General features: G+C 72.3%; 187 protein-coding genes and 1 pseudogene (1 of these 188 only partly in view). 97 read left to right on the top strand and 91 right to left on the bottom strand.

What is annotated here, in order from left to right:
- Nucleotides 1–96 precede the first annotated feature (96 nt).
- Nucleotides 97–756, bottom strand: a complete 660-nt coding sequence (locus AB0B50_RS21630) for a DUF4360 domain-containing protein (protein ID WP_362334106.1) — start codon at nt 754–756, stop codon at nt 97–99.
- Between the two features lie 139 nt (nt 757–895).
- A complete protein-coding gene (locus AB0B50_RS21635) occupies nt 896–1,612 on the bottom strand; it encodes a GntR family transcriptional regulator (protein ID WP_362334861.1) in 717 nt (238 codons plus the stop codon).
- A 205-nt stretch (nt 1,613–1,817) separates the two neighbouring features.
- On the opposite strand from AB0B50_RS21635, the gene AB0B50_RS21640 reads away from it, so the two are divergent.
- On the top strand, nt 1,818–2,681 hold the full coding sequence (locus AB0B50_RS21640) for a (2Fe-2S)-binding protein (RefSeq protein ID WP_362334109.1): 864 nt from the start codon (nt 1,818–1,820) through the stop codon (nt 2,679–2,681).
- Between the two features lie 187 nt (nt 2,682–2,868).
- Nucleotides 2,869–3,924: a DUF2637 domain-containing protein gene (locus tag AB0B50_RS21645; RefSeq protein ID WP_362334112.1), complete on the top strand. Its 1,056-nt coding sequence runs from the start codon at nt 2,869–2,871 to the stop codon at nt 3,922–3,924.
- Nucleotides 3,925–4,039: 115 nt separating this feature from the next.
- Here the strand turns inward: AB0B50_RS21645 and AB0B50_RS21650 are convergent, their stop codons facing one another.
- Entirely contained in the window at nt 4,040–4,522 is a 483-nt protein-coding gene (locus tag AB0B50_RS21650; protein WP_362334115.1) for an ATP-binding protein, read from the bottom strand.
- Nucleotides 4,523–4,699: 177 nt separating this feature from the next.
- Here AB0B50_RS21650 and AB0B50_RS21655 point away from each other — a divergent pair, with 177 nt between their 5' ends.
- Entirely contained in the window at nt 4,700–7,756 is a 3,057-nt protein-coding gene (locus AB0B50_RS21655; RefSeq protein WP_362334118.1) for a glycoside hydrolase family 38 C-terminal domain-containing protein, read from the top strand.
- A 132-nt stretch (nt 7,757–7,888) separates the two neighbouring features.
- Here AB0B50_RS21655 and AB0B50_RS21660 read toward each other — a convergent pair whose 3' ends face one another.
- The 4 genes from AB0B50_RS21660 to AB0B50_RS21675 form a co-directional block, all read right to left on the bottom strand.
- Nucleotides 7,889–8,656 (bottom strand): hypothetical protein, encoded by a 768-nt coding sequence (locus AB0B50_RS21660; RefSeq protein ID WP_362334121.1) that lies wholly within the window; start codon nt 8,654–8,656, stop codon nt 7,889–7,891.
- A 155-nt stretch (nt 8,657–8,811) separates the two neighbouring features.
- Nucleotides 8,812–10,554 (bottom strand): pyruvate dehydrogenase, encoded by a 1,743-nt coding sequence (locus tag AB0B50_RS21665; RefSeq protein WP_362334124.1) that lies wholly within the window; start codon nt 10,552–10,554, stop codon nt 8,812–8,814.
- Between the two features lie 61 nt (nt 10,555–10,615).
- On the bottom strand, nt 10,616–12,238 hold the full coding sequence (locus AB0B50_RS21670; RefSeq protein WP_362334127.1) for a protein phosphatase 2C domain-containing protein: 1,623 nt from the start codon (nt 12,236–12,238) through the stop codon (nt 10,616–10,618).
- A gap of 129 nt (nt 12,239–12,367) precedes the next feature.
- Nucleotides 12,368–16,126, bottom strand: coding sequence for a S8 family peptidase (locus tag AB0B50_RS21675; protein WP_362334130.1), 3,759 nt, complete (start codon nt 16,124–16,126; stop codon nt 12,368–12,370).
- 206 nt (nt 16,127–16,332) lie between these two features.
- Here AB0B50_RS21675 and AB0B50_RS21680 point away from each other — a divergent pair, with 206 nt between their 5' ends.
- The 3 genes from AB0B50_RS21680 (at nt 16,333) to AB0B50_RS21690 (ending at nt 18,423) form a co-directional block, all read left to right on the top strand.
- Nucleotides 16,333–17,334 carry a helix-turn-helix domain-containing protein gene (locus tag AB0B50_RS21680; protein ID WP_362334133.1) on the top strand — a complete coding sequence of 334 codons (1,002 nt, stop codon included), beginning with the start codon at nt 16,333–16,335 and terminating at the stop codon, nt 17,332–17,334.
- Nucleotides 17,335–17,465: 131 nt separating this feature from the next.
- On the top strand, nt 17,466–17,948 hold the full coding sequence (locus AB0B50_RS21685; protein ID WP_362334135.1) for a DUF456 domain-containing protein: 483 nt from the start codon (nt 17,466–17,468) through the stop codon (nt 17,946–17,948).
- Nucleotides 17,949–18,051: 103 nt separating this feature from the next.
- Nucleotides 18,052–18,423 (top strand): PPOX class F420-dependent oxidoreductase, encoded by a 372-nt coding sequence (locus tag AB0B50_RS21690; protein WP_362334138.1) that lies wholly within the window; start codon nt 18,052–18,054, stop codon nt 18,421–18,423.
- A 9-nt stretch (nt 18,424–18,432) separates the two neighbouring features.
- Here the strand turns inward: AB0B50_RS21690 and AB0B50_RS21695 are convergent, their stop codons facing one another.
- Nucleotides 18,433–19,854, bottom strand: a complete 1,422-nt coding sequence (locus AB0B50_RS21695) for an AlkA N-terminal domain-containing protein (protein ID WP_362334141.1) — start codon at nt 19,852–19,854, stop codon at nt 18,433–18,435.
- A 345-nt stretch (nt 19,855–20,199) separates the two neighbouring features.
- Complete coding sequence (gene rsgA, locus AB0B50_RS21700) at nt 20,200–21,330, bottom strand: ribosome small subunit-dependent GTPase A (protein WP_362334143.1); 1,131 nt, start codon at nt 21,328–21,330, stop codon at nt 20,200–20,202.
- 499 nt (nt 21,331–21,829) lie between these two features.
- Here rsgA and AB0B50_RS21705 point away from each other — a divergent pair, with 499 nt between their 5' ends.
- Nucleotides 21,830–23,692, top strand: coding sequence for a collagenase (locus AB0B50_RS21705; RefSeq protein WP_362334864.1), 1,863 nt, complete (start codon nt 21,830–21,832; stop codon nt 23,690–23,692).
- Between the two features lie 5 nt (nt 23,693–23,697).
- On the opposite strand, the gene AB0B50_RS21710 is transcribed toward AB0B50_RS21705, so the two are convergent.
- The 5 genes from AB0B50_RS21710 to AB0B50_RS21730 are packed head-to-tail and all read right to left on the bottom strand — an operon-like array spanning nt 23,698 to nt 31,117.
- The gene (locus AB0B50_RS21710) at nt 23,698–25,914 is read right to left on the bottom strand and encodes a trehalase family glycosidase (protein ID WP_362334146.1); all 2,217 of its coding nucleotides are present in this window, start codon (nt 25,912–25,914) and stop codon (nt 23,698–23,700) included.
- Nucleotides 25,911–27,980, bottom strand: a complete 2,070-nt coding sequence (locus AB0B50_RS21715; protein ID WP_362334148.1) for a beta-galactosidase — start codon at nt 27,978–27,980, stop codon at nt 25,911–25,913. Before AB0B50_RS21715 ends, AB0B50_RS21710 begins: the two co-directional genes overlap by 4 nt.
- Complete coding sequence (locus AB0B50_RS21720; protein ID WP_362334151.1) at nt 27,977–28,816, bottom strand: carbohydrate ABC transporter permease; 840 nt, start codon at nt 28,814–28,816, stop codon at nt 27,977–27,979. Before AB0B50_RS21720 ends, AB0B50_RS21715 begins: the two co-directional genes overlap by 4 nt.
- Nucleotides 28,813–29,745 carry a sugar ABC transporter permease gene (locus AB0B50_RS21725; protein WP_362334154.1) on the bottom strand — a complete coding sequence of 311 codons (933 nt, stop codon included), beginning with the start codon at nt 29,743–29,745 and terminating at the stop codon, nt 28,813–28,815. The genes AB0B50_RS21720 and AB0B50_RS21725 overlap by 4 nt, the downstream gene beginning before the upstream one ends.
- 4 nt (nt 29,746–29,749) lie before the next feature.
- A complete protein-coding gene (locus AB0B50_RS21730; protein WP_362334157.1) occupies nt 29,750–31,117 on the bottom strand; it encodes a sugar ABC transporter substrate-binding protein in 1,368 nt (455 codons plus the stop codon).
- 127 nt (nt 31,118–31,244) lie between these two features.
- On the opposite strand from AB0B50_RS21730, the gene gcvPA reads away from it, so the two are divergent.
- From gcvPA to AB0B50_RS21755, 5 genes are read left to right on the top strand one after another with little or no spacing between them, the layout of a single operon-like run.
- Nucleotides 31,245–32,606 carry an aminomethyl-transferring glycine dehydrogenase subunit GcvPA gene (gcvPA, locus tag AB0B50_RS21735; RefSeq protein WP_362334159.1) on the top strand — a complete coding sequence of 454 codons (1,362 nt, stop codon included), beginning with the start codon at nt 31,245–31,247 and terminating at the stop codon, nt 32,604–32,606.
- Complete coding sequence (gene gcvPB / locus AB0B50_RS21740) at nt 32,603–34,198, top strand: aminomethyl-transferring glycine dehydrogenase subunit GcvPB (protein ID WP_362334162.1); 1,596 nt, start codon at nt 32,603–32,605, stop codon at nt 34,196–34,198. The genes gcvPA and gcvPB overlap by 4 nt, the downstream gene beginning before the upstream one ends.
- A complete protein-coding gene (locus AB0B50_RS21745) occupies nt 34,195–35,445 on the top strand; it encodes an NAD(+)/NADH kinase (RefSeq protein WP_362334165.1) in 1,251 nt (416 codons plus the stop codon). Before gcvPB ends, AB0B50_RS21745 begins: the two co-directional genes overlap by 4 nt.
- A gap of 38 nt (nt 35,446–35,483) precedes the next feature.
- Nucleotides 35,484–36,230, top strand: a complete 747-nt coding sequence (locus tag AB0B50_RS21750; protein ID WP_362334168.1) for an SDR family oxidoreductase — start codon at nt 35,484–35,486, stop codon at nt 36,228–36,230.
- Between the two features lie 48 nt (nt 36,231–36,278).
- Nucleotides 36,279–36,920, top strand: coding sequence for a GntR family transcriptional regulator (locus tag AB0B50_RS21755; RefSeq protein WP_362334171.1), 642 nt, complete (start codon nt 36,279–36,281; stop codon nt 36,918–36,920).
- Here the strand turns inward: AB0B50_RS21755 and AB0B50_RS21760 are convergent.
- The 4 genes from AB0B50_RS21760 to AB0B50_RS21775 form a co-directional block, all read right to left on the bottom strand.
- Nucleotides 36,917–37,696 (bottom strand): class I SAM-dependent methyltransferase, encoded by a 780-nt coding sequence (locus AB0B50_RS21760; RefSeq protein ID WP_362334174.1) that lies wholly within the window; start codon nt 37,694–37,696, stop codon nt 36,917–36,919. The genes AB0B50_RS21755 and AB0B50_RS21760 overlap by 4 nt on opposite strands.
- A gap of 11 nt (nt 37,697–37,707) precedes the next feature.
- Nucleotides 37,708–38,265 carry a GNAT family protein gene (locus AB0B50_RS21765; protein WP_362334176.1) on the bottom strand — a complete coding sequence of 186 codons (558 nt, stop codon included), beginning with the start codon at nt 38,263–38,265 and terminating at the stop codon, nt 37,708–37,710.
- Between the two features lie 61 nt (nt 38,266–38,326).
- Complete coding sequence (locus AB0B50_RS21770) at nt 38,327–38,830, bottom strand: DUF4188 domain-containing protein (protein WP_362334179.1); 504 nt, start codon at nt 38,828–38,830, stop codon at nt 38,327–38,329.
- Nucleotides 38,831–38,945: 115 nt separating this feature from the next.
- Complete coding sequence (locus AB0B50_RS21775) at nt 38,946–39,563, bottom strand: TetR/AcrR family transcriptional regulator (protein ID WP_362334182.1); 618 nt, start codon at nt 39,561–39,563, stop codon at nt 38,946–38,948.
- A 177-nt stretch (nt 39,564–39,740) separates the two neighbouring features.
- On the opposite strand from AB0B50_RS21775, the gene AB0B50_RS21780 reads away from it, so the two are divergent.
- Entirely contained in the window at nt 39,741–40,976 is a 1,236-nt protein-coding gene (locus AB0B50_RS21780; RefSeq protein WP_362334185.1) for a cytochrome P450, read from the top strand.
- 45 nt (nt 40,977–41,021) lie between these two features.
- The gene (locus AB0B50_RS21785; protein WP_362334188.1) at nt 41,022–41,237 is read left to right on the top strand and encodes a ferredoxin; all 216 of its coding nucleotides are present in this window, start codon (nt 41,022–41,024) and stop codon (nt 41,235–41,237) included.
- 11 nt (nt 41,238–41,248) lie between these two features.
- Here AB0B50_RS21785 and AB0B50_RS21790 read toward each other — a convergent pair whose 3' ends face one another.
- Nucleotides 41,249–43,801, bottom strand: a complete 2,553-nt coding sequence (locus AB0B50_RS21790; RefSeq protein ID WP_362334191.1) for a polysaccharide lyase family 8 super-sandwich domain-containing protein — start codon at nt 43,799–43,801, stop codon at nt 41,249–41,251.
- A 130-nt stretch (nt 43,802–43,931) separates the two neighbouring features.
- Between AB0B50_RS21790 and AB0B50_RS21795 the strand changes: the two genes are divergently transcribed.
- Complete coding sequence (locus tag AB0B50_RS21795; RefSeq protein WP_362334194.1) at nt 43,932–45,203, top strand: hypothetical protein; 1,272 nt, start codon at nt 43,932–43,934, stop codon at nt 45,201–45,203.
- Nucleotides 45,191–46,372: a hypothetical protein gene (locus tag AB0B50_RS21800; protein WP_362334197.1), complete on the top strand. Its 1,182-nt coding sequence runs from the start codon at nt 45,191–45,193 to the stop codon at nt 46,370–46,372. The genes AB0B50_RS21795 and AB0B50_RS21800 overlap by 13 nt, the downstream gene beginning before the upstream one ends.
- Nucleotides 46,373–46,426: 54 nt before the next feature.
- Here AB0B50_RS21800 and AB0B50_RS21805 read toward each other — a convergent pair whose 3' ends face one another.
- On the bottom strand, nt 46,427–47,131 hold the full coding sequence (locus tag AB0B50_RS21805) for a pyridoxamine 5'-phosphate oxidase family protein (protein ID WP_362334200.1): 705 nt from the start codon (nt 47,129–47,131) through the stop codon (nt 46,427–46,429).
- A 185-nt stretch (nt 47,132–47,316) separates the two neighbouring features.
- Between AB0B50_RS21805 and AB0B50_RS21810 the strand changes: the two genes are divergently transcribed.
- The 3 genes from AB0B50_RS21810 to AB0B50_RS21820 all read left to right on the top strand — a co-directional run bounded on the left by AB0B50_RS21810 (nt 47,317) and on the right by AB0B50_RS21820 (nt 52,457).
- Nucleotides 47,317–50,166, top strand: a complete 2,850-nt coding sequence (locus AB0B50_RS21810; protein ID WP_362334204.1) for a glycoside hydrolase family 2 TIM barrel-domain containing protein — start codon at nt 47,317–47,319, stop codon at nt 50,164–50,166.
- Between the two features lie 89 nt (nt 50,167–50,255).
- Nucleotides 50,256–51,683, top strand: coding sequence for a hypothetical protein (locus AB0B50_RS21815; protein ID WP_362334207.1), 1,428 nt, complete (start codon nt 50,256–50,258; stop codon nt 51,681–51,683).
- A gap of 45 nt (nt 51,684–51,728) precedes the next feature.
- Nucleotides 51,729–52,457 carry a hypothetical protein gene (locus AB0B50_RS21820; RefSeq protein ID WP_362334209.1) on the top strand — a complete coding sequence of 243 codons (729 nt, stop codon included), beginning with the start codon at nt 51,729–51,731 and terminating at the stop codon, nt 52,455–52,457.
- A 51-nt stretch (nt 52,458–52,508) separates the two neighbouring features.
- Here the strand turns inward: AB0B50_RS21820 and AB0B50_RS21825 are convergent, their stop codons facing one another.
- The gene (locus tag AB0B50_RS21825; protein ID WP_362334212.1) at nt 52,509–52,919 is read right to left on the bottom strand and encodes an NUDIX hydrolase; all 411 of its coding nucleotides are present in this window, start codon (nt 52,917–52,919) and stop codon (nt 52,509–52,511) included.
- Between the two features lie 100 nt (nt 52,920–53,019).
- On the opposite strand from AB0B50_RS21825, the gene AB0B50_RS21830 reads away from it, so the two are divergent.
- Nucleotides 53,020–53,427: a VOC family protein gene (locus AB0B50_RS21830; RefSeq protein WP_362334214.1), complete on the top strand. Its 408-nt coding sequence runs from the start codon at nt 53,020–53,022 to the stop codon at nt 53,425–53,427.
- On the opposite strand, the gene AB0B50_RS21835 is transcribed toward AB0B50_RS21830, so the two are convergent.
- Nucleotides 53,424–54,170 carry a DUF6597 domain-containing transcriptional factor gene (locus AB0B50_RS21835; protein ID WP_362334216.1) on the bottom strand — a complete coding sequence of 249 codons (747 nt, stop codon included), beginning with the start codon at nt 54,168–54,170 and terminating at the stop codon, nt 53,424–53,426. The genes AB0B50_RS21830 and AB0B50_RS21835 overlap by 4 nt on opposite strands.
- Nucleotides 54,171–54,180: 10 nt before the next feature.
- The gene (locus AB0B50_RS21840; protein ID WP_362334219.1) at nt 54,181–55,119 is read right to left on the bottom strand and encodes an AraC family transcriptional regulator; all 939 of its coding nucleotides are present in this window, start codon (nt 55,117–55,119) and stop codon (nt 54,181–54,183) included.
- Nucleotides 55,120–55,199: 80 nt separating this feature from the next.
- Between AB0B50_RS21840 and AB0B50_RS21845 the strand changes: the two genes are divergently transcribed.
- Nucleotides 55,200–56,063, top strand: coding sequence for an NAD(P)H-binding protein (locus tag AB0B50_RS21845; protein WP_362334867.1), 864 nt, complete (start codon nt 55,200–55,202; stop codon nt 56,061–56,063).
- A gap of 297 nt (nt 56,064–56,360) precedes the next feature.
- Here AB0B50_RS21845 and AB0B50_RS21850 read toward each other — a convergent pair whose 3' ends face one another.
- The gene (locus AB0B50_RS21850) at nt 56,361–57,497 is read right to left on the bottom strand and encodes a YihY/virulence factor BrkB family protein (protein ID WP_362334222.1); all 1,137 of its coding nucleotides are present in this window, start codon (nt 57,495–57,497) and stop codon (nt 56,361–56,363) included.
- A 17-nt stretch (nt 57,498–57,514) separates the two neighbouring features.
- Between AB0B50_RS21850 and AB0B50_RS21855 the strand changes: the two genes are divergently transcribed.
- The 16 genes from AB0B50_RS21855 to AB0B50_RS21930 all read left to right on the top strand — a co-directional run bounded on the left by AB0B50_RS21855 (nt 57,515) and on the right by AB0B50_RS21930 (nt 72,519).
- Nucleotides 57,515–59,149: an acyl-CoA dehydrogenase family protein gene (locus AB0B50_RS21855; RefSeq protein WP_362334225.1), complete on the top strand. Its 1,635-nt coding sequence runs from the start codon at nt 57,515–57,517 to the stop codon at nt 59,147–59,149.
- 264 nt (nt 59,150–59,413) lie between these two features.
- Entirely contained in the window at nt 59,414–60,712 is a 1,299-nt protein-coding gene (locus tag AB0B50_RS21860; RefSeq protein WP_362334870.1) for a GAF domain-containing protein, read from the top strand.
- A gap of 89 nt (nt 60,713–60,801) precedes the next feature.
- The gene (locus tag AB0B50_RS21865; protein WP_362334227.1) at nt 60,802–61,389 is read left to right on the top strand and encodes a GNAT family N-acetyltransferase; all 588 of its coding nucleotides are present in this window, start codon (nt 60,802–60,804) and stop codon (nt 61,387–61,389) included.
- Nucleotides 61,390–61,503: 114 nt separating this feature from the next.
- Complete coding sequence (locus AB0B50_RS21870) at nt 61,504–61,587, top strand: putative leader peptide (protein ID WP_320591900.1); 84 nt, start codon at nt 61,504–61,506, stop codon at nt 61,585–61,587.
- A 146-nt stretch (nt 61,588–61,733) separates the two neighbouring features.
- Nucleotides 61,734–63,431: a nitrite/sulfite reductase gene (locus tag AB0B50_RS21875; RefSeq protein WP_362334230.1), complete on the top strand. Its 1,698-nt coding sequence runs from the start codon at nt 61,734–61,736 to the stop codon at nt 63,429–63,431.
- Nucleotides 63,428–63,607 carry a hypothetical protein gene (locus AB0B50_RS21880; RefSeq protein ID WP_362334232.1) on the top strand — a complete coding sequence of 60 codons (180 nt, stop codon included), beginning with the start codon at nt 63,428–63,430 and terminating at the stop codon, nt 63,605–63,607. The genes AB0B50_RS21875 and AB0B50_RS21880 overlap by 4 nt, the downstream gene beginning before the upstream one ends.
- On the top strand, nt 63,604–64,317 hold the full coding sequence (locus AB0B50_RS21885; RefSeq protein WP_362334235.1) for a phosphoadenylyl-sulfate reductase: 714 nt from the start codon (nt 63,604–63,606) through the stop codon (nt 64,315–64,317). The genes AB0B50_RS21880 and AB0B50_RS21885 overlap by 4 nt, the downstream gene beginning before the upstream one ends.
- Nucleotides 64,317–64,898 (top strand): adenylyl-sulfate kinase, encoded by a 582-nt coding sequence (gene cysC, locus AB0B50_RS21890; protein WP_362334238.1) that lies wholly within the window; start codon nt 64,317–64,319, stop codon nt 64,896–64,898. Before AB0B50_RS21885 ends, cysC begins: the two co-directional genes overlap by 1 nt.
- Nucleotides 64,895–65,848 (top strand): sulfate adenylyltransferase subunit CysD, encoded by a 954-nt coding sequence (cysD, locus tag AB0B50_RS21895; protein WP_362334241.1) that lies wholly within the window; start codon nt 64,895–64,897, stop codon nt 65,846–65,848. The genes cysC and cysD overlap by 4 nt, the downstream gene beginning before the upstream one ends.
- 2 nt (nt 65,849–65,850) lie before the next feature.
- Nucleotides 65,851–67,215 (top strand): GTP-binding protein, encoded by a 1,365-nt coding sequence (locus tag AB0B50_RS21900; RefSeq protein WP_362334244.1) that lies wholly within the window; start codon nt 65,851–65,853, stop codon nt 67,213–67,215.
- Between the two features lie 256 nt (nt 67,216–67,471).
- A complete protein-coding gene (locus AB0B50_RS21905; protein WP_362334247.1) occupies nt 67,472–68,575 on the top strand; it encodes an aliphatic sulfonate ABC transporter substrate-binding protein in 1,104 nt (367 codons plus the stop codon).
- 36 nt (nt 68,576–68,611) lie between these two features.
- Nucleotides 68,612–69,403 carry an ABC transporter ATP-binding protein gene (locus AB0B50_RS21910; RefSeq protein ID WP_362334250.1) on the top strand — a complete coding sequence of 264 codons (792 nt, stop codon included), beginning with the start codon at nt 68,612–68,614 and terminating at the stop codon, nt 69,401–69,403.
- Nucleotides 69,390–70,298: an ABC transporter permease gene (locus tag AB0B50_RS21915; protein ID WP_362334253.1), complete on the top strand. Its 909-nt coding sequence runs from the start codon at nt 69,390–69,392 to the stop codon at nt 70,296–70,298. Before AB0B50_RS21910 ends, AB0B50_RS21915 begins: the two co-directional genes overlap by 14 nt.
- A 6-nt stretch (nt 70,299–70,304) precedes the next feature.
- Complete coding sequence (locus tag AB0B50_RS21920) at nt 70,305–71,093, top strand: sirohydrochlorin chelatase (protein WP_362334256.1); 789 nt, start codon at nt 70,305–70,307, stop codon at nt 71,091–71,093.
- Between the two features lie 11 nt (nt 71,094–71,104).
- Complete coding sequence (locus AB0B50_RS21925) at nt 71,105–71,962, top strand: hypothetical protein (RefSeq protein ID WP_362334259.1); 858 nt, start codon at nt 71,105–71,107, stop codon at nt 71,960–71,962.
- 47 nt (nt 71,963–72,009) lie between these two features.
- Nucleotides 72,010–72,519 (top strand): GNAT family N-acetyltransferase, encoded by a 510-nt coding sequence (locus AB0B50_RS21930; RefSeq protein WP_362334262.1) that lies wholly within the window; start codon nt 72,010–72,012, stop codon nt 72,517–72,519.
- A 105-nt stretch (nt 72,520–72,624) separates the two neighbouring features.
- Here the strand turns inward: AB0B50_RS21930 and AB0B50_RS21935 are convergent, their stop codons facing one another.
- The 7 genes from AB0B50_RS21935 to AB0B50_RS21965 all read right to left on the bottom strand — a co-directional run bounded on the left by AB0B50_RS21935 (nt 72,625) and on the right by AB0B50_RS21965 (nt 79,195).
- On the bottom strand, nt 72,625–73,629 hold the full coding sequence (locus AB0B50_RS21935; RefSeq protein ID WP_362334265.1) for a 2-dehydropantoate 2-reductase N-terminal domain-containing protein: 1,005 nt from the start codon (nt 73,627–73,629) through the stop codon (nt 72,625–72,627).
- A gap of 61 nt (nt 73,630–73,690) precedes the next feature.
- Nucleotides 73,691–74,074, bottom strand: coding sequence for a DUF4440 domain-containing protein (locus AB0B50_RS21940; RefSeq protein ID WP_362334268.1), 384 nt, complete (start codon nt 74,072–74,074; stop codon nt 73,691–73,693).
- Nucleotides 74,067–74,636, bottom strand: coding sequence for a DUF1697 domain-containing protein (locus AB0B50_RS21945; RefSeq protein ID WP_362334272.1), 570 nt, complete (start codon nt 74,634–74,636; stop codon nt 74,067–74,069). The genes AB0B50_RS21940 and AB0B50_RS21945 overlap by 8 nt, the downstream gene beginning before the upstream one ends.
- A gap of 73 nt (nt 74,637–74,709) precedes the next feature.
- Nucleotides 74,710–75,918, bottom strand: coding sequence for a S8 family serine peptidase (locus AB0B50_RS21950; RefSeq protein ID WP_362334274.1), 1,209 nt, complete (start codon nt 75,916–75,918; stop codon nt 74,710–74,712).
- Between the two features lie 390 nt (nt 75,919–76,308).
- Nucleotides 76,309–77,319 carry a CDP-alcohol phosphatidyltransferase family protein gene (locus AB0B50_RS21955; RefSeq protein ID WP_362334276.1) on the bottom strand — a complete coding sequence of 337 codons (1,011 nt, stop codon included), beginning with the start codon at nt 77,317–77,319 and terminating at the stop codon, nt 76,309–76,311.
- A 207-nt stretch (nt 77,320–77,526) separates the two neighbouring features.
- Complete coding sequence (gene mgt, locus AB0B50_RS21960) at nt 77,527–78,744, bottom strand: macrolide-inactivating glycosyltransferase (protein WP_362334279.1); 1,218 nt, start codon at nt 78,742–78,744, stop codon at nt 77,527–77,529.
- Nucleotides 78,745–78,787: 43 nt separating this feature from the next.
- A complete protein-coding gene (locus AB0B50_RS21965) occupies nt 78,788–79,195 on the bottom strand; it encodes a MarR family winged helix-turn-helix transcriptional regulator (RefSeq protein WP_362334873.1) in 408 nt (135 codons plus the stop codon).
- A 168-nt stretch (nt 79,196–79,363) separates the two neighbouring features.
- On the opposite strand from AB0B50_RS21965, the gene AB0B50_RS21970 reads away from it, so the two are divergent.
- On the top strand, nt 79,364–80,461 hold the full coding sequence (locus AB0B50_RS21970; protein WP_362334282.1) for a hypothetical protein: 1,098 nt from the start codon (nt 79,364–79,366) through the stop codon (nt 80,459–80,461).
- On the opposite strand, the gene AB0B50_RS21975 is transcribed toward AB0B50_RS21970, so the two are convergent.
- Nucleotides 80,416–81,900: an MFS transporter gene (locus AB0B50_RS21975; protein ID WP_362334285.1), complete on the bottom strand. Its 1,485-nt coding sequence runs from the start codon at nt 81,898–81,900 to the stop codon at nt 80,416–80,418. The genes AB0B50_RS21970 and AB0B50_RS21975 overlap by 46 nt on opposite strands.
- A 230-nt stretch (nt 81,901–82,130) precedes the next feature.
- On the opposite strand from AB0B50_RS21975, the gene AB0B50_RS21980 reads away from it, so the two are divergent.
- Nucleotides 82,131–82,946, top strand: a complete 816-nt coding sequence (locus AB0B50_RS21980) for a helix-turn-helix transcriptional regulator (RefSeq protein WP_362334288.1) — start codon at nt 82,131–82,133, stop codon at nt 82,944–82,946.
- Here the strand turns inward: AB0B50_RS21980 and AB0B50_RS21985 are convergent.
- On the bottom strand, nt 82,847–85,078 hold the full coding sequence (locus AB0B50_RS21985; protein WP_362334291.1) for an MMPL family transporter: 2,232 nt from the start codon (nt 85,076–85,078) through the stop codon (nt 82,847–82,849). The two genes, AB0B50_RS21980 and AB0B50_RS21985, sit on opposite strands and share 100 nt — an antisense overlap.
- Nucleotides 85,079–85,280: 202 nt before the next feature.
- On the opposite strand from AB0B50_RS21985, the gene AB0B50_RS21990 reads away from it, so the two are divergent.
- Nucleotides 85,281–86,486, top strand: coding sequence for a sensor histidine kinase (locus AB0B50_RS21990; RefSeq protein ID WP_362334294.1), 1,206 nt, complete (start codon nt 85,281–85,283; stop codon nt 86,484–86,486).
- The gene (locus AB0B50_RS21995; protein WP_362334297.1) at nt 86,483–87,199 is read left to right on the top strand and encodes a response regulator transcription factor; all 717 of its coding nucleotides are present in this window, start codon (nt 86,483–86,485) and stop codon (nt 87,197–87,199) included. Before AB0B50_RS21990 ends, AB0B50_RS21995 begins: the two co-directional genes overlap by 4 nt.
- Nucleotides 87,200–87,298: 99 nt before the next feature.
- On the opposite strand, the gene AB0B50_RS22000 is transcribed toward AB0B50_RS21995, so the two are convergent.
- Genes AB0B50_RS22000 through AB0B50_RS22010 form a run of 3 tightly spaced genes read right to left on the bottom strand, consistent with a single transcriptional unit; the run spans nt 87,299 to nt 90,401 of the window.
- Nucleotides 87,299–88,645 carry a sugar ABC transporter substrate-binding protein gene (locus AB0B50_RS22000; RefSeq protein WP_362334300.1) on the bottom strand — a complete coding sequence of 449 codons (1,347 nt, stop codon included), beginning with the start codon at nt 88,643–88,645 and terminating at the stop codon, nt 87,299–87,301.
- Nucleotides 88,645–89,478: a carbohydrate ABC transporter permease gene (locus AB0B50_RS22005; RefSeq protein WP_362334876.1), complete on the bottom strand. Its 834-nt coding sequence runs from the start codon at nt 89,476–89,478 to the stop codon at nt 88,645–88,647. The genes AB0B50_RS22000 and AB0B50_RS22005 overlap by 1 nt, the downstream gene beginning before the upstream one ends.
- Nucleotides 89,478–90,401 (bottom strand): sugar ABC transporter permease, encoded by a 924-nt coding sequence (locus AB0B50_RS22010; RefSeq protein WP_362334879.1) that lies wholly within the window; start codon nt 90,399–90,401, stop codon nt 89,478–89,480. Before AB0B50_RS22010 ends, AB0B50_RS22005 begins: the two co-directional genes overlap by 1 nt.
- Nucleotides 90,402–90,616: 215 nt before the next feature.
- Here AB0B50_RS22010 and AB0B50_RS22015 point away from each other — a divergent pair, with 215 nt between their 5' ends.
- Complete coding sequence (locus AB0B50_RS22015) at nt 90,617–91,489, top strand: aminoglycoside phosphotransferase family protein (RefSeq protein WP_362334303.1); 873 nt, start codon at nt 90,617–90,619, stop codon at nt 91,487–91,489.
- A gap of 101 nt (nt 91,490–91,590) precedes the next feature.
- Here the strand turns inward: AB0B50_RS22015 and AB0B50_RS22020 are convergent, their stop codons facing one another.
- The 4 genes from AB0B50_RS22020 to AB0B50_RS22035 form a co-directional block, all read right to left on the bottom strand.
- Nucleotides 91,591–92,301, bottom strand: a complete 711-nt coding sequence (locus AB0B50_RS22020; protein ID WP_362334305.1) for a 3'-5' exonuclease — start codon at nt 92,299–92,301, stop codon at nt 91,591–91,593.
- Between the two features lie 122 nt (nt 92,302–92,423).
- The gene (locus tag AB0B50_RS22025) at nt 92,424–93,665 is read right to left on the bottom strand and encodes an SAV2148 family HEPN domain-containing protein (RefSeq protein ID WP_362334308.1); all 1,242 of its coding nucleotides are present in this window, start codon (nt 93,663–93,665) and stop codon (nt 92,424–92,426) included.
- Nucleotides 93,666–93,769: 104 nt separating this feature from the next.
- On the bottom strand, nt 93,770–95,095 hold the full coding sequence (locus tag AB0B50_RS22030) for a copper amine oxidase (protein ID WP_362334312.1): 1,326 nt from the start codon (nt 95,093–95,095) through the stop codon (nt 93,770–93,772).
- A gap of 64 nt (nt 95,096–95,159) precedes the next feature.
- Nucleotides 95,160–95,951, bottom strand: a complete 792-nt coding sequence (locus AB0B50_RS22035) for a Tat pathway signal sequence domain protein (RefSeq protein WP_362334315.1) — start codon at nt 95,949–95,951, stop codon at nt 95,160–95,162.
- 158 nt (nt 95,952–96,109) lie between these two features.
- Between AB0B50_RS22035 and glgX the strand changes: the two genes are divergently transcribed.
- Nucleotides 96,110–98,215 (top strand): glycogen debranching protein GlgX, encoded by a 2,106-nt coding sequence (gene glgX, locus AB0B50_RS22040; protein ID WP_362334318.1) that lies wholly within the window; start codon nt 96,110–96,112, stop codon nt 98,213–98,215.
- On the opposite strand, the gene AB0B50_RS22045 is transcribed toward glgX, so the two are convergent.
- Nucleotides 98,190–99,527 (bottom strand): MFS transporter, encoded by a 1,338-nt coding sequence (locus tag AB0B50_RS22045; protein WP_362334321.1) that lies wholly within the window; start codon nt 99,525–99,527, stop codon nt 98,190–98,192. The genes glgX and AB0B50_RS22045 overlap by 26 nt on opposite strands.
- Before the next feature lie 90 nt (nt 99,528–99,617).
- On the opposite strand from AB0B50_RS22045, the gene treY reads away from it, so the two are divergent.
- On the top strand, nt 99,618–102,068 hold the full coding sequence (treY, locus tag AB0B50_RS22050) for a malto-oligosyltrehalose synthase (protein WP_362334882.1): 2,451 nt from the start codon (nt 99,618–99,620) through the stop codon (nt 102,066–102,068).
- Between the two features lie 23 nt (nt 102,069–102,091).
- Here treY and AB0B50_RS22055 read toward each other — a convergent pair whose 3' ends face one another.
- Nucleotides 102,092–103,375: a cytochrome P450 gene (locus tag AB0B50_RS22055; protein WP_362334324.1), complete on the bottom strand. Its 1,284-nt coding sequence runs from the start codon at nt 103,373–103,375 to the stop codon at nt 102,092–102,094.
- 254 nt (nt 103,376–103,629) lie between these two features.
- On the opposite strand from AB0B50_RS22055, the gene AB0B50_RS22060 reads away from it, so the two are divergent.
- Nucleotides 103,630–104,925 carry a M14 family zinc carboxypeptidase gene (locus AB0B50_RS22060; protein WP_362334326.1) on the top strand — a complete coding sequence of 432 codons (1,296 nt, stop codon included), beginning with the start codon at nt 103,630–103,632 and terminating at the stop codon, nt 104,923–104,925.
- Nucleotides 104,926–104,944: 19 nt separating this feature from the next.
- Here AB0B50_RS22060 and AB0B50_RS22065 read toward each other — a convergent pair whose 3' ends face one another.
- Together AB0B50_RS22065 and AB0B50_RS22070 are read right to left on the bottom strand one after the other, a co-directional pair.
- Nucleotides 104,945–105,370, bottom strand: a complete 426-nt coding sequence (locus AB0B50_RS22065) for an SSI family serine proteinase inhibitor (RefSeq protein ID WP_362334329.1) — start codon at nt 105,368–105,370, stop codon at nt 104,945–104,947.
- A 110-nt stretch (nt 105,371–105,480) separates the two neighbouring features.
- Entirely contained in the window at nt 105,481–106,032 is a 552-nt protein-coding gene (locus AB0B50_RS22070; protein WP_362334332.1) for a DUF1707 and FHA domain-containing protein, read from the bottom strand.
- Between the two features lie 144 nt (nt 106,033–106,176).
- Here AB0B50_RS22070 and treZ point away from each other — a divergent pair, with 144 nt between their 5' ends.
- Complete coding sequence (gene treZ / locus AB0B50_RS22075) at nt 106,177–107,922, top strand: malto-oligosyltrehalose trehalohydrolase (protein WP_362334335.1); 1,746 nt, start codon at nt 106,177–106,179, stop codon at nt 107,920–107,922.
- 74 nt (nt 107,923–107,996) lie between these two features.
- On the top strand, nt 107,997–109,010 hold the full coding sequence (locus tag AB0B50_RS22080; protein ID WP_362334338.1) for an aldo/keto reductase: 1,014 nt from the start codon (nt 107,997–107,999) through the stop codon (nt 109,008–109,010).
- Between the two features lie 36 nt (nt 109,011–109,046).
- Here the strand turns inward: AB0B50_RS22080 and AB0B50_RS22085 are convergent, their stop codons facing one another.
- The 5 genes from AB0B50_RS22085 to AB0B50_RS22105 all read right to left on the bottom strand — a co-directional run bounded on the left by AB0B50_RS22085 (nt 109,047) and on the right by AB0B50_RS22105 (nt 113,552).
- A complete protein-coding gene (locus tag AB0B50_RS22085; protein ID WP_362334341.1) occupies nt 109,047–110,171 on the bottom strand; it encodes an aminopeptidase P family protein in 1,125 nt (374 codons plus the stop codon).
- Between the two features lie 448 nt (nt 110,172–110,619).
- Nucleotides 110,620–111,432, bottom strand: a complete 813-nt coding sequence (locus tag AB0B50_RS22090; RefSeq protein ID WP_362334344.1) for a PDZ domain-containing protein — start codon at nt 111,430–111,432, stop codon at nt 110,620–110,622.
- A 21-nt stretch (nt 111,433–111,453) separates the two neighbouring features.
- Nucleotides 111,454–112,356 (bottom strand): LysR family transcriptional regulator, encoded by a 903-nt coding sequence (locus AB0B50_RS22095; RefSeq protein ID WP_362334347.1) that lies wholly within the window; start codon nt 112,354–112,356, stop codon nt 111,454–111,456.
- A gap of 510 nt (nt 112,357–112,866) precedes the next feature.
- Nucleotides 112,867–113,160: a DUF1330 domain-containing protein gene (locus tag AB0B50_RS22100; RefSeq protein ID WP_362334885.1), complete on the bottom strand. Its 294-nt coding sequence runs from the start codon at nt 113,158–113,160 to the stop codon at nt 112,867–112,869.
- An 80-nt stretch (nt 113,161–113,240) separates the two neighbouring features.
- Nucleotides 113,241–113,552 carry a hypothetical protein gene (locus AB0B50_RS22105; RefSeq protein WP_362334350.1) on the bottom strand — a complete coding sequence of 104 codons (312 nt, stop codon included), beginning with the start codon at nt 113,550–113,552 and terminating at the stop codon, nt 113,241–113,243.
- Nucleotides 113,553–113,695: 143 nt separating this feature from the next.
- Here AB0B50_RS22105 and AB0B50_RS22110 point away from each other — a divergent pair, with 143 nt between their 5' ends.
- Entirely contained in the window at nt 113,696–114,001 is a 306-nt protein-coding gene (locus tag AB0B50_RS22110; protein WP_362334353.1) for a helix-turn-helix domain-containing protein, read from the top strand.
- A gap of 205 nt (nt 114,002–114,206) precedes the next feature.
- A complete protein-coding gene (locus AB0B50_RS22115; protein WP_362334356.1) occupies nt 114,207–114,959 on the top strand; it encodes a hypothetical protein in 753 nt (250 codons plus the stop codon).
- Nucleotides 114,960–114,968: 9 nt separating this feature from the next.
- Here the strand turns inward: AB0B50_RS22115 and phsA are convergent, their stop codons facing one another.
- Both phsA and cyc2 read right to left on the bottom strand, forming a co-directional pair.
- On the bottom strand, nt 114,969–116,867 hold the full coding sequence (gene phsA / locus AB0B50_RS22120) for an O-aminophenol oxidase PhsA (protein WP_362334359.1): 1,899 nt from the start codon (nt 116,865–116,867) through the stop codon (nt 114,969–114,971).
- A gap of 195 nt (nt 116,868–117,062) precedes the next feature.
- The gene (gene cyc2 / locus AB0B50_RS22125; protein WP_362334362.1) at nt 117,063–119,228 is read right to left on the bottom strand and encodes a germacradienol/geosmin synthase Cyc2; all 2,166 of its coding nucleotides are present in this window, start codon (nt 119,226–119,228) and stop codon (nt 117,063–117,065) included.
- A gap of 215 nt (nt 119,229–119,443) precedes the next feature.
- On the opposite strand from cyc2, the gene AB0B50_RS22130 reads away from it, so the two are divergent.
- From AB0B50_RS22130 to AB0B50_RS22175, 10 genes are all read left to right on the top strand, one after another.
- Nucleotides 119,444–119,932 carry a hypothetical protein gene (locus AB0B50_RS22130; RefSeq protein ID WP_362334365.1) on the top strand — a complete coding sequence of 163 codons (489 nt, stop codon included), beginning with the start codon at nt 119,444–119,446 and terminating at the stop codon, nt 119,930–119,932.
- Nucleotides 119,933–120,824: 892 nt separating this feature from the next.
- Nucleotides 120,825–122,756, top strand: a complete 1,932-nt coding sequence (locus AB0B50_RS22135; protein ID WP_362334368.1) for a hypothetical protein — start codon at nt 120,825–120,827, stop codon at nt 122,754–122,756.
- On the top strand, nt 122,729–129,121 hold the full coding sequence (locus tag AB0B50_RS22140) for a CHAT domain-containing protein (RefSeq protein ID WP_362334370.1): 6,393 nt from the start codon (nt 122,729–122,731) through the stop codon (nt 129,119–129,121). The genes AB0B50_RS22135 and AB0B50_RS22140 overlap by 28 nt, the downstream gene beginning before the upstream one ends.
- Nucleotides 129,118–129,477 (top strand): hypothetical protein, encoded by a 360-nt coding sequence (locus tag AB0B50_RS22145; protein WP_362334373.1) that lies wholly within the window; start codon nt 129,118–129,120, stop codon nt 129,475–129,477. Before AB0B50_RS22140 ends, AB0B50_RS22145 begins: the two co-directional genes overlap by 4 nt.
- Nucleotides 129,470–129,901, top strand: coding sequence for a nucleotide exchange factor GrpE (gene grpE, locus AB0B50_RS22150; protein ID WP_362334376.1), 432 nt, complete (start codon nt 129,470–129,472; stop codon nt 129,899–129,901). Before AB0B50_RS22145 ends, grpE begins: the two co-directional genes overlap by 8 nt.
- Nucleotides 129,898–132,039, top strand: coding sequence for an Hsp70 family protein (locus tag AB0B50_RS22155; protein ID WP_362334379.1), 2,142 nt, complete (start codon nt 129,898–129,900; stop codon nt 132,037–132,039). The genes grpE and AB0B50_RS22155 overlap by 4 nt, the downstream gene beginning before the upstream one ends.
- Complete coding sequence (locus AB0B50_RS22160; RefSeq protein WP_362334382.1) at nt 132,036–134,000, top strand: Hsp70 family protein; 1,965 nt, start codon at nt 132,036–132,038, stop codon at nt 133,998–134,000. The genes AB0B50_RS22155 and AB0B50_RS22160 overlap by 4 nt, the downstream gene beginning before the upstream one ends.
- Nucleotides 134,001–134,053: 53 nt before the next feature.
- Nucleotides 134,054–135,472: a hypothetical protein gene (locus tag AB0B50_RS22165; RefSeq protein WP_362334384.1), complete on the top strand. Its 1,419-nt coding sequence runs from the start codon at nt 134,054–134,056 to the stop codon at nt 135,470–135,472.
- Nucleotides 135,469–135,960 carry a hypothetical protein gene (locus tag AB0B50_RS22170; RefSeq protein WP_362334386.1) on the top strand — a complete coding sequence of 164 codons (492 nt, stop codon included), beginning with the start codon at nt 135,469–135,471 and terminating at the stop codon, nt 135,958–135,960. The genes AB0B50_RS22165 and AB0B50_RS22170 overlap by 4 nt, the downstream gene beginning before the upstream one ends.
- A gap of 3 nt (nt 135,961–135,963) precedes the next feature.
- Entirely contained in the window at nt 135,964–138,192 is a 2,229-nt protein-coding gene (locus AB0B50_RS22175; protein WP_362334389.1) for a hypothetical protein, read from the top strand.
- Here the strand turns inward: AB0B50_RS22175 and AB0B50_RS22180 are convergent.
- The 4 genes from AB0B50_RS22180 to AB0B50_RS22195 all read right to left on the bottom strand — a co-directional run bounded on the left by AB0B50_RS22180 (nt 138,149) and on the right by AB0B50_RS22195 (nt 143,691).
- On the bottom strand, nt 138,149–139,498 hold the full coding sequence (locus AB0B50_RS22180) for a protein kinase (RefSeq protein ID WP_362334392.1): 1,350 nt from the start codon (nt 139,496–139,498) through the stop codon (nt 138,149–138,151). The two genes, AB0B50_RS22175 and AB0B50_RS22180, sit on opposite strands and share 44 nt — an antisense overlap.
- A gap of 17 nt (nt 139,499–139,515) precedes the next feature.
- Nucleotides 139,516–140,412: a PP2C family serine/threonine-protein phosphatase gene (locus tag AB0B50_RS22185; protein WP_362334395.1), complete on the bottom strand. Its 897-nt coding sequence runs from the start codon at nt 140,410–140,412 to the stop codon at nt 139,516–139,518.
- Nucleotides 140,409–141,068: a tellurium resistance protein gene (locus AB0B50_RS22190; protein WP_362334888.1), complete on the bottom strand. Its 660-nt coding sequence runs from the start codon at nt 141,066–141,068 to the stop codon at nt 140,409–140,411. Before AB0B50_RS22190 ends, AB0B50_RS22185 begins: the two co-directional genes overlap by 4 nt.
- Nucleotides 141,069–141,210: 142 nt before the next feature.
- The gene (locus AB0B50_RS22195) at nt 141,211–143,691 is read right to left on the bottom strand and encodes a GTPase-associated protein 1-related protein (protein WP_362334398.1); all 2,481 of its coding nucleotides are present in this window, start codon (nt 143,689–143,691) and stop codon (nt 141,211–141,213) included.
- A 195-nt stretch (nt 143,692–143,886) separates the two neighbouring features.
- On the opposite strand from AB0B50_RS22195, the gene AB0B50_RS22200 reads away from it, so the two are divergent.
- The 3 genes from AB0B50_RS22200 (at nt 143,887) to AB0B50_RS22210 (ending at nt 147,409) form a co-directional block, all read left to right on the top strand.
- Nucleotides 143,887–144,669: an alpha/beta hydrolase gene (locus AB0B50_RS22200; RefSeq protein WP_362334400.1), complete on the top strand. Its 783-nt coding sequence runs from the start codon at nt 143,887–143,889 to the stop codon at nt 144,667–144,669.
- Nucleotides 144,666–145,979, top strand: a complete 1,314-nt coding sequence (locus AB0B50_RS22205) for a cytochrome P450 (RefSeq protein ID WP_362334403.1) — start codon at nt 144,666–144,668, stop codon at nt 145,977–145,979. Before AB0B50_RS22200 ends, AB0B50_RS22205 begins: the two co-directional genes overlap by 4 nt.
- A 77-nt stretch (nt 145,980–146,056) precedes the next feature.
- Entirely contained in the window at nt 146,057–147,409 is a 1,353-nt protein-coding gene (locus AB0B50_RS22210; RefSeq protein ID WP_362334406.1) for a DUF1266 domain-containing protein, read from the top strand.
- Nucleotides 147,410–147,416: 7 nt separating this feature from the next.
- On the opposite strand, the gene AB0B50_RS22215 is transcribed toward AB0B50_RS22210, so the two are convergent.
- On the bottom strand, nt 147,417–150,437 hold the full coding sequence (locus AB0B50_RS22215; protein ID WP_362334409.1) for a BTAD domain-containing putative transcriptional regulator: 3,021 nt from the start codon (nt 150,435–150,437) through the stop codon (nt 147,417–147,419).
- Nucleotides 150,438–150,565: 128 nt separating this feature from the next.
- Here AB0B50_RS22215 and AB0B50_RS22220 point away from each other — a divergent pair, with 128 nt between their 5' ends.
- Entirely contained in the window at nt 150,566–151,093 is a 528-nt protein-coding gene (locus tag AB0B50_RS22220) for a GNAT family N-acetyltransferase (RefSeq protein ID WP_362334412.1), read from the top strand.
- A gap of 336 nt (nt 151,094–151,429) precedes the next feature.
- A complete protein-coding gene (locus tag AB0B50_RS22225) occupies nt 151,430–153,496 on the top strand; it encodes a tetratricopeptide repeat protein (protein ID WP_362334415.1) in 2,067 nt (688 codons plus the stop codon).
- Here AB0B50_RS22225 and AB0B50_RS22230 read toward each other — a convergent pair.
- Both AB0B50_RS22230 and AB0B50_RS22235 read right to left on the bottom strand, forming a co-directional pair.
- The gene (locus tag AB0B50_RS22230) at nt 153,421–153,996 is read right to left on the bottom strand and encodes a hypothetical protein (protein ID WP_362334418.1); all 576 of its coding nucleotides are present in this window, start codon (nt 153,994–153,996) and stop codon (nt 153,421–153,423) included. The genes AB0B50_RS22225 and AB0B50_RS22230 overlap by 76 nt on opposite strands.
- A complete protein-coding gene (locus tag AB0B50_RS22235; RefSeq protein ID WP_362334422.1) occupies nt 153,993–155,246 on the bottom strand; it encodes a hypothetical protein in 1,254 nt (417 codons plus the stop codon). Before AB0B50_RS22235 ends, AB0B50_RS22230 begins: the two co-directional genes overlap by 4 nt.
- A 389-nt stretch (nt 155,247–155,635) precedes the next feature.
- Between AB0B50_RS22235 and AB0B50_RS22240 the strand changes: the two genes are divergently transcribed.
- The 11 genes from AB0B50_RS22240 (at nt 155,636) to AB0B50_RS22290 (ending at nt 172,783) form a co-directional block, all read left to right on the top strand.
- Nucleotides 155,636–158,923: a BTAD domain-containing putative transcriptional regulator gene (locus AB0B50_RS22240; RefSeq protein ID WP_362334425.1), complete on the top strand. Its 3,288-nt coding sequence runs from the start codon at nt 155,636–155,638 to the stop codon at nt 158,921–158,923.
- A gap of 622 nt (nt 158,924–159,545) precedes the next feature.
- Entirely contained in the window at nt 159,546–160,610 is a 1,065-nt protein-coding gene (locus AB0B50_RS22245) for a LacI family DNA-binding transcriptional regulator (protein WP_362334428.1), read from the top strand.
- Nucleotides 160,607–162,139 carry a sugar ABC transporter ATP-binding protein gene (locus AB0B50_RS22250; protein ID WP_362334431.1) on the top strand — a complete coding sequence of 511 codons (1,533 nt, stop codon included), beginning with the start codon at nt 160,607–160,609 and terminating at the stop codon, nt 162,137–162,139. The genes AB0B50_RS22245 and AB0B50_RS22250 overlap by 4 nt, the downstream gene beginning before the upstream one ends.
- Complete coding sequence (locus AB0B50_RS22255) at nt 162,129–164,075, top strand: substrate-binding domain-containing protein (protein WP_362334434.1); 1,947 nt, start codon at nt 162,129–162,131, stop codon at nt 164,073–164,075. The genes AB0B50_RS22250 and AB0B50_RS22255 overlap by 11 nt, the downstream gene beginning before the upstream one ends.
- A gap of 50 nt (nt 164,076–164,125) precedes the next feature.
- On the top strand, nt 164,126–165,046 hold the full coding sequence (locus AB0B50_RS22260; RefSeq protein WP_362334436.1) for a ribokinase: 921 nt from the start codon (nt 164,126–164,128) through the stop codon (nt 165,044–165,046).
- Nucleotides 165,043–165,432 (top strand): D-ribose pyranase, encoded by a 390-nt coding sequence (gene rbsD, locus AB0B50_RS22265; protein WP_362334439.1) that lies wholly within the window; start codon nt 165,043–165,045, stop codon nt 165,430–165,432. The genes AB0B50_RS22260 and rbsD overlap by 4 nt, the downstream gene beginning before the upstream one ends.
- Before the next feature lie 177 nt (nt 165,433–165,609).
- Nucleotides 165,610–166,911 carry a M28 family metallopeptidase gene (locus AB0B50_RS22270; RefSeq protein WP_362334441.1) on the top strand — a complete coding sequence of 434 codons (1,302 nt, stop codon included), beginning with the start codon at nt 165,610–165,612 and terminating at the stop codon, nt 166,909–166,911.
- 148 nt (nt 166,912–167,059) lie between these two features.
- Nucleotides 167,060–167,389: a hypothetical protein gene (locus tag AB0B50_RS22275; RefSeq protein ID WP_362334444.1), complete on the top strand. Its 330-nt coding sequence runs from the start codon at nt 167,060–167,062 to the stop codon at nt 167,387–167,389.
- Nucleotides 167,390–167,399: 10 nt separating this feature from the next.
- A complete protein-coding gene (locus tag AB0B50_RS22280; protein WP_362334447.1) occupies nt 167,400–168,347 on the top strand; it encodes a hypothetical protein in 948 nt (315 codons plus the stop codon).
- Nucleotides 168,348–168,383: 36 nt separating this feature from the next.
- The gene (locus AB0B50_RS22285; protein ID WP_362334450.1) at nt 168,384–172,166 is read left to right on the top strand and encodes a CHAT domain-containing protein; all 3,783 of its coding nucleotides are present in this window, start codon (nt 168,384–168,386) and stop codon (nt 172,164–172,166) included.
- Nucleotides 172,167–172,531: 365 nt separating this feature from the next.
- Entirely contained in the window at nt 172,532–172,783 is a 252-nt protein-coding gene (locus AB0B50_RS22290; RefSeq protein ID WP_362334452.1) for a hypothetical protein, read from the top strand.
- A 58-nt stretch (nt 172,784–172,841) separates the two neighbouring features.
- Here AB0B50_RS22290 and msrB read toward each other — a convergent pair whose 3' ends face one another.
- The 4 genes from msrB to AB0B50_RS22310 all read right to left on the bottom strand — a co-directional run bounded on the left by msrB (nt 172,842) and on the right by AB0B50_RS22310 (nt 176,316).
- Nucleotides 172,842–173,249: a peptide-methionine (R)-S-oxide reductase MsrB gene (gene msrB / locus AB0B50_RS22295; RefSeq protein ID WP_362334455.1), complete on the bottom strand. Its 408-nt coding sequence runs from the start codon at nt 173,247–173,249 to the stop codon at nt 172,842–172,844.
- 13 nt (nt 173,250–173,262) lie between these two features.
- On the bottom strand, nt 173,263–174,666 hold the full coding sequence (murC, locus tag AB0B50_RS22300) for a UDP-N-acetylmuramate--L-alanine ligase (protein ID WP_362334458.1): 1,404 nt from the start codon (nt 174,664–174,666) through the stop codon (nt 173,263–173,265).
- Between the two features lie 189 nt (nt 174,667–174,855).
- A complete protein-coding gene (locus tag AB0B50_RS22305; RefSeq protein WP_362334891.1) occupies nt 174,856–175,317 on the bottom strand; it encodes an indole-3-glycerol phosphate synthase in 462 nt (153 codons plus the stop codon).
- A gap of 150 nt (nt 175,318–175,467) precedes the next feature.
- Complete coding sequence (locus AB0B50_RS22310; protein WP_362334461.1) at nt 175,468–176,316, bottom strand: pyrimidine reductase family protein; 849 nt, start codon at nt 176,314–176,316, stop codon at nt 175,468–175,470.
- 36 nt (nt 176,317–176,352) lie between these two features.
- Between AB0B50_RS22310 and zapE the strand changes: the two genes are divergently transcribed.
- The 4 genes from zapE (at nt 176,353) to AB0B50_RS22330 (ending at nt 181,435) form a co-directional block, all read left to right on the top strand.
- The gene (zapE, locus tag AB0B50_RS22315) at nt 176,353–177,444 is read left to right on the top strand and encodes a cell division protein ZapE (protein ID WP_362334464.1); all 1,092 of its coding nucleotides are present in this window, start codon (nt 176,353–176,355) and stop codon (nt 177,442–177,444) included.
- A 162-nt stretch (nt 177,445–177,606) separates the two neighbouring features.
- Nucleotides 177,607–178,968, top strand: coding sequence for a PhoX family protein (locus tag AB0B50_RS22320; RefSeq protein ID WP_362334467.1), 1,362 nt, complete (start codon nt 177,607–177,609; stop codon nt 178,966–178,968).
- Between the two features lie 180 nt (nt 178,969–179,148).
- Entirely contained in the window at nt 179,149–179,973 is an 825-nt protein-coding gene (locus AB0B50_RS22325) for a PPK2 family polyphosphate kinase (protein ID WP_362334894.1), read from the top strand.
- Nucleotides 179,974–180,151: 178 nt separating this feature from the next.
- Nucleotides 180,152–181,435 carry a cytochrome P450 gene (locus AB0B50_RS22330; protein ID WP_362334470.1) on the top strand — a complete coding sequence of 428 codons (1,284 nt, stop codon included), beginning with the start codon at nt 180,152–180,154 and terminating at the stop codon, nt 181,433–181,435.
- Here the strand turns inward: AB0B50_RS22330 and AB0B50_RS22335 are convergent.
- From AB0B50_RS22335 to sph, 5 genes and pseudogenes are all read right to left on the bottom strand, one after another.
- Nucleotides 181,330–182,580 carry a cation:proton antiporter gene (locus tag AB0B50_RS22335; protein ID WP_362334473.1) on the bottom strand — a complete coding sequence of 417 codons (1,251 nt, stop codon included), beginning with the start codon at nt 182,578–182,580 and terminating at the stop codon, nt 181,330–181,332. The genes AB0B50_RS22330 and AB0B50_RS22335 overlap by 106 nt on opposite strands.
- 140 nt (nt 182,581–182,720) lie before the next feature.
- On the bottom strand, nt 182,721–183,353 hold the full coding sequence (locus tag AB0B50_RS22340; protein ID WP_362334907.1) for a hypothetical protein: 633 nt from the start codon (nt 183,351–183,353) through the stop codon (nt 182,721–182,723).
- Nucleotides 183,311–183,616 carry a DUF6531 domain-containing protein gene (locus AB0B50_RS22345; RefSeq protein WP_362334476.1) on the bottom strand — a complete coding sequence of 102 codons (306 nt, stop codon included), beginning with the start codon at nt 183,614–183,616 and terminating at the stop codon, nt 183,311–183,313. The genes AB0B50_RS22340 and AB0B50_RS22345 overlap by 43 nt, the downstream gene beginning before the upstream one ends.
- A gap of 49 nt (nt 183,617–183,665) precedes the next feature.
- A pseudogene (locus tag AB0B50_RS22350) lies at nt 183,666–183,860 on the bottom strand (hypothetical protein); the annotation flags it as partial.
- 129 nt (nt 183,861–183,989) lie between these two features.
- Nucleotides 183,990–184,979: a sphingomyelin phosphodiesterase gene (sph, locus tag AB0B50_RS22355; RefSeq protein WP_362334479.1), complete on the bottom strand. Its 990-nt coding sequence runs from the start codon at nt 184,977–184,979 to the stop codon at nt 183,990–183,992.
- A 334-nt stretch (nt 184,980–185,313) separates the two neighbouring features.
- Here sph and AB0B50_RS22360 point away from each other — a divergent pair, with 334 nt between their 5' ends.
- On the top strand, nt 185,314–186,096 hold the full coding sequence (locus AB0B50_RS22360) for a class I SAM-dependent methyltransferase (protein ID WP_362334482.1): 783 nt from the start codon (nt 185,314–185,316) through the stop codon (nt 186,094–186,096).
- Here the strand turns inward: AB0B50_RS22360 and AB0B50_RS22365 are convergent.
- The 7 genes from AB0B50_RS22365 to AB0B50_RS22395 all read right to left on the bottom strand — a co-directional run bounded on the left by AB0B50_RS22365 (nt 186,093) and on the right by AB0B50_RS22395 (nt 191,543).
- A complete protein-coding gene (locus AB0B50_RS22365) occupies nt 186,093–187,157 on the bottom strand; it encodes a cytochrome P450 (RefSeq protein ID WP_362334485.1) in 1,065 nt (354 codons plus the stop codon). The two genes, AB0B50_RS22360 and AB0B50_RS22365, sit on opposite strands and share 4 nt — an antisense overlap.
- Nucleotides 187,158–187,327: 170 nt before the next feature.
- A complete protein-coding gene (locus AB0B50_RS22370) occupies nt 187,328–187,414 on the bottom strand; it encodes a tryptorubin family RiPP precursor (RefSeq protein WP_362334896.1) in 87 nt (28 codons plus the stop codon).
- Between the two features lie 153 nt (nt 187,415–187,567).
- A complete protein-coding gene (locus tag AB0B50_RS22375; RefSeq protein ID WP_362334488.1) occupies nt 187,568–187,723 on the bottom strand; it encodes a hypothetical protein in 156 nt (51 codons plus the stop codon).
- Between the two features lie 226 nt (nt 187,724–187,949).
- A complete protein-coding gene (locus AB0B50_RS22380; RefSeq protein ID WP_362334491.1) occupies nt 187,950–188,528 on the bottom strand; it encodes a TetR/AcrR family transcriptional regulator in 579 nt (192 codons plus the stop codon).
- Nucleotides 188,529–188,577: 49 nt separating this feature from the next.
- Complete coding sequence (locus tag AB0B50_RS22385; RefSeq protein ID WP_362334494.1) at nt 188,578–188,991, bottom strand: RidA family protein; 414 nt, start codon at nt 188,989–188,991, stop codon at nt 188,578–188,580.
- Nucleotides 188,992–189,035: 44 nt separating this feature from the next.
- Complete coding sequence (locus AB0B50_RS22390) at nt 189,036–190,259, bottom strand: Cmx/CmrA family chloramphenicol efflux MFS transporter (RefSeq protein ID WP_362334497.1); 1,224 nt, start codon at nt 190,257–190,259, stop codon at nt 189,036–189,038.
- Nucleotides 190,260–190,367: 108 nt separating this feature from the next.
- Nucleotides 190,368–191,543 (bottom strand): class I SAM-dependent methyltransferase, encoded by a 1,176-nt coding sequence (locus AB0B50_RS22395; protein ID WP_362334500.1) that lies wholly within the window; start codon nt 191,541–191,543, stop codon nt 190,368–190,370.
- Between the two features lie 349 nt (nt 191,544–191,892).
- On the opposite strand from AB0B50_RS22395, the gene AB0B50_RS22400 reads away from it, so the two are divergent.
- Complete coding sequence (locus AB0B50_RS22400; protein ID WP_362334503.1) at nt 191,893–192,585, top strand: alpha/beta hydrolase; 693 nt, start codon at nt 191,893–191,895, stop codon at nt 192,583–192,585.
- 69 nt (nt 192,586–192,654) lie between these two features.
- A complete protein-coding gene (locus AB0B50_RS22405) occupies nt 192,655–192,828 on the top strand; it encodes a hypothetical protein (protein WP_362334506.1) in 174 nt (57 codons plus the stop codon).
- 8 nt (nt 192,829–192,836) lie between these two features.
- Here AB0B50_RS22405 and AB0B50_RS22410 read toward each other — a convergent pair whose 3' ends face one another.
- The 3 genes from AB0B50_RS22410 to AB0B50_RS22420 all read right to left on the bottom strand — a co-directional run bounded on the left by AB0B50_RS22410 (nt 192,837) and on the right by AB0B50_RS22420 (nt 196,297).
- Nucleotides 192,837–193,700 carry a class I SAM-dependent methyltransferase gene (locus AB0B50_RS22410; protein WP_362334508.1) on the bottom strand — a complete coding sequence of 288 codons (864 nt, stop codon included), beginning with the start codon at nt 193,698–193,700 and terminating at the stop codon, nt 192,837–192,839.
- Nucleotides 193,701–193,786: 86 nt separating this feature from the next.
- Nucleotides 193,787–194,506, bottom strand: coding sequence for an HAD family phosphatase (locus tag AB0B50_RS22415; protein WP_362334511.1), 720 nt, complete (start codon nt 194,504–194,506; stop codon nt 193,787–193,789).
- A gap of 30 nt (nt 194,507–194,536) precedes the next feature.
- Entirely contained in the window at nt 194,537–196,297 is a 1,761-nt protein-coding gene (locus AB0B50_RS22420; protein ID WP_362334514.1) for a carbamoyltransferase C-terminal domain-containing protein, read from the bottom strand.
- A 1,289-nt stretch (nt 196,298–197,586) separates the two neighbouring features.
- Between AB0B50_RS22420 and AB0B50_RS22425 the strand changes: the two genes are divergently transcribed.
- On the top strand, nt 197,587–199,023 hold the full coding sequence (locus tag AB0B50_RS22425) for an MFS transporter (RefSeq protein ID WP_362334517.1): 1,437 nt from the start codon (nt 197,587–197,589) through the stop codon (nt 199,021–199,023).
- Between the two features lie 559 nt (nt 199,024–199,582).
- Here AB0B50_RS22425 and AB0B50_RS22430 read toward each other — a convergent pair.
- Both AB0B50_RS22430 and AB0B50_RS22435 read right to left on the bottom strand, forming a co-directional pair.
- Nucleotides 199,583–200,755, bottom strand: coding sequence for a galactosyltransferase-related protein (locus AB0B50_RS22430; RefSeq protein WP_362334520.1), 1,173 nt, complete (start codon nt 200,753–200,755; stop codon nt 199,583–199,585).
- Between the two features lie 307 nt (nt 200,756–201,062).
- Entirely contained in the window at nt 201,063–202,199 is a 1,137-nt protein-coding gene (locus AB0B50_RS22435) for a ParB N-terminal domain-containing protein (RefSeq protein ID WP_362334523.1), read from the bottom strand.
- 593 nt (nt 202,200–202,792) lie between these two features.
- On the opposite strand from AB0B50_RS22435, the gene AB0B50_RS22440 reads away from it, so the two are divergent.
- Nucleotides 202,793–203,788, top strand: coding sequence for a polysaccharide deacetylase family protein (locus AB0B50_RS22440; RefSeq protein ID WP_362334526.1), 996 nt, complete (start codon nt 202,793–202,795; stop codon nt 203,786–203,788).
- 28 nt (nt 203,789–203,816) lie between these two features.
- Here the strand turns inward: AB0B50_RS22440 and AB0B50_RS22445 are convergent, their stop codons facing one another.
- Nucleotides 203,817–204,485, bottom strand: a complete 669-nt coding sequence (locus tag AB0B50_RS22445) for an ABC transporter (protein ID WP_362334528.1) — start codon at nt 204,483–204,485, stop codon at nt 203,817–203,819.
- Complete coding sequence (locus AB0B50_RS22450) at nt 204,485–205,402, bottom strand: ATP-binding cassette domain-containing protein (RefSeq protein ID WP_362334531.1); 918 nt, start codon at nt 205,400–205,402, stop codon at nt 204,485–204,487. The genes AB0B50_RS22445 and AB0B50_RS22450 overlap by 1 nt, the downstream gene beginning before the upstream one ends.
- 81 nt (nt 205,403–205,483) lie before the next feature.
- Here AB0B50_RS22450 and AB0B50_RS22455 point away from each other — a divergent pair, with 81 nt between their 5' ends.
- A complete protein-coding gene (locus AB0B50_RS22455; RefSeq protein WP_362334534.1) occupies nt 205,484–206,227 on the top strand; it encodes an aminoacyl-tRNA hydrolase in 744 nt (247 codons plus the stop codon).
- A 68-nt stretch (nt 206,228–206,295) separates the two neighbouring features.
- Complete coding sequence (locus AB0B50_RS22460) at nt 206,296–206,988, top strand: HAD family hydrolase (protein WP_362334537.1); 693 nt, start codon at nt 206,296–206,298, stop codon at nt 206,986–206,988.
- Here the strand turns inward: AB0B50_RS22460 and AB0B50_RS22465 are convergent.
- Genes AB0B50_RS22465 through AB0B50_RS22500 form a run of 8 tightly spaced genes read right to left on the bottom strand, consistent with a single transcriptional unit; the run spans nt 206,983 to nt 216,149 of the window.
- Complete coding sequence (locus AB0B50_RS22465; protein ID WP_362334540.1) at nt 206,983–208,167, bottom strand: hypothetical protein; 1,185 nt, start codon at nt 208,165–208,167, stop codon at nt 206,983–206,985. The genes AB0B50_RS22460 and AB0B50_RS22465 overlap by 6 nt on opposite strands.
- On the bottom strand, nt 208,161–209,336 hold the full coding sequence (locus AB0B50_RS22470) for a cytochrome P450 (protein ID WP_362334543.1): 1,176 nt from the start codon (nt 209,334–209,336) through the stop codon (nt 208,161–208,163). Before AB0B50_RS22470 ends, AB0B50_RS22465 begins: the two co-directional genes overlap by 7 nt.
- Complete coding sequence (locus tag AB0B50_RS22475) at nt 209,333–210,220, bottom strand: hypothetical protein (RefSeq protein WP_362334546.1); 888 nt, start codon at nt 210,218–210,220, stop codon at nt 209,333–209,335. The genes AB0B50_RS22470 and AB0B50_RS22475 overlap by 4 nt, the downstream gene beginning before the upstream one ends.
- 60 nt (nt 210,221–210,280) lie before the next feature.
- Nucleotides 210,281–210,943, bottom strand: coding sequence for a DUF6182 family protein (locus AB0B50_RS22480; RefSeq protein WP_362334549.1), 663 nt, complete (start codon nt 210,941–210,943; stop codon nt 210,281–210,283).
- Nucleotides 210,940–211,569 (bottom strand): hypothetical protein, encoded by a 630-nt coding sequence (locus AB0B50_RS22485; RefSeq protein WP_362334552.1) that lies wholly within the window; start codon nt 211,567–211,569, stop codon nt 210,940–210,942. The genes AB0B50_RS22480 and AB0B50_RS22485 overlap by 4 nt, the downstream gene beginning before the upstream one ends.
- A 43-nt stretch (nt 211,570–211,612) precedes the next feature.
- On the bottom strand, nt 211,613–212,497 hold the full coding sequence (locus tag AB0B50_RS22490; protein ID WP_362334555.1) for a hypothetical protein: 885 nt from the start codon (nt 212,495–212,497) through the stop codon (nt 211,613–211,615).
- Nucleotides 212,494–215,292, bottom strand: coding sequence for a PEP/pyruvate-binding domain-containing protein (locus AB0B50_RS22495; RefSeq protein WP_362334558.1), 2,799 nt, complete (start codon nt 215,290–215,292; stop codon nt 212,494–212,496). Before AB0B50_RS22495 ends, AB0B50_RS22490 begins: the two co-directional genes overlap by 4 nt.
- Nucleotides 215,289–216,149 (bottom strand): AfsA-related hotdog domain-containing protein, encoded by an 861-nt coding sequence (locus AB0B50_RS22500; protein ID WP_362334561.1) that lies wholly within the window; start codon nt 216,147–216,149, stop codon nt 215,289–215,291. The genes AB0B50_RS22495 and AB0B50_RS22500 overlap by 4 nt, the downstream gene beginning before the upstream one ends.
- A gap of 738 nt (nt 216,150–216,887) precedes the next feature.
- Between AB0B50_RS22500 and AB0B50_RS22505 the strand changes: the two genes are divergently transcribed.
- From AB0B50_RS22505 to AB0B50_RS22545, 9 genes are all read left to right on the top strand, one after another.
- Nucleotides 216,888–217,544 (top strand): TetR/AcrR family transcriptional regulator, encoded by a 657-nt coding sequence (locus AB0B50_RS22505; RefSeq protein WP_362334564.1) that lies wholly within the window; start codon nt 216,888–216,890, stop codon nt 217,542–217,544.
- Between the two features lie 109 nt (nt 217,545–217,653).
- On the top strand, nt 217,654–218,169 hold the full coding sequence (locus AB0B50_RS22510) for a hypothetical protein (RefSeq protein WP_362334567.1): 516 nt from the start codon (nt 217,654–217,656) through the stop codon (nt 218,167–218,169).
- Nucleotides 218,166–218,774, top strand: a complete 609-nt coding sequence (locus AB0B50_RS22515; RefSeq protein ID WP_362334570.1) for a TIGR03086 family metal-binding protein — start codon at nt 218,166–218,168, stop codon at nt 218,772–218,774. Before AB0B50_RS22510 ends, AB0B50_RS22515 begins: the two co-directional genes overlap by 4 nt.
- 66 nt (nt 218,775–218,840) lie before the next feature.
- Complete coding sequence (locus AB0B50_RS22520; protein ID WP_362334573.1) at nt 218,841–219,608, top strand: DUF4142 domain-containing protein; 768 nt, start codon at nt 218,841–218,843, stop codon at nt 219,606–219,608.
- Between the two features lie 87 nt (nt 219,609–219,695).
- The gene (locus tag AB0B50_RS22525) at nt 219,696–221,099 is read left to right on the top strand and encodes a DUF692 domain-containing protein (protein ID WP_362334576.1); all 1,404 of its coding nucleotides are present in this window, start codon (nt 219,696–219,698) and stop codon (nt 221,097–221,099) included.
- A gap of 4 nt (nt 221,100–221,103) precedes the next feature.
- Nucleotides 221,104–222,240 carry a TIGR04222 domain-containing membrane protein gene (locus AB0B50_RS22530; protein ID WP_362334579.1) on the top strand — a complete coding sequence of 379 codons (1,137 nt, stop codon included), beginning with the start codon at nt 221,104–221,106 and terminating at the stop codon, nt 222,238–222,240.
- 142 nt (nt 222,241–222,382) lie between these two features.
- Nucleotides 222,383–223,264: a DUF4142 domain-containing protein gene (locus tag AB0B50_RS22535; RefSeq protein WP_362334582.1), complete on the top strand. Its 882-nt coding sequence runs from the start codon at nt 222,383–222,385 to the stop codon at nt 223,262–223,264.
- Nucleotides 223,265–223,379: 115 nt separating this feature from the next.
- On the top strand, nt 223,380–224,153 hold the full coding sequence (locus tag AB0B50_RS22540) for a TIGR04222 domain-containing membrane protein (protein ID WP_362334585.1): 774 nt from the start codon (nt 223,380–223,382) through the stop codon (nt 224,151–224,153).
- Nucleotides 224,154–224,264: 111 nt separating this feature from the next.
- Nucleotides 224,265–225,866, top strand: coding sequence for an alpha/beta hydrolase (locus tag AB0B50_RS22545; protein WP_362334588.1), 1,602 nt, complete (start codon nt 224,265–224,267; stop codon nt 225,864–225,866).
- A 34-nt stretch (nt 225,867–225,900) separates the two neighbouring features.
- Here the strand turns inward: AB0B50_RS22545 and hemQ are convergent, their stop codons facing one another.
- Both hemQ and hemG read right to left on the bottom strand, forming a co-directional pair.
- On the bottom strand, nt 225,901–226,629 hold the full coding sequence (gene hemQ / locus AB0B50_RS22550; RefSeq protein WP_362334591.1) for a hydrogen peroxide-dependent heme synthase: 729 nt from the start codon (nt 226,627–226,629) through the stop codon (nt 225,901–225,903).
- 4 nt (nt 226,630–226,633) lie between these two features.
- On the bottom strand, nt 226,634–228,097 hold the full coding sequence (gene hemG / locus AB0B50_RS22555) for a protoporphyrinogen oxidase (RefSeq protein WP_362334594.1): 1,464 nt from the start codon (nt 228,095–228,097) through the stop codon (nt 226,634–226,636).
- A 125-nt stretch (nt 228,098–228,222) separates the two neighbouring features.
- Here hemG and AB0B50_RS22560 point away from each other — a divergent pair, with 125 nt between their 5' ends.
- Nucleotides 228,223–229,221 carry a DUF4349 domain-containing protein gene (locus tag AB0B50_RS22560; protein ID WP_362334597.1) on the top strand — a complete coding sequence of 333 codons (999 nt, stop codon included), beginning with the start codon at nt 228,223–228,225 and terminating at the stop codon, nt 229,219–229,221.
- 110 nt (nt 229,222–229,331) lie between these two features.
- Nucleotides 229,332–230,686, top strand: partial view of an FAD-dependent oxidoreductase gene (locus AB0B50_RS22565; protein ID WP_362334600.1) — the 5' portion only. The gene runs 34 nt beyond the window's last position; the window shows 1,355 of its 1,389 coding nt (coding positions 1–1,355); its start codon is at nt 229,332–229,334; its stop codon lies beyond the right edge, outside the window.

A 230,686-nucleotide genomic window follows, 5' to 3' on the forward strand; every position in this document is an offset into this window, starting at 1 on the left:
CCCCTGCCACCCCCCCCCCCGCCGCCCCCCGTTTTGCGCCGCCCCCCCACCGGCCGTACGGCCGGTGGGTCGACTGCTGGGGATGTGCCGCTGAGGTCAGCGGCGCACCGGGCACTTCTTCCAGGAGAAGTGGTACTTCGTGGTGAAGTCGCCGTCCGTGGAGTCCGTGGCGATGAAGCTGTTGGTGTTGACCGTGTCGGAACGGCCGCCGTCCACCTGCAGTTCGGTGTTGACGTTGAAGTTCCGCTGCTCGCCGCAGGGCGCGTGCACGATCGCGTGGATCGGCGTGGTGTCGGAGACCTGCCAGTTGTCCCGGAGGGGGCCGTGGAAGCGGTGGGTGCGGTACGTCGTCCGGGACATGCCCTGGAAGTAGTAGTTGGCCTGCTGCGTGGCGCTCGCACCCTTCTGCAGGCTCGCGAAGCCGCGGTAATCGGCCTTGGCGACGGCGTAGGTGAAGCCCTGCGGGGCGTGCACGTTCAGGCCGAGCTGGCAGTTCTTGCGGAAGTCGGTCGGCTTGGCGCCCTTGCCCACCTGGGCGAGGTACTCGCTGTAGGTGACGGTGAAGGCCGTGTTGTCCGGGGAGACGGCCACCGTCGCGGTGCCGGGCCGGCAGCCCGAGCCGTTCACGGAGACGAGGTCGATGGTGACCTTGCCGGGCGGGGCAAGGGCGGCGGGGGCCTGCGCGCTCCCCGCGGCCGGAGTGAAGGCGGCGACGAGTGCCGCCGTGGCGCCACCGATGAACACCGTTCTGAACATGGGAGGTCCCTTCCGATCGTTCGACGCGCCCGCTCGAACCATTCGGCAGGTCGCTGAACGTCACCGGAGTCGACCACAATGTGACTCTCCGTGGTGGTATCCACGCCGGACGGAGATCACCGCCGGGTGACGGGCGCCCTCAGGCCGCGGCGCCCTTGAAGTGCTCCCTGACCAGGGCGGACACCACACCCAGATCCTGGGCGGCCAGGGCGTCGAGCAGGGCCATGTGCTCCGCCGCGTCCGCCACCAGATCGGCCCTCCTGCCCGCGACGGGGCCACTCACCAGGGGCCACTGCGAGCGCCTGTGCAGATCGCCCGCGACCTGCACCAGCTGCTGGTTGCCCGCGAGGGAGAGCACCGCGCCGTGGAAGGCCCGGTCGCACTCGGCGTAGCGCGCGAGGTCGCCGCCCGCCGCGGCCGCCGCCGTCGCCTCGGCAAGGGGACGCAGCTCGGCCCAGCGCGCGGCCGGCACCGAGCGGGCGAGCCGCAGCATCACCGGCACCTCGATCAGCGCACGCACCTCGGCCAGCTCCGCGAGCTCCTGCCCGCTGCGCTCGGTGACCCGGAAGCCGCGATTGGGCACGACCTCCACGGCGCCCTCGGCGGCCAGCTGCTGCATCGCCTCGCGCACGGGCGTCGCGGAGACACCGAAGCGCTCGGCGAGCACCGGCGCCGAGTACACCTCACCGGGGGTGAGTTCGCCGCCGACCAGGGCGGCGCGCAGCGCGTCCAGGATCTGCCCGCGCACCGAGGTGCGCCGCACCGTGCGCCGGGGTGCCTCCGGTTCGCCGTGCGTGTGCTCCCCGCGCGCCTCCCCCGCGGACCTGCGGGCCTGTGCGCCCGCCTGCTCCGGCACGCGGACGCGCGGCGCCCGGGCGTCGGGCCCGGCCCCACGCCCCCCGGTCTCCTCCACGACGTCCACGTGCGCCCGCCCGCCCTGCCTCTGACTGCTCCGAAAGGTACGAGAGGCACCATAGGCGGACAGGACCGCAGTTGAAACCTCGATCACGTCGGGTAAGGTAAGGCTAACCTGCAATCGATCGCGATTCGGTGGTCCCCGCATGTCCGTCCCCACCTTGGCCGCGCCGCCCTCTCCGGGCGCCCCCAGTGCCGTAGCGGACTCCTATGCCCGCCTCACCGAGGTGTTTCCCGGGCTGCGCGTCGCCGAACTCGGCCTCGACGAACAGGCCCCACAGGGCGGTGGCTGGGTCACCGCCGCCCGGCTCGCGGAGGGCGGGGCCGACCTCGACGCGTTTCTCGCCTGGGACAACGCACAGGTCCTCAAGGACTACGGCACCCAGGCGCGCCCCGACGTGGTGGCCAGTTTCGGGCTGCACCGCTACGCCTGGCCGGCCACCCTGCTGATCACCGTTCCGTGGTTCCTGCACCGCCGCGTCCCGCGCTTCCCGGTGGCGAACGTCTCCTTCCAGCGCACGCTGGGCCGCATGGCCGTACGCACGGACGGTTTCGCCTGCCTCCCCGGCGACCCGGCGGCGACCCTGCCCGGCGCCCGCGTCGTACCGGACGAGGAGGCCCTGCGCGCGGAGGTGCGGGCCGCGGTCGCCGAGCACCTGGGCCCGCTCCTCGACGGCTTCGGCCCTCGCATGCGGCGCCGCTCGCGCGCCCTGTGGAGCGTCGCCACCGACGAGATCGTCGAGGGCCTCTGGTACATCGCGCACCTGCTCGGCGAGGAGCGGCGCGCGATGGAGGAGCTGGAGCGGCTCCTGCCCGGCGCCACCAAGCCGTACGTGGGCACGGCGGGCTTCCGGGAGCTGACGGGCCCGAACGGCGAGGCGCTACCGACCCGCGACCGGGCGAGCTGCTGCATGTTCTACACGCTGCGCCCCGAGGACACCTGCGTCACCTGCCCACGCACCTGCGACGCGGAGCGCATCGCACGCCTCAGCGCAACCGCTTCCTCCTGAACCACCCTTTCGTGCGCGTTTAATCGAACTCAACTCCAGCCCACCCGCCGGGAGTTCGACGAAAAGTGCGCTCTTCGCGCTCCCTTGCACCCCCTTGGCGTTCTCTTGCCCCGAAACCCCCTGAGGGGCATCGGGATTGGGCCACTATGGCGCCCGAAACGCCCTACCGCGACGCAAGGGACCCCAGATGAGACTGACCGACATATCGCTGGACTGGCTGCTCCCCGGCGGCGTCCTGCTCCTGGGCATGCTGGTGGCGGTGGCGGTGCTCACACGCGGCAAGCGAGCGCAGGAGAAGGCGGCCACGGGCGACGACTCGTGGGAGCGCAGCGAGGAACGCCGCAGACGCAAGGAAGCCATCTACGGCACCGCCTCCTACGTCCTGCTGTTCTGCTGCGCCGCGGTCGCCGCCGCGCTCTCCTTCCACGGCCTGGTCGGCTTCGGCCGGCAGAACCTCAGCCTCTCCGGCGGCTGGGAGTACCTCGTCCCCTTCGGCCTCGACGGCGCCGCGATGTTCTGCTCCGTCCTCGCCGTGCGCGAGGCCAGCCACGGCGACGCCGCGCTCGGTTCGCGGCTCCTGGTGTGGACGTTCGCCGGCGCGGCCGCCTGGTTCAACTGGGTGCACGCGCCAAGGGGGTTGGGACACGCGGGCGCCCCGCAGTTCTTCGCCGGGATGTCGCTGTCGGCCGCGGTGCTCTTCGACCGCGCGCTCAAGCAGACCCGCAGGGCCGCTCTGCGCGAACAGGGCCTGGTACCGAGGCCCCTGCCGCAGATCCGCATCGTGCGGTGGCTGCGCGCGCCCCGCGAGACCTTCGGCGCCTGGTCGCTGATGCTCCTGGAAGGCGTACGCACCCTGGACGAGGCCGTCGAGGAAGTGCGGGAGGACCGCCGCGAGAAGGAGCGCACGCGACTGCGCAGGCGCGACCAGGAGAAGCTGGAGCGCGCACAGCTCAAGGCGATCAGCCGCGGCCACCGGGGCTACCCCCGGGGCGGCGGACGCCAGGTGGAGATGCAGGCCGTCGCTCCGTCCGCAGGGTCCGCGCAAGTCGGCGCGGACCCTGCCATAGCGGCGCAGGAACAGCTGCCGGTGCGCGCCCGACCCTCCCTCCAGGCCGTCAAGGGCGGCCCTGACAGTGCCGCCCCCGTCACCGTCGACCTGACGGCGGAGGACGACACGATGACGCTGCCCCGGCTCGATTCGCTGGAGCAGAAGCTGAAGGACCTGGAGCAGCAGTTCGGCTGACACAGCTCGACTGACACAGCTCGACTGACGCGGTTCGGCCGACGCGGTTCGGTCGAACCGCTCCAGGTCCCGCCCGCGGCGTGACAGGACGTCACGGGCCCGGCGGCGGCAGGGATCACACCATGCCGCCGCCGTTCAGCTCGAACCACACCACCTTCCCCACCCCGTGCGCCCGCACGCCCCACGAGTCGGCCAGCGACTGCACGAGGACCAGGCCCCTGCCGTGCGTACCGTCGTCGGCGTTCGGTACCCGCGGTTTGGGGCGGCGACCCACGAAGTCCCGCACCTCGACCCGGAGTCCGCGTGGACCCACGGTCGCGGTGACGATCGCGTCGTGATCGGTGTGCACCAGTGCGTTCGTGACCAGTTCACTGGTGAGGAGTTCCGCTATCTCGGATCCGCCCGGTTTTCCCCAGTGCCGCAGAAGGTCTCTCAGGGCCTTCCTGACCTCGGACACCGCGCGCAGATCCGCCCTCCCCAACCGGCGCCTCAGCTGGATCCCGTCGGATCCGTCCGGCGCCTCCCCGGTCGTCTCGTCCCGTACCTTCGAAGAGGCCCCGATTCCCCCGGGACCGCCCCCACGCGACTGCCTCGTCATGACCCCCGCCCACCAAGCGATGACCCGGCCTCCCTGCTCGAACAACCTCACGGAATGCATGCCCCGGGCCGCACCCCGCACTCCTGTCGAATCGTCAATCAATGGCGGGGGTGCACCCCGGGGATGAGGGGAAGTGAAGCGGTGGACCCCCACCGCCGAGCGTTCCGAGGAGCCCAAGTGCACGACGACAGACTGCTGGTGGAGGGCCGCCTGGAGCGGGCGCTGCGCCAGTTCATCCGCCCCGCCCAGTACGCGCTCCGGGCGCCGCTCGCCCTCTCCGTCTGGCACGCGCCGGGCGAGCCCGTGCCCGTCGCGACCGCTCTCGAAGCCGCGTACGAACCCTTCGAGACAGGCACGGAGTGGGGAAAGCCCTGGTCCACAAGTTGGTTCCGGCTTCAAGGACAGGTGCCCGAGGAGTGGCGTGGGCGCCGGGTCGAAGTGGTCGTCGACCCCGGCTTCTCCGGCGACGGGCCCGGCTTCCAGGCGGAGGGGCTCGTGTACGACGCGTCGGGCGTTCCCCTGAAGGGGATTCACCCGCGCAATCGGCATATTCCAGTGGCCGACCTGGCGCGGGGCGGCGAGCCGGTACATCTGCTCCTGGAGGCGGCGGCGAATCCGGCCGTCCTGCACGACTTCGTGCCGACCCCCCTCGGCGACGTACTGACCGCAGGCAATACCCCGATCTACCGATTCGCGTCTGCCGACCTCGCCGTACTGGACGAGGAGGTCTGGCAGTTGACCATGGACATCGAGGTCCTCTCGGAGCTGATGGCCGAACTGGACCCCGATCGTCCGCGTCGGCACGAGATCCTGCGGGCCCTGGAGGACATGCTCGACGCACTCGATCTGCACGACGTGTCCGGCACTGCGGCCGCGGCGCGCGCCGAACTCTCCGGCGTCCTGGCCAAGCCCGCCCACGCCAGCGCACACCGCGTATCGGCAACCGGACACGCACATATCGACTCGGCGTGGCTGTGGCCGCTGCGCGAGACGGTACGCAAGGCGTCGCGAACCTTTGCCAATGTGACGGCCCTGGCCGAGGAGTACCCGGAGCTGGTCTTCTCCTGTTCCCAAGCCCAGCAGTACGCCTGGGTCAAGGAGCACCAGCCGCACATCTGGGAGCGCATCAAGAAGGCGGTGGCGGGCGGCAATTGGGCGCCCGTGGGCTCGATGTGGGTCGAGTCGGACGCCAACATGCCGGGCGGCGAGGCGCTCGCGCGCCAGATCACGCACGGCAGGCGGTTCTTCCGCGAGGAGTTCGGCGTGGAGACGGAGGAGATCTGGCTGCCGGACTCCTTCGGATACACCGCCGCCTTCCCGCAGTTGGCGAAGCTCGCGGGCATCCGCTGGTTCCTCACGCAGAAGCTGAGCTGGAACCAGTCCAACAAGATGCCGCACCACACCTTCTGGTGGGAGGGCATCGACGGCACCCGGGTCTTCACCCACTTCCCACCCGTGGACACCTACAACTCGCAGTTCCACGGCTCCGAACTCGCGTACGCCGAGCGGAACTTCGCCGACAAGGGCCGCGCCACCCGCTCCCTGGTGCCGTTCGGCTGGGGCGACGGCGGGGGCGGCCCCACCCGCGAGATGATGGAGCGCGCCCGGCGCCTGCGCTCCCTGGAGGGCTCACCGCGCGTCGAGATCGAGAAACCCTCGGCGTTCTTCGCGGCGGCCGAGGAGGAGTACGGCGCCCAGGCCCCCGTCTGGTCGGGCGAGCTGTATCTGGAACTGCACCGCGCGACGTACACCACCCAGGCAGCGACCAAGCGTGGCAATCGTCGCAGTGAACACGCCTTGCGGGAGGCGGAGTTGTGGTGCACGGCCGCAGCGGTGAACGATCCGGCGTACGTCTATCCGTACGACACCCTGGACCGGCTGTGGAAGACGGTCCTTCTGCACCAGTTCCACGACATCCTGCCGGGCTCGTCGATCGCCTGGGTGCACAGGGAGGCGCGCGAGACGTACGAGCGCGTCCTCGCCGAGCTCGACGAGCTCACCCTCGCGGCCGCGCGGTCCCTCGGCGCGGGCGGCCCCGCGGCGCTCAACGCGTCGCCGTATCCGCGCAGCGAGGTCGTCGAGAACGGTGACGGCACGCTGGTGCACGTCGTCGTCCCCGCGCTCGGCACGCAGAGCCTGGACGTCGCCGCGGGCTCCACCCGGGAGCCGGGCACGGGCGTGTCCGCGCTGACGGACGGCACGGCGATCGTGCTGACGAACGAGCGTCTGCGGGTCACCGTCGACGCGGCCGGACTCCTCACCTCCGTCAGGGACTTGGCGGAGGGGCGGGAGGTTCTCGCGGCCCCCGGCAACCTCCTCCAGCTGCACCCCGACCACCCGACGCACTACGACGCCTGGGACCTCGACCGGCACTACCGGCGCCGGCACACCGACCTCACGGACGCCGAGTCCGTCGAGCTCGTCGAGGACGGGCCCCTGCGGGTCGCGGTGCGGGTGGTGCGGTCCTTCGGGGACTCTCGGATCACGCAGGAGATCCGCCTCGCGGCGGGGAGCAGGCGCGTGGACGTCGTGACGGACGTCGACTGGCGGGAGTCGGAGAAGGTGCTCAAGGCCGCGTTCCCGCTCGACGTGCATGCCGAACGGTCCGCCGCCGAGATCCAGTTCGGCCATGTGCACCGGCCCACACACGCCAACACCGGCTGGGACGCGGCCCGTTACGAGATCTGCGCGCACCGCTGGCTGCGGGTCGCCGAGGAGGGGTACGGGGTCGCGGTGCTCAACGACTCGACGTACGGCCATGACGTGACGCGCACGGAGCACGGCGGCACGCTCGGCACGACGGTGCGGCTGACGCTGCTGCGGGCCCCGCACAGCCCCGACCCGCGGACCGACCAGGGCACGCACCGCTTCACGTACGCGCTGCTTCCGGGGGCCACGACCGGTGACGCGGTGGAGGAGGGGCTCGCGCTCAATCTGCCGTTGCGGGTGGCAAACGCGCCGGTGCGAGGGTCTTTGGTGAGCGTCGACCATCCTGCGGTCACCGTCGAGTCGGTGAAGCTGGCGGACGATCGCAGCGGGGACGTGGTCGTGCGGCTCTATGAATCGCGTGGCGGGCGGGCCGAGGCGCTGGTGAGTACGTCGTTTCCCGTGGCGCGGGCCGAGGTGGCGGACCTTCTGGAGCGGCCGCTTGAACCGGCCGAGGCCGGTGAGGCGGGGCTCGCGCTTGCCTTGCGGCCCTTCCAGATCGTGACTCTGCGGCTGCGCCCCGCGTAGGCGCTCCGCTGGTAGGGCGGTACTTCGGGTGCGGGTTGGCTGTGGCTGGTCGCGCAGTTCCCCGCGCCCCTCAAGGCGGTGCCCCGGCCCCTGCAAGGGGTCCGGGGCACCGCCTTGAGCGAAGCCTGTGGGTCAGAACAGGCTGATGTCGATGTCCAGGACCGCGTCGAGCAGGCCCTGTACGCCGAGGTCGATGTCGATGTCGGCGTCGAGGCCGAGCGCGACGATCAGGTCCGCGTCGAGGCGGGAGCCCACGGCGAGGTTGGCGTCGACGTCGAGGGCGGCGTCCACCGTGACGCCGGTGTCGAGGTCGACGTTGGTGGACAGGCAGGTGCCGAGCGTGGCGTCGAGGCTCGCGATGACACCGGCGTTCAGGATGATGCCGTCGTTGCCGAGCTTGAGAGTGGCGTTGGTCGAGCCCTCCATGAGCTGGACCTCGACGTTCGCCGGGTTGGCCACGGCACCGATGCGGACGTTGGCCTTGGCGCCGACCTTGGCCGTGATCAGGCCGGTCTTGATGTCGACGACGACGTTCGAGATGACGACCTTCTTGGCGCCCTTGGACAGCTCGACGCCGCCCTTGAGGACGACCTTGCCGCCGAGGACCTTGCCCTTGCTGTGCGTGATCTTGCTGCCCTTGCCGACCTTCAGGCTGACCGCCCCGTCGACGTCGACCGCACCGCCGACGGCGGCGGCCACGATGCCGTGGGCCTCCAGGTCGAGGGCGGCATTGAGGTCGAGGGAGAGGCCCGCGCCGACCAGCGGGGTGTCGGGGTTCGGTGCCACGGTGGTGGCTGCGGGGGCCTTGTCGGGGGTCGCGGCCAGCGCGGCGGGAGCGGTGACTCCGGAGATCAGCAGCGCGGCGACGGCGACGGCGGAGACGCGACGGTAGGACGACATGGGTGTCACGGACCTTCCTGTGGAGAAAGTGTGATGGTCACTTGGTGACATTTCCGCGCCGCGCCGAGGACTGCTCCGCCCGGCCGTCTCTTCCACCCGTACGGCGCATGTGCCGATCGGGCCGCAAAGGCCCCGTCGTCCCGTCTTGTGCGAGGTCAGGGCCTCGGCACGTTCCGCAGGTTCGACCGGGCCATCTGCACCATCCGGCCCACACCGCCATCGAGGACGATCTTGCTGGCGGAGAGCGCGAAGCCCGTCACCATCTCCGAGCTGATCTTGGGCGGGATGGAGAGGGCGTTCGGGTCGGTGACGATGTCCACGAGTGCCGGGCCCTTGTGCGCGAAGGCGTCCTTGAGGGCGCCCGCGAGCTGCTTCGGCTTCTCCACGCGCACGCCGTAGGCCCCGCAGGCGCGGGCGACGGCCGCGAAGTCGGGGTTGTGGTTGGTCGTGCCGTACGACGGAAGGCCTGCCACCAGCATCTCCAACTCCACCATTCCCAATGAGGAGTTGTTGAACAGGACGACCTTCACCGGCAGGTCGTGCTGGACCAGGGTGAGGAAGTCGCCCATCAGCATCGAGAAGCCGCCGTCGCCCGACATCGAGACGACCTGGCGGCCCCGGTCGACGAACTGGGCGCCGATCGCCTGCGGCAGGGCGTTCGCCATCGAGCCGTGGCTGAAGGAGCCGATGATGCGGCGCTTGCCGTTCGGGGTGAGGTAGCGGGCCGCCCAGACGTTGCACATGCCCGTGTCGACGGTGAACACCGCGTCGTCGGCGGCGAGTTCGTCGAGAACCGAGGCGACGTACTCGGGGTGGATCGGGACGTGCTTCTCGACCTTGCGCGTGTACGCCTTGATGACGCCTTCGAGGGCGTCGGCGTGCTTCTTCAGCATCTTGTCGAGGAACTTGCGGTTCGTCTTCGGCGAGACGCGCGGGGTCAGACAGCGCAGGGTCTCGCGTACGTCGCCCCAGACCGCGAGGTCCAGCTTCGAGCGGCGGCCGAGGTGTTCGGGGCGCACGTCGACCTGCGCGATCTTCACGTCGTCGGGCAGGAAGGCGTTGTACGGGAAGTCCGTGCCCAGCAGGATCAGCAGATCGCACTCGTGGGTGGCCTCGTAGGCCGCGCCGTAGCCGAGCAGGCCGCTCATGCCCACGTCGTACGGGTTGTCGTACTGGATCCACTCCTTGCCGCGCAGGGCGTGGCCCACCGGGGACTTGATCTTCTCGGCGAACTCCATCACCTCGGCATGCGCGCCCGCCGTGCCGCTGCCGCAGAAGAGGGTGACCTTGTCGGCCTCGTCGATCATCGCGGCGAGCTTCTCGATCTCGGCGTCGCCGGGGCGCACGGAGGGGCGGGAGGTGACGAGGGCGGTCTCCGCGGCCTTGTCGGGGGCGGGCTCGGAGGCGATGTCGCCGGGCAGCGAGACGACGCTGACGCCGTTCTGGCCGACGGCGTGCTGGATGGCGGTCTGCAGGAGCCGGGGCATCTGCTTGGGGTTGGAGATCAGCTCGCTGTAATGGCTGCACTCGCGGAACAGCTGGTCGGGGTGGGTCTCCTGGAAGTAGCCGAGGCCGATCTCGCTGGAGGGGATGTGCGAGGCGAGGGCGAGGACCGGGGCCATGGAGCGGTGCGCGTCGTACAGGCCGTTGATGAGGTGGAGGTTGCCGGGGCCGCAGGAGCCCGCGCAGGCGGCCAGCTTGCCGGTGACCTGGGCCTCGGCGCCGGCGGCGAAGGCTGCGGTCTCCTCGTGCCGTACCTGGATCCAGTCGATCGCCTTGGTTCTGCGGATCGCGTCCACGACCGGGTTGAGGCTGTCGCCGACGACCCCGTACAGGCGCTTGACGCCGGCGCGGACGAGGATGTCGACGAACTGCTCGGCGACGTTCTGCTTGGCCATGCTGCACGCACCCTTTCGAACCCGTGGACCCTTTGGGTCCATGAATTCACAGGTGCGGCGGTCATGCCTCCCAAACGGCGGCGGCGGTCCTGTCGTCCGCGTACCCCTTGACCCTGACCTGGATGTCGGCCAGGAAGGCGGCGAGTCCCGGCGGGTCGCTCTTCTCCCACCTGCGGGTGAGGTGTTCGGCGAGCTCGGGCTCGCCGCGCAGCGGTTCGGCGAGGCCTCCGCTGCACAGGACGAGCGTGTCACCCGGGCGGGCGACCGAGGCGCGGAAGCGGAAGGGGTCGCGGGGTGGCTCGGGCGCGGGTTCGTAGGGACTCGGGGGTGTGGTGATGCCGAGGTCCATCGTGAGGCGGTCGCCGTCCCGGCTCTCGGCGGGCAGCGAGCCGAAGCCGACCACGGCGTCGCCGGTGGCGTCGGCGACGCGGGGCTCGATGTCCTGCCACTCGCCGTCGCGGAGCCGGAAGAGGCCGCCCGAGCCGACGCCGAAGAAGACGCGGGTGCGGCACTCGGGGTCGGCGGGCAGGAGGAGACAGCGCAGGGACGCCGCGTACTCCTCGGGTTCCAGGCCGAGGTCGGCGGCGTGCGCGCGGAGTTTGCCGAGGCTGCGGTCGGTGAGGCGGTGCAGGCCCGACTTGAGGTCGCCGCGGCGGGCGGCCCTGATGTCCTCGGCGAGGCGGCGGTGACTGCGGCCCACGGCCCTGCCGATCCACTCGCAGGCCTCGGCGGCGGCGCGGTGCGCGCCCGGGGTCGCGCGGGTGCCGGTGGCCATGGCGACGAGCACCAGGGCGTTCCCTCCGGTGCCGAAGCGGGCGGTGAGCAGGGAGTCCCTGCGGGGCTCGCCGCGGTACCTGGCGGAGTCGCCTCGTACGGATACGGCGCGCAGGGTGCAGGAGCCGTACCGCGCGCCGTCGAGCACGGTGTCGGCGACGAGGTCGTCCAGGTTGTCGGGGTCGGCCGCGGGCAGGACGGTGGGCTCGGCCTCGTAGGTGGGAGGCCCGTCCCCCACATAGGCGAGGGGGGCCGGAGGGGAGCCTTCCGCGGCGGGGCCCCGCGCCCCCGCCTCCTCCGGACGCCCGCCCGGCGGCGCGGTGGACCGCTCGGGTCCCCGGGAGGTGGGCACGGCGCCGCGGGGCTCTTCGGTGGACGGCGTCGAGTAACCACCCGGCTCGCCTGCGGTCCCGGTCCCCGTCCCGAAGGTCACGGGCCCGCCGGGCGCGGTGGGAACCTCCCAGGGCGAGGGCCCGGCCACAGGGGCCGGCCCCGCAGGGACCACCCCCGCAGGGGCCGACACATACGGCCCGGCGGAGGCATGCGGCTCGACCATCCCACCAAGCCCGCCATCCGCACCTGCAAAGCTCCCACTCGCCGGGAGCGCAGCGGGAGGAAGTCCCGCAACGGCGGGGCCGGGTGCGGGAGGTGGGGCGGGAGCGGTCTCTTCGCCCGACGTGCCCCACCTCTCCGCGGGTGGTTCCGCGGGCCCTTCGGCTCCGGAGTCCTGTGCTGTCGTGGGGTTCCGTGGTGTGGGGAACCCTTCCTTCACCGTGTTCGACGCCGAGGCGAATCTGTCGTCGAGGGTGTCCGGTGCCGGTGTCGGGCCCGTGTCCTGCGTGGAGTCGTCGTACAGCTGCCCCCACCAGTCGTCGTCGCGACCGGTGTGCCTGTCCCCCTGCTGGCTCATGCCCCTATTTTCCACCGCTGAGGGCGTACGAAAACGGTGCATCCGGAAATTCCGGCCAGAAGGGGGCGGGCAGAGGCCGCCGGGCGGGCCCACCCCCCACAGGAGGACCGCCCGGCGGTGCCGGTGTGGCTAGCGCACGTCGTAGGCGCGAGCCACGGTCTGTGTGACGGAGTTGCCCTTGGCGTCCGTCAGTTGGGCCCTGAGCCAGACCCGCTTGCCGGAGGCGCCCGCGTGGTCCACGGTGGCGCTCCACTTGCCGCCCTGTTCGGCGGTGGTCGCCGCCTTCCAGCTCTCGCCCTCGTCGTAGGAGTACGACAGCTTCGCCTCGGTGAGCGCACCCGGCTTGTAGCCCGCGTGCCCCGTCGCGCCGAGTTCAATCCGCTGTCCGTCCTTCGCGGCCATGGTCTTCAGGCCGTCCTCGGGCAGGGCATAGGTCGGGAAGAGCATCGGGATGCCCTGCGAGTACGCGGACTCGTCGAGGTGCGAGCGGAAGGACCAGGTGGTCTCCGTCGACGTCGATCGCTGCCAGACCTGCGAGCCGATCTTCTGCGTGGAGAGCGTGAGTTCGTACGCGGAGTCCTCGGCCGGGACCGTGAACACCCCGAACGGCCAGCCCGACCGGCCCACGACCTCGCCGTTGCGCTTCAGCTCCACGGAGCCGATGTCGCCGAAGCTGCCCTGGATTCCCGCGTGTTGCGCGTCCGACCAGAAGCCGGGCGCCACGCCGATCAGGTTGCCCTGCCGCTCGCCCGCCGGCGCCTGCCCGCCCTCGGCGTCGCGCGGCGCGCCGGGCGTGAGGACGCCGTCGTACCAGGTCTCGCTGCGCCGCTCGCCCTTCTTGTACGTACGCACCGGGTCGGTCATGAACTCCCCGTACGGGAAGCTGCTGGAGACCTGGTGACCCCAGCCGGTCGTGCCCGCCGAGTAGTACTCGGTGCGCTTTCCGGGGGCAGGGACCGAGGCGATGTCGCCGAAGTAGATCTCCAGGCCGGTGGGACGGGCCGCCGACGGCAGGTCCACGTAGTCCGTGGCCCGGCCCATCGCCCGGTAGGTCGCCTCGTTCGCGGCGAGGTCCTTGTCCCGCACGCGGTAGGTGCGGTCGTCGCGGATCTGGCCCGTCCCGGGGAACGCCAGGTTGTAGACGTAGGGGCTCTTCGCCGTCGCCTTCCACTTCAACTCGACCGTGCCGGAAACGAGTCGGGCGATGAGGTCCGCCGCCTCGTCCGTCGGGATGCCGAGGACCGGCAGCGGGGATCCGGTGAAGCCCGCGGAGGGGTACCAGCGGCCGGGGGCCGCGCGGTGGGCGAGGACGGCGACCGCGCCCGCCTTCTTCGCCTCGGCCGCCACGGCGGCCGCTTCGCCGCTGTCCGGGACCTTCACGAGGGCGATCTTGCCCTTGACCCCGGCGGCGGCCAGCTCCTGTGCCGTGCCGGACTTGGCGTCGACGAGAGCCGCACTGCCGGTGCCGTCGAGGTTGGCGGAGCCGGTGGAGGCCGTCAGCGGGTGGAGCGACGCGCCGCCCGCCACGGCGAGTTCGGAGATCTGGGGCGCGGCCGTGCGCCAGTAGCTGCCGGACTCGAAGGTGCCGTCGGCCGGTTCGCCCTCGACGGACTGGTAGTAGCCGCGAATGGTGCGGGGGCCCGCCGCGGTGCCCGCGTGCAGCCAGTTGTCCTTGCCCCAGGTGCGGGCGAAGGCGAGGGTGGCGCCGCGCACTTCGGACGCCTTGTCCGTCCTGACGGCGATGCTGTGCGCCTTGCGGGCGTCGAGGGTGATCGTCGTGTCCTTCTCCACCTCGACCTGGGGGCGGGCGATGTGGGTGAGGGAGTCGGTCAGCTTGCCGTCGCCGCCGACGTCGGGCGTCGCGATGAATCCCGTCAGGAAGTAGGCGCCGGGGCGGATTTGGTACGTCTGGTCGTTCGCGCCCTCGTTGAAGCGGCGCTCGCCGCTCGCGGTGTCCGTGCCGATCAGATCGAGCGATGACGGTCCGTCAGCGGGCTTGCCGTTGCGGTCGATCAGCTTCACGCGGAGGCTGACGGTCTCCGGCTGGACGTGGAGGGAGAAGGGGGTGGAGACGTGAGTGCCGCCGTCCGCCGTGGCCAGGACGCGGCCCGTGATGTCGCCGTACTGCGCGCGCTCGAGGTCCGCGTCGGGGGCGAGCTTCAGCGGGACCTTGACGGTGGCGCCGGCCGGGACGGTCACGGCGCGGGCGCCGAGCTTCGCGACGCCGGAGCGGACCGCGGAGCCGTCGTTGCCGGTGACGCCCTGGAGCGACAGCTTCAACTTCACCGTCCTGTCGGTGGTGTTGGTGTACGGCACGTCGACCGAGGTGCGGTCCGACGAGTCCTGCGGCCAGCCGAAGCTGCCGCCCCGCACGGCCGGGGAGCCGAGCACCTTCTGGTCGATCGCGGCCTTGGCGTCGAGCCGCCCGCCGCCGGTCTCGCGCGCGTCGCCGGGGACGCCGCTGTCCGCGGACGACACGAGGGCCGCCTTGATCTGCTGCGAACTCCAGTCGGGGTGGCGCTGCTTGACGAGGGCGGCGGCGCCCGCGACGTGCGGGGTCGCCATCGACGTACCGCTCATGGACTGGTAGGCGTAGGGGCCGCGGCCGCCCGCGGCCGCCGCGGAGATGCCGACGCCGGGCGCGGCGATCTCCGGCTTCAGGGTGTGCGAGCCGTAGGCGGGCCCGCGGCTGGAGAAGTTCGCGGTGGTGTCGTCGCGGTCGACGGCGCCGACGGTGAGCACGCTCGGCGCGCAGCCGGGCGAGGACACGGAGTTGAGGGTCGGGCCGGTGTTGCCCGCCGCGATGACGAACAGCGTGCCCTTGCTCGACTGTGCGAGCTCCTCGGTGGCCGTGCTCATCGGGTCCGTGCAGTCGGTCTGCGCCGGGTTGCCGAGGCTCATCGAGATCACGTCGGCCTTCTGGTCGACCGCCCACTGCATGCCCGCGATGATCCACGAAGTGGCCCCGGAGCCACTGTCATTGAGGACCTTGCCGTGCAGCAGCTCGGCGCCGGGCGCGACGCCCTTCTTCTTGCCGTCGCTCGCCGCGCCGGAACCGCCGACGGTGGAGGTGGTGTGGGTGCCGTGGCCCTGGCGGTCCTCGTTGTCCGGGGAGTCCGTGAAGTTCTTCGTCGCGCCGATGCGGCCCTTGAGGTCGGGGTGCTCGGCGTCGGCCCCGGTGTCGAGGACGGCGACCTTGGTGCCCTTGCCGTCGTAGCCCGCGGCCCAGGCCTCGGGGGCGTGCACCTGCTTGGTCGACTTGTCGAGGGTGGCCTCGACCTTGGCGTCGAGCCAGAGCTTCCTCAGGTCGCCCGCGGCACGGGAGCTGGGGTCGGTGATCTCCGCCCAGAAGGATGCGGCCTTCTTCTTGTCGGCCTTCAGGGCGACGCCGTCGACGGGCTCAAGGACGAGGCCGCGCTCGGCTCCGCGCGGCGTCGCGGGCAGCGAGCGCGCGACGTCGACGGACTTGTCGTACACGGCGATGAGCGGCAGCTTCTTGGCGTGCGCGTCGTCGTAGCCCTGGCGGACGAGCCCGGTGACGTTGAAGAGCTCCTCGTCGACCTTGCCCTCGGCGACGGCGTGGACGGCACCCTCGGGATAGACGTACAGGTCCTTGCCCGACTGTCTGGTCTGGATCAGCGGCGCCGTGCCGTCCTCGCCGGGCAGCGCGGTCGCCCCCGCTCTTCCCTTGCCGTCGGACGTCACCAGGATCCGGTCGCCGGTGACGAGGGTGACGACGGAGCCGCCCTCGCGCTGGGGGGCGCTGCCCACCAGTGGCCTCTTGTCCGCCGTGTCCGCGCGTGGCTCGGCCACGGACGGGACGGCCGCGGTGACGGCGAGGGCGACGGCGGACGCCGCCCCCAAGGCCGTACGCGATATCGGGCGCATCGCTCTCCCCAGGGGTAGGTGGGCATGCAGGACCGCAGGCCAAGTCGACCCAAAGGCCGCAAATGCGGCCGCGGTTGGTGCTGCGGTGGCGTCACCTTGTCATCGGGACCGGTGGTGCGGGGATGATGTCCTCGGGCGGGTTTACGCCGTGGCTGTTTCCCGCCACGACACCGTCGGAACGGAGCACTGGGGAGGGACGTCGCCGCATGCTGGCTGCGATAGGTCTGGACGAGACGCACGAGTCGGCGTACCGGGCGCTGGTGTCGGTGGGCGCCGCCGACGTGCCCGATCTCGCGCGCAGGCTCACCCTCGGCGAGCCGGAGACCGAGCGGACGCTGCGCCGCCTGGAGCGGCACGGGCTGGCCGCGCAGGCGTCGGGGAAGGCGGGCCGCTGGGTGGCGGCACCGCCCGGCGTCGCGCTCGGCGCGCTCCTCACCCAGCAGCGGCACGAGCTGGAGAAGGCGGAGCTCGCGGCGACCCTGCTCGCCGAGGAGTACCGCGCGCAGGCCGCCGAGCCCACCGTCCACGACCTGGTCGAGGTGGTCACCGGGGCGGCCGCCGTCTCGCAGCGCTTCCTCCAGCTGCAGCTGGGCGCGAGCGACGAGGTGTGCGCCCTGGTGACCGGCAGCCCCGTCGCGATCACCGGCATGGAGAACAGCGCCGAGGAGCAGGCCACGGACCGGGGCGTCAGCTACCGCGTGGTGGTCGAGCGCACGGTCCTCGACCTGCCCACGGGCCTCGTGGAGCTGTCGACGGCGATCGGCCGCGACGAGCAGGTGCGGGTGGTGGACCGCGTCCCGACCAAGCTGGTGATCGCCGACGGCTCGCTGGCGATGGTGCCGCTCACCTCGCGGACGGCCGAGCCCGCCGCGCTGGTCGTGCACGCCAGCGGGCTGCTCGAATCGCTGACGGGCCTGTTCGAGGCGGTGTGGCGGGACGCGCTGCCGCTGCGCCTGGGCGAGGACGGCACGCTCGCCCAGGACGCCCCGGAAGGGCCGGACGGCACGGACCTGGAGATCCTGTCGCTGCTCCTCGCAGGCCTGACCGACGCGAGCGTCGCCAAGCAGCTGGACCTCGGGCTCCGGACGGTGCAGCGCCGGGTGAAGCGGCTGATGGAGCTCGCGGGCGTGACGACACGGCTCCAGCTGGGCTGGCACGCGTACGAGAGGGACTGGGTGGCACGCCGGTCCCCCGCGCCCCGCGACTGACCGGGACGCTTGCCTGTTCCTGCCCGCCCCGCCGCCCCGCCGCCCCGCGGCCGACCGGGACCCCGCCTGCCCCCTCCGCCCCGGGACTAACCTGACCTGCGGTTTCGCCGGATCTCCTGCACCCTGGGCAGATGGGAGCGTGGGAACTCCTGCTGGTCGGTGTGGTGATGCTGCTCGGCCTGTGCGGAGTGCTGGTGCCCGGGGTGCCGGGACCGTGGCTGGTGTGGGCCGCGGTCCTGTGGTGGGCGCTCCAGGACCCGAACGGCCTCGCCTGGGGCGTCCTGGTCGGCGCGACCGTCGTGCTGCTCGCGGTGCAGGCGGTGCGCTGGCAGCTGCCGCCCAGACGGCTGCGGGAGAGCGGGGCGACGCGCCGGATGGCGGCGTTCGCGGGGGCCGGGGCGTTGCTCGGGTTCTGCGTGGTCCCGGTCATCGGGGCGATCCCCGGCTTCATCGGAGGCATCTACGCCGGGGAGCGGCTGCGGCTCGGCGGGCACGGGGAGGCGGTGACGGCGACGCGGACCGCGATGCGGATGGGCGGGAGCAGTGTCCTTGCCGAGCTGTTCGCGTGCCTGTTGATCGTGGGGGCGTGGCTCGGGGCGGTGATCTGGGGCTAGGCCTTGTTCCGGGGTCGTCGCCGGGAGGTGCCGTGCGCCCCCGGGCCGATCTCGGTCCGTGATCCGATGCGGGTCCTCCGGTGCGCGTGCGAGGCTTCGCGGCATGACCGAATTCAGCGAAGCCGAGCGCGCGTACCTCGCGTCCCAGCGCCTGGGGCGCATGGCCACGGTCGACCCGAAGGGCCAGCCGCAGGCGAACCCCGTGGGGTTCTTCCCGCAGGACGACGGCACGATCCTGATCGGGGGTTACGCCCTGGGCACGACGAAGAAGTGGCGCAACCTCCTGGCGAACCCGAAGCTGTCCCTGGTCGTCGACGACATCGTGACGCTGAAGCCGTGGAAGGTACGGGGCATCGAGATCCGGGGCGAGGCGGAACTCCTCACGGGCCCGCACGAGTTGGGCCCGCACTTCAGCGAGGAACTGATCCGCATCCACCCGAAGCGGATCCACAGCTGGGGGTTGGAGGAGGGCTGAGACGCTGCCTCACCGGGCGGACTCCGCCCTCAAGTGCCGCAGGGCGTAGGAGCGCCAGGGGCGCCAGGTGTCCTGGATCGGGGTGGGGGCGTTCGGCAGGGACACGTCCGGGTCGCCCAGGGCCCGCATGCGGATGAGGGCGGCCGTGTGGTCGGGCATGCCCGGCAGGGAGCGCAGGGCCGACTCCGCGTCGTCGCGGTCCGCGCCCGCGTCGAGGCGCAGGGTGCCGTCCACGAGTGCCGTGGCCAGGGCGCCGAGCGTGCCCGGCTCCGCGGTCAGGTCGGACGGGACCGGGAACACGTGCGTGAGTCGGCCGCACGCCGCGTCCAGGACCTTGCCGTGCCGCTCCACCAGGCGTTCGGCCGCCTCCCGCCCCACGAGTGCCCGCACCGCGAACTCGTCCGGGTCGGCGGCCCCCGGCGACCTGAGCCCCGGCCTCGCGGCGACGAGCGGGGCGAGGCGGGGGTCGGTGCCGAGCCGGTCGTCCACGGCGTACGGATCGGCGTCCAGGTCGAAGAGGCGGCGCATGCGCTGCACCGCCGTGGTGAGGTCCCGCAGGTCGCTCAGGTGCAGCCGGGCGTCGAGCCAGCCGCCGCGGTGCACGGCCTCGGCGCTCGAACCGCCGCCGGTCGCCCCTGCGGTGTGCGCGGTGTGCGCCTCCTCGACGGCCACGATCCCCGTCCCGTACGGCAGGCGGAGCGTACGCCGGTAGGTACGGGTGCCCCGCTCCCCCGTGACCTCCTCGATCCCGGCGATCGCCTCGTCGGCGAGCAGGTCGAAGACGGCCCCGGCCTGGTAGGGCCCCCGGTGCGCGAGGCGCAGCGGGATTCCGGCGGCGGGCGTGGCCCTGGCCGTGCCGCGCTTGGGGGCCGCGGCGCGCAGGGCGGTCGGTGTGAGTGCGTACACCGCCCTGATCGTGTCGTTGAACTGCCGCACGCTGGCGAACCCCGCGGCGAACGCGATCTCCGTGATCGGCAGGTCCGTGGTCTGCAGCAGGACCCGGGCGGTGTGCGCGCGCTGCGCCCGTGCCAGGGCCACGGGGCCCGCGCCCAGCTCGGCGGTGAGCTGGCGCTGCACCTGCCGGGCGCTGTAGCCGAGGCGCACCGCGAGCCCCGGGACGCCCTCGCGGTCGACGACGCCGTCGCCGATCATCCGCATGGCGCGGCCCACCACGTCCGCGCGTACGTTCCACTCGGCGGAGCCCGGCACGGCGTCCGGCCTGCAGCGTCGGCAGGCGCGGAAGCCGGAGGTCTGGGCGGCGGCCGCGGTGGCGTAGTAGCGGACGTTCTGGCGCTTGGGGGTGACGGCGGGGCAGCTGGGCCGGCAGTAGATCCCGGTCGTCTCGACGGCGAAGAAGAACTCCCCGTCGAACCGGGCATCCCTGCTGCGCACGGCCTCGTACCTGGTCTCTTCATCGATCACGCCCTCCATTGTGGAACGGGGCGGGCGGGGTGGCTGGCGGGATTCGGACACGGAGGTGCGGGGAACGGTGCGGGTCGTCTGTGGCTGGTCGCGCAGTTCCCCGCGCCCCTATGGGGCACCAGGTCCGTGGGCACGTACTGGTTCGTCGTTGTTGCTCGCGCAGTTCCCCGCGCCCCTGACGGGGCACCAGGCCCGTGAGAACGTGCGGGTCCAATGTGGTTGCTCGCGCAGTTCCCCGCGCCCCTGACGGGGCGCGGCACCCGGCCCCGTAGGGGCGCGGGGAACTGCGCGACAAGCCACGAACGACCCGCAGATCCCCACGCCCCCGGACAACCCGCACCTCACCGCCCGAGCTCAGCGCAAGCGCCCCCGCTTGGCCTCCATCGCCGCACGTCCCTCCGCCCCCCGAAGCCGCCACTCCCGCCGCAGCTCCGCCCTGACCCTCGCGTCGGTCTTGGCGACGATCCGCTGGTTCTCACGGATCAGCTTCCGGTAGCTGTCGAGGCGGCGTTCCGGCAGCGTGCCGTCCTCGACGGCGGCAAGCACCGCGCACCCCGGCTCCGCCGCGTGCGCGCAGTCGTGGAACCGGCAGCCCTCCGCCAGCTCCTCGATCTCGGAGAAGACCTGACCGACGCCTGTCTCGGCGTCGAACAGGCCCACCCCGCGCAGCCCCGGGGTGTCGATCAGGACCCCGCCGCCGGGCAGCAGGATGAGGTTGCGGGTCGTCGTGGTGTGACGGCCCTTGCCGTCGACGTCACGGATCGCCTGGACCTCCATGACGTCGGTCCCCGCGAGCGCGTTCGCCAGCGTCGACTTGCCGGCGCCGGACTGCCCGAGCAGCACCGAGGTGCCGCCGGAGACGACGGCGGCGAGGACGTCGACGCCCTCCCCCTCCGCCGCGCTGACCGGCAGGACCTGCACACCGGGCGCCGTGGTCTCGACGTCCTCGACGAGATGCGCGAGCGTGGCGGCGTCCGGCACGAGGTCGGCCTTGGTGAGGACGATCACCGGCTGCCCGCCCGACTCCCAGCCGAGCGCGAGGAACCGCTCGATGCGCCCGAGGTCGAGTTCCGCGGCGAGGGACACCGCGATGATCGAGTGGTCGACGTTGGCCGCGAGGATCTGCCCCTCGGACCGCTTGGACGAGGTGGAGCGCACGAAGGACGTACGACGCGGCAGATACGCCTGTACGTAGCGGGGGTCGCCGCCGTCCGGGTCGACGACGGCCCAGTCACCGGTGCACACGACCTTCAGCGGATCGCGCGGGGTGACGAACTCGGTGTCGGCACGCACCATCCCGTCGGCGGTGACGACATCGCACTGCCCGCGGTCCACACGGACGACGCGGCCGGGCACGAGGCCCCGCTCCGCGTACGGCGCGAACTCGGCCTCCCAGCCCGCGTCCCAGCCGTACGGGGCCAGGGGGTGCGGGACGGGCGAGGACGAACCCAGGAAAGAAGAGAACGGAAGAGAGGAGAAAGACAAGGGGTGACCCTTCACAAGGGTGGCCCCGGCAGCGCGCTCGGCGCGCGGAAGATCAGGTCCAGGTCAGCCGGAGGCCACAGGGGTGGCAAGGAATTCCTGAGTGCGGGCAGCGCCCAGCGCGACGGCATTCATCGAAGGCCACCTCCTGATCTTTCGTACGAGTACTTCTGTACGAGTACTTCTGTACGTGCACTTCTGTACGTGCACTTCTGTACGTGCACTTCCGTACGTGCGTACGTCCTCAACGGCTTGCGCGGCCGAGCGTAGGGGACGGGGCGCCGCGGCACCAACCCTTTTTTCTCCGGGCCCACGACCCGCCAACTCCCTTGTGCACGACGCCTTTTCAGAGGCATGTGACGTGTGCAATGGTACATGTCACACACTAGCCGTGGGCATGACACAGCCACGGCTACGACCCGGCCCGGAGGCCACCTTGACAACCAGACCCCCCACACTGAGCGCCTGTGCGAGAGCACTGATAGCCGCCCTCGTCGCCTGCCTGGGGCTCGCCCTGCTGACCCCCCTCTCCACGGCGACCACGGCGAACGCGGCCACCGGCAAGCCCGTGGCGCCCAGTTCGAAACGCGCACCGCAGCCCGCCACCCCCACCCCGGCCGACGCCGAGGCGGAGCGCATGGCCAAGCCGTCCAAGGACGTCTCGAAGCGCCCGCCGATCCAGGTCGCCCCGGAGAAGGCCCGCAAGGCCAAGGGCAAGGCCGCGGAGTGCCGCGTCTCCGACTTCACCTCGAAGACCGGCGACGCCCTGGTCCAGCAGATCAAGAGCGTGGAGACCGACTGCGTCAACACGCTGTTCACCGTGACCGGTTCGGACGCCAAGGCACTGTTCCGCGAGGAGCAGATGGTCACGGTGGCGAACGCGCTCCGCGACGTCGGCGCCAACTACCCCGGTGACAACACCACGTTCGCCGCCCAGGTCGTCCTGTACCTGCGTGCCGGGTACTACGTGCAGTGGGGCAACGAGGACGAGGTCGGCCCGTACGGCCCGGCGCTGAAGAGCGCCATCCAGGGCGGCCTCGACGCCTTCTACGGCTCCTCCCACGCCTTCGACGTCACCGAGGCCAACGGCATGGTCCTGTTCGAGGCGGTCACGCTGATCGACAGCGCCCAGGAGAACGACCGCTACCTGAGCGTGACCAAGCGCCTGCTGAACGGCTACGACGCCTCGTACGACAAGTTCTGGGGCATGGTCGCCGCGGTCAACAACACCTTCCAGGTCTACTTCCGAGGCCACCAGGTCCCGGCGTTCCTCGCCGCCGTCAAGGCCGACCAGAGCAACCTCACGATCCTGCGCGACTTCGCCGTCAAGCACGACGACCTGCTCGGCACCGACAAGTCCTACCTCGTCTACAACGCGGGGCGTGAGCTCGGCCGCTTCCTGCAGCACGCGGACATCAAGCCCGCAGTCGCCCCGCTGGCCAAGGAGCTCCTCGGCCGCAGCCAGATGACCGGCCGCACGGCTCAACTCTGGGTGGGCGTGGCCGAGATGACGGACGCCTACGACAAGGAGAACTGCGCCGAGTACGGCACCTGCGACCTGGCGAACCGGGTGCGCGACGCCGTGCTCACCGTCAAGCACACCTGCAGCGACAGCCTGAAGATCGCCGCCCAGGAGATCACCGCCGAGCAGCTGGCCGCCTCCTGCGAGAGCCTCAGCAAGCAGGACGCCTTCTTCCACAACGTGGTCAAGGACAACGGTCCGGTCAAGGACGACAAGAACACCCAGCTCGAAGTGGTCGCCTTCAACTCCAGCACCGACTACCGGACGTACGCCGGTGTCGTCTTCGGCATCGACACCAACAACGGCGGCATGTACCTGGAGGGCGACCCCTCCAAGGAGGGCAACCTGCCGCGCTTCATCGCCTACGAGCAGCCCAAGCAGGACGGTTCCTTCCAGATCTGGAACCTCAACCACGAGTACACGCACTACCTCGACGGCCGCTTCGACATGTACGGCGACTTCACGGAGAACATGAAGACGCCGACCGTGATGTGGGGCGAGGGCATCGCCGAGTACATCTCCTACTCGTACCTCGGCCAGACCAACGAGAGGGCCATCGCCGAGGCGGGCAAGAAGACGTACAAGCTGAGCACGCTCTTCGACACCACCTACGAGAACACCAACCAGACCCGCACCTACCAGTGGGGCTACCTGGCGGTCCGCTACCTGATCGAGTCCCACCCGCAGGACGTGGCCACGCTCCTCGGCCACTACCGCGCCGGTGAGTGGGACGCGGCCCGCACGCTGCTCACCAGCACCATCGGCAACCGCTACGACGCCGACTTCGACGCGTGGCTCGACAAGTGCGCGGCCGGCGCCTGCAAGGCCCCGGCCGCGAGCTGACACCTTCATTCCGAGCTGAGCAGCGGCAGCAACAGCGCCGCCGACCAGCTGAAGTTGGGTGAGTTCAGCGGGGCCCCGGTCATGGGGTTGTAGTTCTCCATGACCGGGGTCTTTCCCTTGAGGCCCGACGCGTTGGCGAGGAGGCGGTCCGTGAGGGCGTCGGCGTCCTCGCCGTAGCCGTAGCGACGCAGGCCGCCGAGGGCGAAGTGGGCCTGGTCGAGCCAGACCGGGCCGCGCCAGTAGCGGGTCGCGGAGAAGTACGGGGACGACTTGGCGACCGTCGGGAACGGCACCGTCGTCGCGAACTGGGCCGGGTCGGTCAACTTGTCCCGCACCGCCCGCGCCTGGGCCCGTGAGGCGGAGCCCGTCCACAGCGGGACCGCACCCTCGATGCCGCGGCCGCGGGCGGTGAGCCGGGCGCCGGTGGTGAGGTCGACGTCGTGGAACCAGCCGGTGGCGGGGTCGTACATCGCGGCGCGCACGGCGGCGTGGGTCGTGTCCGCCCCGCGCTGCAGGCGCGCGGCGTCGGCGTGCCTGCCCAGGGTCTTGGCGATGCGTGCCAAGTAGCCCTGGTCCTGGGCGAGATAGGCGTTCAGGTCGACGGACTCCTGAGTGAGGGAGTAGCCGAGGAGCGTGCCGTCGGCGGCGCGGTTGGCGACGACGGAGGTGCCGAGGTCGGCGTCGAAGCGGGGCGCGTTGTCCATGCCGCTCTCCCAGGCGGCCGCGAGGCGGCGCTCCTCGGCGGAGTCGTTGGCCGGGTCGACGGTGGCGCCGTACTCGGCGAGGCCGTCGCGGTCGTGGTCCCGGTTGCGGTACCACCAGGCCTGGTAGGCGGCGAGCTTCGGATACATCTCGCGCAGGAAGGACCGGTCGCCGCTCTTGCGGTAGACCTCCCACACCGCCCAACTCGCCAGCGGCGGCTTGGAGTTGCGCTCGTTCCAGTTGCCGCCGTCGCGTCCGGGGTCGTTGTAGAAGACGGCGTCGGGGATCATTCCGGCGTCCTGCGGCCGGGTCTTCGAGCCCGCCGTGATCTGCCAGTCGAACATGGCGCGGATCTGTGTCTGCGCGAGCGCCGGGTCGAAGCGGGCGGTGCCCACGGCCTGCTTCCAGGTGTCCCAGGACCACAGGCCGCCGGTGAACCACTTGTACGAGATGGACGGCGTGATGCCGTCGTGCTTCAACTGCCCGGCCGCGGAACGCCAGTTGGTGACCAGGGTCTGCAGGGACTTGACGGCCGTGCGGCGCCGGTCGGCGGGCACGCCGCGGGTCACCCCCGCCACATAGCCGCGCCAGCGGGCGTCGGCGGCCGACGCGGACGCCCGCGGACGGGCGAGGACCGCGCGGACGCTCCGCGCCTCGCGGGCGCGCTCGGCGGCGGTGAAGGTGTAGGACTCGGTCCAGTCGAAGTGGTGCGTGGCGCCCGGCGCGAGGGAGACGGGCGCGGTGGTCCGCGTGCGGTAGGAGTCGCCGTCGAGGGTGGTGCGCACGGGCTCCTTGTGGGTGACCTCGAAACGCTCGGTGCCGTCGGTGAGGTAGTCCCAGGTCTCGCGCACCTTCGCGAAGTCGACGCCGACGCCGGTGCTGGTCGCCTTGAGTGTCGGCGCGTCCCGCATCGGTGCCTTCTCGGGCCGCAGCAGGCTGCCGGTCCAGTCGGCGCCGAGGGTGCGCGGGGCGATCCCGGTGTTGCGGACCTCGGCGCGGATCAGGGCGCTGCGGTGGGTGGCGAAGCGCAGCGTCAGGGTGAGGCGCAGGCCGCGCCCGAGGTCGTAGGACTGGACGAGCCGGCCGGGCAGCGAGGTGAGGCGGGGCTCACCGCCCGCGGCGAGGTCGAGGGCGCGCCCGTCCTCGGTGAGCCGGATGCGACTGAAGGAGCCGCTCAGCCACCAAGGGTACTCCTGGGCGATGTAGAGGGGCCCGGTGAAGCCGCCGTACGCGGAGCGGTCGCCGGGCTCGGGCAGGGCGTAGGCGTGCCAGGCGCCTCGGTCGGCGAAGACGTTGACGCGGTTGACGTCGTCGTCGCCGCCGGGCAGCGCGGCGGTGGGGGCGCCGTGCAGGTCGAGGACATCGGCGTAGGCGGGTACGGGTACGGGTACGGGCGCGGACGCCTTGGCCGCAGGAGCGGGCGCAGGCTCGGCGCTCGCGGGCGGGGCGGCCAGGGCGGCGCCGCCCGCGAGGAGCAGCGCCGCCAGGAGCGCGAGGCGGGGCGTGCGGGGTCTGGTCACGAGGGCTTGTCTCCAGAGGGGTCGGGGGTGCGGACAGCGGGGTCGGGGGTACGGACAGCGGGGTCGGTGGTACGGACAGCAGGCTCTGAGGTGCGGAGCACGGCCACGCCGAGCGGTGCGAGGGTCACGGCGCCGCGTACCGGGGCTCCGGTGAGCAGGTCCGTGCCGTCGGCCTCGACCTCGACGGCCTGGTCCGTGTGGTTGAGGAGGAACAGGTACGAGGCGTCGGGGCCGGTGCGGACGGTGGCCTCGACGCCTTCGGGTACCGGCGCGCACGGGGTGACGCCCGCTTCGACGAGCGCGGGACCGAGCACGTCCGCGATGTGGTCGGGCAGGTGGCAGCTCACGTACCGGGCGGTGCCCGCGCCGTGGGTGTGGCGGGTGACGGCGGGCCGCCCCGCGAGCGGTCCCGCGGCGTAGGTGTCGAGGGTCTCGGCACCGTCCGGCTCGATCCACTCGCTCCACACCGTGGCCCGCGCGCCGGAGGCGAGCGGCACCGCTTCGGCGTCGGGCACCGGCCAGAACTCGTCGACGGACAGGCCCAGTACGTCCCTCAGCGGGCCCGGCGCTCCCCCGTCGTGGATCTGGTCGTGCTCGTCGACGACACCGCTGAACGGTCCGACGACGAGGTGGCCGCCGCCGTGTACGTACGCGGCGAGCCGCTCGGCGTCGGCGGTGCGCAGCAGGTGCAGGCTGGGCGCGAGGACCGCGTGGTAGCCGGACAGGTCGGCGTGCGGCGGCGCGAAGTCGGCGGTGATGCCGCGCGCGTGCAGGGCCGCGTACCAGGGGCGGAGCAGGTCGGGCCAGCGCATGCGGGAGGAGGGGTGGTCGTCGGACTCCAGGGCCCACCACGACTCCCAGTCCAGGACGAGGGCCACGGACGCGGTGACGCGGCTGCCCGCGACCTCGGCGAGAGCGGCCAGTTCGGCGCCGAAGCGAACGGTCTCGCGCCAGCCGCGCGATGCGGTGCCGCGGTGCGGGAGCAGGGCGCTGTGGTACTTCTCCGCGCCCGCCCGCGAGGCGCGCCACTGGAAGTACAGGACGCCGTCGGCGCCGCGGGCCACGGCCTGGAGCGACCAGAGGCGTTGCAGTCCTGGCTTCTTGGGGACGTTGACCGGCCGCCAGCTCACCGCCGAGGGGGCCTGTTCCATGAGCAGCCAGGGCCTGCCGCGCTTGAGGGAGCGCATGAGGTCGTAGTTGAGGGAGGCGGTGACATGGGCCCGGGGGTCGGCGGGGTCGGGGTAGGCGTCGTCGGAGACGAAGTCCTCGTGCTCGGCCCACCGCCAGTAGTCGAGCTCCTTCAGCATCGACATGAAGTTGGTCGTCGCCGGGGTGCCGGGGCTCACCTCGGTGAGGACGTCGCGCTCGGCGCGGTGCAGGGCGAGCAGGGCGTCGGAGCAGAAGCGGCGCCAGTCGAGCAGCTGGGTCGGGTTGACCGGGCCCGGCGCGGTGCGCGGCGGTTCTATCTCGTCGTAGGTGCCGTAGCGCTGGGACCAGAAGGCCGTCCCCCAGGCGTGGTTGAGGGCGTCGATGCCGCCGTACCGCTCCCGCAGCCAGGTGCGGAAGTGCGCCGCCGAGCGCGGGCAGAAGCACGCGGTGACGTGGTCCCCGTACTCGTTGTGGATGTGCCACAGGGCGAGCGCCGGGTGGTCGGTGTACCGCTCGGCGAGTGCGCGGGTCAGGCGCAGGGCCGCCTGCCGGTAGTGCGGGGACGAGGGGCAGTAGTGCTGGCGCGAGCCGAACTCGAGGCGTACGCCGTCGGCGGTGACCGGCAGGATCTCGGGGTGGGCGCGCACCAGCCAGGCGGGCGGGGACGCGGTGGCGGTGGCCAGGTCCACGGCGATGCCGTGGGCGTGCAGGAGGTCCATGAGCCGGTCGAGCCAGCCGAAGTCCCAGGTGTCGGGGCCGGGTTGGAGCCCGGCCCAGGAGAAGACGCCTACGGTGACGAGGGTGACGCCGGCCTCCTTCATGAGCGCGGCGTCGTCGGCCCAGGTCTCCTCGGGCCACTGCTCGGGGTTGTAGTCACCGCCGTACTGCAGGCCCGGCACGCGAGTGAGGAGGCTCATCCCTTCACCGCCCCGCCGAGCAGGCCGGCCACGAACTGCCGCTGGAACAGCAGGAACAGCGCCATGAGGGGAAGGGTCGCGAGCAGGGAGCCGAGCATCAGGCCCGAGTAGTCGACGCGGGAGAGTCCGGTGAGGGTGTTGAGGGCTACGGGCACGGTGTATTTGTCCTCGGTGTTGAGCACGAGAAGCGGCCAGATGAAGCTGTTCCAGGCCGCCATGAACGTGAAGATGACCAGGGCGCCGAGCTGCGGGCGCACGCAGGGCAGCACGACGCGGTAGAAGGTGCGCAGCTCGCCGCAGCCGTCCATGCGGGCCGACTCGATGAGCTCGTCGGGGAAGTCGACGAAGCCCTGGCGCATCAGGAGGATGCCGAAGGAGTTGGCGAGGAACGGCAGGATCACCGCCTGGTAGGAGTCGATCCAGCCGATGCTCGCCATCATCTGGAAGAGCGGCACGAGCAGCACCTGGAAGGGGATCATCATCGTCGCGAGCACGGCGGCGAGCACCAACCCCCGCCCCCGGAAGCGGTACTTGGCGAGGCCGTAGCCGCACATGGCGGAGACGAGCGAGCTGAGCGCGGTCTGGACGACGGCGATGCCGAGGCTGTTGAGCATGACCCGGCCGAAGCCGATGGTGTCCTGGAGCCGGGCGAGGTTGTCCAGGAGTTCGCCGCCGGGCAGGAACGGCGGCGGCGAGTGGAACAGGTCGGCGGAGGAGTGGGTGGCGGCGATCGCCATCCACAGGAACGGCACGAGGCCGGCCACCGCGCCGAGCAGGAGCACCGCCCGCGCCGCGAGCCGTCCGGCGCCCCTGACGAAGGCCGGGCTGCGGCTCATCGGCGGCGCTCCCTTCCGAAGGCGAGGTACTGGAGCGCGGAGACCGCGGCGATGATCGCGACGACCACCCAGGCGATGGCGGCGGCGTACCCGAAGTCGAACTGCTGGAAGCCGACGCGGTAGAGGTGCACGACGGGGGTGAGGGTGGCGTCGTCGGGGCCGCCCCGGGTCAGGACGTAGTTCTCGTCGAAGAGCTGGAGCGTGCCGATGGTGGAGGTGATGACGCAGAAAAGGACCACGGGCCGCAGCTGCGGCAGGATCACGCGCGTGTACGTGGTGAAGGCGGAGGCGCCGTCGAGCGCCGCGGCCTCGTACTGGTCCTTGCCGATGGCCTGCAGCCCCGCGAGCAGGATGACGGCGTTGTACCCGGTCCAGCGCCAAGTGAGCGTGAGGATGAGGGAGACGCGCGCCCAGGTCGGGTCGTTGAGCCAGTCGATCGGGCCCATGCCGACGGCGCCGATGGCCTGGTTGACGAGGCCGTTGTCGGTCTTGAGCAGGACCTGGAAGACCACGGCGTACGCGACGAGCGTGGTCACCGCGGGCAGGAAGTGCACGGCGCGCCAGGTGCCGCGCAGGCGCAGCCACGACTGGTTGAGGAGGGCGGCGAGAACCAGCGCGAGGCAGATCATCACCGGGACCTGGATGACGAGGATCAGCCCGGTGTTGAGCAGGGACTCGGCGAACGCCGGGTCGTGGAGCAGCCGTCGGTACTGGTCGAGGCCGACAAAGCGCAGGGCGCCCGCGTCCTCGGTGGTGAACGACTGCAGGAGGCTCGCGCCGAGCGGGTAGGCGAAGAAGAGGGCGAACAGCGCGGCGGCGGGGCCCGCGAAGATCCATCCCGACAGGCGGGCGCGGCGCCGGGGGCGGCGCGGCGTGCCAGGCGTGCGGGCGGGCGCGGCGGTGTGCTTACCGGAGTCCAGGGCGACCATGGGGCTACGCCACCCTCTTTCGTCCGGTCGCGTCGGCGAGCCGCTCGGCCGCCGAGACGAGGGAGGCGCGCGGGTCCTTGCCGTGCAGCAGCACGCCGTTGACGGCGGAGGTCGCGATGTCCCTCTCCTTGGCGTCGTCCTTCGTGTACTCGACGGGCGGGATGGTCCGGGCGAGCCGCGCGAACACGGCGTTGGCGCGCTGCCCGCCGAAGTACTCCTGCCGCTCGCTCAGATACGGGTCGTCGAGCGCGGGCAGATGGGCGGGGAAGAGACCCTCGCGCTTCAACATCGCGACCTGGTTCGCCCTGTCGGTGAGGACGAAGCGGATGAACTCCCAGGCGGCCTGCGCCTGTTCGCTCTGCGCCGGGATGCAGAGGGTGGAGCCGCCGATGTTCGAGGTGCGTACCCCGTCGGCGGTGAAACCGGGCAGTGGCACCACCCCGAACTTCCCCTTGAGCTCGGGCATTTCATCGGTGAGCGTGCCCGTCCACCAGGCGGCGATGGGGTTGGTGGATACCTTGCCCTCCTTGGTGGCGGTGACCAGGCCGTCCCAGTTCTTCTCGTAGGCGATGAGCCCCTTCTCGGCCAGTCGCTTCATCAGGGTCAGGGCCCGGACGGCGGCCGGAGTCTCCAGGGCGATGCGGCCGCCGAGGAACGCGGACTGGCCCTGCTGCTGGAGCAGCATCGGGAACATCCCCGGACCTGTCGGGTCGTGGACGAGCAGCTTGTGCCCGGTGGCCTCCTTCACGCGGACGCCGACACGGACGTAATCCCCCCAGGTCCGGAGGGACTTGGGGTCGACGCCCGCGGCGCGCAGGTGGTCGGTGCGGTAGTAGAGGGCGCACGGGCCGATGTCCCACGGAATCCCGAAGATCCTCTCGCGACCCGCGCCGCCGGTGACGGTGCGCCAGGCGGCACGGTCGAAGTCGCCGCGGTAGCGGCCGCCGCGCCGGACCAGGTCGTAGAAGCCACCGGGGAAGTTGGCGGTGTAGCGGGGCAGGTAACTACCCTCCATGGTCAGGACGTCGGGGAGACCGGTGCCGCCGCGCAGGCCCACGGTGATCTTGTCGTAGGCGTTGTCGTAGCCGATGTCGACCACGTCGACGCTCACGCCCGGGTGGCGCTCCTCGAAGGCGCCGCGGAGCCGCTTCATCGCGGTGGCGGCCACGTCCCACGACCAGACGGTGATCTCGCCGGTGAGCCTGTGGCCCCCTTTGCCTTCGGAGCCGTCGTCCTCTCCTTCGCCGCCCAGCTCACGCGGGCCGCCGTCCGCCCCGCCCGCCCCTCCCATGGCACAGGAGCCGAGCAGTGCGGATGCCGAGGCGGCGAGTCCCGCGGCCACAACTCGCCGCCGGGGTGGTCTTGTTGACACTCTTGCCTCCTGAGCACTGAATGCCTAATTCTGTATTCAGAACACTGAATGACAGGACCGACCGTCAAGAGGCCTGCACACAAAGACTTCTGCACACAAAGCCTTCTGCACACGCGAAAGGTGCGGCATGACCCACCCGTACATCCCGAACGCGGTGCCCGCCGTCCGACAGGCGATGCTCGACGAGATCGGCGCGACGAGCGTCGAGGAGTTCTACGCCGACATCCCCGACGCGATCCGTCTGCACCGCCCCCTGGACCTGCCCGAACCGCTCCGCTCGGAGGCCGAACTCGTCCGGCACATGGAGGAGTTGCTCTCCCGCAACACCACCACACAGCAGGCCCTCAGCTTCCTCGGCAAGGGCTGCTACCAGCACCATGTCCCCGCGGTGGTCGACGAGGTGGTGAACCGCGCCGAGTTCCTCACCGCGTACGCGGGCGAACCGTACGAGGACCACGGCCGCTTCCAGGCGCTGTGGGAGTACCAGTCGATGATGGCCGAGCTGCTCGACGTGGAGGTCGTCAACGTCCCTGTGTACGACGGCTTCCAGGCCTCCGGCACCGCGCTGCGCATGGCGGGCCGGATCACAGGCCGCCGCCGTCTCGTCGTGGCGACGGCGCTCGACGCGGACAAGCTGTCGCGCATACGGGACTACGTACGGCCCGACCACGACGTGACGGTCGTCCCCGTGGACCGGGAGACCGGCCGAGCCGACCTCGCCGCGATCCGCGAGGCGCTCGCCCCGGGCGACACGGCCGCCGTGTACGCGGAGGCCCCCTCGGCTCTCGGCCTGATCGACGAGCGCCTCCCCGCACTCGCCGAACTCGCCCACGGGGCAGGTGCGTTGTACGTCGTCGGCTGCAATCCGCTCACCCTCGGCGTGCTCGCCCCGCCCTCCTCGTACGGCGCGGACATCGCGTGCGGCGACATCCAGCCGCTCGGCATCCACCAGAGCTTCGGCGGCGGCAACGCCGGGTTCATCGCGACCCGCGACGAGGAACACCTAGTCGCCGAGTTCCCCTCGCGCCTGTTCGGCCTGGTGCCCACCGAGGTCGAGGGCGAGTACGGCTTCGGCGACGTCGCCTATGAGCGGACCTCCTTCGCCCGGCGCGAGGAGGGCAAGGAGTGGGTCGGCACGGCGGCCGCGCTGCACGGCATCGGCGCCGGGGTGTATCTGGCACTGATGGGACCGCAGGGCATGCGCGAGATCGGCGAGACGATCCTCGCGCTCACCGCGTACGCGCGGCGGCGCCTGGCCCAAGTCCCGCACGTCGACGTGCCGTTCGGGGACGCCCTGCACTTCGCCGACTTCACCGTGCGCTACACCGGATCCCGTACGGCCGCCGACGTCCGCACTCGTCTCGAGGAACGCGGCATCTTCGGCGGCGTACCGACCGGCGAGCGGGAAGCCGCGTACTGCGTCACCGAAGTCCACACCCAGGCCGACATCGACCGGCTCGCCACGACCCTGGAGGAGATCGTCAAGTGAGCGACCACCACGCGTCCGCGCCCGTGTCGGTGACGCCCGAGGACGCGCGGATCGCGGCGAAGCCGCGGCTGCGCCGGTTCCGGCAGGCCTCCTGGGACGAGAAGCTGCTCTTCGAGCTGGGCGAGCCGGGCGAGCGGGGCGTGCTGGTGCCCGCACCCGACCCGTCGGTCGAGGCGCCCGAGATACCGGCCGCCCTGCGCCGCGCGACGCCGCCCGCGCTGCCCGAGCTGTCCCAACAGCAGGTACTGCGGCACTACTTGAGGCTCTCGCAGGAGAATCTGGGCGCCGACCTGAACATCGACGTCGGGCAGGGCACCTGCACCATGAAGTACAGCCCGAAGGTCAACGACCGGTTCGTGCGCGATCCCCGCATCGCCGCGCTCCACCCGCTCCAGCACGAGGACACCGTCCAGGGCGTGCTGCGCGTCATCCACGATCTGGAGCGGCTCCTGTGCGAGATCTCCGGCATGGACCGGGTCTCGCTCCAGCCCGCCGCGGGCTCCGCCGCGATCTACACCAACGTCGCCATGATCCGCGCCTACTTCGCGGCGCGCGGCGAGCTGGAGCGGCGCGACGAGGTCATCACGACGGTCTTCTCGCACCCCTCGAACGCGGCCTGCGCGAAGACCGCGGGGTTCAAGGTGATCACGCTGCACCCGGACGCGGACGGCTACCCCGACATCGGGGCCCTCAAGGCGGCGGTCGGCCCGCGCACCGCGGCCCTGCTGATCACCAACCCGGAGGACACCGGCATCTACAACCCGCGCATCGAGGAGTTCGTGCGGATCGTCCACGAGGCGGGCAGCCTGTGCTCCTACGACCAGGCCAACGCCAACGGCGTCCTCGGCATCACGCGCGCCCGTGACGCGGGCTTCGACCTGTGCCACTTCAATCTGCACAAGACGTTCTCGACGCCGCACGCGTGCGGAGGTCCGGCGGCGGGCGCCTGCGCGGTGACGGAGGAGCTGGCACCGTATCTCCCGTACCCCACCGTCGAGTCGGACGGGAGTCGGCTGTTCCTGGATCACGACCGGCCGCATTCGGTCGGCAAGATGCGGCCGTTCTACGGAGTCGTGCCGAACCTGGTGCGCGCGTACGCCTGGATCAGGTCGCTGGGTGCCCAGGGGCTGCGGGCGGCGGCCGAGACGGCGGTCCTCAACAACAACTACCTGCTCCACAAGGTCCGGCGGATCCCGGGCGTCCGTGTGCCGTACGCGGAAGGGCGGCCGCGCGTCGAGCAGGTCCGCTACAGCTGGCAGAAGCTGTACGAGGACACCGGCGTCCACTCCGAGGACATCGGTCTGCGCGCCGCGGACTTCGGCACCCACTACTGGACCAGCCACCATCCCTACGTGGTTCCCGAGCCGATGACGCTGGAGCCCACCGAGTCCTACAGCCGGGCCGACCTCGACGAGTACGCGGAGATCCTCGCGGAGGTCGCGCGCGAGGCGTACGAGGACCCGGAGACCGTGCGCACGGCGCCGCACCGCTCCAGCGTCCACCGGGTGCGGCCCGAGGCACTGGACGACCCGAAGACATGGGCGGTGTCCTGGCGGGCGTACCGCCGGAAGATCCTGGGCGAGCCGGCGTGAGCCGCGTCGGCCTCGTGGTCAATCCGGTCGCCGGACTCGGCGGCCGGGTGGGCCTCGGCGGCACGGACGGCCCCGAACGGGCCGAGCGGGCAGTGGAGTTGGGGGCGCACCCGCTGGCCGGTACGCGCGCGGCCCAGGCGTTGCGGGCACTGCGGTCCGTGGTCCCGGATGCGGTGGTCGTGACGGTGCCGGGGGTGATGGGGGCGGATGCGGTGCGGGCGGCGGGGATGAATCCGGTGCTGGTGCGGATGCCTGCGCCTGCCCGCACCGCCGGCACCATTGGCGCTTCCCACACCACCAGCACCGCCCGTGCTTCTCACACCACCAGCACCACCCGCACTGCTCACACCACCAGCACCACCCCTGCCGACACCCTCGCCGCGGTCCGCGCCCTCGTCCGCTCCGGGGTCGATCTCCTGCTCTTCGCCGGAGGCGACGGCACCGCGCGCGACGTGCTCGGCGCCCTCAGTACCCTCGGCGTCCTCGGCGCCCACGCCGGAACCCGTTGCCCCGTCCTCGGCATCCCGACCGGCGTCAAGATGCACTCGGCCGTCTTCGCGGTCGGCACGCGCGCGGCGGGCGAGGTCGCCGCGGCCTGGCTGACCGGAAAGGGCGGCGTACGGCTGCGGGACGCCGAGGTCATGGACCGCGACGAGGCCGCACTGCGCGAGGGACGCGTGGCCTCGCGGCTCTTCGGCTGGCTGCCCGTACCGGACGTACCCGCGCGGGTGCAGCAGCGCAAGACGGGCGGCACGGTCGCCACCGCCGAGGCGTCCTGGGGCATCGCGGCGGAGACCGCGGGGCGCGTCGGCGACGGGCTGCTGGTCCTGGGCCCCGGCACCACCACCCGCGCCGTGGCCCGCGCGCTCGGCGCCGACACCTCGCTCGCCGGAGTCGACGTGGTCGCTCTGCGCGAGGGCCGGGCCGAGGTGGTGGCGCGCGACGCGGGCGAGGCGGAGCTGCTCGCGCGGATCGGCCGGGAGCGCTGCTGGATCGCGCTCTCCCCCATCGGCGGCCAGGGCTTCCTGCTCGGCCGCGGCAACCAGCAGATCTCGCCCCGCGTACTGCGCGCGGCGGGCGGCCGTGAACGGCTGCTCGTCCTGTGCCCGGAGCAGAAGCTGGCGGCGCTCGGCGGCCGCCCGCTGCTCCTCGACACCTCAGACCCGGCCATGGACGGCGAGTTGACCGGATACCTGCCCGTGCTCACCGGGCACCGGCGCATCTCCCTCTACCCCGTGACCAGCTGATCCTCAAGGGACAACACCCAAGGGACAAGGAGCACACGATGATCTCTCTCGACGGAAAGCGCGCCGTCGTCACCGGTGCCGGCGCCGGCATCGGCCGCGCCACGGCCCAGGTCCTCGCCGAGCTCGGGGCCCGCGTCGTGGTCGCCGACATCGACGCGGAGGGCGGCGAGCGGACCGCGAAGGACACCGGGGGCGTCTTCGTACGCTGCGACGTGTCGCGGCGTGCCGACTGCGAGGCCGTGGTCGCCACCGCCCAGGACCGCTTCGGCGGCGTCGACATCCTCTTCAACAACGCGGGCATCATCCGTCGCTCGACGGTGTGCGAGATCACCGAGGACGACTGGGATCTGGTGATGGCGGTGAACGTGCGCTCGATCCTGCTGATGAGCCGTCTCGTGATCCCCGGCATGGCGGCCAGGGGCGGCGGCTCGATCGTCAACACCGGCTCCGGCTGGGGCATTTCGGGCGGTGCCCGCGCGGTCTCGTACTGCGCGTCGAAGGGGGCCGTCGTCAACATGACCCGCGCCATGGCGATCGACCACGGCCCGGACAACATCCGCGTCAACTGTGTGTGCCCCGGGGACACCGCCACCGGCATGCTGGCGGAGGAGGCCCGGCAGCTGGGCGAGCGGGCGGACGCGTTCTACGCCGACGCGGCCGACCGCCCCCTCGGCCGCATCGGCCAGCCCCACGACATCGCGCGCACGGTGGCGTTCCTGGCGTCCGACGCGTCCGCGTTCATCAGCGGGGCGATCATCCCGGTCGACGGCGCAGGTACCGCCTGACCAGCCGGTGGCGGATAATCGAGCAACCGAAGGGGAGGGCCGCCGCACATGCCAATCGAGAACCGACCGCTGCGTGAGCAGGTGAAGGAGGAACTGCTGGGGCGCCTCGGCAGCGGCACGATCGCCACGAACGAGACGATCAACGAAGTCCAGTTGGCCGCCGAGCTGGGTGTCAGCCGTACGCCGCTGCGCGAGGCGCTGATCACGCTGGAGCGCGAGGGCGTCATCACCAGCGAGCGCGGCAAGGGCTTCCGCTTCACGCCGCTGAGCGCCCAGGAGTTCCGCGACCTGACGGCGATCGTCACCTCCCTGGAGGCCCTCGCCCTGCGGTCCAGCTCTCCCGAGTACCTCGCGACGATCGCCCCGCAACTCCTTGCGGAGGCACGGGCGTTCGCCGCTCCGCAGGCCCCGCACGACGTGATCGAGCGGTACGACGACGCCTGGCACGACCTGCTCCTCTCGGGCTGCGCCAACGCCCGCCTGATGCAGCTGATCACGTCCCTGAAGGTCACGATGCACCGGTACGAGCGCGTGGCCCTCGGCGACCAGGACGTCCTGGAGCGCTCCGCCGAGGAGCACGAGCGCATCGCGCTGTGTCTGCGGCGCGGCGACCTGGAGGCGGCGACGGAGGCGCTGAAGGAGAACTGGAACAGCGGCATGGACCGCATCCTGGAGCGCCTCAAGGACTAGCCCTGCCCCTCCCGGCCCCGCTCCCCCTCCGGGCGCCGCGCCACGAACACGAACTCGCGGCCCGGCCGGTCGGGGGCGTCGCGGACGTCGTCCACGACGTACCCCTGGGCGGCCAAATCGGCCTCGATCTCGGCGCGTTCACGGAAGCGCAGTGTCGAGTCCGAGGTCAGCACCTGCCCGTCCGCGGCGAAGACACAGGTCCAGCGGAACGTCACCAGCGGGCCGTCGACCCCGGTGACCTCGATCCAGTTCTCGAGCGCGCCGACGCCTGGGACCTCCGTCATCGCGTGGGTGGCCTCGCGGTTCCACCCCTCCCAGGCCCGGCGTGCCGGGTCCCTGGTCTCGAACACCAGGCGCCCGCCCGGCCGCAGAGCCTCGCGGACGCCCCGCAGGCTCGCCCGCCAGGCGTCCGGATCAACGATGTGCTGGGCGACGTTCGCCGTCATGGTCGCGAGGTCGACCCGCAGCGGCGGGAGCTCCGTCGCGTCGCCGCAGAGCCAGCGCACCCGCTCGCCGCCCGGCTTGGCGCGGGCCACGTCGACGGAGGCGCGCGCGGGGTCGACGCCGACGACGTCGATGCCGCGCGCGGCGAGCAGCAGCGCGAACACGCCCGTGCCGCAGCCGATGTCGAGCACGCTGCGCGCACCGAACTCCTCGGCCATGCGCAGATACACGTCGAGATCACTGCGGTCGGGGTCGAGCGGATCGTAGAGCGCCGCGAGGCGCGGGTTCCCGTAGGCCTCGTCGACCGTGGCGCGGGCCGAGTCATCCGTCATCGCGGGGCCCCTCAGGCGGTGGCGCGCGCGGCGCGCCACTCGGGGGCGAGGACCGACCAGACCTCGGTGTCCTGGCGCACTCCCCGGTAGGGGTCGTTCTCGCGGAGGACGCCGTCGCGGCTCATGCCGAGCCGCTTGGCCACGTTGATGCTGGCCGTGTTCTCGGCGGCGACCAGCCACTCCACACGGTGCATGCCGCGCTCGTCGACGGCCCAGTCGACGACGGTGCGCACCGCGCGGGTGACCAGGCCGCGCCCCGCGGCGTCGGGCTCCAGCCAGCAGCCGGCCTCGCAGGTGCCCGTCTTCGTGTCGAAGACCCGGAAGAGGACGCCACCGACGAGGCGCCCGTCGAGCCGGATGCCGTACAGACGGCCGGTGTCGGCGGCGGTCCTGTCGGCGTACAGCTGGAGCCAGGAGCGCGCGGCGTCGAGGTCGGCCGCGACGTCGGGCAGTCCCACGTACCGGCCTATGTAGTCGCGGCCGCGGTCCATGTGGGCGAGGAACTCCTCGGCCTGCCACGGCTCCAGCGGGCTCAGCTCGGCTCCGTCCCCCAGCGAAATCGCGAACATCCTCATCCTCCACAGTGGCCGTGCGTGATCCCCTGGATCTTCGCACGGCCGCCGCGGCGCCCTATGCGCGCTCGGAGCGGTGGGCGAGACGGGCCGCGGCGGTGCGGCCGCGGCGCTCCACCGGCAGGGCTCCCTTCGCCCCCGCGAGGCCGAAGGGCGGCATGTCGAAGTAGATCGATTCGTACGAGCCCTCCGGGGCGATGTACGTCTCGTGCCACAGCCCCACGTGTCCACGGGTCTTCCCGGCGCGGAGCTTGCGGTTGACGATGCCCCAGGCCTTGTGGTGGAAGGCGTCGGGCGCCTTGGCGTAGGCGTAGAGCTTGTCCTTGGACTCCCAGTACTGCACCACGTAGTACGTACGCGGTGACGCGGTCAGCAGGACGCGGCCGAGGAGGCCGCGGCCCGGGTCCTTCTCCAGTTCACGGAGCATGCGGAGCATGGCGAGCATCACGCGTCCCCAGTGATGCACCGCCCAGAAGTGATTGACGCGCATGCCGATGAGCAGGACCGTCACGTCCCCTTCGGCGGCTGCGGTGGTGTAGCCAGGCATCGGCTTGGCGAACATGCGACTCCCCCAGTCGGTGCGCTGCCGCGGGCAGCGAGGCGGCGCTGGCTGCAGCGCCGATGTAATCGGTGATTACATCAGCGCGCGAAGAGGGGGTCAAGGGATCGCGAGGGGGTCAACAGCCCTTGTACCGGGCCACGTTGACGACACCGAGGCCGAAGGTGTCAAGGACCTGTTCGGTCAGGTGCTCGGCCTGGTCCGGCGGCAGATATCCGTCGACGATCATCTGCGAGAGTCCGTAGACGAGCGCCTGACCCGCGAGGCCCACCACGGCCGGATCCCCGGCGCGCAGTTCGCCCGCGCGCTGGTCGGCGAGGATGACGCCGGTGAAGGCCTCCTCGATGGCGGCCAGGTGCTCGTCCAGCTCGGCCGGGCGGCGGGGTCCGAACACCCAGGGCTTGACGAGCTCGAAGCGGTGCGGGTGGCGGATCGCGTACCGCACGAAACCGAGGCCGAAGGCGCGCATCGCGGAACCCTCCGCCTTCTCCAGCTCGGCCAGCTGCCAGGCTTCGTAGTCGGCCAGAATCCGCACCGCGACGGCCGTCAACAGCGCCTGCCGGTCGGCGAAATGACGGAACGGCGCCCCCGGGGAGACCCCGGCGCGGCGTGCGATCTCTCGGACCGTGACCCGCTCGGGGCCCTCCTCGTCGAGGAGGTCGAGTGCCGCGGCGACGAGGGCCTCGGGGAGTGAGCCGTGGTGGTAACCGGAGCGCGCTGCGGGCTTGTCCTTCATGCCCGCAGTGCTACCACACACCGCCGAACCGGCCACAGACGCGGGCGGGTTGATCGGAGGGGGCAATTCCGGACACGCGCCCGGCGGGCGATCTGGCCGGTCTTGCCGTGGAGAATTAGATGCCCCAGGCATCTAATGGGGGACGTAAGGGAAGAACTGCGCTTGCGAGGTACATCGATGACGGAGTCAACGAAGTCGGCGGAGCCCGTGCAGCCGACCGAACCCATCGCCTTCCCCCAGGACCGCGCGTGCCCCTACCACCCACCGACCGGCTACGCGCCGCTGCGCGAGGAGCGGCCGATCTCCCGCGTCAGGCTCTTCGACGGCCGCTCCGTGTGGCTGGTCACCGGACAGCCGGTGGCCCGCGAGCTCCTCGCCGACCACCGCCTCTCGTCCGACCGGACGCACGACGCCTTCCCCTCACAGACCGAACGCTTCGCCAAGTCCCGCAACCGGCGCGTCGCCCTGCTCGGCGTCGACGACCCACGCCACAACACCCAGCGCCGGATGCTGATCCCCAGCTTCTCGGTCAAGCGCATCGCGGCGCTGCGGCCGCGGATCCAGGAGACCGTCGACCGGCTCCTGGACGCCATGGTCGAACAGGGTCCGCCCGCCGAGCTGGTGAACGCCTTCGCGCTCCCGCTCCCGTCCATGGTGATCTCCGATCTCCTCGGAGTGCCCTACGCCGACCACGACTTCTTCGAGGAGCAGTCACGGCGGCTGCTCCGCGGGCCCGGCGCCGACGCGGTGCTCGCGGCGCGGGACGAACTGGACGCGTACTTCTACGCGTTGATCGACCGCAAGCGCCAGGAGCCCGGCGACGGGCTGCTCGACGGGCTGATCCACCAGCAGCTCGCGTCGGGCGCCGTGGACCGCGACGAGCTGGTGAGCCTCGCCACGATCCTGCTGGTCGCGGGGCACGAGACCACGGCGAACATGATCTCCCTCGGTACGTTCACGCTGCTGCGCCACCCCGAGCGGCTCGCCGAGCTGCGGGAAGGGCTGCGGGACGGGCGGCCGATGATGCCCGCGGCGGTCGACGAGCTGCTGCGCTTCCTGTCCATCGCGGACGGGATGATGCGGGTGGCGAAGGAGGACATCGAGATCGCCGGCAGCACGATCCGCGCCGACGACGGCGTCATCTTCTCCACCTCCCTCATCAACCGCGACGGCACGGCATACGAGGCACCGGAAGAACTGGACTGGCACCGCCCCGACCGGCACCACCTCGCCTTCGGCTTCGGCGTCCACCAGTGCCTGGGGCAGAACCTCGCCCGCGCCGAGATCGAGATCGCCCTGCGCTCCCTCTTCGAGCGTCTGCCGGGGCTGCGGCTCGCCGCCCCCGTGGAGGAGATCCCCCACAAACCGGGAGACACCATCCAGGGCATGCTCGAACTCCCGGTCACCTGGTAGGAGTTGAGGATCCAGCAGTAGTCGGGCATCCGGTAGGGATTGATCATGACGAACGAGACGACGGACAAGGCGATCCACATAGACGGGGACCTGTGCGTGGGCGCGGGCATGTGCGCGCTCACCGCGCCGAACGTCTTCACCCAGGACGACGACGGCCTCAGCGAACTGCTGCCGGGCCGCGAGGACGGCGGCGGTGACCCGATGGTCGCCGAGGCCGTGCGGGCCTGCCCGGTGCAGGCCATCACGGTCGGGGAGCGCTGACCGCGGGGCGGTCAGCCCGCCAGCGTGACCGTGAAGCTCCTGCCGTACGCGTGGTGGGTGTTCACCTCGACGCGGGTGCCGCCGGGGACCCGGCTCACCCGGACCTCCGGGTCCGCGGTGACCTCGCGCAGACGGCGGCCGCGCAGCAGGAGCGTGACGGTGCCCCTGGCCATGGTCGGGTCGGACACGGCTACGGAGGTGGTCGCGCCGCGCCGGCCCCGGCGGTGCACGATCACCGAGGCGGGTCCGTCCACGCGCAGGCCCGCCGTCTCGTGCCGCCCCGGCATGAAGGTGTTGGCCGCCGTCAGACCGAGGCCGGTGTGCGTCACAGCCTGCAGGCGCGGTGAGTTGGCGAGGACCTGGACGGGCCCATGGCGGTGGGCGCGCAGCTGGGCCTCGCCCGCGTTCGGCACCAGCGCGTAGGCGAGGCGGCCGGGACGTGCCCCCGCCGCCCCGTCGACCGTGACGCCGAGGACCGAACGGGTCACCGCGGTATCGGGGTTGGCGGTGCGCACGACCCGGCGGCTGCGGGTGACAAGATCCTGGGTGACCCGCACCCGTGGGGTGTCGAGGAAGAGGTAGCCGACGGAGGTGCCCTGCGTGGCGTTGGCGTAGCGCAGCCAGCGCAGGTCGGCGGTGCCCGGACCGGTCCAGGGGCGGCCGTCGCGGAGCATGCCGGTAAGCGAGGTCCGGTCGCCGGGGGCCGCGGTGCGGGCGTCGACGGTCGTGGTGACGGCCCGTCCCGCGTCGTCGCCGACGTCCGCGGCCAGGACCACGATCTCGTCGTCGAGCAGGAACCACGACTTCGTCGCGGTCGCGTTCCGGTACACGACGAAGTCGTCGGGCAGCAGGCGCCGGTCGTGGTACGCCGCGTCGCTCGACTGCACCGCGCAGGCCGCGCCGTACGCGCCGAGCACGGCCCCACCCGAGTGGCGGTTCGTGCCGCGCGGGAAGTAGACGTACTTGTTCTGCGCCTGTGACGACGAGGTGAAGTGGAGCGGGTGGCCTGGGTTGTCGTAGAAGGGCTTGCCGTACAACTCCGGTACGGTGCGGCGCTGTTCGACGGGGGCGGTGACGCCCGCGAGGCCGTACGGCGAAACGGTGGTGTAGTAGTCGACGCCGTACGCCTGCGTCTGGTCCTGCCCGGAGAGGTAGAGGTAGTAGGCGCCGTCGCCCTGGAACCACGGCATGAGGTTCTCGCCGCTCATGTACTCGTACTTGCTGATCCGCTCCGAGCTGCGCGCGAGCGCGAAGGCGTAGCCCGGCCTGCGGTGCACGGTCTTGTCCATGGCGTTGAACGCGACGCTGCGCGCTGCGGGGTTGAGGTCGGCGGGCTCCACGGCGGCGTCGGCGACGATGTCGGCATAGCGCACGACGCTGACCGGTGAGACGAAGCGGGCCGGGTCGAGGGCGGCGCGCGAGGTGGCCCTGATGTGCTTCACATAGCTCTTCAGGGCAGTGGCCCCGGCGCCCGTCGCGAGCGAGGAGAGGTCGACGACGGCCTCGACGACCACCGCCACGTCGGTGTAGCCGGAGTCCGTGCGCGACACCGCGCGGCCCTTGACGATCTCCATCATCCAGCCCTCGAAGATCAGCGGGGCGAAGCCGTTCCTCACCCAGCCGTACACGGTCGGCACCAGCTCCTCGCCGTGGGCGAAGCCCGTGCCGTCGAGGATCTTCAGGGTCTGCACGACACGGGTCAGCAGGCCCTTGCCGTACGAGCCGGTGTACGCGACCGAGGCGTGCTGGATGAAGGAGCCGTCCGCGTAATGGCCGTCCGTGACACCGTGGTCGAGGTGGTACGGGTCGATGGTGACGAAGACCGTCAGCTGGTCGGTGAGGGCCTTGCGGATCCGGGCCTCGCCCCCGTCGTCCAGGAGCGCGCCCTGCAGGATGCGGTTGGTGGTGATGTCGGCGAGGTTGGCGCCGGTGTGGAAGCGCGAGTCGAGGTCCACGTCGCCATCGGTGCCGTTGCGGAGGTAGGCGTCCATGGAGGCGACGTAGGTGCGCGTCAACTCCGGTCTGTACGCCCGCACTTCGTCGGCCAGCAGCACGAGCGTCCTGCTGATGTGCTGCGATATGCCTATCTCCCAGTGGAACCAGTTGCCGTAGTAGCCCTTGGACTGGTCGCCGTAGTACCGCTCGTGCAGCCGGACCAGGCCGTCGATCACGCGGCGCTGCACGGCCGTGTTCCCGTACAGGTCGGAGGGGGCCCGGGGGGCGCGGGTGGCGAGGGCGATCTCGTACAGCCTGCGGTAGGCGGTGTTGAGGTTGGCCTCGTCGGTGCCGAGCACCAGGCCCGCGAAGAGCTCGCCCTCGGCCGCGTCGTCCATCGACTTCAGATTGGTCCGCGCCGTCCTCTCGATCGCGGCGAGCTTCGCGGCCGCCTCCGGGCGGGCGTTGGACGCCTCGGTCCCGGCGAAGACGGCGACGGTGTTGGCGAGCAGCCGGGCGCGGTCGGCCGCGACGCGGGCCACGTCCGCGTCCGCGTGGCCCACGGGGATCACCGCCAGGAGTCCGGCGGCCGACAGGGCGGACAGCAGGCGTCTGCGCGTGATCTCCATGACGACCTCCCCTTGCGAAGCGGCGTTCCGGCGGCCGGAGTCAAGCAGAAGCCCCCACCGGCGACAAGAGTTCCCACTTGATACCGTCCCCACCTGATCTTGGTGCGATTCACGGGGGAAGGGGAGCGCCATGCCCGAGAAGGGCGCCCTGCGTGCGGTGCGACGGCGCACCTGGCTGCTCGCGGCTCTGGTGGTGACGGTGCTCGTCGCGGCGTCCGCGACCTGGTTCGCCGTGTCGACGGCCGAGGACAGGGACGAGCTGATGGCCGCCCGCCAGGAGCAGTTGGAGCGGGGGTGCGCGGGCCTGCTCCCCGGGGAGCTGAGCTCCTTCGCCACGACCGACGGGCCCGGCGTCCTCGTCGAGTTCGGCACGATGCTGCGGCCCCGGCAGGAGAGCCGTGCCCTGCTCGACTGCACGCTGTCGTGGGGCGACGTCGAGGACGCCTGGGAGCCGGACGCGCAGGCGCGGGTCCGGGCCGAGGCCGTGCTGACCCGCACCGCCTCCGCGCCCATGCTCGACGGCGGCTTCGAACTGCCCCTGCCGGACAGCGCGTTGGGATCCGTGACCACCGAGGACCGGCTGCGCGGCAGCACGGTGTCGGCCTCGCTGCTGGTCGACTGCCCGAAGGGCCTGACGGGACGGGTCCGCCCGGCGCGGGACCTGCTCGTCGCGGTGGACCTGCCGTCGACGGCCGACGAGAACCACGTCCCGAAGGACGACCGGCTGCTCGCCTCCCGTACGGCGGCGGACGTGGCCAACTGGGTGACGAGGAAGCAGGGTTGCGGCGTCGAGCCGCTGAGCACCGAGCCCGCCGGAGCCCCGGCGAAGGCGCCGAAGCTCTGCACCTGGCTCTCCCCCGAGGCGCTGCGGTTCACGCCGGGCGACTGGACCTTCGACGGGAACGCCACAACGTACAGCCGACGCACCGGCACGTGCGGCGGGCGCTGGGACGACATCGCGGGCTCCCCCGGCGAGCTCACGATCAAGGCGGTGGGCGCGGAGAGCTGGTCGGGCGTCCTCGCGACCGGGGCGTACGACCACCACCAGGACAACGGTTACGTACCGGACCCCGACAAGCGGACCGATCCGGGCGAGCGGCCTGATCCCGACAAGCCGGTGACGGTCGAGGAGTCCGGCGACGACCCGCAGCTCGCCCTGTGGGCGCGGTCCGAGTGCGTGGCGGGGCCGACCTACCACCGCGTGACCGTCACCCCCCAACTCGACTTCGACTACGGGCCGCAGGAGGGCAGGGCCGTCCTGGAGCCCGAGGAGCGGCGACGGCTCTCGCGGCAGGCGCGCGCCGTGCTCGACCGCTATCTGGCGGCGCCCGACGGCTGGCCGCGGCGCTCACACTGCCGGGACACGAAGGTCATGGGAGAGGTGGCGCAGTGGCGCGGCTGACGTGGGAGACGAAGGCGGGGCGGGTGGTTCTCTCGTCCTGCGGAGCCCTGGTCGCCCTGGCCCTGATCGCGGGCGGCTACTACTGGTGGGGCGGGCCGCGCGAACGCGGCGAGGCACGGCAGGTGCTCGCCGAGGCGTGCGAGGGCGTCCTCGCCGCGGACGAGACGCGGGCGGTGCTCGGCGACGGGCCCTACAACAGCGGCCCCGGCAGGCCGGACGTGACGTACGCGGCACGGGCCGCTCGGGGCGGGGCGAAGACGGTCTCCTGCGACGTGAGCCGCAGGACCGAGCACGGCGCGGGACACCCGACACACGATGCCTCGGTGGAGGTGAGCGTGCAGCGCGTACCGGAGCGCGAGGCCGCCGACAGGCCGCCTCGCGACTCCGAACTCGGGAGCGGGTACGGGCCGTTGTACCCGGCGGTGTCGACCGAACTGCCGCCCGCCGCGCTCGGCGGCGGCTGGCACGGCCTGTTCACCACCGGCGAGGGCTTCAGCAGCGCGGCCGGCGGCGAGTCCGCGACCACGGCGGTGCTCATGGACTGCGCCCGCGACCGCGGCTCCCTGCTCGTCACGGTCGCCGTGGGGAAGGAGGTCGGCACCCTCGACGACCCCCGCGAGCGCACGGCGTACGCGCGGATCGCCACCGCGACGGCCACGAAGGCCTCCGAGAAGTGGGACTGCGACGCGAAGCCGGGCAGGCCGCTGCGTACGGTGGGGCTCCCGGTGAACGCCGACGAGGACGTGCCGCTCGCCGACGCGTCCGGGTCCTGCCGGGGCCTGCCCGGCCGGGGCTCGCGGGCGTCCCGGGCCTGGGAGAGCGAGGTCTCCGGGGCGCCGGTGGAGGTGTGCGTCGTGGCCGGCGGGCGGGTCGGTACGCCCGTCGTCCGCTCGGCCGAGCGGACGCGGATCTTTCGCCTGGTCGCGTCCTTCGGTCCGTACGCGGAGAACGAGCGCGGTGGCCATCGGGAGCGGGACGGTGGCTACGGATTGAGCGCGGTGTGCCGGGGCGGGGGTGGACCTGCGTTGTTCACGGTGCGGGCGGATGAGGCGGAGGAAAGGACCTCCGCGGCTGATCGGGACTATGAGCGGGCCGCATTGAAGGCCTTTGCGGAGCGGTCCGCGAGGGCACACGGGTGTGAAGCGCCGAAGCGTGTCGACGTCGGCTGAGCCTTCCGTTCTTCCGGAGGCTCGCGAGGGCTTGTCGCGCAGTTCCCCGCGCCCCTAACGGGGCGCCCCTGCGTGCCGCGCGCCGCCCCGTCTCTCGATGTGGGGCGGCGGGGCCGTCCCCGCCGGAAGCAGCGGGTCCGGTACCGGCGTCCCCCACCTCGACACCAGCGGCAGGTTCCCCGCCCAGATGCCCCGTTCCGCGTCCGGGCCCTCGCCGTCGCCCGGCGGGCCCGCCGAGATCTTGACCGAGGCCTCGGCGAGCGAGAGGGCGAGCAGGGTGGTCGCGGCGAGTTCCTTGCGGCTGGGGCGGCGGGCGTAGTCCCACTGGCCGGGCGTCACGTGCTCGGTGAGCAGGCGCAGGCCGCGCAGCTTCTCCTCGGGGTCGGTCACCTTGCGCGGCACTCCGTGGATCATCGCGCTGCGGTAGTTGACGCCGTGCTCGAAGACGGAGCGGGCGAGGATCAGCCCGTCGACGTGCGTGACGGTGACGCAGACCGACGCCTCGGGGTCCGCCGCCAGGCTGCGGCCGGCGACGGAGCCGTGCAGGAAGAGCTGGGTGTCGTCACGGCCGTAGACGGTGGGCACGACCATCGGGTGGCCGTCGACGACGACGCCGAGGTGGCAGACGAAGCCCGCGTCGAGGATCGCTTCGAGGTCGGCGCGCTCCAGGCTGCCCTGCTCCCGCAGGCGGCGGTGCCGGGTGCGGTCGGTCACGGGCAGCTCGGCGGGCAGCACCGACGGATCAGATCGTTGGTCCATGCCACGACAAGTTACCGATACCGTTGTACAGGCGCCATAGTTCAACGGATTTCAGCTCAACCCTCCCCTCACCGCTGCGATATCCGCACGCCGCTCGCCACCCGTCCAAGCCGTGCCCGAAGAGTCCAACAACTCCCGCTCCGAAACAATTGTGGGGCGCCGCCCCGGCACGGTCTGATGGACGCATGGACCTCCCCCGCCACGAGGACGTATCCCCCGGCACCGGAAGCCTCCCGCCCCGATCCTGGTACGCGACGTCGGACGCCGCCGCTCTCTCCCTGAACGGCAGATGGCGCTTCCGCCTCTCCCCCGCCGCGGACTCCGAGGACACCTCCTTCGCGTCCGGCGCGTACGACGCAGGCGCCTGGCACGAGATCGCCGTGCCGGGGCACTGGGTGCTCCAGGGCCACGGCGCGCCCCAGTACACGAACCAGCTCTATCCGTTCCCGCTGGACCCGCCGCGCGTGCCCACCGAGAACCCCACCGGCGACCATCTGCGCACCTTCGACCTCCCCGCATCCTGGCCCGCCGACGGCGACGGCGTGCTCCGCTTCGACGGCGTCGAGTCCTGCGCCCGCGTCTGGCTGAACGGCACGGAGCTCGGCGAGTTCAAGGGCTCCCGCCTCGCCCACGAGTTCGCGGTCGGCCCGCTGCTTCGCCCCGAGGGCAACGTCCTCGCGGTCCGCGTCCACCAGTGGTCGTCCGGCTCGTACCTGGAGGACCAGGACCAGTGGTGGCTGCCGGGCATCTTCCGCGACGTGACGCTGCTGCACCGGCCCGAGGGCTGCGCGGGCGACTTCTTCGTCCACGCCTCGTACGACCACCGCGCGGGAACGGGCACGCTGCGGGTGGACTCGGACGTCCAAGGGCGGGTCACCGTGGGCGAGTTGGGCATCGACGTCGCCACGGGCGAGCAGGTCACCGTGCCCGTGCGGCCGTGGACCGCCGAGACCCCGCGGCTCTACGACGGCGTGCTCGCCACGGCGGGCGAGCGGATCCCGCTGCGCGTGGGCTTCCGCACGGTCGCCGTCGAGGACGGCCTCATCAAGGTCAACGGCCGCCCGATCCTGCTGCGGGGCGTCAACCGCCACGAGTTCCACCCGGAGACGGGCCGCGCCGTCGACCTCGACACCATGCGCGCGGACGTGCTGCTGATGAAGCGTCACAACATCAACGCGGTCCGCACCAGCCACTATCCGCCGCACCCCGCCTTCCTCGACCTGTGCGACGAGCTCGGCCTGTGGGTGATCGACGAGTGCGACCTGGAGACCCATGGCTTCGGGGCGGTCGGCTGGCGCGGCAACCCGGTCGACGACGACCGCTGGACGCCCGCCCTCCTGGACCGCGCGGCCCGCATGGTCGAACGCGACAAGAACCACCCTTCGGTCGTCCTGTGGTCGCTCGGCAACGAATGCGGGACGGGGCGCGGCCTGACCGCCATGGCCGAGTGGATCCGCGCGCGCGACGACAGCCGCCTCCTGCACTACGAGGGCGACAGGTCCTGCAAGGACACCGACGTCTACTCGCGGATGTACGCCGACCACGCCGAGGTCGAGAGCATCGGCCGGGGCACCGACGAGGGACCGGAGCGCCGCGGCGAACTCCCCTTCGTCCTGTGCGAGTACGGGCACGCGATGGGCAACGGCCCCGGCGGCCTGAGCGAGTACCAGCGGCTCTTCGAGACGTACGAGCGGCTCCAGGGCGGCTTCATCTGGGAGTGGATCGACCACGGCATCGCGCACCCGACGTACGGATACGCGTACGGCGGCGACTTCGGCGAGGAGCTCCACGACGGGAACTTCGTCTGCGACGGGCTGCTCCTGCCCGACCGGACGCCGTCCCCCGGCCTGATCGAGTACAAGAAGGTGATCGAGCCGGTCCGCGTCGAGGGCGACGGGCGCGCAGGCACCGTCGGGATCACCAATCTGCACGACTTCGCGGACCTCTCCCACCTGGCGTTCACCTGGTCGTACGAGGTGGACGGCGAGAGCGTGGCCGACGGTGTCCTGCCCGTGCCCCCTCTCGCGCCCGGCGAACGAGTCGAGGTGAAGCTCCCGCCCGCGCCGACGCGGGGCCAAGACGCGGAGACGCGGTGGACCGTGCGGGCACGACTGGCCGAGGACGCGGCATGGGCTGATCGCGGCCATGTGGTCGCGTGGGCCCAACTGCCCGTCGAGGTCGGCATGGTCCTGCCCGCGCCGGGCGGTGTGGCCCCGGTGCGCGAGGGGCGGCGGATCGTGCTCGGCCCCGCCGCCTTCGACGACCGCGGAACGCTGCTCTCCCTCGGCGACCTGGAGATCAGGGACCTGCGCCTGGACGTGTGGCGTGCGCCCACCGACAACGACAACGGCATGCCCTGGCGCCCCGAACCGTCCGTGGCCGCGCGCTGGCGCAAGCTGGGCCTGGACCGCGTGCACCACCGCGTCGACACCGTGGACCTGGGCGACGACTCCGTGACCGTACGCACCCGCGTGGCGCCGGCGGCGAGCGACCTGGGCCTGCGCGTGGCCTACCGCTGGCGCTCGGACGGGGTGCGGCTCGCGCTGACGGTGGACGTGGCACCGGAGGGCGAGTGGACGGTGCCGCTCCCCCGCGTCGGCGTCCGCTTCGGGCTGCCCGGCGCGCCGGACCGGGTGCGGTGGTTCGGCGGCGGCCCGGGCGAGGCCTATCCCGACACCACGGCGGCCTCGATGATCGGCGTGTGGGAGTCCGACGTCGACGCCCTCCAGACCCCGTACGTGCGCCCGCAGGAGAACGGTGCCCGCGCGGACGTCCGGTGGGCGGAGGTGGGCGGCCTGCGGATCGCGAGCGACCACGACGCCGCGTTCACCGCGCGCCGCTGGACCACCGAACAGCTCGACGCCGCCCGGCACCGCACCGACCTCGTGCCCGGTGACACGGTCTGGGTCAACCTCGACGCGGGCGTGCACGGCATCGGCTCGCAGTCGTGCGGCCCCGGCGTGCTCCCCGCGTACGAACTGGCCGCGCGCCGCGATCGCTTCGGCTACGTGTTCTCCCTCACCGGACGGAGGTGACCCGCACGCCGCTCAGGGCAGGGCCACTGGCGCAGAACTGTTGCACTCACCCCCTTTCGCCACAAGAGTCATATGGGTAAGGGGAGTTCATGCACCCAGCACACGTGCGCGGCAGCACAGACCCCGCAGGACCGCCCGCGCCGCCCGAGCCACCGCCCGGACCGCCGTCCGGGCGGCTCGTGGCATGGCTCGGCAGGTTCGGGCCGATCGCCGTGGGATACGCCGTGTTCCAGGCCCTGGTGGGGCTGCTGCCCGACAGCCTCTACGGGGACACCGCCCGCTACTCGCTCGCCGTGGTCAGCGGCCTCGGCACGGGGCTCTCCGTCTGGCTCGCGGGCGCCCTGATACGGGCCAGGGGCGCGGCGGACGGCGAGCCCGTCGGCACCCTCGACGGCGTGCCCGCGCCGCGCGGCGGGCGCGCGGCCGAACCGGAGGACGGGGCTACGGGCGGGCCCGGACCGCTGCCGGGTCTGTCCGCCGCCTCGTACGCCACGCTCACCGAGCGCCTGACCGTCTTCGACGATCCGCTGCGGGGCCGTCTCAGCGGCTGGCCGCACGCCCTCGACGAGGAGGCGCAGCCGGTGCGGCCGACCCCGACCGGCACCGCGTACGGACTGCACATCGTGCTCGAACTCGGCGTGCCCGACGGCCGGTTGCGCGCCACCGACCTGGTCGAGACGCTGTGGCGGCTGCGCCTTCCCGACGGCGGCTGGGCGGCGCGCTCCCAAGGGGCCGTGCCGCGCCCCGAGGTGACCGCGCTGGTGCTCGGCGCGCTCGCGCGGGCCGGCGCGGACCCGGTGCGGCTCGCGGAGGAGGCCGCACAGTGCGCCGACCGCTTCCGCCGCGAACTGGAGCCCGCGGGCCTGGAGATGACCCACGTCGTCACCACCGTGCTGCGCGGACTGCTGCGCGCGGCCCCGGACTCGCCCGCCCTGCCGCGGCTGCGCGAGGTCCTCGTCGACGGCGCCGTCACCGACCCCGCGCGTCTGCACCGCCGCTGCTGGGGCGCCCGGCTCGCGCCGCTCGGCGGCCGCCCCGTGGCGCCGTCGCCCGTGCACACCGCGCAGGCCGTCGTGGCCCTCGACCGGGCGGCGCGGGTGCTCGGCGAGGACGCGAACGCCCAGGCCACCCGCCAGGACGGCATCCGCTGGCTGCTGTCCTGCCCCGGCCCCGCGCACGACGGCTGCGAGGACCTGGAGAGCAGTCACGAGACGGTGCGCCGCCCGCACCCGGTGGACGCCTCGCGCCACGAGGTGCTCTCCGTACGGCACTTCGCGGCGGCCTGGGTGCTGCGGGCCCTGCTCACCGAGGGCGCCCGGCGGACCGCGGCGGACGAGGGCCTGGAAGCGGCCTGGCAGGAGCTGATCTCGGGCGCGGCGGCCGCGGTCCGGCGACAGCAGGACGGCGGGATCTGGACATGGGACGGCGACGATCTCGCCCACCCGATGTGGATGACCTATCAAGGTCTTTCGGCGCTGCGGGCACATGCCGTATGGATGTATCAGCCGGGTATCTGAACCCCCGGCTCGGCGCGCGTGCGCGGGAACTGGGGGGAGAGTGCATTGGGTGGTCCGCACGTCCATGTCGCCAGGCGGCTCCTCGAAGGGGCCCTCGACGGGCCCACGGGGGACGAACTGGTGCGGGCCGCCCGCACGGTCATCGCCGAACTGGGCACTCCCGAGCGCCTGTTGCCGCTCGTCCGTGAGCTGGCGCAGGGGCTCGGCGACCCCTCGGGGTGCGCGCTCCTCTCGTACCGCCACATCCTCGGCTTCGACAAGCTGCTGCTCGTCGACGGCGGACCGCGGCACATGCTGCGCGCCCACATCTGGCACCCGGGCGCGCACACGCGCGAGGACGTCCACAACCACCGCTCGCCCCTTGCCTCGTACGTGGTGCGGGGCGCGCTCGGCATGGAGCTGTACGAAGCGGCGGGCCCGGAAGCCGGTGGCGGCGTCGTCGCGCCCTGGTACCGGGAGTCCCTGTCGGGCGACGAGGGCGACTGGCTCCTCGAACCGGCGGGCCGGGCGCGGCTGCGGCTGACCCAGACGGCGGAGTACACGGCGGGCAGCGGCTACGCCCTGCCGCCGCACGTCCTGCATCGCGCGTGGTGCGCCTCGCGGGGGCCGACGGTGACGTTGTTCCTGGAGACGGGGTCGGGTCGGCGGCGCTACACGGACGTGTTCACGAGCGCGTCCGCGGCACAGGCCGACGCCTCGGCGGTGGCGAAGAAGCCGCTGGGGGTGGAGGACTATCTGGCGGAGCTGAACGCCCTCGCGGAACTGATCAGTTGACCACTCGTCAGCGGGCCGGTGAAGCAGGGCTCAAGGGCGATGTTCAGATGTTCAGTGGAAGGCCTGACGGACGATCTCGCGGTTGTAGTCGTCGATGTCCACCGAGTCGAGGTCGCCGGGGGCGAGCCAGCGGTGGGCCTGGTCGGCCAGCGGCAGCGCCACGTCGAAAGTGAGCGGCCTGACGAGGAAGTTGTCCTGCCAGTTCTTCACCTCGTGGCCGCGGAAGGTGCTGACGAAGGAGGACTCGCCGACCTTGCGCAGCACTTGGCCGAGCAGCCCGGTCTCCTCCTTGAGCTCCCTCAGCACGCCGTCGCGTGGGCTCTCACCCGGTTCGAGCTTCCCGCACGGAACGCCCCACACCCGTGGCAGGAACCGCTCGGTCTCGCTGCGCCGCACGAGCAGGACGCGGCCTCGATGGGCCACGACGGCCGCCGCGAGCCGGATGTCGCCGGGATAATCCATGCTTTCCACCGTAGCGGGGAACGCGGAGTCCGGACAGTCGTGCAGGTGGTGTCCGATTCGTTCAAGACCGGTCGCGCGCCCCGCGCCTACGCTCGCGCACATGAACAGCACACCCACACCACGCTTCGACCTCATCGGCCTCGTCGTCTCCGACATGGCCGCGTCGCTCGCCTTCTACCGCAGGATCGGCCTGGAGTTCCCCGAAGGGTCCGAGAGCGCGCCGCACACCGAGGCCGCCCTGCCCGGCGGCCTGCGCCTCGCCCTCGACACGGAGGAGACCGTCCGGTCCTTCCACCCCGACTGGCGGCCGCCCGCCTCCGCGGGGCGCATCGGGCTCGCCTTCCACTGCACGACGCCCGAGGGTGTCGACGCGGCCTACGAGGACCTGGTGGGTGCCGGGTACGCGAGCGAGCTCAAGCCGTTCGACGCGCCCTGGGGGCAGCGGTACGCCGTCGTGCTCGACCCGGACGGCAACGGCGTCGACCTCTTCGCGCCGCTGGGGCGCTAGGGACCGCCGCTACCGCCGCCTCCTCCCCCGCCGCCGAGCAGTGTGCCGAGCGGCACCCCCGTCAACTCCTTGACGTCGCGGGCGAGATGGGCCTGGTCGGCGAAGCCCGCGACGGCCGCCGTGTCCGCGTACGACAGGCCTTCGCGGGCCAGCGCGAGCGCCCGCTGCAGACGAAGGACCCGGGCCAGCGTCTTGGGCCCGTACCCGAAGGCGGGCAGTGAACGGCGGTGCAGCAGACGGGCGCTGACCCCCGCGTCCGCCGCGGTCCGCGCGACCGAGTGGCCCGCGCCCAGGGAGCTGACGATGTGGGAAAGGAGCGGGTCGGGCGGCCCCGCGTCGGCGGCGCGCTCCACGGCGACGGCCTCAAGGACGGCCATCGGGTCGCCCGCGTCGTCCACCCGCTCGGTGAGGCGGCGCGCCTCGGCGCCGCTCCACAGGTCGGCCAACTCCACGCGGCGGTCCCGCAGTTCGTGGGCCGGGACGCCGAGGAAGGTCGGCGCGGTGCCGGGGTGGAAGCGGATGCCGACATAGCGGCCGCCGGCGTCCGGGGGGACGTACGCATGGGTGTCGGGGCCCGCGACGAACAGGCGGCCCTCGGTCCACAGCAGGTCCATGCAGCCGTCGGGCAGCACGGGACGGGTGTCGCTCGGGGCGCCCGTGGCCACGCGGGTCCAGACGACCGCGCCGGTCAGCCGGGACGGCCGCTCCCGGTAGTCGCCGGGCGCGACGTTCTGGGTGCCCACGGGATCCAGGCTACGCCGCGCGCGTGCGGTGCTCCTGCGGGCTGACGCCGTAGACCCGCTTGAAGGCGCTGGACAGGGCGAACGCGCTGCCGTACCCGACGCGGGCGGCTATCGAGGCGATCGTCAGGTCGGTGTCGCGCAACAGGTCCGCGGCGAGCGCGAGCCGCCAGTTCGTCAGGTACGTCATCGGGGGCTCTCCCACGAGGTCCGCGAACCGCCGGGCCAGCGCGGCACGCGAGACGCCCGACTTCGCGGCGAGGTCCGCGATCGTCCAGGGGTGCGCGGGGTCGTCCTGGAGCAGGCGCAGGGCGCGGCCGACGACGGGGTCGCCGAGCGCGCGGTACCAGGCGGGGGCCGCCGCCTCCGGGCGGGAGAACCAGGCGCGCAGCGCGGCGATCAGGAGCAGGTCGAGGAGCCGGTCGAGGACGACCTCCTGGCCCGGCTCGCCCTTGCTGATCTCGTCGGCGAGCAGCGGGGTGAGCGGGCAGTCCCACACCTCGGTGGGGAGCACGAGCAGCGGCGGCAGTGCGTCGAGGAGCCGTCCGGTGAGCTCGCCGCGCATCTGGTAGGTGCCGATCAGCATCTCCACCGAGCTCATCGGCGACTCGCCCCAGGCGCGCACGCCGAGGTCGCGGTAGCGGGCCACGGGCGCGCCGTCCAGGGGCACGCAGCGCTCGCCCGGCTGGATCTCGGCGAAGGGCGCGGTGGTGGGTTCGCCGGCGCAGGTGTAGTGGTCGGGGCCGCGGGCGATGGCGAGGTCGCCGGGGCGGATGCGCTGGGCGGGGCCGCCGTCCTCGGGGACGATCCAGCCGGTGCCGCGCACCATGACCATGACCGACAGGGGCGCCTCGTCCGCGATGCGGACCGACCAGGGCGGGTCGAACAGCGCACGGATCATGAAGGCTCCCCGCGCGCGGGGGCCCTCGAGGAGGCCTGCGAGTACGTCCATGGCGGCAGCGTAGACGCACGCGCATGCGCGTGAGCTCCTGGGCGATGGTCGGCCTCGGCGCCGGGCAGTTGACTGAACGCATGACGACGAACAAGACGAACAACAAGAAGAACGAGACGCACATGACCGTCCTCGTGACGGGCGCGACCGGCCGGGTGGGCCGCAGGGTCGTGGAGTCCGCCGAGGCGGCCGGGCTCACCGTGCGGGCGGCCTCGCGGTCCGGCGCGGTGCGGTTCGACTGGGCGGACCGGTCGACCTGGGCGGACGCCCTGCGGGGCGCCGACGCGGCGCACCTCGCCTATCTGCCGGACGTCGGGGCTCCCGGCGCGGCCGAGGCGGTGGGCGCGTTCGCGCGGCTCGCGGTCGAACTCGGCGTACGGCGCCTGACGCTGCTGTCCGCGCGGGGCGAGGCCCAGGCGGACGCGACGGAGCGGGCCGTGCGGGAGTCCGGGGCGGTGTGGACGGTCGTGCGGGCCAGTTGGTTCGCGCAGAACCTCAGCGAGGGGCCGCTCCTGGACGGGATGCGGGGCGGGGAGCTGGTGTTCCCCGGCGGTGAGGTGCTCGAACCGTTCATCGACACGCGGGACATCGCGGACGTGGTCGTCGCCGCGCTCACCGACACCGCCGCCCGCTTCGCGGACCGCACCCTCGACCTCACAGGGCCCCGTCTCCTCTCCTTCGGCCAGGCGGTGGCGGAGGTCGCGGCGGCCGCGGGGCGCGAGATCACGTACGTTCCCGTCTCCGCGCGGGAGTACGGCTCGGCGCTCAAGGAGTTCGGGGTGCCGGAGGGGGAGGTGGAGTTCCTGATCGACCTGTTCGAGACGAATCTGGACGGCCGCAATGCCCGTCTCTCGGACGGGGTCCAGCAGGCCCTCGGCCGCGCGCCCCGCGACTTCGCGGACTTCGCCCGGGAGTGCGCGGAGGCAAACATCTGGAAGGCGTGACCTCTCCCCAACCCCGCCCCTTCCCGAAACTGGGGCTCCGCCCCAGACCCCGCTCCTCAAACGCCGGAGGGGCTGAAAGAACACGAGCGCCGGACGGACTGGATCTTCCAGCCTGTCCGGCGTTTGAGGACGAACTCGGCGAAGCCGGTGACTCGGCCGCGGCCACGACCATTCCAGCCCGTCCGGCGTTTGAGGACGAACTCGGCGAAGCCAGTGTCTCGACCGCCACCACGACCACTCCAGCCCGTCCGGCGTTTGAGGACGAACTCGGCGAAGCCGGTGATTTGGGCTGTCCACCTACTCCGGAGGAGGAGTCGTGCCGTTCTTCTTCGCGTGCGTGCGCAGGCGTGATGTCACGTCGTCCGGGGGCAGGAAGCGGGACCAGCGTTCGGGGAACTCCGAGGGCATTTCGGGGTCGTCGGGGTCCGTGACTGCCTCGCGCGCGGCGGCGGCGCGGGCCACGACCTCGGCGGCCTGCGCCTCCCTTATGCGGTCGTTGGCGGCGCGCGCCGCGGCCGTGGCGACGGACGGCCAGACCCGGTCGATCGCCGCGTTGACCGCGGCGCCGACCAGGACCGCGAACGCCGATACGCCGATCCACAGGAGGACCGCGACCGGTGCCGCCAGGGAGCCGTAGATCGTGGGGCCCTCCACCGTGCTGGTGAGGTAGATGCGGAGCAGGAAGCTGCCGAGCACCCACATCGCCAGCGCGACCAGCGCGCCCGGCATGTCCTCCACCCACGGCGAACGCACCGGCACGGACACGTGGTACAGCGTGGTCAGGAAGACGACGGAGAGGATGACGACGACCGGCCAGTAGAGGATCTGGACGACCGTCGTCGAGCCCGGCAGGAGTTTCACCACCGCGTCCGGCCCCGCCACCATCAGCGGCAGCGCCACCGAACCGATCAACAGCGCCACGATGAACAGCCCGAAGGCGAGGATCCGCGTCTTGACGATGCCGCGCACGCCGTCGAGGCCGTACATCACGGTGATGGTGTCGATGAAGACGTTCACCGCGCGGGAGCCCGACCACAGGGCGAAGAGGAAGCCGATGGAGATGACGTCGGGCCGGCTGACCCGCAGCACGTCGTCCAGTATCGGTTCCGCGATCTGGTGGACGCCCCGGTCGGACAGGACCGTGCGGGACGCCTCCAGGATGTTGTTCTGCACGCTGGCGATGGTGTCCGCGCCGGTCCACCGGTCCACGTACGCGAGCAGCCCGATGAGGCTCAGGAGCAGCGGCGGCACGGAAAGGAGCGTGAAGAACGCCGCCTCGGCCGCGAGCCCCAGGATGCGGTACTCAATGCATGAGTTGACGGTGTCCTTGAGCAGCAGCCAGGCGGTCCTGCGCTTGGAGACGTTCCGGTAGAGAGCGCGGGCCCGGTTCCAGCGGCCAGAGGGCCGCCCGGGTGTTTCTTTTGCCTGGTGCACCTCCTTACCGTAGCGGCATGGCAGCCAGCACCCACACAGTGACCAACCAGGCTCCGCCCCTGGTGGGATATGACGTATTCGCGTCCGACCGGGCCCTTGTGGAGGGCGTCGAGCGGCACCTGGACCCGGCGCTCCTCGATTCCGCTCACGAGGAGCTCTCACTGCTCGGCCGCACCGCTGGTTCCGCCCAGGCGCAGAGGTGGGGAGTGCTCGCGAACGAGAATCCTCCCGTTCTGCGGACACATGACCGCTACGGGAACAGGATCGACGAGGTCGACTTCCATCCGTCCTGGCACCGGCTGCTCGGCAAGGCGGTCTCCGCGGGGCTTACCTCGGCCTGGTCCCGGCCCGGCGGACATGTGCTGCGGGCCGCCGGGTTCCTGGTGTGGACGCAGACCGAGGGCGGCCACGGCTGCCCGGTGTCGATGACGCACGCGGCGGTGCCCGCGCTGCGCGCCGACCCCGCGCTCGCCGCCGAGTGGGAGCCGCGTCTGACCTCCACCGTGTACGACGAGGGGCTGCGCCCGGCGTCGCAGAAGGCCGGCGTCCTCTTCGGGATGGGCATGACGGAGAAGCAGGGCGGCAGCGACGTACGGACCAACACGACGCGCGCGCGGGCCCTCGCCGAGGAGGGGACGTACGAGCTGACGGGGCACAAGTGGTTCTGTTCGGCGCCGATGTCGGACGCGTTCCTGGTGCTCGCGCAGGCCGAGCGGGGGCTGACCTGCTTCCTGGTGCCGCGCGTCCTGGAGGACGGTTCGCGCAACGTCTTCGCCATCCAGCGGCTCAAGGACAAGCTGGGCAACAGGTCCAACGCGTCGAGCGAGGTCGAGTTCGACGGGACGTGGGCGCGCCGGGTCGGGGAGGAGGGGCGCGGGGTGCGCACCATCATCGAGATGGTGGCGGCGACCCGGCTCGACTGCGTGATCGGCTCGGCGGCGCTGATGCGGCAGGCCGTCGCGCAGGCGGTGCACCACGCCACGTACCGGGAGGCGTTCGGCGGCAAGCTGGTCGACAAGCCCCTCATGCGCAACGTCCTCGCGGACATGGCCCTGGAGTCGGAGGCGGCCACGACGCTGGCGATCCGGCTCGCCGCGGCGTACGACGACGGGGGCGAGCAGGAGCGGGCGTTCCTGCGGCTCGCGCTGCCGGCCGCGAAGTACTGGGTGACCAAGCGGTGTACGCCGCTCGCGGGCGAGGCCCTGGAGTGCCTGGGCGGCAACGGCTACGTCGAGGAGTCGGGCATGCCCCGGCTGCTGCGCGAGGCGCCGCTCAACTCCATCTGGGAGGGCTCGGGCAACGTGCAGGCCCTGGACGTCCTGCGGGCCCTGCAGCGCGAGCCGCTGGCCCTGAACGCCTTCCTGCAGGAGGTCGGGAAGGCGCGCGGCGCCGACCACCGGCTGGACGGGGCGATCAAGAACCTGCTGACCGAACTGGCCGACCTGGACGGCATCGAGGGCCGGGCACGGCGTCTGGTGGAGCGCATGGCGCTGGTGCTCCAGGGATCGCTGCTCGTGCGGCACGCCCCGCCGGAGGTCGCCGACGCGTTCTGCGGCTCACGGCTCGGCGGTGACTGGGGCGCGGCGTTCGGCACGCTGCCGCACAGCCTCGATCTGGCGTCCGTGGTGGAACGGGCGGCCCCGGGGGTCTAGCGCCCGGAGCTGACACGGGGGTGGTGCTGCGCCGACACGGCACCACCCCCGTCTTTCAGGCCCCTTGAGGAGCATGAACACCGCACGGGCGGCGTTGTGACCAGATTCGGGCACCGCACAGTCGTTCGCCAGAGTTGCATGAGGTTGCAACCCGCCGCGGCCTCCCGCTGATTCATCGCCGATGCATCACCCAGGGACGCCCTCAGGGGGCACGATGAATACATGCCCCTAAGCACTGGTCTGGCCGGAAAGGACCCAGTGGTGATGAACTCCCCGTCGACGATCGATCTCGCGCGCATATCCGCCATGGATCTCGCGCACGCCGCGCGCCTCTTGAAGGGGGTGCGCGACGCGACGCTGTCAGGGCAGCGGCCGCGCGTCCTGCCGCGGCCCGTGATCGGCGACTCCTGGGGGCGGATGATCCTCGGCGGGGTCGATCCCGACCACGACTTCCGGTCCCGGCTCCTGAACGAGGAGGAGTTGGAGCAGCGCCGCCGCGCCTCGCAGCTCCTGGAGATCCTGCCCGTCCTGCGCAACGCCCTGGTGTCGGTGGCGGACGCCGCGCAGCACATCATGGTCGTCTGCGACCCGGACGGCCGCGTGCTGTGGCGCGAGGGCAGTTCCGGGGTGCTGCGCAAGGCGGACTCGCTCGGCTTCGAGCTGGGCGCCGACTGGAGCGAGAGCGTCGTCGGCACGAACGGCATAGGGACCCCGCTGGTGGTGCGCCGCCCCGTGCAGGTCTTCTCCGCGGAGCACTTCGTGCAGACCCACCACCCCTGGACGTGTACGGGCGCTCCTGTCACCGATCCGCGCGACGGCAGGCTGCTCGGCGTGGTCGACGTCAGCGGCCCGCTGCAGACCATGCATCCTGCGACGCTCGCCCTGGTCGATTCGGTGGCCAAGCTCGCCGAGGCCCGGCTGCGCGAGCGGCACGCCACGTCGCTCGACCGGCTGCGCGCGGTGGCGGCGCCGATCCTGGCCCGCCTGGACGGCCGGGCGATCGCCGTGGACGTGCACGGCTGGACCGCCGCGGTGACGGGCATGCCCCCCGAGGACCGCTTCGCCCTCCCCAAGTCCTTCGGCCCCGGCCGCACTTGGCTGCCGACACTCGGCACCTGCCGGGCGGAGCCGCTGCCCGGCGGCTGGCTGCTTCGCCTGGAGAACCCCGGCGACACCCCCGAGCCGATCGCCGCGACCCGGCTCGTCCTGGACGTCAGCGGCCCGCGCCGGTGGACGCTCGCGGTGCTCGGCGGCGCCCGCGACTGGACCCATGAACTGAGCCCGCGTCACGCCGAGTTGCTCTACCTCCTCTCCACGCACCCCACGGGGCGCACCGCTTCGGGCCTGGCCGAGGACATGTTCGGCGACCCGGGGCGCACGGTGACGGTGCGCGCCGAACTCTCCCGCGTGCGGCGCTACTTGGGCGGCCTGATCGCCCACCGCCCCTACCGCTTCCACGAGGAGGTCGACGTGGAACTGGTCCTGCCGGAGCGCCCCGCGGACCTCCTGCCGCACTCGACCGCGCCGGCCATACGGAAGGCGCGGAGCGTGGCGGAGCCTTGAGCCCCGCATCCTCGCCCGGATCCCGGCCTCGCCACGGATACCGGATCCCGGCCTCGCCGCGGATCTCGGACCGTGATTCTCTGAGCCCCATGAGCATCACTGTCACCACCTGGTCCCTGGAGCAGACGTCTCCCACCGACCTGCTCCCGGCCGCCGCGCCCGACGGCGACGTGCGGATCGTGCGCGCCGAAGTGCCCTCGCCCGAGTTCAGCCGGTTCCTGTACGCGTCCGTGGGCGGGGACATCCGCTGGACCGACCGGCTCTCCCTCACCCACGCCGAGTGGCAGAAGCTCCTCGATCGGCCGGGCGTGGAGACCTGGGTCGCCCACGAGAACGGCACGCCCGCCGGGTACGTGGAGCTGGCGGCCCGGGGCGAGAACGGCGACGGGCCGGAGGGCGTCGTGGAGATCGTCTACTTCGGGCTGATCCCCGCCTTCCGCGGGCGCCGCATCGGCGGCCACCTCCTCTCGTACGCCACCGCCCGCGCCTGGGACCTGGCCGAGCGGTGGCCGGGGCTCGCACCGACCGAGCGCGTCTGGCTGCACACCTGCTCCAAGGACGGCGAGCACGCCATGGACAACTATCAGCGGCGCGGCTTCAAGCTCTTCGACACGAAGGTCGAGCAGGAGCCGGACGTCGTGACCCCCGGGCCCTGGCCGGGGGCGCACCGCGCCTGATCCACAAGTGGCCCATGAGTGACCCACGACACCCTTGTCCGCGATTCGGGACAAGGGTGTCCACATTTTGGATAATGCTGGACTGGGTCGAAAGTCCCGTGACACGCTTCCGGCATGGATCGCACTGGAATTGCCTTGGTGAGTCGGCGTCACGTCGACCTCGGCCGCATGTCCAGCGCCATGTGTCCGGCTTGCTGATCGACTCAGCACTGCCGCACTTCTGATCCCCGATCGCCCTCGATCTTCCCTGAACCCTCCCTGCGCAGCGCCGCGCGCACATTTCCGCATGTGCCCATACCCGCAGGTCAGAGCCGCATTTCCCGCTGCCCGAAGGACGTACAACCATGCCCACCACTCCAGAGAAGCCCGCCCCAGCCACGCCCCGCCGCAAGGCGAGCCGTCACCGCGGCGAGGGCCAGTGGGCCGTAGGTCACTTCACTCCGCTCAACGGGAACGAGCAGTTCAAGAAGGACGACGACGGTCTCAATGTGCGGACACGCATTGAGACGATCTACTCCAAGCGCGGATTCGACTCGATCGATCCGAACGACCTGCGCGGGCGGATGCGCTGGTGGGGCCTGTACACCCAGCGCAAGCCCGGGATCGACGGCGGCAAGACCGCGATCCTGGAGCCGGAGGAGCTGGACGACGAGTACTTCATGCTCCGGGTCCGGATCGACGGCGGACGCCTGACCACCGAGCAGCTGCGCGTCATCGGCGAGATCTCCCAGGAGTTCGCACGCGGCACCGCCGACCTCACCGACCGGCAGAACATCCAGTACCACTGGATCCGCATCGAGGACGTCCCCGAGATCTGGCGGCGCCTGGAGGCCGTGGGGCTCTCCACGACCGAGGCCTGCGGTGACACGCCCCGCGTGATCCTCGGCTCGCCGGTCGCGGGCATCGCCGAGAACGAGATCATCGACGGCTCCTCCGCCATCGACGAGATACAGCGCCGCTTCATCGGCAACCCCGACTTCTCGAACCTGCCGCGCAAGTTCAAGTCCGCGATCTCCGGCTCGCCGCAGCTCGACGTCGCGCACGAGATCAACGACGTCGCCTTCGTCGGCGTCCACCACCCCGAGCACGGCCCCGGCTTCGACCTGTGGGTCGGCGGCGGCCTCTCCACCAACCCCAAGCTCGGTGTGCGCCTTGGCACTTGGGTGTCGCTGGAGGACGTGCCCGACGTGTACGGCGGCGTCATCGGCATCTTCCGCGACTACGGCTACCGCCGGCTGCGCAACCGCGCCCGCCTGAAGTTCCTCGTCGCCGACTGGGGCCCGGAGAAGTTCCGGCAGGTCCTGGAGGACGACTACCTGGGCCGCAAGCTCGCCGACGGGCCCGCGCCCGAGCAGCCCAGCGGCGTCTGGCGCGACCACCTCGGTGTGCACCAGCAGAAGGACGGGCGCTTTTACGTCGGCTTCGCACCCCGCGTCGGCCGCGTGGACGGCACCACCCTCACGAAGATCGCCGAGGTCGCCGAGGCACACGGCTCGGGCCGCCTTCGCACCACCGCCGAACAGAAGATGATCGTGCTCGACGTCGAGCGGGAGCAGGTCGACTCGCTCGTCTCCGCGCTCGAAGCCCTCGACCTCAGGGTCAACGCCTCGCCCTTCCGGCGCGGCACCATGGCCTGCACCGGCATCGAGTTCTGCAAGCTCGCCATCGTCGAGACCAAGGCGCGCGGCGCCTCGCTCATCGACGAACTGGAGCGCCGCATCCCGGAGTTCGACGAGCCGATCACCATCAACATCAACGGCTGCCCGAACGCCTGCGCCCGCATCCAGGTCGCCGACATCGGCCTCAAGGGCCAGCTGGTCCTCGACGACGAGGGCAACCAGGTCGAGGGCTACCAGGTGCACCTGGGCGGCGCGCTCGGCCTGGACGCCGGCTTCGGCCGCAAGGTCCGCGGCCTGAAGGTCACCGCGGCCGAGCTGCCCGACTACGTCGAGCGGGTCCTCAAGCGCTTCCAGGAGCAGCGCGAGGAGGGCGAGCGGTTCGCGACGTGGACCGCGCGCGCGTCCGAGGAGGCCCTCAAGTGAGCGAGCGTGCCGCCCCCTTCCACTGCCCCTACTGCGGCGACGAGGACCTGCGCCCGAACGAGACCGGGCACGGTGCCTGGGAATGCGCGGCGTGCAATCGAGCCTTCCAGCTGAAGTTCCTCGGGCTGCTCTCCCGGGGCGTTCGGCACACCAGCGGTGGAGGGGAAGAGATATGACGACGGCTCAGGATCAAGAGCTGCGTACGAACGAGGAGTTGAAGGCTCTCGCCGAGCAGGCCGGGCGCGACCTGGAGGACGCCTCCGCGTTGGAGATCCTCCAGTGGGCGGTCGGCACGTTCGGCGCCAGGTTCTGCGTGACCTCCTCGATGGAGGACGCGGTCGTCGCCCACCTCGCCTCGCGGGCCCTGCCGGGTGTGGACGTCGTGTTCCTCGACACCGGCTACCACTTCCCGGAGACCATCGGCACCCGCGACGCCGTCGAGGCCGTGATGGACGTCAACGTCATCACCCTGACGCCGCGGCAGACCGTGGCCGAGCAGGACGCGGAGTACGGCCCCGAGCTGCACGACCGCGACCCCGACCTGTGCTGCAAGCTGCGCAAGGTGCGGCCCCTGGAGGACAGCCTCAAGGGCTACGCCGCGTGGGCCACCGGGCTGCGCCGCGACGAGTCGCCGACCCGCGCGAACACCCCGGTCGTCGGCTGGGACGAGAAGCGGCAGAAGGTCAAGGTCTCGCCGATCGCCCGCTGGACGCAGGACGACGTGGACGCGTACGTCACCGAGCACGGCGTACTGACCAACCCGCTCCTGATGGACGGCTACGGCTCGGTGGGCTGCGCGCCCTGCACCCGCCGCCTCCTGGAGGGCGAGGACGCGCGGGCCGGCCGCTGGGCGGGGAACAACAAGACCGAGTGCGGAATCCACTGATGCCCGCGCCACAGACCCAGCAGCTACAGACCCGGGAGAACCACGTGACGACCGGAGCCACCGTCTGGCTCACCGGCCTGCCCAGCGCCGGCAAGACCACCATCGCGTACGAACTGGCGGGCCGCCTGCGCGAGGAGGGCCGCCGCGTCGAGGTGCTCGACGGCGACGAGATCCGCGAGTTCCTCTCGGCGGGCCTCGGCTTCAGCCGCGAGGACCGGCACACCAATGTGCAGCGGATCGGCTTCGTCGCCGAACTCCTCGCGCGCAACGGCGTGTTGGCCCTGGTCCCGGTGATCGCCCCGTTCGCGGACAGCCGCGAGGCGGTGCGGGGGCGCCACAAGGCGAACGGCACCGCGTACGTCGAGGTGCATGTCGCGACGCCGGTCGAGGTCTGCTCCGTACGCGATGTGAAGGGCCTGTACGCCAAGCAGGCGGCGGGCGAGATATCCGGGCTCACCGGGGTCGACGACCCCTACGAGGTGCCCGCATCGCCCGATCTGCGCATCGAGTCGCAGGACCAGACCGTGCAGGAGTCGGCGGCGGCCTTGAAGGCGCTGCTCACCGAGAGGGGTCTCGCATGACGACCGTCGCCGCTGTGACCGATGAGGGCACCGACAGCGAGGGCAACGACAGCCCGTACGCGCTCAGCCACCTGGACGCCCTGGAGTCCGAGGCGGTGCACATCTTCCGTGAGGTGGCCGGCGAGTTCGAGCGGCCGGTGATCCTCTTCTCCGGTGGCAAGGACTCCATCGTCATGCTGCACCTGGCGCTGAAGGCGTTCGCCCCGGCGTCGATCCCCTTCTCGCTGCTGCATGTGGATACCGGGCACAACTTCCCCGAGGTCATCGCGTACCGCGACCGCGTGGTCGCCGAGCACGGGCTTCGGCTGCACGTCGCCTCCGTGCAGGAGTACATCGACGCGGGCAAGCTGCGCGAGCGGCCCGACGGCACGCGCAATCCGCTGCAGACCGTGCCGCTCACCGAGAAGATCCAGAGCGAGAAGTTCGACGCGGTCTTCGGCGGCGGGCGCCGCGACGAGGAGAAGGCCCGCGCCAAGGAGCGGGTGTTCAGCCTGCGCGACGAGTTCTCGCAGTGGGACCCGCGCCGCCAGCGCCCCGAGCTGTGGCAGCTCTACAACGGCCGGCACGCGCCCGGCGAGCACGTCCGCGTCTTCCCGCTCTCCAACTGGACCGAGCTGGACGTGTGGCAGTACATCGCCCGCGAGGGGATCGAGCTCCCGCAGATCTACTTCGCGCACGAGCGGGACGTCTTCAAGCGCTCCGGGATGTGGCTGACCGCGGGCGACTGGGGCGGCCCCAAGGAGGGCGAGGAGGTCGTCAAGCGGCTGATCCGCTACCGCACGGTGGGCGACATGTCCTGCACCGGCGCCGTCGACTCGGACGCGACGACGCTGGACGCCGTCATCGCCGAGATCGCCGCGTCCCGCCTCACCGAGCGCGGGGCGACGCGGGCGGACGACAAGCTCTCCGAGGCCGCGATGGAAGACCGCAAGCGCGAGGGGTACTTCTAACCATGAGCACCAACAGCACCGCCGAGCCGGTACAGCCGCTCTCCACCGAGCAGTTGTCCGCCACCACCCTGCTGCGGTTCGCCACCGCCGGTTCCGTCGACGACGGCAAGTCCACCCTGGTGGGCCGCCTGCTGCACGACTCCAAGTCGGTCCTCACCGACCAGCTGGAGGCCGTGGAGCGCGTCTCGGCGAGCCGCGGCGCCGAGGCCCCCGACCTGGCGCTGCTCACGGACGGCCTGCGGGCCGAGCGCGAGCAGGGCATCACCATCGACGTGGCGTACCGCTACTTCGCCACGGCCCGGCGGCGGTTCATCCTCGCCGACACCCCGGGGCACGTGCAGTACACCCGGAACATGGTCACCGGCGCGTCCACGGCCGACCTCGCCGTCGTCCTGGTCGACGCCCGCAACGGCGTCATCGAGCAGACCCGCCGCCACGCCGCGGTCGCCGCCCTGCTGCGCGTGCCGCACGTCGTGCTCGCGGTGAACAAGATGGACCTCGTCGCGTACGACGAGACGGTCTTCGCGCGGATCGCCGAGGAATTCACCTCGTACGCGGGCGAGTTGGGCGTCCCCGAGATCACCGCGATCCCGATCTCGGCGCTCGCGGGCGACAACGTCGTCGAGCCGTCCTCGAACATGGACTGGTACGGCGGCCCGACCGTCCTCGAGCACCTGGAGACGGTCCCGGTCAGCCACGACCTCACCTCCTGCCACGCACGCCTTCCCGTGCAGTACGTGATCCGCCCGCAGACCGCGGAGCACCCCGACTACCGGGGATATGCGGGGCAGATCGCGGCGGGCACGTTCCGGGTCGGCGAGTCCGTGACGGTGCTGCCGTCGGGGCGGACCTCGAAGATCTCCGGGATCGACCTGTTGGGCAAGCCGGTGGACGTGGCGTGGACGCCGCAGTCCGTCACGCTGCTCCTCGATGACGACATCGACATCTCGCGCGGCGACCTGATCGTGCCGAGCGGCGACGTCCCGAAGGCCACGCAGGACGTCGAGGCGACGGTCTGCCATGTCGCGGACACCGCGCTGAGCGTCGGCCAGCGGGTGCTGCTCAAGCACACCACCCGCACGGTCAAGGCGATCGTGAAGGAGATCCCCTCGCGGCTCACCCTCGACGACCTCTCCCAGCACCCGGAGCCGGGCCAGCTGGTGGCCAACGACATCGGCCGGGTGAAGGTCCGCACCGCGGAGCCGCTCGCGCTCGACTCCTACGCCGACTCGCGCCGCACCGGGTCCTTCCTGCTGATCGACCCGGCGGACGGCACGACGCTGGCCGCGGGCATGGCGGGCGACGCCTTCGCCACGCCCGCCGAGGAGATCAACTCGGCGGCGGACGACGAGGGTTGGGATTTCTGACCATGACCTACGTCGACATGTTCGCGACGTTCGCGAAGGAGGGCGGCCGCATCGGCAGCGGCGCCCTCGGCAGCGGGCAGGGCGGAGTGGCGCGATGTGCGGAGTGACGCCTGCGGCGGGGGCGGTGCACGCGCACCGCTCGCGCGCCCACGCCCGCCGCCTGCCCGCGGGCCCTTCCCTGCGAAGACGAAGACCTGCCGACCTCCCGGCCACGCCCTGACGGCGTGAGACCGGGCCAACGAGAGGACCACCTCCCGTGCCTGCACCACGCACCCGACTCGCCGCCCTGGCGGCCCTGCCCCTGTTCGCCCTGGCGCTCGGCGCCTGCGGCTACGGCTCAGAGGCGTCCGACACCGACGGCAAGGCCAAGATCGCCGAGGGTGCCGAGAAGATCGAAGGCCTGGACAGCGTGAAGATCGGGTACTTCCCGAACCTCACCCACGCCACCGCCCTTGTCGGCAACCAGGAGGGCCTGTTCCAGAAGGAGCTCGGCGGCACTGAGGCGAAGTACTCCCAGTTCAACGCGGGCCCCTCGGAGATCGAGGCGCTGAACGCGGGATCGATCGACATCGGCTGGATCGGCCCGTCCCCCGCCATCAACGGCTACACCAAGTCCCAGGGCAAGAACCTGCGGATCATCGGTGGTTCGGCCTCCGGCGGCGTGAAGCTCGTCGTGAACCCGAAGAAGATCAAGTCCCAGGACGACGTCAAGGGCAAGAAGATCGCGACGCCGCAGCTCGGCAACACCCAGGACGTGGCCTTCCTCAACTGGATCGCCGAGAAGGGCTGGAAGGTCGACGCGCAGAGCGGCAAGGGCGACGTTTCGGTGCTCCGCACCGACAACAAGATCACCCCGGACGCCTACAAGTCCGGCTCCATCGACGGCGCCTGGGTGCCGGAGCCGACCGCGTCCAAGCTGGTCGCCGAGGGCGCGAAGGTCCTCCTCGACGAGGCCGACCTGTGGCCGGACAAGAAGTTCGTGATCACGAACATCATCGTGCGCCAGGAGTTCCTGAAGGAGCACCCCAAGGCCGTCGAGGCCGTCCTGCGCGGCGCCGTGAAGACCAACGCGTGGATCGCGAAGAACCCCGAGAAGGCCAAGGCCTCCGCGAACGCCCGGCTGAAGGCGGACTCCGGCAAGCCGCTGCCCGCCGAGGTGCTCGACCCGGCGTGGAAGTCCATCCGGACGACCAACGACCCGCTGGCCGCGACGCTCGACGCCGAGGCGGACCACGCGGTCAAGGCCGGCCTCCTGGAGAAGCCCGACCTGGGGGGCATCTACGACCTCGGTCCGCTGAACAAGGTCCTGAAGGCCGAGGGCGAGTCCCCGGTCGACGACGCCGGTCTCGGTGTCAAGTAGCCCGCCAAGCAGCCGAGTTCCCAGGAGGCGACGACCATGGCAACCACCCTCGCCAAGGCCACGGAGGACACCCGCACCACGGCCGAGCACGCCGCCAGGATCGAGCACGTCTCGAAGTCCTTCGGCGGCCCCGCCGGACCCCAGCTCGTCCTCGACGACATCACCCTCGATGTCGCGCCCGGCGAGTTCGTCACCCTCCTGGGAGCCTCGGGCTGCGGCAAGTCGACCCTGCTCAACCTCGTCGCCGGGCTCGACAAGCCGTCCGACGGCACCATCACGACCGACGGCCGCCCGGCGCTGATGTTCCAGGAGCACGCGCTCTTCCCGTGGCTGACCGCGGGCAAGAACATCGAGCTCGCCCTCAAGCTGCGCGGCGTGCCGAAGGCCGAGCGGCGCGAGCGCGCCGATGAGCTGCTCGAACTCGTCCGCCTGCAGGGCGCGCACCGCAAGCGGGTGCACGAGCTGTCCGGCGGCATGCGCCAGCGCGTGGCGATGGCCCGCGCGCTCGCCCAGGACAGTCAACTCCTGCTGATGGACGAGCCGTTCGCGGCGCTCGACGCCATCACCCGCGATGTCCTGCACGACGAGCTGACCCGTATCTGGCGCGAGACCAACGTCTCCGTCCTCTTCGTCACGCACAACGTCCGCGAGGCCGTGCGCCTGGCCCAGCGCGTCGTGCTCCTCTCGTCGCGTCCGGGCCGGGTGGCGCACCAGTGGCGGGTCGACATCGAGCACCCGCGCCGCATCGAGGACACCGCCGTTGCGGAACTGTCCGTCGAGATCACCGAACAACTGCGTGGGGAGATCCGCCGCCATGGCAAGCACTGAGACGTCCACGCCGATCAAGGAATCCGGCCAGGGCCAGGACCTCGCGGGCCTGGAGGCGGGCCTCGACGCACTCGAGTCCGGCACGGGCCCCACCCGCACCCCGGTGAGCCAGGTCCTGGTCCAGAAGGTGCTGCCGCCGCTGACCGCCGTCCTGCTGGTCCTCGTGGTCTGGCAGGCGCTGGTCTCCTTCAAGATCGTCGACGACCCGACCAAGCTGCCCGCGCCGTCCGCGGTGTGGGACGAGGTGTCCGAGGCGTGGCTGCAGGGCACCCTGCTCGAATACATCTGGACGTCCGTCTCGCGCGGTCTGCTCGGCTTCCTGTTCGCCCTGGCGATCGGTACGCCGCTCGGTCTGCTCGTGGCGCGGGTGCGGTTCGTGCGGGCCGCGATCGGACCGATCCTCTCCGGTCTGCAGTCCCTGCCCTCCGTCGCCTGGGTGCCGCCCGCCGTGATCTGGCTGGGCCTCAACAACCAGATGATGTACGCGGTGATCCTGCTCGGCGCCGTGCCCTCCATCGCCAACGGCCTGGTCTCCGGCGTCGACCAGGTGCCGCCGCTGTTCCTGCGCGCGGGCCGCACGCTCGGCGCGACGGGGCTCAAGCACACCTGGCACATCGTGCTCCCCGCGGCGCTGCCCGGCTATCTCGCGGGGCTCAAGCAGGGCTGGGCGTTCTCCTGGCGCTCGCTGATGGCCGCGGAGATCATCGCGTCCTCGCCCGACCTCGGCGTGGGCCTCGGCAAGCTCCTGGAGAACGGCCGCAACGCCAGCTCCATGTCCCTGGTCTTCCTCGCCATCTTCCTCATCCTCATCGTCGGCATCGCCATCGACCTGCTGATCTTCAGTCCGCTGGAGCGGCGCGTCCTGCGCAGCCGCGGCCTCCTCGTGAAGAGCTGATCCGCCATGCACCGCACGCCCTTTCCCACCCGAGCCCGCCCGACGCTCCTGGTCATCGCCCACGGCAGCCGCGACCCGCGGCACGCCGCGACCGTGCGCGAACTGGTGCGCGCGGTGCGGTCACTGCGGCCCGGACTGCGGGTGGAGACGGGCTTCCTGGACTTCAACGCCCCCACCGTCGGCGGGGTGTTGGAGCGGATCGCCGCGGAAGGCGTACGGGACGTGGTGGCCCTGCCGCTGCTCCTGACGCGCGCGTTCCACGCGAAGGCGGACATCCCCGCGGTGCTGCGCCAGGCCCCGCCGGTCCTGCGTATCCGGCAGGCGGCGGTGCTCGGCCCCTCCCCGCTGCTCCTGTCCGCCCTGGAACAGCGGTTGTACGAAGCGGGGTTGGACCCCGCGGAGAAGTCCTCGACCGGGGTCGTGCTGGCCTCGGCGGGGTCGTCGGACCCGGAGGCGATCGCAGTGATCGCTGACATCGCGCGGGAGTGGCGGCGTACCGGTTGGTGCGCCGTGCGGCCTGCGTTCGCCTCCGCGTCCCTGCCGCGCACGGAGGACGCCGTGCGCGAACTGCGGGCCGTGGAGGGGGTGCGGCGGGTGGCCGTCGCCCCCTACGTCCTGGCCCCCGGCTTCCTGCCGGACCGCATCGCGCGGGGCGCCGCCGATGCCGACGTACTGGCCGACGTCCTCGGCCCCGCTCCGGCAGTGGCGCGGCTCCTCGTGCGGCGCTACGACGAAGCGCATGCCCCTGGCACCTGCCAAGTTCCTCCTCTGGCGCGGATTCCCGCACTGGCCTAGCTTGTGGGTTCATGACCCCGAGCCGATCCCGCACGCTGTGGCTGCGGACCGAACCCCTGCACGCGGTGATCTACTTCGAGGAGCGCTGCCGCGGCCTCGGCAGGGCGGTGGGCCTCAAGGGCTTCTGGATGGGGTACTTCGCCGCCCGCACCGCCCCGATGGGCCGCGTCGGCCCCGGGGTCGCCGCGGCGGCGCTCGGCGTCTTCGCTCCGGGCATGGTGGCGCGCGCCCTGCCGTCCGCCTGGGAGTACGCCTCTCCGGACCGGGTCGTCGAGGAACGCGCCCGCCTCGCGGCCCGCGCGCTGCGTGAACTGCTCCCGGACGCCAAGGCGTTGGCCTCGGCGGTCAACGAACCCCTGGCGGCCCTGGTCGAGGACGCGCCGCCGCTCGCCCGCCCTCTCTTCGCCGCCAACCGCGACCTCGCCCAGCGCTCCGACCCGGTGGAACGGCTGTGGCAACTGGCCACCTGTGTCCGCGAGTTCCGCGGCGACGCGCATGTCGCCGTACTCGCCGATCACGGCCTGGACGCCCGGGAGGCCCTGGTCCTGGCCGCCGCGACCGACCGCGTGGACCCCTCCGGCATCCGCCAGGACCGTGGCTGGAGCGAGGAGGAGTGGGCGGCCGCCGTGGACCGTCTGCGCGTCCGCGGACTGCTCGACCCGGCGGGCCACATCACCGAACGGGGCGTCACGGAACGCGAGCTGATCGAGGACGACACGGACCGCCTCGCCGACCGCCTGCTGCGCCCCCTCTCCCCCACCGAGACGGACACCCTCCTGGCGGCCCTGGAACCCGCGGCCCGGCACATCCTGGATTCGGACGTCCTCCCGTTCCCGAACCCCATCGGGCTGCCAGGGACGGTGGGCTGAGCGGAATCTGCTTGCACCGCCGCCCACCCCCCTCTACCGTCACGCGGATGACACCCGAACTGCGGTCCGAACGGCTCTCCCTCTCCCCCTATGTCGCCGCCGACGAGGCGGACTTCGTCGCACTGTTCCAGGACGAGGCCGTGGGCCGCTGGTTCGGGGACGGGATACAGAGCGCGGAGGACGACCGCGCGCTGTTCGGCCGGCTGTTCAGCCTCGTCTACGCCGAGGAGCGCTTTCCCGTGTGGGCGGTCCGGCACGAGGGGCGCTATGCCGGCCACGCCGAGATCAAGCCGTCGCCGGAGGAGTGGCTCGACGGACACGAGATCGTCTACGGCCTGACCAAGGAGAGCTGGGGCCTCGGTCTCGGCACGGAGCTGGCGCGGCTCCTGACCTCGTACGGGCACGAGACCCTGGGCCTGGCCGAGGTGCACGCGACCGTCGACTCGGAGAACGCACCGTCCCTCTCGGTCCTCAAGCGCCTCGGCTACACGCAGACGCGCGAGATACCGGAGGACACCGGCAGAACGACCCTCCAGCTGACTTCACGCCTCCCGTAGCCCCGTAAGGGCCGCGGGGAACTGGAACTATGCCCCGTAAGGGGCGCGGGGAACTGCGCGAGCAACCACAAAGCACCCGCAGACACCGAACCACCCCAAGCCGCCTCACCCCGCCCGGTCGACCACCGCCGCCAGCTCCTCGACCGTCATGCCCCCCGCGGGGCGCCCCTCACGAGCGAAGTCGTTCGCCACCCGCTGCAACACGTCGTTCACCGGCGTGGCCACCCCGTGCAACCGCCCGAGCAGGGCGATCTCGCCGTTGAGATAGTCCGCCTCGATCCGCCCCGTGCCACGGTTCAGGCTCTGCCAGGAGGAGCCGCCGCCACGCTCCGAGCCGTCGAAGGGGTCGAAGCGGATGCGGTCGCCCCGAGCCTCCCGCTGCTCCTCCTCCCCCGCCCACGCGATGCCCGCCGCGGTGAGCGCGGCCTCGCCCTCGGCGCGGGCGCGGGCGTACACGGCCCTGGCACCCTCGGAGACGAACAGGCCCGTGGTCGCCTCGATGGCGTTGGCGAGATTGGCGAGCAGCTTGCCGTACTTCCAGCGCATCACGTCCGCCACGACGGGCGCGAGGATGTTCGACTTCTCCAGGTCGGCCGCGATCCGTACGGCCGTGTCGTCGACGCCGCCGGGGTAGACCCCGATGTGCAGCATGCCGGTGTACGGGACGCCCGCGGTGGTGACGACGCCCGGTTCGTTGTGCGTGGCGGGCAGCCAGACGCACACGCCGTACACCCGACGGAAGCGGCGCAGCGCGATGCGCTCGCTGTCCACGCCGTTCTGCGCGCAGACCACCGGGAGCACCTCGCCCGCCGTGCCGCCGCCTGCCACCGGGCGCCCGGCCCACGCGCCGAGCGCCGCCTCGGCGTCCTGGGTCTTCACCGCGAGGAAGAGCACGTCGTCAGGTCTCAACTCACCCAGTTCTGCCGGGTGTTCCACTACGGGTATGCGGTGGACGCGGTTGCCGTCGGGCGTGACGAGGCGCAGCCCGTGCTCTCGCACCGCGTCCTTGTGGGCGCCCCGCGCGACGAGGACCACATCGTGTCCGGCCTCGAAGAGCCGCCCGCCGACGGTGCCGCCGATCGCCCCTGCCCCGATGATGATGTAGCGCATGCGCCCGAGCCTCGCACACGGGCGCCCCGCCGAACAGAGATCCGGCCCGCACCGAACGGATCTAGCCCGCGCTGAACGGCGTCGCCTGGTGGAACCAGAGCCGCCAGCCGCTCTCCGTACGCCGCCACAGCGAACTACGGTGTGCCGTACGGCCGTTGCTGTCCGTGTCGAAGGTCAGATGCACCAGGTCGTCGGCGAGCTGCACGCCGCGCATGCGGCAGGTCGTGACGGGGCGGCCGCCGGGCGCCGGGGCCTCCATGAGGACCCGCACGATCGACTCCCGGTCCCACCGCGCCCCGGACGCCCCGAACTCGGTGAACTCCGGGTGCAGCAGCGCCCCGAAGAGCTCGGGCGAGGCACGCACCTCGGGGTCGAGGAGGCGCAGCTCGCCCTCGATGGCGGCGTCGACGGCGGGGGTGCGGCCGGCGGAGGAGTGCTCAGACACGGGTCATCTCCACGAGCTGGGTGACGGTGTTCCAGTTGCGGGTGGTGGCGACGAGACCCTTGTTCAGGGCGGGCCGCGACAGCTGCTCGGCGAGCTTGGACCGACCGAGGCCCTCAGGGGCGTACAGGTACAGGACGCGGTCGCCGAGCCTGAACTCCTCGGGCAGGAAGGCGGCTTGATCGACGGCGGCGAAGCGGTCCGGCTCGACGGGCGCGGAGAAGTAGGTGACGTGCAGCTGCTTCGCCTCGAGGTCGGCGGCGGGGAACGGGCAGGCGTCGGCCACCGCCTTCAGATACGCGCCCTCGCGCACCAGGACGTCCACGGCGAAGCCGAAGCGCTCCTCGATCGCCGCCCGGACCTCGACGGCCAGCGACTCCTCGGTGGCCGTAGACGCCTCGTCGCCCCGGTCGGCGGTGAAGACCGCGTTGCCGCTCTGCAGATACGTCCGTACGCCGTCGAGGCCGAGCCCTTCCAGGAGCGCCCGCAGCTCGGCCATGGGCACCTTCTTGTGGCCGCCCACGTTGATGCCGCGCAGCAGCGCCGCGTAAGTCTTGATCGCCATGCGCACACGATAGAGCGGCCGCCGTGCCCCGTGGGGGTGGGCACGACGGCCGCGGCTCAGGGGGGCGGCGAGATTACTCGACGACCTTCAGGAGCTTGTTGGGCGTGCCCTCGCTCGGGTTGGTGATCTTGTCCGGGGTCGCACCGTCGGTCAGCGCCTTGGCGACGTCCTCGGGCTTGGCGTCCGGGTGGGCGGCGACGTAGACGGCGGCGGCGCCCACGACGTGCGGGGTCGCCATCGACGTACCGGAGATGGTGTTGGTGGCGTCGTCACCGGTGTTCCAGTCGGACGTGATGTCCGAGCCGGGAGCGTAGATGTCCACGACGGAGCCGTAGTTGGAGAAGTCCGACTGCTCGTCGTCCTTGGTGGAGGAGGCGACCGTGATGGCCTCCTTCACGCGGGACGGGGAGCCCTGACCGGCGTCGGTCGACTCGTTGCCCGCGGCGACCGCGAAGGTCACGCCGGAGGCGATGGACTTCTTGACGGCCTCGTCGAGGGCTTCGTCGGCGCCGCCGCCGAGGCTCATGTTGGCGACGGACGGGCCCTGGTGGTTCTTGGTGACCCAGTCGATGCCCGCGACGACCTGCTCGGTGGTGCCCGAGCCGTTGTCGTCGAGCACGCGGACGGCGACGATCTTCGCCTTCTTGGCGACGCCGTGCGCCTCACCGGCGATGGTGCCGGCGACGTGCGTGCCGTGGCCGTTGCCGTCGTCGGCGTTGTCGTCGTTGTCGACGGCGTCGAAGCCGGAGGTGGCGCGGCCGCCGAAGTCCTTGTGGCTGACGCGGACACCGGTGTCGATGACGTACGCGGTGGCGCCCTCGCCCCCGGCGTCGGGGTAGGTGTACTTCTTGTCGCCCGCGGTGTCCTCCTGGTCGATGCGGTCCAGGCCCCACGACGGCGGGTTGTCCTGGGTGGCGTCGATGGTGAACTTCTTCGACTGGACGACCTTGCCGACGGCCGGGTCGGCGGCCAGGCGCTTGGCGTCGGTCTCGCTCAGACCCTTGGCCGAGAAGCCGTTGATGGCGGAGGAGTAGTTGCGCTTCAGCTCGCCGCCGTACTCCTTGGCGAGGTCGGACTTGGCGTCCTTGCTGGCCTTCTCGTCGAGCATCACGATGTAGCTGCCGGCGACGGCGCCCTTGGCGTCCAGGCCGTACACCTTGCCCTCGGCGGGGGTGGCCGCGCCGGCGAAGGAGGTCGCGAAGACGGTGACACCGACCGCGGTGGCGGCGGTGGCTATCGCGGCGGTGAGCTTCATCGTGCGGGCACGCTTGTGAGTTGCCATGAAGAGGGGTCTCCTCAGTGGTGTGTGGGGGGATGTGGGGGGTATTCAGCTGTCTTCCCAAGGGCCTGTCGTGACAACAAGTTCGTTGCGACACCCCTTGAGGGCCGGAAGATCTCCGGGTGTTGGGACGAAACCCTGTCTGATTGACGCGCGCAGATCAATACCTACATACAGCTGTGACTTGTTCAACAAGGTTCCGTAATAACAAACCGGACCCCGCCCGAAGGATCGGACATCTGGGGCCACAGCCACCCCAACTCCGGGTAACAGGAGGCACTTTGTGCCACATGAGCTGCGCCGGGCTCGACTGGGGAATCCAGTCGAGCCCGGCGCGTGGAAGAAGGATGCGGAACAGATACAAGACAGAGCGGGACGGAGAGAGGGTGCGGATTAAGCCGCCGCGACGACTTTCTGCTCCTCGAAGGAGTCGATCGTCCGCGTGAAGTCGCGCGTCGAGAGCAGCAGCTTGTAGATGATGGCGAGTTCGAAGACCAGAAGGAGCGCCCCGGAGACGATCGTCGCGGGCATCACCACGTCGAAGAGCGGGCCGATCATGAAGACGCCCATCTGGAACTCGATTCCGCTCACCAGGTGCGCGCGGATGCGGTGGCGCAGCAGGAACGAACGGACCCGCAGATAGGCGGGGAACTTCCGCCGGAACTCCTGGTGCAGATCGATCACCTGGGCCTTGGGCGCCGGTGCCGCCTCCCCGTCGGCACCGGCCTCCTCGGCGGGGCGCTCGGCGTGACCGGCCTCGCCCGCGGCGTAACCGGCCTCGCCCGCGGCCCTCTGCAGGTCCTGCTCGATGTCCGCCGAGGGGTTCTCCCGCAGCAGGTCCTCCATGAAGGCGAGCTCCGCCTCGTTCTGCGCGCGCTTCGCGGCCCGCATGCGCGCCTTGATCTGCTTGCGCATGGAGTGGCGGATCTTGAAGATCTCCAGCGAGTTGATGTACCGCAGGGTGTCGAGGGCCACGACGGCGAGCGCGAGCCAGATGTAGAGGGTGTCGCCGGTGCGGTGGTACTGGCCGCCCATCAGCGCGACGCCGCACACCATGACGCGGATCCGGTCGAAGACGAAGTCGAGCCACGCGCCGAACACCGAGCCCTGCCCGGTGAGCCGGGCGACCTTGCCGTCCATGCAGTCGAGGATGAAGCTGAGGTGGTAGATGACGGCACCGAGCGCGAGCCAACGCCACTCGCCGAGCGCGAAGCACGCGGCGGAGCCGAGGCCGAGGAGGAACGCGCCCCAGGTGATCTGGTTGGGCGTGATTCTCGTACGCATCGCGGTGAGCCGCACGAGTGGCGTGGCGACCGGGTCGACAAGCAACACGGTCCACCACGCGTCGCGCTTCTTCTGGGTGATGCGGCGCACCTCTGCGAGGGGCGGTATGTCTCGACGCATGGGGTCAACTTCCTGGCGTTCGGCGAAAGTTCACCTCACGCTAGGAAGGGGTTCGCGCAAGGAACAAGATCTCCCGCGTGCAACCTTTGACCGGGGGTAACGGTCAACCCTTCGGGACGAGTCAATGGCCCTTCCAGGACAGTGCCGCGTTACCAGAGCGTTACCGAATGACCGGGGCGTTACCGAAACACGTCACGGAGCGTTACGTCAGCCCCGCGCGGCCCGTGCCTTCGCCAGCTCCTCCTCGATGAGATCGGCCGCCATCTTGGTGCCGCCCTCGCCCGCCATCGAGGCCTGGATCTCGCCCAGCCTGCGGGCCACTTCGGGGTCCTGGGCCAGCGCGAGGACGGCCTCGCGCAACGTCTCGGCGGTGACGTCCGCCATCGGCACGTGCCGTGCGACGCCGAGCTCCTGGAGCATGTCGGCGTTGCCGAACTGGTCGACGGCCTGCGGCACGGCCACCATCGGCGTGGCGGTGGCGAGCCCTTCCTGACTGCCGCCCGCGCCGGCGTGCGTGATGAAGGCATCCGCCTTCTTCAGGACCGCCAACTGCGGGACCCAGTCACGCACTTCCACGTTCGCGGGTACGTCCCCGAGCTCGCCGGCGTCGACGTGCTTGCCGACCTGGAGCACCACGTGCCAGCCGGGCAGGTCACCGAAGGCACGGATGCACGCGCGGTAGAACTCGGGCTGCTTGGTGAAGGACGAGCCCAGCGAGACGAGCAGCACCTTCTCGGCGTCGGCGGGCCGCTCCCAGTCGCCCTGCGCGGTGCGGTCGCCCTGGCAGGCGCCGACGAAGGTGTGCACGCCCTCGTCCACCCGGTCGGCGTTCGGCTGCAGCGCCTTGGGGATCAGCACGAGGGAGCGGGGCGGGCGGCCGACGAAGGGGTCGGGGTGCTGGGTGATGCCGTTCTCCGCGAGCCACGCGGCGAAGCGGGCGTAATACGCCTGGCCGCGCTCGGTGGTCTTCAGCTCCGCGTACATCGGCTCGGCGACCTCCTCCTCGTACCCCTCCCAGGCCACCAGGTTCGGCGAGAGCGAGATCTCGGGGACGCCCCAGCGGCGGGCGAGGACGCGCGCCGGGTAGGAGGTGATGTCGTGCAGGACGAGTTCGGGCTCATCCCCCTCATAGGCGGCGGCGAGCTCGGGCAGGACCTGGATCGCGTCGGCGAGGAACGGCTCTATGTTGTCGATGAGTTCGGTCCCCCACGCCTCCGGGTCGTCGTCCGGCGAGGGCAGCGTCGTGGTGTAGAGCCGGGGCTCGGCGCCGGTCTCCGCGACCTTCTCCTCGAAGACGTGCGGAATGGCGTACGTGACGCGGTGGCCGCGGGCGACGAGCTCGCGGATCACTTCGAGGCTCGGGTTCACGTGCCCGTGGGCGGCGATCGAGAACATGGCGATATGGGCGGGCCGGGGTGAGATCATGACCGGACCTTAAGCGAGACGATACGTCTCGTGCAACTCGTCGCTACTCCGCGACCTCTCCCCCGGCTGCGGCCGCCGCCTCGTTGTAGCGCAGCAGATACTCGGCGAACCGCGACAGATCCGGCCCGCTCCACCCCTCCAGCCGCGCATGGAAGGCGACCCGACGGGCATCGGCGACCTGCGCGAGGACCTCACCGCCCCGGTCGGTGAGATGCAGTACGTGCACCCGGTGGTCGGTCGGGTCGAGGCGCCGCTCGACGAGTCCGGCCTTCTCCAGCGCCCCGACCTGCCTGCTGATCGTCGACTTGTCGAGCGTGTAGTGCGCGGCCAGATCCGTGGCCCGGCAGCCCCCTTGGTGCTCGAGATGACTGAGCAGCGTGAAGGACACGAGCGAGAGCTCGGGGTGCATCCGCGCGGCGGTGGCGCGCGCCCGCCGGGCGAACGCGGTCATCTCCCGCTGGATGATCTCGATGGACTCACCCCGGGCGCCCGGCCGGGACCCGTCTCGGTCGGTCACGTTTTCTCCCTCTCCACGAATGGTTGTAGAGTACAACACCGAAATCTGTTGTACATACCAACCATCCCCTGATCGCCGCCCACTCGACCACCGGAGAGAGCCATGTCCGCCACCGCGGCACCCGCCCCCGGACTGCGCGCCGCCCTGCGCCACGTCCTCGTCCACCTGGTCACGCCCCTGCTGATGTGCCTCGGCATGGGCCTCGCCTACATGGGCGCGTTCGTCACGCCCGAGCCGCACGACATGCCGATCGCCGTCGTCGGCTCCGGGCCGCAGACCCAGGTCCTCGCGCAGACCGTCGAGGACAAGGCGGGCGACGCGCTCGACGTACGTACCCTCGCCACCCGCGAGCAGGCGGTCGACGCGCTCAAGTCCCTGGACATAGCGGGCGCCTATCTCCCCGACGCGAAGGCGCCCGAACTCGTCGTGGCCTCCGCGGGCTCCGACATGAGCGCGATGGCGGCGCAGAAGATCTTCACACCCGTCGCGGCGAAGCAGGGCGTGCCCCTGAAGGTCACGGACGTGGCCACGCCGGTCGACGACGACCCCACGGGACAGGGCCTGTTCTTCCTGCTCGTCGCCGTGAGCATCGGCTCGTACGCGTCGGTGGCGGTGCTCGGCGCGGCCGGCGCCGGACTGCGGATGCGGGCCCGCGCGGGGCTCGTCGTGGGGGTCTCGCTCGCCGTCAGCCTGATCGGCGCGGCGCTCGCGGGGCCGATCTTCCACCTGGTGCACCAGGGCCTGTGGGGCGTGTGGGCGATGTGCTGGCTCTACTCGGCCGGTGTCCTGTTCATCGGCGTGGGCCTGCACACCTTCCTCAAGCGCTGGACGACGCTGGCGATGATGGTGCTCTTCGTGATGCTCAACTTCACGACGTCCGGCGGGCTCTTCAGGCCCGAACTGCAGAACGGCTTCTTCGGTTCACTGCACGCGTTCTGGAACGGCGCGGGCTTCGTCGAGGGCATCCGCAGCCACCTCTACTTCGGCGGTCACCAACTGGCCCAGCACGTCTGGACGTTGACGGGCTGGCTGGCGGTCGGCCTGCTGCTCGTCGGCGTGGCCGCGCTGTGGGAGCGACGGCAGCGGACCGCCGCCGTCCCCGCCGCGCGGCACGCGGCGGGTCGGGAGGCCGAGCGGGAGACCGGGCGCGAGGCTCAGGTGGAGATGGAGGAGGAGATGGAGGAGTCGGTGGCCGTCTGACGCCGCGCGGAGGAGTCGGTGGGTGTCCGGCGCCGTCCGACGGCGACCGCGAGCCCCGTCGCGGCGGCCGCCCCCGCCGCGACCGCGAAGGCCAGGTGCTGCCCCGCCAGGGCCGACCCGGCCGCCGAAGCGACCCCGGCGAGGACGGCGGGGCCGAGCCCGCTGCCGATCTGCAGGGCGGTGGCGGTCACCGCGGATGCCGCGCCCTGCCGGTCCTGCGGAACGCCTCGCAGACCGAGGACCGTGAGCGCGGGAAAGGCGAGGCCCTGCCCGACGCCGGTCGCCACGAGCCCCGCGAACACCGGCCACCAGTAGGCACTCTGAGGCCCCGTCAGGCACCAGAGCAGAACGCCGCCCCCGGTGAGCAACAGCCCTGCCGTGAGGACGGCTCGCACGCCGAACCGCTCCAGGAGCCGTCCGGTGAGCAGCGCCGTTGCGGTCACCGCCGCGCTCACCGGCAGCACGGCCCATCCGGACTCGGCCGGTGACATCCCTCGTACGTCCTGCAGATACAGGGGTACGAAGAACAGCGCGCCGTTGACGCAGAAGTAGAACGCCACCGCCGTGACCGCCGAGGTCCGCACGGTGCCGAGCCGCAGCAGCGGCCTGTCGAGCAGCGCGTCCCCGCCGCGCCGCCACCACAGCGCCCCCGCGGCCGCCGCACCGGCCAGCGCGGCGGCCGCGACAAGCCGTCCGGCACCGGGATGCGACAGCAGATCGATGCCGAGCACGACCAGGACGACCGTCGCCACCAGCGCCGTACCGCCCGCGGGGTCGATGCGGCGGGCGCGGTCCGGTGCGCCCGCCGGCAGCACGCGCACCGCGGCGCAGGCGGCGAGCAGGGCCGCGGCGCCCTGCACCGCGAAGACGAGGCGCCAGCCCGCCACCCCCGTGAGCACTCCGCCGAGGACCAGGCCCGCGCCGTAACTGCCCGCCTGCACCGAGGCGAAGACGCCGAGGGCGCGGGAGCGGGCGGGGCCCGCCGCGTAGAGGTCGGCGACCAGCGCGGTCGCCGCGGGGATGGTGATCGCCGCGCCCGCTCCCTGCACCGCGCGGCCCGCCGCGACCATCCAGAAGTCGGTGGCGGCCAGGGCGGGCACGGACCCCGCGGCGAGCGCGAGCAGCCCACCGGCCAGCACCCGGCGGCGCGGGAACCGGTCGGCGAGGGCTCCCCCGGCGAGCAGCAGCCCCGCGAAGGCGACCGCGTACCCGCTGACGGCCCAGGCCAGCAGATGCGGCGCCACCCCGAACTCCGCCCCGAGCGCCGGAAGCGCACTGTTCAGCACGGCAACGCCACCGGCATCCAGCCCGGCCGCGGCGCTCAGGACGAGCAGGGCGAGCAGGGGTGGTCGGGGCAAGGCCGTGGCGGACGAGAGGGAGTTCGGCGAGTTCGGGGAGTTCGGCGAGTTCGGCGAGTTCGGCGAGTTCGAGGTGCTCATGAGGGGCAGCCTCTGCCCGCTCTGCGGCTGTCACCAGACACCGGTGGGGGCACTCCCTGGTGGGGGTGGCCCTGCCGGGGCCACCCCCGGGGCTGGCCCCGGACGATCATGCCGACGGACACTGTTCCCATGACGGCACGTCAACCCCTCGCACATCGACCCCTCACACACCGGCCCCTCACACACCGGCCCCTCACACGTCGACCCTTCACACATCGGCCCCTCCCCTCATGACCACCCGGCCGACCGAACTCGCCCAGTTCCTGCGCACCCGGCGGGCTCGGCTCACCCCCGAGTGCGTCGGGCTGCCCCGGGGCGCCGGCCGCCGCCTCACGGGGCTGCGCCGGGCCGAGGTCGCGGCGCTCGCCGGGATCAGCCCGGAGTACTACACACGCCTCGAACAGGGGCGGCAACGGCGCCCGTCGCCGGAGGTCCTGGACGCCCTGGCGAGCGCGCTGCGCCTGGACGCGGACGGCCGCGGCCATCTGCACCGGATCACCTCCAGGCCCGAGGCGTCCGCACCGCCCGCCCCGGCCGAGGCACCGGAGGCGGCGCTCGACCTGCTGCGCGCGCTGACGGTGTGGCCCGCCTATCTGGTCGGCCCGATGCGCGACGTCCTCGCCTGGAACGAGGCGGCGGCCTGGCTCGTGACCGACTTCGGCGCGCTCCCGCCGCACCGCCGCAACCTCGCGTGGTTCGCCCTCTGCGACCCGAGGGCCCGTGAGCTGTACGCGGACTGGGAGACCGTCGCGCGCGGCAACGTGCACCGTCTGCGCAACGCCCTGGCCGGCCGCACGGACCACCAGCCGCTCCTCGCGGAACTCGCCCTGCACGGCGGCCAGTTGTTCACCGACGCCTGGAACGAGCACGAGGTGCGCGGCCCGAACACCGGCCACAAGCGCCTGAACCACCCCGAGGCGGGCCCGCTCACCCTCGCGTACACCGGCTATCTGCTGCCAGGACCCGAGCGGCTGGAGCTGGTCGCGATGACCGCCCCGCGGGGCAGCGCCGAACACGCGCTGCTGTGGTCCCGGTTCGGCTCCTGACCCGGCGTCCTGCCGGACCTGCGCGGCCACCACAGACCGCGGCCGAGGAGGGCGGCCAGGGCGGGCACGAGCACGAGGGAGAGCACGAGCGAGGACAGGACGATCCCCAGGCCGGTGGCGAAGCCGATCTCCTGGGTGGCGGGGCTCGCGGCCAGTCCCGCGAAGGAACCGGCGAGCACGATGCCGGCCGTGGCGATGGCTGGCGCGGTGTGCCGTACCGCTTCGGCCACCGCGTGCCGCGCCCCGACCGGCCGTTCCATCTCCTCCCTGATCCGGTCGGTGATCAGGATGTTGTAGTCGGTCCCGAGGGCGACGACGAAGAGGAAGAGCACCAGGGGCAGCGTGAACGAGACCCCGGGCCTGTCGAGGCCGTTCTGGAAGACCAGCGTGCTCGCGCCGAGCGTGGCCACGAACCCGAGCCCCACCGCGATCATCAGCACGACGGGGGCGAGCAGGGAGCGCAGCAGCAGGAAGAGGATCACGGCGATCAGCAGGGCCGCGACCGGGAACACCAGGCGCAGGTCCTTCTCCACCGCCGTCGAGATGTCGGCGTAGATCGCGGCCGTTCCCGTGACGTGCGCCTGCGTGCCGCGCGGCGCGGTTCGTGCGGCGGCGTCCCTGATGGGGCCCGCGACCAGGTCGCGCGCCTTCTGCGTGTCGGACTCGACGCTCAGGAACAGATCGACCCGCGCGGCGGTGCGGTCCTTGCTGAGCACCGGCTTGCCCACCTCGCCGACGCCCCGCGTCCCGGCGAGGGACCGGGTCATGCCGGTGAGTGAACTCTCCTCGATGTCACCGCCGTTCGTGCTGCGTACGTACACGGTGTGCGGGTCGGAGACTCCCGCGGGCAGGCTGCGGGAGATCTGCTCGGCGGTCCTGACGGCGGCGGTCTCCGGCAGGCCCTGCTGGTCGTAGCTCATCTTCATGCCGATCGCGCCCGCGCCGAGCGCGCCCAGCAGCACCAGGCTGCCGAGGACGTACCGCAGCGGCCGACGGCTCACCGCGCGCCCCAGGCGTGCGCCGACGCCGCCGGTGTGCTCCTTCTTCCAGGCGCGTGAGGGCCAGAACATGCCGCGTCCGAGCACGGCGAGGAGCGCGGGCATGAGCGTGAGGCTCGCGAGGAGCATCACGAGTACGGAGATCGCGATCGCGGGGCCGAGGACGCGGAACTGCCCGAAGCTCGCGAGGCCGAGGGTCGCGAAGGCCGCCACGATCGTCAGCGCCGCGGATGTGATCGCGCCGCCCACGCGCCCGGTCGTCTCGGCCGCCGCCGTCCGGGCGTCCTGCCCGGGGTGGTTCCGCAGCTGCTCCCGGAAGCGGAACATCAGAAAGAGGAAGTAGTCGATGCCGATGCCCAGCAGCACGACGCCGATCAGGGAGGGCGTGGACGGGTCGAGGCGGATGTCGAAGAGCTTCGCCGCGCCGACCACTGCTCCCGAGGCGACACCGCCGATCAGCGCCACGGCGACCAGCGGCACGAGGGCGGCCGCGGGACTGCGGAACACCAGGACGTTCAGGAGGACGATCAGGCCCATCGTCAGGCTGCCGATGACCTTCCCCGTCGTCTCCTCCGCGTCCGCGTTGTCCACGGTGGAGGCGATGCCGCCGGTGAATCCGACCCGCAGGTCGGCGCGGGCGAACTCGTCCTTCGCGGTGTCGCGAAAGTCCTTGTAGACGTCCTGCAGGCCGGGGTCGGCGGGATTTCCGTCGAGCGACACCGTGAGGAGCCGGAAACTCCGGTCCGGGGCCACGGCGCCCGGTGAGACCCGCGGCGTCTGGGAGTGGTCCCTCATCAGCCCCTCGGGCTCCGGCGCGACGATCCGCCGGTGGCCGAGGTCGGCCGCGGTGCCTTCGATCCGCCGCTGGTCGTCCGGGGTGAGCTTCCCGCCGTCCTCCCTGGCGACCAGCACGGTCAGGGCGTTGGCGTCGGGTTTGGTGCCGAACTTCTCCTCGGCGGTGCGCAGCGCCACGGCCGAGTCGTACTTCTTGGGCAGGAAGTCCCCGGCCTGGGAGTCGGTCACGTCGTACATCAGCGCTTGTCCCCCGAACGACAGCGCCGCTCCGAGGACGGTCCAGACGACGACCGTCAACCATCGATGTCGGGTGGAGAACGAGGTCAGCTTGCGGATCATGCCGACAGGTCATCACGCGGCTGCCCTCGGGCACGTCGGCCGCCGGAAGGGGACGCACACCGGACGCGGGTCCGGTGGTCCGGCGCGGGCAGTACTCCGGTACTGGGGGAAGAACCGCCGCCGCGCCGATCCGCGGCCCGGCGGGCCGGGATGTAATGGTGCGGCTCGTTCTGTTCCATCTGCTCGACTTGGAGGCGCCCGGATGGGTCGCGACTTCTTCCCTCCGGTACCTCCCACGGGCAGGGCACGGCCGACACCGGGCGACGTCCTGGTCGCCGTCGTCGCGGTGGGGCTCGACGTACTGGCCTACACCGCACCGGGCGAGGAGGGCACGGGGGCGCCCGTCACCGTGCCCGGTGTGCTGCTGGTCGTCTCCGGCCTGCTCCCGCTGCTCTTCCGGCGCCATCACCCCGTGGCGGCGCTCGGCGCGGTCCTCGCCGTGCAGTTGGCGGGCAACCTGGGTCTCGCCGTCGACCCGGGCACGCCGATGACCAACAGCTACGGCGGCGCCGTGGCGGTGGCGCTCTACACCGTGGCCCGGTACGGCGAACGGCGCGCCGTCGTGCTGGGCGTCGCGGCCACCGTGCCCGTGCAGTTGGTGCGGTACGGGCACAACGACGTTCCCTCCCTGGGGGTGGGCATCACCGACGTCCTGCTCACCCCGTGCCTCATCGTCGCCGTGGGGCTGGCCGTGCGGCAGTGGAAGCGGCAGCTGGACATCAACCGCAAGCTCCTCGCCGACCGCGCGGTGACCGAGGAGCGGCGCCGCATCGCACGGGAGCTCCACGACATCGTGGCCCACCACATCACCACCATGTACCTGATGTCCGGCGGGGCCAGGTCGACCCTGGACCGCGACCCCGATACGGCCCGCGAGGCCCTGGTGACCCTGGAGGAGTCGGGGCGCACCGCGCTGCGGGAGATGCGGCAGCTCCTCGGTGTGCTGCGCAGCACCGACGCCCCGGAGGAGACGCCGTCGGAGCCGCAGCCCGGGGTCGAGGGCATCGAGCGGCTCGTCGCCGAATCGACCGCCGCGGGCCTGCCGACCGAGTTCCACGTCACCGGGCGGCCACGCCCGCTGCCGATGACTGTCGGACTCACCCTCTACCGCATCGCCCAGGAGGCGTTGACCAACGCCCGCAAGCACGCGGGCCCCGCCCGGGCCACGGTGCGGCTCGCCTATCGGGAAGGCCGCGTCACCGTCGAGGTGACCGACGACGGCGCCGGGAACGGCAGGGCGCCCGAAGGGAGTGGCACGGGCGGCGGATACGGTCTGCTGGGCATGCGGGAACGCATCGCTCTGCACGACGGCTCCCTGCAGACCGGCAGCCGTGAGGAAGGCGGGTTCCGGGTGGCCGCGAGCGTGCCCCTGCCCGTGGCGTCGTACGAGAAGGACGGGACCCGATGACCTCTGAGACCGCTGCCGGGCCCGGGGGCGAGCCCGACGACATCACCGTGCTCATCGCGGACGACCAGCCGCTGGTGCGCCGCGGCCTGTCACTGATCCTGTTCTCGGACCCCGCGATCCGGGTCGTCGGCGAGGTCGGCGACGGCGAGCAGGCCGTCGCCGCGGCCCTCGAACTCCGCCCCGACGTGGTCCTGATGGACATCCGCATGCCGGTGCTCGACGGGGTCAGGGCCACCGAGCGCCTGACGGCCGAGCTGCCCCGGTGCCGGGTTCTCGCGCTCAGCACCTTCGACATGGACGAGCACGTGGTCGGGGCCCTGCGGGCGGGGGCCTCGGGCTTCCTGCCCAAGGACGTCTCGCCCGAGGAGCTGGTGGCGGCGCTGCGCACCGTCCACCGCGGTGAGGCCGCGGTCGCGCCGCGGCTGTTGACCCGGCTGATCGCCACGTTCGTGACCCCGGCCCCGGCTGCGCGGCCGGCGGCCGAGGACCTCTCCGGACTGACCCCGCGCGAGGTCGAGGTGCTCCGCCTGATCGCCTCGGGCCTGGACAACACGGAGATCGCGGGGCGCATGGACATCGGCGTCCAGACCGTGAAGAACCACGCCTCGGGCATCTTCGCGAAGCTGGGCGTCCGCGACCGGGCTCAGGCGGTCATCGCGGCGTACGAGTCGGGGCTCGTGCGGGCGGGACAGGGGAACGGGACCAGGCTCTGAACGCCCGGCGCGTTACCGGGCGCCCCGTCAGGGGCGCGGGGAACTGCGCGACCAGCCCCCACTGACCCGCAGGTCAATCACCGCACCCCGGCGAAGCGCTCACCGCTGATAGCGCGCGAGCACCAAGTTGCCGTCCTCCACCAGCCGTTTCCTCAGCTCGTCCAGGTCGATCGCCCCGCTGTAGTACTCCTGGAGCGCCGGGGTCGCGACCTTGTCCTTCCACTCCGGGTAGCCGCGGACGGACTGGGCGGGGGCCGAGCGCAGGTCCTTCGCGAGGGCCGTGCCCGCGGCCCAGTCGTCCTTCTTCGTGTGCAGCGCCGGGTCCTTGAGGGCCTCCTGGCCGGTCGGCAGCATCCAGTCGCCGCGCGCGAGCCTCACCATGTTCGCCGGCTGCAGGAAGAAGTCGATGAACTCGGCCGCCTCCTTCTTGTGCGGGCTGTCCTCGGAGACGGACAAGGTCTGCGGGCTGACGCCCTGCGCGAGGCCCTCCTTGCCCGCGGGGGCGGGCAGCACCTGCCAGTCGAAGCCCTCGGGGGCCTGCTGGACGATCTGCTGGCGGTACGAGAAGCCGAGCGGGACCATCGCGTATTTCCCGCCGAAGAAGCCGGGCAGGGTGTCCGATCCGCCCATGCCGAGCGTCGTTCCCGATGCGCTCTTGTCGACGTTGACCTGGTCGTGGACCGTGCGCGGCATGACCTCGTCGGCCGCCTCGAAACGGACGTCGACCTTGCCGTCCTCGCCGCGGTGGAACATCTGTCCGCCGGTCGACAAGGAGAGGTTGAGCGTCGCGGAGACCGGCTCCTTCAGCGGCCAGGCGACGCCGTACTTCCCGTCCGTGCCGTCGCCGAGCTCCTTGGTGATCTCCCTGAACTCCTGCCAGCTCCACGGCTTCTCGGGGGTCGGGATGCGGACGCCCGACTTCTTCAGCCACTTCGCGTTGGCGATCAGGACACGCGGCTCCTGCAGGAACGGCACGCCGTAGACCTTGTCCTTGAAGGTCGTCGTCTCCCAACTGCGCTGCGGGATGTCGGACTTCAGCCGCTCCGGGAGCAGCTCGGTGAGGTCCGCGAGATAGCCGCCGTACGCGAAGTCGGCGAGGTCGTCGGAGGCGTCGTGGATGATGTCCGGTGCCTCGCCGCCCTCGAAGGAGGTGAGCAGCTGGTCGTGGACGCTGTCCCAACTGCCCTGGACGTACTCGACCTCGACGTCGGGGTGGGTGGCGTTCCACTCCTTGACGAGCGCCTTGTTGGCGTCGACGGACTCCTTCTGCCAGGCCAGGGACTGGAACTGAAGGGTGATCTTCCCGTCGTCGTCACCGGAGTCGCCGCCGCTGCAGCCGCTCAGCAGCAGCGCGAGGGCGGTGGCGACAGCGGTGGCTGCCGACAGCCGTCGCGCGGCGGACAGCAGCGGTGCAGAGGACACCCGTGGTGTCGTACGCGTGCCCATCAGGCCTTCACCGCCCCCGCCAGCATGCCGCCCGTGATCCGCTTCTGGATGATCGCGAAGATGACCAGGGAGGGGATCGTCGCCAGGAACGCGGCCGCGGCGAGCGGTCCCAGGTCGGCGACGCCCTCCGAGCCGATGAAGCGGTTGAGGATGACCGGCAAGGTCTGCTTCTCCGGGGTCTTGAGCAGGACGAGCGCGAAGAAGAACTCGTTCCATGCGGTGATGAAGGCGAACATCGCCGTGGCCACGACGCCGGGCGCGAGCAGCGGCGCGACGACCGAGACGAACGTGCGCACCTTGCTCGCGCCGTCCACCGCCGCCGCCTCCTCCAGCTCGGCGGGCACCGCGCGGACGTATCCGACGAGCATCCAGAGCGCGAAGGGCAGCGACCAGACCACGTACACCATGATCAGGCCGAGCAGCGAGTTGATCAGGTGCAGGTTCTTCAGGATCAGGAACAGGGGGATGATGATCAGGACGAACGGGAACGCCTGGCTGACCACCACCCACCCGGTGGCCGCCTTCGCGAGGCGCGTGCGGTGACGCGCCATCACATACGCCATCGGGGTCGCGATGACCACCGCGATCAGCGCCGCGCTGAGCGCCGCGACCAGGGAGTTGCCCGCGGCCTGGAGGAGCGGCTGCTCGTCGAAGGCCTGGCGGAAGTTCTCCAGGGTCGGGTCCTCGGGGATCCAGGTGGGGTGCAGGCTGCCCAGTTCCCGCGCGGGCTTGAAGGCCGTGGAGATCAGCCAGAGGAACGGGAAGGCGAGAAAGACCAGATAGGCGGCGAGCGCGAGGTACTGCGCGGCGCGCGTCGTCTTCTTCGTACGCATCATGCCTCGTCGCCTCCCTTCAGGCGGCCCACGAGGTAGCAGGCGAGGATCACGGAGATCACGGCGACCATCACACAGCCCATGGCCGCGGCATAGCCGAACTGGCCGTAACGGAACGCCTCTTCGTAGGCGAAGAGCATGGGCAGGCGGGTGCGGCCGCCGGGGCCGCCCTGGGTGAGGACGTAGACCAGGGCGAAGGAGTTGAAGTTCCAGATGAAGTTGAGCGCCGAGATGGCGAGGGCGATCGGCTTGATCGCGGGCCAGGTGACGGTGCGGAAGCGGCGCCAGGCGCCCGCGCCGTCCATCGCGGCGGCCTCGTGCAGTTCGCGCGGGGTGTTCTGCAGGCCGGCGAGCAGCGCGACGGTGGTCTGCGGCATGCCCGCCCAGACACCGACGACGATCACCGCGAGGAGCGCGGTGGAGGTGCCGGTCAGCCAGTCCTTTCCTTCACCGAGGCCCAGGTTGGAGAGCGTCTCGTTCAGCACGCCCGCGTCCGGGTGGTAGACGAGCCGCCACATGATGCCGACGACGACCTCGGGCATCGCCCAGGGAATGATCGCCAGCGCCCGCGCCAGCCAGCGGAAACGCAGGTTCTGGTTGAGCAGGAGGGCGAGGCCGAGCGCGAGCAGGAACTGCGGCACGGTGACACCGAACGCCCAGAGCAGGCCGATCCGGAACGAGTCCCAGAACAGCGTGTCGTGCAGCAGGTCCTGGAAGTTGAGGGCGCCGACCCACTGCGTGGGCTCGGTACGGCCCGACTGGGAGTCGGTGAACGCCAGCGCGATGCCGTAGAGGAGCGGCCCCACGCTCAGGACGAGGATCGGGATCAGCGCGGGCAGCACGAGGAACCACGCGCCGTGGTCCGCGGGTCTGCGCTCCCGCGGGCCTCTCGCTGACCGCTTCGTCGCGGTCGCCAATGTCACGGAATCGGCTCCTTCGGGCGGCTCGGCGTTCTCATGGCAGTCCGCTGCGGTGCCGCGCCCCGAACGGGCCTCGGGCCCGGCCGCCCTGGCGGCCTCCGTCATCGTGCTGATGCGACCTTGATACGTCAAGCAGCCGCGCACCCCCTCACACGGCTGCTGGCCTGTGCCGATGCGAGACTGTGCGCGAACAGGGCAACGGGTGCGGGAGGCGAGCGATGGACGAGGCGCGGGCGCGGGACGTGCTGGACGCGGCAGGTCTGAAGGGCGCGGCGGGCGAGGCGGGCGGCGCGCGGCTGCTCGCGCTCGGCGAGAACGCGGTGTTCGCCGCCGGTGAGCTCGTCGTCAAGGTCGGCCGCGGAGCCCCTGAACTCCTGGACCGGGCGCGGCGCGAGCTGGACGTCGCGCAGTGGCTGGAACAGGCGGGCGTCCCCGCGGTACGGGCCGCCGAGCCCAAGGCCCGGCTCGTGGACGGTCATCCGGTGACGCTCTGGCACCGGCTTCCCGACGCCGTGCGGCCGGCCGAGCCGCGTGACCTCGCCGCGCTGCTCCGTCTCGTCCACGCACTGGAATCCCCCTCCTTCGAACTGCCGCGCCGTGAACTGCTCGGCGGGGTGGAGCGCTGGCTGCGGCTCGCGGGCGACGCGATCGATCCGGCCGACGCGGAGTACCTGCGGGAGCGGAGGGACGGCTTCGCCTCCGCCGCCGCGGCGTTGGTCCCGCGTCTTGCGCCGGGTCCGATCCATGGCGATGCGCTGCCGCGCAATGTCCTGGTCGGTCCGGACGGGCCCGTGCTCGTGGATCTGGAGACCTTCTCCTTCGACCTGCGGGAGCACGATCTGGTCGTCATGGCGCTGTCCCGTGATCGGTACGGGCTCTCGCCGGAGGCGTACGACGGATTCGTGTCGGAGTACGGGTGGGATGTGCGGGAGTGGGAGGGGTGCGCGGTGTTGCGGGGCGCCCGGGAGACCGCCAGCTGCGCGTGGGTCGCGCAGCACGCGGCCAGCAATCCGAAGGCCTTGGCGGAGTTCCGGCGCAGGGTGGCGTCCCTGCGGGACGGGGACGCCGAGGTGCGCTGGTATCCCTTCTGAACGTCTGAACGCCTGGTCCACCGGTGCCCGGCAGCGTTGGGCTGGGCCCACCCGTGCCGCCCCTGCGGCACGCCTGCCCACAGCGGTAGCAGCGGAGACTGTCAGCTCACCGTCCGGAGGGGCCACTCCCCCTCCACCACCGCCCCCTCGTTCCCCTTCTTCCGGAGGAAGTTCTGGAAGTCCGCCGCCCACTCCGCGTACCACCCGACCTGGCGGCGGTGCAGTTCCGCCGGGCCGAGGGCGGCGATCTTGGGGTGGCGGTCGGCTATCGCGCAGGCGAGACTCGCGGCGGCCTGGGCGTCGGCCGCTGCGTCGTGGGCGGACTCCAGAGCCACGCCGTACTCCTCGCAGACCGCCGCGAGGTTCCGCTTGCCCCTGCGGTAGCGGTCCACCGAGCGGTCGATCGTGTACGGATCGACGACCGGGCCCGGGTCGATGCCGCCGAGGCGGTCGCTCAGGGACGGCAGGCCGTGCCGCCGCAGCTCCGCGGAGAGCAGGCTCAGGTCGAAGACCGCGTTGTACGCGACGACCGGGACGCCCGACTGCCAGTACGAGGTCAGGACGTCCGCGAGGGCGTCCGCGACCTCGGCGGCGGGCCTGCCGTCGGCGGTCGCTCGCTCGTTCGTGATGCCGTGCACGGCCACCGCTTCGGCGGGGATCGGGACGCCCGGGTCCGCGAGCCAGGTGCGGCGGCCCAGCGTCTCGCCCGCCTTGACCTCGATCACCGCCCCCGTGACGATGCGTGCCTCGCCCGGGTCCGTCCCCGTGGTCTCCAGGTCGAAACCGATCAGCAGCTCCCGGTGCCAGCCCATGGCCGCCCCCTTCTTCGTGGTGCTTTCCCCCAGTGACCACCACGATCCCATGCGCCACTGACAATCCGAGGGCCGCCTTCCGGTTCACCCGCCCCCAGGCGTCCCGCGCGGGCCGCGGCAGGTCACGACACCGGCCGCGAGTCCGCCCACGCCAGCTCGAACTCCTCGCGGTACGTCGAGAAGAGCCCGCCCTCGCCCGAGTCGCCCGGCCGCACCACCCGGCCGCCGCCCCGCAACACGAGCACCGGCGCCTCCATCCCCCGGGTCCTGCGCAGATACGTCTGCACGACCGCGATGCCGTCCGCCCCGTCCCCGTCGACCAGGTACGCGGTGAAGCGCGGCGTCTCGTCGAAGACCTGGATCTCGAAGGCCCCCGGGTCGCGCAGGCGGGCCCGCACCCGGCGCATGTGCAGGATGTTCATCTCGACGGAGCGGCTCAACTCGCCCTTCTTGATGCCCAGTTCCCGCTCCCTGCGCTTGACCGCGCTGCTGGCCGGGTTGAGGAAGAGCAGCCGCACCCGGCAGCCGGACTCGGCTAGCCGGACGAGCCGGCGCCCGGAGAAGTTCTGCACGAGGAGGTTGAGGCCTATGCCGATCGCGTCGAGGCGGCGGGCGCCGCCGAAGAGGTCCTCGGCGGGGAACTGCCGCAGCAGCCGTACGCGGTCGGAGTGCACGCCGACCACGTCCGCGTACCGGTCACCGACGAGATCCTCGACGGCGTCGACGGGCAGGCGCCGCGCGGAGGGTGTGTCCGTGCCCGCGCCGAGTATGTCCAGGAGCCTGGCCGAGGCCCGTTCGGCCTGGGCAAGGACCGTCTCGGACAGGGCGCGGTTGCGGGAGACGACGTTGCGGGTGACCTCCAGCTCGTCCAGGGCCAGTTCGACGTCGCGCCGGTCGTCGAGGTAGGGCTCGAAGCACGGCCAGTGCTGCACCATCAGCTCGCGCAGCTGCGGCAGCGTGAGGAAGCTGAGGACGTTGTCGTCGGCCGGGTCGAGCAGATAGCCCTTGCGGCGGCTCACCTCGCGTACGGCGACGGCCCGCTGGACCCACTCCTGCCCGGCGGGGCCCGCGGCGGCGACGACCCAGTCGTCGGCGTGGACGGGTTCGTAGACGGGACGCAGAACAGCGGCCACGACAGCGCGCAGCCGCTGTTCCACCAGATTCAGCCAGATGTAGGCCCGCCCGGCGCGCTGCGCGCGCGTACGGACCTCGCGCCAGGCGTCGGCGTCCCAGTCCAGTTCGGGTCCGATCTGGGATCCCATCTCCATCGGCCGTGCCAGGGACACCGCTCCGGGTGGAACGTCCGCGGAGCTCCCCTCGTGACCCTCGTCACCAGGGGGCAGCTCCCGCCCACCCGAGCTCACCCGCGCACCCGCCTTCCGCTCCCCCGAGCACTCCCCCGGTCAACGATCAAGGAAGGGTACTCCGGGAGCGGCCGGCGGTGCAGCCCGATGGGAAGGGTGGTTTCTCAACCACCCAGCGGCGGCTGGCCGTTCTGGTTCGCGAGGTCCTGCGGAGTGAGCGGGCTCATAGCGGTGACGTCGCGCGCGGCGAGCGAGAAGCCCTGCCAGTGGACCGGCATGGGCTGCTGGTCCTCGTCACGGGCGATGTGGTGGAAGCCGATGTGCACCCAGGTGACCGGGTGCGTGAGGCTCTGGCCGTTCACCCACTTGTCGACGCTGTCCGGGGTGCCGTTGGGGCAGCCGGGGTTGTTGCTCGCGTACTGCTCGCACTTCTTGTACTGGGTGAAGTACACGTCGTGCTTGGTGAATTCCCGGCCTGCGTGCTTGTTGCTGGGGCCCGGCACGATCTCGTACGAACGGGGGTGGCCGTCCTTGTTCTTGCCGGCCCCGCTGACCACGCGCCACCAGCGCATGTCCTTGCGGTCGCCCGCGAGCTCCTTGGTGACCTTGGTGCGGGTGGTCTTGGTGGTCGGGCTGCCGTCGCCGGTGGGCGGGGTGACCTTGGAGTCGTACTGCTCGACCTTGGCCTTCGGGGAGCCGTCGAGGCCGAAGTTGAGCCGCCAGAAGACGTTGTGCGCGTGGCTCTCGGCCTTGGCCTGGTCGCCCTTGCCGATGGGCCAGCCGCGACTGTCGCCGCCGTCGTAGTCGTACGGGGAGAGGCTGCCCGTCGCGCCGACCTGGGAGGTGATGGTGCCGTCCGAGGAGAACCGCCACTCGGTGATGTACTCGTACCAGGAGGCCTTGTTCACGGTGTAGACGAGCAGGTCCTTGCCCTGGCCGGTGTAGACCTTGCCGGTGCCGCCGGTGGACTCGTCGTCGTTGAGGCGGTACGCGTGCCCACGCGCGCGCGTGGTGGTGCACAGGCCCTTCACGTTGCCCCGGTGCGGGACCTTGACGGTCTTGATGGTGCCGCCGGGACACTCGCCGGGGTTGAGGTTCTGCAGGGCCTGGCCGAAGTCGGTGCCGGTGACGTCGTCGTACTCGGCCTCGCCGTCGTCGTAGGGGACATGAACCTGCGCGAGGCGGGCACTGGTGAGGACGGGTATCGGCTTGGCCTCGCCCTTCGGCTGATAGCTGATCTTGTCGAGGATCAGGCCGGAGAGGGTGTTGTAGTGCCAGCACATGCGCCAGGTCGTGCCGCCGTCGACGGTCTGCTCGATCTTGTAGGCGTCGCTGCAGTCGGCCGCGGCCGCGGGGGCCTTGGGAGGAGCGGCTCGGGGGGTGGCGGAGGCGGGACCCGCGGTGGTCATGACGGTGCCGCCGAGGAGCGCGGAGACCGCGAGGGCCATGGTGACCCTCTTGCGGGCGCGCGAAAGTCTGTTGACGTGCATTGCGGAGTGAACTCCCTCGTACGAGGAGAAGTTGATGTGTGGTGTCGAGCGCGGAAGGCTGGAATCAGCCGAGGCGGCCCACGGTGCGGGTGCTCAGGTCGACGACGAGGGACCGCGTGTCGATCCACGGTCCGCTCTTGACCTTGGTGACGACCTGGAGGCACCGGTGCTTGCCGCACTCGGTGAGGCTGGACGGCACGCGCTCGACGGTCTCCTTGCGGAAGACCATCCCGCTCAGCTGCAGCTGGTCCGGGTTGGTCAGCGCCTTGCCCGTGGCGTGCTTGAAGTCCTTCTTCAGGCCCTTGCCGAGCTGGTCGGCGATCAGCAGCCTGGCGCCCTCGGCGAGCTCTTCCTGGCTGGGCGGCGGCTGGACGTTCTGCGCGGTGGCGGTGTCGTCCACCTTGCCGGTCTCCAGATTGACCGTCTTGGTGATGACGGCGTCCTTCTTGTAGTCGTAGTACACGACTTCGGCCCTGCGCGGGGCCGCGGCGCCGCTGTCGCTCGGCTCCGGCTCACTGAGGTTCGTGGACAGCAGCTGCGGGCCGCGGTCCCCCTCGACGTCGCGGGCGCTGGAACGCATCTGGCCCGAAACCGACGCCTTCTCGGCGCGCTCGATCTCCTCGTCGGTCAGCGGGTCGCTGCCGATCCCCTTCTCGCCCTCCTCGGGCGCGGCCTCCACGACGCCGTCCTTGGCGACGGCGTCCTGCTTCGCCGCTGCCGCGTTGGCCTGGCGGTCCCCCGAGCCGCCTGCCTCCGATCCCGGCAGATTGACGCCCACCAGCACGGCGGTCGCGGCCGCCACGCACGCCACGCCCGCCACCACCTTTCCGAGGTGGCGTCTGACTATCTGTCGCACTTACTCCCCCTACTCCCCTGGCGCCCCATTCGTGGGCATACCGAGTATGTGGTCAGACGGTTAGACGGGTTCAACTCCTGGGTGGTTGCCCCACTTTCGGGGAGACTCTGGCCAAAGTGGCCCCAACCCGAGGGGGCGTTAGTGGAAGAGTCGTATTCATGCAGGTCTGGCCTGGACAGGCGTACCCCTTAGGTGCCACGTACGACGGAGCCGGCACGAATTTCGCGGTCTTCTCCGAGGCCGCAGAGCGCGTGGAGCTGTGCCTGCTCCACGACGACGGTTCGGAGGTGGCCGTCGAGCTGCGCGAGTCCGACGCCTTCGTGCGGCACGCGTATCTGCCCGGCATCATGCCCGGACAGCGCTACGGCTTCCGGGCGCACGGCCCCTACGACCCCTCGCAGGGGCACCGCTGCAACTCCGCGAAGCTGCTGCTCGATCCGTACGCGCGCGCGGTCAGCGGGCGCGTCGACTGGGGCGAGGAGGTGTACGGCTACCACTTCGACGAGCCCGGCGAGCGCAACGACCTGGACTCGGCGCCGCACATGATGACGTCGGTGGTGGTCAATCCGTACTTCGACTGGGGCGACGACCGGCCGCCCCGCACGCCGTACCACGAGACGGTGATCTACGAGGCCCATGTGAAGGGCCTGACGATGCTGCACCCGGATCTTCCGGACGATCTGCGCGGATCGTACGCGGCGCTCGCGCACCCCGCGGTCATCGAGCACCTCTCCGAACTGGGCGTCACCGCCCTGGAGTTGATGCCGGTCCACCAGTTCGTGAACGACCACCGCCTGGTGGACATGGGCCTGAACAACTACTGGGGCTACAACACCATCGGCTTCTTCGCCCCCCACAACGCGTACGCCTCCTGGGGCGACCGGGGCGAGCAGGTCCTGGAGTTCAAGCAGGCCGTGAAGGCGCTGCACGAGGCCGGCATCGAGGTGATCCTCGACGTCGTCTACAACCACACGGCCGAGGGCAACCACCTGGGCCCGACGCTCTCCTACAAGGGCCTGGACAACGCCTCGTACTACCGCCTCATGGACGACCCCCGCTACTACATGGACACCACGGGGACGGGCAATTCGCTCCTGATGCGCTCGCCGCACGTCCTACAGATGATCATGGATTCGCTGCGGCACTGGGTCACGGACATGCACGTGGACGGGTTCCGCTTCGACCTCGCGGCCACCCTCGCGCGCCAGTTCCACGAGGTGGACCGGCTCTCGTCCTTCTTCGACCTCGTGCAGCAGGACCCGGTGGTCAGCCAGGTGAAGCTGATCGCCGAGCCCTGGGACGTCGGCGAGGGCGGCTATCAGGTGGGCAACTTCCCGCCCCTGTGGACCGAGTGGAACGGCATGTACCGCGACACGGTGCGCGACCTGTGGCGCGGCGAGCCACGCACGCTGGCGGAGTTCGCGTCCCGGCTCACCGGCTCCTCCGACCTCTACCAGGACGACGGGCGGCGCCCCCTGGCGTCGATCAACTTCACCACCTGCCACGACGGTTTCACCCTGCACGACCTCGTCGCGTACAACGACAAGCACAACGAAGCCAACGGCGAGGACAACCAGGACGGCGAGAGCCACAACCGCTCCTGGAACTGCGGCGTCGAGGGCGAGAGCGACGACCCGGACGTGCTGGCCCTGCGCGAGCGCCAGATGCGGAACTTCATCGCCACCCTGATGCTCTCCCAGGGCGTGCCGATGCTCAGCCACGGCGACGAGTTCGCACGGACGCAGGGCGGCAACAACAACGTGTACTGCCAGGACAACGAACTGGCGTGGGTGCACTGGCCGGACGGCGAGAGCGCGCAACTGGCCTTCACGCGCGCGATGGCGATGCTGCGGCGCGACCACCCGGTCTTCCGCAGGCGCCGGTTCTTCCACGGCCGCCCGGTCCAGGGCACGCACGACGAACTGTCCGACATCGCCTGGTTCACCCCGGAGGGCGAGGAGATGCGGGAGGACGACTGGAGCGCCTCGCACGCGCGGGCGCTGAGCGTCTTCCTGAACGGCAACGCCATCTCGGAGCCGGGGCAGCGCGGCGAGCGCATCAGCGACGACTCGTTCCTGCTGATGTTCAACGCCTCGCCGGAGCCCCTGGAGTTCGTGGTGCCGGTCAACCACGGCCGGCAGTGGGAGCTCGTGGTCGACACGGCGCACGAGGACGGGGTGCCGCCGGATCCGGCGAAGGTGCGGGCGGGCGACCGGCTCACGCTGGCCGACCGGAGTCTCACGGTGCTGCAGCGTCCGGCGTGACGGCGGCGTCCTGCTTGACGGTGGTGCGGGGCGACTTGGTGGAGGCTCCGGCGCGGGGCGACTGGGTGGTGGCCTCGGCATGGGGCTGCTGCTCGCGCGGCGGCTCCTGGGGTCGCTCGTGGCGGGCGATCAGGGCGATCACGAACGCGACGGCGGCCGCCGCGCTGCCGAGCGCGAACGCCGCCCCCGCGCCGTGCGACTCCGCGAGGCGCCCCGCCCCCGCGAGCGTCACCGCCTGGCCGCCCACGAAGGCGCTCGACGCGAACGTCATGCCCTCGGCGAGCCGCCGCGGCGGCACGGCCCGCTCGGTCAGCGCGAAGCCCGTGATGAGGTTCGGGGCGAAGATCGCACCGAAGAGGGTGACCATCACGTAGAGGCCCGTCAGGCTGTCCGTCCACACCAGGGGCAGCGCGAGGAGCGCCGCGGCCGCCGTCGCCACCCGCCAGCGCGCGAGCAGTCCGAAGCGCTCGGGCAGTGCGGCCATGGAGAGACCGGTGACGGCACTCATGACGCCCATCGCGGCATAGACGAGCCCGGCCTGCCCCGGCTGCCCCAGCTCCTGGGTCAGCGCGGTGATCCCCGCCCCGCACGCGCCGAGCAGCACGCCCAGGAAGAGCAGGCCCACGCGCACCACGTACACCGAGCGCGGCAGCCGCGGGCGCCGCCCACGCGCGCGTGCCTCGCTCCGGGGCGCCGTACCGGTGGCGCGCGCCGTGGGGTGCAGCGCGAAGCCTGTCCCGCAGAGGGCGACCAGGAGCGCGGCCGCCCAGAAGGCGTACGCCGGGTGGCCCGCCACGGACGCGAGTCCCACCAGGGCGGGGCCGAGCACGAAGGACAGCTCGTCCATGGTGCTCTCCAGGGACAGCACGGTGCCCGCGAGCCGGTCGTCGCCGCCCTTGGCGCGGACCAGCGGGACGACGCGGGCCCTGGCGAGCGGGCCGATCCCCGGGATGGTGGCGCCCGCGAGCACCCCCAGGGCGGCGAGGGCGGGCGTGGGCAGGCCGACGACCGCGCCGAGGGTGTACACGGCGATGGCCAGGGCGTTGACGAGCGAGAAGGCGAGCACCACGGGGCGCTGGCCGTGCCGGTCCGCGAGGCGTCCGACGAAGGGGCCGAGCGTCACCTGGCCGAGCGCGAGCGCGCAGGCGACGATCCCGCCGGTGGCCAGCGAGCCGCTGGTCTCGGTCACCAGGAGCACGCTGCCGAACTGGATCATGGCCACGGGGAGCCTGCCGAAGAAGGAGATGACGGGCAGCGGAGCCCCGGTCATCCGGAGCACTGTGCGGTACGCGTCCCATGTGTTCTCGGCCATCGTTCGAAGCTAGCGACGCCTTGGCGCGGACACGCATGAGTCGATGGCACGAAAGCCGCCCAGGCGGGTACGTACGTTCGCATGACGCGCATGACGCCGGAGCGCTCCGGGCCCGCGGTGCCGGCCCCGCCCACCGCCACCTACCGGCTGCAGCTGCAGCCGGACTTCACCTTCGCGGCCGCCGAGGCGGCCGTTCCCCATCTCGCCTCGCTCGGTGTCTCGCACCTGCACCTGTCGCCGGTGCTCGAGGCCGTCCCGGGCTCGACGCACGGGTACGACGTCGTGGACCACGCGCGCGTGCGGGACGAACTGGGCGGCGAGGACGGCCTGCGGTCGCTGTCCCGCGTGGCCCGGCAGTCCGGGCTCGGCCTGGTCGTGGACATCGTGCCGAACCACATGGCGGCGGTGCCGCGCCACAACCACGCCCTGTGGGAGATGCTGCGCGAGGGCCCCCGATCGCCGTACGCGCGCTGGTTCGACGTCGACTGGGAGGCGGGCGGCGGACGCGTCCTGCTGCCCTTCCTCGGCGGCAGGGTCGGCGACGAGCTGGGGCGGCTGCGGGTCGACGGGCAGGTCCTGCGCTACCACGAGCACGCCTTCCCGATCCGAGAGGGCACCGAGGAGCTGCCGCTGCCGGAACTCCTCGACGCGCAGTGGTACCGCCTGTCCTGGTGGCGGCTCGCCCGCACGGAGCTCAACTACCGCCGGTTTTTCACCATTTCGGACCTCATGGCGGTGCGCGTCGAGGACCCCGAGGTGTTCGAGGCCACCCACGGGAAGATCCTGCAGCTGCTGCGCGAGGGCGTCGTCGAGGGGCTGCGCGTCGACCACCCCGACGGCCTCGCGGACCCGGGGGCATACCTCCAGCGGCTGCACGAGGCGACCGGCGGCCGCTGGACGGTCGTCGAGAAGATCCTCGCCGACGGCGAACACCTGCCCGCGGCCTGGCCGGTGGCGGGCACCACCGGATACGACGCCCTGCGCCACGTCGACGGAGTCTTCACCGACCCCGCGGGCGCCGGTGAACTCCTCGGCCAGTACCGGCGGTTCGCCGCGCCCCCCACCGACCGGGGCGGCGACTGGGGCGCGACGGTGCGCCGCGCCGCGTACAAGGTCGTCACGCACGAACTGGCCGCCGAGGTCGACCGCCTCGCGCGCGTGGCGACGGCGATCTGCGCGGCGGATCCCGCCCTGCGCGACCACGCGCCGTGGGCGCTGCGCACCGCGCTGCGGGAACTGCTCGTGCGGGTGCCCGTCTACCGGCCGTACGTGTCCGGGGGCGCCGCTCCGGAGACGGTGCTCACCGTCCGCGCCGCCGAGGAGGCACGGGCGTCCTTCGGCGTGCCCGAGGAGGCCCAGGCGGTCGATGTCGTAAGGGACTTGGCGCTGGGGCGGAACGGCGAGGGCTCGGCGGCGGTGTCGACCGCGGTCTCGGCCACGGTCTCAGCCGCGGTCGAGGAGTTCCGCGCGCGGTTCGCGCAGACGGCGTCCGCGCTGCACGCCAAGGCCGTCGAGGACACCGCGTTCTACCGGCACGCGCCGCTCCTCTCGGCGGCGGAGGTGGGCGGGGCGCCCGAGCGTCCCGCGGTGCCCGTGGAGGAGTTCCACGCGTACTGCGCGCGCGTGCAGCGCGACTGGCCCTACTCGGGCACGGTCTTGACGACCCACGACACCAAGCGCAGCGCCGATGTGCGGGCGGGTATCTCCGTCCTGACGCAGTGCCCCGGCCGGTGGGCGGACCTGCTCGTCGAGCTGACCGAGCAGACCGCACGCGTGGGCGGCACCTGCGCGCCCGACCCCCAACTGGCGTGGGCCGCCTGGCAGACGGCGGTCGGCTTCGGCTTCCCCTACGACGCGCGGCTGCAGAACGCCCTCCTGAAGCACGTGCGCGAGGCGGGCCTGCACACCAGCTGGACCGAGCCCAACGAGGCGTACGAGAAGGCGGTGGAGGCGTTCGTGGACGCGGGGCCGTGCGGGCCGCCGCTGTACGCGGTGGCGGCCTTCGCGCGCGAGCTGGGCCCCCATGTGCGGGCGAACGTCCTCGGGGCGGCGCTCCTGCATCTGACGATGCCCGGGGTGCCGGACATCTACCAGGGCACGGAGGGCGAGTACCGCGCCCTGGTCGACCCGGACAACCGACGGCCCGCGCGCTTCCAGCCGCACGTCCTGGAGCGGCTCGACACACAGCGGGAGCGCTGGGACCTCTCGGAGGAGAAGCTGGCGCTCACCGCGGCGGCGCTGCGGCTGCGGGGGCGGCGTCCGGAGCTGTTCGGCGGCGCCGCGACGTACGAGCCGCTGGACGTCGAGGGTCCCGGCGCCGCGCACTGTGTCGCGTTCACGCGCTCCGGAGACGTCGTGGTGGCGGTGACGCGGCTGTCCCTGCGCCTGGCCGACGCGGGTGGCTGGCGCGAGACGGAGCTCGTGCTCCCGGAGGGACGGTGGACCGATCTGCTCTCTCCGGAGCGGGAGTTCGGCGGGCACACGCGCGTGGAGGAGCTTTTCGCCGAGTCGCCGGTGGCCCTCCTGGAGCGGGTCTCATAGGGCCGCACTCTCAGGAGACCGGCTCACCCGGGACGTACGAGAAGCGTCCGCGGGCCGCGGGTCAGCAGCCCCTGCCCCTTCGGCCTGAAGCCCGGTGCCCAGCGCAGTCCCGGCAGGGCGTCGAGCAGGGCACGGACCCCGTACTCGGCGACGCCTGCCGCGAGTTCGGCGCCGAGGCAGGCGTGGCGGCCCGCGCCGAACGCGAGATGGCCCCGGTCCGCGCGAAAGACGTCGTAGCGGTCGGGGTCGGCGAACCGCGCGGGGTCGCGGCCCGCGGAGCCGACCAGGCACGCCACCCTCGCGCCCGCGGGCAGCGGGACGCCCGCCACGGCGACCGGTCGGAGCGCGCGGCGCAGCACCACGGGAGCGGGCGGGTCGCGGCGCAGGGACTCCGCCCAGGCCGCGGGGATCAGCTCGGGCCGCTCGCGGACCAGGGCCAACTGGCGCGGGTGGTCGAGGAGGTTGGCGAGGAACGAGGCGAGCGCGAGCGCGGTGGTCTCGCCGCCCCCGCCGAGCAGCGAGCCCACGAGGCCGGTCACGGCCTCGTCGGAAAGGGGCCGCCCCGCGACCTCGGCGGTGCACAGCACGGAGAGCAGGTCGTCGCCGGGGTGGGCCCGCCGCCGCGCCATGTGGGGGCGCAGACAGGCATCCAGTTCGCGGTGGTGACCGCCGAGATGGGTGAGGCCTTCGCGGCACCAGGCGTGGACGCGGGCGGCGTCCTCGCAGGGCAGGCCGAGGGCGGCGACGGCCGCGGCGGCGGGCAGCCACTGGCAGAACTCCGCGACGAGATCGGCCTCGTGGCGGACGGCGACGCGGCGGGCCAGGACGTAGGCGGTGCGGGAGATCCCCGCGGCCAGGGCGGCGACGGCGCGGCCGCGCAGCGCGGGCTCGACCAGGGCGCGGTGCGCGCGGTGCGTGGCGCCCTCCATGTGTGCGAGGGTCCTGCCCGGCGGCGGCGCGACGAGCCGGGGCCGCGCGAGGACGCCGCGCACGTCGCTGTACCGGCTGACCAGCCATGCCCCGAAGGCCTCGTCGCGCACCAGCGGGAAGTCCTCGCGGAGCAGTCGGTACAGCGGGTACGGGTCCAGGGCGACGCCGGGTGAGAGGAGGCTGGGCGCGGGCAGCCTGCGCCGCCGCCCGGTTCCCGCGTCGGGCCTGCCGGACGCCGCGAGGGCACCGCCGCGGACAAGGCCGTCCCGCGAGGCGGACGGGGCCTTTGCGGGGGCGGCGCGACGCGGGGCTTCGTGGTGGAGGACTTCGCGACGCGGGGCTTCCCGCGCACCGGGGGAGCCATCGCGCGTGCGCACGCCGGGCGGCACGTCCCGGGGCAGGGAATGCCGCGGCGGAGCCGTGGATGTCGGACCGTCCGGCGGGACGGGAATGCAGCGCACCGCGGGGCTCCCACCTGTGCGTCGGCGCGGCGAGGAGCCGCGCGGGTGTGTTCAAGACGACCACCGCGGGGGCCGCGCCGCAGGTTCCGTACGCCCGTACGGGTGACGCACGTCGGGGTGCCGCCCCCGTGCGCGACCTTGACACCTCCCCCGGGGCGTGGCGTACTGCGATGGCCTCAGTGACGGACCAGGCGGGGGTGAGCCAACTGGCGGTGCAGCGCTATCCCAGTGTGCCCGAACTCATCACCTCTGCACGGCAGTTGGCAGCTCACCGACCCGACCTGGGCACTCTGCGCCAGGTGGGCGTCTCGCGCGCGGGCCGACCGCTGCACCTGCTGTCCGTGGGCAGGGCACGGCGCGCCGTCCTGGTCGTCGCGGGCGCGCACGCCAACGAACCGACCGGCGGCTCGACGCTCCTGCACCTCGCCGAGCGGACCCTGCGCGACCGGCGCCTGCGCTCCGACACCTCCTGGCACTTCCTGCTCTGCGCGGACCCGGACGGCGCGAGCCTGCACCGCACGCCCGCGCCCCGCACGCTCCTGGACTACCACCGGAACTTCTTCCGCCCCGCGGCCCCGGAGCAGCCGGAGTGGTCGCCCTCCGTGCTGCCGCCCGACCGGCTGCCGCCCGAGACCCGCGCCCTGACCGGCGTCATCGACGAACTGCGGCCCTACTTGCAGGTGTCCCTGCACGGCACCGACCTGGGCGGCAGCTGGGTGCAGCTGACGAAGGACATCCCCGGTCTGGCTGAGCCGTTCGCCAAGTCTGCGGCCGAACTGCACATCCCGGTGGAGACGGGGGCGTCCGACGCCGCGGGCTGGCCGGTGTCGGGGCCAGGGATCCATGTGCTGCCGGGGCCGGACACGGACGCGGCCTATCCGAGCCTGCCCGAGGACGCCCGGCTCACCACCTGGCACCACGCCCACCGCTACGGCGGCCGTACCGCGATCGTCGAGGTGCCGATGTGGGCGAGCGACCTGGTCGACGACCCCGCGGCGCATCCGGCGCCGGTGCGGGCGATGCGGACGTTCGCGCGGCGGCTCAGACGGGACACGCGGCTCGTCGAGGAGATCCTGGACGAGGCCCTGCCGCGGCTGCCCGGCGTGGACGGTCCGCTGCTGCGGGCGGGGCGCTGGGCGCTCTCCCTGGTGCCGGGCCTCGCCGACGACTGGGGGCGGCTGCCGCCCGCGGGCACCAGCATGGCGTACATCGGGAGCGTCGACGCCTTCGGCAGACGGCTGCCGCTGCGGGCGGCCGCGATGCTGCTGCGGGTCCTGGACGAGGCGGGAGACCGGGCGGCGCCGCGTCTCGAACAGCTGGTGACGCAGTGGAGCGAGGCGTTCGCGGAGCGGTTCAGGGCCCGTTGGGTGCCCCTTGAGCACCAGGTGGAGCACCAGTCGCGCACGACGGTCGCCGCCGCGCGCCACGCGCGCGTGCAGTCCGACCTGGATCGCACGCGCGCGTGAGGAGGACTTGCCGCGGCGCTTACGACAGCTTGAAGACCGAGCCCGTGTGGGCGCCCATCACGCACGCGTTGGGGAAGTTCTTCACGTACGCGACGCGGCGGCCGTTCCACATGCCGTACGCGGCGGCCGTCACCGGCTTGTAGATCATGGTGCAGGGCGTGTCCCGGTGCGGGATCTTGTTGATGTCGCCGCCCGCGCGGGCGAGTTGACGACAGGCCTTGGCTGCCTCGGGGTGGCTGCCGCCGCGACCGCCCTTGCCGCAGCGCAGCATCGTGCCGTCCACGTCACCGAAGGCGTCCTCGCCCTGCATGACAGCCACGTACAGCCAGTTGCCGGGGAACTCCTGCTCGGCGGAGGCCTGTGCCGTCGCCGTGGTCGCGCCCCCGGCGAGCAGGGTTCCCGCGGCCGCCGCCGCGAGCAGAGCGTTCCGTACCGTCCTGGCCATGACCGTCACCGTGTTCCTTGAGCTCGGGGTGCGCGCGGGCGGTTCACCCACGCCCCTGCATCCATCGACACAGTGGGGCCCCTTGCCCACCCGGACTCACTCGAACGGGATCAGCTCACGGCGAGTCTGAAGGCCATCCGGCCGAAGCTCACCAGATCGCCGTCCTGGACGAGGGCGGCGCCGATCACCCTGCGGCCGTTCACGGACGTGCCGTTGGTCGAGCCGAGGTCGCGCAGCACCCACATGCCGCCCTGGCGGCTCAGCTCGGCGTGCACCCGGGAGACCGTGTCGTGGCTGAGCCGCAGGCCGTTGGCCGGGTCGCGGCCGATCCGCAGCGGGTACGGATTGTCCGGCGCCGGCAGGAGCAGCTTGGGGAGGCGCTCGGCCTGCCAGGCCCTGCGCAGCTTCATCGTGAACCCGGAGACCGCGCCGACGCTGCCGAGCACCATCCGCGTCCAGCGTCCCTCGGAGCGCAGATCGGCGGTGAGGGCGGCCAGTTCGTCGGGCCTGCGGGCGGCGAGCACGAGCTCCATGCGGCGCAGGAACGTGTCGTGCGAGAGCCTGCCGACGGCCGCACCCTCCTTGAGTGCGTCCAGCGCGCGGTCGCGCTCGGCGTCCGTGACCCGAGCGGGGTGCGTGGAGAACTCGAAAGAGGATGTCACCAGGAGATTGTCGGGCAAGCGCGCCCCGGGTGTCCAGAAACGGCCGGAGCAGGGCCGATCGATCTCTTCGCCCCACGGAACGGCCGTTTCTGACGCACCATGGGACGCACGGTGTGACGGACTGCGGACAAGGGGGAACTGTCGGTGAAGTTCGAGGTGTGGGCGCCGGAGGCGGAGCGGGTCACGCTGGAGTGTGCGGGCGCCACGCGCGCGTTGGAGCGCGACGGCGACCGCGCGGGGTGGTGGACCGCGGAGGCGGACGCCGAGGACGGCGCGCGCTACGGCTTCTCGCTGGACGGCGGCCCCGTCCTGCCCGACCCGCGCTCGCGGCGCCAGCCGGACGGGCCCGACGGGCTCAGCGCCGTCGTCGACCACGACCGGTACGCGTGGCGCACGCCCTGGGCGGGGCGCGGCGTGCGGGACGCGGTCCTGTACGAGCTGCATGTGGGGACGTACACACGCGAAGGCACGCTCGACGCGGCGGCCGACCGGCTCGGGCACCTCGCGGAGCTCGGCGTCACGCATGTGGAGCTGATGCCGCTGTGCCCCTTCCCCGGGCGGTACGGCTGGGGGTACGAGGGGGTGTCGCTGTGGGCGGTCCACGAGCCGTACGGCGGCCCCGAGGCCCTGAAGCGCTTTGTCGACGCGGCGCACGCGCTCGGGCTCGGTGTCGTCCTGGACGTGGTCCACAACCACCTCGGCCCGTCCGGCAACCACCTGCCGTCGTTCGGGCCCTACTTCACGGAGACGCACCAGACGCCCTGGGGCGCCGCGGTCAACCTGGACGCGCCCGGCTCGGACGAGGTGCGCGCGTATCTGATCGGCAGCGCCCTGGCCTGGCTGCGCGACTACCGGATCGACGGCCTGCGCCTTGACGCGGTGCACGCGCTGCGGGACACGCGCGCGTGCCACTTCCTGGAGGAACTCTCCGCCGCCGTGGACTCCTTGGCCGCCGAGCTCGGCAGACCGCTGTCCCTGATCGCCGAGTCGGACCTCGGGGACCCGAGGGTCGTCACCCCGCGCGCGGGCGGCGGCCTCGGCATGCAGGCACAGTGGAACGACGACTTCCACCACGCGCTGCACACCGCGCTCACCGGTGAGTCGCAGGGCTATTACGAGGACTTCGCGCGGGCCCCGCTTGCCGCGCTCGGCAAGACGTTGACGCGCGGCTTCTTCCACGACGGGACGTACTCGTCCTTCCGCGGCCGTGCCCACGGCCGCCCCGTGGACCGCGCGCGGACGCCCGCCTACCGCTTCCTCGGCTATGCGCAGACCCACGACCAGGTCGGCAACCGCGCGCAGGGGGACCGCCTTTCGGCCTCCCTCTCCCCCGGGCTGCTGGCCTGCGCGGCCGCACTCACCCTGACGAGCCCCTTCACGCCGATGCTGTTCATGGGCGAGGAGTGGGGCGCCTCCACGCCCTGGCAGTTCTTCACCGACCACACCGACCCCGAGCTCGCCGAGGCCGTGCGCCGGGGCAGGCGGCGGGAGTTCGCGGCGCACGGCTGGGCCGAGGAGGACATACCCGATCCCCAGGACCACGGGACCCGTGAGCGGTCCTGCCTCGACTGGGCCGAGGCGGCGGACGGCCACCACGCGCGGCTGCTCGCCTGGCACCGCGAGCTGATCGCCCTGCGGCGCGCCCGCGGCGACCTCACCGACCCCGACCTGGCCGCGGTCCGGGTCGCCTACGACGAAGGGGCCCGCTGGTTCGCGGTGCGGCGCGGGGACGTGCGGGTCGCCGTGAACCTCGGCAAGGAGCCCGTCGCCATCCCGCTGGGCGCTCGCCGCGTGCGAGTGCTCGCCGCGTGGGATCCGGTCGAGCCGCCCGGCGCCGACGGGGTGCTGCGGCTGCCTGCCGAGTCGTGCGCGGTACTCGCCTCGGCCTAGCACCGCGGTGCGCACGAACCCCTGAATCGCGTACGGAGCCCCTATCTTGAGGGTCGACCAAGGGGAGGCGGATCATGAAACAGCGTTTTCTCGGCCGGACCGGACTGCGCGTCAGCGAGCTGTGCTTCGGCGCGATGATGTGCGGCAGCGGGGCCGACGAGGCGACGTCGCACCGCATGCTGGACGCGTTCACGGAGGCGGGCGGCACCTTCATCGACACGGCCGACATGTACGGGCGCGGTGTGTCCGAGGAGATCCTCGGCCGCTGGCTCAAGGGCCGCCGCAGGGACGAACTCGTCATCGCCACCAAGGTGTTCGCGACCATGGGCGAGGCGCCGAACGCGGGCGGTCTGAGCCGCAAGCACATCGTGTCGGCGGTCGAGGCGAGCCTGCGGCGCCTCGGCACCGACCACATCGACCTCTACCAGACGCACGTATGGGACGCGACGACGCCGATCGAGGAGACCCTGTCCACGCTGGACACCCTCGTGAAGGCCGGCAAGATGCGCTACCTGGGGGCGAGCAACCACTCCCCGGGCCAGCTGCAGAAGGCCCTCGACGTGGCGCGGGCGCGAGGCTGGGAGCCGTACTCCTGTCTGCAGCCGATCTACAACCTCCTGGCCCGTCAGGCCGAGTGGGAGCTGGTGCCCCTCAGCGCGGCGGAGGGCGTCGGCGTCATTCCCTACAGCCCGCTGCAGGGCGGCTGGCTCTCGGGGAAGTTCCGGCGCGGCATGGCCGCGCCGCCCGAAGGCGCGCGCGGCTCGGGGGCCTGGAACGACCGGAACACCGAGGAGACCTGGCAGGTCGTCGACGCGGTCCTGGAGGTCGCCGAGGAGGCCGGGCGCACCGCTTCCCAGGTGGCGCTGCGCTGGCTCCTCCAGCGGCCCGGGGTGACCGCGCCCATCGTCGGGGCGCGGTCGGTGGAGCAGCTGACGGACAATCTCGGCTGCGTGGACTGGGAGTTGACGCCCGAGCAGGTGCAGCGTCTCACGTCGGCGAGCGAGCGGCCGCTGCCGCCTCCGTACGACGTCCTTGCGTACTACCCGGGCCGCGAACCGCGGACGGGGCCCCGCACGGACTTCGGCTGACGCCCGCCTTCGGCCGAAGTCCGGTGAAGCCGGGCCTCAGTTGACGATGGCCATCTCGCGGGCGGTGGTGTTCAGCCGCCGCCCGCCGTCCTCGGTGACGGTCACGATGTCCTCGATACGTACGCCGAAGCGGCCCGGCAGATAGATGCCGGGCTCCACGGAGAAGCACATGCCCGGCACGAGCGGCTGCTCCTCGCCCTCGATCATGTAGGGCGGTTCGTGGGTGGTGACGCCGATGCCGTGTCCTGTGCGGTGGATGAAGTACTCGCCGTACCCGAACTCGGTGATCACCGCGCGCGCCGCGCGGTCGACGTCCTGGCATGCCGCGCCGGGCCGCACCGCCGCGCAGCCCGCCGCCTGGGCCTCGCGCACCACGTCGTGCACGCGCCGCTCCTCGGCGGTCGGCTCACCGACGTGGACGGTGCGGGAGGTGTCGGAGCCGTAGCCGTGCAGGAGGCCGCCGAAGTCGAGGACGACCATGTCGCCGTTCTCGATGACGCGGTCGCCCGCCTCGTGGTGGGGGTTGGCGCCGTTGGGGCCCGAGCCGACGACGGTGAAGTCGACCTGCGAGTGCCCGAACTGCCGCAGCAGGTCCGCGAGGTCGGCGGCGACGTCCGTCTCCTTGCGGCCCGCGAAGGGGACCTTCTGGATCTCCTCGTACGCCGCGTCGGCCGCCGCGCCCGCCGCCGTGAGGCGCTCCAGCTCGGCGGCGTCCTTGACGGCGCGGAGCATGGGCAGCGCCTGGGTGAGCGAGACGTAGGAGGTGCCGGGCAGCGCCTGCTGGAAGCCGAGGAGGTGCATCGCCCAGGCGTTGTCGCTCACCCCGAAGCGGCCGGACACGTCGAGGAGCGGCGCGGTGACGGCGTACGGGTCCTTGCCGTCGGTCCAGTCCCGCAGGGTGAGCGCGGACGCACCCGCGGCACGGGCGGCGTCCGGGGCCTCCAGGGTCGGCACGACGAGGACGGGGTCCTGCCCCGCGGCGAGCACGAGGACCGTCAGGCGTTCGGTGATCGCGGTCGGCTGGTATCCGGTGAGCCACACGAGATCGGGCCCCGGGGCGACGAGGACACCGGCGAGCCCCGCATCGGCGGCGCCGGCCGCGGCGCGCTCCATACGGGCCCTGTAGTCATCGGCGGTGAAGGGCGCGGGCGCGCTGCTCATGAGACCTCCTGCTGTCTGTCGCTTCGCCCCTGCCGGGGCGCCGGTGTCGGGCCGTACGTGTCGGGCCGTACGTGTCGGACCACCCATGCCGGGCTGTCCTGCCGGGCGGTCCGGGGCCGGGCGTCCGTGCCTGGACGCCCGTGCTTGAACGCCCGTGCCTGGACGCCCTCGTCCGGGCGTCCGTGTCGGGCCGTCCGTATCCGGGCGTCCGTATCCTGGCGTCCTTGTCCGGGCGTCCCCGTCCGGCGCCTCCCTCGGCATCCTGCCCGCAGCCGTCCGCGGGCGCGAACCCGGGGTCCGGTCGTTCACGTCACGATGCCCGGCCTGACCGAGAGGGACCGGCGGGCGCCCTCCTCGGCGTGGGTCCTGCCGAACAGGAGCAGGGCGCCCCCGCGACATCCTCCCCACCACAGTCATCGTCCACGGGCGAACCCCGGGGCCCAGGCGCTCACGTCACGAAGCCCGGCCTGACCGAGAGGGACTGGCGGGCGCCGTTCTCGTGGCGCACCGTCAGGGTCGTCACCCTGCCGGGGCGCGCCACGGTGACCGCTGTGGCCAGGTCCGCGGCCGAGTCGATGCGGGTCCCGGCGAACGTGAGCACGGTGTCGCCTCGTACGAGACCGGCCGAGTGGCCGGGGCCGGGGATGTGGACGCCGACCAGCAGTGCGCCCGCGCCGGACGGGGCGTCGACCGCCTCGACGCCGAGCGTGGCGGCCCTGGACCCGGCGGCGGGCGGACGCGGGCCCGATTCCGCCTGGGCCGCGGGCCGCTCCGGCGAGGTGCCGGGCCGCTTCCCCGTGGACGGCTTCGAGGCCGACGCGGGCGGCTCGGGTACCGGTGCGCCGGCCGGAGGGCCCGCGGCCGTCGCCCCTGACGCCGCCGCCTCCTTCTGCATCTCCGCGAGCTTGCTCATGCCTATGACGGTGGCGCTCACCGTGCCCAGGCCGACGCCCGAGAGCACGAGGACCGCCGCGAACAGCAGGCCGAACAGCAGAGTCGTCAGGCGCCTCCCTCTGCGCCGCGCGGCGTGCGGACGGTGGCCCTTCGCCGGGGGATTTCCCGGGGCCCGGGTCTGGGCCTCGTCCTGGGCCCGGGGCTTTCCCGGGGCGGCGCCCAGGCCCTGCCCCCTCCCGAGGCCCTTCCCCAGGCCCCTCGCCCAGCGCTTTCCCGGGTACTTCAGGTGTGTCCCGGGGTCCGCGCCCGGGGTCTGGCCGGGGTTCTGGCCCGGCATCGGCTTGGGACGCAACGTGGTCTGATCCATGGCTCGCCTCCGGCCACAGCCCTACCCGGCGTGACCCGGCGGCGACGCCTCACGAACGGGTGAGGCGGCGTCCAGCTGTGCGGCGAGGGCCGCCGCGGGCCCACGCAGGGCTCCCGCGTGCACCGCCTCGGTGCGGTGCACCACGCGCGGTGCCGTCAGCGGCACGGCGACCGCGCCCGGCACCCGCTGCGCCGCCGAGCGCGGCAGCAGCGCGAGGCCGTGCCCCGCCGCGGCGAGGGCGGTGAGGGTGCGCAGGTCCGTGCCGTCGTAGTGGAGCGCGGGCCGGAAGCCCGACGTGCCGTTCGCGGTGCGGAGTTGGGCAAGGGGCAGCCCCGCGCCGGGGGCGTCGATCCAGCGGGCGTCGACGAGGTCGCCGAGGCTGAGCCCCGCCCGGCGGGCCAGCGGATGCCCCTCGGGAAGCAGGACGTCGACGGGCTCCTGCGCGACGCCGCGCGCGGTCAGCGGCGCCACGTCGGGCAGCCGCAGAGGGTCGTTCGGGGCGGCGAGACCGTCCACGAGGCCCAGTTCGGCGCGGCCGGTCGCGACGGCCGCGGGTATCTCTTCGCGGGGCAGCACGCGCAAGGTGACGCCCGCCGGGGGCAGTGCCTCGGCCACGTCCCGTGTCAGCGCGGTCGCCGTGGCCGCGAGGGTCAGGCCCCACTGCGGAGCGGCCGCCATGCGCACGACCTCGGCGCGGGCCGCGTCGAGGCGCAGCAGCAGCGGGCCCGCGTGCTCGATGAGGCGCGCGCCCGCCGGGGTGGGCGCGACGGGCCGACGCGTGAGCAGGGCCGTGCCGAGGTCCTGCTCCAGGGCGGCGATGTGCTGGGAGACGGCGGACTGGGTGTAGCCGAGTGCGCGCGCGGCCTCGGAGAAGGAAGCGAGACGGGCCACCGTCACGTATGTACGCAGGAGGTGCGGATCCATGGCCTCCAGTGTCCCGTCGCATGTGATCCTGTCTCTGGCCAGGGCCATGACCAGAGGTGAGGCAAGGCCGGGTGGGACGGGCCTCCGGTGGAATCTCAGACGAGGTTGTCCCGCAGCGGCATTTCTGCGGGGATGTCTCACTCGATGTTGCCGGTCAGCTGTCTTTGACGGCTGTGCGTTGACGGAAGGCCGCTTGCCGACATCGGTGTGAGCAGGAGAGGGCATCGCGACGACGGTCGTCACCGGGACGATGGCGGATCAGCACCCCGACTGCCCCGCCAATGGGACCGTGCCAACGTGAAGTAGCTGGTCGGCCTGGTGGCGGGGCAGGGTTCGCGGGTGCTCGTGCCGGTCGGGTGCGTCGGTCTGCGTTCATGGTCGTCTGCCACCGGCCGGCTTCGAGTTGGTGAGGACCAGCGGTGCGCGCAGCAGGTTCGCAGCCCGCGCCGGGTTGAACCGGAGTCGGGTGAGGATGCGCCAGTTCTTCAGCGCGGCGAGGCAGCCCGTCGGTCAGTCGATGCCTTCGATGATGCGGAAGTCGCGCTCGACGCAGTCGGAGAGGACCACCAGCGCCTTCTGGTAAGCCTCGCTCTCGTATGCCGCGACGGCCTGATCGAAGCTGTCGAACTCGATCAGAACGACGCGGTTCGTGTTTCCGGCTTCGTGGGCGACGACTCGGCCGCCACTGGCCAGGACCCGCCCGCCCCCGGCTCGGACGGCCGGACCGGCCAGCTTGTCGTAGGCAGTCAGCCTCTCAGGGTCGGAAATGACGCGGTAGACACTGACCCAGTAGCCCTTGGCCATGGAAACCTCCTGTGTTCGGCCGGACATGCCCGGCTGCGAATTGACGCTCAGATTGCTCGATCCCGGCGACAGGGCACCGGTCATTCGTGAGGACGTGCTGATCCGGCCTGGTTCGGCTCTGCCACCCGCGACTGCCGGTTCGCGTCCCGGCGAAGTCTTCCTCGGGGCCCGGCGCCTTCGGCGAGGATGAGCAGCCGTTCCCGTTCGGACCTCCAGCACTGGTCAGCGGGGCCGCCGTGCACCAGCGATGCCGCCTGTTCGCGGGTGAGCCCGACCCGTTCGGCGAACATCCGGAACAGCCCGATCGGCGGCACGTCCCCAGGCATCATGCGCGCGAGCAGCGCGCCGGCCCGGTCGGCGTACGGCGGTTCCAGCAGGGCTAATCGCGACATCGGCACTCCCGTTGCCAGTGCTTCTATTTTCGAATCACTATGCTGCTTCGAGAAGCGAAGCGCAAGGAGATGAGGGGAACATGGGAGGCGGAGCACCGCGGCCCGGCGTACCGGTGCGGGGGTCCACATCGGGACGCCCTGTCATGGCCGCACTCGATCTGCTGGGACGGCGCTGGACGCTGCTCATCCTGTGGGAGCTGAGTCAAGCCCCGGGCGGCTTCCGTGAGTTGCAGCGCCGGTGCGAGCGCATGTCCTCCAGTGTGCTCAGTACCCGGCTCGGCGAGCTGATCGATGTCCGTCTGATCACTCTGCGCGAGGACGGATATCACCTCACCCAGCTCGGCGGGGACCTTGTCGACGCCCTCCAACCGCTGTTCGCGTGGAGCCGACGGTGGGCGGAGGAAGCGGACACCGGCCCGGCACAAGGATCACAGCACAGCGATGAGTAGGCACGGCCTGCCCGTCACGATCGTCCGCGCGTGCCGGGACGGGACAACGGGCCACCGTCATGTCCGTACGCAGCAGGTGCGAATCCATGGCCTCAGGGATCGCCCACCGCAGCGGAACGGATCATCGGCCGCATCAGAGACGCTTATGGCGGATGCAGTTTTCATCGTTGGACGTGAACGAGGCGTCGCGCCCAGGATGATCGGCATGACCGCAACGACGCCGCACACCGCGACCCCCAACGCCCCCGCGCCCCGCGCCGCCCGTATCGCCCTCGTCGGCGACCGCTCGCCGAGCGTCACCTCCCACACTCGGATCCCGCTCCTCCTGGACGCCCTCGCCGCCCGTGACGGCCTGGTCCTCGACGCGTACTGGATCTCGACGGAGGACGCCGAGGAGCCCGGCGCCGTACGCGGTTTCGACGCGGTGTGGGTGGTGCCCGGCAGTCCCTACCGCAGCGAGGCGGGCGCGCTCGCGGCGATCCGCACGGCGCGCGAGGACGGCGTGCCCTTCCTCGGTACCTGCGGCGGCTTCCAGCACACGCTCCTCGAATTCGCGCGCCATGTGTGCGACCTGACGGACGTCGCGCACGCGGAGAACGACCCGGACGCCGACGATCTGCTGATCGCGCCGCTCGCCTGCTCGCTGGTCGGCCACGAGGGCACCGTGACGATCGCCCCGGACTCGCTCGCCGAGTCGGTCGTCGGCGCCCGCAGCTCCATCGAGCGCTACCACTGCACCTACGGCCCGGGCGCCCACCTCGACACGCTGCGCGCGCACGGCCTGCGCTTCTCGGGCGAGGACGAGGCGGGCCAGGTGCGGATGACCGAACTCCCCGGCCACCCCTTCTTCCTGGCCACCCTCTTCCAGCCCGAGCTGTCGGGCGACGGCTCGCGCCCGCACCCCATCGTGCGGGCGCTGGCGCGAGCCGCCGTGCGTCACGCGGGCGTGCCTGCCTGAGGCCCGCGCCTAGGCCGCGTGGTCGCCGTGGCCGCCGCCGTGCCCCGCGCCGTGGTCGAACTTCAGGGCCTCCTTCGGCATGACGACGAAGGGCCGCATCATGCCCATGTCCTCGTGCTCCAGGAAGTGGCAGTGGTACATGAAGCGGCCGTACGCACCGTCGAACTTGCCCATGACGCGCAGGAGTTGACCGCCAGGCACCCGGAAGACGTCCTTCCAGCCGCGCTCGTTCGGAGCCAGCGGGATCTTCCGGTCCGGGTCGAAGGCGACCGGGGCCCGGGTGCCGCCGATCGTGACGTCGAAGCCGGAGACGTCGTACGCGTCACGGCCGAGGAGTTGGAAGTCCGCCAAGTGGATGTGCATCGGGTGGGTCACCGGCGGGTTCACCGCGAGGTTCAGGAAGCTCCACTGCTCGTAGGCACCCTCGGCGATGTTGATGCCGAGGCCGTCGTTGAACGTACGGGCGATGCGGCGGTAGGTCTTGACCTTGCCGTCCTCGCCGCGCAGCTGGATGATCCCCTCGGTCGGGACCTGGATGTCGCCGGGCTCCTCGACCTCGACCATCTCCCAGATCTCCGGGTGACCGCCGCCTCCCTTGGTCGCGGGCGGGGTCAGCACGATCAGCCGGTGGCCGTGCTTGATGTCGTGGGTGAGCGGGCGGAACGAACCCGAGAGGATCTCCGGCAGTTCGAAGGTGTCGGGATCGGCACACTCGCCGACCCGGAACTCCATGACCTGCGGATAGCGCACGTCGTTCGGCACGTCGGGCACGCCGGGCGCCTGGCCGCGCCCCTTGTTGACCAGGCGCAGGCGCTTGCCCGCCAGCTCCCTGAAGTCGATGAGGAGGTCCATGCGCTCGGCGGGCGCGACGGTGAGCGCGGGCAGCTCCCCCTCGAAGTCGACGGGGACGGGGCGCGGCAGGAGCCCGCCGTCGCTGCCGATCTGGTGCAGGACGCCCCGCACCGGGTTGTTGTCCTCGTCGATGAGAACCAGGTCGTAGATGCGGGCGTTCGACGCGTTGACCAGGCGGAAGCGGTACCAGGCCGCATCCACGTCCGCGTACGGCCAGATGCGGCCGTTGACCGTGGTGTACGGGCCCGAGAAGGGCAGGGAGACCGGCTTGCCCGTCTCCGCGTTCTTCGGGTCGACGATGACGGTCTTGTGCAGCAGGCGGCCATTCAGCCGGTCGTCGCCCTCGTCCGTGTCGAGGTTCCTGTCGGCGATGATCAGCGGGATCTCCCGCTCCCCGCAGGGGAGTTGGAGTGCGTCCTCCTCGTCGTCACGGACGAGGTACGTGCCGTACAGCCCCGCCATGACGTTCCACCGTGTGATGTTCATGGCGTGGTCGTGATACCACCACTGGACCGCCTGGTGGTCGTTCGGGTACTCGGAGAGCTGGGCGTCGCCGTAACCCACGGCGTTGTCCGCCCAGCCGTCGTTGCCACCGCCGGTCTGTGCGCCGTGCAGATGCGTCACCGACCAGGCGGGCAGCGCGGCCACGTCCTTGTTCGGCTCGACGCCGGCGCGGCCGGGCTCGGTGTTCGGCGGCGGGTCCTTCACCGGGTCGCCGCGCGGGACCTCGACGGCCGTGACGGGATATTCGCCCTGCGGGATGCGGTTGGTCCAGGCGATGCGGATGCGCTGTCCGCGCCGCACCTCGATGGTGGGGCCCGGCACGGAGCCGTCGTACCCCCACATCAGGGTCGGTGGGAGCTGCGGGTGCAGACGCACCCAGGTGGGACGCAGCGCGATCTCTGTCTCCTCGCGCACGTCGGCGGAGTCGGGGCGCAGGACCGGCGGGACGGTCAACGGCGCGACGAACGGCGTCAGTTCGCCATCCGCGGGCGCCTTCGCCTCCGCCCCGTCCCCCGTCAGTCGGTCGGTGATGCGCTCAATGATGTCGGTCAAGATCGAACACCCCCGTGTTCTTTCCCCCATGTCGCGGCCGGTCGAGGGCCGCCCTTCACTTCTGAAGACTCCCGGCGCATCACCGAAGTTCCGCGAATCCAGCATTCCGGATGAAACCATCCGAACGAGGCCCTTCCAGATCCGCGCGAGGCCCCGCCGGCGCGTCCGACGGGGCCTTCCTCCCCTGCCTCCGGATCAGAGCAGACCGGCGATCGACGGCACCCTCGGCACCCGGTCGGGCACGAAGCCGTGCGTGCGCCGCGCCAGGTCCTCGGCGCCGTAACGACGGCAGCCGCGGTGCCAGTTCAGGATGCCCGCCATCCAGTTCTGCAGCTCGACCACGTAGCCCTCCAGGGTCGCACGCGCCTGCTCGGACAGCTCGAAGTCCTCGTACAGGACCGGGAATTCGTGCGCGACGATGTGTTCGAACTGCTGCATGCGCTGCGTGATCAGATCGTGGACGACCCGCAGCGCGGCCGGGTAGTCGCAGCCGAAGAAGTTCTGCACGACCAGGATGCCGTTGTGGATCTCACCCTCGTACTCGATCTCCTTCTGGTACGAGAAGACGTCGTTCACGAGCATCGCGTGGTCGACGGCGGCGTTCTCCAGGGAGCGCACGGGGCCGCTGCGGTAGACCTCGGGCGGCACGGAGGGACCGTGGCCCATCCGGCACAGGCTCGTGGTGAGGTCGGCGCCGAAGGTGGCGCGGCGCATCTCCAGGTAGTCGACCGGGTCAGGGATACGGTTCTGCAGCTGGTTGGAGAGCTCCCACAGCCAGCTCTCCGTCATGACCTCCACGGCGTCGCGCAGCGTCCGCCGCTGCTCGGTGGTCATGGCGCGGGTCGTGCGCCGCCACAGGTCGGTCAGGCCGCGCTCCATGGCGTTCGCCGGCGCCTGGGCCGGGTCGCCCTCCAACGGCATGCACGCGGAGAGGCGCCCGGTGCAGAGCTTGGCTGCGGCGAAGTCGCGACGGTGGCCGAAGACGAGGGGGTAGTAGTCGTCGCCGTAGGTGCCCCAGGCCAGCCACTGCGAGCTGAGGTCGAGGGCCTCGGCCGTGCCGTCCGGGTCGAGGCCCGCCGCGCACAGCGGAAGGTCGTACGCATGGAGCTTGTCCTCGTCCCAGACCCCCTCGGCGAGGATGCCCGTGGCGTGCGCCCAGCCGGTGAGCCGGTGCCGCGCGGCGTCCAGCTCCGGGTTGAGCCGCAGCCCGAACGGCATGTGAATGTCGGGCACTTGGGAAGGGCCCACCTGCTGGAACGGCACATGCGTGAAGGGCCTCAGCCGCTCCTTGCCCGCGGCCGCGAGCAGCGCGCCGACGTCCGCCGCGGAGGTGCCGATGCCGGTGGGCCCGGAGAGCGGTGAGGCGTCGAGTGCGCCCTCGTTCATGTACCGGCTGGAGCGCAGATGCCATGCGTGGCCGCCCGACTGCCAGTCCTGAAGTCCCCTGGTGTACGCGGCGACCGACGCGACCTCGGGCGCGGTCAGGCCCATCTCCAGGGCGAGGGCGGGCACTTCGGTGAGCGCGGTGTGCTCGAACTGGTGCAGGCGTGAGGTCAGGACGTCGTTGACGGTGTCGGCGGCCTCCTGCGTCGTGCAGTCGAAGAAGGTCTCCAGGACGAGCACGCCGTTGCTGAGCTCGCCCTCGTCCTGGACCTCGCGCTGATACGAGAAGAGGTCGTTGCGCAGGTGGACACTGTCGGAGAACGTCTCCATGAGCACGCGCAGCGGCCTCGACTCCGCGACGGCCGCGGGCACTTCGGCCGTCGCGTACTCGATGAGGCCCGCCGACCAGGGGGCGCCGCCCACCTTGCGGCGCATCTCGATGTACTCGACGGGGTTGGCGATCCGCCCTTCGTTGATGTTGGACAGCTCCCACAGGGATTCGTTCAGGAGGTGCTCCGTGGAGCGGGCGAAGCGGCGGCGCCAGTCCACGGACATCGCGGGCACCGTGCGCGCCCACAGGTCGGCGAGGCCCGCCTCCACCGGGTTCTCCGGCTCCGGCACGGGTGTCGCGAGGTCCATCGGCATGAAGAGGGGCAGCCGGTCCAGATGAGCCTTGCCCGCGGAACGATCCTGCGTGCGCTTGTACATGTCCAGGAAGTGGTCGTCGAAGAAGAAGACCCACACGTACCAGTCGGTGATCAGCGACAGCGCGGGGCCGTCGCAGTCGGGGTGGGTGTACGCGCACAGCAGGCCGTAGTCGTGCGCGTCGAGGTCGCTCTGTTCCCAGATGCCGGAGCCCTCCAGCATGCCCATGTCCCGCGCCCACCGGGTGGAGTGCGCGCGCGCCTCCTCCAGGTGGGGGTTGAGCCGCGCGGGATACGGCATGTAGAAGTGCGGCAGTTCGAACGGCTGATTCATGGCCCGGCCCTACCCGGGGCCTTCAACTGCCATCCGCGGGGCGGGAGATGATCGCACCATCGCGTGAATCGACACCAGTTCGACGGACGGTGGGGGCGCGCATGTGGAAGGAGCGACGGCGCTCCGGATCGGCCCCACTGAATCACCGGTTTCCCCGCATACGCACGGCTCACGCCTCTAGGCTGCGGTGCACACCCCCGGAAGGAAGCACTTCCATGACCGATGCGCCGCCGCGAGCGGAGCTGCTCCTGGACCGAGAGGTCCCTGAAGAGCTGCGCCAGGAGCTCGTCGCCGCGTTCGCCGGACTCGGCTTCCCGCCGGCCCGGGTCCGCCGTGTCCTCGATCACCGCGGCGCGGCCGACATCCCCTGGATCGCCCTGGCGTCGCTGCCCCTGCAGGCGTTCCTCAGCGGGCTCGGCGCGGAGGCGGTCAGGGACGCGTACGAGCAGTTCAAGGGTGTCGTACGAAGGACGGCCCGTCCCGCGTCGCCCGCGCCCGGCACCCTGGGCGAGGCCCGCGAGGCACGGCCGATCGTGCTGCAGGACGCGGCGACCGGACTCGACATCGTGCTGGAGCCCGACCTGCCCGCCGAGGCCTACGAGAAGCTCACCGCGCTCGACCTGACGCGGTTCGAGGTGGGCCCGCTGCACTACGACCGCGCCCAGGGCCGCTGGCGTTCGGTCCTTGACGAGGCCGCCGGCTGATCCGCCGGCCGGAGGTCGCGGCGGGCCGCCCGCCGCGGATCGGGGGCTGACTGTGACTGAGCAGACCACGAGTACGGACCTGACCCGCGCCGAACAGGCGTGCGCGGAGGGCGAGTCGGCGCTGACCCGCGCCGACACCGGAACGGCGGAGAACCGCTTCCGGGAGGCGCTGGGGCTGGTGGGGGTGGCTCCGGGGGACACGGTGGGCCGGGGAGCCGGCACCAGTGACATCGGCGGGGGCGCCGGGGGGTCGGCGCCGGAGGCCGGGGGGCCGGTACCGGACGGCGCGGGCCCGGCGCCGGACGGCGCGGGCCCGGCGCCCAACGGCGCGGGCCCGGCGCCCAACGGCGGGGGCCCGGTGCCCAACGGCGCAGGCCCGGTACCGGACGCCGGGGGCCCGGTGCCCAACGGCGCAGGCCCGGTACCGGACGCCGGGGGCCCGGTACTCAACGGCACAAGGCCGGTGCCCAACAGCGCAGGCCCGGCACCGGACGGCGCAGGCCCGGTACCCAACGGCACAAGCCCGGTACCGGACGCCGGGGGCCCGGTACTCAACGGCACAAGGCCGGTGCCCAACAGCGCAGGCCCGGCACCGGACGGCGCAGGCCCGGTGCCCAACGCCTCAGGCCCGGTACCCAACGGCACAAGGCCGGTACCGGACGCCGGGGGCCCGGTACCCAACGGCACAAGGCCGGTGCCCAACAGCGCAGGCCCGGCACCGGACGGCGCAGGCCCGGTACCCAACGGCACAAACCCACTGCCCAACGGCACAAGCCCGGTGCCCAGCGCCGCAAGCCCGGTGCCCAACGGCGAAGGTGGGGCGCGGGTTGCCGCTCGGGCGTTGACCGGGCTCGGCCGGGTACTGCTCGCCCGGGGTGAAGTCGACCTCGCCATGAGTGAGTTCGAGCGGGCACGGGCCTTACGACCCGCCGCCGCGGGGCCCTTGCACTGGCTCGGCTGCGCCGCCGCGCACCAAGGCGACCTCGGCGCCGCGGAGCACCACTTCACCGCCTCCCTCGCCTGCGCCGTCCCGCACGGCAGGAGCCTGGTCCAGCGCGCCTACGTACACGCCCGCGCGGGCCACCGGGACGCCGCCCTCGCCGACCTTCGCGCCGCCTCCCTGACCGCACCCCTGGACGACGAGGCCCGCTGGGTGCTCGCCGTGCTCTCGGGCCGCTCCGCGCGCGAGGTGGCACTGCGGCTCCGCAGGGCGGCGGTCACCTCGCTGGACGGATTCGGCGAACGGCGCGGGCCGACCGCCGCCACGGAGTGGGAGCGGGCCGGGCAGCTGATCGCCGCCGCGCGCGGGCTCGACCCGGCGCCGCCGGCGTTCGCCCCACTGCATGCCGTGGCCCTGTTGCGGGCCGGGCGCCGCGAGACCGCCGTCGAGCTGCTCAAGGCCGCCGTACGGCACGACCCCGCCGACCACCGGGTCACCCACACCCTCGCGCTCACCCTCTTCAACTCCCCCGACCAGGAAGGCCAGGAAGGCCAGGACCGACAGGAAGGCCAGGACCGACAGGAAGCGCTGGAAGCCGAGAAGCCACGGGACGGACAGGAAGCGCCGGACACCGAGAAGGCACAGGAAAGGCCGGAAGGGAACGGCACATGGGAAGCCTGTGTCGCCGCCTGGGCCGCCGTGTTGCACGACGCCGGGTTCTGGGAGCGCGTGCGGGCCACCGCCGCCCGGCGCTACGGCGTCCCCGTGGAGGACTCCCTCGTGCCCACCCTGCGCGCCGGACTGCGCGAGGCCATCGAACGCCGCATGCCGGGCGACGACGCCGGCACACGCGTCGCGCCGGGACCCCTGCTCCAGCGCGAGGCCGACGCCGCGAAGCTGCTCGCGGCCGTCGGCGGCTTCCCGTCCGCCGGGGGCGGCGGCGTCCCCCTGTTCTGCGGACCGCTGCGCATCGCGGAGCTCGGCAGGTCGGCGGAGTTCGGCGCGTTCGCCGCCGCGCAGGACGAGTCGGACGCGTACGCATCCCTCACCTACGCATTCTCCGAACTCGGCTTCGCCCAGCTCCTGTTGGGCCAGGACAAGGCCGCCGACGCCCTCGCCGCCCTCGCCGAGCTGCGCTGCCCGGAGTGCCGGGCCGGCGGGCACGCGACCGGCGCGGCGGCCGTGTGCGAGCCGGGATGCGCCCGCTTCGACGAGCTCAACCCCGGCTATGCCGGACTCCCGGACAAGCACCGCAGGCTCTCCCTCGACGCGCGGGGCCTCGCCCTGGAGGCCCGGCTCGTCATGGGACGCACCGAACTGACTTCCGCACGGCCGGACTTCGGCGCGGCCGCCGCGTACTGGCGACGCGCCCTGGTCCACAGCAGGGAGCTGGAGCGGTACCGCGAGACGCAGACCGCCATCGTCGACATGGCGCTCGGCGCGGCGCGCGCGGCCCATCGCGAGGGGCGGCTGAGTCTCGCCGTGTCCACCCTGGAGGCGACGCACTCCGTGATCGGCGCCAATGAACGGGCCCGCCTGGAGGGCCAGTTGGCCAGGGTGCTCGCGGACCGCGGCATCTCGGTGGCCAATGACGAGGAGGCCCTGCTCGACCAGCCCGCCGCCGACCTGCGCCGCTCCGTCGCCTTCAACCCCCATCTGTTGCGGGCACAGGTCAGTCTCGGTGTCGTCCTGCGCGGGCTCGCCGCGGCCCGCTGGACCTCGGGCAGTCTGAGGGGTGCGCGGGACACCCTGCGCGAGGCCATCGACCAGCTCACCGCCGCGCTCGTGCTCTTCCCCGACGACCCCGACCTGGAGGAGCAGCGGGAGGCCGCGGTCTCCGATCTCAACCTCGTCATGTGGCAGCCCGACGTGAGCGAGCAGTGACGGCCGTGCTCGCCTACGAGGAACTCCGCATCCGGGTCCGCCGCGTCGGCGCGTCCCGCTATCTCGTGACGGCGGGCGGCCCCGCGTGCGCCGCCGAGGTGATCGCGGTCGGCGGGGAGCCCGCGGCCTTCCGCGAGCAGTGGGAGCGGCTGATCGCCGCGGAGCTCGGGTTCGCGCCGATGGGTGATCAGCACACCGTGGCGCAGCTGCGGGCGCTCGGGCGCGGGGTGTTCCGGCTGCTGTTCGGCGGCTCCGATTCCGACGCCGGGGCCGGTTCCGGCCGCGGGCCCGGCTCCCGCGAGGGGCAGGAGGCGGTGGCGGACGGCGGCGCGGACGGCTCCTGCGAGGGTGTCGGCGCCCGCGTCGGGCTCTGCGTCGACACCGCGCTTGACCGTGCGCAGCGGATGCGCCCCGCGCGCGGCCTTCGGCTCCGCTTCGATCTGCCGCCCGAGCTGCGCGACCTCCCTCTGGAGTCGCTGTGCGCACCGCCCGGCAGCCCTCAGCAGTCCCTCGCCCTCAACCACGGCTATTCACTGGTGCGTTCGCTGCCGGGCGGGCCTCTGGGGCAGCGGCTGCCCGACCCCGCGGACGAGCCGAGCCTGATCCGGCTCCTGGTGGCGTGCGCATCGCCCAGGGGGCTCGATCCGCTGCGGGCCGCGGCCGAGGTGGCCGCGCTCCGCCACGACCTGCCCGAAGTGGCCGTACAGACCACGGTGTTGGAGCGGGCGACGCGGGCGGGCCTGGAGTCGGCGCTCGGCACGCACTCCGAACTGCCCACCGCCGTCCTGCTGATCGCCCACGGGACGTACGACCACGAGCTCGGCAAGGGCGTGGTAGCCCTGGAGACGGAGAGCGGCGGCATCGACCGGGTGCCCGCGGATCTGCTCAGCGGAATCCTGCTCAAGGCCCAGCGGCTGCGGCTCGTCGCGCTCAACCTCTGTTCGGGAGCGGACAGTTCGCACCTCGAACCCTTCTCGGGGCTCGCGCAGGCACTGATCGGCGGGGGCGTGCCCGCTGTGGTGGCGATGCGGGGCAAGGTGAGCGATGTGTCGGCGGGCGCGTTCAGCCCGGAGCTCCTCAAGGGCATCGCGACCAACAAGACCGTCGACGAGTCCATGGCCGCCGCGCGGCTGCGCATCTCCCATCAGCCGGAGCACACGGCGGTGGAGTGGGCGACGCCCGCGCTGTTCCTGCACGAGGAGTGCAGGCAGGGCTGGCTGTTCAAGGCGCGGGAGGTGCGGGACGACGAGTTCGGGGCCGGGGCGGAGGACCCGCTGCGCGAGGGCGCGGAGGCGCTGCGGACGTTCCAGCGGCCCGTCGGGCACGTCGGCGCGGCCGTCCTGATCGGCGCGGCGCGCTTCCAGCGGGACCTCGGGCACTGGGCGCAGGTGCAGCGGATCCTGCGCATGCAGACCCAGAGCTACGCCGAGGAGCAGCGCAGGATGCGGGCCGAGGCCGCCTTCGAACTGGCCTGGCCCGAGCTGGAGAAGCTGTGCGCACTGCTCGCGGGTGAGCGCGACGCGGCGGGCGCCGAGGCGCAGCTCGCGGTGGTGCGGGAGCTGCTGCCGGGCCCGGTGCCGGGCGCGCTCGCGGCGGAGGTGGCCGGGCTGCGGAGGCTCGCCTCGCTGGTCGAGGAGGCACGGGCGGCGGAGGCGGCGGCCGACTGGGACACGGCGATCGACCGCTACGAGGACGTGCTCGCCGCGCGGCCCGGTGGACTGCGGGACGTGGCGGAGCGGCTCGCAGCGGCGCGGGACGAGCTGCACGTGGCGCGGACCTGCGAGGAGGGCGAGCGGGCACGGCGTGCGGGCGACTGGGACGCGGCGGCCCGGTCCTACGCCGCCGTCCTCACGCTGCGCCCGGGGCACGCGGAGGCCACGGCGTGGTCCTCCTACCTGACCGGACGGGCCGCCGAGGCGAGCGAGGACTGGGCGGCCGCGGAGTACGCGTACGCCGCGTGCGCGGGCCTCGACGACGCGGCGGGGCGGGCGGCGTATGCCCGGGGGCGGGCGGCGGCGGAGTTCGGCGACTGGGCCACCGCGCGGGACGCCTTCGCGCAGGCGGGGCCCGATGCGCGGGCCTGGAGCGCGTATGCCTCGGGGCGTGCGGCGGACGCGGCGGGGGCGTGGGCGCAGGCCGCGGAGGGTTACGCGGCGGCGGGCGGTCTCCTGGACGGCTCGGTACGCCTCCTGTACGTGCGGGGCCGGGCCGCGGCGGACGCCGGACGCCTCGCCGACGCGCTCATGGACCTGGCGGCGGCCGCCGCGCGGGGCTGGGACACGGAGCCGTGGCTGGGCGATCTGCGCCACCGCGCCTACGAGGCCGCGCTCGCCGCAACGGAGGCAGCGGACTGGCCGACCGCGCTCATTCATCTGACCCCGCTCCCGGACGACTACCGCGCCACGCATGCCCTCAGGCGGTACGCGCAGGGGCGGTCGGCGGCGACCGCGGGGGATTGGGGGGCGGCGGCGGAGGCGTTCGGTGAATGCGTGACCGCCGGGGGCGGCGGGGCGGGCGGGCGCCGGGCTCTGGCCGCGCACGACGAAGGGAGCGGGGGCGGGCGCGGGCGCGGCGACGCGGCTGGGGACGGGAATGGGCGCGGCAGCGCGGCCGAGGACCGGGACGGACGCGGCAGCACGGCCGAAGACCAGGACCGGCACCGCAACACCACCGAAGGCCGGGACGGACGCGGCAACGCAGCCGAAAACCAGTACCGGCACCGCAACACAGCCGAAGGCCGGGACACAGCCGAAGGCCGGGACGGACGCGGCAGCGCGGCCGAGGGCGGGGACGCGAGCACAGGCGCGGCCGAAGGCGGGAGGCGGGGCCCGGTTCCGGGTGCGCCGCCCCGGCCCCTGGATGGCGTTCCCTCCGACGCGCACGACCTCCACGCCTATGCCCAGGGGCGTCTCTGTCAGGCACAGGGGCGCTGGGACGAGGCGCTCGCGCTCTTCGCGGGGCTGCCGTCGGAGTTGGCGGACGTCCCCGACCGGGTGCTGTACTCCCGCGGACGGGCCGCCGACGCACGGGGCGAGTGGAACGGCGTCATCGACGGCTTCGGGCGGCTGCCCGACACGTACGCGCACGGCGAGGTGGGCGTACGCCGCCTGTACGCACGCGCACGCGTGGCCGCCGACCTGCGCGGCGACTGGGCGGCGGTCCTCGGCCTCCTCACCGGGGTCCCCGACGACTCCCGCGAGGGCGCGACAGGCGCCCTGCGCCGCAAGGCGGAGGGCCGCAGGGCGGAGGAGGCGAACGACTGGACGACGGCGTGCGAGATCTACGCCAGGGCGTTTCCCGGGGGCGTCCCGGGCACCCTCACCGCGGGCGCGCACACGGCGAGCACCCTCACCGCGGGCGCGCCCACAGAGAGCACCCTCACCGCGGGCGCGCCCACGGAGCCGACGGACGGGGCACTGTCGAACGGCACTCCCCCCGCGGCCGCGCCGCATGCCGGGACGCGGCAGGACCCGCACGCCCCGGCAGCCGGGCAGGCGCCGAGCGGCACGTCCGCGAAGGCGGCCGGGCAACCGTCGCGCGGCACGTCCGAGAAGGCGGCCGCCTCCTCCGCCGCCCTGCCGCTCCGTCACGACCCGGCAGCCGGCCCGACGCCCGACGGCACCCCGGACGACGACGGCACCCCCGCCCCCGACCACGAGGCCACCCACCTCTACTGCTACGCCCTCGCGCGGGCCCACGAGATGGTCGGGCGGTGGCAGGAGGCGGGCGAGGTCTACCAGTTGCTGGACGACGAGTGGGCCGACGTCGGTGTACGGCAGCGGTATGTGCGGGCCCGGGTCGCCGAAGCCGAGGCCACCACGGCGGCGGCCTGGCAGCACGTCGGCGAGGCGTACGCGGCGCTGGAGCCGGACGGTGTGCGGGGCGTGGACGTCGCCGCGCGGGGGCGGTACGCGCGCGTGCGGGCCGCCGAGGCCGAGGGGGACTGGGCGGGTGTGGCCGCCGAGGCCGCCGCTCTCGGGGAGCACCGTGACGCGCCCGCCGTCGCCGCCTACGCGCGCGGGCGCCTCGCCGACGCGCACCAGGAGTGGCAGCGGGCCGCCGACGCCTTCCGCGCGTGCCCGGGGTACCGGGACGCAGACGCCCATCTCGCGTACGCGGAAGGGCGGTTGTTGGAGGCGGCCGGGAAGTGGAGCGCCGCCGTCGTCGCGTACGACCGGGCGTGCGGTGCCCTCGACCGCGCCGACGTGCGGTGCCGCAGGCTGCGGCGGCTCATCGGGCTGCTGCCCTGGGCGGACGGGCTGACCAGCTCCCCCTTGGTCGCCGACCCCTTCGCCGTACGGGACCAGGCCTTCCCGTATCTCGCGCTCCGGGACGCCGGCGTGGACCCCGGCGCCTCCATGGACGTCGTCAAGAACGCCTCGTACGCCTTGCTGGAGCGCGGCACGATGTCCTGGCACGAGCGCGTCGCCCTGGAGCGGCTCCGGCTGCCGGGACGGCGGCTCCAACTCGACGCCCTGCTCTACCGATGGGCCTCCCCCGCGCCCCTGCGCGACGCCCTCGCCGAACTCTCGCCGGACGAGGGCCCCGGCCTCCTGGACACCCTGTGCAAGCGCTTCCCGCAGGACGCCCCGCTGCTGCTCCTGCTGGCCCGGGACCGCGAGGCCGCCGCCGCGGAGTGGGAGCGGCGTCTGAAGGAGGCGCCCGGCGACATGGCCGTGGTGCACGGGCTCGCCGCCGCCCGGCTGTGGCAGGCGCAGGAGCTGGAGCAGAGCGGCGCGTGGGAACACGCGGTGCGCGCCTGGGAGTCGGCGCTCGCGTACTGGGCGACGCTGCTCAGTGACGACGAGTACTGGGACGGCTGGCGCGCCGAGCGCGCCGCCTGCTACGAACGCGACCTGACGCACGAGGACATGGCGTCGCTGCGCTGGGAGCTCAGCCAGCACCTCTTCGGTCAGCTGTCGGCCTACGAACAGCGGCACACCGAGCAGGACCGACCCCAACAGGCCGATGCCTACCAGGTGCTGGCCGCCGTGCTCGAGTCCGAGCTGGGCGGCGCGCGCGTCCTCAAGGACGTGGGCGGACTGCCGGACGTGCCCGGCGCGGGCGCCACCCTGGCCTGCGGGCCGCGCTATCTGCGGCTGCTGCGCCTGCAGGCGCCCCTCGGCGATCTCGTAGCGAGTCTCGACGCGGCCGCCAAGGAGGGCAAGGACCCCGGCGAGTACGCGGTGCGCGAACTGCGCTGGGCCTTTTCGGAGTTGGCGCAGAGCTTCGCCCTGTGCGAGGTGCGGAAGTTCGAGACCGCGTTGCGCGCCCTGCCCGCGCTGCGCACGCTGACCACCCTGCCCGAGGACTGCGCGGGCCCCGTCACCGGCGCCCCACACGTCATACGGTGCCGGCACTGCCAGGACTTCCTGCTCCGCAACCCCGCCTACGTCCGCCTCCCGCACCGCCACGCGCGCCTCCTCCAGGACGGCGTCGAACTCGCCGTGCACGTCCGCCTCGCGCTCGCGAAGACCGCGCTGACCCGCGGCGACGGCGGGCTCGACGACGCCCTGGAGCAGTGGGGCGAGCTGGTCAAGGTGTCCCGCCACGCGGGGATGCAGGCCCGCTCGAAGAAGGCCGTGATCCGCACCGTCCTCGGCCGCGTCGAGGCGCTCACCGACGAGGACGGCGCCCAGCTCGGCAGCTGCCTGGACGAGGCCGTCACGCTCGTCGAGTCCGCCATCACCGTGCTGCACCCGCTCGACCGCGAACTGCTCGGCCAACTGCACGCGAAACTCTCGGCGTTGCTCTCGATGCGCGGGGTGTGGCGCGGCTACACCCGCACCAGGCACGGCATGCGCTCCGACGTGTACGGCGCGGAGGCCGACCTGCGCCGCGCCCTCGCCCTCAACCCGGAGTCCAGCCACGCCCGCGACAACCTCGCGCGCGCCCTGGTCTTCACCCTCGACGACCGGACGTACGAGGTGCCCGAGCGCCTCGAACTGCTGCGCGAGGCCCTCGACCTGCTCGACGTGGGCCTCGGGCAGGCCCTGACGCACCGCTACCGCGAGACGCTCGGCGAGGCCCTGGACGAGATGGAGAAGCTGCTCACCCGGCACCTCGGCGTCGGCGGCATGGGCGACCTGATCCGCAGCGACGGCAAGGAGACCCCGCCGGACGACGACGATCTGCCCACCTGGGCGGCGGAGTTGACCGACAGGGCGGAGCGGGCTTTGCGCGGCGGCGACATCCTGTGGGCGCTGCACCACCTGATCCGCGCCACCCGCGCGGACCCCACCGACAGCCGGATCCGCCGGGCCCTGCTCGACGCGGTGCGCCGCTGGCTCGCCGAACTGGCCACCGAACGCCCGGCACTTGGCAACAACGCCGTCAAGAACCAAGAAGGAGGCAGCGTCGCGTGATCGAGGACCCTTCCGCGAGCTGGGACGGACCCTTCCCCTACGGCGCGCTCGCCCCGGCGGGAGTGACTCCCTGGACGTCCCACGCGGACATGCAGGACGTCTCCTTCGAGCTGCTCGCCCGGCATCTGATGACGCCGGTCACCCAGCAGGCCTGGGACGAGCTGCGCAGCGTACGCCGCAGGCTGCTCGTCGATCTCCTCCTGTACGACGTGGACCTCGCGGCCGAACTCCCGCTCGCCCGGGACGACATCGACCGCGGGATCGCCGAGGAGAGCGGGCCGCGGGACGTGCCCACGCACCCGCTCCCGGAGGACTCCGTGCGCCTCCTGGACGACCTGATCCGGTTCGATGTCTGACCCGGCGGCCCGGCTCGCCTACGAGCACGCGCGCGACATCGCCGCCCGCGACGCCGCCCACCGGGCCCTCACCGAACGGCTTCTGCTGCGCTGCGCCGACGTCCTGGACTCCTTCGACCGGCTCCTCGCCGACGGCGCGGCGAGCGATGTGGAGACGTACCGAAGGAGCGTGGCGCTGATCGCCGGGCAGTTGGAGCGGGCCCTGACCGAGGAGGGGCTCGAACGCGTCGGGCACGTCGGCGAGCGGGCCGAACCGGCCACGCACCACGTCGCGGAGGTCCGCGCGGCGCCGGCCGGAACACAGGGCGACGAGGTCCTTGAGATCCTGCAGCGCGGGTATCGATACCGGGGGCAAGTGCTGCGCGCCGCCCGGGTGGTCGTCGCCGTCGAGGGCGGCACGGAGCAAGGGACGGAGCGGGAATGAAGGCCATCGGCATCGACCTCGGCACCACCAACAGCGCGGTCGCCGCCCACGATCCGCACCGCGCGGACATCGCGGTGCTCACCAACAGCAAGGGCGAGCGGCTCACCCCGTCCGTCGTCGGCGTCGTCCACCGCGACGGCAAGGACCAGCCACTCGTCGGCGAGGACGCGCTGAACTGGGCGATCAGGCAGCCCAAGGAGACCATCGTCTCCGTCAAGCGCCTGATGGGGCGGGACTTCGCGGACGCGTCGGTGGCGCAGGCCCGCGACCGGATGAGCTACGAGATCGTCGCGGGGCCCGACGAGGACCCACGGGCGCACGTGCTGCTCGGCGGGCGCGCCCGCACGCCCGCGGAGATCTCCAGCGTGATCCTGGACAAGCTGGTCAGGGACGCCTCGCGCACCCTCGGCGAGCCGGTGACGCACGCCGTGATCACCGTGCCCGCCTACTTCCGCGACGCGCAGCGCGCCGCCACGCGCGAGGCCGCCGAGAAGGCCGGCCTGGTGGTGAAGAAGATCGTGGACGAGCCGACGGCCGCCGCGGTCGCCTTCGGCCTGCACAAACCGGGCGGCGCGCGCAGCCGGGTGCTCGTCTACGACCTGGGCGGCGGCACCTTCGACATCTCGATCCTCAACGCGGTCAAGGACCAGGAGGGCAGAAGCCAGTTCCAGGTCCTGCGGGCGGCCGGCGACATCTGGCTGGGCGGGGACGACTTCGACCTGGCGATCGTGGAGCGGATCATCGCGTGGATGCGCGAGGAGCACCACGTGGACCCGTCCGGGGACAAGGCGTTCCTGTTCCAGGCGAAGAAGGCCGCCGAGCGCGCCAAGCGCGAGCTGAACGACCTGCCGGAGACGTACATCGTGATCCCGGCCGCGTACCGCAGCGAGAACGGCGTCCTCGACGTCGAGATGAAGCTGACGCGCGGCGAGTTCCAGGACATGATCGCGCCCCTTGTGGCCAGGACGATGAGCCTGGTCCAGGAGTCCCTGGGGCGCTACGAACTCTCCACGGACGACATCTCCGACGTCCTCCTTGTGGGCGGCGGCACGCTCACCCGGCCGGTGTACGAGGCGGTCGAGGCGTTCTTCGGCGCGGAGAAGGTGCGCAGGAACATCAATCCCATGGAGTGCGTCGCCTTCGGCGCGGGTGTGCTCGCCGAGACGCTGCGCGGCGTCGAGTGCTCGGACCCGGAGTGCGCCAAGGTCAACGAGTACGGGGCGGACGCCTGCACGGCCTGCGGCAGAAGCCTGGCCGACGGGCGCTCCAAGGGCGACACGGGCCTTTACGAGTCGACGCCCATGGCGATGGGCATCGCCGCGATCAAGGGCAATCAGCGGGACGTGTTCGTCGAGATCATCGAGGCCGGTTCGCCCTATCCGCTCTCCGAGCCGCGCCAGCGCACGTTCCACGCGACGGACAGCCGCCGCATCCGCGTGCCGGTCTACGAGGGCGACAGCAAGGTGGCGAGCGAGAACCACGAGCAGGGCGTGGTCGAGTTCGAGCTGCCGCAGGAGATCGAGATCAACCGCCAGGTGGACGTCTCCTTCAACTACTCGGCGGACCGCATCATCACGGTGAAGATCTCCGTGCGCGGCACGGACATGGTCCTGGAGGCCACGCCCAACCGCGAGAAGCCGCGCACCCCGCCGCCCGAGCCCGTGGAGGAGCTGGACAGCGCGGTCCTGCGCGAGCAGCTGGGCTTCGCCGAGCGGGAGGCCGACCACTTCCTGAAGCGGTACGGGCCCTACATCGAGCCGGTGCAGGCGATGAAGGTGCGCCGCGACATCGAGCAGGCGCAGCGGGCGGCGGCGATGGGCGACAGCGGCGAGTACAAGCGCCTCACCGAGCTGCTGCTCGACGACATGTACCGCCAGTGCGGTCTGGCCAGCCAGTTCCGCCAGGCCGAGCTCGCCTCGGAGGGCGCGCCGCCGGAGACGGTGCGGCAGATCAACGAGGCGGTCGAGTACGTCAAGCAGGCCCACCGGCAGGGCAATCGCGTGCAGACCGCCCAGCAGGCGCGCAACCTCGTGAATCTGGTGGCGGTGGCCCAGTCGGAGCGGGCCGTGCCGACGCTTCCCGACAAGCCGGACTACAAGGGCATCCTGCGGTTCGCCGGAGAGACGGCCGGCGGATGACGCAGGCGCGGCCGGCGGACCGGCCGGCGTCGGGGGCCGGGGCCGCGGCCCCCGTCAGCCTCGGCATCGACTTCGGCGCCACGGGCGTGCGGGCGCTCTTCGCCCTGCCGGACAAGCCGGGGCGGCGCCTCGAACCGGAGTCGGGCGACGGGCCGTGGCTGCTGTGCGAGCCCGCCGACATGGGCGAGCTGCCTGTGACCTTCCCGAGTCTCAAGAGCCGTCTGGGGAGCGGGCGTCCGGTGCGGATCGCGGGCAAGGCGTTCGACGCGGACCAGCTGGTGGTGCGCCTGCTGCGGTCCGTGCGGGAGCGCGTGGAGGCGGCGGCGCCGGGGCGTGTGGCGCAGACCGTGATCAGTGTGCCCGCGCGCTTCGGCTCGGCACAGCGGGCGGCGCTGCGGGACGCTGCACGCGAGGCGGGCCTCGACCCCGCGCGCCTGGTGAGCGACTCCATGGCCGCGGTGATCGGCCACATGACGGAGCGGGACAGCGGCACCTGTCTGGTCTACGGCATGGGGTACGAGGGGTTCGAGCTCGGCCTGATCCGCAGCGTGCGCGGCCACTTCCGCTCGCTGGGCTACGAGGGCGGGGCGACGTCGGGAGGACGGGCGTTCGACGCGGAGACGCTGTCGTCGGCGGTGCGGCTGCTGCGCAGGCACCGGGGCGCGGGCTGGGTCACCGGGGTCGACGCGTCGGTGTGGCAGGGGCTTCGCGCGCGCGGGCAGGAGGCGCGGGAGGCGCTCGGCGCGCCGGGCGGTCCCGAGGCCGCGGTGCTCGACCTGGAGATGGGCGCGGGGCCGCCGCTGTGGGTGCGGTTCGCGCGGCCCGACCTCGACGCGTACCTGGACCGGCATGTGCGGCGCACCCTCGACCGGGCAAAGGCACTGCTCGACCAGTCGGGGATGACGCCATCGGACGTCGACACACTGCTCCTCGTGGGCGGCAACACCCTGATGGAGCCGGTGCGTTCGCGGGTGGCGGGGCTCGGCAGGCAGAGCGTGCAGGCGCCGTCCGAGCTGCTCGCCCTCGGCGCCCTGAAGCACGCGGTGCGGCTCGCGGGCGGCGCCGCGTCCTCCGGCCCGGCGGCCCTGGAGGAGGGCCCGCTGGAACCGGCCGCCTCGGCCCACGACACCCTCTCGGACGCACCGCCGCTCACGGCGACGCTGGTGGACGCGGAGGAGCGGGAATCCGGCGGTGCGCGGGAGTCGGGTGGTGTACGGACGTCGGGTCACGTACGGGCCCCACGCGGCGTACGGGATGACGCGGGCGCCGCGCGTGCGGCGGGCGACGGCCGCGAGCCCCGGGACGTGGAGCGGGCGAGGCTGCTCGCCCGGCAGGGGCGCGAGACAGAGGCCGCCGCGCTGCTGCGGGAGATCATCGCGGAGGCGCAGGAGCTCCTGGACGGGCTGAACCGCCGGGCGCCGGGGCCCGATCCCGTGCCGCCCGCGCGGCCGACGGAGCCGACGGCCGCGGCGGCTCTCGCGGCGACCGCCCCGCCCCCGGACCCCGCCCCTGCCCTCGACTACGCGTCGCGCCGCCAACTGGCCCGCGCCCAGGCCCTGTTGTCGCTCGGCAGATACGACCACGCCGTGCAGGCGGCGCACATCGCCTGGCAGGACGCGGCGACCAGGCCGACCGGGGCCGACATGCTGGACGCGATGATCGACGTGCACTGCGCGGCCGCGATGGCCGACATGGCGCCGGAGCACTTCGCCGACGCCGAGCGGTGGCTCAACTGCGCGTACAGCCACGACCCGACGAACGTCCGGGTGCGCGGGCTGCTCGCCCAGCGGACCTACCGGCACGCCGTGGAACTGGACCGGCGCGGGCAGCGGGATGAGGCGATTGAGGCCCTGGGGAAGTGTCTGACGTGGGATCCTGAACACGCCGACGCCGAGGCGCTGTTGAGGCGTTTGAACCGGGACGGCAGGAACCGGCGTGGCAGGGGGGACGTCCTCGGGTAGAGGGCCCACGCTCCGCCCCGTGAGCCACCCCCGCATGCCAGGGAGGAAGAGGTTTGACGCCCGCACAACTGCTCGACAAAGCCTTGATCGTCAAGGAGTTGCGGCGGCTTGCGGCCCTGCCCGAGCTCAAGCCGCGCGCGGCCGAACTGACCGTGCTGCACAAGGACCTGGCGGCGGACTCGCAGCTCGACCGATGGGCCGAGGTCGACCTCGTCCAGGTCTACGTACGCCCGGAGAGCGTGCGACCGCCCGCCGAGCGGACGTCGGGGCGGCACGACCGTCTTCTGGAAGCGGCGCTCGGCGTGCTCGTCTTCGTGCCGCTCCTGATCACCTGGTTCGGCCTTCGCGAGGCCGTGCGGGCGTACGGCGAGCTCGCCGCGGAGGACCCCAAGCAGTCCACGCGCCCCTTCCTGCAACTGTGGCAGTCCGGCTTCGGCGGGCATCTGTCGTCGTTCGGCCGCTTCGAGAACGTGGCCCTGATGGCCGTCCTCCTGATCGCCCTGCTCGTCGCCCTCTCGGTGTGGCACGCGCGCGTGCGGGTGCGTTCCGAGCACGACGAGGACACGCAGGAGGCCCGGCGCGAGGAGCTGCTCGCGGAGCTCGCCGCGGTGCTCACCCGGACCCAGATGCTGATCGCGCCCTATCGCAGCGCGTCGCCCCAGCAGTTCACGTCGGAGCTGACGAAGGCCGCGGTGCGGATGCAGGAGGCGACGAACAAGGCCCAGCAGAGCCACTCGGCGCTCTCGGGCGCGACGGCGTCGGTGACGCAGGCCACCGACGCGCTCAAGCAGGCGGCGCTGTCCCTCGCCACGGAGGTGCCGAAGCTCAACGACGTGGCGGACCGCATCGACACCACCCTGCGCAACGGCACGGCGGAGACCGCCAAGGCGGGCCGGGCCAACGCCATCGCGGCCCGTGGCATCGGCAAGGACATCAAGACGGCGGGCGACACGGTCGAGGCCTCCCTCAAGGCCCTCATCTCGGCCCAGCAGTCGCTCGTCGCGAAGTCCGAGTCGGTGGCGAAGGCGACCGAACTTGCCTCGCAGGCCCTGGTGTCGAGCACCGGCCGCACGGGCGACGCGGTGGAGGGCATGCGCGAGGCCACGGAGCGCTGGGACGCGGCGGCCGCCCACTGGCAGGACGCGGCGGCCCGCCTCGACGCCCGCATGGACACGCTCGCGGGCGCACTGCCCTCGCTGTCGCTGCCGCCGCAGGGCGGGACGTACGGCGCGCAGGGCGGGACCTACGGTACGCAGGGCGGGACGTACGGCGCACACAGCGGGACGTACGGCGCGCACAACGGCGGCGGCTCGGTGAACGGCGGTGCGAACGGCCGCCCTGCAGAGTCGAGTTCGGTGCCTTCACCCAGCCGTCCCGTCGATCCGGCGCCCGACCCGGCGCCCGACGCGCCCCTCGACGCCCCGACGACGCGCCTGCCCCCGCCCGCACCGAGGGACGGAGGCGCCGCGTGACCCGTTGGCGGCCGGGGCGGCGGCGCACCGGGCGGCTCGGGGCCGTGATGCTCGCCGGGTGGCTCTTCGCCGATCTGCTGCTCGTGCTCGCACTGGTGTCGATGGCCGACCGCCCGGACCCGCAGGCGGACGACCGCCCCGAACCCGGGCCGTCGAAGACCGGTGAGCCGTCCAAGAAGCCCACAGGGCCGCGTTCGGTGGACCGCAACCCCCAGGAGTTCGAGGTGTCGGGCAGGAAGAAGGGCGACCTCGTCCGGCAGATCGCGAAGGACACCCGCAAGTGGTCGGGGCGCGAGGCCGCGCTCGTGCTCACCTTCGGCGGCAGCTCGAACGGCACGGTCTACGCCCACCGCGTCAACGGCCTGCTCGACGAGGCCCGCCCGGAGATGTTCACCAAGAAGACGGCCACGGACGACTACCACAGCCTCGGCAAGCCCGCGGAGACCGCGGTGGTCCGCGTGTACTTCTACACGGCGCCGGGCGACTGAGCCATGGCGGTCCTGCGCCCCGGCGAACATCCGAAGGCGAGCGGCGCCCACCCGCCGCCGCCCGCGCTTCCGCGCTGCCCCGGCCTGCGCGGCTACGTTCAACTGCACGAAGCCTTACGTCAGTTGAAGTTCCGGCACGCGGCGGACGTGCTGCGCGCGCCGACGCCCGCCCCCACGGCGAACTCCGTCTTCGGCACCCTCCCGCGGGCCGCGACGGACGACGGCTTCCGGGTCCTCGACGGGCTCTGGTTCCCGGGCCGCGGTGGCATCTGGCAACGCGTCGACCTGCGGTTCGTCCAGCGGGCGCGCGGCCAGTGGCTGTCCTCGTCCGACCCGCGCGCCGACACCGCGGCGGCCCTGGTGGACACCCTGGAGACCCTCGTACGGGACGACGCGATGGGCCTGCGCCGCCTGGTCCTGTGGGAGGTGTGCTGCCTCCTGAGGGACGGCGGCGAACGCCCCGGCGAGGCCGAGGCCGTGGCGCTCGGCGTGCACCGCGACGAGGCGAAGGTGCTCGCTTCCGCCGTGGCCGCCGGGTTCCCCGTGGCGGGCCCCGCGCGGCACGCCGCCGAGACCCTCAACGACGTATGGCCCGGTGTACGGCTGCGCGAGGCGGAGCGTGTCGTGGCGCGGCTGCCGCGCGGTTCCGCCTATCCCGACGGCCCCGAAGACCACCGCCTCGCCGCACTCGTCGACGGCGTGCGCGCGCGGGCCGCGCGGGTCGGCAGACTCGCCGCCGACGGGGCCGCCGCGGAGTCCACCGGCGCGCTGCGGACCGCTGCCGCCGCCTGGCTCGGGGCGCTGCGCCTGGCCAGGGACGACGAGGACGCCCAGACGGGACTGCTGCGCGTGGCCGCGCTCCTCGCCGACGACGCCTTCGCCCCGGCCGAGGCGGAGGTGCCGGCCACCACCGACGACCGGGCGGTGCGCCTGTCCTGGTGCGCGCCACCGCGCCGCGCGAGCGGAGTCTCGTACCGCATCCTTCGCTTCCCCGACGGCGCCCCGCATCTGGCGGTCGAGACGGCGGCGGGCGTGCGCGGGCTCGGCGCCGTGGACGCGGACGCGCCCGTGGGCCGCCCCCTGCGGTACGCGGTCGTCCCCCTGCGCGGCGACCGCATCGCAGGGGTGCCACGCGTCACCGCCCCGGTGCTGATCACCCCGGTCGTGACGCGGGCGCACGCCGCGGTGGTGCCCGGCGGGGTGCGCCTGAGCTGGCGGCCCGACCCGGCGGCGGCCGAGGTGCGCGTGACGCGCTCCGGCACCGCGGCGGACGTCGCCGGCTGGGGTTCGGAGTCGCTGGTCCATGTGCCGTGCGAGCACGACGGGGTCCTGGACGTGCCGCTCGCCGCCGGGACGTACACGTACGAAGTGCGCTGCGGCTACCGCGATCCGGACGGGGATCTGGTGTGGTCCCGCGGCGTCACCGTCACCGCCCGCGCCGAGCGGTGGCCCTCGCCGGTCGAGGAGCTGACCGTGCGGCGGCACCCGGACGGCGACCGGGTCACCCTCGCGTGGCGGCCGCCCGACCTGGGCGACGGGGTGCTCCTGCCGTGGACTGCGGGGCCCGTCGCGCCGGGCACGGACGTCTCCGACCTGGTGGGCCTCGTCGACCGGATACCGGCGACCCTGACGGACGCCGAGTCGAGCGCCGAACTGACGCCACCGCCGCAGCGGCGGATGCGGGTGACGGCGGTGAGCGTGCTCGGCGACCGGGCCCTGTCCGGGCCGAGCGTGGTGATCGAACACCCCGCTGTGATAGGGGATTTGACGGTGCGCCGCGTCGCCGACGACCGTGCCGAGCTGCACTTCGACTGGCCGGAGCCCGCGGTCCTGGTGCGAGCGGCGTGGACCGACGGGCAGCGCGGCGGCGAGCGGCGTGTGCCGCGCAGCGCGCACCGGGCCGGGCGCGCGGTGGAGCTGCCCGTGTCCGCCGCGGAGTGCGTCGTGACGGTGGTGGCGCTGCCCCGGCCCGACGCCGTGGCGATCGACACGGAGCCGGCCCGCGCGGTCCTGCCCGCCGCTCCCCCACCGCCGCCTCCGCCCCCGCCGCTGCCCCCGGCGCCACCCGCGCCGCCCTGGTGGGCGTGGTGGCGGCGCTGGTGGCGGCCGAGGGCTCATCCTGCTACCGCGGGAGCTCAGCCCGCGGCTCCGGGGGCTCAGCCCGCGGCTCGGGGAGCTCAGCCCGCGGCTACTCCTTCACCACCGCCTCCGTACCGCCCCCGAACTCGATGAGCAGCCCGGAGCGCAGTGCGATCGTCTTGCCGGGGTCCACGTCGCGCACGGTCCCGTCGTCCTTGCGCGCCGTCCACACGGACGTGGTGCGGTTGGTGAGGCCGAACCTGCCGCGCTGCTGCGGGTGTTCGGTGACCTCGCCGACCACGGCGGAGAAGTCGTGCCGCTCGGGGTCGTCGCGCAGGTGGTGGGCGTAGACGCGGGCGCTCGGGGCGAGCCTGATGCCGCGCTTGGTGCGCAGCGTGCCGGTGCCGGTGACCAGTTCGAGGCGGGGCGGCAGCTTCAGGGTGGTGCGGCACTTCCAGCACTCGGGCGGCGCGCCGTCGGGCTGGGTGAGGTTCTGCTTGCCGCAGACGCCGCACTGCGTGATGGCGTCGAGGACCTGGCTGAGCGCGTCGCGCCACTGCGTCTCGCGCACCCGCAGCTTGGGGCTGTGCAGCCCGTCCGTGAACGTCCGGACGAACAGGTCGCGCAGGATCTGCGGCAGCGCGTTCCAGCTGGCCACGATGGTCGGCTGCTCACCGGCCACCGGACGGTTGCGGGTGTCCTTCGGGTCGTACACGAAGACGGGGTCCGTGCCGTACAGCTTGCGCTTGGCCGCCGGGTCGAGGCAGCGGACGCCGAACTGCTGGGCGCCGTTGAAGGGATGGTCGTTCATCAGGAGGTAGAAGAGCAGCACGGCGAGCGAGTGCAGGTCGCTCTGGGTGCCGGGCATGGCGCCCTTGTCGCCGCGCACCAGCTCGGGCGCCATGAAGTCCATGGTGCCCGCCACGGCCGCCTCGGCGCCCTCCACGACGGCGTTGTCGTTGTCGCAGACCAGGACGTCGCCGGTGCGGGGGTCGAAGAAGATGTTGCCCCAGTTGATGTCGCGGTAGGCGATGCCGCGGGAGTGCAGGGCGCGGTAGGCCTCGACGGTGTGCAGCGCCACGGTCACCAGGGTCCGCATCGTGGCGGCGGACACCGAGGGGTCGCGCCGGAAGAGCGCGGGCAGGTCGCAGAAGCGTGCGGGGCGTACGTCCATGAGGTAGCCGAAGCCGGGCTGCCTGCCCGCGGGGTCCATCACGATGGAGCGCGGCCACAGGAAGCGCGGGTCGTCCCAGCCCTTGGCGATGAGCCCTTCGAGGATCTCCCGCTGGCGGGCGTCGGCGAGTTGGGGGTAGTACCACTTGACCGCACGGTCGCCGGTGGGTGTCTGGACGCGGTAGACCTCGCCCTGGCCGCCGGAGCCGAAGAGGTCGGCGACCTTGAGCTTCTCCCCCGACTCGGCCACCAGGGTCTTTCCGGCGGCGAGCATGCCGTTCACCATTCTTTTCCTCTCTGCCCTTATCGTTCGTCGCTGCGCTGTGGGGGCACCGATATGGCGCCCACGAGGGTCGTGTCGTCCCCGGAGAACTTGGCGGCACGCCCCAGCCAGTCCGGGAGTTGGGCCTGCACCGCCGCCACGCCCTGCTCGGCGGCGCGTTCACCGAGTCCGGTGGCGAAGTCCAGGAAGCCCTGGTGGTCGGCGAAGCTCTTGGAGAGCCCGTCGGTGGAGAGCAGCACGCACGGCGGGGCGCCGCCGGTGAAGGGCTGCCAGTGGGACCGCATCTTGCGCCAGGGCTCGGGCTCGCAGAGCGAGTCGGTCTCGTCCCCCATGTCGGGTCCGGTGGACAGCGGGGTGTGCGGGGCGCCGCCGTCGTCGACGAGGACGATGTCGCCGTCCCCCAACTGCCAGCAGAACAGCATGTGTTCGGTCAGGACTGCGCCGATGAGGGTGCTTCCGTAGGCGGCGAGGTCGGGGGGCTCCGGGCGCTCCGCCGGTCCGGTGCGGGCCGCCGCACGGAGCCGACGGTCGCCGCGTGCGGGCGAGTTGCTCTCGTGCAGCAGGGTGCGTCGATGCCAGCGGTGGCCCACCTGCTGGGGCAGCCGACGGGCCTCCTCGCGCAGGGCGGTCCAGCCCGCGGCGTCGTCGCCGACGCGGACGACTTCGTACGCGAAGGTGCTCGCGCACGTCGTGAACTCCTCGACCGCCCAGCGCGCCCCGAGGTCGCTGCGGAAGTGCGCGGCGCTGCCGTGCCCGTCGGCGACCGCGAGGACGATCGCGCGGCCCCCCGCGACGGACAGCGCGGCACTGCGGTCCTGGCTGTACCTCTTCGCCACTCCCTTGACCGCGCCGCTGAGCAGGGTCCAGGGTGCCGTCGCCGCGGGACCGGGTCTGGTCGTCGTCTCCGGTCCGGTCACCAGATGTCGTCTTCGCCCTTGGTCATCGACGGCACGTCGATCGGCGTCGCCTGCTTGCCGCCGTCGTCGACCTTCGGCGTGGAGGCGTCCTTGACGACCGCGGTGGACATCCAGCGGATGGCCGCGGCGAGCTGCCGGGGGTTCTTCGCCTGCAGGGGCTCCAGTTCGGGGTTGCCGAGGAACTCCTTGAGCATGCTCTTGTCCGCGTCGTCCCCGATGGCGACCGCGACACGCACGGCCCGCTTGCCCCACGGCGTGGCGTCGATGGCGCGCAGCCCGGCGCGCCAGTCGTCGGTGGGCTGCCCGTCGGAGGCGAGGGCGAGCACCGGCGGCAGGGCGCGCTGCGGCATCGGCGGGGTCTGCAGCGCGCCGGCCGCCAGCTTGAAGGCGGCGCCCATGTCCGTGCCGCCGTAGATGTGCACGTCCTCCCAGGAGAACTGGTCCACCGGCGTGGGTTCGCTGACGTGCCAGCTCGCCCCGCTGGCGAAGGTGATGGCGCGCACCAGGAGGGATGCGGCGGGGTTGGACTGCGCGGCCTGCTGCATCTCGGGGATGGCCTCGCGGATGGCGAAGTTCAGCTCGCCGATCTTGCCGTTCACGCCCATGGAGCCCGAGCAGTCGAGCATCCAGATGAAGTGCACGGGGCGGCTCGCCATGCTGCCGCCGGGGAAGTTGTCGACGATCGTCTCGCTGGTGTCGCTCACGCTGGTCCTTTCGTGGGGAGGGTGGAGAGAGGGGATTGCGGGGCCGGGAGGGCACACACGACGCGGTCCTCGGCCGGGCGGGGGTCGAGTGCGGTCAGTGCCGCCCCTGGGTCACCCGATGACGCCATGCCGTCCATTCCTGCACGTCCTTCCCCTCCCGCTGGAGCACGGTGGCCACGTGTCCGAGGTGGTGGTGGTCGAGGTGCACGAGGACGGGCGCGAGGGCGTGGTCGAGGAGCTCCTCGGCAACGGTGCGCCACTCGGGGGTGACGCCGTGCCGCTTGCGGGGCCGCCAGAGGTGGTAGTACGCGGCCAACTCGGCCGGCTTTCCCGGTAGTTCGCGCACCAGCCGTTCGCACTGCCGCTCGTCGAGGAACTGTGCGCGGTAGGTGTTCAGGAGGTGGGGGCCCGCCGCGACGAGGATCTCCAGTCCGTGCGCCTCGCACACGTCGAGGGGGTTCGCCGCGGCGAGGGCGCGGCCGACCCGCTCGTCGATGCCCTGCCGCAGGACCACGTTCAGCGGGGTCACCTTTCTGCCCAGTTCCCTGAGGCGGTCGACGGAGAGCCGGCTCAGGCGCAGCCTGCCGTCGACGAGGTCCTGGGCCATCACAAGGAGCTCGGCGGTGTCGCGGTCGCCCGCGCCCAGCTGGCCGTCGGCCCGCATGGTCCTGGCGAACTCGACCAGTTCGGTGTCGCAGCGGTCCGGTTCCCTGACCCAGCCGATGATGCGGCGGCCGAGGCCCGCCGCGACGATGAGGCGGGGCGTGCAGGTGCGGGCCACCCAGGGCTGTTCGGAGCGGTCCGGCGGGGTGTTGCGCCACACGATGCGCCACAGCAACTTCAGCGTCGCGACGTCCTCGACCCGCCCTGTGGGGAGGAGTTCGGTGAGCCGTTCGAAGAGCCGGGCGCCGCGCAGGTGGTCCGGGGGGCCGTTCCAGTGCGCGGCGGCCACGGCGAGGCGGACGGTCAGCGGCGCGTCGTCGAGGTGGCTCCGCAGCCACGCGCCCTGCCCGGAGTTGGTGAGGTCCCGCAGGCGGTCCAGCTTGCGTTCGTTGAAGTCCACGAGGATCCGGCGCAGCACCCTGCGGGTGAAGGCGGTGTTGTCGAGCTCCGTCAGGACCCGCACGGCCTTCGCGCAGTCGGACCGCTCGGGGTGCAGCAGGGCGTCGGCGAGGCGGTCCATGGCCTTGGCGAGGCCCGGGCCGGGGCTGGCGTCGGCGACCACCGCGAGGACGAGCCGCAACGGCTCGGTCCAGGTGTCGACAGGGTCGCGGAGCCGGGCGCGCAGGGCGTCGTCGGCACGGCCGCTGTACTCCTCGCGCAGCCGCCGCCAGGCGTCCTGGCCGAGCGGTAGCCCTTCGAAGGAGGCCAGGTCGGGCAGCACGCCGCGGGAGCGGCAGGCGTCGAGCCTGTGCCGGACGAGGGCGAGGGCGAGGGGGCGCGCCGCGAGGGCGTGGGCGCCGTCGAGGCCGCGGCAGAGCCGGTCGAGTTCGCCGAGGGTGCGGGGGTCGGACTCGCCCCTGGTCACGGACTGGGTGAAGGCGTCGATGACGGCGCGCAGGGAGTCACCGCTGAGGCCGGCGAGGTCGGCGAGGTCGGCGCCGGAGGGGGCACCGGCGGCCGCCCCTTCGCCGCTCGCCGCTTCCCCGCGCCTCGCCCCTGTCGCTCCGGCCGCCCCGGCCGCCCCTGTCGCCCCTGTCCCTCCTGTCCCTCCTGTCCCTCCTGCCACTCCCGCGATCAGCGGGATCAGCGCGAAAGGGTCCTCCGCCCGCCCGGCCGCTCCGGGCGCGGGGCGCGGCGGGTTGCCCGCGAGCCACCGCTCGGCCGTCAGCTGGGCCCAGGCGTCGAACTCGGCGGGCGGGCTCTCGGGGCCGCCCGTGGCGTCGTGGACCCGGTACAGGTACTCGACGGTCGCGTCGTCGGTCCTGTCGAACTCCGTATCCGGGCCGATGCCGATGATCTGCTGCGGCGCGCGGTACGGATCGGTGGTCCAGGTGGTGAACGTGAGGGCGGGGACGTACGCCTCGGGCAGGGAGGCGCAGGCGAGCGCGACCCAGCGGGCCACACTCTCGGAGTCCTCCTCCACGAGGACGATCTGCCGGCCCGCGGGGTCCTCGAACAGGCGGCGCACATCGGCGAGGAAGGGTGCGACGCGTTCGGCCCGCCCCCGGGCGAACTCCACGAGGACTTCGCGGTCGAAGTGCGCCTCGGGGACGGGGAGTTCGGACTCGACGAACCCCGCGCCGAGCCGCTCGCCGGCATCCGGCTCCCAGGCGGCGGAGCGCCAGGTGTCGATCGGCCACACGGGCCCGGGTCCCGGAGTGTCGGCGCTCAGGTGCAGCGCCTCCACGCGCCGCCCCGGCAGGGCCGCGCACAGGAGGCGGCCGCCGTCCGGGAGCAGGCTGTAGCTCAGCTCGGACTCCGCACCGATGAGACGCTCGACCACATCACTCAACTCGGCGCCTTCCGCGTCGAGTTGATGTTCTTCCTGCGCCCCCGCGCCCGCGGGGACCAGACAGAGGGTTCCGGTGTCCGGCTCCTGACCGAGCCGGTAGCTGAGGCGACGGATGGCCATGCCACATTCTGACCAACGGCGGCGCCGCACCGCAGGCCGTCCGGCAAGTTCACCCCCGTATCGACACACACCATCCGTCCCCGGCCGGGCATGCCGCTCCTCCCGTGCACCCTTGCGCGGCGCAGGAGTTGGGGACACCGTGGGCACGTCCCGCACCGACCGGTGCGGGGGACCCTGCCGGCGATCGGAGTCGACGTGGCCTCCTTCCCGCTCCCCCACACCCTGCTCGGCGAAGGGCCGCACAAGGTGATCGCGGTCCACGGCTGGTTCGCCGACCGGTCGGCGTACGCTCCGCTGCTCGCGGACCTCGACGTCGGCGCGTTCCAGTACGCGGTGGTGGACCTGCGCGGCTACGGCGAGGCCAAGGACGCCGTCGGCCAGTTCACGACGGCCGAGGGCGCCGCCGACGTACTCGATCTGGCCGACCGGCTGGGCTGGGAGCGGTTCTCGGTGATCGGGCACTCCATGGGCGGCTGCGTCGCCCAGCGCGTCCTGGCCGCGGCGCCGCAGCGGGTGCGCCGCCTCGTGGGGGTGTCACCCGTGCCCGCATCGGGCCTGCAACTGCCGCCGGAGCAGTGGGAGTTGTTCGCTTCGGCCGCGCACGCTCCGGAGAACCGCCGCACCATCATCGACATCACCACGGGCGGGGTGCGGCCCCGGGCCTGGCTGGACCGGATGGTCCGGCGCTCCCTCGACGTGAGCGACGCCAAGGCGTTCCGCGCCTGGCTGGACTCGTGGGCGGGCGAGGACTTCCACTCCGAGGTCGAAGGATCGCAGGTGGCGGCACTGGCCGTCACGGGCGCGCTCGATCCGGCACTCTCCGCGGACCTGATGCGCGGTACGTGGCTGCGCTCGTACCCCCGGGGCGAGCTCGCCGATCTGCCCGGCGCCGGGCACTACGCGATGGACGAGGTGCCCCTCGAACTGATCCGCACCGTGGAGGACTTCCTGCGCGCGGACGGGGACGGGCAGGCGTGACGGCTCCACCCGACGCCGCGACCCCGCCCGTCCCCGACGTCTTCGACCCCCGCCTGTACGCGGAAGGCGTCCCCCACGAGCGCTACCGCGTCCTGCGCGACCACCACCCGGTGGCGTGGCAGGACGAGCCCGGGGTGCTCGGCTGGCCCGCGGGCCCGGGGTTCTGGGCGGTCACCCGGCACGCCGACGTGGTCCGCGTCCTGAAGGACTCGGCCGCCTTCTCCTCGTACCTGGGCGCCACCCAGATCCGCGATCCCGCCCCGGAGGATCTGCCGTTCATCCGGCGCATGATGCTCAACCAGGATCCCGCCCCCGGCTCCCGGCTCCGTCCCGGCGCGGGCGGCCCGGGCGACCACGGGCGGCTGCGCAGGCTGGTCAGCCGCGCGTTCACGCCCCGTCGGGTGGAGCGCTTCGAGGCGGGGGCGCGCGAGCGGGCAAGGACACTCCTTTCGGCGGCCGTGGACGGGGCCCGCGCGGGCGACGGCACCTTCGACGTCGTCACCGCCGTCACCGACGAGTACGCCCTGCGGGGCCTCGCCGACCTGCTCGGCGTCCCGCCGTCCGACCGCGGCCTGCTCCTGGACTGGACGCGGCGCGTCATCGGCTACCAGGACCCCGACGAGGCGGCCCCGCCCGTGCTCGGCCCTGACGGCAGTCCCGTCAACCCCCGCTCGCCCGCGATGCTGCGCGACATGTTCGACTACGCACGCTCGCTGGCCGCGTACAAGCGCGAGCACCCCTGTGACGACGTCCTGACCACGCTGGCCCACGATCCCGAACTCACCGGCGCCGAGCTGGAGATGTTCTTCTTCCTGCTCACCGTCGCGGGCAACGACACGGTGCGCGGTGCCGCGCCCGGCGGGCTGCTCGCCCTCGCGGAGCACCCGCACGAATACGACAGGCTGCGGCGCGGGGCGGTGCCCTGCGCGACCGCCGTGGACGAACTGCTGCGCCACCACCCGCCGGTGCTCAGCTTCCGGCGCACGGCGGCGTGCGACACCGAGCTCGCGGGGACCCGCATCGCCGCCGGGGACAAGGTCGTCGTCTTCCACGCGGCCGCCCACCGCGACGAGCGCGTCTTCACCGACCCGCACCGCCTGGACCTGTCGCGCTCGCCCAACCCCCATGTCGCGTTCGGCGAGGGCCCGCACGTCTGCCTGGGCGCGCACTTCGCCCGGCTCCAACTGCGCGTCTTCTACGAGGAGTCGGCGAGGGCCCTGCCGGAACTGCGGCTCGCCGCGCCGCCCCGCCGGCTTGTCTCGCACTTCATCAACGGACTCAAGTCGCTGCGGCTGGTCGGCCCCGCGTAGGCTGCAAGATCATCTCACCTGCGTGATGCACGTACCGAGCACCTGCGTGAAGCACGTACCGACCACGGAGAACGACCATGAGCGCGGCAGCCGAGGACGAGGACGCGTTCAAGGAGGACTTCGCGGACGAGGCCGACTTCGCGGATGAAGGGGACTTCGCGGACGTGTTCGCGGAGGAGTTCCACGACGAGGTCTTCCCCTTCGTCCCCGCTCCCCGGGACGGCAGCCGCTGGCAGGCGCCCGCCGATCTCGAAGAGCATCTGTCCGAGCTCTGCGAGGACGACGACTCGTACACCTATCTGCGGGCCGTGGCCGTCGAGGGCCTGTACCGGCCCGTCACCCTGCACGAGAAGGACCCCGAGGCGGACGCGAGCCCGCTGCTCACCGTCGACCTGCCGGACGGCCGCAAGGCGGCGCAGGTGTACACGGCGGGGCTGCTGCCGCGCCCGCACCCCGCCGTCGTCTACGAGTTCGTGACGCTCGGCGCGCTCGCCCGGGGCTGCCCGGACGACGTGGACTTCCTGGTGATCAACGCGGCGACGCCGTGCGAGCGGTACTACCTGACCACCGACGAGGAGCGGGAGGTCTGGGCCGACCTGCACGAGCGGCACCACCGCGCCGACGGCCCGAGCGACCGCATCGAGACGCGTCGCACCGGGGCGCCCGAGCCGGGCCCTCTCCTGCACGGACTCGCCTGCGGCGCGCACCTCTGCTTCGCCAACGGCGACCCGTGGAACACCGTCGACTGGCACGGCGCGGGCCACCGCAACGAAGTGGGCCGCCTGGAGGAGTCCTGGGGAGTGAGCGGCCGCGCGGACTGGCTCTCGATCCAGGTGCGCCTCATCCAGCGCGAAGTCAGCCCCTGGTACTGGGACTTCGTCCTCGGCGCGCGCAACGCGCTCGTCGAGCGCGGCGGACCGCGTGTCGACGCCGAGCTGTGGCGCGAGTGCGTCGAGGCGACGCTGCGGGGCCGCGTCCTGGAGACGGAGGGGCCGGACGCCCCGCACCGGCCCGGCGAGGACCCGGAGTTGGACGACTTCGTGGCGGCGCTGCGGGGCCTGGTCGGCAAGGTCCTTCGTTACGAGGCGCGGTTCCGCGCGGACGAACTGCTGCCGCCCGACGGGTTCGTGCGCACCGTCGCGGCGTGGGACATCGGCCGCGCCTCCAAGATGGCCCGGTGGGGCAGGGGTGCCCGCTACGCGAACGAGGCGGAGATGATCGGGGCCCTGGAGCGCGCCTGTGGTGCCGCGCGGTCCTCGTACTCCTCCTGGGAGGAGTTCTCCGCGGGGTACGTCCTCGGGCGCTGTCTCCACTTCGACCAGGAGGAGTTCGGGTCCTGGTACACGGACGTGCTGCACGCCCATCGCGCGCTGACCACGGACCCGGACAGCCCGTGGCTGACGGTGCCGTTCGGTTCCGTGGACGCCTGACCGTCCGTCAGGAACCCTTGGCGTACGCGGTCAGGGGCTCGGGCAGGGGCAGACCGATCCGGACGTGCAGGTCGTGCGAGGCCCGCAGGCAGGCCTCCGCACGCTCTGCATGGCCGGACTCGGCCAGGGTGGTGCCGAGGTCGAGGAGCACGGAGGCCTGCAGCCGTTCGTTGCCGAGCCGCCGGGCGCCGGCCAGGGTGTGCTCCAGGTGGGCAGCGGCGCGACCGTACCTGCCGAGCACCCGCTCGGCCTCGCCGAGCCCGTGCTCCACCAGCAGCTCCAGATACCCCGAACCGATCTCGCGGCAGCCGATCAGGGCCTCGCTGTAGCTGGCCACGGCTTCGGCCGTCCTGCCGAGGCGGGCGAGCAGGCGGGCGTGATTGCCGAGGAGGTAGATGCGGATGACGGTCCAGCCGAGGGGCTTCGCGCGGGCCAGTGCCTCGGTGAGGGCTTCCAGGGCCTCAGGCGCGCGGCCGAGGTCCCGCAGCGGGTGGCAGGTGTTCTGCACCGCCTCCAGCTCGCCCCAGAGGTTGCCGCGCCGGGCATGCACGGCGATGGCCTCCCGGAGCAGGGCGAGCATGGCCTCGGGGTCGCTGCCCTTGACCAACAGGCCCGCGACATTGAGGGTTTGGCCGTACATCGTCTCGTCGCCGGTGGCCCGGCACAGCTCAAGGGCGCGGCTCACCTCGGTGCGCCCCTGCTCCTCGTGGCCGATCTGCCAGAGGCCGCCGCCCAGCATGTACCGGGCGCGGATCTCGGCGGACGCCTCACCGCGCAGGGCGGCCTCGTCGGCGAGGGCGGCTGCGGGGGCGTTCAACTGGGGCCAGAGGAAGTCCGCCTCCCCGAACGGATCGAGGGCGAGCAGCAGATCGACGGCGGGCACGATCCCCACCCCCGGCCGCCCGACGGCTTCCCGCAGCACGGCGACGACGGTGTCGAACTCCCGCCGCACCCACTCCTGCCCGTCCTTGGCATCGACGAAGGCGACCCCGACGGCACGGGTGGGCGCGAGATCATCGGGCGTCACGGACCCGGGCCGCGCGAGCCGATGGGCACTGCGGACCACGGCGAGGCAGTAGTCCACGAGCCGCCCGATGGCGGCGTCGGCTTCGGTGACGGGCAGGGCGACGTCGGCTTCGGTGACGGGCAGGGCGGCGTCGGCGCGCGGCGCTTCGGTGGTCGTGCCCCTCTCCTCCGCCCTCGCCCGCGCGAACAACCGCAGCAGGTCGTGGTAGCGGTAGCTGTGCTCCGTGGGGGAGTCCAGGAGGCTGGCCTCGACCAGTTCCTCCAGGAGGTCCTCCGTCTCCCGTTCGGTTCGGTCGAGTACGGCCGCCGCCATCGGCAGGGTGAACAGCGGGCCCTCGATCAGTGACGTCAGGCGGAAGGCGCGGGCGAGGGAGGGCGACAGCTGGTCGTAGCTGAGACGGAACGTCGCCTCGACCGCCATGTCGCCGACCCTGAGCTCGGCCAGCCTGCCCCGCGCGTCGGCGAGGCGGTTCACCAGGCCCGCGATCGACCAGGAGGAGCGCCGCCCGAGCCGGGCCCCCACGATGCGCACCGCCAGCGGCAGTCGGGCGCAGGCGGCGACCAGTGCGGCGGCGGCCTCCGGCTCCGCGGCGACCCGGTCCGCGCCCACCATCCCGGTGAGGAGCGCGAGCGCCTCGGCCTCGCTGAAGACGTCCAGTTCGAAGGCGCGGGCCGACGGGATGGGCAGCCGGGCCCTGCTGGTCACCAGGGCCGCGCAGCCCGGCGTACCCGGCAGCAGCGGCTCGACCTGCCGCTCGCTCGCGGCGTTGTCGAGGAGGACGAGGACGCGGCGCCCGGCGAGCACGGAGCGGTAGAGCGCGGCCCGTTCGTCCACGCCCTCCGGTACGGAGCCGACGCCGAGGGCGCGCAGGAACCGGGCGAGCACCTCTGCGGGCTCCACGGGCACGGCCGATGCGCCGCCCAGGTCGACGTACAGCTGCCCGTCCGGGTAGCGGTCGCGGACCCGGTGCCCCGCGTGCAGGGCGAGCACGGTCTTGCCGACCCCGCCGAGCCCGGCCATCGCGGAGACGACGATGTGCGGCGACCCGGAGTCCAGGGCCGCGAGCAGACGGTCGGACTCGTCCGTGCGCCCCGTGAAGTCGGCCGGAGGAGCGGGGAGTTGGGCGGGCGTGGGCACGCGGTACCGCACCGGGCCCGGACCGTGGGCCTGGTCCGGTCCCGTGTGTGCCGGGCCGCCTGCCCCGCCGCCCCCACCGCCGTCGAGCGACGGATCGGCCCGCAGGATGCGCCGGTGCAGTTCCCGCAGCTCCGGGCCCGGCTCCACGCCGAGTTCCTCGCCGAGCACACGCCGCGCGTCGGCGTACGCGGCCAGCGCCTCGCCCTGGCGCTCGCTCCGGTAGAGGGCCAGCATCAATTGGGCCCGCAGCGCCTCGCGCAGCGGGTGCTCGGCGACCAGCATGGTCAGTTCGGGGACGACGCTCTCGGCCTGCCCTCCCAGGTCCAGGTCCAGATCGAGGCGGACGCGGGCCTCCAGAGCGGCGAGCCGCCGTTCGGCGAGCGCGGCGCGCAGCGCCTCCGCGTACGGCCCGGGAACCCCCGCGAGAGGCTCGCCCCGCCACAGGTCGAGCGCGGCGCCGAACAGACGGCGCGCACCGTGCGGATCGCCTTCGCGGGCCGCGCGCTCGGCCGCCGCGACGTGCTCGTCGAAGACGTCCAGGTCACAGGCGCCCTCGGCGGTCCGCAGACGGTAGCCGCCGGGCGCGGAGAGCAGGACCTCGGCGGGGGCGCGCGGCGGACGCCCCGGCTCCAGTTTGCGGCGCAGCTGTGCGATCTGGGTCTGCAGGGTCGACAGGGCGCGCTCCGGCACCGGATCGCCCCAGACGCCGTCGACCAGCTCCCCGACGGTGACGGCTCTGCCGCCCCGGCCCAGGAGCATCGCCAGGATCGCCCGTTGCTGCGGCGCGAGGCGGATCGGCTCACCGCCGGCGTCCTGCACCCTGACCGTCCCCAGCAACGCGTAGCGGAGCTCGTCCCCCTGCATGGCCCTTGCGCCCTCCCCAATCCCCGTTGCCGCGTACGTCCCTGTCGGGCTGCTGGACCCGCACTTGTTAGGGACGTACGCGCCAAATCCCCTGGTTCCGATTTCCGTCGACGTGGTGGGATCACCCCATGAGCCACGCCGACAACTCCCGCACGCACATCCGCGTACCGGTCCACGTCCGCGTGCCGGTCCACGTCCGCGATCTGAAACCCGCCGACCTGCCGTCCTGTTCCTGGGCCGGCTCCGCCACGCACATGGTGCACGTGGGCCGGGAGCTGGCGCGCGCGGCGTGCGGGGAAGTGGACTACCTGGCAGTGTGCACCCCGGCCGACGCCCCGGTGGCGATCGGCGGCGTCGACTACGCCCCCTCCCCCGGCGCGGGCACGCTGTGGCAGCTCGGCGTGGCGCCCGCCCTGCAGTCGTGCGGACTGGGCACGGTCCTGATCGGGGCCCTGGAGGAGCGCGTCAGGTCCCGCGGCCTCGCACGGGCCGAACTCGCCGTCGAGGAGGACAATCCGCGGGCACGGGCGCTGTACGAGCGTCTCGGGTACGAGGCCTTCGACAGGCGCCCCGATTCCTGGGACGAGGAGGCGCCGGACGGTTCGGTGCGCCGCTACGAAACGATGTGCACGCTGATGCGCAAGTCCCTGCCGTAAGGCAGGTCACCCTCGCGCGACGGGTATCGACCACACGTACGGAGCAGGAATGTCCCTGGGAGCCGTGCGCGCGGAGCCGGCGCTCGGACGGCCGCGAGACGGCCGGAGGCGGAGGAGGGGCGCGTGCCGGGTCGACAGCACGGCGGACACGGGGACGTGAACGGTCACTGGGACCTGGGCGGACACATCGACGCGAGCGCCCGCGCCGACGCGAACGACAACATCCCTGACAGCCCCGGAAGTCACGGAAGCCCCAAAAGCGCTGGAAACGCTGGAAGCTCCCGAAGCCCTGGAAGCAGTTACAACGACCTCAGCGGCACCGTGCACGGCGCCGCCGTGCAGGCGCAGACCGTGCACGGGGGCATCCACATCCGGCACACCGCCCGCGAGGACCGTACCCCGTGGCAGCTTCCCCCCTCGGCGCCGATCACCGACCGCACGGTGGAGTTGGGGACTCTGGAAGGGCTGCGGGCCCGCGCGGAGCGTGCCGGGCACTCGATGCTCGCCGCGGTCAGCGGTCTCGGCGGCGTCGGCAAGACGGCGGTCGCCCTGGCCTGGCTGCACGGTCTGCGCCTCCACTGCCCCGGCGGCCAGCTCTACGCGGACCTCGGCGCCCAGTCGCAGCGCGGGCCCGCCGACCCGGCCGACGTGATCGGGCTCTTCCTGCGGTCGCTGGGCGTGCCGACGCCGCAGGTTCCCTCGACGCTCGCCGAACGGGCCGCGCTCTACCGCTCGTTGACCGCGGAGCGGCAGCTCGTCGTACTGCTCGACGACGCCGCTTCGGCCGCCCAGGTCAGACCGCTGCTGCCGGGCGGCAGCAGCGTGACGGTGGTGACCAGCCGCTGGCGGCTGCCGGGCCTGACCGTCGACGGCTGCCACTCGCTGCACCTGGAGCCGCTCGACCCCGCGGCCGCCGTCGAACTCCTGGAGGCCACGCTCGCCGACGACCGGGTGGCCACGCAGCGCGAAGAGGCGTACGAACTGGTCGAGTTGTGCGCGGGCCTGCCGCTCGCGGTCCGGGTCGCGGGGGCCCGGCTCGCGGCCCGCCCGCGCCGCCGCATCACGTCGATGGTGCGCGCGCTGGCAGGGGAACACGACCGTCTGGAGGCGTTGGCCATCGAAGGCGACCACAATGTGCGCGCGGCGCTCGACCTCTCCTACCAGGCGCTTCAGCCGTCGGCGGCCCGCCTCTACCGGCTCCTCGGCCTGCACCCGGGCCCCGACTTCGCCTCGCCCGCGGCGTCCGCCGCGCTCGGCGAGGACGCCGAGGAGGCCCTGGACGCGCTCCACACCGCGAACCTCCTCGTCGACACCGGCGAGGACCGCTACCGCTTCCACGACCTGGTGCGCCTGCACGCCACGGAGAAGGCCCGCGAGGACGAGAGCGAGGAGGAGCGGGCCCTGGCCCTGCGCCGCCTCGCCGACCACTACCTCGCCACCGCGACCCGCGCCGAGGAGATCATCGATCCCCAGCACCGCACCATGCCGCGTGACTTCGCACACCCGACGGTGGCGGACTTCGGCACGGACACGGTCGGCACGGACACGGACAGCGCGCTCGACTGGCTGGAGCGCGAGCTGCCCAACCTCATGGCGGTGCTGCGGACCGCGCGCGGCGCCGGGTTCCCTACGGTGGCCTGGCAGCTCGCCGACGCCATGTGGCCGCTGTTCCTGCGGCGCAAGTTCTACGCGGAGTGGCACGCCGCCCACCAGGAAGGGCTGCTCGCGGCACGGGAGTTGGGGGACGAGGCGGCCGAGTGCCGCATGCTCACCTCCGGCGGCGTGGGCGAGCTCGGCACGGGCCGCCACGAGCGCGCCCTGGAGATGTTCGAGCACGCGGCGGCGCTCTTCGAGCGGGCGGGCAACACGCTCGGCCACGCCCGCACGCTCAACTACCGCGGCCTGGCCCACCAGCGGCTCGGCCGGCTCGACCGGGCCGCCGACCATTTCACCCGCGCCGCCGTCGAACTCCCCCGCTGCGGCGACGTCCGCGCGGGCGGCCTCGCGCGGCTCAACCTCGCCGACGTCGCCCTCTCCCGTGACCTGCCGGTGGAGGCCACGGGGCACGCGGAGGCGGCGTACGCGATCCTGCGCGAGTCGGGCGACGCGTACAACGCCGCGCGGGCCGCAACCCTGCTGGGCCGCGCTCACCTCGGCTGCGGCCGGGCGACCGACGCCGAGGAGCGGCTGACCGAGGCGCTGACCCAACTGCGCGCCATGGCCGCCGACTACGAGACCGCCCGCGCCCTGGAGAGCCTCGGCCGCCTCGCCGAGCGCCGCGGGCAACTGCCCCGGGCCCGCGAGTACTTCCGCGAAGCCCTGGACCTCTACGCGGCGGCGGGCCGCCCGGACGCCCCGGAGGCGCGGGCCGTGCGCGCGTGGCTGGCGACGAGACCGACATAGAGCCCGGAGGCCAGCCCGGCCCACACCTCCGCGAGCCCGCGCGGACACTCCCCCGCCACCGCGCCACACCACTCGACCGAAGCCCCGGACAAGCAGGCGCCCGCGCCCCGGTCCTGACGCACGCCCGCGCCCCGGCCCTGGCACTCGCCCGAAGCCCGGCCCGCGCACCCGGCCAAGAGCTCCCACGCCGGTCCCGCCCCAGTGCCCGGACGCGCCTTCGCCCGCCACGTCACGACCCGGCCCCCGCCGACCCCGCACCGCGTCCAGCACCGGTCGCCGCTGTACACCGCCACCACGAGGGCGCCGGGGTGGCGGTCCGCCAACTCGCTTGCGTACGCCGGGCCTTCGCCCTCTGTGGCCGCCGCGGCCTCCGCGCCCTCGGCGGCCTCAGCAACCTCCGCGACCCCCGCGACCTCCGCAACCTCCGCGAGGAGGACGTCGGCGAGCGAGGGCCAGGGCGCGGGGGCGGGCAGCCTCACCCTCAGGTGCGCGGCGGTCACGAGACCACACTCCCCGGTTCCTCGTACCGCACCGTCCGCGGCAGCCGCGCCGGCTCCGTCGTCGGGCGGGCGGCCGGGGCGCGCAGGCGCAGCTTGCGGTAGATCAGCGCCCGCATCCGCGGCGCGAACCGCCCCGGCTCCGATGTGATGCGGGCGGCGACCCTCTCGTACCGCTCGGCGCAGTACGTCGCCGAACTGCGGCCCAGCTGTCGACGCAGCGGCCGGTCCGCGCGCAGCCGGAGCGCGAAGGAACTCAGCTCGGCCAGCGGCGAGCCCGGATCCACCTCCGTCTCGGGGAGGTTGCCGAGCAGGACGGGCGCACCGGTCATCGCCCCGTACAGCGAGACGGACCCGTGGTCGCCCACGACGTAGTCCGCGGCGACCAGCGGCCCGATCCAGTCGGCGTAGGGGCTGACGACGGCGAGCCCGCAGCGGCCGAGCCCGGCGAGCCAGCTGCGGATCTGCCAGGCCCCGTGGGCGTTCCACACGTGCGGGTGCAGCTGGACGACGACGCGGTAGTCGTCCCGCGGCAGCTCGGCCACGAGGCGTTCGAGCAGCTCCCAGCCCTGGCCGAGCAGCGAGTCGGGCCCCCAGGTCGAGCAGAGGAGGACGAGGCGCTGGTGCGCCCTGACGCGCAGGGCCTCGCGGTACAGCGCCCGCGAGGGCAGGCTCGCGGCGACCCGGTCGAAGCACGGGTCGCCGACGACCTCGGCGACGGGCAGCGCCTCGGGGCACTCGCGGCCGAGGCGCACCAGCTCCTCCTCGTGGGCGAGCACGATCGCCTCGGGCACCACGGCGCCGTCCCTGATCAGCCGCTGCCTGCCGAGCCCGTACACCTCGCGCCCCGCCACGGCGCGGCCGCGCCGCCCGGCGGACACGATCTTGTTGTGCCCCGCGCCGTGCGGCAGCACGACCACCGGCGCGTGGAGCTCGTGCAGCCCGCCGTGGCCCGCGGCGAGCGCGAGGTCGAAGCGGGTCTGCACGGCCTGGCTCCACGGCAGCACCAGCGCGCCGAGCTCCGCGAGGAAGTCGGCCACGCCGTTGCTGAACACGTCGGGCGCCGCGGTGAAGACCACCTGCACCCGCGCGTCGCCCTCAAGGAGCCGGACGGCGTCGAGCAGCCGCCGTCCCGCCGTGACGGTGTGCACCACGGCGAGAACCCGCCTGCGGATCGGGCGCGTGGCCCAGCGCTCGACGTCCAGGCGCACCGGCACGGGGCGCCAGTGGGCTTCCTGCGGGGGCGCGCTCATCGGTTCGGTCCCATTCGACTCGATCCTCCGGTCGTCTCGTCCGCCGCGGGGATTCGCGGCGTCCTCGTCGGACGTGCCCGGTGGCTTGGACGGCGGGGTTGCAGGAATCCTGCACTCCATGTGCGGCGGCCCTCCGGCGCGCCGGGACGGCCGATACGGAGGCTCACCGTCCTCCGGGAGGGGCCGATACGGAGGCTCCCCGTCCTCGGGGACGGCCGATACGGAGGCTCTCCGTCCCCCGGAGCGCGTGCGCCCGTCACGCTTCCGTGCGCCTCTGTCTGCTCCCCCTGCAACTGCGGCAACAGTGAGCAGAGTTCCGCACAGATGTGCGGGGAGCTGCCCGCGCGGCGGCACCCGGACGACCGGAAGTCGCGCACCCACCGGGGGTGATGGTGGACCTTCTTGCTCTGGGACCTCTCGAACTGTGGCAGCGGGACCGTCAGTGTCCGCTCGGTTCGGTGAAGGAACGCTGCGTGCTGGCCGTCCTGATCCACGCCCGCGGCGAACCGGTCACCGTGGACACCCTGATCGACCGGGTCTGGGACACGGACCCGCCGCCCACCGCGCAGTCCACCCTCCACGCGTACCTCTCGCGCGTCCGGGGCCGATTACGCCGCTCCGTGGGCGAACTCGCCCGCGTGGAGCGCCCGTCGCCGCGCCTCTACCAACTCAGGGTCGCCGACCCCGGGGACGTGGACCTGCTGCGCTTCCGGCGGCTGCGCACCGAGGCGGCGGCCGCGGCGGAGGGCGGCAAGCAGGACCTGGCGATCGGCCTGCTGCACACCGCGGAGGCGCTGTGGCGCGGGGAACCGCTCGCGGAGTTCACCAGCAGCTGGGCGGCGTCGGCGCGCGCTCGGCTCATCGAGGACCACCGGCGGGTGCGCGAGGAACGCATCCGGCTTGAACTGGAGTTGGGCCGCCACGCCGACCTCCTGGGCGAGCTGCACGAACTCGCCGCGCAGAACCCGCTGGCCCAGCAGATCGTCGCCTCGCTCATGCTGGCCCTGTACCGGTCGGGCCGGCACGACGAGGCGCTCGCCCTCTACCGCACGACGCGGGAGCGGCTCCACGAGAGCCTGGGCATCGAACCGGGCGCCACCCTCCAGGAGTTGCACGTACGCATCCTGAACCAGGACCACGCCCTCCTGCCCCCGCCCCGCCCCCTCGCCGACCACCGAAGCGCTCCCCCGCAAGGACGGCCGGGACAGGACGCCGCTCTGCCGCGCGACAACCTGCCCCGCGACTCGGGGGACTTCACGGGCAGGACCGCCGAACTGCGCATCCTGCTCGGCGGGTTGCGGCCGAGCGCCCACCCGGACGGCGAGCCGGACCCCGCACACCCCGAACCCCGGCACACGGCGCACGCCCTGCCCCTCACCGTCATCAGCGGCATGCCCGGCGTCGGCAAGACCGCGCTGGCCGTGCACGCCGCGCACCGGCTGCGCGCGGCGTACCCCGACGGGCAGTTCTTCGTGGACCTGCGCGCCTACAGCGGCCGTCCGCCGTACGACCCCGCCGAGGCGCTCGCAGTCCTGCTGCACGCGGCGGGGACGCGCGACGCCCTGCCCGACTCGCTCGACGAACGCGCGGCACGCTGGCGGGAGTGGACCGCGCGCCACCGCGTCCTCGTCGTCCTGGACAACGCGCGGGACGCCGCCCAGGTCGCCCCGCTACTGCCCGGCGCCGCGGGCTGCCGCGCGATCGTGACCAGCCGCAACCGCCTCACCGGCCTGGACGGCGTGACGCCGCTGTTCCTCGACGTCCTGCCCGCCTCCGAGGCCGCCGCGCTCTTCAGCCGGATCGCGGGAACCGCCCGGCTCTCCGGCGCGGGCGACGCCGCGACCGTGCGGCGGATCGTGGACGCCGGGGGCCGTCACCCGCTGGCCGTCCAGCTCATCGCGAGCGGCTTCAGACACCGCGACTCCTGGAGCCCCGACCACCTCCTCGACCGCCTCACCGAGGCGGCCGACCCGCTGCTCGGCGTGTCGGAACTGGCGGAGCTGGACGACACGGTCACCTCCGCGTTCTGGCTCTCGTACACCGAACTCACCCCCGCCGCCCGGCGGTTGCTCCGCCTCCTGTCCCTGCACCCCGGCCCGGACTGCACGCTGCACGGCGCGGCGGCCCTCGCCGAGGAGCCCGCGGAAGCCGCCGGGCCGGCCGACCGGGCCCGCGCCGGAGCCGGGCTGCGCCGCGCCGTCGCCGAACTCCTCGACTGCCATCTCCTGGAGGAGCCCGTCAGCGACCGCTACCGGCTCCACGACCTGACCCGCGCCTTCGCCCTGCGCATGTGCGCCAGGGAGGAGCCCGAGCGCGCCCGCCGCGAGGCCCTGCACCGGCTGCTCGGCCACTACCTGACCGCCGCGCACCGCGCCGCCCCGCACACCGACCCCTACCGCCGCGCCCTGCCGCTCACCGCCGGGACCACATCGCCGTACGCACCCGAGTTCGCGGACGCCGACGAGGCCTCGGTCTGGCTCGCCGTGGAGCGCGCCAACCTCCTCGCGGCCGCCCGCGCCGCCGTCGAGACCTCCCCCGACCACGCCGCCTACTTCCCCCACGTACTCGCCAAGTCCCTGAAACTGTGGGGGGCTTGGGAGGCGGCCGCCGAGCTGTACGCCGCCGCGGTGGCCGTCCTGCGCGGGCGCGACGACCGGGCGGCGCTCGCCAGGACCCTGGTGGAGCGCGCCGACGCCCTCGCCCAGCGGAGCCATCCCGAAGCGCTGCGCTGCGCCACCGAGGCACTCTCCCTCTTCGCCGAGCGGGCCGACCGGCACGGCCGCGCCGACGCCCTCCTCCAGGCGGCCCGCGCCCACTTCGCCGCGGGGCACGGCGCCACCTCCCTGCGCCTCCTGGACGAGGCGCTCGGGCTCTACCGGGACGTCGGCGACGCGCACGGCGAGGCCGAGTCGCTCAACGTACAGGGCGTCGCACTGCACAGCGCGGGCCGCCGCCGGGAGGCCATGGAGCGGTTCCGCGCCGCGCTGCGCCTGCATCGCGCGACGCGGGACATGTACGGCCAGCTGCGCGCCCTGAACAACCTCGGCGAGGCCCATCGGCTCGACGGCAGGCTCGCGGAGGCCCGCGCCCATTACGAGCAGTCCCTTGAGCTCGCCCACCACGTCGGCGGCCGCCAGGAACGGGCGAACCTGCTCAACAACCTCGGCACGCTCTGCCAGGCCGCCGGTCAACTCCCGGAGGCGCTCGGCTACTTCCACCGGGCGCTCAGCAGCTACCGGGGCGCGGGGGACGCGCGGGGCGAGTCGGACACACTGATCAATCTCGGCACGGCGTACCTGGAGGGCCGGCGCGCGCAGGAGGCCCTGTGGCACTTCACGCTGGCCGAGCGGGCGGCGGGCAGCGTCGGCAGCCCTTCGGACCGGCAGAGCGCGCTGATCGGCATCGGCACGGCGAACCGGCTCCTCGCCCGGTACGAGGCGGCACTCGACGCCCATCACGAGGCGCTGCGCCTGGCCAGGGAGGCGGATATCCCTCTGGGGTCGGCGGAGGCGCTGGAGGGCCTCGCGCGCACGACCCTGCACACACAAGGCGCGTCCGCCGCCGGAAAGTTGGCGACGGACGCGCTGACGATCTACGAACAGCTCGGCCTGGCCGAGCGGGCACAGGGCCTCCGGGAGCGGCTCACCGGCCCGGCCGCGACCGCGGCCGGGTCCTGAGGCCCCGGCTCAGGCGGTCAGAACCACCGTCGCACCAGCCACATGAAGATGCGGTCCTGGCTGCCATCGATCGCGCGGCGCTCACGCCCGGCCGCGCTGCTGTCCTTCTTCAAGTGTTCTCCATCGTACGGAAGTTGTAGGAGTTAACGACGCCCTCATGAGGTGACAGAACACTAGCCCGGCAAGGTCATCCCCAGGAGTGGAATCCCGAGGCCGGGGAGCACGGCGCACGGAGCGTGCGGCAGGCGCACGCGCCCGCGCCTCGCGCCGCCCTCCTCGCACCGCCCCCTCCTCGCACCGCCTCGCACCGCCCGCCTCGCGGCACCCTCCTCGCACCGCCCCCTCCTCGCCTCGCACCACCCGCCTCGCACCGCCCCCTCCTCGCACCGCCCCCGCCTCACACTGCCCTCCTCGCACCACCCGCCTCGCACCGCCCTCCTCGCGCCGCGGACCTGCGCGGCAGCGCCCCGCTCCACCGCACACACCTCGCGCGCTCATGTGAGCCCCCTCCATCACAATCAGGTCTCGCTCCCCCCTCCCGTCCCATCTGCCTCTTGCCACACCCCCGTGTAATCGTTTCCAATCCTTCGTGTAATCGATTCCACAAGGAGGTGGACCGGCGATGACCCCCAGGTCGGCGAGTGCGGGCGCGAGCGGCAACGTGGGCATCAAGGACGTCGCGGCCGAGGCCGGCGTGTCCGTTGCCACCGTGTCGCGCGTGCTCAACAGCCACCCCTCCGTCAGCCCCGCGTCCCGCGCCCGCGTGCTCGCCGCCGTGGAGGCGCTCGGTTACCGGCCCAACGCCGTCGCCCGCTCCCTGCGCACCGACCAGACCCGGACCCTCGGCCTGGTCATCAGCGACGTACTCAATCCGTACTTCACGGAGCTGGCCCGCTCCGTCGAGGAGGCGGCCCGCGCGCTCGGCTACAGCGTGATCATCGGCAACGCCGACGAGCGGCCCGAGCTGCAGGACCACCACGTGCGCACGCTCCTGGACCGCCGCATCGACGGGCTGCTCGTGTCCCCCACCGACGGCGGCTCCCCGCTGATGCTCGACGCCGCCCGTGCCGGCACCCCGATGGTCTTCGTGGACCGGTGGATCCCTGGCGTGGACGTCCCCGTCGTCCGCTCCGACGGGCGCGCGGCCGTGCGGGACCTCGTCGCGCATCTGCACCGCATCGGCCACCGCAGGCTCGCCATCATCGCGGGCCCCGCCGCGACCACCACCGGCAGCGAGCGCGTCGACGCCTTCCGCGACGCGCTGCGCGAGCACGGCACCGCCCTGCCCGAGGAGTACATCGGCCAGGGCGACTTCCAGGCCGACAGCGGCCGCCGTGCCACCGAGCGCTTCCTCGCCCTGCCCGAGCCGCCCGACGTCGTCTTCGCCGCCGACAACTTGATGGCCCTCGGCGCCCTCGACGCGATCCGCGCGCACGGCCTGCGTGTGCCGCACGACATCGGGCTCGCCGCCTTCGACGACATCCCCTGGTTCGTGCACACCGACCCGCCGGTCACCGCGGTCGCCCAGCCGACCGGCGACCTCGGCAGGGCCGCCGTGCACGCGCTGATCGACCGGATCGAGGGCAGGAGCCCCCGGTCCGTGACCCTGCCCGCCCGCCTCGTCGTCCGCCGTTCCTGCGGTGAGGGCCCCGGCGAGGACACCTCCGTACGAAGGAGCAACCCGTGAGCGACCAGGCCGAGTTGCTGCGCGTCGAAGGTATACGCAAGACGTTCCCCGGCGTCGTCGCGCTGGACTCCGTCGACTTCGACCTGCGGCGCGGGGAGGTGCACGTCCTGCTCGGCGAGAACGGCGCGGGCAAGAGCACCCTCATCAAGATGCTCTCCGGGGCCTATCGCCCCGACAGCGGGCGCATCCTCGTGGACGGCGACGAGGTGCGCGTCCACGGCGCGCAGGACGCCGAACGGCTCGGCATCGCCACCATTTACCAGGAGTTCAACCTCGTCCCCGACCTGACCGTCGCCGAGAACATCTTCCTGGGGCGCCAGCCGCGCCGCTTCGGAATGATCGACCGCAGGAAGATGGAGGCCGACGCCGAGGAGCTGCTCCAGCGGGTCGGCGTCCGGGTGTCGCCGCGCGCCAAGGTGCGCGAACTGGGCATCGCCCGCCTCCAGATGGTCGAGATCGCCAAGGCGCTGAGCCTTCGGGCCCGCGTACTGATCATGGACGAGCCGACCGCCGTGCTCACCTCCGAGGAGGTCGACAAGCTCTTCGGGATCGTGCGCAGGCTGCGCGAGGACGGCGTCGGCATCGTCTTCATCACCCACCACCTGGAGGAGATCGCCGCGCTCGGCGACCGCGTCACCGTCCTGCGCGACGGCCGCAGCGTCGACCAGGTGCCCGCGTCCACCGACGAGGACGAGCTCGTACGCCTCATGGTGGGCCGCAGCATCGAGCAGCAGTATCCGCGTCAACGCCCCGACACGGGCGCTCCGTTGCTGCGCGTGGACGGCCTCACCCGCGACGGCGTCTTCCACGACGTCAGCTTCGAGGTGCGGGCGGGAGAGGTCGTCGGGCTCGCGGGTCTGGTCGGCGCGGGCCGCACCGAGGTGGCGCGCGCCGTCTTCGGCGCCGACCCCTACGACGCGGGATCCGTGGACGTGCGCGGGCAGCGGCTGCCCCGGCACGACGTGAACGCGGCGATGGGCGCGGGCATCGGCCTGGTCCCCGAGGACCGCAAGGGTCAGGGCCTGGTCCTCGACGCCTCCGTGCAGGAGAACCTCGGCCTGGTGACGCTGCGTTCGGCCACGCGCGCCGGGCTCGTGGACCTCAAGGGCCAGCGGGAGGCGGCCGCGCGGATCGCCGAGCAGCTCGGCGTGCGGATGGCCGGGCTCGGCCAGCACGTGCGCACCCTGTCCGGCGGCAACCAGCAGAAGGTCGTCATCGGGAAGTGGCTGCTCGCCGACATCAGGGTGCTCATCCTCGACGAGCCGACGCGCGGCATCGACGTGGGCGCGAAGGTCGAGATCTACCAGCTGATCAACGAACTGACGGCCGCCGGGCACGCGGTCCTGATGATCTCCAGTGATCTGCCCGAGGTGCTCGGCATGAGCGACCGCGTCCTGGTGATGGCCCAGGGCCGGATCGCCGGTGAGCTCGCCGCCGAAGAGGCCACCCAAGACGCGGTGATGGCGCTCGCCGTCACCACCGCTGCAGTACGGAACGAAGAAGAAGCGGAGGGCTCCCGTGGCCACTGAAACCCTGAAGCGCGACGCGGGCGGCGCATCGACACTCCGCCGCGTCCTGCTCGACAACGGCGCGCTCAGCGCGCTGATAGTCCTGGTCGTGGCGATGTCGCTGCTCTCCGGCGACTTCCTCACCACGCAGAACCTGCTCAACGTCGGCGTGCAGGCTGCCGTGACCGCGATCCTCGCGTTCGGCGTCACGTTCGTGATCGTCTCGGCGGGCATCGACCTGTCGGTCGGCTCGGTGGCCGCCCTCTCGGCCACCGTCCTTGCCTGGACGGCGACTTCGGAGGGGCTGCCGGTCTGGCTCGCGGTCGTGCTGGCCGTCGCGACCGGCATGGCGTGCGGGTTCGTGAACGGCCTGCTCGTCTCGTACGGGAAACTGCCCCCGTTCATCGCGACGCTCGCGATGCTGTCGGTGGCCCGCGGTCTCTCGCTGGTGATCTCGCAGGGCAGCCCGATCGCGTTCCCCGACTCCGTCTCGCACCTGGGTGACACCGTCGGCGGCTGGCTGCCGGTCCCGGTGATCGTGATGGTCGCGATGGGCCTGGTGACGGCGGTCGTCCTCGGGCGCACGTTCATCGGCCGCTCCATGTACGCGATCGGCGGCAACGAAGAGGCGGCCCGCCTCTCCGGGCTCCGCGTCAAGCGGCAGAAGCTCGTCATCTACGCGCTCTCCGGTCTGTTCGCGGCCGTCGCGGGCATCGTCCTCGCCTCGCGTCTGGTCTCCGCGCAGCCGCAGGCCGCGCAGGGGTACGAGCTCGACGCCATCGCCGCGGTCGTGATCGGCGGCGCGAGCCTGGCGGGCGGTGTCGGCAAGGCGTCCGGGACGCTCGTCGGCGCGCTGATCCTGGCGGTGCTGCGCAACGGCCTCAACCTCCTGTCCGTGTCGGCGTTCTGGCAGCAGGTCGTGATCGGCGTCGTCATCGCCCTCGCGGTCCTCCTGGACACGCTGCGGCGGCGGGCCGGGGCGGCTCCGGGGGCCTCCTCCGGCGCGTCCGGGGGTGTGCGCGGCAAGGGTCCGCAGGCGGCGAAGTACGCGGTCGCCGCCGTGGTCGTGGCGGCCGTGGTCGGCGCGGTCTCCTTCTTCAACCAGGGCTCGTCGGGCACGACCACGAAGGTCGGCATGTCGCTGTCGACCCTCAACAACCCCTTCTTCGTCCAGATGAAGGAGGGCGCGCAGGCCGAGGCCGAGAAGGCGGGCGTCGACCTGACGGTGACCGACGCCCAGAACGACGCGTCCCAGCAGTCCAACCAGCTGCAGAACTTCACCGGCGAGGGCGTGAAGTCGATCATCGTCAACCCCGTGGACTCCGACGCGGCGGGCCCGGCCGTGCGGGGCGCCAACAAGTCGGACATCCCGGTGATCGCCGCCGACCGCGGCGTGAACAAGGCGGAGACCGCCACGCTCGTCGCCTCCGACAACGTCGCGGGCGGAAAGCTGGCGGCGAAGACCCTCGCGGAGAAGCTGGGCGGCAAGGGCAAGGTCGTCGTCCTGCAGGGCACGCCCGGCACCTCCGCGAGCCGCGAGCGCGGGCAGGGCTTCGCCGAGGGCATCAAGGCGTACCCCGGCATCGATGTGGTCGCCGAGCAGCCCGCGGACTTCGACCGCACCAAGGGTTTGGACGTCATGACGAACCTCCTCCAGTCCCACAAGGGCGTGAACGGCGTCTTCGCCGAGAACGACGAGATGGCGCTCGGCGCGGTCAAGGCGCTCGGCGACAAGGCCGGCGAGTCCGTCCCCGTGGTCGGCTTCGACGGGACCCCGGACGGCCTCAAGGCGGTCGAGGCGGGCACGCTGTACGCGTCGGTGGCGCAGCAGCCGAAGGAGCTCGGCAGGATCGCGGTGGAGAACGCGGTCAGGGCGGCACAGGGCAAGAAGGTCAAGGAGATGGTGAAGGTGCCGGTCAAGGTCGTGACGTTGAAGAACGTCGCCGACTTCGCGTGACCACCGCCTCCTCGCGCCACCTCCCCACGTACGAAAGCAGGGAACCCCGCATGAACGACTACGACCTCCTGGTCGTGGGCTCCGCCAACGCCGATCTGGTGGTCGGCGTGGAGCGACGCCCCGCGCCCGGTGAGACGGTCCTCGGCTCCGACCTGGCCGTCCACCCGGGCGGCAAGGGCGGCAACCAGGCGGTCGCGGCCGCCCGTCTCGGCGCCCGCACCGCGCTGCTCGCCAGGGTGGGCGACGACGCCCACGGCGTACTCCTCCTCGACGCGCAGCGCGCGGCGGGCGTGGACACGGTCGGCGTCCTGGTGGGCGGCGCGCCCACCGGCGTCGCGCTGATCACGGTCGACCCCTCGGGCGACAACAGCATCGTGGTGTCGCCCGGCGCCAACGCCCGGCTGACCCCCGAGGACATCCGCGCGGCGGGCAGTCTGCTCGCGGCGGCACGGGTCGTCTCGACCCAGCTGGAGATCCCGCTGGACACGGTCGCCGAGCTGGTCCGCGGGCTGCGGCCCGGCACCCGCTTCGTCCTGAACCCCTCGCCGCCGGCCCCGCTGCCCGCCGAGGTCCTCGCCGCCTGCGATCCGTTGGTGGTCAACGAGCACGAGGCCCGCGTGATCCTCGGCGACGGCGCGGGCGAGACCCCCGAGGACTGGGCGCGCGGTCTGCTGGCGCTCGGCCCGCGCTCGGTGGTGATCACGCTGGGCGCCGAGGGCGCGCTCACCGCGGACACCCATGACGTGGTCCGGGTCCCCAGCCCGAAGGTGGACGCGGTGGACACCACGGGCGCGGGCGACGCCTTCACGGCGGCGCTCGGCTGGCGGCTCGGCCTCGGCGAGAACCTGGCGACGGCGGCGGCGTACGCGGTGCGGGTGGGTGCGGCGGCGGTCACCCGCAAGGGCGCGCAGGACTCGTACCCGACGGAGTCGGAGCTGGCCCCGGCGGCTTCGCAGGTCACGGCCTCGTGAAGAAGTCGGGCATCCTGAACCGTCATCTCGCGGGCGCCCTGGCCGAGTTGGGCCACGGCCACACCGTGCTGGTCTGCGACGCCGGGATGCCGATACCGGCGGGCCCACGCGTGGTGGACCTGGCGTTCCGCGCCGGGGTCCCCTCCTTCGCCGAGGTCCTCGACGGCCTCCTCGCCGAGCTGGTGGTGGAGGGCGGCACGGCGGCCCACGAGGTGACGGAAGCGAACCCGGCGACGGCGGGCCTGCTGCGGGAGAGCCTCCCGGCGCTCGACCTGGTCCCGCACGAGGAACTCAAGGAGCTCTCGGCGGCGGCCCGCCTGATCGTGAGGACGGGCGAAGCCCGCCCTTACGCGAATGTGCTGCTGCGATGCGGGGTGTTCTTCTGAGGATGTCCGATATACGAACGCTCCTGACCGCATTGTGACCGGATTCCGCCCTTGACGGTGGGGCACCCCACCCCGAATATCAGGCAACGCACAGCTCCAAAGGCGTCCTGCGACACCCGCGTCGCAGGACGCCTCGCACGTTCCGTCCCTCACGCTGTTCGGAATACGGAGCCCCACATGAACCTCTTGAGACGGGCGGCCGTCGGTGCCGCCGCTCTGGCCATCGGCGGCCTGCTCGCCACCGCCACCCCCGCGACCGCAGCGCCCTCCCCGACGCTCGCGGCGCCCGACATCCCCCTCGCCAACGTCAAGGCGCACCTCTCCCAGTTCCAGTCCATCGCCCAGGCCAACGGCGGCAACCGCGCCCACGGGCGGCCCGGCTACAAGGCCTCCATCGACTACGTGAAGGGCAAACTGGACGCGGCCGGATTCACCACCACCGTCCAGCAGTTCACGGCGAGCGGCGGCACCGGCTACAACCTCGTCGCGGACTGGCCGGGCGGCGACCCGAACAAGGTCCTGATGGCGGGCGCCCACCTCGACAGCGTCTCGTCGGGCCCCGGCATCAACGACAACGGCTCGGGCTCGGCCGGCGTCCTGGAGACCGCCCTCGCCGTCTCGCGCGCCCAGCTCAAGCCGACCAAGCATCTGCGGTTCGCCTGGTGGGGCGCCGAGGAGATCGGCCTCGTCGGCTCGCGCTACTACGTCAACAACCTTCCCTCCACCGAGCGTTCGAAGATCAGCGGATATCTGAACTTCGACATGATCGGCTCGCCGAACCCCGGCTACTTCGTCTACGACGACGACCCCACGATCGAGAAGACCCTCAAGGACTACTACGCCGGTCTCAACGTCCCCACCGAGATCGACACCGACGGCGACGGCCGCTCCGACCACGCCCCGTTCAAGAACGTGGGCATCCCGGTCGGCGGTCTGTTCAGCGGCGCCGAGCGGTCCAAGACCAGTGCCCAGGCCCAGAAGTGGGGCGGCACGGCGGGCCAGTCCTTCGACCGCTGCTACCACTCGTCCTGCGACACCACGTCGAACATCAACGACACCGCCCTGGACCGCAACAGCGACGCCATCGCGCACACGGTGTGGGCCCTCGGCACGGACACCCCCGTCCCGCCCGGTGACACGTACGAGAACACCACGGACGTCACCGTGCCCGACAACGGCGCCGCGGTGACATCGACGGTGAACGTGACCGGCCGCACGGGCAACGCCCCCGCCACGCTGAAGGTGGACGTCGACATCCGGCACACCTGGCGCGGCGACCTCGTCGTCGACCTGCTCGCGCCCGACGGCACGGCGTACCGCCTGAAGAACTCCAGCGGCAACGACTCGGCGGACGACGTCATCGCCACGTACACGGTCGACGCGTCCGGCGAGGCGGCCAACGGCGCCTGGAAGCTGCGGGTCCAGGACGTGGCGGCGCAGGACACGGGCTACATCAACAGTTGGAAGCTGACGTTCTGACGAACGGCGTGTCTTTTCCGACAGGCCGGAGCTGACATTCCGGCAGCTCCGGCTCCCCGGCCGGAACCCCGTCGCTACCATGAACGACGTGCTGTCACCTTCTGATCAGAGTCATCAACTGACCCTTCTGTGCTCACAGTTACCCCGGTTGCGCGCCCTGCACCGGGGCCCGGTCGGCGCGGCCAAGCGGAGGGTGATCGAGAGCGCGGTACGGGCGGCGCGGGCGGGCGAGCCGGTCGGGGAGTTCCTGGCGCAGCTGGGCCTCGGCTCCCGCGCCGCGGACGAGGGCCCGGCGGACGACGACAGCGTCTCCCGGTCCCTGCCTCCCCGGGTGCCGGACGGCACCCCGCACGCCCTGCCGGGACACCACGTCTGCCCGCGGGACGTCTGCGGGCGCCAGGAACAGCGCGCGGCCGGCGACGAGCGGCCGGTGTGCGACGTCTTCGACCTGACGCTGCGCTTCGTCGCCGGCCTCTGAGCGGCCGCGCGTGTTCACCGGACTCGTCACCGACTTCGGCCGCCGCCTCGCCGACCGCTGGGCCACCACGCTGGTCATGCCCGGCCTCGTGTTCACCGCGGTCGCCGCCGCCGCGCTGACCCTGCGCCAGAGCCACTGGTCCGATCTCGCCCTGCTGCGGGCCGAGTTGGACAAGCTGACCGCGGCGGGATCGGGCTCGACGCGGACGGCGGTGCTGCTGCTCGTGGTCCTCGCCGCCTCCTTCGCCGCCGGGCTGCTCGCCGAAGGGCTCGCGGGGCCGTACGAACGCGTGGTGCTCGGCCGCTGGCCCCGGCCGCTGAACCGCCTCGCCCGGGCACTCACCGAGAGACGGCGCGCGGCCTGGCGGGAGCGGGACGAGGCCTGCCTGAGCACCCGCCTGGAACTGGCCGAGGCCCAGGCGGACAGCGCCGCGGACACACCCGAAGGGCGGGCGCACGTCGCTGAACTCGGCGCTCGGCTCGGGGTGTTGGAGGCCGACCGCAACCAGCTGTCCCTCGGCCCGCCGCGCTCCCCGACCTGGACCGGCGACCGCATGAACGCCCCGGCCGACCGCACCCGCCGCGAGTACCGCCTCGAACTCGCCGACGCCTGGCCCCGGTTGTGGCTGCTGCTGCCCGACACCACACGTCAGCCGCTCACGGAGTCGAGGCAGCGCTTCGACGAGGCGATGCGGCTCGGCGGCTGGTCCGCCCTGTATCTCCTGCTCGGCGCGGTGTGGTGGCCCGCCGCCGTGGCCGGGGCCGGTGCGGGGCTCGTGGCGTGGCGGCGCGGGCGCGAACGGGCCGAGGAGTACGCCGAGCTCGTCGAGTCGGCGGTCGACGTCCATCTCCAGGAGCTCTTCGAGCAGTTCGACGAGGAGACCAGACCCATCAGGCCGAGCCTCGGCGCGGCCCTCACGGAGCGGTTCCGCAAGGGAGCGGGGCCGCGGCACCACTGACCACCGGACCGGCACGGAACACGGGGTGCTTCGAGGATGACGGAACCACACGCCTCACACGCGGGCGAGAACCCCACGGGCGGGCGGACGGCCGAGCGCGAACGGCTGCTGCGGGCGGTGCGCGGCCGCGTCGACGCGGTGGGCGGGCCCGCGGGCAACGCCCCTCTGCACACGGAGGAGGCGGGGCGGGACGCGGAGCTGCTGCTGCGCCATCTCGTCATGGTCGTCGACGAAGGCGGCCCCGAGGCGAGCGGCGGCCAGGCGGACAGCGCGACCGCGGGCACCGCCACCGGCGCCCCCACCCACGGAGTCGACGCCGAAGTGGCGTACGCATTGGGCGTGTTGTACCTGTGCCGCGCCGACGACCGACCCGCCGCCCCCGCCACCGAACACGAGGCACGGCTCGCCCTCCTGCTGCTCGCCCCCTTCTACTACAACCCGCCGGGTCAGCCGGACGTCCTGCCACCGCCCCTGCGCGCCGGACTCGACCACGTCCTCGGCCCCGACGGCCTGCGCCCCACCACCCCCGAACAGGCGGCCCAGGCGCACGCCGAGTCCCTCGCCAACCTCGGGATGCTCCTCCTGGAACTCACCCTGACCCTTGGGTACCCGGCGGCCGCCCGCGCGTCGGCCGACATCCTGCGCGGCGCCCTGCCGCACCTGGCGTCCGAGGGCCCCGACCGTGCGCTGGCGGGCTGCAACCTCGGCTACGCACTGCTCCTCGGCGGCGCAGGGCCCGACCGCGAACCCTCCCCCGCGCAGTCCGCCGAGGCCGTCTCCGTGCTGCGCGCGGCGTTCTCGGCGACGCCCCGCGCACACCCCAACCACGCCCGCTGCGCCAACGGCCTCGGCCTCGCCCTGCTCACCGCCGCCGCGCACGCCAAGGACCGCACGCAGTTCCCGGAAGCCGCCGCGATGTTCCGCATCGCCACGCAGACGGCGACCGAGATCGACGACAACCTCCCCCAGATGTACGCGGACCTCGGCTACGCCCTCACCCTGTACGCCAAGTCCGCCGACGACGGCTGGGAGTTGGACCCCGCGTTGCGCGACGAGGCCGTCCAGGCGCTGCGCCGCTCGCTGGAACTCACCGCGGACGACGACCACGAGACGCTGCGCGTACGCCTCGACCGGCTCGCCGACGCCGTGCTGACCGGCGCCACGCCGAAGGGCCGCCGCGAGGCCGCCGCCCGCGCCGAGGAGGCCGTCGAGCCGCTGCGGCGCCTGCACGCGCTCACCCCGTCGGGGCACCCGGACCACCCGGACGTGACGCTGCGCCTGGCGGTGATCCTGGTGGGGGCGAACCGCCCGCAGGAGGCCCTGGACCTGCTCACGCACCATGCGGCGGCCTTCGACGGCGACGCCGAGCGGACCCGGAGTGTCGAGGCCCTGATGTTCCAGGCGGCGGCGCTCAAGGGCGAGCTCTCCTCCCGCTCCGAACTGACGCCCGAGCAGGAGGAGGACCAGCGGGCCATCGACGAGATGCTGCGCCCCGTGCTCTCCGGGGAGCGGGCCGACCACCCGCTGGCCGCCGTGATGCAACTGCTCGGCTTCGGCCCGCGCGCCGACGCGAGCCGCGACGCGGAGCTCACGGAGTTCGGCAACCTGATCCTGGGGTACGGCGACCGGACCGGCGTGGCCGACGTCTTCGCCAAGGCCGCGGAACTGGAGGCCAAGCGCATCGCCAGGCTGCCCGACGAGCAGCGGGCGGCCGCGCTGGCCGCGTTCCTGGACGGCGAGGCCGATCCGTCGGGCGCACCGCCCGAGCACCCCGTGGACACCGGCGCCCTCGACGAACTCCTGGACGTCCACGACCGGTTGAGGCCGCGCATCCCCGCCGACTGCCGGGAGCACCGCTTCCTGCGGGACATGCGCGGCATGCTGCTCCTGCTGAAGGCCATGCACACCCAGGGCGACCAGAAGACCCGGCTGCGGGCGATGCGTGAGGCCCTGCCGCTGATGAGGGAGTCGATGGAGACGATGCCCGCCCTCCTCCAGGAGATCGGGGTCACGCCCGAACTGTTCGGCGCGCACGCCGCGTTGTCGTACGCGGATGAGTCACCGTTCGACCGGATCGACGCGCTGGAGCGGTCGGTGAAGGGCTGCCGCCGCTCCGTGGCGGCCCTGGCCCCCGGCTCGCCGGAGCACACCGAGGCCCGCGTCTCCCTGGCCATGAACCTCTTCACACGCCACACCCTGTGGTCCGAGCAGGCCGACCTCGACGAGGCCGAGGACATCGCGCGCGAGCTGACCGCCGCCCCCGACCCCACGCCGCGCACCGCCATGCTGCTGCTGAAGTGGACCTCCGCCGCCATGTCACGCGTCCAGCGCGCCGCCCTGCTGGGCCCCGAGCCGCCGCAGGAGGGCCGCTCCCCCAGCATCGTCACCCGCCTCGCCTCCGACAACGCCGCCTCCGCGCTCGACCGCCACGACGGCGTCGCCGCCCTGGAAGCCCTGGAGGACGGCCGCTCACACCTGCTCTCCGGAGCGCTCAACGCCCGCAGGGAGCTGGAGCAGCTGCAGGGCGCCGACGCCAAGGCGCACGCCCGGCTGCGCGCCGCGCTGCAACGGGTCCGCGACCTGACACCGGACGTGGAAGCGGGCCGCTGGCCCACACCGGAGGACGAGGCGGAGTACCGCGCGGCCGCAGAGGACGCCGCGCACCTGGTCGACGACCTCCAGCAACGCCCGGGATTCCAGCGCTTCTTGACGCCGCTCCCCCTGGGCCTTGACGACCTGCTTCCGGCCGCCGCGCAAGGCCCCGTCGTCAGCGTCAACGTGAACCCGGCCCGCTGCGACGCCCTGGCGCTCTGCCCGGACGGGCTGCGCACGATCGCGCTGCCCGAGCTGCACGCCGCGGATCTGGTGGCCCAGGCCGAGTCCTTCCGTATCGCGGTGCAGGCGCTGACCAACGGCCGCCGCGACCCGCTGTACGAGGACTCCCGCGAGGTCTTCACCGGGACCCTCGGCTGGCTGTGGGACGTCCTCGCCGAACCGGTCCTCGACGCCCTCGGGTTCACCGGACCGCCGGCCCCCGGGACGCCCTGGCCCCGCCTGTGGTGGTCGCCCACCGGTGTGCTCAACTCCTTTCCCCTGCACGCCGCGGGGCACCACGGGGAGCGGGACCCGGAGGGCGCCGCCGTCCTGGACCGCGTGGCGCCCTCCTACACACCCACCCTGCGCGCGCTGCTCTTCAGCAGGGCCAGGACGCGTGCGACGGGGCGGCGCCGCACGCTGGCCGTGGCCGTGCCGGAGACCGCGGGGCACGCCCGCCTCGACCGCACCGTCACCGAGGCGGCGGCGGCCGTGGCGGCGGGCGGCGGCACCCCGCTGATCGGGCCCGCCGCGACCCGGGACGCGGTGCGCGAGGCGCTGCCGGGCGCGGCCGTGGTGCACTTCGCCTGCCACGCGGGCGGCGACCCCGAGGACGTCGCCGCGAGCCGGCTGCTGCTCACCGACGGCGATCTGCGGCTCAACGACATCGCGGGGCTGCGCCTCGCCGACGCCGAGCTCGCCTATCTCTCGGCCTGCGGCACGGCGCGCGGCAGCAGCGCACCCGCCCTGGCCGACGAGGCCGTCCACCTCGCCTCCGCGTTCCAACTCGCGGGCTACTCCCAGTCGGTGGCCACGCTGTGGGAGGTGGGCGACACCTTCGCGGCCGAAGCGGCGGCACTGTTCCACCGCTCCCTGGCCCCCGCGATGACGACCGCGGGCCCACTCCCCGCGGCCCTCACCCTGCACCGCACGGTGACCGCGCTGCGCCACAGCCACGGGGACAGGCCCTGGACGTGGTCGAGTCTGGTGCATGCGGGAGCGTGAGGCGTCGACGCCCCGTGGAGGCGGAGCGGAGCAGGCGCCCGCGGGCCCTTCTCGGCGTTCGGTCGGACCTGTTCACTTCCCCCTGCCGGTACGGGAAGGTATCGGCGTGCCTCGCTGTTCAGCGCATATCCGTGAGCCAAGGCCCCATCCGCCCCGCCGGTCACGCACGATGATGCGGGCAGCTTCAGTCGCCTCCGCCATCACTCTCGCCGGAGCGACAACCATCGCCACCGGCACCGCGAACCGGGCCGTGACCTCCTGGCTCGGAAGTGACGAGCCGCCGAATCCGAAAGAGACCAATGTCCGCTGCTTCCGGCCGTTCGACGTCGAAGGAGAGCTGAAACCGCGGTACGCGAAGGCGAAATGTGTTCTCCTCCGGCACGGTCGTGCGCACCGCGTTCAACACCACGCGGGTCCACGCGGCCCTTCCCGCGCTCCTCGCCGGCGTACTGGTGTGGGAGCTCGCGATCATCAACCTCGCCATGGCGGGCCCGCCGCCGGGACCGCCCCTGATCCAGGTCGGCGCCCTGATCGGCGGCCCGCTCTCGGTGACGGCCGTGGCGTGGTGGGAGCTGGACCGCCTCCGCACCCGCTACGGCGTGGCCCTGGGCGGCTGAGCCGCGCCCCGGGCCACGTCAGGCATCGGCCACCTCAGGCATCGGCCTCGGCCGGGCGTCAGCCCTCGTCCGGCGTCAGCCGCAGCGAGATGCTGTTGATGCAGTACCGCTGGTCGGTGGGCGTGGGATAGCCCTCGCCCTCAAACACGTGCCCGAGGTGCGAGCCGCAGCGCGCGCACCGCACCTCGGTGCGCACCATGCCGTGCGACGTGTCCTGGAGCAGCTCGACCGCGTCGGTGTCCTTCGGGTCGAAGAAGCTCGGCCAGCCGCAGTGGGACTCGAACTTCTCGCCGGAGGTGAAGAGCTCGGCGCCGCACGCCCGGCAGGAGTAGACACCCTTGGTCTTGGTGTCGGTGTACTCACCGACGAACGCGGGCTCCGTGCCCGCCTGGCGCAGGACCGCGTACTCCGAGGGGCTCAGCTGCGCGCGCCACTCCTCGTCCGGCTTCTCCACGTCGTACGACATGACTCAGAACCCCTTACTTCGACAGCTCGGCAAGGATCTGCGGGCCGAGGTCCGTGACGTCGCCCGCTCCCATGGTGAGAACGAGATCGCCGGGCTTCGCCATTCCCGCGATCGTCCGCACGGCCTCCGCTTTGTCGTGCGCGGCCACCACCTCGGCGCCCGCCGCACGCGCGGCGTCGATGATCAGGGCGCTGGTGATGCCGGGGATCGGGTCCTCGCGCGCCGGGTAGATGTCCAGGACCACGGAGGAGTCGGCGAGGGCGAGGGCCTCGCCCATCTCCTTGCCCAGCTCCTGCGTGCGCGAGAAGAGGTGGGGCTGGAAGAGGACGAGGATGCGCGCTTCGCCCGCGGCGGAGCGCATCGCCTCCAGGTCGGCCGTCATCTCGGTGGGGTGGTGGGCGTAGGAGTCGATGACCTGGACGCCCGCGGCCTCGCCCTTGAGCTGGAGGCGACGCTTGACGCCGGTGTACGACTTCAGGGCGCCGGCCAGGTTCCGGGACGGGATGCCGAGCGCGATGCCCGCGGCGAGCGCCGCGACCGCGTTGTTGGCGTAGTGGCGGCCGGGCACCGAGACGGTGAAGGTGAGCAGCTTGCCGTCGAGCAGGACGGTGACCTCGCTGGTCAGACCGCGCGCGGTGATCTTGTGGATGCGCAGGTCGGCGGTTTCGGACTCGCCGTAGGTGACGACCTTGAGCTGCCCGAGGTCCCGGACGCGCTTGGTCAGCTCGACCGCGCCGGGCTGGTCCGCCGAGATGACGAGCGTGCCGCCGGGGACGACCTTGCCCGCGAAGATCTCAAAGGACTCGTAGATCTCGTCCATCGACGCGTAGTTGGCGTGGTGGTCGAGCTCCACGTTGAGGACGATGGCGACCTCGGGCGTGTACTTGTGGAAGCTGCGGTCGCTTTCGTCGGCCTCGGCGACGAAGATGTCGCCCTCGCCGTGCAGCGCGTTCGTGCCGGGGGCGTCCAGGTCACCGCCGATCGCGTACGACGGGTCGAGGCCGAGGGTGGAGAGCGTGACGGCGAGCATCGAGGTCGTCGTGGTCTTGCCGTGCGTACCGGCGACGGCGATCGGGCGCAGGCCGTCCATCAGGGAGGCCAGGGCGTCCGAGCGGTGCACGACGGGGATGCCGAGCTCGGTGGCGCGGGCCAGCTCGGGGTTGTCGGCGCGGATCGCGGAGGAGACGACGACGCAGGTCGCGTCGGGCGCGAGGTGCGCGGCGTCGTGCCCGATGTGGACGGTGGCGCCGAGCGCGCGCAGGGCCTCGGCGGTGGCGGAGTCACGGGCGTCGCTGCCCGCGACCTTCGCGCCGCGCTGGGCCAGGATCTTCGCGATGCCCGACATTCCGGCGCCGCCGATGCCGATGAAGTGCGGTCGGTCCATGGCGGCCATGGACTGGGGCAGGCCGGGTGCCATGCGTGTGTCTCCCCTGGTGTTGCGACGAGTGTCACGTCGTACGACGTGCGAGCAGCCCCAGCCTATTGCCTCCGCGGGGTTGGTATCGCGCTCCGTCAGGGGGGGGCGGGGAACTGCGCGACAAGCCACGGACGGCCCGCGGCCGCAGTCGGGCCCGCAGCGTCAGCACCGCCCGATCCAGCGGAGCGCCTACTCGTCGACCGCGCTGTGCGAGAACAGCTTGAGGACAGGGACGCCCACCTTGTGCCGCGCCCGCGAGGCCCAGTCCCGGTGGAAGAACTCCTCCACGTAGTGCGGGTCGGTCAGGACGATCACCTCGTCGGCGTCCGCGTCGTCGACCAGGCTCTTGAGGGCGTCCAGCGGGTGGTCCTCGATGAGCCGCCCCTGCGCCGCGCAGCCGGCCGCCCGCAACGCCGTGAGCGAGACCTGGAGCGCCTGCTCGCCGGGGCCCTTCGCGTCCTGCCCCTCGGGGGTCTCGCCCTCGCGCGCCGCCTCGTCGAGCTCGCCGAGGGCGACGTCGTCGATGGCCCTGAGCAGCCGGTCCGCCTGGTCGCCCCTGGGCTGGAGCAGCACGTGGAAGGTGACGGGCTCGTCCCCGTGCAAGGTGGTGACGAACTCCACGTCGGCGGACGTCAGGGCCTTCTCGATCATCAATACGCTTGTGAACACGCCAGGCGCCCTTCTCATCCGTGGGCCGTCGTGAGGCCCTTGCGGAAACCATCCTGCCCCGTGCCCGCACGGGGTCTGCGAGATCTAGTGTGCCCAGCCGAAGCCAAACGGAACGGCTGATTCCGCCGATTGTCAGGTACGACGGTATCGGGTGTAGAGGAACCCGGCCTCCTCCAGTACGGATGCCAGTACGAATCGTTCCGGCACCTCGAGCGCGGGCCCGACCGAGATCCGCTGCGCGTCCCCCGCGGCCAGCATCGGCGACACCGACAGACAGAGCTCGTCCAGTGCCCCTGCCGCCACGAACTGGCCGAGCATGCGGGGCCCGCCCTCCGTGAGCAGCCGGGTAAGACCCCGCTCGGCCAGCGCGGGCGCCACCCGCCCCGGCTCCACGGTCGCGCCCTCGCCCGCGACCACCACGACGGCACCCGCCTTGGCGGCCGCCTCGACACGGTCGGCGGGCGCCGCGGCCCCCGTCACCACGAACGTGGGCGTCAGGGGCGAGACGAAGAGCGGAAGCGAAAAGTCCAGGTCAAGGCTTGCGCTGACCACCGCGATGGCCGGCGCCGGGGTCTGCCCCGCCGCGGCCCTGCGCTCCGCGAAGGCCTCACGCGCGCGCGGCGGGCGATAGCCCTCCTTGCGGACCGTCTCCGCACCGACCACCACGACGTCCGCGAGGGCGCGCAGGGTCCCGAAGATCCGCATGTCCGTGTCGCTGGAGATGGGCTGGGAGCGACCGTCGTGCTGGGCCGCGCCGTCGAGCGTGGAGACCATGTTGGCCCGCAGCCAGGTCGCCTCCCCCGAGGGGTAGGCGTAGGCGTCGGCCAGTTCGTCGAGGCTCCACTCCCGGTCGGCCGTCTCGTCCGTCCGGTTGTTCCTCCGGTCATCCGTCCGGTTGTTCCTCCGGTCATGTGTCCGGTCCTCCGTCCGGGGGTCCGTCCGGTCGGCTGTCTGGTCGGTCACAGGGAACAGGCGTCGCATGTCCGCAGTCTTGCACGCCCCCTAAACTGAGGAACTGTGTCGTCCTGCACCACAGCCTCCGGGCCAAGTCCCATAGCCGACGTCGGGCCGCAGTCCCTGTGCGCCCGCGAGCCGCGCGTCCCCGCCGACCGTCTGGTCGCCGAGATGGTGCCGCCGCCGCGCTTCGACTCGGTCCGGTTCGATACGTACATCCCGGACCCGAACCAGCCCAGCCAGACCGAGGCGGTCCGCGTCCTGAGCGGCTTCGCTGCGGGCCTCGGCGGAGCGCACGCCTCCGGTGCGGGAAAGCGCCGCTGGTTCCAGAAGAAGCCGGCCGCCCCCACAGGCCCCCGCGGCGTCTACCTCGACGGTGGCTACGGCGTCGGCAAGACCCACCTCCTCGCCTCCCTCTGGCACGCGACGCCCGCGGCGCCCGAGCAGAAGGCGTTCGGCACCTTCGTCGAGCTCACGAACCTCGTCGGCGCACTGGGTTTCCAGGAGACCGTGCGCACCCTCAGCGGCCACCGGCTGCTCTGCATCGACGAGTTCGAGCTCGACGACCCGGGCGACACGGTCCTGGTCTCCTCCCTGCTCGCCAAGCTCGTCGAACAGGGCGTGGCGCTCGCGGCCACCTCCAACACGCTGCCGGGCAAGCTCGGCGAGGGCCGGTTCGCGGCCACGGACTTCATGCGGGAGATCCAGGGCCTTTCCGCCCACTTCAAGGCGCTGCGCATCGACGGCCAGGACTACCGCCACCGCGGGCTGCCGGAGGCCCCCGCCCCGTACTCGGACGAGCAGGTCACCAAGGCGGCGTACGCGACCGACGGCGCCTCGCTCGACGACTTCCCGCACCTGCTCGCGCACCTGGCCAAGGTCCACCCCAGTCGGTACGGCGCGCTGACGGACGGGCTCACCGCCGTCTGCCTCACCGACGTGACGCCGGTGCCCGACCAGTCGACCGCCCTGCGCCTTGTGGTGCTCGCCGACCGGCTGTACGACCGAGAGGTGCCGGTGCTCGCCTCCGGCGTGCCCTTCGACAAGCTCTTCAGCGAGGACATGCTGAACGGCGGGTACCGCAAGAAGTACTTCCGGGCCATCTCCCGGCTCACGGCGCTCGCGCGGGACGCCAAGGGGCTCGTGGACGGGTAACTCCCGGCAGGGCACGACACACGTACAGGCACGTACAGGACGCGCACAGCGGTACGCAAAAGAACGCGTAAAACGGAAGCTACGCGCGTGGTTCCCGACCGCCAAGGCGCGTGGTACACACATCCGGTCACATTCCTGTCCGCCAGCAGGAGGTTGCCCATCATGTCTGCCACACGACGTCAGGTTCTTGCCCGCACCGGTGCGCTGGGCGCGGGAATCGCCTTCACCGGCGCGCTCTCGGAACTCTTCGCGGGCACCGCCGCCGCGCACGGAAAGGCCGGATACGGCCCCCTCGTCCCCGACCCCAAGGGCCTGCTCGACCTGCCCGAGGGGTTCCGCTACAAAGTGCTCTCCCGCGAAGGCGACGACCTCCGCTCCGGAGAGGGCAAGGTCCCCAGCAACCACGACGGCATGGCCGCCTTCCGCGGCAGGCACGGCGGCGTCCACCTCGTGCGCAACCACGAGAACCGCGTCACCGGCAAGATCGGCGTGCCGACGGTCGAAGGCCTCACGTACGACCCGATGGCCAAGGGCGGCTGTACGACGCTCGCGCTCGACCGGAGAAACAACGTCATCGGCGAGCGCGTCGGGATCGCGGGGACCGCGGTCAACTGCGCGGGCGGGCCCACCCCTTGGGGCACCTGGCTCACCTGCGAGGAGACCGAGGACAAGGCCGGCACTAACGGCTACACCAAGGACCACGGCTTCATCTTCGAGGTCGACCCGGTCGACCCGCACCGCACCGGAGCCGTGCCGCTCACCGCGATGGGCCGCTTCCAGCACGAGGCGATCGCCGTCGACCCGAAGCGCGGCGTCGTCTACGAGACCGAGGACGCCTTCCAGAAGCCCTTCGGCCTCTTCTACCGCTTCCTGCCCGACAAGCCCGCGGGCGGCCGGGGTTCGCTGCGCGCGGGCGGCAAGCTGCAGGCGATGCGGGTGCCGGGCGTGCCCGACCTGTCCTCGATCCAGGAGACGGGCGCGTCCTTCGACGGCGTCGAATGGGTCGACGTACCGGACCCGCTCGCGGCCCAAACCCCCATCCGCCTGCAGGACTTCGGCCCCAAGGGCATCACCCACGCGCAGAAGCTGGAGGGCTGCTACTGGGGCGGCTCGTCCGTCTACTTCGTCTCCTCCTTCGCGCACAGCGCGGAGGGCTCGGCGGGTGACCACTTCGGGCAGATCTGGCGGTACGACCCGTCAAGGCGCCGACTCACCCTCGTCATCGTCTTCGGCCCGAGCACCGACATCCAGCTGCCCGGCGAGTCCCCCGACAACATCTGCCTGGCGCCCAGCGGCGGCCTGATGGTGTGCGAGGACGGCGACGGGGCGCAGCACGTGTACGGCCTCACCCGGGGCGGCGAGGTCTACGCGATGGCCCGCAACCGGCAGAACATCGGCACCCCCGAGAAGCCGGAGTGGGGAGAGTTCGCGGGCGTCGCCTTCTCCCCCGACCACGACACGATGTACGTGAACTGCTACACGCCCGGCACGACGTTCGCGGTGACGGGGCCCTGGCACAAGTAGCGCCCCGTCGGCCCTCATCGCACGATCGAGGGACACGACCGGAAGGGGTGCGCGGTGGCGAAGGCCAAGAAGGACGGCAAGGGCGCCAAGAAGGACGGCAAGGCCGAGAAGAAGAAGGGCAAGGGCAAGGGCACCGAGAGAGCCGCCGAGAAGGCGGCGGCCCCGCCCCTCCTCACCGACCTGCTGCGCATCCCCGAGGGAGAGAGGGTCGACCTCTCCTCCTACGACGCCGCCGCGACCCCCGCGGGCCCCTCCGACAAGCTCGCGGGGCTCGCCGCGACCGCCCGGATGGGTGAACGCCTGGCCGACCTCCAGGAACGCCTGTACGCGGCGAGCACGGCAGGCGACCGCCGCCGCCTCCTCCTGGTCCTGCAGGGCATGGACACCAGCGGCAAGGGCGGCACGGTGAAACACGTCATCGGCCTGTTCAACCCCTCGGGCTGCCGCATCAAGGCCTTCAAGGCACCGACTCCCGAGGAGCAGAACCACCCGTTCCTCTGGCGCATCATGAAGGCACTCCCCCAACCCGGCGAGATCGGCATCTTCGACCGCTCGCACTACGAGGACGTCCTGATCGCCCGCGTCCGCGAGCTGGCCCCGCGCAGCCAACTGGGCCGCCGCTACGCCCAGATCAACCGCTTCGAGAAGTCCCTCGCGGACGACGGCGTCACGATCGTCAAGTGCTTCCTGCACATCTCGTACGAACAACAGAGGCGCCGACTGCTGGAACGCCTCGACAACCCGGACAAGCACTGGAAGTTCAACCCGGGCGACATCGAGGAGCGCGCGCTGTGGCCCGCGTACCAGGAGGCCTACGAACTGGCCCTGGAGCGCTGCTCCACACCACAGGCCCCCTGGTACCTGATCCCGGCGGACCGCAAGTGGTACCGCAACTGGGCGATCAGCAAGCTCCTCCTGGAACACCTGGAGGAGCTCGACCCGCAGTACCCGAAGGCCGACTTCGACGTGGCCGAGAGCAGGCGGAGTTTGCTGGCCGAGGGGTGACGGGCGAGGACCGCTCGGCACCGACCGGTTGACCAGGTCTGCCATCGCTTACCGGCCTCGCCGCCGGAAGACGGGGCGAAGTCGACCCGACTGTTGTGCGGTTCATACAATTCACGGATGCCAGTCCTGGTTCTGGGGCCGCCTCCGTATCGGCGGGGGCGCGATGAGGATGAGGGGCATGCCCGATGTCCTGGACCCCGCGGACCCGTCGTTCGCCCGTGACCCCTACCCCTTCTACGCCCGGCTGCGCGCCCGAGGCCCGGCGAGCCGGGTGACACTGGCCAATGGCACCCAGGCCTGGCTCGTCACCGGATACGAAACCGCCCGGACCGTCCTGGCCGACCCGAGGTTCTCAAACGTTCCCCTGCCGTCCGTCGGCCGTCCGAAACCCGACTCCCCTGCCCGGCGCGCCCAGGCGTGCCTGGCCCAGCACATGCTCAATCGCGACGCCCCCGACCATCGACGGCTGCGCCGCCTGGCCGCCGAGGCGTTCACCCCGCCGCGCGTGGACGCCCTGCGCCCGCGGATACAGGAGCTGGCCCAGTCACTGGTGTCCGACCTGGCGGGGCGAATGGAACGGGACGGAACGGCCGACGTGGTGGACGCGTTCGCCTTCCCGCTGCCGGTCCTCGTCATCGCCGATCTGCTGGGCGTGCCGGAGTCCGACCGCATGGACCTGCGCGAGTGGACCTACCGTGTGGGCTCCCCCGCCGACGCGCTCCCTCCTGGCGCGGCGGAGGAGGCGTGGGGGCACCTGTACACGTACTTCAACGAGCTGATCGCGTACAAGCGGCTCGCCCCCGGGGACGATCTGCTGAGCCGGCTCACGCACGAGCCCGGCGAAGCCGCGGCAGACAAGGGCGAGTTGATCGCCATGGCCTTTCTGCTGCTCTTCGCCGGCTACGAGACCACCATGAACCTGCTCGCCGCCGCGACGCTGCTGCTGCTCACCCACCCCGGCGAACGCGCCGCCGCCCTCGGTGGCGACCCGCGGCACTGGGCCGCCGTGACCGAAGAGGCCCTGCGCTTCGCCAGTCCGCTGGAGGGGGCGACCTGGCGGCGCGCGACCCAGCCGGTGGACCTGGGCGCGGGCGTGGTCGTTCCGGACCAGGCGTCCGTCCTCGTCGTTCTGGCCGCCGCCAACCGCGACCCCGCGCACTACCCGGAGCCGGACGCCTTCCGCCCCGCGCGCTACCTGACGGAGCGCCAACGCCCGGCCCCGCACCTCGCCTTCGGGCACGGCCCGCACGTGTGCCTGGGCGCGCGCCTCGCCCGCCTGGAGGCGGCCATCGCCCTCCCTCTGCTCTTCACGGCCTTGCCCGACCTGACCCTGGCCGCCCCCGCGGACACCCTCTCCTACCGCCCCGGCCTCCTCGTCCGCGGCCCGCGCCAGGTGCCCGTCGGGCGCGTGCCCGGTGCGGTCCTGGCGTCGCGCTCGAACCAGCGGGCGACGGGCTCTTGAGTGACACCGTGCAGGACGATGCTCATCAGGACCGTCGCGCACATGACGCCGATGATGAACTCGGCGTCGTCCGGCGGGAGCTGAATGACGGCGAGCAGGGCGAAGACGATGGACGTCACGCCTCGGGCACCGAGCCAGCCGATCGCCGCGCGTTCGGTCCGCGGGAAATCGGTGCCCGCAAGGGAGGCCACCACCGGCACGAAGCGGGCCACGGTCAGGGCGAGCAGCCCGTAGAGGACGACACGCGCGGAGACACCGTCGGCGAACGTGTCCGCGGCCAGCTTCCCGAGGGTGAACCACACGGCGTAGGCCATCAACTCACCGACCTCGTGCACCAGTCCCAGGTTGTCCTCGGCGACGGCGTGGGCGGTGGTGGCGTACCACAGCCCGGCGACGAAGGCCGCGACGAATCCATTGGCGCCGACGACGGTGGCGGTGGCGTAGACGAGGAACGGCAGGACAAGGCTCGCGGTCCGCAGAGCCGTGGGACGGGCCCAGCCGCTCTCGTGGGCGTGGTGCACGAGCCATGCGGCACCTCCGCCCAGCAGGCTGCCGACCACGACGGCCAGGGCGGCTCCCTCGAAGACGTTCCACAGCAGTTCGGAGAACGTACTGCCGTGTGCGGTGGCCAGGTTGGCCACACAGAACAGGAACAGGGGGGAGACGAGTCCGTCGTTGAAGCCGCCCTCGATGTTCAGGGCCGCCCGGACCCGCAGCGGGACCCGCTCATCGCGCAGGAACCCGGCGACCGGTGCGAGGTCGACCGGCATGACCACGAGCGCGGCCACCGCGAGCAGCCACCAGTCGGTGCCGGGGAAGACGAGCGCGCCGAGGAGGGTGGCCAGGGCGGCGGAGGCGGGCAGCGCGATGCCGAGCAGCCGGCCTTCGCCCACGGACTTGCCCAGGCGTTCGTAGGTGCGGCCCTCGGTGGCGTCCATGAACAGCATCACGGCGAGCACGATCTCGACGGCCCGCTCGAAGCTGTGCGCCTCCAGGTCGAGCGGCACGGCGGGATTCGCGCCCCGGGTGAGCACCATGCCCGCGACGACGAAGAGGATCGGCGCGGTGATGCTCCAGCGGGTCAGACGGCCCGACACGAGGGCCCATACGAACAGCAGGGACAGCAGAACGATGAAAGCCGGCACGGATACTCACAGCGGACGACGCGGGCGCAGCGCACAAGGACAGGGCGATCCCCCACTCTCCGCGCCGCTTCCTCGCGACAGGGCGACCGCCGCGCGGCGGTCGCCCGAATTGCGCACGGAAGAAATACCCGAGGCCGCCTTCAGGAAAGGATGAACCGCTGAGGCAGCCGCCCCGCTTCCCACAGCTCGTCGAGCCGCCGGAACAGCCCGCCCCCTTTCGCCAACTCCACCCGCTCCTCGCCGGTCAGCTCCCCGAGCGGATCGGTGAAGTCGAAGGTCCCGAGATCGGGCCCGGTCCAGCCCTTGGACCGACGGCAGACGGCGCACCACATGTAACTGATGAGCGTGGGCCGGGCCCGGAGACGGCTGCGGTAGACATACGTCCGCACGGCCGTCTCCTCACACGCGGGGCAGACCCGCTCACCCTGGTCCTCGTCGCCCGGGGTCGTGATGTAGGCCCTCCCATTGTGGGCGTCCTGCATTCCACGGCGTGCCGCTTGCTGATGGTGGTGCATGGTCTCGTGGAAGACTGTACTCACCGCCTCGTCCATGTCCCGAAGGCCGAGGTCGGAGATCTCGATGACTGGACGGCCGCGAGGGCCGCGCATCGGGAAGCCGTCCGAGGTGTGAGGGCTGTTGCCGAAGGCCGGACCGAGCGGTCCGTCGATCTGCGGCACGTGCACGATGTCGTAGTCCTCCACCGACATCCCCCGACGGCCGAGCGCCATTCTCAACTGCCGGACGCTGTCCGCCGGGCGTGCGCTGGGAGGCACCACGGTAGTGGTTGACGATCTCCGGCCCGCACGGGGCCAAACCCAGCTGGTCGCTCCACACCAGCGGGTTGTCCAGTGCGCACTCCGCTGCGATGGTGGCGCTCGACGGCGAGTGGCAGGACCCCGGGCAGGAGCACATCGGTGGCGGACATGACCATCTCGCCGGTGGCCATGTCGATCGGGTCGCCCCGGGTGAACGGACTCTTCATCTGGCGGCCCGTGGACCGCATCCCTTTGCCGAGGCCTTTGACTCCCGCAGCCATGCCCTTGAGCCCGGTCTTACCAAGGGCCTTCAGGCCCTTTCCGATTGTCGGGCGCGTCCTCGAACTTCTCCGTGAACGCCTCCGCGGTCTGCCCCGCCCACCGCAGGATCGCGTCCTCACCCGCCACCCCCTTGATGTCCCGCAGCACCCTGCCGACATCATCGGCGAAGTCGTGCAGGTCCTCGGCGAGTCTGCGCACCCGCTGCGGATCACCCGGCGTCGGATCCTTCTCCAGATCCGACACATGCCAATCCCGTGGCCGATGGCCCCCATACGACTTCCCCCGTCACGCCAGTGGTACCGAAATGCGTACGTGAGGTTGAAGCCACCAAGCCCCCGGACCAACAGGCGGTCCGGGCAGCGGGGCAGGTGATCAGCGGCCGATCACCGGGTAGTGGTCCGAAAGGTTCGTGTACGTGTACTGCTTGCCCCAGCTGGAGACCGTCCAGGGAGCGCTCTGCTCCTTGATGACGTCGTTGGTCCAGCTCGCGGGGCGGGCGTGGCCCTTGCGGTGGAGGACGTAGTCCAGGTCCTCGCGGGGGTCGTCGGGGTAGCGCTCGGCGGCGATCGAGTTGTCCCGGGTGTCGAAGGAGTACGGGTGGCCGGTGCGGGTGTCGGCCGGGGCGAAGCCGCCGTCGGTGAGCATCGAGGCGTACTCGGAGCTGTGCGAGTCGACGTTGAAGTCGCCCGCCACGAGGACCTGTTCGTCCGCCGGTATGTTCTTGGCGGCCAGGAAGGCGTCCATCTCCTTGAACTGCTTGGCGCGCGTGGCCGCGGCCTCGCCGCTGCCGCAGCCCGGGTCGGTGGACTGGGCGTGCGTGCCCACGACGTGCGCCTTGGTGCCGTTCACGTCCAGGACGGCGTAGACGAAGCCCTTGTTGGAGTAGGAGTCGGCGCCGCACGCGTCCTGGTAGACGTACTGCTCCTTGCGCACGATCGGCCACTTGCTCAGGACCGTCACGCCGCCGTCCTCCGGCGTCACCGAGGAGTACGCGCCGCCGGTGGCGTCCCAGCCGTCCTTGCTCCGCCCCATCACGGGGGTCTGGTGCGGGTAGCGATCCTTGGCGTTCGCCTTCAGCGCGTCGGACGAGGAGTTGTCGAAGGCCTCCTGGAGCACGACCACGTCCTGGCCCTGGAAGAAGTCCGCGGCCGGGATCGCCTTGGCGCGGTGGTCCTGGCCCCAGTTCGGGTACAGCGTCTTGCTGAACAGGAAGGTGTTGTACGTGAGCACCTTGAGCGAGGGCGTGGCCGCGGGGGCGGCGTCGGCCGCCGTCGCTGCGGGGGTGACGGCGGCGAGCGTGGCGGCGGCGAGCACGGTCGTGATCGCGGCCGCGTGGGTCCTGCGCAGCGCTGCGTACGGCACGGAAACTCCTGAGGGTGGGGGGTTGTTGGTGCTGTGACGGGTGGTGCGGATGCTGCCGCCGGTGCGGCGCTCGCACATAAAACCAGCTGGGATTACTTCTGGGGATACTTCGCGTGAACAAGCCTCGTCGGCGGAGCCGCGGAGGGGCCCCTGACGGCCCCGTGGGGGTGTGCCGGCGGCTCCTCGGGGGTGGGGTGGAGGGGTGGGTTCCCGGCCCTCGTGACAGGTCGGCCGGCGCCCGTCGGCGGCTTCCCGAAGGGGCTCGCAGAGCGCCTCCGACCTGGGCTCTTCTCCGCATCCAGACCTACAATTCCCCTTCGCGAAAGGGGACTTGATGAACCGCGACATCCGCACGACGGACGATGTGATGAGACTTCTCGACGGCCTGTTCGCACCGGAGGCCGACCGCTGGACGACCGACGGCGCCGCCTGGTGGGACGGGTTCTACGCGGACCGCGACAAGCCGGTGCCGTTCTTCGTCGCGAAGCCGGACGAAAGCCTTGTCTCGTACGTGGAGCGCGGCATCGTCACGCCGGGCCGCGCCCTCGACCTGGGCTGCGGCCCCGGCCGCAACGCCCTCCACCTCGCCTCGCTCGGCTTCGACGTGGACGCCGTCGACCTGTCACCGACCGCCGTCGCCTGGGCCGAGGACCGGGCCCGCGAGGCCGGAGCCCGCGTGCGGTTCCACCGCGGCGACGCCTTCGACCCCACGGCGACCGAACTGACGGGCCCCTACGACCTGATCCACGACTCGGGCTGCTTCCACCACCTGCCGCCGCACCGCCGCGTCGGCTATCTGGCCCTCGTCGACCGCGCCCTCGCGCCCGGCGGCCACTTCTCCCTCACCTGCTTCGCGGCGGGCGAGCGGGGCATGGGGTCCGAGCTGGACGACGCCGAGTTCTACCGCGGGGGCGGACTGCGCGGCGGCCTCGCCTACACCGCGGAGTCGCTGCGCGGCATCTTCCGCGACCTGACGGAGGTCGAGGTGCGCCGCATGCGGGACGAGGCGGCCGACTCGCCCCACTTCGGCGAGCCCTTCCTGTGGACGGCCCTGTTCCGCCGCGACGCCGCCCGCCGGGGTCGCGACGCCGCCTCTCGGATCGCTCCCACCCGCTAGCGGTGCCCCGCCCCGCTCTCCCGCACGAGCCGCACCTTGTCGACCCCGAGCAGCCCCGCGAGCGGCACCTTCGCACTGGTCTGCGCCGGGTCGACCGTCAGGTCCGCGGCGCGCATCGCGTCCAGCAGCATTCCGGCCAGCGGCATCACCATGTGCCGCCCCCAACAGCGCTCGGAGGCATGGCCGAAGGGCAGGTACCCGGGGAGGTCGTCGGGGTCGAGCGTGGCCCAGCGCTCGGGACGGAACTCCTCGGGGTCGTCCCAGAGCGCCGGGGCGCGGTGGCTGAGCAGCGGAAGGAGCAGGACGTCGTCGCCCGCGCCGATGCGGGCGTCCAGGGCCGGGTACTCGGGGGACGCGTTGCGCAGGATGTTCCAGGACGGGGGCAGCAGCCGCATGGACTCGTAGAGGATCGGCTCGTTCGGCGTCCCGTCGTCGAAGGGCGCCCCGAGCCAGTAGGCGTTGGCGACGAGCGTGGAGACGGTGAAGCAGACCGGGGCGGCGGCCCGCCGGTACATGCCCATCGCGTAGCGCCGGTCGCTGTAGTTCTTCGCGTTCGCGGTCAGCCCCGCGATGCTGGTGACGGGCGCCCCCGGGCGGAGCCTGCCGGGCAGGGCGGCGCCGGTGGCGATGACGGTCCAGGTCAGCTTGGGCGTCAGCTCCAGGGTGCGGTCCATGAGGATGCGCAGCCGGTACGGGTCGGCGCCGAGGATCAGATCGCGCAGATACACGTGGCCGACGTGCGGCCACTCCCCCGACAGGTCGACGCCGCGCGGTGCGGGTTTCTTCAGCGCGGCGCGCACGTCGCGGCCGATGGCCTGCATGACGGTGGACGCCTCGGTGCGGGGGATGGAGCGTCCGTGCAGGGGCTTGAAGGTCGGGCGTTCGCGTTCGGTGGCCGGCCTCGCGGCGAGGATCCGGTCGGTCAGGTCGTGCCCGGCGACGCCCATGGTGTCGGCGTCCAGGCGGAACACGTCCCCGCCGCGGTGGTCACGCAGCAGGGCGTCGAGCCGCGGCGCGAAGACGGTGGTCCGGGTGAGCCGGTCGGTGCCGGACGTGGACATCTGATGTCTCCCAGTACGGGAGGCCCGCGCCCGGCGGCGAACACGGAAGCACGCCGGGCTCGGGCCTCGTCAGCGAATTACGTCCCTGGAGGACCGTCCCTGGAGGGACCGCCCCTACGGGACGCGGACGCGCATCCGCACGGGATGCGCGAGGTGACCGATTCGCCGGTTTAGTACCAGTGGTACCAGGCGTAGGCCTTGAGGCTCTTCTCGCCAGTGATCTTCTTCTTGAGGGAACGGACGATCTTCATGCACATACCTCCGGTCGCTTCGGTCCGCCCATGTCGTCATGGACTCGCGGAGCGTCTCCGGATCCGATCAACACGCGATAAACGGCCAGGTGATGCGCTATGCGAGGCATATCCGGAGCGTCCCGAGGGCGGACTCGGACGGATCGCGTGAGCGAAACGTCAGCGGGCCACCCGGGGCCGTCCGCGCCGCCCCGTACCGCGTCGCACCACGGCGACCTGCGGGCCGAGGGCCAGGACGGGGATGACGCTCCGCCACACCTCGGGGTTCTCCTCCACCCACATCGGCCCGCCCTGGAAGAGGGCACCGAGGCGCACGCCGTTCCGTCCGAGGAGAGGAAGCCGACCACGACGCCGAAGGCATACGCACCCCCGGGCACACGGCCGCCCCGGCGCGCCAGATCGCGTCGCCGGACGTGACAACGAGTACGAAGGCGACGGCGGCGCCGATGTATTCGGCGGCGGCCGCCAAACGGGCATGCATGGCACTTCCGGACATTCGGCGACTCTGCGCGACGCATGCGGACACTTGCTCTACGCCCGGTCAGAGGTCCGCGAGCGCCCCGTCCACCGTCGCGATCAGCACCTCGCGGTCATCCTGCACGCGACTGAGGACCCGCAGTCCGTAGTACGTGCTCTGCACCCTGCGGGCCACCGTGCGCGCGTCGCCCGTGGCGCGGATCTCGCCCGCGCGACGCCCCTCCTCCACGACGGCGCACAGTTCCTCCTCGACCCGGTCGAAGCTGCGCCGCACCGCCTCCCCGACCTCCGGGTCGAGCCCGGCGACCTCGACGGCCGCGTTGATCGCGAAGCAGCCGCGCGCGCCCGTCTCGTCGAGGTCGGCGTCGACGGCGTGGATCATCATGGCGCGCAGCCGCTCCTTCGCGGGACCGCCGCCGCGCAGGATCTCGACCTGCGCGGCGGTGGCGGTGTCGTAGTAGCGCTGGAGCGTGCGGAGGTAGAGCTGCCGCTTGCCGCCAAAGGTGTTGTAGAGGCTCGACGGCCCAAGACCCGTGCTGTCACACAGATCCCGCGTCGACGTGCCCTCGTACCCCTTGCGCCAGAACGTCTCCATGGCCGCGGTGACGACGCGGTCCTCGTTGAACTCTCGTGGTCTGGCCATGACCTCACGGTAACCGTTTTGGAACGCCCTTACAAAACTGGGAACGCGCCTACGAGACGCCTCCCGCGCTCCGCCCCACGACACCGATCGCCTCGATCTCGATCAGCCATGCGGGGTCGGCGAGCGCGGCGACCTGGACGAAGGACTCCGCGGGGAACGGGGCGGCGTAGTGCTCCGCGCGCAGTTTCGCGAAGATGTTTTGATGGGCCATGTCGGTCACGAAGACCGTGAGTTTGACCAGGCGGTCGAGGCCCGAGCCCGCGCGGGCGAGGACGGTGGACACATTGGCCAGCGCCCGCCGGGCCTGGGCCTCGAAGTCCCCGGCTCCGACGGTGGCGCCGCGCTCGTCGACGGGCGCCTGCCCCGAGGTGAAGACCAGGTCGCCGACGCGGATGCCCAAGGAGATGCCCGCCGACTCGTACCAGTCGGGGTCGGCGGTGACGCGCACGCGTTCCGTAGCCACAGCCGTATCCGTACCGGCATCGATATCGGTTCGTCGCATGGTGCTCATACCTCCGCCTTCACAGCCCGGCGCGCGGCCGGGACTTCCTGGTGTCCGGGGCCGGGGACTTCCGGCCGCTTCCGCTCCGCCCGCCGCAGACGCGCCGCCCACAGCACGCCCACCGACCCCACGGCGGCCAGCGCGGCGCCGACCCAGGCCACCGACGCGTAGCCGTACCCGGCGTCGATGGCCAGGCCGCCGAGCAGCGGGGCCACGGTGTTGCCGACGTTGAACGCGGCCGTGTTGGCCGCGCCGACCAGCGTCGGGGCACCCGGCGCGAGGGTGAACACCCGTGACTGCAGGGCGGGGTTGGTGACGTAGCCGACGAGGCCGAGCAGGAAGACCAGGGCGATCACCACGGCCGTCACGTGCGCGGTCAGCGCGAGGAGCGCGGAGAAGAGGGCCAGGGCGCCGAGCCCCAGACCGAGGGTGGCGAGGGGCCGGGACTGGCCGGTGCGCCCGCCGATGACGATGCCCGCCATCCCGCCGACGCCGAACAGGGCGAGGATCGCGGGCACCCACCCCTCGGGGACCCCGCTCACGTCGGTGAGCAGCGCCGCCAGATAGCTGAAGGTGACGATGACCGCACCGAAGGCGAAGGCCGTGATCGCGTACGAGAGCCACAGCTGGGGCCGCGCCATGCCCCGCAACTCGACCCGCACCGAGGGGCGTTCGCCCTCGGCCCGGCCGCCGGGGACGACGAGCAGCGTGCAGAGAAGGCTCACCAGGGTGGCCGCGGCCACCGCCCAGAACGCGGCGCGCCAGCTGGAGAACTGGCCAAGGACGGTGCCCGCGGGAACGCCGACGACGGTGGCGAGCGTCAGACCGCCGGCCACCACGGCGACCGCCCGCGCCTTCGCCTCGACGGGGACGAGCGCGACCGCCGTGGCCACGGCGACGCCCCAATACCCGGCGTACGCCAGGGCGCTGACGACACGTGTGACGAACAGGACGGTGTAGCCGGGCGCGAGGGCGCCGACCACGTGGGCCACGACGAAGGCGGCCTGCAGCGCGACGAGCGCCGTGCGCCGCGGCCAGCCGAGCGTGGCGACGGCGAGCAGCGGGGCGCCGACGACCATGCCGATCGCGAAGGCCGAGATGAGGAGTCCGGCGTCGGGGATGGAGACCCCCAAGTCGTCGGCCATGCCCGGCAGCAGGCCGGACAGCATGAACTCCGATGTTCCCTGGGTGAAGATGCCGAGCCCGACTATGTACACCGCAAGCGGCATGGAGGCGATCCCCCTTTTGGAGCGAGTGCTTCAGAACTGACGAGTGAGGACGCTAGCACATTCTGAATCGCTCGCTTCAAAACGGCCGGACCACACCGCTCACGCGGCTCACCCAGGCGTCAGCCGCCAGAGCGAGGTGACCTCGGCCGCGCGGGCCGCGTGCAGCGGGTCGGCGCCATCCGCGGCCCGCGGATGGCGCGGCGCGATGTCGAGGCGGTCCACGACCCGCAGCCCCGCCGCGCCGAAGGCCGCCAACAGCTGGTCGCGCGACCGGAGTTGGAGGTGCTCGGCCAGGTCCGACAGGACGAGCCAGCCCTCCCCCGCCGGCTCCAGGTGCGCCGCGAGCCCGTCGAGGAACCCGTGCAGCATCGCGCCGCCCGGGTCGTACACGCCCTGCTCGACGGTGGACGTCGGACGGGCGGGCAGCCACGGCGGATTGCACACCACGAGCGCGGCGCGGCCCGCCGGGAACAGCCCCGTGTCCATGATCTCCACGCGCCCCGCGAGACCGAGCCGTTCGACGTTGTCGCGCGCGCAGGCCAGGGCGCGCGGGTTGACGTCGGTGGCCACGACCCGGTCGACGCCCCGACGGGCGAGGACGGCGGCGAGCACGCCCGTTCCCGTGCCGATGTCGAACGCCGTACGCGGCCGGGGCACCCCCCGCGGGGCGGCGGACGGCAGCGGCGCCCGCGCGACCAGGTCGACGTACTCGCCCCTGACCGGCGAGAACACCCCGTAATGCGGATGGATCCGGGCGCCGAGGGCGGGCACGGGCACGCCCTTCTTCCGCCACTCGTGGGCGCCGATCACGCCGAGGAGCTCGCGCAGGGAGACGACGGTCGGTCCGTCGGGCGGCCCGTACGCCTCCCGGCAGGCGGCACGGACGTCGGGCGCGCGGCGCAGGTCCAGGCCGTGTTCGCCGTCGAGCCGCACGAGCAGCATGCCGAGCACCCGGGCCCGGTGGCCGCGGGCGCGGCGGTGCAGATGGAAGGACTCGGCGGGCGTGGCCCCCGGTCCCGGCGCCTTCCGGTCGACGCGGCGGCCCAGGGCGCTCAGGAGCCTGCGGGCGCCGTGGAAGTCGCCGCGCCAGAGCAGCGCGGTGCCCTCGCAGGCGAGGCGGTGCGCGGTGCCGGCCCTCGTCCGGTCGTCGGCGGCAACGACCTTGCGGGGCGGCGCGGCACCGCTCTCGGAGTGCCAACGGGCATGCCGAAAAAGCGAGTTGATGCTGTCGTTGCTGTCGTCACAGTCATTGCTGTCGTTCTCGGTCCACTCGATGCGGGGCATCAAGGACTCCTCGTGATCGCGGGCGCTGGGACACGAAGAGCGCGTCGACGCGGGAGACCTCAAGGGCTACCAGAGAACGGGCGGCCGGGAAGAGGGAGTTGCCGGACATCCGACAGCCTCACCGGCGGTTTCAGGGCAGGCGGAATCCCCGCGTCGCTGCGCGCGAGCGGATGTCAGCCGAGAACCATGCCCATCGTCATGATCGCGACGCTGTCATACGCCGCCCGCTCCTGGCAAGCCGGTCGGCACCACATCGCAGGCAGGTGTGACCGACTCGCTTTCGGAACGGACCGGTTCACGTACAAGATCGACGTGTGCCGCCCGGCCACGTATCAAGAAAGGCACCACCATGAAGCTGCACACCCACACATGGGGAACCGGCGACCGCGTCGCCCTCCTGGTCCACGGGATCATGTCGGACCACCGCACCTGGCGACGCGTGGGCCCGGCCATCGCCGAGCGGGGCTACCGCGTGATCGCCGTCGACCTGCGCGGACACGGCGAGAGCGGGCGCGGCGAGTACGGCGCGAAGATCTTCGCCGACGACCTCGTCGAGACCCTGCCGACCGGCGCCGACCTGGCCATCGGGCACTCGCTCGGCGGCCTCGCCCTGGCCCTCGCGGCCGAGCGGCTCGCTCCCCGGCGGGCCGTCTACTCCGACCCGGCGTGGGCGCTCGGCATCGGCGGTCCGGTCGACGCCGCGGCGTTCGTGGGGTTCAAGCGGGTCTCGCGCGCGATGATCAGGGGGTTCAACCCGCGCTGGGAGGAGGCCGACGTGGACATCGAGGTCGCCACCCTTGCCGCCTGGGACACGGACACCGCGCTGTCGATCTCCGGCGCGCACGCCGTCGACCACACGCCGGGCGCGCCGGTCGTGCCCTCGCTGGTGCAGGTCGCCGAGCCGAGCCTCCTCATCAACGACGCGCTCAAGGAGGAGCTGGCGCGGCGCGGGTTCGAGGTGCGGACGGTCCGGGGCGCGGGGCACACCATCCACCGCGACGACTTCGACGGGTTCATGGCGTCGCTGGAGGGATGGCTGTGAGTACGTGGGCCGCCCCTGAACCTGCCCCTGCTTCCCGGACCGACAGCAGATGAGCGAAGGGCCGCGTCCGTGTTCTCGTCGAGGACGGCCGGTGGTGCGGACCTCATGGACGGCCCGTTCGCGGACCATGAGCTCCGCACCGATAACGCAACGGCGCTGCCACTGGACACCGACCCGTACCCCACCGGCATCCAGGTCGGCGACGACGAGCACCCGCTGGACGCGACGCCGGCCGGACCCTGAACCGACCCCTAAGAAGGCCGGTGGAGGAGGACGCCGAATCCGGCTGGTTTGAGCGTGAGCTCGATCAGCGCGTCACGCTGCCTTTGCGGCAGACCCGCGGCCAGCTCCTTGACCTCGCTCGACCACGGCATCTCCTCGACGCTCGGCCACAGTTCACCGTTGGCCTCGACCAAGCGCACCACGTCGAATCCGGCACCTTCGAAGAGGTCGTAGAGCTGGTCGACCCGGAAGTCCAAGTCGTACGGGTGATAGACCACGTCGTGCAAGTGAATCAACGACTCTTCGGCCGACATGTTCTCGCGGTAGACCTTACGAGCGAAGTGCGGGGGCGCCAGGGTCCGCACGAGCTCCAGCCGGTCCGGGTGATCAGGCCCGATCTGCAGGATGCGAAGGGCCTCTCGCAAGTCCTGGAGCTCGCGACGGCCGAGAGTCGCGTACGTCCAGACGTACGCGTGGCCGCCGGGTCGCACGAACTCGAAGAGCCGCTGCGCACCGAGTGCGGTGTCGGACAGGGTCTGCAGAACACCGTGACAGTAGACGAAATCGAAGTCGCGCAGGTCGTCATTGGCGTCCAGGAAGTTGCGCTGCTCGACGTGCGCGTTGGGGATGTCGCGTTGCTGTATGAGCCCGCGCGCGTAGGCAAGGGACGGCTCGGAGAGGTCGAATGCGACAATCTTCGTCTTCGGCATCGCCGTCGCGATATCGACGGTGACGCACCCTGTCCCGCAGCCGGCTTCGAGCAGGCTGGAGAGCGGGCCGGCTTCTTCGAGCAGAGGCTGCAGGAATGTCTCGAAGTAGTCTGAATGGTTCCCGTAGGTCGGATAGGGATACTGCTGATAGAGCTCGACAACACTCGCTGTGATGTCATCCATGATCTGGTCGATCCTTTCGTTGCGCCCTGTCGAGGCACTGTGGGGAATGAAAAGTCGTCGGGCAGAACCGCGTGAACACGGCGGCGTCAGACGTGAGTCGGCCCGGACTGCAGATCGACGACGATTCCTGCGTCGAATCCCGTCAGGGTCGCCCGTCCGGCCCCCGCATCGGCGGTCGAGAGGCCGGTGAAGTCGGGCACGCTCGTGATGGCACCGACGTCGACCAATCCGGCGTCGCCGACGCCCACACACGTCGCACCCGCCCCGACGGCGGACCGCACGCCTGCGTCCGAGTCCTCGAAGACCAGGACCCGCTCCGGATCGACACCGAGCCTTTCGAACGCGGTCAGATACGGATCCGGATTCGGCTTCCCTCGTGAGACGTCGTTGCGATTGACCGACACCTTGAAGATGCCGGTCACATCAAGATGGTCCAGCACGAACTCGATCCGCCGCGGCCAACTGCTGGTCACGAGCCCCACGTCGACACCAAGGCGAGAGAGCCCGGTCAGCAGGTCGACGACCCCCGGAATGGCTGAGCATTCCGACTCTTCCTCGACCTTGTCGACCTCCGACCAGATGGCCTTGCGATCACTGTCGGACCGGTCCGGAAAGAGAAACCGTACCGTTTCCGAACCCGGTCTCCCATGAACGAAGTTCGTGATGTCCATGGGCGTCAAGACGCGACCGTGGCGACGTGAAACTTCACTCCAGGCATTCTCGATCACCGGCCCGGAGTCGACTATGACACCGTCCATGTCGAAGACAACCGCCGCGATCCGGATCCGGCGAGACTCCGCGTCCATTGCGCTCCTCGTGCGTCGTCGTTACACGGACTACCCCTGCAACTGCCGATCGGGCACGTCTGCGGCACCGCGCGCTTCATCCCGGATGACAAACGTGTCGTCGATCACCAGCACATCTATCGCACCGCTCTGGAGCGCGTCGAGGGCGTCGCGGTGCGATCCGACGATCGGCTCCTCGTGTTTGTTGAACGAGGTGTTGACCAACGCCGCTTGCCCAGTTCGCTCGAACCAGGAGAGCAGAACCCTGTGCAGGAAAGGGTCGTCCTGCTCACGCACGATCTGAGGACGCGCCGTGTTGTCGTGGTGCACGACCGCGGGGCAGGACTTTGAAAACTGCTCGTAGCAGTCGTACGTGATCGTCATGAATCGCGCGGACACATGCTCCCTGGACCACCCGACATAGCAGTCCGCGCCGAGTTCCTCCGCCGTGATCGGCGCGAAGGGCATGAACTCGGTCCTGTTCAGCCGTGCGTTGAGCCAGTCGTTGATCGAGGCGTCGTCGGTGCGGTAGAGCACACTTCGATTACCGAGCGCGCGTGGCCCGAATTCCATACGACCGCGAAACGTTCCCACGACCTGACCGTCCGCCAAGGCCTCGATGACGGTCTTCTCCATTCCGTCATCGATGCGCCGAACCGAAAGGGCGGGGTATTCGCGGAGAATTTCATCCAGCTGCGCCATGGAGATCGTCGCGTCGGGGCCGAGAGCCATCGACGGTGCCGTGGGGCGTTTGCCGGTTCGGCGGTGCGACACGACGACAGCGGCCTGAAGCGGCAGACCGCCGTCACCCATCGGAGGCATGACGTAGACATCGTCGACGCCGGCCGCATCGAATATTCGCTGGTTGAGCTTGACGTTCGCGAATACTCCGCCCGAAAGGCAGACGTTGCCGGTCGGCACCGTGGCGATGTGACGGGCCACGAGGGTGGACAGGATCGACTCGATGTGCGCCTGTGCGGCAGCGGCGATGTCGGCCGGGTCGTGCTTGGCGACCTCGGCGATCAGTTCGTCGGAGTAACCGTCGTACGACGGCTGGTAGAAATCTCCGCAGAGCGCACGGATCCGGTTGGCTTCGTCGAGGTTGATCATCTTTCGCATCAGCGGAAGAGCCCTGTCAGGGTTTCCGCTCGCCGCCAGCCCTGTGATCTTTCCCTCGTGGCGATTCGGTCGGTACCCGAGGAGTTTGGTGATCCGGCCGTAGAAATAGCCCAAGCTGTCGATGGACGTCTCCCTTTGGAGCACCTCCGTGTGCTGCTCCGTGCAGTGGGAGACCGTCAGTGATTGGAAGTCGCCTCGGCCGTCGCAGGTCACGACCAGAGCCTCGTCGAAGGGAGAGCACAGGAATGCGCCGAGCCCATGTGCCTCGTGATGGTCGACATACACGACTTTCGACCTCAGGTCATTGCTGTCCACGAAGTCGTCGAACTCGCCACGCTTTTGCTTGTCGTTCGCCATCTCGTCCGAGATGCGCTTCCTGAGGTGGCTGTACGCATCGGGGTTCCTCTGGACTTCCTCCGCTATTCGGTCGGCGTAGAGCAGCAGATGCCGATCGGCGTCGAACCCCGCATGCCAGCCGTACACGACCGCGTCCACGTCGGCGAGTAACGTCCTGCCCTCGTCGAGAACGAAGTCGATCGACCGCGCAGGCCATGTCTTGTGATCCTTGATCCGAGTGAAGCGCTCCTCACTCGCGGCTGCGACGACCGTGCCGTCCTCCACCAGGCACGCTCCCGCCAAGTCATTATTGGTTATGCCGAGAACAAGCAACCTTTCCTCCAGGTTCGGGGCCACCTATGGGCAACTTGCGAATCGGGCAAACAAAGTGCCAACCGCTCGGGGGCCGACCCCGTACGCGATCGTCAAGGCTGGGCAGTCCGTGCGGGCCGAGGTCGTCCGGCGACGCCGGCTGATGGACGGGGCGTTGGCAACATGTGCGCAACCGCGGGAACTTGGAGAATGCTCTCGACGCTCACCCGTCCTCTGGTGGCAGTGGACTCGGCACGGCCATGGGCTTTCGACAGTTTGCAGGTCTGGAACGAGGCCTTGATGTCCTCGCGGCACCTCAGACGACACGAACCGGAACACGAGACACCAGGATGGACGGGTCGGATATCGGCGCGAAGGGTGCTGCGCGGGTCAGCCGTAGGACTGGCGCCATTCATCTCGAGTTAGCAGCGCTGTTCATCTCGGCTGCTGCGTGGATTCCGTCCTGCATTCAGTTCCCCCTACTGCAATGAGAACAGATAGCGAACCGTGCCCCTTTAGATCATTGAGGAGCACGGCCAGATTCAAGCTGGCTCATCACGTCAAGTCAACTGTTCAACCGGCCTATCGGCGCCGAGAATTCGCCAGAGTGGCCTCCGGTCGGGTGACTCGAGGTATTAAATTCGGCCACTGTGGTCAGTGATCGCAACGCATGAGGCTCGTGTGCCGTTGATGAGGTGTTCGGAGCCACAACCCATCAGCACAGCAGCCCCGTTGGTTCCCGGTCGCCGCGTGCGACCGGGTCGGTGACGGTGTCGGCCACACGCGCAAGTACCGTCGACAGGCCGGGTGAACGTGCGACTTGTCGGTCTCCGGCCTTGCCGGCAGACTGCGCCGGCATCGGCACGAGGCTTCGGGTGACCAGTCCGAAACCACGCCCTGGTCGAGCCTTGTACCGATCTCATCGCGCAGTGGCGAGTCCCCTGTATGACTGCGCCGCCTCCGCAGTTGAACAGCGGCAAGCCGACGATCACCGTTGGGTGCCGCGCAGCCGAGCCGCGCCGGCAGTCCGTCCTCGTACCGCATGTGGACCGCTACCTCTTCGCCTTCAATCCCGGTCCGTACAACAGAGCCTGGGCTGTGAACTGCGGCGTGGTGAGCGGCGGTGGTCCGGACGGAAGCCCCCATGCGATTGACCTCCGAGCAGCGTGGATCCAGCTCTGCAAGCCCCCGCCGACTCCCCGGCAAAGCCCCGCGGGGGCCGTACGGCTGTGCCGTTCACAGTGCCCAACTGAGGGGTGTTGCACGTCGATTGACAGGTAGTTCGGCCCATGCCAGCCTCCCAACGAGCCACACCGGACTGTCAGAGGAGCAGCATGGTCGCTACCCCGGCGGACCATATGAGCGCGGCAGTCCCTGGCATCTTCAGCCCGTCCTACCGAGCGCGCACAGTCGCGGTGGCCGCGACGTTCGTCGTGACCGCACTCGCCGCTCTGGCGCTCAACACGGTCATGCCCATCGCGGTCCAAGACCTTGACGGCCTCGGGCTGTACGCCTTCGCCTTCGGCGGCTTCCTGACCACCAGCATCGTCGGCACCGTCCTCGCGGGCGGCCTGGCGGACCGCCGAGGACCCGCGGCCCCCCTGTACGCGGGGCTGGCCTGCTTCGCGGTCGGCGCGCTGGTCTCCGGCGCCTCGAGCTCCATGTGGCCGTTTCTGCTGGGCAGGTACCTTCAGGGGTTCGGCGGCGGCGCGGTGACCGTATCGCTGTACGTGGTCATGGGACACGGCTATCCGACAGCGCTGCGGCCCCGAATATTCTCGCTGGCCACCGCGTGCTGGATCGTTCCCTCGATGATGGGCCCGCCGATCGCGGGCGCGGTCACCGAGTGGCTGTCGTGGCACTGGGTGTTCTACGGCATCGGCATCCTCACCGTCCCGGTCTCGGTTCTGCTCGCCAAGCCACTGCGCCGGCTGAACCAAGCGGGTGCGGCCGACAAGGACGCGCTGGACGAACAACCCTCCGGAGAGGCGTCGTTCGGGGAGCAGGCCGGCCTGAGTGTCCTGCCCGCCGTCGCGGTGGCGGTCGGGGCGGGACTGCTCCAGTACGCGGGGGCGAAGGGCTCCACGCACCAGTTCGTCGCGGCCGGCGCAGGCCTGCTGCTGCTCGTCGTCTTCCTGCGGCACCTGGTCCCCGCGGGCACACTGGTCGCGCGGCGCGGCATCCCGACGCTGGTGGTGCTGCGAGGAGTATCAGCGGCGGCCTACTTCACGATCGAGACCTACATCCCGCTCATGCTGATCAATGAACGGGGCTGGTCCGCCGGCGCGGCCGGAATGTCGTTGACCGGAGCGGCACTTACCTGGTTCGCCGGCTCCTGGCTTCAGGGACATTCGCGGCTGCCGTGGCCACGCCAACGGGTGGTCCTCAGCGGTGCGCTGATCCACGGAGCCGGGGTGGCGATCACCCTGACCGGTGCTCTGCAGGAGGCCCCCGCGGTGACCGTGGCCGTCGGACTGGCCGTGGCCGGCTTCGGAATGGGACTGTTGCTGCCCGGAATCGGCGTCCTCACCCTTGAATACTCACCGGTGGACCACCAGGGCCGCAATTCAGCCGCACTGCAACTGTCCGACAACCTCTCCAGCGTCTTGCTCGTCACCGTGGCCGGGGCGCTCTTCAACGCTGCTCATGTACGGGCGGGCGCGGACGATGTGGCGTTCGTGGCCGTCTTCGGCGCCGCTCTCGTCACCGCGGCCAGTGCCGGGCTGCTCGCCCGGAGGATCACGCCACGGCACGCGAAGGGCCCGGCGTGAGCCTCTGGAACGCTGCGCCTGGACCCAGGCCGACAGGCCGACAAGGAGGAGCTGTTCAACTGCCGCGAGGCACCAGTTGAACAGCTCGCCGTCCGCGTAAACGTCCGGCAATAGCCAAGGCCCTTGGCGAGAGGCCAAATATGGCAGTTGTCCCTCCGGTCGAGGGCATGAGCATCACCACGGGGAACTCGACGGATGGCCGGCGGCTCCACTCAATGTGGTTGTGCAGGAACTCGCCTCCACCGGCCCCGATCTCGTATGAGGGCCGTCAGCTTGCCGACGGGATGCGGCGGCGTCGCAGCTCGCGCCGCACAGCTTTCGAGTCGTAGGCCTTTGCGCGCGCAGATGAGTGCCGTCCACGCATGCGCGGGCCCGGTCGAGTCCGTCGGCCGCGTCGAGTTCGCCGAGCAGGACGCGGTGCAGTTGCAGCGGCGGTTCGAACCGCGCCCACAAGCCGTTGTCCACGATCCACGGCCGAGCCGTCACACGAAGCGAACGGCCGGATCATCGCATCGGTCACGCCCGGCCGGGACAGCTCGACAAGATCCTGTCCGAGCCTCTACTCGACGTAGCGATCGAGGCGACCGATCTCGGCGTCGAACGGCCAGGTGCAGAAGGCGAGGTTCTCGACTTCCTCGTAGAACGGTACGCCGCTTTCGGCTTTGTGCACGGCGCGACCATGGTGCAAATGCACCATCGGATCGTCGTGGCGATCCATGACTCCATGGCGCTCGATGCGCCAGACGAAGTCCTCGTCTTCGCCGCCCCATCCGACGAACCGCTCGTCCATCCCGGCCAGTCGTCGAAAGAGCGATTCCCGGAGCCACACACACCCGCCTGGCGGCCGCCGGAGCCACACACCGCGCATGTCTTCCCGTTCCCCCCGATGCGCACCGTCGAGGCAGCGCAGCACACTGGCCCGCACGCTGGCGCGTTCATCGAGAAAGAGCATGTCGCTGTAGGGCCAGTGTGCCTGCGTTCCGCAATGTCCAAATCGTTCGACTGCACGCTCGATGAAGTGGTGATCGACAAGGATATCGCCATCGAGGACGCATATGAGTTCGGCCGGACGCGCACCGTGTACGACGCCGGCATTCACGACCCACGACTTATTGAACGGGCCGGGACTGGGAGCGAACAGGTAGTGATCGCACGCTCCGGCGAAGAGCTCTCGCCATCGAGGCCGCTCATCACTCTCGACGACGATCACCCGGTATCGATCGCGCGGATAGCTCTGGTCTGCGAGGGCGTTGAGCACGGCGGCCAGGTTCCGCACGCGGTCATGCGCGTCCTCCGCTGCGCGAAAGGGGATGACGACAGCGGCGTCAACCGGATGTGTCCCGTGGTGCGGGCGCCGCACGATGCCGTCGAGCAGTGCGTCCGCCGTCGGGGCGGGAGTCTCGTGGCCGAGGGGGGAACCGAAGTGCACAAGCAGCCGTGACGAACTCTCCACTTCCTGCGCGAGCGCGACCAGCCGTGCGGACTCCGGCGTGCCGGCCTCCACGAAGACGGACTCGAGCTCCTTGACGAGTTGTCGGCACGCACCGTCGTCGCGCGGGCTCGCGGCGACCGTCGACGCACGTGCGCGGATGTCGGGCCGCTCGGAGTCGAGCAGGGCGGAAACCATCGCCGCGTGGGTGTCGGCCGCCCACGTCCAGTAGTTCGGCGCGACGCCCTGCGCGCCGGGGTCGTGAACCAGCACCAGGCTGCTCACCGCCGCGTACGCGAGCATGTGCGGCTCTTGAGGTCTCGGTGCCACGTGACATCACCATCCTGTCAATCACCGTCTGGACCTGCATCGCCGCGATGCTCCCACCGATGCTGCGCTGTTGGAAAGACAGGCCTTCGATGCGCTTCGCCGTGGCGGCAGGACGGCTTGCCGGTGACGGCAGCCGGCGCTGCCCGCCGCCGACTCGGTGTGTCGGCCGCGTTCGCCTCGCAGGGTGTACTGATCGCCGCGGCGCCGGGCCTGTTCACTGTGGACGCGCGTGACAGGCCCGGCCCGCGGCGAGAGAGTTCACCACGTTCCGTTCCTCTGCCTAGCTTTCGTCGGCGGGCACTCGTTGCGTGTCCGCCGACTGACGGCTGCTCTCCTCGAGCTGCCGGGCGAAGGTCTGCCAGTCCTCGGCGTAGCTCTGCGCCAGGCTCAGCAGTGCGTCCACGCTGTGCCGGGGGATGCTGTCGGCGATCTGCTGCCATTCCTCCGACTTCGAAGGGTGCGCGGCGAGCATCCGTAACAGCGTCCGTCCCTTTTCCGAGAGCCGCAATGACGGGTCGCGGGTCAGCCGGGCGAGCACCTGCTTGCGCTCCTCGGGCACGATCCGGCTCGTCTCGGCCTGTACCGGCCCGCTGGGTACGGGGAGTCCGCGCTGCCTCTCGCGCTGCCCTCGGGGGATCACGTCCCGGCCGGACAGGACCCGCTGTCTGACGTCCCGGGCCGTGCCCAGGGAGATTCCCGCCTCGCGGGCGATGTCCCGCAGGGAGAGCTGTCGGCCACTGCGTATCAACTCGGCGGCCTTCGAGCGCCCTTCCGCGGCACTCATCGGCCGGACTCGGCCGTCGCTGCCCACCCGGGTGGGCAGCATGGGAACGTTGTCCATGGAGCGCCGGAGCGAGGCGATGGTCCGCGCCGCCAGCCCGCTGGCGTGCGCGACGCGACGATCGGACCACTGCGGATGGCTGCGCACGATGCGCTGGGCCGCGGCTATCCGGTCGCTGCGCCGCAGGGGCTGGCCATGCTCCACATTGAGCCGCACGGCCAGCACGAACGCATCGGCCTCGCTGCCTTCGAAGAAGCGCGCCTCGATGTACTCGTCACCGCGCAGTTCCGCTGCGCGCAGCCGGTGTCTGCCGTCGATCACCTGCATGGTCGGCCGGTGCACCAGGATCGGGGGCACCTCCGTCCCGGACTCCACCAGCCCTCGGACATGCTCCAAGTCCACCCCTTGTGAGCGCGGTGACACCGAGAGCCCCATGGACACGTCGGTGAGCCTGAGGGTATAGATGGGCAGCACATCCAGGTTGGGCCGCCGCATGAAAAGCTCCGCCCCGTACCCCGGGCCCTGACTCGACGGGAACACAGCGGCAAAACTTTCCTCGACAGCCCAGGTGCCGCCCCCGCGATTGGCCGACACCTGAACCAGAACGCCTGCCGGTATGGCACTGCCTTCTTCCACGCTGGATCGCCTCCCGCTGAACCATTTTCTATCTGTCGGTACAAACCGCCATCTGTCGTTACGAACCACTGAGCATCCGCCCCGTCACCACTGCCGAGGCCAGCAGCGCCCGTTGCGCTCTCGTCGCTTTGGTGAGGGAAAGGGAGGGTGGGGCGACGCGCCTCGATTCCACGTGCGGCGCGCCTGATTGTCGGCTGCAGAATAGAGATCGGACGGGTTTCACGTACACCATGCGGCGTCAGAAGAGACGCTCACAGGGTGGGCAAGGTCTACGGAAAGGATGCCCGCCATCGGGCAGGTCAGGGCGGCATTCGCCGAAGTTGCGCTCCGCTTCTCTTTTCTGCTCGTTGGTGTTGTTCGGCCACACAGGCACTCGATCCCCTGCGGGGCGCCCGGATCGAGCGGACCTGCCCCAGGCCCGCATCTGAGCTTGTCCCACCTTTCGGTGCCTCCGCGTCGGCTTCGGCCGCGGAAAAGAAGTGCCACAACGCCGCCCTCATCCGCCTCGCCCCCGGCACCGGACGGGTGGTGACGGGGCGGGGCGGTGGGGCACGCTGTGTGGTTTGTCGCATTCGCACATATATCGTCGCCGGGTGATCACTCTCGTACGGAGATACGCCGCGCTCTGCGCCCTCGGCACCCTCACCGCCGTCCTCGCCGGATGCGCCGGCGGCACCGCCGCTCCGGGGCACCCGGGCCACCCCGCCCGGCCCACGGCGAGCCCCGCCGCCCCCTCGCCGCCGCCCGCACCGCCCACGCTCGCGCCGGGCCCCGCCGGTCTCACCCCGGTGTTCACGAACGGGTCCCGTACGCAGGGCCGCACCGTCGCCCTCACCTTCGACGCCGACATGACCGCGGACCAGGGGCCGCGGGCGGCGGCGGGCGAGCGGTTCGACAACCCGGCGCTGGTCGCCACGTTGCGACGGCTCAAGGTGCCGGCGACCTTCTTCATGACGGGGCGGTGGGCCGAGGAGTACCCGGCGCAGGCCAAGGACATCGGCCGGGATCCGCTCTTCGAGGTCGCCAACCACTCGTACAGCCACCACGCCTTCACCGGCAGCTGCTACGGCCTGCCGAACCTCCCCGCGGCCCGGATGCGGGCCGACGTGGAGCGCGCCTTCGACGCGTTCCGCGCGGCGGGGGTCGAGCGTCCCGTGCCGTACTTCCGCTTCCCCGGCGGCTGTTACGACCGGCAGGCCCTGCGCGCGCTCGCGCCCGGCGGGGTCACCGCCGTGCAGTGGGACGTGGTCAGCGGCGACGCCTTCGCGACGGACTCCGCGGCGGTGGCCCAGCAGGTGCTCGACGGGGTGCGGCCCGGCTCCGTCGTCGTCATGCACTGCACGCGCAGCGCGGCGCCCGCGACGGAGCGGGCGCTGCGGACGATCGTCCCGAAGCTGCGGGAGCGCGGGTTCCGGTTCGTCCGGGTGTCGGAGCAGATCGGGTCGGCTGCGGCGAGTTCGCAGGGCGTGACGGGCTCGCAGGGCGTGACGGGTTCTCCGGGCGCGGCGGCGTCTCCGGGCGCGGCGGCGTCTCCGGGCGCGGCGGCGTCTCCCGCCGCGTCGAAGGGGGCCGCCGCGGCGCGGGGCTGAGGCGGGGTCCTTCTGAAGCGGGGTTCGTTCAGCTCCGCCGCGAACTCAGCGCGCACGCCGCCCAGACGGCCGCCCCCGCGGCGGCCAGCGCTCCCGTCAGGGCACCCAGCGGCACCGGCACCGTGCCCTCCCGCGACCCCGTGGTCAGATCGGTGAGGACCGACTGCGCCGGGGAGCCCGTGGTGACCAGCAGGAGCAGCGCGCCGAGCAGCATCACGGGCACGGCACGCCCCGCGGTGCGCAGCAGCGGCCAGTTGGCGAGCGCGCCGAGCGCGGTGCCGAGCAGGGCACTGACCAGCATGGCGAGCAGCCCGGCCGCGCCCGCGGACAGCCTGGGCACCGGAACCCGCGAGTCGGTGCTCGCCGCGTCGCTGATGGCGGTCACGACGAGCACGGCGGCGGTGCCGAGCGCGGCCGCCGCGAGGAACGCGGCGAGCAGCGAGGCGAGATGGGCCCGCCCCGGGCCTGCCGCCGCGGCGGAGCAACTGCGCGCCGCGGGCGGCTCGTTGGTGACGCAGATCCGCACCAGCCAGGCGGCGACGGGCAGCAGGGCCGCGGCGGAGTACGCGAGCGAGTCCAGGATGGGCTGCCCTCCCTGTACGCCGACGGCGAGGAAGACGGCGTACAGGATCACGGCGGGGAGCCACCGCTGGGACCGCACCAACAGGGCCCCCTGATAACACAGCAGAGCGTTCATCACCGGCCCTGCCTTTCCTGACGACCGGAGGCGGGAAGACCGGAGTCCTCCGGCTCCTCCCTCCGCACCGCCACCACATGCCAAGGCGGCCGCGCCGTCAGGAGATCTCTCAGCGTTCGGTCCGAGTGGGGTTCCGGGACCGTGAGGCGGATCGTGCCGCCGGAGGTCACGAGGGGTGCGTCCACGGCTCTCGCCGCGGCCTGCGGGGGAAGGTCCGCGCCCCGGGGGCCCCGGGCCTCGATGATCACCACGGGGGCCTGCGGGTTCGCGTCCGCCGAAGTCCCGTCCTGCGTACGGTGATTCAGGGACGTGCCCACCACTCCGTACGCCTCGTCCGCCACCCCCGCGAGGCGGCGTGGGTCGTGGTCGACGAAGACCACGGAGCCGCCCGCGGCCGTGCGCTCCGCCACCGCGCGGTCGAGTTCGCCGCGGGCGGGCGCGTCCAGGCCCGTCCATGCCTCGTCGAGGACCAGCAGGTCGGGATCGGCGAGGAGCGCCTGCGCCACGGCGACCTTCTGGCTGCTGCCCTTGGACAGCTCCGAGAGCGGCGTGCGCGCGTACCCCGCGGCGCCGAACCGCTCCAGCCACTCCGTCGCGCGCCGCCCCGCCGCGCCCCGCTCGAGACCGTGCACGCGGCCCATGTGCGTGAGGTAGCCGTACGCCGTGAACGGCAGTGCCGCCGGGAAGCGTTCGGGCACGAACGCCGTGCGCGGGCGCCCCGCGACCCGCCCCTCGGAGGGGGCGTCGATCCCTGCGACAAGCCTCAACAGCGTTGACTTTCCCGTGCCGTTGGCGCCCTCGACGCGTATCAGCGCGCCCGCACGCACACCGAGGTCGACGCCGCGCAGCACCCACGGACCGGCCATGCCGTAGCGGCGGCCCACGCCTTCGAGCCGCACCGCGAGATCACGTTCCATGCGGGCCATCCTCGCGCATGGCCTCCCGCGCCGGTCCCGATCCCCCGGCGGCGCTGATCGAACACCTGGCAGACTGGGCGTGTGAGCAGCGACGAGACCACCGTCCCCGACCGGCCGGGCGACGCCCAGGACAGCCCCTTCCGGCACGAGACCACCTCGCGCGACGAGGCCCCGCAGTTCGTGCTGCCCCTCGTCGCCCGCATCGAACGTGCCGCTCCCCCGGCCCGCACCGACGCCCTGGAGACCGCGGCCCGCGCCGTCCTCGTGATGCTGAGCGACGCCCGCTCCCTCGGGGACGGCGAGTGGGCCGAGGCCATGCGCGACTGGCAGGACGCCCGCATCCGCAAGGTCGTGCGGCGGGCCCGCGGCGCCGAGTGGCGCAGGGCCGAGGCGCTGCCCGGCATCACGGTCACCGGGAAGTCTGCGGAGGTCCGCGTCTTCCCGCCGATCCCCCTGGACGGCTGGCCCAAGGACCTGGCCCGCCTCCAGGTCTCGGGCACGGACCTGGACGACCCCGAGCCCCCGGCGGACGCCGACCGCACGCACCCCGTCCTGTGGATGAGCCCCGAGGTCGAGATGTCGGCGGGCAAGGCGATGGCCCAGGCGGGCCACGGCGCCCAACTGGCCTGGTGGGAGCTGTCGGACGAGGAGCGCACCGCCTGGCGCGACGCCGGTTTCCCCCTCTCCGTGCGCACCCCGGACACTGCCGCCTGGCACGCGCTCGCCGCGAGCGGCCTGCCCGTGATCCGCGACGCGGGCTTCACCGAGATCCGGCCGGGATCGGCCACGGTCGTGGCGGATCACCCCGCCCTGCGCGCGCGGTGAGCGGCGACGCCCGCGCGCCCCGCGCCCGACTGTCCGAAACAATGCCGTCGGTGGAGGAGGAACGCCCGGTGCGCACTGGCCCCGAGGCTCCGCGGGAACACCGGATCCGGCACGTCGTCTGGGACTGGAACGGCACGCTCCTGGACGACAACCATGTGATGCTCGCCTCCGTCAACGACGTCTGCGCCCACTTCGGCAGGCCCGCCGTCGACATGCGCACGTGGCGGGCGGCGCTCCGAAGGCCCCTCTGGCTCTGCTACGGCACGATCCTCGACCGCGACGTGAGCGCCCCCGAGGACTGGGCGGAGGTCGTGCGCCTCTACCGCGCGGCCTACCGCGGCCGCCTGGGCGAGTGCCGCCTCGCCGCCGACGCCGAGAAGACCATGACCCGCGTACGGGACGCGGGGCTGACCCAGTCGGTCCTCTCGATGGCGCTGCACGAGGACGTCACCTCACTGGCGACGCGGTTCGGCGTGCACGCGTACGTGGAGCGGATCGACGGCGTTCTCCCCGAGGCGGCGGGCGGCCACAAGGCCGGTCATCTCGCGGCGCACCTCGGGCAGTTGGGGCTCGAACCGGACGAGTGCCTGCTCGTCGGCGACGTCGACGACGACGCGGCCGCGGCGGAGCAGGTGGGCACGCACTGCGTGCTGGTCACCACCGGCATGACCTCGGCCGACGAGCTCCGCACGACGGGGCGCCCCGTGGTGGGCAGCCTCGCGGAGGCGTTCACGTTCGCCTCCGCCGCCGCCTCCTCATGACGTCACAAGGCGGAGCAGGTCCGCGACCGGCACCTCCTCGTCACGGCTCATCAGGGCGGTGGCCACGCGGTAGGGATCCGCGTACCCCAGGTTGCCGGTGAGCCGGGTCAGGTACGGCGCCACGTCCGCGCCGACGTCCGTGCGCTCCGCGAGGAGCCGTTCGGCCCGCCGCACCCACCGCCCCAAGTGCTTGACGGTGAACGACTGTTGGGCGGTCCTGCCGAGGCCCGCCACCAGGTACAGGCGCAGGCCGAGGCGGAACGCGGCCAGGCCGTGCCGTTCGACCAGCGGGCCCTGGAACGCGTCGAGCGTGTATCCCTCCCAGCCGCCGGCCCGCGCCGAGCGCGTGACGCCGTCGAGCGGGACGCGCGGCACCTCGAACCGCGCCACCTTCGCGCCGAGCGTCTCCAGTACGTGGGCCACGGTGCGGTAGTCGGAGCGCAGTTCGACGTCGTGCGCGAGGACGACCAGGTCGTACCGGGGCAGCACGGGGATCAGTTCGCGCAGGAGGTGGATCAGGTAGTTCGCCTGTCCCTCCTCGTTCACGACGAGCCGCAGGGGAAGGCCCTTGCGGGTGGCGTCGAGGTAGACGGGGGCCGCGAGCGGGCGCCCGTCCAGGCACGCGTCGTGGCGCACCAGGAGGTCGATGACCTCGTCGGCGGGGGCGAGTTCGGGCCTGCCGCGGCCGAGGGAGGGATCGGCCATGCCCAGGCGCCGGTAGTGGTTCTCCCACAGGTCCAGGAGCCGGTCGCTGACGGGGTGGACCCAGCCCTCCTCGGCCCGCCGGACCACCGGCCGGATCGCGGCGTACGGTGCGGCCGCCCCCTCCCTGTGGTGGGCGACGTAGAGGTGGCCGATGTCCTCCTCGCCGAGCGCTGCCGCGTCGATGCCGGGGTGGCGGCGCTCCAGGTACTCCCAGAAGCCCGCCACCTGACGGCTGCCCGTGTAGACGGTGTGGTGGTAGGCGCAGTCGATGTCCGCGAAGGCGTGCGTGGCCCGCATGATCAGGTCGAGGGACAGCAGGTACTTGAGGTGGGTGGGCGTCAGGGGCTTGGTGGGGCTCACGGTGACCGGGGCGAGCAGGACCCTCCGGCGCTCCGGGGACACCGCCGTGTCGTGCCCCGGGGTCGCCGTCGTGTCGTGCCGCGCGGGCCGCCGCGCGGTGTCGGCGGCTACCACGTGACCGGCAGCTTCCGCACGCCGCGGATGTACATCCCCTTGCGCCACTCCAGTTCCTCCTCCGGTACGGCGAGCGTCAGTTCCGGCAACAGGCGCAGGAGGGCGGCGAGCGCGACCTCCAGCTCCATCTGGGCCAGGGGCGCGCCCAGGCACCGGTGACGGCCGTGGCCGAGAGCGAGGTGCGGGTTGGAAGGACGGTCCACGTCCAGCGCGTCCGGGTCCGGGAACACCTCGGGGTCCCGGTTGGCGCCGTCGGTCACCGGCAGCACGACCGTGCCGGGTTCGAGCTCGGTGCCGCCGATCGTGACGGGCCGCTGCACGACGTGCGGCACGCCGCCCGCGGCGTTCAGCGACGTGTATCTGAGCATCTCCGACACGGCGGCCGGCATCAGCTCCGGATCCGTGCGCAGACGCTCCGTCAGCTCCCGCTCGCGCTGCAGGAGCAGGACGCACAGGCCGAGTTGGTTGGCGGTCGTCTCGTGGGCGGCGATCAACAGCCCGTACGCCAGGTGCACCGACTCGTTCGGGGCGAGGTCGCCGTCCCGCGTGGCCCGCGCGATCCTGCCGAACAGTCCTTCGGGGTCCGCGTGCGGCCCGGCGAGGAACTTCTCGAACTCGGCGAACATGGCGTGGTGGGCGGACTGCACCTCGGACTTGGCGTACGCCGTGATGGACATCATCCGCTCCACCAGGGGCAGCAGCCGCCGTACGTCGCTCTCCGGCAGGCCGAAGACGCGGCCGATCACGCCGACGGTGAGCGGCACCGCGAAGTCCTCCAGGAGGTCGGCGGGCCCGCCCTTGTCGCGCAGCGCGGTCGCCAGGTCGTTCGCGAGGTCCGCCACGTACGGGCGCAGCTGGGTGGCGCGCTGTGCGGTGAAGGCGTGCGCGACGATCTGGCGCCGCCGGGTGTGGTCGGGCGGGTCCACCGAGTTGAGCGCGAGCGACTCGGGCGAGCGCGCGCTGAGCCCGAACTGCGAGGCGGGGAAGCGTGCGAAGGCGGAGTCGGTGAGCACCTGGCACATGTCCTCGTGCCGGTGGACGAGGAGCGCTGAGACGCCGCTGCGCAGGGTCGCGGGCACCAGCCTCTCGCCGTGCGCCAGGGCGCTGAACTCCGGTGCGGGCTCGACGCCTTCGTGCTCGGGGAAGGGGAAGGGGCAGGCCGATGTCACGGTGCGACCTCCGACGGTGCGGTCTCGCCGAGGGCCTTGCGGATCGCCCGGACGGTCTCGACGGCCTCCGCTTCGGTGCAGTGGCCGGGGTTGCCGACGAGGGGGCGGCCCCGGGGCCCGTCCTCACCGATGCGCGGCATCAGCCACGTGTGGAAGTGCGGGGTCCCCTCCATCGACGAGAACGTGTAGACGCGCGGCGACCCGGTGGCCTCCTTGATCGCGGTGGTCAGCCGCCGGACCAGCAGCGCGTGCGAGGCGGCCTCCTCGTCGGTGAGGTCGCTGTGGTCGACGAAGTGGCGGTGCGACTCGATGAGCAGCGTGCCGCGCGGCCAGTAGCCCGTCGGTCCGTGGCAGGCCCGCCACGTCCCGTCGTCCACGAGGTGCCCGCCGGGCGGCACGGGGCGCCCGGCCCAGGAAGGCACGGGTTCGCCCGCGTATTTCTCGCAGATCAGGCAGCGCTCCGCCAGCGGGGTGCTGTGGTCGAACAGCCGGCTGACCGGGTCGGCGACGTCGGCCAGCGGCTCCAGCTGGACGTGGCGCACGTACCACGCGTCGAGGTCGGCGGCCCGTGCCCGGGAGTCCGCCAGGTGCTCGGGTTCGCGCAGGGCCCAGCGCTCCTCGGCGTCCTTCGCGCTCAGTCCGGTGCGCTCGCCGATCCACGTCCAGGACGCGCCGCGCGTACGCAGGTAGGCGACGAGTTCGTCCTGGAGCACGGGGACGTCATCGTTCAGGAGCCGCCAGATCCGCTCGCCGAGCGTGCTGTCGGCCCCGGCGGGGGCGTCGGGTTCGGCGACCGCCTTGCGGAGCTCGTCGGACAGGTCGCGCAGGCGCGTCGACAGCGCCAGGCGCGCCAGGTCCTGCTCGGTGTGGTGAGGGAGATCCATGGTCGTCCTTCTTCTCCGTCAGGGGTCGGTCGGGGTCGGTCGGTGCCGGTCAAGGGCCGGTCAGGGGGCCAGGGAGGTGTACAGGCGAAGCTCGGGCGAGTCCTCGGCGGCGTAGTGCACGCGGGCGTAGCCGGGGTCGCCGTGCGCGTGCTCCGCGGCCAGGTCGGGCCGGTGCGTCAGCCGGAGCGGCTCGGTGGGGCCGAGGCGGCCGAGGAGTGTCGCTTCGGCGACGGTGTGGTGCAGATGGACGAGGTACTGAACCAGCGTCACATCGCGGGTGGCGAGCCGGAGTTCGCGCACGGCTCCGGTGCCGCGGCCCGGCACGTCGAGGGTGTCCGGGAGGTGCGGCAGCGATCCGCTCAGCGGCTTGAGCAGGCGGCCCACGCCCGGCAGGTGGTCCTTCGGATACGTGCCGAGCCAGGCGACCGAGCCGGACGGCGCCACGGCCCTGGCCGGGGTGCGGTCCGGCAGGTTCGCCGGGTTGCCGAACAGGAAGCGGGTGCGGGTCCACGAGCGCAGCCAGGTCCTGCCCTCCGCCTCGGTCAGGTCCGCCGCGAACGCGCGGGCGCCCTGCACCACGTCGACCACGTCCAGGCCGCGCAGCAGGACGAGGGCGGTGACGGGCGTGGTGTCCGTGGTGGACTCGGCCACCAGGCGGGCGCGCTCGTCGAAGAGGGCGGCGAGGCGGTCCTGGGTGCGGGCCGCCGCCAGGGCCGGTGTCATCGCACCCCCCGGGGTTCGAGCACGGCAAGGACCTGGTCGAGCACGACCTCCGGCGGCACATCGCCGTCGACGACCGTCAGCGGCAGCTCGGCGACCTCCTTGAGGAGGGTGCCGCGCAGCGCGTCCTGGAGTCCGGCGAACCCCTCGTGGGTCGGCTCCTGCCCGAAGTGCTCGAAGCAGTTGAGCCGTTCGCCCCCGAGGCTGCGCTCCCACGCCACGTCGGAGCTCACGTCCAGGTAGAGGACGCCGTCCGGCTGCGGGAACGACCGCCACTGTGCGAAGAGTTCGCTGTCCTCCAGGCCCAACAGGGCGCACTTGGAGAGCAGTTTGTAGTAGTACGAGTCGACGATGACCCGCTCCCGGTCCGCGGCCCGCGCCAGCTCGTCCCGCAGGTGGAGCACGATCGGGTGCAGCGCCGCGAGGACCATCTGGGGCGAGTAGCGCTCGCCGCGGTGGGCGAACGCCTCCCCCACCCAGTTCTCGCGGAGCAGGCGCACCATCGGGGCGGACTCCAGATAGCGGTCGTCGTAGGAGACGACGTGCCAGCCGTGTTCGGTGTGCAGCCGGGTCAGGACCGTCGACTTTCCGGAGAAGTCCGGCCCGAGCAGTGTCCAGAATCCGGTCAAGGCACTACCCCCTTCTGTTGCTTCTTACGGTTTCGGGGCTCTGTCACAGCGCGTTGACCAGGCCGATGGCCGCGAACGAGGAGAACGACAGCAGCAGGAACAGCACGGCGAGGCCCAACGGCCAGCGGGGCGCGCCCCGGTGGAAGCGGACCGCCGCGAGGACGGGCACGGGCAGCGGGACGAGCACCAGCCAGCCGGCCGCCTGGCCGGGCGACCACGGCCGCAGCGCCGCGACCTGCAGCGCGGCCGCGGCGAACGCGCACCCCAGCGCGGTCCACCGGGTCGCCCTGACGCCCAGCGTGTGCACGTAGGTGCGCATGTGCGGGGCCGGGTCGCGCACGAGCCTGCGCGCGAACTCCAGGTGCGCGAGCAGCAGGACGAACCCGAGGGCGACGACCAGGTCCAGCGGTCCTGGCGCGTTGTCCCGCCCGTGCGCGGTGCCCAGGTAGACGTAACCGCACATGAGCAATTGGTGCGGGATGTTGACCAGGAGCCCGGCCAGGAGCCGCTCCGGCCTGGGCCACTCCCAGCGCCACTCGATGAACAGCACGACGCAGACGTACGCGCAGACCGCGCCGTAGGCGGCCGCGGGCAGGCCGCGCGGCACGTTGACGAGCACCAGCACGGCCATGCCGGCGAAGAACAGCGTCATCAGGTCGCCGACCCGCACCGCGCCGGTGACCAGGGCCCGGCCCGGGTTCTGCACCCGGTCGTAGTCGAGGTCGCGTACGTCGTCCACGGCGCGGAACAGCAGGAGGTTGACGGCGATGGTCACCGCCGTCACGGCGAGGCCGGGCGCCGACGCGATCCCCTCCGTGCGGTGGACCGCCTGGTAGACGAAGGTCAGGCCGTAGGACCAGCCGAGGCCGAGGACCGCGTAGAACCAGAGGGGGTACGTCAACGCGTACTTGACGAGCCGGGTGATCACGAGGCGTCCACGGCTCCGGGCTCGGCGTCGGACACGGCGTCGGACACGGCAGCTTCGGGCTCGGGCTCGGCGTTGGGCTCGGGCTCGTCGAGCACCGTGATGGTGCCCCGGTCGCCGTCGACCTCGATCCAGGCGCCGTCGGGGACGCTGTCCACCACCCCGCGCACCGCGACCACCGTGGGCACGCCGAAGATGCGGCCGGTGATGGCCATGTGGGAGAGCACGGTGCCCCGTTCGGCGACCAGGCCCTTGGCCACCAGCATGAGGACGAGCCAGCCCGGGTCGGTCTCCCTGGCCACCAGGATCTTGCCCCGGCACGACTCGGGGTCGATGTCGGGGTCGGTGACCACGCGGGCCCTGCCGCGGACCACGCCGCCGCTGGAGGCCAGGCCGGTCAGCGTGGACGCGGTGGCGCCGCGGTTGGTGCCCGCCGAGGCGAGCGCCACGCTCAGCGGCACGTCCGCGTCGGTGGCGAACACGTTCGGCGGGTCCGCGCGCTCGGTCGCCTTCTGCCTGGTGGCGGCGCGCACGCGGGCCAGCTCGCGCAGTTCACCGCCCGCCCTGCCGCCCTCGTAGGCGCCGAGGACCTCCTCGATCGTGAGGTCGTACACCTCGGACACGTCGTCCAACTGGCCCGCGTCGACGAGGTGTTGGGCCAACGCGTTGACCATCCTGCGGGATGCGCCGAACAGTTCGGTGCGGCAGAAGCGCGCGTTCTCCCGGATGAGCAGGTTGCGGCGCAGGGACCAGAAGAGCACGCGCAGTGCGGCGCGGCGTGCGGGGTCGGCGATGTGGGCCCGCAGTTCGTCCTCGGCCTCCTGTCGCGCCCTGCGCTCCTCCTCGATGCTGTTCTCGACCGTGCGCCCGATGGAGATCAGCGGCCGCAGCTGGTCGATGAGCAGGTGCGGGGCGTTCGCGACGACCGTGGACTCGAACTTGAGGTCGTGCAGACCGCGGTCGCCGTACCGCTTCACGTGCGCCTGCGCGAGGTCGGCGAGCTCGGTGCCGAACGCGCCGTCCGCCAGGCGGCTCCAGACCTCGGCCGAGTCCTTGCCGCCCCGGACGCTCTCGTTGGCCTCCGGGTGGGCGGCGACGGCCTCGGCGACCGTCAGGAGGGAACGCAGCGCGAGGACCGAGCGGTTGACCGGGCCGTCGCACAGCATGCCGTTGAGCGCGCCGCGGTCCGCCTGCGGGGCCCAGCGCTTCATCAGCCGCTCGGCCAGGTCGAGTTCGGCGATGACGTGGGAGTTGGTGACGAGCGTGCCACCCCAGCGCAGGGCGACGTCCGCCCACAGCTCGCGGTAGTCCTCGACGATCTCGCCCGCCGACTGCGTCCTCGGGTCCGGCAGCGCGTCGCGCCGCTCGTCCCACCAGCCGAAGAAACGGCGCATGCGTACGGGGGCCATGGCGCGCCGGGCACCGGCGGCCGGGATCTCGCGGGCCCGCATCGCGAGGCGCTTGAGCCGTCCAGGCGCCTCCACGGTGACGGACGAGCCGACCGTCACCACGGCCTTCTCCCACTGCCGCTTGATGGAGGCGAAGGCCCGCATCTGGCTGTGCAGTCGGTACCAGGACTCCAGGCGCATGTAGACGCGGCCGTCCAAGTAGCCGATCATGCGCCGCAGTTCGTAGCGGTGGCGCCGGAGGGTCTGCTCGCTGACGCCCATGCGCCGGTACAGCTCCTCGAAGCCGACCGCGTAGAGCTCGCAGGCCACGGAGTACGTCAGCGTGGAGGTGAACCCGGCGAAGCTCTCGGAGATGTTGCCGTTGCTCCAGTGCAGCTCGCGCGCGACGGAGCCGGAAGCGCCCGCGGCGGACGCAGCGGTCGCGGCCGCGATGGCCGCGGGGCGCGCCTGGACGAGGTGGATCTCGCCGTCCTCGGTGATCGCCCCCTCGATGTCCTGGGGCAGGCCGAAGTGCTCCTCCAGGGAGACGGCCAGCTCCGCGACGCGGCGCGCGGTGGCGTCGTCGAGGACCGGGCGGTCCGCCAGGGCGTCGGGCACCTCGTCGACGGTCGTCCCGCCGACCGTGTCGGGCACGACGCGGCGCTTCTTGTGGACGAGCTGCGACTCGACCGCCCCCGTCGAGCGGTGCACGGAGAAGTGGTCGACGTCCGCCTGCTCCTGCACGACGCCTTCGCCGAGGCCGTAGGCGGCGGCGACCAGGGACTGCTCGCCCGCGTGCGGGCCGCGCGGGTCGCGACTGAACGCCACGAAGGACCGGGCGGCGGGCACCAGACGCTGGAGTCCCACGGCCATCCGCGTGACGGTGGGGTCGCCGCCGCGCGTGGCCCGGTACAGCACGCCCTCGGCGGTGAAGGCCGACGCCCAGCACTCGACGACCCGCTGCAGCAGTTCCTCGCGGCCGACCGCGAGGAAGCTGCGCCCGAGACCGGCGAAGGGATCGTCGGCGGAGTCCTCGCCGCCCTCCTCGTCGTCGGCGGCGGGCACGGCGCAGGAACGGACCGCGACGGTGCCGGTTTCCCCGGCGAGGCGGTCGAACTCGCGCAGCAGTTCCGCGGCGAGTCCTTCCGGGGCGCCGGCGCGCAGCACCGCGTCGGTGGCCAGTTTGGACCAGTGGGCGAGCTCGTCGGGGCCGCTGTCCGGGGCGAGTTCGGGGAAGTCCGCCGCGGCGGACTCCCGCATCCTGTCGAAGGCCGACACCGGCAGACAGACGAACTCCGGTACGCGGTGGCCCGCGGCGCGCAGCTGTGCCTGGCGCGCGAACTTGTGGCCCACCAGCAGCGGATCGGATGCCTCGGCCGCGGTGTCGGGGAAGGTCGCTCCCTGCGTCATATCGCACGCTCCTCGACGTGTCGCCTGCGGAATCGAATGGTCTGGTACTGACGCGGGTTCACGATCATCGTGTCGAAGCGCGCGCTGCCGACCTCCTCGTCGAGGTCGTCGCCCGACGAGCGGAACAGCCGCGCCGTGAGCGGATACCGACGGCCGTCGACGGGCTTGCGCACCCATTCCATGGACACTTCGCCAGGTGCGAGCCCCAGCGGGATGTCCACCTCGAGCGCGCACAGGATGAACTTGTCGCCGATCGGCCGCTCATAGCCCGCATGTCCGATCAGGGTCACGAACTGCCGTGCCGACTCGATGAGTTCGACCAGGGGGCGGGTGCGCAGCGGATGTCCGACGGGCGGCCGCTGCGCCCGTGCGAAGAGCCGGTCGTCGGCCCACCAGGCCGCGCCGAGCAGGGCGTTCTCGGGCCGTTCGCGGTGGGCCAGCTCGGCCGCCGCGAGACCCTCACCGCGCTGTTCGGGTGCGGCGGGGACGAAGCGCTCCGCCGACTTGTGGTGCAGCACGGCCGTTCCGCTGACCGCCGTGGACGTGCCGACGGTGGCGGCCAGTTCCCAGGCCGGCTCCTCCTCGGTCCCGGCGGCCGACGGCGAGACCGACACCGTGATGTCGTCGTCCGGTTCACAGAACTTGGCGAAGTCCAGCGACACCTTGATGCGCCCGTCGGGCCGCGGTTCCGCGCTCTGGGTGCGGATCAGGTCGAGGAGCCCCGCGATGACCAGGATGCCGGGAACGTGGTCGAGGGCGTGGTCGAAGAAGAACGGGTCCTCCTTGTCCACCACAAGGCGTGCCGTCGCCCCCGTCGAACCCCGGGACCACTCCCTCAGAATGGCTTTCTCTTTCATACGCCGCCTTTTCGGTTGTCTGCCGCTCAGGGCAGGGCCCAGCCTCGGGCCTGATGGTTTTACGGGAACGCGGCAGTATTTCGACGGCCTCCGCTGCGATGGTCTGGCGGGACTAATCGCGCGTGACAGGACCGGTGCCACGTAGGGGATGCGCCACGCGGGGATGCGCCACGCAGGGGATGCGCCACATACGGGATGAGTATTCGCGCTCAAAGCCACCGAAATGCGCGGACACTTTGGCAAGTGCGGGCGCGGCGGCGAGCGCGGAAATCGACCGCGGTCATGGTCGCGGCGGTCGTAGTAATCCCTCTGAGCGCTCGGCAGCGAGTGACTGACCACAGGGAAGGGTCAGTTGGGGAAGATCACGAACTCTTGACGGAACCTTTTCGAAGGGTTGCCATAAGGACAGCTGCCCGAAGGTGACGATCCCCCGGTGAATGACGGACTGCCGCACGTTTCCGAACCCCCACACCCCGTCGAGCGTATCGACTGGTGCCCAGACGTGAAAAATCGATGAGCCGGGTACGGATTGGCATCCCCCGTGCCCGCCGGACCTCCAGAGCCTAAGAGTTTCGGACAACTAGCGTCAACCATTGATCACTTGTTGTCATGGCTTGAGCATGGCGCACGCCGAGGCGTATGCGGAAGCAGTCATTCATTTCCCATCGGCCCGCAACTACCGGTACCGGAGCGGGGATACGGGCAGGGGATAATGCGGTGAGAGCGGAGGCCACCCACATGACATCGCACACGCACGCGGGACGACTCGACGGGCGCGTCGAGCGCGGGAACCAGACCCGACGCCTCGTGCTGCGCCGCACCGTCGACATCGCTTCGGTCGAAGGGCTCGACGCCCTCTCCCTCGGCCGCATCGCCACCGAGCTGAAGCTCAGCAAGAGCGGGGTCTTCGCGCTCTTCGGATCGAAGGAGGAGCTGCAGCTCGCGACCATCAGGGCCGCGGGCCGCATCTTCCTCGACGCGGTGGTGGAGCCCTCCCGGCAGGACCCGCCCGGCATCGGGCGGGTGTGGCGGCTGTGCGCGGGCTGGCTGACGTACTCCGAGGAGCGCGTCTTCCCCGGCGGCTGCTTCTTCCACGGAGTGATCGCCGAGTACGACGCCCGCGAGGGCGCGGTGCACGACGCGCTGGTGCGTGCCGACCGCGACTGGACGGCCCAGGTGGAGGGCTGCATCGCCGAGGCCCTGGCCGCGGGCGAGTTGCACGCGGACACGGACGTCCCGCAGCTCGCGTTCGAGCTCATCTCCTTCCTGGAGACGGCCAACGCGCACTCGGTCCTGCACGACGAGCCGCATGCCTACCGCAAGGCGGGGACAGCCGTCACGAACCGGCTGCGCGCCGCGGCGAGCGACCCCTCGCTGGTCCCGCGACTTCCCTGACCCGCTCCCCAACCGCTCTGGCCCGGCGCCCCTTTGGGCCTCCCGTACGGCCCGGGTCGGATGCGAGAAAGTATCAGCACGACCGTTCGTTTAGTTTTATGCTCGGCTCATGCCCTCATCGATCCTGCGTACGCGATGGCAGAGCGGACCGGCCGCGTTCCCTCCGGGCCCCGTCCTGATCAGCCTCACCGAGTTCACCGCCGACCACCACTCCCAGACCCTCCCGATCGCCCTCGCGGGGCTCCGTCTGCGCCGCCGTTGGCCCGCCACCCCCGGCGCCGTCGGCATGTGGCTGTGGGTCGACCCGCCGCGCAAACGCTCGGGGTCCGTCTCCGCGTGGGCGGACCGCGCCTCGCTGGGGGCCTTCGTCGGGCGCCCCGACCATCTGCGGACCGTCCGCGCGCACCAGGGGCGCGGCACGATGCGCGCCACCGTCTGGACGGCCGACCACCTGGATCCGGCGAGCGTCTGGGCGACCACCGAGGCCCTGCTCGCGGACCCGGCCCCCTGGCCGACCACCGTCGCGGACCGGCCGACTGCCGCCGAGGAAGCCGAAGAAGCCAAGGAGGCAGAGGAGGCCAAGGAAGCCAAGGAAATGGAAGCCAAGGAAGCGGGTACCTCATGACCGACCTCGTCGCCCTCGACCGCATCGCCGTCCAGGAGTCGCTCCGCGTCCTGTCCGCCGCCCGCGACGCGGCGGCCTTGGCGCGCCCGACCCCCTGCGCGGGCTGGTCCCTGCGCCGGCTCGTGGCACACATGGCCGCCCAGCACCACGGCTTCGCTGCGGCCGCGCGCGGAGTGGGCGCCGACCGGACGCACTGGATCGAGCACGACCTCGGCCGCGACCCGTTCGCACGGTACGAGGAGTCCGTGCGGCACGTCCTCGCCGCCTTCGCCGAAGTGGGCGTGACGGAACGGGGGTTCGACCTACCGCAGATCGGCGGGAGCTTCCCCGGACGCGTCGCCATCGGCTTCCACCTCGTCGACTACGTGGTGCACGCGTGGGACGTCGCGACCGCACTCGGCGTCCGCGTCGACCTCCCCGACGTCGTCGCCGATGCCGCGCTCGCCGTCGCGCGGCGCGTGCCCGCGGACCCCGAACTCCGGGGCCCCGGCGCCGCGTTCGCACCGGCCGTCGCCGCGCCGGTGGGCGCCTCGCCCCTGGACGAGACGCTGGCCCTCCTGGGGCGCACTCCCAGCCGGGACGCGTACGACGTCTCGCGCCCCTGAACATCCCACCCGTATCTTCCGTACTCCCCGGTATCACCGGCGACACGGAGCACCACGGGAGGCACCTTGCGGCGCGTCAACGGCACGGCTCTGATCATCGCGGCACTCGTCGCCACGCTGGGCGCGATCGCGTTCCCCGTGTGGTCGTACGCCGACCGCTCCGGCACCGGGCCCGCCGACCTGGCCGCCGGGTCCGTGGCCACCCAGTGGGGCCCGCTCTCGGCGGCCGACCGGGATCTGCTGGTGAAGGTGCGGCTCGCGGGACTGTGGGAGATACCGGCGGGCCAGCAGGCCGTCGAGCGCGCGCCGACCGAGGCCGTCAAGGAGGCGGGCGACCACCTCATCGTCGGCCACACCGACCTCGACCAGCGGGTCCGCACGGTCGCGGCGCAGCTCGGCGTGGAGCTGCCCAACCAGCCGACGGACCAGCAGCAGGGCTGGCTGAAGGAGTTGACCGAGGCGAGCGGCGATACGTACCAGAGGAAGTTCGCGAATCTGCTGCGCGTCTCGCACGGCAAGGTCTTCGCCGTGATCGCCCAGGTCCGCGACAGCACCCGCAACTCCCTGATCCGGCAGCTCGCCACGGACTCCAACCAGACCGTCCTCGACCACATCACGATGCTGGAGGCCACCGGACTCGTCGACTTCGACGACATCGCGAACGGCGCCGCGTCGACCGCGACGGCGAGCCCGACCGGGCCTCCCCCGCCGTCCGGGGCCAAGCCCGCCGAGCCGGTCCCCGCCGGGCCCAGCGGCCGCGTACCGACCACGTCCCGCCCCTCGCCCGCGCCGCCCGGACAGATCAACACGGACCGCCCGGAACCTCAAATGTAGCTCTGAACGTCTCTCTCCCAGGGTTCGCGCGCACCCGTCCCGGCCATGGTCATGGGGACGGGGAACGGGGGACGAAGGGGGAGCGACATGCAGCGTCTGGAAATGCGCCCGGGGACGGGGACCGGGACGGGACCGGGTGCACGCACAGAGGCACGTACGGATGCGGGTGCGCAGACGCGTACGGCTGCGCGTCTGGGCACCGGCATCGGCTGGCGGCCCGAGATCGCGGAGGCCGTGGAAGCGATGCCCGGCATCGACTGGGTCGAGGTCGTCGCGGAGAACGTCTGCCCGGGACACCTGCCCGACTCCCTGGTGCGGTTGCGCGAGCGCGGCGTGACCGTCGTGCCGCACGGCGTCTCTCTGGGCCTCGGCGGCGCGGACCGCCCCGCCGAGGGACGGCTCACCGCCCTCGCCGAGCGGGCCGTCGCCCTCGGCTCGCCCCTGGTGACCGAGCACATCGCGTTCGTGCGGGCCGGCGGCGCCCTCACCGCCACACAGCCGCTGGAGGCCGGGCACCTGCTGCCGGTGCCGCGCACCCGCGACGCGCTCGACGTGCTCTGCGAGAACGTCCGCATCGCACAGGACGCGCTGCCCGTGCCGCTCGCCGTGGAGAACATCGCGGCGCTGATCGCCTGGCCCGGCGAGGAGATGACGGAGGGTCAGTTCCTCTACGAACTGGCCGACCGCACGGGCGTACGTCTGCTCATCGACGTCGCCAACCTCCACACGAACCACGTCAACCGCGGCGAGGACCCGGCCAAGGCCCTGGACGAACTGCCGGTCGAGGCCATCGCGTACGTACACGTCGCGGGCGGCTTCGAGCGGGACGGCGTCTGGCACGACAGCCACGCACACCCGGTGCCCGAGCCCGTCCTCGCGATCCTCGCCGACCTCGCCTCGCGCATGTCCCCGCCCGGCGTCCTCCTGGAGCGGGACGAGAACTTCCCCGAACCGGCCGAGCTGGAGCGGGAGTTGGCGGCGATCCGTACGACGCTGAGCCGTACGACGCCGAAGACCTCGGGCGAGCCGCCCGCGGACGCCCCGGACGCCCGGCGCGAGGTCGCGCCCGCCTCCGACGCCGCCCGCCAGCGCACCGCGCTCGCCCAGACCGCCCTGCTCTCCTCGCTGGTCGCGGGCACCCCCGCGCCCCAGGGCTTCGACCACGCGCGCCTGAGGGTGCAGAGCCGCGCCCTGGCCGCCAAGCGGGCCGACGTCGTCGCCAAGGTCGCGCCCGAACTGCCCCGGATCCTGGGCGCGTCGTACCGCGCGGACTTCCTCACGTACGCGCAGGCCCGGCCCATGACCGGCGGCTACCGCCACGACGCGCTGGGCTTCGCCGAGCACCTGCTGCTCGCAGACCGCCCCGAGGACGCCGACGCCCGGCGGCAGTTGGGCCAGTGGTGGCAGGAGCGATCGGGTCCGGCGCCGCTGTCCCGGCGGCCCGCCGCCAGACTCCTGGACGCCACCCGCCGGGTCCTGCAGAGGCGGTGACACCATGATCGTCCTGAGCATGGTGTACACGGTCGTCGTCGCGCTGGCCGCCGCGGAGCTGATCCGGGGCGTGGCGGCCGCCCGCCGCACCCGGTCCCCGTACCAGCCGAGACCCCCGATGGACGCCGAGCACGGCGTGTTCGTCCGAGGCACCCTGGAGGCCGCCTTCCTCTCCGGCGGGCCCGCCCGCGCCGCCGACTCGCTGATCGCGGGCCTGCACGAGGACGGGCGCCTCGTCGTCGCGGGCCCCGGCGTCGTCGGCATCACCCGGCCCGCGGCAAGGAACGCCGGCGAGCAGGCGGTCATCGACGCCCACACGGCGGCGCCCAGCGGGGCACTGCACTGGCTGCGGACGGCCGTGATGCGCAGCGGGCCGGTACAGCAGACGGGCGAGGAGCTCGCGCGGCGGGGCCTCCTCGTGCGGCCCGGCCGTCAGCGCAAGTGGCGGCGCTGGGCCGGGGTGCAGTTCCTCCTGAGCCTCTTCGGGTTCATGGCGTGCGCCATGGTGATCCTGACGCACTACGCCAACTCCTATGCGGAGCCCGGCGGTCCCGACGCGGCGCTCGACGACATCCTCGTGATGGCGCCCGGCCTCGCCTTCGGCGTCACGAGCGGCCTGATCTGCCTCTCGGTCACCTCGAAGCAGCTCACCGTCGCGGGGCACTACGCCCTGCGCGAGTACGTCGCCGCCTCACCGCACATCACAGGCGCGGCGCACCTGGTGGCGACGCGCGGCCTCGCGGCGGCCCACCCCGACCTGCGGGCGCAGCTGATCGCCGCCGCCCGGATCCCGGTCCGGGCGGCGGCGCCCGCGGGCCCGCACCTCGTTCCCCACCAGGCCCCGGGCCTGTGGAACTCGGGCGGCGGGACGCCGCTCTGGTGCGGGGCGGGCAGCGGAGGCGGGGGCGGCGGATTCGCCTGCTCCGGCGGTGGCGGCGGCTCGGCGTGCTCCGGAGGCGGCGGCTCGGCGTGTTCGAGCGGCGGTGGCGGCGGCTCCTCGTGCGGCGGCGGAGGCGGCGGGGGCGGCTTCTCGTGCGGCGGCGGAGGCGGCGGGGGCGGCTTCTCGTGCGGCGGCGGAGGCGGCGGGGGCGGCTCCTCGTGCGGCGGAGGCGGTGGGGGCGGAGGCGGCGGTTCATTCTGAGCAGGCGGCCCTCCACCTTCTGAGGGCGCACGCCGCGCCCATCAACTCATTTTTCCGGTACGGCGGTTGACGTACTCCCCGCCATATCGGACCGCGCCCCCACCGAGGCGCACTAACGTGCGGTGCCGCAACAGGAGGCACCATGCGATCCCGAACCATCAACGGCACCGGCCTCATCGTCGCGGGGCTCGTCGCGACCCTGGCCGCGCTGATCTTCCCCCTCTGGTCCTACGACGACCGCTCGGGCACCACCCTCGCCAGACTCAACGCCGAGACGGTGTCGACCGACTTCGGGCCGCTGTCCGCCCTGGACCGGGACTTCATCACCAAGGTGCGCCTCGCGGGCCTGTGGGAGCTCCCGGCCGGACAGCAGGCCGAGGAGCGGGGCACCACCAAGGCCGTGCGGACCGCGGGCGAGCACCTCGTCGAGGGCCATACGTTCCTGGACGCACGCGTACGCGAGGTCGCGGCCCGGCTCGGCCTCGAACTGCCGAGCCAGCCCAACGACCAACAGCGTGACTGGCTCGCGGAGTTGAGCGGCGCGCGCGGGGAGGCGTACAACGAGAAGTTCGCGAACATCCTGCGCCGCGCCCATGGCAAGGTCTTCTCCGTCGTGGCCGAGGTGCGTGCCAACACCCGCAACACGCTGGTGCGCGAGCTGGCCGACGACGCGAACACCACCGTCCTCGACCACATCACGGTCCTGGAGGAGACCGGCCTCGTCGACTTCGACGGCCTCGCGCGGGACGCGGCGACGACCGGCCCCGCGGGCCCCGTGACCAGCTCCCCGCCCCCGCCGGGACCGACGGACTCCCCTGGCTCGGCCACACCCGTCACCCCGTCCCCCACGTTCCCGCTGCCCCCGGCCGCCTCCCGCGCGAAGCCCGCGGAGCCCGCGGAGCCCGCGGAGCCAGAACCGGAGGAGAAGAATTCAAAACCGGCCAAGAAGGAGCCGAAGACGCCCGAGAAGGCCGAGAAGGCCGAACCCGCCGAGAAGGCCGACAGGGCCGAGAAGAAGGGGTGACCCCAAGGCGACCCCAACTCCCGCCCAAAAAGCGGAACGTTACCTACCCGTCACTCCCCGTCCGCATAGTGAATATGCCGTGGCGCGAAGCCTCTCCTTCGCATAGAACACCGCCATGTTCTGGGTCCCCCTGCTCCTCCTCGCCTGGGCCGCGACCGGCCTGTCCTGCGGTCGGCTCTGCCTGGCCGCGAGCCGCGCCTCCGCACAGGAGAAGCCCGCGGTCCGCGGCCACGAGCTCACCCTCTACGAGGCCGCCTTCCTGTCCGGTGGCCCCTCCCGCGTCGCCGACGTGACGCTGGTCGCGATGGCCAGGGCGCGGCGGCTGCTGATCGCGCACACCGGCTGGGCCACCGTGGTCGACCCGGTGGGCAGGGACGACATGGAGCGCTCGGTGCTCGGCGCGATCGGCCCGGCGGGACAGTCGCGGATAGCCCCGATACGCCTTGGCGCGGCGGCCGCCGGCCCGGTGCGGGCTCTGGCCGACCGGCTCGTCGCGGCGGGCCTCGCCGTCCCGGAGGGTGCCGTCTCGGGGGTGGCCGGCGCGGTGCGGCAGGTGCGGGCCGCCACGGTGGCGGTCCTCGCGCTCGGCACCGTCGCGGTCCTCATGCCCTCGCAGGAACGCGCGACCGCGGGGCAGGTGCCGGTCGCGATCTGGTTCACGCTGCCGCTGCTGCTGTGCGTGGGCTGCCTCCTCATCGCGCGCGTCGAGGTCCACCCGTACACGCGGTGGGCATCCCCCGCGGGCCAGCGGCTCCTCGGCTCGCTCTCGGCCCGCGGCGACCACCTCACCGCCGTGGCCGTGCGCGGGGTCCGCGCCACGGGCGACCCCGAGCTGCGGGCCGCCTTCTCCCACCGCGGCCCCGGCGAAACGGCGCAACGGGGTCATTGAGCCGACACCGGCAGGCCGGTGCTTTACTTCGCCAAGTGCCGCACGAATCATCCCCTTTGTTCGATCACCACCCGGAAACGCACGGCCGGACATAAGGGGTAGACAAGCGCGATGAGAGCAGCAGCCGCCCGCTACGGAACCGCCGGATCCTTGGTCCTGACCGCCCTCGTCGCCGCCCCCGCGGGAAGTGCGAGCGGCGCCCCGCCCACCCCGGAGACACGCGGCACGGTCCTCGCCGCCCAGCGCGCCGAGGCCGCGGGGATCCGCTGGGGCGACTGCGCCAAGGCCGAGGACCTCCCCCCGTCCGTCCGGTGCGGCACGGTATCCGTGCCGCTCGACTACGCCCGGCCCGACGGCAAGCAGATCAAACTGACCGTCAGCCGCACCGAGGCGACGGGCAGGGCCGAGGGCAAGCCGGTCGCACACCAGGGCTCGGTGGTCTTCAACCCCGGCGGACCCGGCGCGTCCGGCATGTACTTCCCGATGGTGGGCGTCCTGCCCGAGTGGAAGCGCATCGCGGCGGCCTACGACCTGGTCGGCTACGCCCCGCGCGGCGTCGGCCGCTCGGCGCCGCTGTCCTGCCAGGACCCCAAGCAGTTCACCAAGGCGCCCACGCAGGCGCCGAGCCACCCCGACGCCTCGTACAAGCAGGAGCGCATCGCGCAGGCGAAGTCGTACGCGCGCGGGTGCGCGGCCCGCAACCCGGGCCTTCGGCACTACACGACGCTGAACAACGCGCGCGACCTGGACGTGCTGCGGGCGGCCCTCGGCGAGAAGCAGCTGACGTTCATGGGCGCCTCCTACGGCACCTACTTCGGGGCCGTCTACGCCACGCTCTTCCCCTCGCACGTGCGCCGCATGGTCTTCGACTCGGCGGTCAACCCCGACCCCTCACAGATCTGGTACGACAACAACCTCGACCAGTCGGTGGCGTTCGAGCGGCGCTGGGCGGACTTCCGCGCGTGGGTGGCCAAGCACGACAAGGCGTACCACCTGGGCACGACGCCCGAAGAGGTGCTCCGCAGCTACCAGAAGGTGCGCGCCGAGCTGGCCCACAAGCCCGCGGGCGGCACGGTCGGCCCCGGCCAGCTGCAGGCCGCGTACCTCAAGGCCGGGTACTACGACGACTACTGGCCGATGCGTGCGACGGCGCTCGCCGAGTATCTGAAGGGCAACCCGAAGCCGCTGATCGAGCAGGCCGCGCCCGAGCCGCAGGCGGCCGCCGAGGAGGAGAACGGCAACGCCGTCTACACGGCCGTCGAGTGCAACGACGCTCCGTGGCCGACGGACTTCAAGACGTGGGACCGCGACAACTCGCGCCTCGCGCGCGTGGCGCCCTTCGAGACCTGGGACAACGCCTGGATGAACCTGCCGTGCGCCTACTGGCCCGCGCCCCGGCAGCGGCCGCTCGACGTGGGCACGGCGAAGGGCGCGCTGCCGCCGACGCTGATCCTGGCCGCCGAGCGTGACGCCGCGACGCCGTACGAGGGCGCGCAGGAGCTCAACCGCAGGCTGCCGGGCTCGGTCCTCGTGACCGAACAGGGCGCGGGCACGCACGGCATCGGCGGCGGCGCCAACCAGTGCATCAACGGGCACCTGGACGCGTATCTCCTGGAGGGCCGCCTCCCGGTACGACGCGCGGCATGCGCGCCGCACCGGGAGCCGGAGCCGCTGGCGGGCAAGCGGGCGGCGGAGCTTCCCAAGGAGCTCTGACGCCGCCGGCCCCTGGGCGTTCCCTTGGGAACGCCTAGGCCAGGCCCTCCACGAGCTCCGCCACCGACTTACGGCGGCCGGTGTAGAACGGCACCTCTTCGCGTACGTGCATACGGGCCTCGGAGGCGCGCAGGTGACGCATGAGGTCGACGATGCGGTACAGCTCGTCGGCCTCGAAGGCGAGCAGCCACTCGTAGTCGCCGAGCGAGAACGAGGCGACCGTGTTGGCCCGCACGTCCGGGAAGCCACGCGCCATCTTGCCGTGGTCGGCGAGCATGCGACGGCGGTCCTCGTCGGGCAGCAGGTACCAGTCGTAGGAGCGCACGAAGGGGTAGACGCTGACGTAGTTGCGCGGCGTCTCGTCGGCCAGGAAGGCCGGGATGTGCGACTTGTTGAACTCGGCGGGGCGGTGCAGCGCCATGTTCGACCAGACCGGCTCCAGGGCGCGGCCCAGCTTGGTGCGGCGGAAGAGGTTGTAAGCCTCCTGCAGCTCGTCGGCGGTCTCGGCGTGCCACCAGATCATGACGTCGGCGTCGGCGCGCAGGCCCGAGACGTCGTAGGTGCCGCGGATGGTGATGTCCTTGGCGGCGAGCTGGTCGAACAGGGCCTGGACCTCGTCGGCGTAGCCTGCGCGGACCGTACCGTCATCGGGCAGCACGTCGCGCAGCTTGAAGACGGACCACAGCGTGTAGCGGATGACCTCGTTGAGGTCCTTGGCCTTCTTGCCGGCGTTGGGGGTCTTGGCGGGGGCGTCGTCACTCATGCGGCTATTCTCCTCCGCCGCCGTGCAGGCTCTGCACCGGGTTGCGGGTGAGCTCCTGCACACCGGTGAGGTCACCGGCCAGCTGGTCGACGGCGGCGTTGGCGCTCGCGACGCACGCGGGGATGCCGACGCCGTCGTACGCCGCTCCGCAGACCGCGAGGCCGGGCAGCTCGGCGACGTGGGCGCGGATGCGGGCCACGCGCGCGTGGTGGCCGACGGGGTACTGCGGGAGGCCGTTGTCCCAACGGGTGACGCGGGCAGCGACGGGCGTGGCGGTCAGGCCCGTGGCCTCGCGCAGGTCGCGTCGTGAGACGTCGACGATGTCGGCGTCGTCACGCTCCAGGACCTTCGTCTCGCCGTACCGCCCGACTGAGGTGCGCAGGACGAGCAGGTCAGGGTCCTGCCGGTCGATCCAGCCCCACTTGCGGCTGGCGAACGTGGACGCCTTGATGGTGTGCCCGTCGACGGGCGGCACGAGGAATCCGCTGCCTTCGGGGAGGTCGATCTCGTCGCGGCGGTACGCGAGGGTCGTCAGCGCCATCGAGGCGTACTCGACGGTGCGCAGTTCGGCGGCCGCGGCGGGCGACACGGTGTCCAGGAGGCGCGCGGCGGCGGGCGCGGGCAGGGCGACGACGACGGCATCGGCTTCGTAGAGGCCGCTTTCCGTGACCACGCGCCAGCCGTCGGCCGTCCGCAGCAACTCGGTGACCGGCGTGTTCGTGAGGATCTCGGCGCCACGCGCGCGTACCGACTCCGCGACGGCGAGCGGCAGCCGGCCGATGCCGCCGTCGATACCCATGAACACGGGCCCGCTCTGCTGATGGGCCGCGGCGCGGGCCTGGATGGCGCGGACGCCCTCGGTGAGGGAGTCGTGCGTGCGGGCGGCCTCGAAGAGCTGCGGGACGGCCGAGCGCATCGAGATGCGGTACGCGTCCCCGGCGTAGACCCCGCCGAGCAGCGGCTCCACGAGGCGGTCGACGACCTCGCGGCCGAGCCGGGCCGCCACGTACTCACCGAAGGCGACGTCGTCGCCCACCTCGGTCGGCGGCAGCTCGCGGTCCCGCTCGATGCGGTGCAGGCCCTCTTCGGAGAGGACGCCCGCGAGGGCGGACGCGTCGCCGGGCACGCCCATGACGTGGCCCTTGGGCATGGGGCGCAGGGCGCCGCGGGTCCAGATCGCGGCGGTGGCGGTGGCGGGCGGCTGCAGCCGGTCGGCGAGGCCCACCTCGCGGGCGAGCGCGACGGCCTCGGGGCGACGGGCGAGCATCGACTCGGCGCCGAGGTCGACGCCGACCCCGGCGATCTCGCCGGCGTGCAGCTTGCCGCCGAGCCGGTCGGAGGCCTCCAGGACGGTCACCCGCGTCCGCGGGTCGGTGGAGAGCAGCCGGTGCGCGGCGGCAAGGCCCGCGATCCCGCCTCCGATGACGACGGCGTGGCCGCTCCCCGTGGGTGTGTCCGTTTCGCGCATGGCCCCACTCTCTCAGACCGGCGAGTCCCGACCGTGACCGCATCGGGACCGGTCGGCAACCATCGTTTCGCCCTTCCCCGGCGTCGTAGGAGCACCAGTCACCACGTCCCTCGGGGGGTACGTCGATGCACACGTCCAGCAGGTCCACTCACCGCCCGCCACGGCACCGCGCGCTCCGGGCCCTGTTCGGGCTCCTGCTCGCGGTCGCCCTGGCCGTCACGGGGTGCTCGGCGGGAGCGGGCGACAGCGACAGCGGTGGCGACGGCAAGGCGGCGGGCGCCGAGGCCAGGGACAAGGGGGCGGCCGGCGCGGATTCGGGCCGCTCCGGGAGCTCCGAGGCCGATCAGTCCGGCGCGAAGAAGCCTCCGAAGCTCACCGGCACGCACGTCATCCGCACCGCGAAACTCACGGTGCGCGTCAAGGACGTGCCCGACGCCCTGGCGGACGCCCGCGCGGCGGCCGAGGACGCGGGCGGCATCGTCGGGAACGAGAACACCACCCGCGACTCCGAGGGCCGCGAACGCACGCGTGTCGTGCTGCGCGTCCCGCAGGACAAGTACGAGGAGGTCCTCAAGTCCCTCGAAGGCACCGGCACGTTGATCGACCGCGAGGCCAGGGCGCAGGACGTCACCGACCAGGTCGTCGACGTCGACAGCCGCATCAAGTCGCAGCGGGCCAGCGTGGCACGCGTACGGGAGCTGATGGACAGGGCGACCAAGCTGAGCGATGTGGTCACCCTGGAAGGGGAGTTGAGCACCCGTCAGTCCGCCCTGGAGGCGCTGCTCGCCCAGCAGGCCTCGCTGAAGGACCGTACGAGCATGGCGACGATCACGCTGTCGCTGAGCGAGAGCGCGGTGAAGGCGGACGAGAAGGACGACGACCCGTCGTTCGTGGACGCGCTCGCGGGCGGCTGGGACGCGTTCGTCACGATGCTGCGCTGGATCGCCGTCGCCCTCGCGGCGGTGCTGCCGTTCGCGGCGGTGGCCGCGCTGTTGCTCGCGCTGTGGCTGCGGGTCGTGCGGCCTCGGCTGCCGCGTCGGGCCGCGGTGGTGCCCGCGGGGGCACCCACCGCGCCCCCGACGTCGCCACCGGCCGTCGCCGGTGGGCAGGGCGACGAGGACTGACCACAGCTGCGGGCCGTATGCGGCCGGTCGCGCCCGCGCGGCGGAGCCGCACGTGTCACAGCCTCGCGCCCCTTGTGGGGCGCAGCTCCGAGCCGCCGTAGCGTGTGCCCATGAGCAGCACACAGGAGCGACTGGTGGTCATCGGGGGCGACGCGGCCGGCATGTCGGCCGCGTCGCAGGCACGCAGGCTCAAGGGCCCGGACGAACTGGAGATCATCGCGTTCGAGCGCGGTCACTTCACCTCGTACTCGGCGTGCGGCATCCCCTACTGGGTGGGCGGCGACGTCGAGGAGCGGGACGATCTCATCGCCCGGACACCGGAGCAGCACCGGGAGCGGTCGATCGACCTGCGGATGCGCACGGAGGTGGTCCGCCTCGACGTCCCGGGCCACCGCGTGCTCGCCCGCGACCTCGAAACGGGCGAGGAGTACTGGACGGCGTACGACAAGCTCGTGATCGCGACCGGGGCCCGCCCGGTCCGTCCGCCGCTGCCCGGCATCGACGCGCCGGGGGTGCACGGGGTGCAGACCCTGGACGACGGCCAGGCGCTGCTCGACACCCTGGCGCGTACGGAGGGCCGCAGGGCCGTGGTGATCGGCGCGGGCTACATCGGCGTCGAGATGGCGGAGGCCCTGATCACCCGCGGCTACCGCGTCACGGTCGTCAACCGCGGCAAGGAGCCGATGTCCACGCTCGACCCCGACATGGGGCGCCTGGTGCGCGAGGCGATGACCGGCATGGGCATCGAGATGGTGAACGACGCCGAGGTCACCAAGATCCTCACGGGCGAGGACGGGCGGGTCAGGGCGGTGGCCACGGAAGCCGCCGAGTACCCGGCGGACGTGGTGGTCCTCGGCATCGGCGTACGCCCGGAGACCACGCTGGCACGCGAGGCGGAGCTGCCGCTGGGCGAGCACGGCGGCCTGCTCACCGACCTCGCGATGCGGGTGCGCGGAACCGCGGCGGGTGGGGTCATCTGGGCCGGCGGTGACTGCGTGGAGGTTCTCGACCTGGTGTCGGGGCGCGAGCGGCACATCGCGCTCGGCACGCACGCGAACAAGCACGGTCAGGTCATCGGCTCGAACGCGGGCGGGGGTTACGCGACGTTCCCCGGCGTGGTCGGCACGGCCGTCAGCAAGGTGTGCGACCTGGAGATCGCCCGCACGGGCCTGCGGGAGAAGGACGCGCGGGCGGCGGGGCTGCAGTACGTGACGGTGACCATCGAGTCGACGAGCCGGGCCGGTTACTACCCCGGGGCGGCCCTGATGACGGTGAAGATGCTCGCGGAACGGCGCACGGGCCGGCTGCTCGGCGTCCAGATCGTCGGCCGCGAGGGCGCGGGCAAGCGGGTCGACATCGCGGCGGTGGCGCTGACGGCGGGCATGACGGTGGAGCAGATGACGGCGCTCGACCTCGGCTACGCCCCGCCGTTCTCCCCCGTCTGGGACCCCGTCCTGGTGGCGGC

The sequence above is a fragment of the Streptomyces sp. NPDC041068 genome, from assembly GCF_040647455.1.
In the GTDB taxonomy this organism is placed as follows: domain Bacteria; phylum Actinomycetota; class Actinomycetes; order Streptomycetales; family Streptomycetaceae; genus Streptomyces.

What these genes read in the sequence shown, in the direction of transcription:
- AB0B50_RS21685 (WP_362334135.1), top strand. Translation starts at nt 17,466, where the DNA reads ATGGGAGCGTGGGAACTCCTGCTGGTCGGTGTGGTGATGCTGCTCGGC.
- AB0B50_RS22510 (WP_362334567.1), top strand. Translation starts at nt 217,654, where the DNA reads ATGCCCTCATCGATCCTGCGTACGCGATGGCAGAGCGGACCGGCCGCG.
- AB0B50_RS21650 (WP_362334115.1), bottom strand. Translation starts at nt 4,522, where the DNA reads ATGACGAGGCAGTCGCGTGGGGGCGGTCCCGGGGGAATCGGGGCCTCT.
- AB0B50_RS22495 (WP_362334558.1), bottom strand. Translation starts at nt 215,292, where the DNA reads ATGACGCAGGGAGCGACCTTCCCCGACACCGCGGCCGAGGCATCCGAT.
- AB0B50_RS21865 (WP_362334227.1), top strand. Translation starts at nt 60,802, where the DNA reads ATGAGCATCACTGTCACCACCTGGTCCCTGGAGCAGACGTCTCCCACC.
- AB0B50_RS21970 (WP_362334282.1), top strand. Translation starts at nt 79,364, where the DNA reads ATGTCCGCCACCGCGGCACCCGCCCCCGGACTGCGCGCCGCCCTGCGC.
- AB0B50_RS21920 (WP_362334256.1), top strand. Translation starts at nt 70,305, where the DNA reads ATGCACCGCACGCCCTTTCCCACCCGAGCCCGCCCGACGCTCCTGGTC.
- AB0B50_RS22080 (WP_362334338.1), top strand. Translation starts at nt 107,997, where the DNA reads ATGAAACAGCGTTTTCTCGGCCGGACCGGACTGCGCGTCAGCGAGCTG.
- AB0B50_RS21790 (WP_362334191.1), bottom strand. Translation starts at nt 43,801, where the DNA reads ATGGAGATCACGCGCAGACGCCTGCTGTCCGCCCTGTCGGCCGCCGGA.
- murC (WP_362334458.1), bottom strand. Translation starts at nt 174,666, where the DNA reads ATGGCACCCGGCCTGCCCCAGTCCATGGCCGCCATGGACCGACCGCAC.
- AB0B50_RS21885 (WP_362334235.1), top strand. Translation starts at nt 63,604, where the DNA reads ATGACGACGGCTCAGGATCAAGAGCTGCGTACGAACGAGGAGTTGAAG.
- AB0B50_RS22500 (WP_362334561.1), bottom strand. Translation starts at nt 216,149, where the DNA reads ATGAAAGAGAAAGCCATTCTGAGGGAGTGGTCCCGGGGTTCGACGGGG.
- AB0B50_RS21945 (WP_362334272.1), bottom strand. Translation starts at nt 74,636, where the DNA reads ATGGCGATCAAGACTTACGCGGCGCTGCTGCGCGGCATCAACGTGGGC.
- AB0B50_RS22105 (WP_362334350.1), bottom strand. Translation starts at nt 113,552, where the DNA reads ATGTCGCGATTAGCCCTGCTGGAACCGCCGTACGCCGACCGGGCCGGC.
- cyc2 (WP_362334362.1), bottom strand. Translation starts at nt 119,228, where the DNA reads ATGAATCAGCCGTTCGAACTGCCGCACTTCTACATGCCGTATCCCGCG.
- AB0B50_RS21715 (WP_362334148.1), bottom strand. Translation starts at nt 27,980, where the DNA reads ATGAGCCTCCTCACTCGCGTGCCGGGCCTGCAGTACGGCGGTGACTAC.
- AB0B50_RS21845 (WP_362334867.1), top strand. Translation starts at nt 55,200, where the DNA reads ATGACGACGAACAAGACGAACAACAAGAAGAACGAGACGCACATGACC.
- AB0B50_RS22195 (WP_362334398.1), bottom strand. Translation starts at nt 143,691, where the DNA reads ATGGCCATCCGTCGCCTCAGCTACCGGCTCGGTCAGGAGCCGGACACC.
- AB0B50_RS21640 (WP_362334109.1), top strand. Translation starts at nt 1,818, where the DNA reads ATGTCCGTCCCCACCTTGGCCGCGCCGCCCTCTCCGGGCGCCCCCAGT.
- AB0B50_RS21840 (WP_362334219.1), bottom strand. Translation starts at nt 55,119, where the DNA reads ATGGACGTACTCGCAGGCCTCCTCGAGGGCCCCCGCGCGCGGGGAGCC.
- AB0B50_RS21875 (WP_362334230.1), top strand. Translation starts at nt 61,734, where the DNA reads ATGCCCACCACTCCAGAGAAGCCCGCCCCAGCCACGCCCCGCCGCAAG.
- AB0B50_RS22155 (WP_362334379.1), top strand. Translation starts at nt 129,898, where the DNA reads ATGAAGGCCATCGGCATCGACCTCGGCACCACCAACAGCGCGGTCGCC.
- AB0B50_RS21630 (WP_362334106.1), bottom strand. Translation starts at nt 756, where the DNA reads ATGTTCAGAACGGTGTTCATCGGTGGCGCCACGGCGGCACTCGTCGCC.
- AB0B50_RS22090 (WP_362334344.1), bottom strand. Translation starts at nt 111,432, where the DNA reads ATGGATCAGACCACGTTGCGTCCCAAGCCGATGCCGGGCCAGAACCCC.
- AB0B50_RS22005 (WP_362334876.1), bottom strand. Translation starts at nt 89,478, where the DNA reads ATGCGTACGAAGAAGACGACGCGCGCCGCGCAGTACCTCGCGCTCGCC.
- AB0B50_RS22345 (WP_362334476.1), bottom strand. Translation starts at nt 183,616, where the DNA reads ATGGCTGCGGGAGTCAAAGGCCTCGGCAAAGGGATGCGGTCCACGGGC.
- AB0B50_RS21925 (WP_362334259.1), top strand. Translation starts at nt 71,105, where the DNA reads ATGACCCCGAGCCGATCCCGCACGCTGTGGCTGCGGACCGAACCCCTG.
- AB0B50_RS21810 (WP_362334204.1), top strand. Translation starts at nt 47,317, where the DNA reads ATGGACCTCCCCCGCCACGAGGACGTATCCCCCGGCACCGGAAGCCTC.
- AB0B50_RS21935 (WP_362334265.1), bottom strand. Translation starts at nt 73,629, where the DNA reads ATGCGCTACATCATCATCGGGGCAGGGGCGATCGGCGGCACCGTCGGC.
- AB0B50_RS22515 (WP_362334570.1), top strand. Translation starts at nt 218,166, where the DNA reads ATGACCGACCTCGTCGCCCTCGACCGCATCGCCGTCCAGGAGTCGCTC.
- AB0B50_RS21755 (WP_362334171.1), top strand. Translation starts at nt 36,279, where the DNA reads ATGCCAATCGAGAACCGACCGCTGCGTGAGCAGGTGAAGGAGGAACTG.
- AB0B50_RS22530 (WP_362334579.1), top strand. Translation starts at nt 221,104, where the DNA reads ATGATCGTCCTGAGCATGGTGTACACGGTCGTCGTCGCGCTGGCCGCC.
- AB0B50_RS22210 (WP_362334406.1), top strand. Translation starts at nt 146,057, where the DNA reads ATGAGCGCGGCAGCCGAGGACGAGGACGCGTTCAAGGAGGACTTCGCG.
- AB0B50_RS21915 (WP_362334253.1), top strand. Translation starts at nt 69,390, where the DNA reads ATGGCAAGCACTGAGACGTCCACGCCGATCAAGGAATCCGGCCAGGGC.
- AB0B50_RS22540 (WP_362334585.1), top strand. Translation starts at nt 223,380, where the DNA reads ATGTTCTGGGTCCCCCTGCTCCTCCTCGCCTGGGCCGCGACCGGCCTG.
- AB0B50_RS21660 (WP_362334121.1), bottom strand. Translation starts at nt 8,656, where the DNA reads ATGTCGTCCTACCGTCGCGTCTCCGCCGTCGCCGTCGCCGCGCTGCTG.
- AB0B50_RS21910 (WP_362334250.1), top strand. Translation starts at nt 68,612, where the DNA reads ATGGCAACCACCCTCGCCAAGGCCACGGAGGACACCCGCACCACGGCC.
- AB0B50_RS21995 (WP_362334297.1), top strand. Translation starts at nt 86,483, where the DNA reads ATGACCTCTGAGACCGCTGCCGGGCCCGGGGGCGAGCCCGACGACATC.
- AB0B50_RS22235 (WP_362334422.1), bottom strand. Translation starts at nt 155,246, where the DNA reads ATGAGCGCGCCCCCGCAGGAAGCCCACTGGCGCCCCGTGCCGGTGCGC.
- AB0B50_RS21860 (WP_362334870.1), top strand. Translation starts at nt 59,414, where the DNA reads ATGAACTCCCCGTCGACGATCGATCTCGCGCGCATATCCGCCATGGAT.
- AB0B50_RS21750 (WP_362334168.1), top strand. Translation starts at nt 35,484, where the DNA reads ATGATCTCTCTCGACGGAAAGCGCGCCGTCGTCACCGGTGCCGGCGCC.
- AB0B50_RS22100 (WP_362334885.1), bottom strand. Translation starts at nt 113,160, where the DNA reads ATGGCCAAGGGCTACTGGGTCAGTGTCTACCGCGTCATTTCCGACCCT.
- AB0B50_RS22000 (WP_362334300.1), bottom strand. Translation starts at nt 88,645, where the DNA reads ATGGGCACGCGTACGACACCACGGGTGTCCTCTGCACCGCTGCTGTCC.
- AB0B50_RS22310 (WP_362334461.1), bottom strand. Translation starts at nt 176,316, where the DNA reads ATGCGACGCCTGTTCCCTGTGACCGACCAGACAGCCGACCGGACGGAC.
- AB0B50_RS21665 (WP_362334124.1), bottom strand. Translation starts at nt 10,554, where the DNA reads ATGGCCAAGCAGAACGTCGCCGAGCAGTTCGTCGACATCCTCGTCCGC.
- AB0B50_RS22030 (WP_362334312.1), bottom strand. Translation starts at nt 95,095, where the DNA reads ATGCACGTCAACAGACTTTCGCGCGCCCGCAAGAGGGTCACCATGGCC.
- AB0B50_RS22065 (WP_362334329.1), bottom strand. Translation starts at nt 105,370, where the DNA reads ATGGCCAGGACGGTACGGAACGCTCTGCTCGCGGCGGCGGCCGCGGGA.
- AB0B50_RS22380 (WP_362334491.1), bottom strand. Translation starts at nt 188,528, where the DNA reads ATGGCCAGACCACGAGAGTTCAACGAGGACCGCGTCGTCACCGCGGCC.
- AB0B50_RS21725 (WP_362334154.1), bottom strand. Translation starts at nt 29,745, where the DNA reads ATGGTCGCCCTGGACTCCGGTAAGCACACCGCCGCGCCCGCCCGCACG.
- AB0B50_RS21930 (WP_362334262.1), top strand. Translation starts at nt 72,010, where the DNA reads ATGACACCCGAACTGCGGTCCGAACGGCTCTCCCTCTCCCCCTATGTC.
- AB0B50_RS22015 (WP_362334303.1), top strand. Translation starts at nt 90,617, where the DNA reads ATGGACGAGGCGCGGGCGCGGGACGTGCTGGACGCGGCAGGTCTGAAG.
- msrB (WP_362334455.1), bottom strand. Translation starts at nt 173,249, where the DNA reads ATGTCGTACGACGTGGAGAAGCCGGACGAGGAGTGGCGCGCGCAGCTG.
- AB0B50_RS22260 (WP_362334436.1), top strand. Translation starts at nt 164,126, where the DNA reads ATGAACGACTACGACCTCCTGGTCGTGGGCTCCGCCAACGCCGATCTG.
- AB0B50_RS22320 (WP_362334467.1), top strand. Translation starts at nt 177,607, where the DNA reads ATGTCTGCCACACGACGTCAGGTTCTTGCCCGCACCGGTGCGCTGGGC.
- AB0B50_RS21690 (WP_362334138.1), top strand. Translation starts at nt 18,052, where the DNA reads ATGACCGAATTCAGCGAAGCCGAGCGCGCGTACCTCGCGTCCCAGCGC.
- AB0B50_RS21980 (WP_362334288.1), top strand. Translation starts at nt 82,131, where the DNA reads ATGACCACCCGGCCGACCGAACTCGCCCAGTTCCTGCGCACCCGGCGG.
- AB0B50_RS21955 (WP_362334276.1), bottom strand. Translation starts at nt 77,319, where the DNA reads ATGCGTCGAGACATACCGCCCCTCGCAGAGGTGCGCCGCATCACCCAG.
- AB0B50_RS22060 (WP_362334326.1), top strand. Translation starts at nt 103,630, where the DNA reads ATGGCCTCAGTGACGGACCAGGCGGGGGTGAGCCAACTGGCGGTGCAG.
- AB0B50_RS21675 (WP_362334130.1), bottom strand. Translation starts at nt 16,126, where the DNA reads ATGCGCCCGATATCGCGTACGGCCTTGGGGGCGGCGTCCGCCGTCGCC.
- hemQ (WP_362334591.1), bottom strand. Translation starts at nt 226,629, where the DNA reads ATGAGTGACGACGCCCCCGCCAAGACCCCCAACGCCGGCAAGAAGGCC.
- cysD (WP_362334241.1), top strand. Translation starts at nt 64,895, where the DNA reads ATGACGACCGTCGCCGCTGTGACCGATGAGGGCACCGACAGCGAGGGC.
- AB0B50_RS22095 (WP_362334347.1), bottom strand. Translation starts at nt 112,356, where the DNA reads ATGGATCCGCACCTCCTGCGTACATACGTGACGGTGGCCCGTCTCGCT.
- AB0B50_RS22475 (WP_362334546.1), bottom strand. Translation starts at nt 210,220, where the DNA reads ATGGATCTCCCTCACCACACCGAGCAGGACCTGGCGCGCCTGGCGCTG.
- AB0B50_RS21815 (WP_362334207.1), top strand. Translation starts at nt 50,256, where the DNA reads ATGCACCCAGCACACGTGCGCGGCAGCACAGACCCCGCAGGACCGCCC.
- AB0B50_RS21825 (WP_362334212.1), bottom strand. Translation starts at nt 52,919, where the DNA reads ATGGATTATCCCGGCGACATCCGGCTCGCGGCGGCCGTCGTGGCCCAT.
- AB0B50_RS22360 (WP_362334482.1), top strand. Translation starts at nt 185,314, where the DNA reads ATGAACCGCGACATCCGCACGACGGACGATGTGATGAGACTTCTCGAC.
- AB0B50_RS22535 (WP_362334582.1), top strand. Translation starts at nt 222,383, where the DNA reads ATGCGATCCCGAACCATCAACGGCACCGGCCTCATCGTCGCGGGGCTC.
- AB0B50_RS21720 (WP_362334151.1), bottom strand. Translation starts at nt 28,816, where the DNA reads ATGAGCCGCAGCCCGGCCTTCGTCAGGGGCGCCGGACGGCTCGCGGCG.
- AB0B50_RS22085 (WP_362334341.1), bottom strand. Translation starts at nt 110,171, where the DNA reads ATGAGCAGCGCGCCCGCGCCCTTCACCGCCGATGACTACAGGGCCCGT.
- cysC (WP_362334238.1), top strand. Translation starts at nt 64,317, where the DNA reads ATGCCCGCGCCACAGACCCAGCAGCTACAGACCCGGGAGAACCACGTG.
- AB0B50_RS22045 (WP_362334321.1), bottom strand. Translation starts at nt 99,527, where the DNA reads ATGGCCGAGAACACATGGGACGCGTACCGCACAGTGCTCCGGATGACC.
- AB0B50_RS21805 (WP_362334200.1), bottom strand. Translation starts at nt 47,131, where the DNA reads ATGGACCAACGATCTGATCCGTCGGTGCTGCCCGCCGAGCTGCCCGTG.
- AB0B50_RS21830 (WP_362334214.1), top strand. Translation starts at nt 53,020, where the DNA reads ATGAACAGCACACCCACACCACGCTTCGACCTCATCGGCCTCGTCGTC.
- AB0B50_RS22415 (WP_362334511.1), bottom strand. Translation starts at nt 194,506, where the DNA reads ATGGACGCGGAGTCTCGCCGGATCCGGATCGCGGCGGTTGTCTTCGAC.
- AB0B50_RS22390 (WP_362334497.1), bottom strand. Translation starts at nt 190,259, where the DNA reads ATGCCGCTTGCGGTGTACATAGTCGGGCTCGGCATCTTCACCCAGGGA.
- AB0B50_RS22505 (WP_362334564.1), top strand. Translation starts at nt 216,888, where the DNA reads ATGACATCGCACACGCACGCGGGACGACTCGACGGGCGCGTCGAGCGC.
- mgt (WP_362334279.1), bottom strand. Translation starts at nt 78,744, where the DNA reads ATGATCTCACCCCGGCCCGCCCATATCGCCATGTTCTCGATCGCCGCC.
- AB0B50_RS21950 (WP_362334274.1), bottom strand. Translation starts at nt 75,918, where the DNA reads ATGGCAACTCACAAGCGTGCCCGCACGATGAAGCTCACCGCCGCGATA.
- AB0B50_RS21870 (WP_320591900.1), top strand. Translation starts at nt 61,504, where the DNA reads ATGGATCGCACTGGAATTGCCTTGGTGAGTCGGCGTCACGTCGACCTC.
- AB0B50_RS21760 (WP_362334174.1), bottom strand. Translation starts at nt 37,696, where the DNA reads ATGACGGATGACTCGGCCCGCGCCACGGTCGACGAGGCCTACGGGAAC.
- AB0B50_RS22130 (WP_362334365.1), top strand. Translation starts at nt 119,444, where the DNA reads ATGACCGATGCGCCGCCGCGAGCGGAGCTGCTCCTGGACCGAGAGGTC.
- AB0B50_RS22020 (WP_362334305.1), bottom strand. Translation starts at nt 92,301, where the DNA reads ATGGGCTGGCACCGGGAGCTGCTGATCGGTTTCGACCTGGAGACCACG.
- AB0B50_RS22115 (WP_362334356.1), top strand. Translation starts at nt 114,207, where the DNA reads ATGACCGCAACGACGCCGCACACCGCGACCCCCAACGCCCCCGCGCCC.
- AB0B50_RS21680 (WP_362334133.1), top strand. Translation starts at nt 16,333, where the DNA reads ATGCTGGCTGCGATAGGTCTGGACGAGACGCACGAGTCGGCGTACCGG.
- AB0B50_RS21695 (WP_362334141.1), bottom strand. Translation starts at nt 19,854, where the DNA reads ATGGAGGGCGTGATCGATGAAGAGACCAGGTACGAGGCCGTGCGCAGC.
- AB0B50_RS21765 (WP_362334176.1), bottom strand. Translation starts at nt 38,265, where the DNA reads ATGTTCGCGATTTCGCTGGGGGACGGAGCCGAGCTGAGCCCGCTGGAG.
- AB0B50_RS22180 (WP_362334392.1), bottom strand. Translation starts at nt 139,498, where the DNA reads ATGGTGAACGGCATGCTCGCCGCCGGAAAGACCCTGGTGGCCGAGTCG.
- AB0B50_RS22240 (WP_362334425.1), top strand. Translation starts at nt 155,636, where the DNA reads ATGGTGGACCTTCTTGCTCTGGGACCTCTCGAACTGTGGCAGCGGGAC.
- AB0B50_RS22410 (WP_362334508.1), bottom strand. Translation starts at nt 193,700, where the DNA reads ATGGATGACATCACAGCGAGTGTTGTCGAGCTCTATCAGCAGTATCCC.
- AB0B50_RS22220 (WP_362334412.1), top strand. Translation starts at nt 150,566, where the DNA reads ATGAGCCACGCCGACAACTCCCGCACGCACATCCGCGTACCGGTCCAC.
- AB0B50_RS21985 (WP_362334291.1), bottom strand. Translation starts at nt 85,078, where the DNA reads ATGATCCGCAAGCTGACCTCGTTCTCCACCCGACATCGATGGTTGACG.
- AB0B50_RS22135 (WP_362334368.1), top strand. Translation starts at nt 120,825, where the DNA reads ATGAGTGAGTTCGAGCGGGCACGGGCCTTACGACCCGCCGCCGCGGGG.
- AB0B50_RS22400 (WP_362334503.1), top strand. Translation starts at nt 191,893, where the DNA reads ATGAAGCTGCACACCCACACATGGGGAACCGGCGACCGCGTCGCCCTC.
- AB0B50_RS21855 (WP_362334225.1), top strand. Translation starts at nt 57,515, where the DNA reads ATGGCAGCCAGCACCCACACAGTGACCAACCAGGCTCCGCCCCTGGTG.
- AB0B50_RS22175 (WP_362334389.1), top strand. Translation starts at nt 135,964, where the DNA reads ATGGCGGTCCTGCGCCCCGGCGAACATCCGAAGGCGAGCGGCGCCCAC.
- AB0B50_RS22430 (WP_362334520.1), bottom strand. Translation starts at nt 200,755, where the DNA reads ATGCTCGCGTACGCGGCGGTGAGCAGCCTGGTGCTGGTTCACGACCCC.
- AB0B50_RS21975 (WP_362334285.1), bottom strand. Translation starts at nt 81,900, where the DNA reads ATGAGCACCTCGAACTCGCCGAACTCGCCGAACTCGCCGAACTCCCCG.
- AB0B50_RS21965 (WP_362334873.1), bottom strand. Translation starts at nt 79,195, where the DNA reads ATGACCGCGTTCGCCCGGCGGGCGCGCGCCACCGCCGCGCGGATGCAC.
- AB0B50_RS22365 (WP_362334485.1), bottom strand. Translation starts at nt 187,157, where the DNA reads ATGTCCACGTCCGGCACCGACCGGCTCACCCGGACCACCGTCTTCGCG.
- AB0B50_RS22395 (WP_362334500.1), bottom strand. Translation starts at nt 191,543, where the DNA reads ATGCCCCGCATCGAGTGGACCGAGAACGACAGCAATGACTGTGACGAC.
- AB0B50_RS21645 (WP_362334112.1), top strand. Translation starts at nt 2,869, where the DNA reads ATGAGACTGACCGACATATCGCTGGACTGGCTGCTCCCCGGCGGCGTC.
- AB0B50_RS22160 (WP_362334382.1), top strand. Translation starts at nt 132,036, where the DNA reads ATGACGCAGGCGCGGCCGGCGGACCGGCCGGCGTCGGGGGCCGGGGCC.
- hemG (WP_362334594.1), bottom strand. Translation starts at nt 228,097, where the DNA reads ATGCGCGAAACGGACACACCCACGGGGAGCGGCCACGCCGTCGTCATC.
- AB0B50_RS22245 (WP_362334428.1), top strand. Translation starts at nt 159,546, where the DNA reads ATGACCCCCAGGTCGGCGAGTGCGGGCGCGAGCGGCAACGTGGGCATC.
- AB0B50_RS22305 (WP_362334891.1), bottom strand. Translation starts at nt 175,317, where the DNA reads ATGATCGAGAAGGCCCTGACGTCCGCCGACGTGGAGTTCGTCACCACC.
- treY (WP_362334882.1), top strand. Translation starts at nt 99,618, where the DNA reads ATGACGCCGGAGCGCTCCGGGCCCGCGGTGCCGGCCCCGCCCACCGCC.
- AB0B50_RS22560 (WP_362334597.1), top strand. Translation starts at nt 228,223, where the DNA reads ATGCACACGTCCAGCAGGTCCACTCACCGCCCGCCACGGCACCGCGCG.
- AB0B50_RS22445 (WP_362334528.1), bottom strand. Translation starts at nt 204,485, where the DNA reads ATGAACGCTCTGCTGTGTTATCAGGGGGCCCTGTTGGTGCGGTCCCAG.
- AB0B50_RS21770 (WP_362334179.1), bottom strand. Translation starts at nt 38,830, where the DNA reads ATGTTCGCCAAGCCGATGCCTGGCTACACCACCGCAGCCGCCGAAGGG.
- AB0B50_RS21795 (WP_362334194.1), top strand. Translation starts at nt 43,932, where the DNA reads ATGCCCGAGAAGGGCGCCCTGCGTGCGGTGCGACGGCGCACCTGGCTG.
- gcvPA (WP_362334159.1), top strand. Translation starts at nt 31,245, where the DNA reads ATGACCCACCCGTACATCCCGAACGCGGTGCCCGCCGTCCGACAGGCG.
- AB0B50_RS21990 (WP_362334294.1), top strand. Translation starts at nt 85,281, where the DNA reads ATGGGTCGCGACTTCTTCCCTCCGGTACCTCCCACGGGCAGGGCACGG.
- AB0B50_RS21775 (WP_362334182.1), bottom strand. Translation starts at nt 39,563, where the DNA reads ATGAAGGACAAGCCCGCAGCGCGCTCCGGTTACCACCACGGCTCACTC.
- AB0B50_RS21900 (WP_362334244.1), top strand. Translation starts at nt 65,851, where the DNA reads ATGAGCACCAACAGCACCGCCGAGCCGGTACAGCCGCTCTCCACCGAG.
- AB0B50_RS22545 (WP_362334588.1), top strand. Translation starts at nt 224,265, where the DNA reads ATGAGAGCAGCAGCCGCCCGCTACGGAACCGCCGGATCCTTGGTCCTG.
- AB0B50_RS22215 (WP_362334409.1), bottom strand. Translation starts at nt 150,437, where the DNA reads ATGCAGGGGGACGAGCTCCGCTACGCGTTGCTGGGGACGGTCAGGGTG.
- glgX (WP_362334318.1), top strand. Translation starts at nt 96,110, where the DNA reads ATGCAGGTCTGGCCTGGACAGGCGTACCCCTTAGGTGCCACGTACGAC.
- AB0B50_RS22525 (WP_362334576.1), top strand. Translation starts at nt 219,696, where the DNA reads ATGCAGCGTCTGGAAATGCGCCCGGGGACGGGGACCGGGACGGGACCG.
- AB0B50_RS21670 (WP_362334127.1), bottom strand. Translation starts at nt 12,238, where the DNA reads ATGAGCCAGCAGGGGGACAGGCACACCGGTCGCGACGACGACTGGTGG.
- AB0B50_RS22480 (WP_362334549.1), bottom strand. Translation starts at nt 210,943, where the DNA reads ATGACACCGGCCCTGGCGGCGGCCCGCACCCAGGACCGCCTCGCCGCC.
- AB0B50_RS21785 (WP_362334188.1), top strand. Translation starts at nt 41,022, where the DNA reads ATGACGAACGAGACGACGGACAAGGCGATCCACATAGACGGGGACCTG.
- grpE (WP_362334376.1), top strand. Translation starts at nt 129,470, where the DNA reads ATGTCTGACCCGGCGGCCCGGCTCGCCTACGAGCACGCGCGCGACATC.
- AB0B50_RS22370 (WP_362334896.1), bottom strand. Translation starts at nt 187,414, where the DNA reads ATGTGCATGAAGATCGTCCGTTCCCTCAAGAAGAAGATCACTGGCGAG.
- AB0B50_RS21780 (WP_362334185.1), top strand. Translation starts at nt 39,741, where the DNA reads ATGACGGAGTCAACGAAGTCGGCGGAGCCCGTGCAGCCGACCGAACCC.
- AB0B50_RS22110 (WP_362334353.1), top strand. Translation starts at nt 113,696, where the DNA reads ATGGCCGCACTCGATCTGCTGGGACGGCGCTGGACGCTGCTCATCCTG.
- AB0B50_RS22190 (WP_362334888.1), bottom strand. Translation starts at nt 141,068, where the DNA reads ATGGCGAGCCGCCCCGTGCACTTCATCTGGATGCTCGACTGCTCGGGC.
- AB0B50_RS22450 (WP_362334531.1), bottom strand. Translation starts at nt 205,402, where the DNA reads ATGGAACGTGATCTCGCGGTGCGGCTCGAAGGCGTGGGCCGCCGCTAC.
- AB0B50_RS22270 (WP_362334441.1), top strand. Translation starts at nt 165,610, where the DNA reads ATGAACCTCTTGAGACGGGCGGCCGTCGGTGCCGCCGCTCTGGCCATC.
- AB0B50_RS22285 (WP_362334450.1), top strand. Translation starts at nt 168,384, where the DNA reads ATGACGGAACCACACGCCTCACACGCGGGCGAGAACCCCACGGGCGGG.
- AB0B50_RS22425 (WP_362334517.1), top strand. Translation starts at nt 197,587, where the DNA reads ATGGTCGCTACCCCGGCGGACCATATGAGCGCGGCAGTCCCTGGCATC.
- AB0B50_RS22330 (WP_362334470.1), top strand. Translation starts at nt 180,152, where the DNA reads ATGCCCGATGTCCTGGACCCCGCGGACCCGTCGTTCGCCCGTGACCCC.